This window comes from Clavibacter sp. AC415 (assembly GCF_979252985.1).
Genome location: NZ_CEEDAR010000016.1, coordinates 1 through 230,686, shown reverse-complemented (window position 1 = coordinate 230,686; position 230,686 = coordinate 1). Strand labels below are relative to the sequence as shown.

Below are 230,686 nucleotides of genomic sequence, written 5' to 3'. Positions count from 1 at the left end.
GCGGTACACGGCGCACCTCGTGGAGGAGGGCGTCCAGGATCCGGCCGACGCCACCCCCGCGCACGTCGCCGGCTTCGCGCAGCGCGTCCGCTCGCCGGAGCACGGCGGCCTCACGGCGTCGTCGCTCGCGCGCATGCTGTCGAGCGTCCGCGGCTTCCACCGCTTCTTGCTGGAGGAGGGGATCGTCGAGGTCGACGTGTCCGCCGACGCGCGGCCGCCGAAGCTGCCGAGCCGCCTGCCGAAGGCGGTCTCCATCGAGACGATGACGCGGATCCTCGACGCGACCGACGGTGACGACCCGCTCCGCGTGCGCGACAAGGCGCTGCTCGAGCTCCTCTACGCCACGGGCGCGCGCGTGAGCGAGATCACCGCCCTCACCGTCGACGACGTGCTCGGGCCCGACGGCGCCGCCGACGAGCTGGTGCGCGTGCTCGGGAAGGGCGGGAAGCAGCGGATCGTGCCGGTGGGCTCCTTCGCCCGCCGTGCCGTCGACGCGTACCTCGTGCGGGTCCGTCCGGTCCTCGCCGCGCGCGGCTCGGCGACGCCGGCCCTGTTCCTCGGGCTCCGCGGCCACGCCCTCAGCCGGCAGAACGCGTGGCTCGTCATCAAGGCCGCCGCCGAGCGCGCCGGCGTGACGGAGGAGATCTCGCCGCACACGTTCCGGCACTCGTTCGCGACGCACCTCATCGCGGGCGGCGCCGACGTGCGCGTGGTCCAGGAGCTGCTCGGCCACTCCTCGGTGGCGACCACGCAGATCTACACGCGGGTGACCGTCGACACCCTGCGCGACGTCTACACGACCGCGCACCCGCGTGCCCGCCGGGCGTGAACGACCCTCCCCGGTAGACTTCCAGGATCCGGCGGGACCGCGCCGGAGGAGCGGCAGAGAGAGATCCACGTGACGCGCAAGCCAGATGTGACCGAGCTCCCGGGAATGGACGTCCCCGTGCTCGGACCCACCGGTCGGGAGCTGCGCGAGTTCGCCGAGCCCGAGCCGCTCGAGGGCCACGGGCCCGCCAAGATCATCTCCCTCTGCAACCAGAAGGGCGGCGTGGGCAAGACGACCACCGCCATCAACCTGGGCGCCTCGCTCGCGAGCTACGGGCGTCGCGTGCTCGCCGTCGACTTCGACCCGCAGGGCGCGCTGTCCGCGGGCCTCGGCGTGCAGACGCACGATGCCGTCACGATCTACGACCTCCTGCTCGGCACCGTGAAGGACCCGCGCGAGGCCATCAGGAGCACGGGCTTCGAGGGCCTCGACGTCATCCCCGCGAACATCGACCTCTCGGCCGCCGAGGTGCACCTCGTCAACGAGGTGGCGCGCGAGCAGATCCTCGCGAGCGTGCTGCGGAAGGTGAGCGGCGACTACGACGTCATCCTCATCGACTGCCAGCCGTCGCTCGGCCTCCTCACGGTGAACGCCCTCACGGCGAGCCACGGCGTGCTCATCCCGCTGGAGTGCGAGTACTTCGCGCTCCGCGGCGTCGCGCTCCTCGTGGAGACGATCGAGAAGGTCAAGGACCGGCTGAACCCGGGGCTCGCGCTCGACGGGATCCTGGCGACCATGTACGACTCGCGCACGCTGCACTCCCGCGAGGTGCTGCAGCGGGTGGTCGAGGCGTTCGACGACAGCGTGCTCGAGACCGTCATCGGGCGGACGGTCAAGTTCCCGGACGCGTCGGCGGCGGGCAAGCCCATCATCCAGTTCGCGCCCGAGCACCCGGCCGCGCTCGCGTACCGCAAGGTGGCGCGGGAGCTCATCGCGCGTGGCGCCGTCGCGTAGGGGCCCGTCCCCGGCCGCGCCCGGCCTCGCGGTGGAGGACGCTCCCCGCACGGATCCCCGAGCGGGCGTTCCGCGTCAGCATCGGCAACTTCGAGGGGCCGTTCGACCTCCTGCTGTCGCTCATCGGCAGCCACGAGATGGACATCACCGAGGTGAGCCTCAGCCTCGTGACGAACGAGTTCATCGCGCACATCCGCGGCCTCGACGGGCCGGAGGACCTCGACGAGGCCAGCTCGTTCCTCGTCGTCGCGGCGACCCTGCTCGACCTGAAGCTCGTCGGGCTCCTGCCGCAGGGCGAGTTGGTGGACGCCGAGGACGTGGCGCTGCTCGAGGCGAGGGACCTGCTGTTCGCCCGGCTGCTGCAGTACCGGGCGTTCAAGCAGGCGGCGTCGTGGTTCCAGGAGCGGCTCGCGGCCGAGTCCGGGCGCGCGTTCCGCGACGTGCCGCTCGAGGAGCGGTTCCGCGCGCAGGTGCCGGAGCTCGTCTGGACGACGTCGCCCGACGACCTCGCGGCCATCGCGCTCCTCGCCTTCGCCCCGCGCGAGATCCCGACCGTGGGCCTCGACCACCTGCACGCGCCGCTCGTGAGCATCCGGGAGCAGGCGGCGGTCGTCGTCGCCCGGCTCCGCGGGGGCGCGCCGGTCACGTTCCGGGAGCTCGTCGCGGACGCCGGGGTGACGGGCGTCGTCATCGCGCGGTTCCTCGCGGTGCTCGAGCTGTACCGCGTCGCGGCGATCGAGTTCGACCAGCCGGAGGCGCTCGGCGAGCTCACGCTCACCTGGACCGCCGAGAGCTGGACCGACGACGCCCTCGCGAGCCTGGGGGCCGGCTATGACGGCTGAGCCGGCGGACGCCGCCGCCGTGGACGCGGACGCCGCCGTGGACGCCGTCGCCGATGCGCCGCTCGAGCTCGACCGCGCGATCGAGGCGCTGCTGATGGTGGCCGACGAGCCGCAGACGGCGACGACCCTCGCGACGGCGACCTCCACGCCCGTGAAGGAGGTGCGCCGCGCGATCCAGCGGCTCGTCGACGACTTCGACGGGCGCACCGGGGGAGTGCGGCGCGGCTTCGAGCTGCGCGAGGTCGGCGGCGGCTGGCGCGTCTACGTGCGGCCCGAGTACGACACCGTGGTGCGCGACCACGTGCTCACCCAGAACCCCACGCGGCTGTCGCAGGCCGCGCTCGAGACGCTCGCGGTGATCGCCTACAAGCAGCCCATCAGCCGCAGCCAGGTGGCCGCCATCCGCGCCGTCAACGTCGACTCCGTGGTGCGCACCCTGCTCGCCCGGGGCCTCGTGACCGAGGCCTTCACGGACGGCGAGACCGGGGCGATCCATTACGGTACGACAGACCACCTGCTCACGCAGCTCGGCATCAACTCGCTCGACGAGCTCCCCCCGATCTCCCCGTTGCTCCCCGACGGGGCGGAAGGCTTCCATGACCCCCTCCACTGAGCCCGACGACCGCACGCCCGCGCACGCGTGGGACCCGGACGAGCCCGTCACGGGCGTCCGCCTGCAGAAGGTGATGGCCGCCGCGGGCGTCGCCAGCCGCCGCGTCTGCGAGGACATGATCGCCGCCGGCCGCGTCACCGTGAACGGCGAGACGGTCACCGAGCCCGGCCGCCGCATCGATCCCGAGGTGGACGAGGTCGCGGTCGACGACCGGGCCGTGCAGCTGGACACCTCGAAGCGCTACCTGATGCTCAACAAGCCGGTCGGCATCTACTCCTCGCTCCGCGACGAGCGCGGTCGCCCCGACCTCCGCGAGTTCACGGAGGAGTTCGAGGAGCGCCTGTTCAACGTCGGGCGCCTCGACGCGGAGACGAGCGGGCTGCTGATCCTCACCAACGACGGCGACCTCGCGCACGTCCTCGCGCACCCGTCCTTCGGCGTGCTGAAGACGTACATCGCGAAGGTCACCGGCCGGGTCACGCCGCAGACGATCCAGCGCCTCACGCAGGGCGTGGACCTCGAGGACGGGCCCATCCAGGCCGACCGCGCGCGCATCCTGTCGGGCGGCGGCGACCAGACGCTCGTGGAGATCACGCTGCACTCGGGACGCAACCGCATCGTGCGCCGCATGCTCGACGAGGTCGGCCACCCGGTGGAGGAGCTCGTGCGCCGCCAGTTCGGCCCGCTGCACCTCGGCTCGCTCGGCGTCGGCCGGGTGCGCGACCTCACCTCCGACGAGCTCGGCCAGCTCCTCACCATCTCGCGCGAGGCCCGCGCCCAGGCCGGTCCCGCGAACCCGCAGGGGCCCGGCGCCGCCGCCGAGGCGCAGGGGGACGTCGACCGCGAGGACGGCGAGTGACCGAGGCCGCGGACGTCGTCGCCGCGGCGGACACCCGCGTGCAGGGGACCGTCCGCATCGTCGGCACCGGCCTCCTCGGCACCAGCATCGGGCTGGGCCTCTCGGCCCGCGGGGTGGACGTGGTGCTCGCCGACGCGTCGCCCACGACGCTGCGGCTCGCGGCCGACATGGGCGCGGGCCGCATCGCCGACATCGCCGTCGTGCCCGACCGGCCGTCGCTCATCGTGGTCTGCGTCCCGCCCGACGTGACCGCGCGCGTGGTCGCGGCGGAGCTCGACGCGCATCCGGACGCCCTCGTCACCGACGTCGCCAGCGTGAAGGTCGCGCCGCTCGAGGAGCTGCGCGCCATGGGCGCCGACCTGTCGCGGTACCTCGGCTCCCACCCGCTCGCGGGGCGCGAGCGCGGTGGCCCGGTGCTCGGCCACGGGCGACCTGTTCCTCGGGCGCCCCTGGGTCATCGCCGGGCACGGGGGCATCACGTACACGGCGGGCGCGCCCGTCGAGCAGCTGATCCTCGACCTCGGCGCCGTGCCCCTCGAGATGACCGCGGAGGAGCACGACTCCTCGGTGGCGCTCGTCTCCCACGTGCCGCAGGTGGTCGCGAGCCTCCTGGCGTCGCGGCTCGGCGACGGATCCGCCACCGCGCTCGGGCTCTCGGGCCAGGGGCTCCGCGACACCACGCGCATCGCGTCGAGCGACGCGTCGCTGTGGGTGCAGATCCTCGGCGCCAACGCGGGCCGCGTCGTGCCCATCCTGAAGGCGCTCCGCACCGACCTCGACGAGGTCATCGCTGCGCTCGACGACGTGGACGCGCAGGGGGCGCGGCTCCGGGTGGCCGAGCGGATCCACGCGGGCAACGCCGGCGTCGCCCGCATCCCGGGCAAGCACGGGCAGGACCGCCGCTTCGCCGCGCTCACCGTCATGATCGACGACCGCCCCGGCCAGCTGGCCGCGCTGATCTCCGACGTCGGCGCCGCCGACGTCAGCATCGAGGACCTGCGCCTCGAGCACTCGCAGGGCGCGCAGGTGGGTCTCGTCGAGATCGCCGTGCTGCCCGAGGCCCGCGACCGCCTGGTCGCGCGGCTGGAAGAACGGAACTGGAGGATCGCCGGATGACCGGAGACGCATCGACCGCACCCGACCCGCTCGAGGCCGACCCGCTGGCGGAGACGCTGCTCGTGGACGCCACGCTCAACCGCACGGTCGTCGCCGTCGACGGGCCCGCGGGCAGCGGCAAGTCGAGCGTGAGCCGCGCCGCCGCGCGCGCCCTCGGCTTCGACTACCAGGACACGGGCGCCGCCTACCGCGCGCTCAGCTGGTTCGCGCTGGAGAGCGGCGTCGACACCGGAGGACCCCGCCACCGTCACGAGCCTCATCGAGGGCTTCGACTACGACATCGGCATCGACCCGTCCGAGACGCGCGTGAGCGTCCGCGGGACGGACGTCACCGAGGCGATCCGCGAGCCCCGCGTGTCCGCCGTGGTGAGCCGCGTGGCCCGCGTGCCGGAGGTGCGCCACTACATGGTGGAGCTGTTCCGCTCGCTCATGGCCTCCAGCGACAAGCCCGGCATCGTGGTGGAGGGCCGCGACATCACCACGGTCGTCGCGCCCGACGCCCAGGTGCGCATTCTCCTCACGGCCTCCCCGGAAGCTAGGATGAGGAGGCGTTCCGCGGAGACGACGAATCAGTCGGCCGCCGCGGTCGGCGAATCACTCGCCTCCCGGGATCGGGCCGACTCGCAGGTCGTCGATTTCATGAACGCCGCAGATGGTGTGACCACCATCGACTCCACGGACATCGACTTCGACCAGACCGTCCAGGCGGTGGTCGATCTCGTTCACGCACGAACAGATTGAGGCGCGGCCCGGTGACGGGCCGACACGCCAGAGGACACACGCATGGCTGATCACGACGACGACTTCCCCGAGCTCGACAGCGGGCTCTCCGAGCGGCTGTCGAGCATCGACGAGGAGCTGGCCGCGCAGCGCGCGCAGGCGCTCCGGGCCGGGCTCGCCGACTACGAGCTCGACGACGAGGACCTCGAGGTCCTCGAGACCGCGACGGATGACCCCGACCAGGTCACGTACCTGCCGGCGCTGCCCGTGCTCGCGGTCGTCGGCCGCCCGAACGTGGGCAAGTCGGCGCTCATCAACCGCATCCTCGGCCGCCGCGAGGCCGTCGTCGAGGACACCCCCGGCGTCACGCGCGACCGGGTCTCCTACAAGGCCGAGTACGCCGGACGCTGGTTCACGCTGGTCGACACCGGCGGCTGGGAGACCCGACGCGAAGGGCATCAACGCGTCCGTGGCCATGCAGGCCGAGATCGCGATGGACCTCGCCGACGCCGTGCTCTTCGTCGTCGACGCGAACGTGGGCGCCACGAGCACGGACGAGCACGTCGTCCGCCTGCTCCGCAAGACCAAGAAGACGGTCATCCTCGCGGCCAACAAGGTCGACGACGCGCGCCAGGAGCCGAACGCGGCCTCCCTGTGGTCGCTCGGCCTCGGCGAGCCGCACCCCGTCTCCGCGTTGCACGGGCGCGGCGTCGCGGACCTCCTCGACCTCGTGCTGAAGACCCTGCCGCTCGTCTCCAAGGTCGCCAAGGAGGAGGTGGGCGGTCCCCGCCGCGTCGCCATCCTCGGCCGCCCGAACGTCGGCAAGTCGAGCCTGCTCAACAAGGCCGCGGGCGAGGAGCGCGTGGTCGTCAACGAGCTCGCCGGCACCACGCGCGACCCGGTCGACGAGCAGGTCGAGATCGCCGGCAAGGTGTGGCGCTTCGTCGACACCGCCGGCATCCGCCGCCGCATGCACCTCGCCCAGGGCGCGGACTTCTACGCCTCGCTCCGCACGAGCGCGGCGCTGGAGAAGGCGGAGGTCGCGGTCGTCATGATCGACGTCTCCGAGGTCATCAGCGAGCAGGACATCCGCATCATCGAGCTGGTGCTCGAGTCGGGCCGCGCGCTCGTGCTGGCGTTCAACAAGTGGGACCTCCTCGACGACGAGCGCCGCCGCTACCTCGAGCGCGAGATCGAGACCGACCTCGCGCACGTGTCGTGGGCGCCGCGCGTCAACATCTCGGCACGCACCGGCCGCCACATGGAGAAGCTCGTGCCGGCGCTCGAGACGGCGCTGGAGTCGTGGGACACCCGCATCGCGACGGGCAAGTTCAACGCGTTCCTCGCCGAGCTCACCGCGGCGCACCCGCACCCCGTGCGCGGCGGAAAGCAGCCGCGCATCCTGTTCGGCACGCAGGCTTCCAGCCGCCCGCCGACATTCGTGCTCTTCACGACCGGGTACCTCGACCCGCAGTACCGCCGGTACATCCAGCGCCGCCTGCGCGAGATCTACGGCTTCGAGGGCAGCCCGATCATCGTCAACATGCGCGTGCGGGAGAAGCGGAAGCGCTAGCTCGCGCTCCCGGGTTCCGGCCCGCAGCACGACGGACGGCGTCGATCCCCGGTGGGGTCGGCGCCGTCCGTCGTCGTGGGGTCGGTGCGGATCACGTGTACCAGGTCGGCTCCGGGATCTCGCCGAGGAGCACGTGCCGGCCGACCTCGCGCCGCTTGTACGCGATGGGGTCGTGGAGGCTGTGGGTGCGGAGGTTCCGCCAGAACACGTCGAGCCCGACGCTCGACGCCGACGCACGCGCACCCGTCAGCTCGAAGACGCGCGTGCCGACCTCGAGCCCGTCCTCGACGATGCGCGCCTTGGCCGCGGCGATCCGCACGGCGATCTCGCCGCGCTTGCGCTCCGTGAGCCTCTCGCGCGGCGCGTGCAGGACGGCGCTGATCTCGGCGCCCACCGCATCCAGCAACGCCTCGGACGCCCACAGCTTCGACTGCAGCTGCCCAGTAGCCCTCGAGGACGTACCACTCGTCGGTCGCGCGCTCCTTGTCGTCGCCGCCGAAGGGCCAGGCGCGGGTGGTGCTCCGCGTGTAGGCGGCGGCCGTCTCGAGCGCGCCCTCCGCGATCCCCTGGTAGAAGTTCGCGAACACCAGCTGGATCGTGGGCACGTTGAGCGTGCCGTAGGTGAGCGGCTGGAACACCCGGTCGACGAAGCCGGCCGCGTCGGACCACGGCACCCGCACGTCGCGGATCTCGACCGAGCCCGACTCCGTGAGGCGCTGCCCGAGGCTGTCCCAGTCGTGTCCGAAGACGATGCCCGGCTGGTCCGTCGGCACGATCGCGAACACGTGGGTGTCGGTGCCCTCGATGACGCCCTCGAGCACGGTGAGGTCGGAGACGACGCCGCCTGTGGAGAACGACTTCCGGCCGGAGTAGACGAGCTCGTCGCCGTCCTCGCGGATGACGAGGTCGGAGTCGCGCGGATTCACGGCGCCGCCGAAGAGCAGGTTCCCGGTGGTCGCCAGCTTCTCGACGGCCTCGATCTGCGCGTCGGTGGCGACGAGCCGCGCGGCCCACGCCCAGAGGTAGTGGTAGCCGAGGAGCTGGCCGATGGATCCGTCGCCGCGGGCGACCGCGCGGATCACCCGGTAGGCCGTGTCCCACGTCTGCCCGCCGCCGCCGTGCTCCGCGGGGCCGAGCAGGGTGACGAGGCCGGCGTGCTTGAGGAGCGCGACCTCCTGGTGCGGGCTCGCGCCGGCGCGGTCGCGCTCGACCTGGTCGACGGCGAGGATGTCGGCGACCTCGCGGGCGCGGGCGATCCAGCCTGCCGGGGTGGTGGGCCGCGGGGTGCCCTTCCAGCGGTCGACGGGGGCGTCGCCGAGGGGTGCGGGGCGGGGCCGCTCCGTCCGCGCGTCGGCGGTGCCGGGGACGGGCGTGGGGGAGCCGGATGCGGGTCGTGGCTCGCGGTCGATCAGGGTCATGTCCTGTCCTCTCGTGAAGGGGCGCGACCGGTGCCGCGCCTCGCGGTGGGGCCACGGTAGGGGCGGGCGGTGCGGGGTCGCGAGGGGTGTGACGGCGGGTGTCCCCGCGTGACGACGCGGGGCGTCATGGGGTGTCGTGCGGGGATCCGCGGACGGGCGTGACCGGGCAGGGGAGGGGCGCCGACGTGTCCCGATCCCGCGCTCCTGCGCGTTCGCAGTCGGCGCGCGGCGTCGGGTCGTACCCTGATCCGGGCGCATCCGACGCCTGCGCACGAGACCGTGGAGGATCGCACCGGTGGACCAGCTGCTCAGCCGTCTCGACCGCATCGCCGCGGGCCGCCAGGCGGGCCACGTCATCGCCGAGGACATGCGCGACCACCCGTTCACGGCACGGGCGTTCCGCTGGATCCGGTGGATCCTCGTCGCCGAGACCTTCGTGGGCGCGGCGGCCGTGGCGATCGCGCTGACCCTCGCAACGGACGGTGTGGATGTCGCGCCGGCCGTCTGGTTCCGCTCCTTCGTGGTGCTCGCGATGACCGTGACGCTCTACTACTTCGCCTGGCGCGCCTCGGCCGGCTACTGGTGGGCGTACTCGCGCCTGCGGCTCTTCAGCCAGGTCTTCCCGATCGTGACGCTCGTGATCGCCGCGATCCCGGGCCTGTACCCGCTGTGGATGGTCGTCGAGCAGATCGTGTTCTCGCTGCTCCTGATCGGCGTCGCCGACATCCTCCGGAGCGACCACATGCGCGATGCGTTCCCGAGGCCGCCGCGCACACCGCGCGGTGCGGGTCGCGGTCCGGCGGCACGGTCGTCGGGTGGCGCCCCGACCTGATCCGCGTTCCTGCCCGGGCGCCTAGCGTGCGGGAGCATCCCCGCCGATGCGGTAGGCTCTACGAGTTGCCCAGCGATGGGTAGCGGGCTGTGGCGCAGCTTGGTAGCGCACTTGACTGGGGGTCAAGGGGTCGCAGGTTCAAATCCTGTCAGCCCGACGGACATGCCTCGGAAGGACCTTTGGGTCCGGCCGGGGCATTCGTCGTATCCAGGGTAATCCTGCCTCTTGCGGTGCCGCTGGCGATGAACCGGCCCATCCCGACCCGACGCGGGCGAGCGGCCTTCCCGGGCACCCTCCGATCCCCGGCTCTCTTCCGGCCACCATGGTGCGCCCGCCCCTTTCCCGTGTGACCACGTCGGGGTGCAGCCACGAATACCTCCCAGGTGCGAGGCTTTCGTGACGAGAGCGAGACAGCGTGGAACAACGGGAATGGACGGTCCCGGTCGGGGATGTCCGCAAGCGCCGGGAGATCCACGCGCTGTACGGCGGCGGGTGGCAGGGCGGCATGGAGCCCAGCGGTCAGACACCCAACGTCCTGCTCTTCACCGGCCCGGGAGGGCAGTCGAGCGGCTATGACGTCTTTGACGGCTGGCATCCGGACGGCACGTTCCACTACACGGGCGAAGGGCCGAGCGGCGCGCAGGTGATGACGAGTGGCAATAGGGCGGTCCGCGATCACCATGAGGAGGGCCGCGCACTTCGACTCTTCGAGAAGCAGGGCACCAGCCCGGAGGTCATGTACGTCGGGCAGTTCGAGCTTCCCGAGGACGACCCCTTCCTCGTCGACGACGCACCCGGAGCGGACGACGTCATGCGCTCTGTGTTCATCTTCCGGCTCCGTCCCGTGGGCGAGTCGCGCGCGCAGTCGCTGACGCATCTCGCCGAGTCGCCTCCATCGGCGGAGGCGGTCGCGCTTGAGGCCATGGAAGTCGGTGAGTACGTCATCCAGCGAGCCTCCGAACCACAGGTTCACCTGAGGACGGAAGCGGAGCTCGTGCGGCGGTACGCAGCGTGGCTGCTGCGCACACGACGGACGGTTGCTGTGCGGCACCGCATCCCGAGTCCGGGTGGGGCACATCTCTTCACGGACGTGTACGACCCCTCGCGCCGACTTCTCATCGAGGCCAAAGCTTCTGCGACTCGCAACGACGTGCGTACGGCGCTCGGGCAGATCCTCGACTACTCCCGCTCCGTCGACCATGCCCACAAGGCCGTCCTGTTGCCGTCCCAGCCGCCACGGGACCTGCGGGAACTGCTCCTCATGTATGGAGTCGGTGTCATATGGCCGGAGACCGGTGGCCGGTTCATGGAGGTCCTGCCCTGAGTTGAGCGCGTGCGTCGTCGGTTCAGCGGGGGGAGCCGTCCACTCGCCTAGGTCGCCCCCGAATGTCGGAGGCGCATGGTCCCCTCACCGCATGTCCTGGGCCTCCTCCGACGCAGCGCGCATCACCATGCGGGCGAACAAGCGTCGGGACACCCGGCCGGAGCTCCTCGTCCGGCGCCTCCTGCACGCTCGAGGCCTGCGATATCGGGTCGACCTCCGCGTGGTGCAGGAGTCGAGGACCCGTGCCGACATCGCCTTCACCCGTCAGCGCATCGCCGTGTTCATCGACGGGTGCTTCTGGCACAGCTGTCCGGATCACCTGCACCTCCCGAAGGCGAACGCGGACTACTGGGTGGCGAAGCTCGCGCGGAACGTCGAGCGCGACGCGGACGTCACCGTGTTGCTCCGAAGCCTCGGTTGGACGGTCCTTCGCATCTGGGAGCACGTGCCCGCGGAGGACGCGGCGACCGAGATCATCGCGGCCGTGGAACTCCATCGCGGGGGTTGAGCACCGAACCCGTCCTCGGCATCCTGGAACGGGTCGGGTAGCCCAGCCCCTCACCTCAGCGATCAGCTGATGGAGGCGCACATGCAGACGCCCATGAGCACGGGCACCGTCTCGAGCACCTCGAACGAGGAGGAGTGCTCCTCATGACCGCGTCGAACGTGCTCCGCAGCATCGGCGTCGTCGCCGCGGGGGTGGCGGGCATCGCCTTCTGGGCCTCGGGGCAGGCGGGGCCCGGCATGCTCTTCCTCCTCGCGGCCCTCGGCGGGGCGATCCTGGCGGGGCCGGCCATCCTCGGTGATCCCGCCGGGGCCGGTCGGTTGCCGGCCCGTGTCACCGCCGCGGTCGTGAAGGAGCACCGGAAGCGGTACGGCGGATCCATCTCCGACGCCCTTCGCGCTGTGCGGCAGCGGGAGGGCTGAGGAAACGCGGCGACGCCCGCGGGCCGCTCTCGCGAGCGTCGCGTCAGCCCGGAGCGCGGTTCCCTCGGCCGCGGCTCCCTTTCACCCCCGTGTGAGGGCTTCCCGCCAGGAGAGGGCGCTCATAGCCTCAGGCGTCGACATTCGACGGATCCACCGCCGCTTACCCCCTTCGTCGCGGCACGCACCCGAGGAGCACCATGCCCGACGTCCCGTCCTCCCCACCCGCCGGCTGGTTCCCCGACGGATCCGGCCAGCTCCGGTACTGGGACGGCGCCGCGTGGACGCAGCACGTCGCGCCGATGGTGCAGCCCGCCGCCCCGCAGGCTCCCGCCGCGAACGTCGCGGCACTGGCCGCCGCGGAGGCCGCACAGGCTGGCGCCGCTCGTGCCGCCGACACCGCTCGGGCCCAGGCCGAGCACGCCGCCGAGGTGGCGCGTGCGCAGGCCGCTCGCTTCGCGGCGGCCGAGCAGCAGAGGGTCGAGAAGGCCGCTCAGCGGGAGGCGACCAGGCAGGTCAAGGCCGCGGAGCGCGTCGAGGCGGCGCGACTGAAGGCGGAGCGCGCGGTTGCCACGGCGGTCGCGGTGCCCGCTCCTCCGGCCCCGCGCAGGAACCAGGCTCCCGTCATGCCGGCCGCAGCCTCCACCCCCGCGGCTCCCATGGCGGTCCTCACTGACACGCGCCCGAGCCGGCACCCGGCCACGTCGTGGGTCATCGGGGCGGCCGTCGCGCTGGCGGTGCTGATCACCACGGCGATCGGCGGCTTCGGGGGCATGTTCGTCTCCGTCGGGCTGGTCGCCCTCGTGACCGCGCTGTACCCGCTCTTCACCGGACGGCGCAGCTGGGTACCAGCGCTCGCCTCGCGGCCCCGCAACAGCGCGACCGCGGCCGGAGCGATCCTGCTCCTGATCATCGGCGCCGCCGTCCCGGTCGCCGCCTCGGCACCCGGCCCGCGCCCGGCGGCCGCGATCAGCGCGAGTTCGTCGCCGACGCCCAGCCCCACGCCGACGCCGTCCGCGACGCCGACACCCGCGGTGCACGTCGTGGAGGACGTCAGCACCAAGTCCGCTGCAGATGCGCGCACGCTGCTCCGTGAGGCGGGCTACCTCGTCCAGTACGTGCTCGAGTCGGGGGAGAGGACCAGCCCGACCGACGGCATCGACCGTCACGTCGCAGAGCCCGACGCCGGGATCGCGCGTCGACGCTGGATCCACCGTGACGCTCACGCTGCTCGCGCCCGCCCCCGCGCCGACCGTGGAGCCGACTGTGGCGCCTGCTCCCGCGCCGGCACCCGCTGCTCCGGCACCCGCGCCGAAGCCGGCCGCGCCAGCGCCGGTCGCCCCCGCGCCGCCGGCGCCCGCGCCCGCTCCGGCCCCGCAGACCGGCGGCATCAACCCCGGCGGCTTCTGCTCGCAGGTCGGTGCGATCGCGCAGGCGGCCAACGGGCGTAGCTATCAGTGCGGCGGCAACGGTCCCGACGCCAACGGGAAGTACCACTGGAACACGATGTGAGCGGGTCCTCGTGAACTGGAGTTCGTTCGTACCGGATCTCGTCGTCGCCTGCTTCGGCGCCGGGCTCACGGTGCTCATCGCCTACGGCACCTACGTCGTCCAACGACGGCGTCAGGATCTGCGGATCATGCGAATCGCCGCAAACGACCTGGCGGCGAGGCGAGCATTCGAGCTCGATTCAGCCTCGCCCTAGCCGCGGTGACAGCGACGATGCTGACCGATGCCGTCGCAGCGTGAACACTGCTCAACAGCAGCTCGGTGCCCTGCGCGACCAAGTCACTTCCAACCGTCCCTTGCACGCCTTGCTCCAAGACATGGTGCGGGCGACTCGCGAATACAAGGACCTGATCGAGCGTGAGCCGGATCGATGGCAGTTCGCTCTCATGCATGTTCGAGCAGAACTGACCGCGCGGCTTCGCGACGTGGAGAAGCTCCTTCGGATGCGGGATGGGGAACTTCCCGACCCGGGTTCGTTGCGCAAGCGGAGCGGCTGAAGGTCACGCGGAGGTAGTGGCAGTGTTCTACAAGATGCCTCGATCTGTGCTGCCCACGATGGCCGCCCGGCCACCCTCACCGCACCATACGCACCGTGACCATCTCCGCGCCCTGGAACGTCTGACGCTCCACGCCGCCGTCACGGGCGAAGCCGTTGCGGCGGTAGAACGCCTCCGCGCGTGGGTTGTCGTCGGCCGCCCAGAGGTAGGCGGGGGAGTCGCCCACGGCCGCGTCCAGCAGGGCCTGGCCCGCGCCGGTGCCGTGCGCGGACGCGATCACGTTGATCGCGTAGAGCTGGAACGGGCGCGGCGGATCCTCGTCGCGCGCCGGCCCCGCGAGCGCGAAGCCGACGATGCGGTCGCCGTCGAGGGCGACGAAGGGCGGCACGTCGACGGGAGCCTCGGTGAGGGTCCGACGCCACTGGTCGGCCCGCGTCGCGACGTCGAGTCCGTCCAAGTACGAGGCTGGGAGCAGGTGCGCGTAGGTCTCGCGCCGGGTTTGGATGTGGACCTCAGCGATCCCGTCCGCGTCATCGGGGGCGGCGGGGCGGACGATCGGCGGCGCGGTCATCCCGCGAGCCTAAGCGGCGGCTCAGGCGACCGAGGCAGTCAGGCAGCGGAGGCGGCCAGGTGTCGCGCAAGCCCACGAACCCCGCCCCCACCGCATCCATTCCCCCCATGACGCCCCGTTTCACCCCGTTACGCCGCGTGTTCCGCGGACCTGCAAAACCCCTCCATGCGTGCTGGAGTCGTGTCATCCCACCCGCACACCTGACACGCAGGAGCAGAACCATGCCTCGTCCACCGCGCACCGCCCTCGCCCTCACCGCCCTCGTCGCGGCGACCGGTCTGATGGCCGGCTGCTCGGCCGGTGGCGGGGGAGGGGCGGGTGGAGCCGCGAGCGGCGAGCCGCAGTCCGGCGGCACGCTCACCTACCTCGAGCCGCAGACGTGGACGACGCTGTACCCGCCGGCCGCAGGCTTCTACCCGAACGGCGCGGTCGTGAACAACATCACCGACCGCCTCCTCTGGCAGGACCCGGAGACGCTCGAGCTGCAGCCGTGGATCGCCACCGCGCTTCCCGAGGTCAACGCCGACGCGACCGAGTACACCTTCGACATCCGCGACGACGTCACGTACTCCGACGGCACCCCGCTGACCGCCGAGAACGTCGTCGCCAACTTCGACCTCTACGGCAAGGGCGACACCGCGCGCGCCCTCACCGTCAGCGAGGCGATCAACAACTACGACCGCGGTGAGGTCGTGGACGCCGACACCGTCAAGTTCCACTTCACGGCGCCGGCGCCCGGGTTCGCGCAGGCGACCTCGACCATCAACTCGGGGCTCGTCTCCGACTTCCACGCTCGCCAAGGCGGACGACGGCTTCGGCCCCGGCCAGGCCAAGACGGTCATCGGCAGCGGCCCCTTCGTGGTCGGCGACGAGGCCGTCGGCACGCAGATCTCCCTCACGGCCCGCGAGGACTACGACTGGGCGCCGCCCGAGGCCGAGCGCCAGGGCCGCGCGCTCGTCGACGGGGTCGACCTCATCGTCGCCGCCGAGGACAGCGTGCGCACCGGCACGGTCGTCGCCGGGCAGGCCGACGTCGCCCGGCAGATCGAGGCGCCGGACGAGGCGCAGTTCCGCACCGGCGACCTGCAGCTCGTCGCCGCGGCGACAAACGGCGTCGACAACGGCCTCAACCTCCGCTTCCGCACCCCGCAGCTCGAGGACGTGCGGGTGCGGCAGGCGATCATCGCGGGCGTCGACCGGCAGGCGATCCTCGACACCCTCTTCAGCGACAGCTACCCGCTCGCCACCGGCGTGCTCGCGAAGAGCGCGCTCGGCTACGTCGACACCTCCGCCTCCTACGCGCACGACGCCGACAAGGCGGCCGCCCTCCTCGACGAGGCCGGCTGGACCCTCGGATCCGACGGCGTTCGCCAGAAGGACGGGCAGGACCTGGAGCTGGTGTTCAACGAGGCGCTCCCGCAGCCGCGCTCCAAGGAGGTCGTGACGCTCATCCAGTCGCAGCTCGCGGAGCTCGGCGTGAAGGTGGAACTGTTCTCGGGCGACCAGGCCGCGCAGACGAAGGCCTCGCAGGACCCGGACGCGCTCGAGGTGTACCACTCCATGGTCGGCCGCGCCGACTACGACGTGCTCAAGTCGCAGTACTTCTCGACCAACCGGAACGTGCTCCTCAACCGCGACCCGTCCGACGGGAGCATCGCCGACCCGGAGCTCGACGCGCTGCTCACGGCGATCGCCTCGGAGCCCACCACGGAGGGACGCCAGGCCGCGTCCGCCGCGGCGCAGCAGCACATCGCCGACCAGGCCTACGTGCTCCCGCTCTTCGAGGAGCCGCAGGTCTACGGCCTCCGCGGCGACGTGCAGGGCTTCGCCACCGAGTCGGTCGGCCGTCCGACCTTCGCGGGCGTCTGGCTGGACCGCTGATGCGTCGGCCGTCGCGCACGCCGGCGCGGCGGCCGGCACGGCGAGGGGGACCGCGATGAGCTACGTCCTCCGCCGCGCCGGCCAGGCCGTCGTCGTGCTGGTGTTCGCCTACGTCGTCGCCTACGTGCTGCTCGCGGCGCTCCCGGGCGACGCCGTGCTCGCCCGCTACGGAAGCCCCGAGCTCGGCCTGTCGCCGGATCAGCTCGCCGCGATCCGCGAGTCGTACGGGGCCGACCGGCCGCTGATCGTGCGGCTCGGCGAGTCCGCGGGAGCGTTCCTCCAGGGAGAGCTCGGGTACTCGGTGCAGAGCGGCGCGGCCGTGTCCACGCTGCTCGCCACCGCGATCCCGTCGACGCTCGTGCTCGCCGTGCTGGGGCTCGTCGTGGCCGTCGTGCTCGCCGTGCCGATCGCGTTCCTCGCGACTCACGGCGGTGCCCGCTGGATCCGCCGCGTCTTCCGCGACCTGCCGCCGCTGCTCGTCTCGCTGCCCGTGTTCTGGGTGGGGATCATCCTCATCCAGGTGCTGTCGTTCCGCCTGGGGCTCGTGCCGCTGATCGGCGCGAGCCCCGGCGAGGCGCTGATCCTCCCGGTGCTCACCATCGCCGTGCCGATCGCGGCGCCGCTCGCGCAGGTGCTCATCCGCAGCATCGACGACGTCTCCGCGATGCCGTTCGTGCAGGTGGTACGGGCGCGCGGCGCCGGCACGCCCTGGCTGCTCCTCCACGGGGTCGGCCGGAACGCGCTGCTCCCCACGCTGACCATGGCCGGGCTGCTGTTCGGCGAGCTCGTCGGCGGGGCCGTCGTGACCGAGGCCGTGTTCGGCCGCGCCGGCGTCGGCCAGCTCACCGTGCAGGCCGTCGCCAGCCGCGACAGCCCGGTACTGCTCGCCGTCGTCGTGCTCTCCACCGTCGCCTACGTCGTGATCAACCTCGTGGTCGACCTCCTCTATCCGGTCCTCGACGCGCGCCTGCGCAGAGGAGGTGCGCGATGAGCGCTACCACGCTCGCCACCCTCGACGCGCCGCGCACGCGTCCCGCCAGCCGGGCCCGCCTCGCGTGGGGGCTCGTCGTGCCCGTGCTCGTCGTGCTCGTGATGCTGCTGTGGGCGGTCGCGCCGCAGCTGTTCGCCTCCGGCAGCCCGACCGCGTCCGTCGCGCCGTCCCTGCAGGCGCCGAGCGCCGCGCACTGGTTCGGCACCGACTCCACCGGCCGCGACCTCTACACGCGCGTCGTGTTCGGGGCGTCGCAGTCCGTCGTCGGCGCGGTCGTCGCGGTGCTCGTCGGGCTCGTCGTGGGGACGCTGCTCGGCGTCGTCGCGGGGGCGGTCGGCGGCATCGTCGACGACGTCCTCATGCGGCTCGTCGACGTGCTGCTCGCGATCCCCGGGCTGCTGCTCTCCCTCAGCATCGTGATCCTGCTGGGCTTCGGCACCACCAACGCCGCCATCGCGGTGGGCGTCACCTCCATCGCCGTGTTCGCGCGGCTCTCCCGCGCGGAGGTCGTGCGGGTGCGCGTGAGCGAGTACGTGGAGGCGGCGTACGGATACCGGCGGCACGCTCGTGCAGGTGCTCCGCCGGCACGTGCTGCCCAACTCCCTCACGCCCGTCATCGCGCTGGCGGCGTTGCAGTTCGGATCGGCGATCCTGCAGATCTCCACCCTCGGCTTCCTCGGCTACGGCGCCCCGCCGCCCACGCCCGAGTGGGGCCTCCTCGTCGCCGAGGGCCGCGACTACGTGGCCACCGCGTGGTGGCTCACCGTGCTGCCGGGCGCAGTGGTCGTCGCCGTCGTGCTCGCCACCAACCGCATCAGCCAGTCCATCCGAGGAGGGCAGCTCGCATGACCGATCCCACGCCCCCGCCCGCGTCGGCACCCACGCCTCCGCTCCTCGCCGTGCGTGACCTCCGCGTCGACTACCGCACGGCGGCCGGCACGCGCACGGCCGTCGACGGCGTCTCCTTCGAGGTCGCCGCGGGCCGCGTGACCGCGCTCGTCGGCGAGTCCGGATCCGGCAAGTCGTCCATCGCGCAGGCCGTCGTCGGGCTGCTCGCGCAGAACGGGACGATCGCGGGCGGCGCCGTCGAGCTCCGCGGCACCGAGCTGGTGGGCATCGGGGAGTCGCGGCTCCGCGGCATCCGCGGGCGCCGCATCGGGCTCGTGCCGCAGGATCCCGGCAGCTCGCTCGACCCCGTCGCCACCATCGGGCAGAGCGTCGCCGAGGGCCTGCGCATCCACGGCTCCCGCGACCGCCGCCGGAACCGCGCCCGCGTGCTCGACCTGCTCGAGCGCGTCGGCATCGACGACCCCGAGACCCGCGCCCGGCAGTACCCGCACGAGCTCTCCGGCGGGATGCGCCAGCGCGTGCTTCATCGCCGCGGCGATCGCGCTGGAGCCCGAGCTGATCATCGCCGACGAGCCCACCAGCGCCCTCGACGTGACCGTGCAGCGGCGCGTGCTCGACCTGCTCGACCGCCTCCGCGCGGAGACCGGGGTGGGCGTGCTGATGATCACGCACGACCTCGCGGTCGCCGCCGAGCGCGCCGACGACGTGGTCGTGCTCCAGCGCGGCCGCGTGCAGGAGCAGGGACCCGCCGCCCGCGTGCTGGCCGCCCCCGCCTCGCCGTACACGCGGGCGCTCCTCGCGGACGCGCCGTCGTTCCGACAGGTGGTGGAGCGGCGGCCCGCGGTCGTCGAACGGGACGCGCCGCCGCTCGTGGAGGTCGCGGGGCTCCGGCGCGAGTTCCGCCGCCGCGGATCCGCGCCGCTCGTGGCCGTCGACGGCGTCTCCTTCGCGGTGCCGCGCGGCACGACGCACGCGATCGTGGGGGAGTCGGGCTCCGGCAAGACCACCACCGGGCGCGCCATCGCGGGCTTCGACCGGCCGACCGCCGGCACCGTCCGCATCGGCGGCGTCGACGTCACGGCTCTCCGCGGTCGGGCGCTGCGGGAGTCGCGGCGCACCGTGCAGCTCGTGCACCAGAACCCGTTCGGGTCGCTGGATCCGCGGCAGACCGTCGCGCAGATCGTCCGCGAGCCGCTGCTCAACTTCCGCGACGGCGGCGACGCCGCATCGCGCCGGGAGGCCGTCGCCGAGCACCTGCGGCTCGTCGACCTCCCGCCCGAGACCGCCGACCGGCACCCGCGCGAGCTCTCCGGCGGCCAGCGGCAGCGCGTCGCCATCGCCCGCGCGCTCATCCTCCGGCCCGAACTGGTGGTGCTCGACGAGGCCGTCTCGGCGCTCGACGTGACCGTGCAGGCGCAGGTGCTGCGGCTGCTCGCGCACCTGCAGTCCGAGCTGGGGCTCACGTACGTGTTCATCTCGCACGACCTCGCGGTCGTGCGGCAGATCGCCGACACGGTCTCCGTGCTCCGGCGCGGCCGGCAGGTCGAGGGAGGACGGGTGGACGACGTGTTCGACGACCCGCAGCACGAGTACACCCGGGAGTTGATCCGGGCGATCCCCGGCGGCGGTGCGACCGCGCCCGGCACCGCGGGGCCGGCTCTCCCGGGCCTGTCTGGCACCGCCCGTGCCGCCCGCGAGGACGAGGGGGCCCGCGCATGACCGGCGCCCGGCTCGGCTTCTTCGGCCGCGTGCTCGACGCCGGCACGCCCGCCGAGCGCTACGCGGCGGCCCTCGAGCAGATCCAGCACGCGGAGCGCCACGGCTTCGCGTCCGTCTGGCTCGCGCAGCACCAGCTTCGGCGAGGAGGGCGGCGGGCTGCCGTCGCCGTTCGTGCTCCTCGCCGCGGCGGCCGCGCGCACCTCGCGCATCGGCCTCGGCACGGCCGTGCTCACGCTGCCGATCGAGGATCCGCTGCGGGCCGCCGAGGACGCCGCCGTGCTCGACCTCCTGAGCGGCGGACGCGTGCAGCTCGGCCTCGCGAGCGGCGGCACGCCCGCGTCGTTCCCCGCGTTCGGACGCGACCCCGGGGAGCGGCACGCGCTCTTCCAGGACCACCTCCAGGTGCTGCTCGACGCGCTCGACGGCCGCGGCGTGCGCGGCACGGGCTCCCGCATCTACCCGCCGGCGCCGACGCTCTCGGCCCGCATCTGGCAGGGCACGTTCTCGGTCGCGGGCGGCGCGCGCATCGGATCCCGCGGCGACGGCCTGATGCTCTCCCGCACGCAGCCGCGCCCCGGCACCGCGCCCGACGCACCGCTGCACGAGCTGCAGCTGCCCATCATCGACGCGTACCGGGAGGCCCTGCCCGCCGGGGCGCCCGAGCGGGTGCTCGCGTCACGGACGGCGCTCGTCGTGGATCCGGGCGACCTCGCCGCCGCCCGCGCCCTCGCGGAGCCTGCCCTGCGCCGCTTCGCCCGCACGATCGTGGGCGACGCGGCGGACGCGTTCGACCTCGACGCCGTCCTCCGCGTGACCGACACGCACCTCGGCACCGCCGACGAGGTCGCCGACGGCCTCGCCGCCGACCGCACCCTCGACGCCGCGACCGACGTCTCGTTCCAGGTGCACTCCATCCCCGCCACCCACGCGCTCACCCTGCGGAGCCTCGAGCTGCTCGCCACGGAGGTGGCCCCGCGCCTGGGGCTCGCCACCGGGTCCGTTGCCGCCGACGGCCTGCGGGATGCGCACCTCGGCGGCGCCGAGCGCATCTCGACCGACCGCACTCCGACCACTGCACGAGGAGGAGCCTCATGACCGGATCCGACACCGCCCGCACCGCCGACGCGCCCCGCGCCGACGTGATCGACCTGCTGGCCGGCATCACGCCCGACCACCCGCTGAGCCGCGTGCGCGACCTCCGCCCCGACGCCCGCGCCAACGCGCAGCGGAGCTTCGCGGCGCTGCTGGAGCCCGCGGACCCCGGCGCGTTCGGCTACGCCGAGCGGTACGCCGTGGCCGCGTTCGTGGCCGGGCTGCACGGATCCGAGCGGGCCGCAGCGTTCTACGCCGACCTGCTCGGCGACGCGGACGCGGGCCTCGCGCCCGTCGTCGACCGGGCCGCCCGCGACTCCGCGGCAGCCGGCCCGACCGGCGCCTACCGCGAGCCGGGACTCGCCGACGAGAGCGTGCCCGCGCATCCGTGGCAGCCCGACGCCGCCACGCGCGACGCCCTGGGCACCCGTCTCGCGGCCGCGCTCGCCCACGCGCACCTGCTCGTGATCCGTCCCCGCGAGTCCAGCCCCGCGGCCCTCCGCGCGCTCGGCGCCGCCGGCTGGACCCCCGACGAGATCGTGAGCCTCTCCCAGCTGGTCGCGTTCCTCTCGTTCCAGCTGCGCGTCGCGTGGGGTCTCACGGTGCTCGCCGCGACGCCCGCCGCCCCCTCCGCCGACGCACCCGCACCCGCACCCGCACCCGCATCAGCAACCGCACCCGCACCCGCCCCGGAAGGAGCCACCCGATGACCGCCCTCGAACCCGCCGTCGATCCCGTCACCGACCCCGTCGACCTCGCCCGTCCCGACGCGTTCACGCAGCAGGGCCTCGGCTGGGTGCCGTGGCTGGAGCCCGTCGCCGAGGACGCCCTGGACGACGCCCAGCGCGCCGCCCTCATCGAGCCCGCCCGCGCCCGCATGCCGTACTTCCGGCTGCTCGCGCGGGATCCGGCCGCGCTCGAGGCCCGCACGCTCACCGACCTCGACATCTTCCACAACCCCGACGGCGGCATCGGCCGGGCCGAGCGCGAGCTCGCGGCCGCCGCCACCTCGCGCGCCAACGGCTGCGTGTTCTGCGCGTCCGTGCACGCGGCCGCCGCCACCCGCTTCTCCGGTCGGGAGGACGACGTGCAGCGCCTCCTCGACGGGGGCACCGACGCGGCGCTCGGCGACGAGCGGTGGGACGCCGTCGTCGCCGCATCCGTCGCGCTCGCCGCCACGCCGCTCGGCTTCGGCTCGGCGGACGTCGCCCGCCTCCGCTCCGCCGGACTCGACGACGCGGCGGTGGTCGACGTCATCAACGGCGCCGCGTTCTTCAACTGGGCGAACCGGCTGATGCTGTCCCTCGGCGAGCCCGAGGTGCCCGCGGCGCGTCGGGGGTCGGGCGCATGAGCGACGCATCCGGCGTCCCCGTCGCCGCGCCCACGGCGATCCCCGCGCTCCTCGACCACGTCGTCATCGCCGGCCCGGACCTCGCGGCGCTCGTCGCCTGGTTCCGGGACCTCACCGGAGTCGCCGCCGAGCCCGGCGGCGTGCACCCCACGGGGACCGCCAACGCCCTCGTCGCCGTCACGGTCGACGGCGCCCGCGGCCCGCGCTACCTGGAGCTCATCGGCCCGGATCCGGCGCGCGATGCCGGCGTCGAGCCGACCCGCTTCGGCATCGACCGGCTGACCGCCCCGCGCGTGGTGACCTACGCGATCCACCCGGACGGCATCGAGCGGGTCGCCGCCGACGCCCGCGCCCGCGGCGAGGACCCGGGACCCGTCGCCGACCTGTCCCGCCGCACGCCGGACGGCGCGCTCCTCGAGTGGCGCCTCACGCATCCGCGCAGCGACCGGCCGGACGTGCCCTTCCTCATCGACTGGGGATCGACGCCGAACCCGGGCACCACGATCGGCCCCGCCGTGGAGCTGGTCTCCTTCACACAGTGGGCCGAGGACGCCGCGGCGACCACGGCGGCACGCGACGCGCTGGGCCTGCCCCGGGATCGCTGGCCGCCCTCGGCGCGGGCACCGCGGACGGCTATGAGCTGCGGGTCCGGCACGCGGACGGCGGCGTCGTCGTGATCTGAGCGCCGGGCTCAGTACGCCTCGATCGCGCGGTACGCGGCCTGGATCCCCGGGCCCCAGGTGGGGGAGACGAGCCGGGTCGAGTCGGGTGACCGGTTGGTGCTGACGCTGTACTGCGGAGCGTCCGCGTCGTCGCCCGCGAACCACGGCCCGCCCGACGCGCCTTCGTTCATGGTGCAGGCGACGCTCTGTCCGGCCGGCGCAAGGGCGGACGACGCCGGGCCCCGGCAGAGCACGGGGTGCTGGTCGTCGAACGGCGGAAGTCCCGGGTACCCGTAGACGGTGGTCGCAAGGTCGTGCGCTCCCCCGAACAGCACCGGGGACGCCCCGACCGTCGCCGCGAGCGTGCGCCCGGTGGGGCTCGACACCGTGAAGAACGCGGTGTCCGAGGCCGGGGAATGGGCACCGGTCCATCCCGCGGGCAGCACGTAGGAGGCGAGCGGCCACGTGCCGAACGGCGCACGCCCGTCCTCGTAGGCGGGGACGAAGGCGATGTATGCGTGGAAGGCGCCGAAGTCGTCGATGCAGTGCGCCGCCGTCGCGACGGTGAGGCCGTTGCCCGAGACGACGGCGTTCGCCGAGCACGTCTGGTAGGTGTCGTCCGCGTTGACCATGTACATGCGGCCGACGTGGGGGACCGGGGCGACGCGCGCGGCGTGGCGGACCGGAGCTGCGGCGAGCGAGGTGGCCGGCTGCGCCATGGCCTCCGCGGTCGCGCGGTCCGCTGCCCGAGTCGCGCGGGAGTCCAGAACGCGGCGGTGGCCGCGACCTCGTCGGCGGCGAGGGCGACCACCCGCGGACGGCCCGCGTCGGGGGACACCGGCTCCCCGACGGGCACGACGGGAGCGACGGGAGCGTGGGCCCGCGCACCCGGAGCGCCACCGAGGAGGGCGACCGCGGCGGCCAGCATCACGGCGGCGAGCGCATGGCGGGCGGAGCGGGCGCTGCGGGGCATGGGGGATCTCTCGGAGCGGGGAGGGAGGCACGGCGAACGCCGTGGACGCCACCGTAGGGAGATCCGGCACGCGGTGCTCGGCGGGCGCACAGGCGGCGAGCGCGCGGACGGCGCGGACGGCGCGGAGGGCACGCACGACGCAGAGGGCGCGGTCGGACGGGAGCGCGCTCCGCGTCCGACCGCGCCCGCGGTGCCCGTCGACTCAGCCGTCGCGTCGCGCCGCGATCGCCTCCCGCGCCGGGTCCTTGGCGAAGAACGCCGCCGTGATCGTCAGCACGGCGTAGAGCCCGATGTACGCGCAGAGGATCCACGGGGATCCGTTCCCCCACTGCAGGAACAGCACGGCGAGCAGCGGGGTGAGGCCCACGGAGAAGATGCTGCCCACCTGGTAGCCGAGGCTCACGCCGCTGTAGCGGACGCCCGTCGGGAACTGCTCCGCGAACCACGCCGCCTGGGGCCCGTAGATGGAGTCGTGGAACACGTTCATGCCGAGGGCGAAGACGAGCGGCAGGAGCAGCAGCGGCCCGGAGTCGAGGAACGCGAAGAACGGCCAGATGAGGATCCCGATGCCGGCGGCGCTCGCGATGGTGAGGCGGCGGCGGCCGACCCGGTCGGAGATCCAGCCCCACAGGGGAGTGGTCAGCACGCTGAGCGCCGAGACGATGAGCACCGACGTGAGGGCGACGCCCGAGTCGCCGCGCTTCGACGCGAGGTAGGAGAGCGTGTAGACGGTGAGGATCGAGTAGAGCGCGGGCTGCACGAGGCGGAGGCCCGCGGTGATGAGCACGGCCCGCGGGTGCTGACGGAGCACCACGCCGAGCGGGAAGCGCTCGACCTTCCCCGACGCCTTGATCTCGGCGAACTCGGCGGCGTCCTCCACGCGGAGGCGGATCACGAGCCCCACGCCCACGAGCACGGCGCTGAGGAGGAACGGCAGCCGCCAGCCCCAGGCGAGGAACTGCTCCTCGCCGAGCGTGAAGCGGGTCGCGGCGAAGACGCCGGTCGCGAGGAGCATGCCGCCCGCGGACCCCATCTGCGTGAACGCGCCGAACAGGCCGCGGCGGTGGGCGGGGGCGTGCTCGACGGACAGCAGGGCGGATCCGCCCCACTCGGCGCCGGCCGCGATGCCCTGGACGAGACGCAGCAGCACGAGCCCGACGACGCTCGCGAGCCCGATGGTGGCGTACGTCGGCAGCACACCGATGAGGGTCGACGCGACGCCCATCAGCACGAGCGAGTAGACGAGCATGCGCTTGCGGCCGATGCGGTCGCCGAGGTGCCCGGCGACGATGCCGCCGATGGGGCGCGCGAGGAACCCGACGCCGTACGCGGCGAACGAGGAGAGGAGCGCGACGGCGGGCGTCTGGTTCGGGAAGAACTGGCTGCCGAACACGAGCGCGGACGCCGTGGCGTAGAGGTAGAAGTCGTAGTACTCGACGGTGGTGCCGACGAACGCCGCGGTGAGGACGCGGCGGCGGCGACGCGCGACGTCGGCGGGGGCGTCGGGGGCGGATCCGACGGGGTCGACGCCACCGGGAGGGGCGGTGGGGGCGGCGGATGCGGCGGGCGGTGCGGTGGTCATGCGGTCTCCAGCGGTGCGGCTGCGGTGCAGGGGGAGCGGGCCGGGCGGGGATCCGCCCGGGTGCCGCCCACCGTGCCCGTGTTCCCGCACGGGAGGAAGGGGCACGGTCACGGTGCGTAACGCGGGCCGTGACCGTGCCGATCCGCTCAGGTGGCGATGGCCGCCGTCAGGTCGTACGCCGAGCGCTCCGCCGCCTGCCAGGCCGGGCCGTTGCAGTGGAGGTCGTCGCCGTCCGCCAGGTCGCTGAACTGCGTCCCGTCCGGGCTGCCGCCGATGAACAGCGGCCCTCCCGACACGCCGTAGGTCATGTCGCACAGGAACCCGATCTTCCCCGGTCCGTCTGCTGTCGTGGTGCCCTGGCAGCCGATGAGGGTCTCGCCGTCTTAGGGCGCACCGGTCGGGTAGCCGTAGCCCGACGCCCGCTGGACGAGCGCGGCGTCGAACGCGACGGGCGAGGCTCCGGTCACGGACTGGATGTCCCGGCCCGCCGCATCGCGTCCCACGGCGAAGAAGGCCGCGTCGTCGTCCTGCTCGTCCTGCGCGAACCACCTCGTGGGGACGTTCCCGCCGACCACGGGCCAGGAGCCGAGCGCGGACGCGCCGGAGTCGTAGCCGGGGAGGAACACCAGCTGGGTCGCGAAGTAGCGGTGCTCGCTGACGCAGTGGCCGGCCGTGGCGATCGTGGACCGGTTGCCCGACCGGACGACGTTGGCCGAGCACGAGAAGCCGCCCACGTCGTCGACCCCGAAGAGGCGCCCGATGTGCGGCACGGCGGCGACGTGCTGTCCGCGCCCCGCGGTCTGCGCGGCGGACGCCGCGACGGGTCCCGACGCGGGGGGAGCGACCGCCGGGGCGGACGCCTCCGCCGGGTTCCCGCGCTCGATGGCGGCCGCGAGGCGCTCCGGCGTCCAGTAGGCGAGCGCCGCCGCGGCGGCAGCCGGGGCGACCACGAGACGCGACGACGGCGTGGCGGTGGCGGAGTCGGCGGTCGCGGTCGCGGTCGGGGTCGCGGCGGCCCGGGCGGGCTCCGAGTCGACGACCGCGGGGGCGGAGCCGAGGAGGGCGGCACCGAGGGCGACCACGGCGACGAGCGCGGCGCGTCGCGGCGGGACGGGTGAGGGGCGAGGGGGCATGGGATTCCTTCGAGGACGGCCACGAGCGTGGCGGAGGCCGGCCCGGACGGATGCCGGAGCCGGTGGATGCGCGGCGCGGCCCCGGGAGATGCCCGGCGGGGTCGCGACGGGGCCGACGGTAGCCGCGCACCCGGATGCCCGGGCGGACGGCGCACACCCGACCGCCGTCGGCACCCGCGGAGGCCGGCGCTCCCGGAGCGGAGGGCCGGCGCCCCGGGCCCCCGGCCGGCACATGACGGAGCGCTACGCCCGCTCGGCCCGGGACCCCCCACCCGTGCGACGCTGGAGACCCGACGAGAGGACCTTCATGCCCGACGCCCGGCCCCCGCTCCGCTTCGCGGCCTTCGTGATGAACACCGCCAGCCACATCCAGCACGGGCTGTGGCGGCACCCCGAGGCGCGCCAGCACGAGTTCGACGACGTCCGCCTGTGGGTCGACCTCGCGAGGACGCTCGAGCGCGGGCGCTTCGACGCCATGTTCTTCGCCGACGTCGTGGGCCTCTACGGGCCGGGCGAGGGCGCTTACGACGTGAACGCGCGCGAGGGCCTGCAGTTCCCGAGCAACGACCCCTCCGTGCTGATCTCCGCGCTCGCCGTGAGCACCGAGCACCTCGGCTTCGCGTTCACGAGCTCCGTGCTGCAGGCGCACCCGTTCGACTTCGCCCGCAAGGTGTCGACGCTCGACCACATCTCGAACGGGCGCATCGCGTGGAACGTCGTGACGAGCGCCCTCGACGGAGCCGCCCGCAACTTCGGGCACGACGGCCTCGAGGACCACGACGCCCGCTACGCCTGGGCCGACGAGTACCTCGACGTCGTCTACAAGCTGTGGGAGGGCTCGTGGGACGACGACGCGCTCCAGCGCGACAAGGAGCGGGGCGTGTTCTCGGATGCGTCGCGCATCCACCGCATCGACCACGAGGGGCCGCGCTACAAGGTCGCCGGCCCCCACCTGTCGTCGCCGTCGCCGCAGCGCACGCCCGTGCTCTTCCAGGCCGGGTCCTCGCCCGTCGGCCGCCGCTTCGCCGCCCGCAACGCGGAGGCGCAGTTCATCCTGTCGTCCACCCCCGAGAAGACCCGCGCCCTCATCGAGGACACCCGGGCGCTCGCCGTGGACGCCGGCCGCCGGGCGGACGACCTCTCCTTCTGGCTCGGGCTCTCCTTCATCACGGGCAGCACCGAGGAGGAGGCGAAGCGCAACGAGGCCGAGATCGACGAGTACCTCTCCGCCGACGGGTTCCTCCTGCACTCCAACCTCGGGTTCGACCCGAGGACGGGCGAGCAGCTGGATCCGGCCACCCCGCTCTCGCAGGTCGAGACGCAGTCCGGGCAGAGCCACCTGAACTGGCTGCGGGAGGCGTCGCCCGACCGGGAGCCGACCATCGCCGACCTCGCCCGGCTCTCCGCGAAGCTCCGCGGCCGCGTCGTGGGCACGCCGGAGCAGATCGCCGACGTGCTCGCGGGTTGGCAGGAGGCGGGCGTCGACGGGATCAACGTCATCAACTGGACGCTGCCGGGCAGCTACGAGGACTTCGTCGACCACGTCACGCCCGTGCTCCAGGAGCGTGGGCTGCAGCAGCGCGAGTACGAGCCCGGCACGCTCCGGCACAAGCTCACCGGGCGCGACCGGCTGCCGGACAGCCACCCCGCGGCGGCGTACCGCGGCGCGTTCTCGTGACGGCCGGCGCCCTCACCACGGCGGAGCTGCGGGCCGCGTTCCAGCCCCTGTTCGACCGGATCCGGGAGGGTGCCGTCGGCCGCGAGCGCGACCGCGAGCTCGCCTTAGACGCGGTCGGGCTCCTCCGCGAGGCCCGGTTCGGCGCGCTCCGGCTCCCCCTCGCGGACGGCGGGCGCGGCGCCTCCCTCGCGCAGCTCGTCGAGCTCGTGATCGAGCTGTCCGCCGCCGACGCGAACGTCGGGCACCTGCTCCGCGGCCACTTCGGCTACGTCGAGCTGGTGCTCCGCCGGCCGCCCGGTACCGCGCGCGACGCGTGGATCCGCCGCATCGCCGACGGCGCGATCGTCGGCAATGCCACGAGCGAGCAGACCGGCACGACGCTCGCCGACATCTCCACCACGCTCACCGAGCGCGACGGCCGTTGGATCCTCGACGGCACCAAGTACTACTCCACCGGCACGCTCTACTCCGACTGGATCTACCTCGCGGCCGGCCGCGCGGCGGCGGACGGCGTCGAGCGCGTGACCCTCGCGATCCCCACGGACGCTCCCGGCGTCACCGCCGTCGACGACTGGGACGCCTTCGGGCAGACCCTCACCGCGAGCGGCACCACGACCTTCGACGGCGTCGAGGTGGACCCGGCGACCGTCACCGCCTACCGGGAGGCCCCGCTCTCCCACATCCAGGCGTTCTACCAGCTCCACCTCGTGGCCGTGCTGGCGGGCATCGCCGCCGAGGTCGAGCGCGACGCCGCGGCGTACGTGCGGGGTCGGACGCGCACCTACGTCCACGCCACCGCCGCCCGCCCGGAGGACGACCCGCAGGTGCTCGAGGTCGTCGGGCGGATCTCCACGACCGCCTTCACCGTGCGCGCCGCGACGCTCGCGGCCGCGGGGCGCCTCGACGAGGCCGTCGCGACCGCGCCGCCCGGCGAGCCGCTGGATGTCGAGTCGCTCGACTCGGCGGAGAACGCCGTCTACCAGGCGCAGGTGCACGCGGTCGAGCAGGTCCCCGCGGCCGCGACGCTGCTGTTCGAGGTCGGGGGAGCGTCCGCCACCTCCGGCGCGCGCGGCCTCGACCGGCACTGGCGGAACGCCCGCGTGGTCGCAAGCCACAACCCGGCGATCTACAAGGCCCGCGTCATCGGCGAGCGCGCCGTCTCCGGCCGCGGCCCGGTCGCCGCGGGGGAGGCCTACGGGAAGGTCGGCCCGACCGCGTTCCCGCGCTGACGGCCTACATCGAGTCCGTTACGTAGTGAAAGCCGAGCCGAGCGTTCGAATGAGGAGGCAGACGCTGCGGATTCCGGAGATACTTCTTCCATGTCAAACCGGGTCCTTAGGAGCACCGGGTTGGCTCGAGCCGGAACTATCTGCATTTCGTCCCAGACTTGGCCATCCAGATCTTGCTTATCAAAAGCAGGCGAATATGGGTGGATTGCGCTCGGGTCCGTGTCTCGACGAGATATAAAAATGGACGGATACGGCGATGCATCTGCGGATAAGTCATCCCACGTGAAACTTTGGAATCCAAACCAGAGAAGCCACTCTTCCTGCCGACCGTGCGATATTTTCGCGTACCAACCATTACCTGCAGAGTCGCGATCTACGAGAAGCCCAAATTCCTCCAGGCTTAGAGTTCCTTGCACCTGAAAACTCACTCCAGCTCGTCGAGCTTGTTCTGTCATGGCAACTGAAAAACGATTAAGTGAAGCTTGCCACAAGTTGTACTTGTCTTCCATGCTGGAGAGTAAGCGATCGTCGATAATATCTTGGAGATATGTTGACTTGGCCATCAGTTTTGATTGACGCCGAATTGCCTTTTCAAACAGTTCATATAGAGGGAGTAGGTCCCCTTCGTCACTCGCCTGAAGGGCTGCGTAGTACTCCCCTCTATCGCTGTCAGCTCGCAGGAGTAGTGGCGGATAGTTGTGGCGTGCTAGCTCGATATTGGCAAGAATTCGAGCCGTGCGCCCATTACCATCTTCGAACGGATGGATGTGTGCCAGCCAAGCATGCACCGCCGTAGCAGTAAGGAGAGGTTCGCCAGCGCTATTGGCCCACCAGTCGCTCAATTCAAGCATGACTCTGCCAACTTCGTTGGGAGATGTGGTCCGATGATCGGGCCGACCTGCTATTTGGTTATCAAACTGCTTATATGAGCCGCTCCCACGAACATCTCCTAGGATCAGCCTATGAAGCGCTCTAATGTCTGCTGCGCGTGGGACGTGTTCGTCTTCTAGCCACGTGTCTGCGATTTCGTGAGCACGATAGAGCCCGAGGACTTCGTATAGCTTTGGATCCGCTCGCACGGTCTCTGTTAAAGAATGAAGCGGACCGACGAGAAGGGCTTGATTGTCTTTAATGGATTGCCTGACGTCCCCTTTGCTCCAGCGCATGCCTTCCATTGTGTTGCTCTCGGTTACGAGATCGGAGCGAGTGGCAACCAGGTAAGGCCCGAGGATGGCGTTCGCCTCGGTTTTGATGCGCTGACTTGTGAGGACGGCGCGTCGGTGCGTCTCCTGTGACTTTTCTTGTGCTTTTTCGAGGCGGCGAGTAGAGGCATCGTCGGTTTCGACCAGGTACGGAGTTAGGTGAAGTAAGTCTGTCGCGGCCGACATTCGTAGTTTCCGTCCTTAAAGGGCTTGTCTTTTGGCTTTTGCTCGCGTATGTGCTCAGAATTGTCATTGGACTTAGTCAAGTATGCGCCTGATGCTACGACGCTGACTTGAAATCCGAGTCATTATTACCGCACATATATCAGATAGACAAGCCCCCCATTCGGGAATGCCTTGCTAATTACAATCACGTAGGTTGTCGTATCTAGTCGGACTTGGGCGTCCTGGCTGACAGATTGATTCGAGTGCACTGAATCATTTTCTCAGTTCGCCGAGTATTTAGCCGCTCACGACAAGTTGAGCGCTATTATTTCCCGCGCTGACGGCCGCCGCCCGCCTGCCGCCCGAGCTGGGGGCGCCGTCGGGTCCGGGGCGCACCGGGGCGTGGGTACGGTGGAGGAGCGGCCGGGATGCCGCGGGACGAGGGGATCCATGACGACGCGCGCGCGCCAGCCGAGCCCGGCTGGACACGACCCCGCTGACCGGCCGCATCGACCGCGACGACCTCCGCCGGTTCCGCCGCGAGTTCACCGCCCGCTTCCCGGTGATCGTGTCGCCGCTCCTCGCGCTCGGCCGCATCGCGTCCGGCGTCCTCGCCGCGGTCGCGATCCCTCTTGGCGGCCTCCTGCTCCTCGCCGAGCTCGGCGGTGCGCTCCTCGCGCGGGAGCCGGAGGACCGCGGCGACGCCCTCGGCATGTCTGTGTTCGCCCTGCCCCTGTTCGGGGCGGGCGTCTTCTTCGCATGGCGCCTGATCCGCACCCGCCGCCGCCGCAGCACGATCCGCGCCCACTACCGGCTCGCGCGCTTCGGCCGCGCCAACGGCCTGAGCTACGCGCCCGGCCCCCTCTCCGACGCGCACATGGGCGAGGCGGCGGCCCGGGGCATGTACGTGACGCGCGTCATGCGGCCGCGCACGGCGCGCCCCGTCGAGTTCGGCAACCACGAGCTCGACCGCGGGTCGCAGGCCGCCGGGATCACGCAGTACGGCGGCTACGCGATGGTCGGGCTGCGGCGCGAGCTGCCGCACATCCGGGTGCTCTCCCACGGCACCCGCCTCCGCCGCGCCATGACGCCGACCGTGGACGTCGCGCGCTCCCAGCGCCTGGAGATCGAGGGCGACTTCGACCGGCATGCGGCGCTGTACTGCCCCGAGGGGTACGAGCGCGACGCCCTCTACCTCTTCACCCCGGACGTCATGGCGGTGCTCGTCGACCGGGTGCGCGGCTTCGACGTGGAGATCCGCGGCGACCGCCTGCTGCTCCGCTCGCCCGCCGACATGGTGACGCTCGACCCCGACCGCTGGCACGACGTGATCGACGCGACCGCCGCGCTCATGGCGAAGGTCGACCGCTGGGAACGGTGGCGCGACGACCGGCTGGCGTCGCTCGAGGGCGTCGAGGAGTCGGTGCTCACGGGCGCCGACCCGTCCCTCGCCGTGCCCGCGCCGGGCCGGGTCCGCCGCCGCACGCGTCGGTCGCGCGGGGTCGCGGCGGCCGGTCGGCGGCTCCGGAACCGGCCCACGGTGGGGCTCCTCCTCCTCATCGCGCTCGCCGCGGCCTTCCTCGGCGCCGGCTTCCTGATCACCACGCTGCCGTGACCCGCTGCCGGACGCTCCCGCGGACGCGGCTCGACACGGCCGCCCTCACCGGGCGGATCCGCCGCGGCGAGCTCCGCGCGTTCCGCCGGGAGTTCCGCCGCGCGCATCCGGAGGCGGAGGGCATCGGGCCCCGGGCGCGCTCCTCCCTCATGCACTTCCTGATGTGGGACAGCGTCCTCGCGCTCGCCCTGATCGGTGCCCTCATTGCGGAGACGCTGCGGGAGGGCGCGCCCGACGCGGGCGAGCAGGCCCTCTTCCAGGGGCTCATCGGCGCGGTCTTCGCCATCCTGCTGGTCGTCTTCGGCAGCTGGGTGATCCGCTCGCGTGAGCGCCGGGGCGGCTACCGGGCGCACCTGCGGCTCGTGCGCTTCGGGGAGGCGAACGGCATGGCCTACCTGCCGGGGCCGATGTCGGACGGGCACTTCGGGTCCGCGCGCCGCTACTTCGACCTCACGCGCGTGATGCGGCCGACCGGCGCGCCGGGCATCGAGCTCGGCAACCACGAGATCGTCACGGCGGGCCGGCGCGAGGGGGCGCCGCGCTTCGGCGGGTACGCCATGATCCGGCTCGGGGCCGACCTGCCGCACATCCGCGTGATCGCCCGCCGCGGCCCCGTCCGCCGGGCGCTGACCATGGCGTCGCGGCCCGACCGGGAGCAGCGCCTCTCGCTCGAGGGCGACTTCGACCGCCACTACGCCCTCCACTGCGAGGCCGGCAGCGAGCGCGATGCGCTCTACCTCTTCACGCCCGACGTCCTCGCGGTGCTCATCGACCGCGTGCGCGGGCTCGACGTCGAGGTGGTGGGGGACCGGCTGCTGCTCACCTCGTTCGACGACGTGGTGACGCGCGACCCGGAGCGCTGGCGCGACGTGATCGAGGCCGTGGCCGCGCTCGCGGCGAAGGTCGACCGATGGCAGCGCTGGCGCGCCGAACCGGTGGTGCTCCCGGCCGTGGACATGCCCCATGCGGAGCACGCGTCGCGTCCGCGGCCTGCCCGCCGCCTGCGGATGACACCCACGATCGGCGGCGTCATCGCGGTCGGCGTGCCGATCCTCCTGGTCGTCGCCTGGTGGATCGCGGTCGTCGTCACGGGGTGAGGGGCGTCACTCCCCGGTGGTGCCGTCGACGAGCTCCCGGATCACGTCGACGTGCCCGGCGTGGCGCGCGGTCTCCTCGATGAGGTGCACGACGATCCAGCGGAGCGACGGCATCTCCTCGGGTGGGCCCGCGACCGCGATGTCGTCGAGGTCGTGCCGGGCGATGACCGCGTCGCTCTCTGCGCACGCCGCCTCGTAGTCCGCGAGGATCTCCGCGAGGGAGTCCGTCGGCCCGACGTCCCACTCGCCGTCCGGGTCGTCGTCCCCGCCGAAGCGCCGGTCGTAGTCGCCGGCCTCCATCAGCTCGACGGTCCACGAGCGCTCGACGTCGGCCAGGTGACGGAGGGCGCCCGAGATCGAGGTGGCGCTCGGCAGCACGCGGCGCGCGCCGTCGGCGTCGGACAGGCCGCGGGCCTTGCGGACCACGGTGGCGCGGTTCAGGGCGAGGAAGCCCGTGAGGCACGCGCGCTCGTCGGCCCGGGGCGGGTGGGGGCGGTCGTCGGGGCCGAGTGCGTCGGCGGTGTCGCTCGTCATGGCGGGAGCCTCGGACCGGTTCCGGCACCCGGGGAAGGGCTGCGGGCGCGGGGATCCGCGTGGAGGGCCCGCGCATCCGCCGCGGGTCAGACTGGGGCGCATGAGCTCCCGCCCCGCATCCCGTCCGCGTGCCGAGTCCGCCGCCGATCCGCGGGTCGCCCCGGACGGCGGCCGCCGCTCCCTGCCGCGCACGCTCGCGCGGATCCTGCTCGGCCTCGTGCTGGTGCTCGCCGGCACCGGCCACCTGACCGTCGCGCGCGAGTCGTTCCAGGCGCAGGTGCCGACCTGGCTGCCGATGGATCCCGACTTCGTCGTGCTCGCCTCCGGCGTGGTCGAGATCGTGCTCGGACTGTCGCTCGTGGTGCTCGGCCGCTGGCGCGTGTGGGTCGGGCTCGTGGTGGCGCTGTTCTTCGTCGCGATCTTCCCCGGCAACATCTCCCAGCTCGTCACCCGCACACCGGCCTTCGGCCTGGAGACCGATGCCGCACGCGCCATCCGCCTCGTGTTCCAACCGCTGCTCGTGATCTGGGCGCTGTGGTCCACGGGCGCCTGGTCCGCCTGGCGGAACCGACGCGCCCGCCGCTGACCGGGGTCGAGCGGCGGGCGCGGATGCCCCTGGCGGACGGGCCCGCTAGGCGCCGAGCCGGAGACGCGCGAGCGTCCGCCGCGCCTCGGCCGTCCGGTGGCCGACCCCGTACCAGGCGATCGTGCCGAGCACCGGGAACAGCACGATCACCACGATCCAGACGTCCCGCGCGACGCCCGTGACGTCCCGGTCGCGGACGACCTGCAGCAGGGCGGCGCCGACGAGGACGACGTAGGCGACGAGCAGCGGGAGCACGACGGCCCCGGCGATCAGCGCATCCGACATGGTGGTGCCTCCTCCGTGAGCGTGTCCGACGACCCTAGGCCCGGGCGGTGCCGACGCGGGAGAGGATGGCGGCCGTCGCGGCCCGCACGCCCGTCTCGATCGTGCCCTCCATGGTGGGCGCGAACTGCGGCGTGTGGTTCCCGGGCGGCGGGGTCGCGCCGCCGAGCGCCGCGGGCTCGACCCCGCCGAACGCCCAGTAGACGGTCGGCACGCCGATGGCCTCGCCGAGGATGCCGAAGTCCTCGCTGCCCATGATGGGCGGCGACTCCACGACCCGGTCGGCGCCGAGCTGCGCGGCGAGTGCCGCGACGACGCCGCGCGTCGCCTCCGGGTCGTTGCGGTTGAGCGGGAAGGAGACGATCTCCTCGATCTCCGGCTCCGGCGCCCCGCTCGCGGCGGCCTCGGCCAGGATGATCCGCCGCACCGACGCCAGCACGCGCTCGCGCACGGCCACGTCGAAGGTGCGGATGCTGAGGCCGAGCACCGCGTGCTCGGGGATGATGTTCTCCTTCGTGCCCGCCTGGAACGTGCCCACCGTCACGACGGCCGCGGCCTGCGGGTCGGTCTCGCGGGCGACGACCGTCTGCAGCCGGAGCACGATCGCGCTGGCCGCGACGATCGGGTCGATGGAGTTCTGCGGCTGCGATCCGTGTGCGCCCCGGCCGCGCACGGTGACGCGCCACGAGTCCGACATGCTCATGAACGCGCCCTCGCGGGTGGCGACCATGCCGACGGGGAGCGGGAACACGTGCTGGCCGAGGATCACCTCGGGGCGCGGCGCCCGGTCCCAGAGGCCGTCGGCCAGCATGGCGCGGGCGCCCTCGCCGGTCTCCTCGCCGGGCTGGAACACGAAGACGACGGTGCCGGCCCACGCGTCCCGGTTCCCGGCGAGGGCCTGCGCGGTGGTGAGCGCCGCCGCCACGTGGAAGTCGTGGCCGCAGCCGTGCATGGTGGGCACCTCGGTGCCGTCGCGCTGCACCCCGGTGTCGCGGCTCGCCCAGGCGAGGCCCGTCTCCTCGAGGATGGGGAGCCCGTCGGTGTCCGCGCGGAACGCGACGACCGGGCCGTCGCCGTTGCGGAGGATCCCGACCACTCCGGTTCCGCCGCAGCGGCTCGTCTCCGCGCCGACCGCCTCCAGGTAGGCCTCGATCGCGGCGGCGGTCGCGTGCTCCTGCATCGACAGCTCGGGGTGCGCGTGCAGCGAGCGGAACAGCTCGTGCGCGTCCCGCACGTCGTCGTCCAGCAGGGTGACACCGGGGTGCACGTCCATCGGGGATCCTCCTCGTGGTGGGTGGCGTCCCTCGTGGGGACAGGTGGATCCAGGCTATGCCCGCTCCCGGGCGCGGCCTCAGTCGTCGCTGTCGGGGGTGCGGTCGTCGACCGACTGGCTGACGACGTCGCCGGATCCGGCGTCGACGCGGACGCTGTGCGTGACGCCCTGGGCGTCGACGACGTCGCCCTCCCAGACGACGGTGCCGCGGTCCTCGTCGAGGCCGAGCTCGGTGATCGTGCCGGCGACGGCGCCCGTCATGGCGGAGGCGGCGTCGGAGGGGGAGACGCGGGCGGCCTGCAGGAGGGCGGCGTTCTCGGCGAGGTCGTCGGCGTCGTCGGAGTCGGCGACGGGGCCCGCGGTCACGGCGGATCCGTCGGCCCCGGTGTGCACCTCGTGCTCGCGGCCGTCCTGCTCGGCGACGACGACCTCCCACGAGGTGCCGCCGGCCTCCTGGTCGACGGAGAGGAGCGCGCTGCCGGGGACGGCGGCGATGGCGGTCTCGACGGCGGCCGCGAGGGCGCCGTCGGCGGGGAGCGGGGCGGATGCGTCGGAGCCGGCGGTCGGCGCGGCGGACGCGGACGACGGCGCGGCGCCGGGCGCGGAGGCGGGTGCGGTGCCGGCGTCCGCGCAGCCGGCGAGCGCGAGGCCGCCGAGGAGGGGGAGGGCGAGCGCCAGGGCGGCGCGGCGGAGGGTGGGGGATGCGGTGTGCGTGGTCATGCGACCACGATGCCCGGGGGCACCTTCAAGCGGACCCTAAGCCGCTGTCAGCCGACCCGCAGGAACGGCTGGGGGTCGGTGGACGTGCGCCGAGGTCCTCGGGATCACGGGGCGTCCGGGCGTGCGGCGGGGAGGCGCAGCACCACGCGGGCCCCGCCGCCGGGCGCCTCCTCCACCGCGACGGATCCGCCGTGCGCCTCCGCGACCGCCCGGACGATGGCGAGTCCCAGCCCGGATCCGCCGCTCTCGCGGTCGCGGCCCTCGTCGAGGCGCACGAACCGGTCGAGGACCCGCTCCCGCTCGGCCGCGGGGATCCCGCCCCCGTCGTCGTCGACCGTGAGCACTGCGCCGTCGCGTCCCGCCGCGGTGGCGACGGAGACGGTCGACGCGGCGTGCCGCGCGGCGTTGTCGGCGAGGTTCCGGACGGCGAGCGCCAGGAGCCGCGCGTCGCCGGCGACCCGGCACGCGGTGATCCCCGAGGCGTCGACCCGCACGCCCGCGCGGGCCCGCAGCCGCGCGACCTCGTCGAGCGCGACGTCGTCGAGGTCGACCGGGCGGGCGTCGAGGGCGGCGTGCTCGTCGAGGCGGCTGAGCACGAGGAGCGCGTCGACGAGGTCCTGCTGCCGTCCGCCCTCGGCGAGCACCACGTCCGCCAGCTCGCGGAGGCTCGTGCGGTCGGGGTGGAGGCGGGCGAGCTCGGCGTGCTGCCGCACGGTCGCGAGCGGGGAGCGCAGCTCGTGGGAGGCGTCGGAGACGAACCGCTGCTGGGACCGGCGGGACGCGTCGAGGCGGGCGAGCATGCCGTTCAGGGTGCGCGCGAGCCGGTCGACCTCGTCGCCCGTCCCGGGCTCGTCGATGCGCCCGTCGCCCCGGGCGGAGCCGATGGCCTCGGCGTCCCGGCGGATCCGCTCCACCGGGCGGAGCGCCCGGCCGACGACGATCCAGGCCAGCAGGGCGACGAGGGCGACCACGACGGGCACGGCCACGAGCAGCAGGCGGACGACCGCGGCGAGCGCGTCGTCGGCGTCCTCGAGCGGCGCGGCGATGACCACGGTCACGCCGTCCGCGTCGTCCACGTCGTCCACCTCGTCGGACACCGCGAGCCGCCGCTCGCCGTCGCGCACGACGACGCCGGAGCCGCCCGGCGCGGTGAGCGCGGTCCCGCCGGCGTCCTCCCCGTGGGCGAGCACGCGCCCGTCGGCGTCGAGCACCTGCACGAGGTCGTCGTCGCCGAGCTCCGTCACGGCGTCGGGACCGCGGGCGGCGACCGTGTCGGTGATCGTCTCGAGCGTGCGCTCCGTGGCCTGCCGGACGCCGTCCTCGAGCGAGGCGCGGAGCACCAGCGCGAAGGCGACGGCCCCGAGCGCCCCCAGGACGAGCGCGATGAGGGCGACAGCCGTCGTGGCGCGCACGCGGAGGGAGCGCCGGTGCCGGGACGGCCGGTGCCGGTCACGCATCGGACGCGCCCAGCCGGTAGCCCGCGCCGCGCACGGTCTCGATGGTCGTGGTGCCGTACGGCCGGTCGAGCTTCCGGCGGAGGTGCGCGACGTAGACCTCGACGATCGACGGGTCGCCCTCGAAGTCGTCGTCCCAGACGTTCTGCACCACCTCGCGCTTGGAGACCACGCGACCGGCGTTGCGGGCGAGGAACTCGAGGACCGCGAACTCGCGGCTGGTGAGGTCGATCTCCTCGCCGGCGCGCGTTGCCCGGCGGGGGCCGGGGTCGACGACGAGGTCGCCGATGCGGTGGGCGACCGGGCGGGCCGGGGCGCCGCGCCGCACGAGCGCGCGGATCCGGGCGACCAGCACGGGGAACGAGAACGGCTTCGTGACGAAGTCGTCCGCGCCGGCCTCCAGCGCCTCCACCTCGTCCCAGTCGCCGTCCTTCGCCGTGAGGATGAGCACGGGCGTCCAGATGCCCTCCGCGCGCAGCGTCCGGCAGACGGCCCAGCCGCTCATCCCGGGCATCATCAGGTCGAGGAGGATCGCGTCGTAGGCGTTCTCGCGGGCCCACCACAGGCCGTCGACTCCGTCGTGCGCCACGTCGACCGCGAAGCCCTCGGCCTGCAGTCCGCGCCGGATGCCGTCCGCGAGCCGCCGCTCGTCGTCCACCACGAGGATCCTCATCGGACCACCGTGGCAGACGCGCCGGGGAGCCCGGTGCACGCCGGGGCCACGGCCGGTCCCTCCGATCCGGTCGTCAGATCCCGTCCGGCGAGCGTCCCGCGGCGGGATCCGCCGGTGTCGGGCCGCCGAGCGCCGGATTCCCGAGCGCCGGGTCGCGCACCACGCCGATCGGCGTCGTGTCCAGGCGCACGGAGCGGACGACGACCCGCTTGGAGCGGCGGCGGAGGTGGCGCCGGGCCTGCGGCGTGGCCAGCAGGCTGCCGAGCACGAGGCCCGCGCCGATGGCGAGCGTCGTCGCCATGGCGCCGACGAAGGCGCCCGTCGCCCCGGACGTGCCCGCCATCGAGTTGAGGAGCGCGGACGCGACCGCGAGGGAGGGCAGCAGGGACCCGCAGAAGGCGGGGACCGCGATCGCCGTGGCCGACACCCTGAGGCGCGCGGCCACCACCGTCCCGAGCGCCCCGAGCAGGGTCGCCACGAGGAACGTGCCCGCGAGCAGCGGCACCCCGAGGAGCTTCAGCGTCCACAGCGAGACCGTGCCGACGAGCGCGACCGCGATGGCCACGGGCATCACGCGCGCGTTGGCGCCCTGCGTGATGCCGGTCGCGCCCGCGGCGAAGAACGTGGTGATGAGCAGCATCCACAGGGGGAGCGCGCGCAGCGTGATGTCCGTCGGGTCGACCTCGATGGCGACGCCGGCGGTGACCGCGAGCCCGCCCGGGATGCCCACGGCGATGCCCGCGACGATGAGCACGATGATCATCGCCCGCGACACCGCCATGGCGCGGAAGCCCGAGATGGCGTCCTGCGCCCAGGTGACGATGGTGACGTGGGGGAGGATCAGCACCACCACGGCGGCGACCATCGCGGCCGCGCTCCCCGCGGGCAGCAGCCCCCACCAGATCGCGAGGGTGCCCAGCGCGGCCACCCCCGCCGACTGCAGGGCGACCACGAAGAAGGGCGGGATGCCGCGGCGCGACAGCTGCCGGCCGAGGACCATCACGCCGACCATCAGCAGGAAGGCGCCGAGCGCGCCGGCCACGGTGCCGCCGGCCTGCAGCGAGACGGAGACGCCGAAGAGGCCCATGGCCGCGTCGGTGATCCACGACGGCCAGCGCGGCGGCGACCGCAGCACCTCGACCAGGCCGTCCACGGCGCTCGTCATGTCGCGGTCGTCGTGGAGCAGCTCGTCGACGATCTGGTACACGAGCGACAGGCGGTGCAGGTCGCTGCCCTCCGCGGTGACCACGCGCAGCTTCACGAGCGGCGGCCCCTCGAGGGGCGCGTACTGGATGGTGATGGCGGTGCCCGTGATGTCGAGCTCGAGCGGCGCGAGGTTCCACTTCGTGCTGACCGCGACGATCGCGATCTCGACCGCGCGCACGTCGGCGCCGGAGGCGAGCATCACCTCGCCGAGGTCGAGGCAGAAGTCGACGATCTGGCTCGGGGAGTAGAGGTCGCCGAGGCGGCCGTGCGCGGGCTCGGTGCCCTCGTAGATGGTGCCGCGGAGGCGGGCGCGGACGTCGCGCATCTCCTGCGGGTTGACGCGGCGGCGACGCTGGCGCGGCGGGCGCGCGGCACCCGGGTCCCTGCGGGGGCGACGCGGGTCCGCGGGGGGCGGGGTGGTGCTCAGCGCGATCAGCGCTCCGTTCGGTGGCCGGCCCGGGACGAGCGGGGGCGGATGGTGGATCCCTCCCACCCTAGGTCCCGCATGCCGCGCACGCGCGCGGCGCCCGACCCGGAGGTCGGACGCCGCGGACGGTCGACGGATGCCGGGGCGGTCAGCGCCGGCGCGAATCGACGCAGGTGCTGGTCGACTCGCTGATCGAGACCCGTCGGCGTCACCGCGGGGGCCGAGCAGATGAACTTGCCGTAGGCGCCGTTCCCGTCGAGGTAGCGCTTGAGGAAGGCCGTCGCCGCGACGCGGATGGTCCCGTTCGGCGTGGTCTGGCCGGCCTGGTGACCGGCGCCCCGCAGCTGCAGGTACTGCTTGGGGGTGCCCTTCGGGATGGAGTCGTACATCGGCTTCACCATGAGCGTCGGGTCGGCGAGGTCGTCCGCCTGCGCCGACACCACCAGCGCCGGCGTCGTCAGGCGCGGGTAGCCAGGGGCGCCGCCGTCCGGGTCGGAGGAGAAGTCGAACGGCATGAGCGCGACCGCCGCCTTGATGGAGGGGCGGGACTGCGCGGCCTGGAGCACGCCGCCCCCGCCCATGGAGAAGCCGAGGAGGCCGACGCGGTCCTTCGAGACCACGGACCTCACGGCGCTCTCGCCGGTGAGGTAGTCGGCGGCGGCGAGCATCTGCGTGGCGCGCGCCTCGGGGGTGTCGTAGCGGTCGGGGTCGAGCGTGTCGATGGTGAGGACCACGAAGCCCTCCGCCGCGAGGTCGGTGCCGTACCAGCGCATGCCAGCCTGCGTGTCGGTGAAGCCGGGGGTGACGATGACGCTGCCGAGGACGGCACGGCCGGTGTCGGCCGGGGCGAAGATGGTGCCTCCGCCGAAGCCGAGCGACGGGCTGGCGGGGACCGTCGTGGTGGTGATCGGGTGCGTGACGTGACGCTGCGCCGGGGCCGATGCCGTGCGGGCGTGGGCGGGATGGTGCGCGGGGGCGGCCTGGGCCGCGGTGGGCACGGCCAGCATCGCGACGAGCGCCAGCGCGGTGAGGGCGGCGGGCCGGAGGCGCGGCGCGGAGGTGAGGATGGGCATGGGGATGCTCCTGTTCGATGTGGGGGTGCTGCGGCGAGGGCCGCGGTACGGAGACGGTAGGCGGCCTGCCGCCCGCGGTCGTCCGTTCCTCCCCAGCGCTCCCGGCGCCGCTCGCGTCAGCCCAGCCGGCGGGCGAGCTGGTCGAGCTCGCGGGCGAGCGCGCGGGCGCGGTCGGCGATGCCGTCTGCCTGCGCCTCGGGCACGGGCGCGGGCGCGGGCGCGGGCGCGGATGCGCGCACCGTCCCGGGCGCGGGCGCTGGCGCGCCCGCGTCGCCCGTCAGCACGTCGACGTCGAACACGAAGCGGTCGCCGCGGTGCCAGGTGCGGAACACCTCGACGGGTCCGCCGGAGGCGTCCGTGCTCGTGCCCTCCAGCACCAGGACCGGTGCGCCCTCCGCGACGCCGAGCGCCGACGCGACCTCGGGGGCCGCGCCGACGGCGCGCACCTGCCGACGACCGGACACGACCGCGATCCCGAGCCGCGCCCGGAGCAGCGCGTGCAGGGACGCGTCCGTCAGGTCCTCCGTCGTGAGCCGTCCGGCGATGCCGCTCGGCAGCCAGGTGTGGATCAGCGCGACGGGCTCGCCGCCGGCCGAGCGGATGCGGCGGAGGAGGTGCAGGTCGGATCCGCCCAGCGCGTGCTGGGCGTCGGCGTCGTGGCCGGGTGCCAGCTCGAGCACGCGCGTCGTCACGGACGGCACCTGCGCGGAGAGCCCGGAGACGCGCTGCACGAGCCGGTGCAGCTCGCCGCGCGGGGCGACGATGCTGCCGCGGCCGCGTCCGCGCTGGACGAGCCCGTCGGCGGTGAGGGAGAGGAGCGCCTGCCGCACGACCGAGCGGGAGATGCCGTACCGCTCCTGCAGCTCCGCCTCGGTGGGCAGCTGCGCGCCGGGCGGCCAGACGCCGTCGACGATCCGCGACCGCAGCACGCCGGTGAGCTGCGCGTGCAGGGGGCCGGGGTTCGACGGGGAGACCGCGCCGGGATCCAGGTCGTCGATCCGGTTCGGCACGGTCTCCTCGGTGGTCACGTCTCAGGCGGTGGCGGCGGGGGCGTCGGCCCTCTGCGCCGTGCGCCATACGTGGTCCCAGCCGGGGGCCAGGGCGGCGGCGCGCTCCACCGATAGTACGAGGCTCGCCTCCCGGGCGATGCCCTGCCCGGCGATGTCGAACGCGGTTCCGTGGTCGACGGACACTCGCACCACGGGCAGGCCCACGGTGATGTTCACGCCGTCGTCGCCGTAGACCGCCTTGAACGGTGCGTGACCCTGGTCGTGGTAGCAGGCCACGACGAGCTTGTACTTGCCGCGGACGGCCGCGGGGATGAGCGCGTCGCCCGGGACGGGGCCGACCACGTTGAGCCCGCGCTGCCTCGCGGCCTCGACGGCGGGAGCGAGGATGTCCGCGTCCTCGTCGCCGAAGAGGCGGTTCTCGCCGGCATGCGGGTTGAGGCCCGCGAGGCCGATGAGCTCGTCCGGCGTGCCCATCGAAGCGGCGAACGCCCCGGCGAGGTCGAGCACGTCGCCGGTGCGCGCGGGCGTGATGTCGTCGATCGCCTGCCGCATGGAGACGTGGGTCGTGAGGTGGAAGAAGTACAGCTCGCCCGCGGACAGCACGAGCGAGAAGTTCTCCACGCCGAACTCGTGCGCCAGCAGCTCGGTGTGGCCGGGCCACCTGTGACCGCCCGCGTGCATGGCCGCCTTGTTGAGCGGCGCCGTGACGATGCCGTCGACCTCGCCCTCGCGCGCCAGCCGGCACGCCTCGACGACGAAGCGGTACGCGCCGTCGCCGGCGGCGGGGCTGAGCTCGCCGACCGGGACGTCCGCGAGGGACGGGCCCGTCTGGATCAGCTCGATGGTGCCCGGCGCGTTGCGGGCGTCCGCGACGGAGGCGATGACGCGCACCGTCTCGGGGTCGCCGCCGACGGCCTCGACGCCGCGGCGCATGGCTGCCTCGTCGCCGATGACGACGCAGACTGCCTGCTCGCGGAGGTCGTCGTGGCCGAGCAGGGTCTTCGCGGTGATCTCGGGGCCGATTCCGGCGACGTCTCCGAGGGTGATGGCGAGGCGGGGGAGGGTCATTCTGCTTCTCCTTGCGTGGGGGTGGATGCGGGCGGGTCGAGGAGCTCGGGGACGATGTCGGTGAGCGAGGAGGGCGGACCGAAGCCGCCCGCCTTGGTGACGACGGCGAGGCCGTCGAGGCGCCCGCCCTCGATGGCGCCGACGGGGATGCCCTCGCGGATGGCGTCGCGGACGAGGATCGCCTCGGCGCCCTGCCGGTCCAGGACGGCACGCGCGCCCTCGCCGCCCATCAGCACGAGCGCGCTCGCGCCGTCCCGGGCGATCACCCGCTCGGCCACGGCGGCGAGCCCGGCGGCGACGCGCTCGGCGGTCGTCGGCGACCCGGGGCCGGCGGGGTGCGCGGTGGCGTCCCGGTCGGGTGCGAGCACGACGGTGACCGACGGGGATGGGCCGCCATCGGCATCCGCGGTTCCGGGCTCTTCGGCGTCGGTCCGCGGCGCGCCGTCGCGCACGAGGTCGTCGAGCGTCGGCGCGATCGTGCGGACCGGCTCGGCGAGCGAGCCGTCGGCCGCCGCGGCGACGAGGTGCGCGTGCTGGCCGCGGGAGACGTCGTGGAGGGAGCTGACGACGACGACCACGTGGCGGGGACGGGTGGGCCGGCCCGCGGCCGCCTCGCCGCCGCTCGCGGGTGCCGCTACCGCGGGCGCGGGGGCCGTGCCCCACACGCGCGCCATCTCGGCGGCGAGCCCCGCCGATCCCACGGGGACGGCGCGCGGGCCGAGGAGCGCGAAGGCCTCCGCGACGAAGCGCAGGTCGGCCGTGGCGACCGCGTCGACCGTCACCACGCGCGCCCCCGCGGCCGCGACCGCGGCGATGCGGTCGGCGAGGTCGGCGGCGTCGGACGCGGCGTCGATGTGCGCGCTGCCGGGGAGGAGGTCGGCCAGGGCGCTCGTGGTGACCGGGGTCACGGGGTCGCGGCCGACCGACGTCGTCTCGACGCCGGCCCCGTCGACGAGGAGGTGCCCGTCCTCGATCGTGCGGCCCATGGCGGGGTACGCCGGGCAGACGACGGCGACCGCTCCGGCGGCGCGCGACTCCCACGCGGCGAGGGCGCCCTGCACCTGCTCGTGGACGGTGCCCCGCATGGTCGAGTCGATCTTGAGGAAGAGGCGGTCGTCGCCGACCTCGACGGCGCGCGCCACGGCGGCGCGGGTGGCCGTCCGCGCCGCGTCCGGGGACGCCGCGCGGGCGTCCGTGACGATCGCGACGACCGACCCGTCGGCCCCGTGCTGCGCGACCGCGGGGCCGAGCGCCAGTCGTGCCGCCCAGCCGGCGCGGGCGAACTGCACCGCGGAGTCGGCGGCGCCCGTGAGGTCGTCGGCGACGATGGCCACGGATCCGACCGGGGCCGGGTTCCGGATGGCGGCACCCGCGAGGGCGGCGGCCGTCATGCGGCACCCGGGCCGGTGCTGTGCCGTCCGGCGGATCCGGGATCTCCGCGGTCCGCGTCCCGGTCCTCGCCGGCTGCCGCGGCCAGGGCGGCGGCGTCGCGCTCCTCGTCGCGGGCGCGGTCGTCGGCGATGGCCTGCATCCCGCCCTCGCGCTTGAGGACCCATGCCGCGAGGATCGGGGCGAGCACCGCCGAGACGAGCACGGCCGAGGCGACCTGCGCGGTCGCCACCTCGACGTACGGCGCGAAGGACGGGTCCGCCGCGCCGACGATCGCGGGCGTGGCGATGGCGTTGCCGGCGGTGGTCGCGGACGCGATGCCGAGGCCGGACTCCTTCCCGCGGCGCAGCAGGAACCGGTAGCCGAGGTAGGCGACGGTGCCTGTGAAGACGGTGGCGATCACACCCACCACGATGCCCGACAGGCCGCCCGAGACGACGTTGCCGAGGTCGATCCCCGTGCCGAGGGCGAAGGCGAAGAACGGGATGACCATGTTCGGGATCGGGCGCATGACCTCGGTCCACCTCGCGTCCATGTTGCCGACGATCACGCCGAGCAGCAGGGGGATCACGGCGGCGAGCAGCAGCGTGTACGGGATGTCGGCGAGGCCGGCCGCGCCGAGGAACAGCAGCGAGAAGAACGGGCCGTCGTTGACGGCGCTCGCGATGTAGGCGCCGCGGTCGCGCTCGCGTCCGTACCGGCCGGTGAAGGCGAGCCAGATGCCGCCGTTGCTGTTGTCCATGCTCACCAGGAGCGCCAGGATCGACACCCCGAGCAGGCCGTCGATGCCCACCACGTTGCCGATCACGACGACGATGGCCGCTGGGATGATCGACTTCGTCAGCAGCAGCACGCCGGAGGTCGCGAGCACGGGGCCCGAGGTGCGGAGCGTGATCTGCATGCCCGTCGCGAAGATCAGGATGCCGATGAGGGGCAGCGCGCTGTCGCGGAAGAGCGCGGTCGTGAAGTTCCCGAGCTCCAGGAACCCGGGGGCGAAGGTGCCCACGACGGATCCGACGATGAGCGGGATGAGCATGAGCCCGCCGGGGATGCGGTTCATGCCGTCGAAGAGCGGGACGCGGCTCGTGGGTAGGGGGTCGGGTGCCATGGCTGATCTCCTCTGATCGATGGGGCGACGCTGCCCGCGCGCACCCTCGTCGATGAGTACGTACACGGTGTACCTACACTACGTCGCGCTGCCTCGGAGCGTCAACGCCGTCGTGCGTCGCCCATCGGTGGCGTCGAGCGTCGACGCCGTCAGCGGATCCGCGCGCCCGGCGCGAGCACGACCTCCCGTCCGAGGCCGGCGTCGACCACCACGGGCGTCGCGGCGGCGACCTGGACCCCCTCGGGGACCCAGGCGCGGTCGGGCGCCACCAGGATCACGAGGCCGTGCACGTCGCCCACGGCCGCGAAGCCCGGGGCGGCGAAGTCCCCGTAGGCGTGCAGGCCCGCGTCCCCCAGCGCGCGGACGGCCGCGTCCACGTCGTCGACCACGACGCCCACCTCGCTGACGCCCACGACCTCGGCGGCCCGGAACGGCGCGTCCGGCCGGTCGCCGGCGGGGATCGCGCGCCGCTCGATGAGCTCGAGCACCTGCTCGTCGGGCCCCCGGAAGTACACGGATCGGGAGTCCCAGGTGCCCGGTCCCGCGAACTCGTCCCGTCCGTCGACGGCGCTCACGTCCGCGCGCTCGCCGAGCCACTCGCGCGCCGCCCGGAGGGTGCCCGTCGGGATCGTGACGGCGAGGTGGTGGGCGCCGCCGTACGCCGGACCGGCGGTGAACGACAGCCGCGTCGCGCCGATCTCGACCTCGACCCCCTCGGAGGACGTGCGGGTCGGGAAGCCGAGCGCGGAGTAGGCGTCGGCGACCTCGGCGGTGTCGCGGGCGGGCAGGGTCACGTGGTGGATGCGCATGCGGCGATCCCAGCACCTCGAGTGCCCTGGAGGTCAAGCCGGGTCGGCGGTCCCTCCGCCGAGCAGGTCCTCGACGTCCCGCAGCGCGAGGCCGGCGGCGGCCGCGATCCGGTGCGCGTCGAGGCCCGCGTCCCCGGCGGCGCGGACCCCGGCCCGGAGCGCGGCGAGCGCAGCCGCGGCGTCCGCGGACAGCACCCGCAGGCGCCCGGCGTGCCGGTCGTGCTCGGCATCCGGGGCCGGTCGCGGGGCGGCCGGGTCGATCAGCCGGTCGGCGTCCGGGTGCCGGGCGGCGAGCACCAGGCTCCGCACGGCGGGCAGGTCGGGTGCCGACCAGCTGAGGTCGCCGAGGTCCGCGAGCGGCACCCAGCGCAGCTCGTCGTGGTCGGTGCTCGCGGTGGGCGGCGGACCGAGCGGCTCCACCCGGTAGCAGGCGAGGTCGACGACGCGGTCGCCCACGGGCACCTCGGAGCGGTCGACGAGGGCGCCGACGGCCACGTCGATCCCGAGCTCCTCGCGGATCTCCCGCGCGAGCGCCGCCTCGGGCCGCTCGCCGGCCTCGACCTTGCCGCCCGGGAACTCCCACGTCCCCGCACCCGGCTTGTGCGGCGCCCGACGGCAGGCGAGCGCGCGCCCGTCGCGGATCATCACCGCCGCCACGACCTCGAGTCCCGCCACGCCGTGCCCCCTCGTCGGATCCGTCCCGGCCTCGACGCTACCGGGCGCATCGGGCCCCCGCGTCGCGTGGGTGCGCCCGGGCGCGCCCAGGCGCGGACGGCCGCCGCCGGGACCGGCCGCGCCCGGCCTGTACCGTGGGACCTCCGGCATCCGCCGCGACGAGAGGCACCACGCGTGAAGATCAGCCACCAGCGTCACTTCGTGGTCGCGGCCGAGGTGCTGCACCTGCCGAAGGCCGCGGATCAGCTCGGCATCTCGCGCGCGAAGCTCGCATCCTCCATCCGGGCCGTCGAGGAGCACTACGGCAAGGCCGTCTTCGACCCGCAGGCCACCGAGACGCGGCTGACGAAGACCGGCCGCCTCGCCTACGAGGAGGCGCTCGAGGAGCTCGCGAAGCCGTCGACCCCGCCCGAGGCGCCGAAGCCGCCCGCCGGCGGGAAGGCGAAGGCGTCCAAGGGCCAGGGCCGCGCGCCGGTCGTCAAGGGGCAGCCGAAGCCCTACAAGCGCACGCAGGGGCGCTGACCCGACCGGATCAGCGCCCCTGCGGGTGGTGCGTCCTACCTCGCGAGGAACTCCAGCACGACGCGGTTCCACTCCTCGGGGTGGCTCACCGTGACGCCGTGGGGGGCGCCCGCGATGACGTGCAGCTCGGACCCGGCGATGGCGGCGTGCGTGCGTGCGCCGGAGCCCTCGAAGGGGACGGTGCCGTCGCCGTCCCCGTGGATGACGAGGGTCGGGACGGTGACCTTCGTCAGGTCGTCGCGGAAGTCCGTGGTCGCGAACGCGGCCATCGACGCGAGCGCCGCGTGCTTCCTCGACTGGTGCGCGAGCGCGATGGCCTCCTGGCGCTCCTCCTCGGTGACCTTCACCACGCCGTCCGCGGAGAAGAACGCGGTGGTGAACCCGTCGTAGAAGGAGTCCTCGTCCTTCGTGAGACCCGCGGTCATCTCGGCCGCCGCGTCCTTCGTGAGCGGACCGTCCGGGTTGTCGTCGCCCTGCATCAGGTACGGCGGCACGGCGGAGGCGAACACCACGCTGTGCAGGCGCGCCTCCCCGTGCGTCCCGATGTAGCGGGCGATCTCGCCGCCGCCCATCGAGAAGCCGACGAGGGTGACGTCGACCAGGTCGAGCTGGTCGAGGAGCGCGTCGAGGTCGGAGGCGAACGTGTCGTAGTCGTAGCCCGTGAGCGGCTTGTCGCTGCGCCCGAAGCCGCGGCGGTCGTAGGTGATGACGCGGAAGCCGGCGGCCTCGAACGCGGGGACCTGCTTCTTCCAGGACTCGCCGGAGAGCGGCCAGCCGTGGATGAGCACGACGGGGCGGCCCGTGCCCCCGGTGTCGTCGACGTGCAGGTGCGTGTCCTTCAGGAGCCCGTGGTGGGCGGTGATCTCGGTCATGCGGCGGTCCTTCCCTCAGTGATGAGTTCGTGCACTTCCTGTTCGCTTCGGAGCCCGGCGCCGATCGGTGCGGTCCCCGGATCCCCGGCGCCCGGCCGGGAGGCGCGGGCAGCAGGATGTACCCATGCCCGAAGCCGACTCCTCCTACCGCGCCGCCCGTGACCTCCTGCAGGAGATGCGCACCGACCGGACATCCGCGGCCGAGCGCTTCCGCTGGCCGGACGTGGGCGACGCCTTCAACTGGGCCGTCGACTGGTTCGACCGGATCGCCCGCGGGAACGACCGGGTGGCGCTGCGCGTGGTCGCGGGCGACGGATCCGAGCGCAGCCTCACCTTCGACGAGATGGCGACGAGATCCGACCGGGTCGCGACCTGGCTCGTCGCGCAGGGCGTGCGGAGGGGCGACCACGTCATGCTCATGCTCGGGAACCGGGTGGAGCTCTGGGAGACGATGCTCGCGATCATGAAGGCGGGCGCCGTGATCCTGCCCACCTCCACCGTGCTCGGCGCCGCGGACCTCGCCGACCGGGTCGAGCGCGCCGGCGTCCGCCAGGTCATCGCCGACCTCGCGCACACGGCCGTGTTCGACGACGTGCCCGGCGGCTACGCGCGCATCGCGATCGGCGCGACGGACGCGGCCCCCGCGCCCCGCGGCTGGGTCGACTACCGCGACGCCGACGGCGCGCCCGCCGACCGGGTGGGCGTCGAGGTCGCGTCCACGGATCCCGCGCTCGTCTACTTCACCTCCGGCACCACGAGCAGGCCGAAGATGGTCGTCCACACGCACGTCTCGTACCCGGTCGGCCACCTCACGACCGCCTACTGGCTGGGCCTCCAGCCCGGCGACGTGCACCTCGCCATCAGCTCGCCGGGCTGGGGGAAGCACGCCTGGAGCTGCTTCTTCGCGCCGTGGATCGCCGAGGCCACCGTCTTCGTGCACGACTACGCGCGGTTCGACGCCCACGCGCTCGTCGAGCAGCTCGACCGCGCCGAGGTCACCACGTTCTGCGCCCCGCCGACGGTGTGGCGCATGCTCATCCAGGCCGGGATCCGCGAGCGGCCGGGGAGGCTCCGGGAGATCGTGTCCGCGGGCGAGCCGCTGAACCCGGAGGTCATCGCGCGCATCGAGGAGTGGTGGGGGCTCGTGATCCGCGACGGCTACGGCCAGACCGAGACCACCGCCATCGTGGCGAACGCGCCCGGCGACCCCGTCGTGCCGGGCTCCATGGGCACCGCGCTCCCGGGCGTCGACCTCGTCCTCGTGGACCCCGTCACGGGCGAGCCCGCCGACGAGGGCGAGACCTGCCTCGACCTCGCGACCCGGCCCGTGAACCTCATGGCCGGGTACCTGGGCGACGACGCCCGCACCAGCGAGGCCATGCGGGGCGGGTACTTCCACACGGGCGACGTGGCCCGGCGCGACGCGGACGGCTCGATCACCTTCATCGGCCGCACCGACGACGTCTTCAAGTCCTCCGACTACAAGGTGTCGCCCTTCGAGGTCGAGAGCGTGCTCATCGAGCACCCCGCGGTCGCGGAGGCCGCGGTCGTCGGCGCCCCCGACCCGGTGCGGCTGAACGTCGTGAAGGCGTACGTGCACCTCGCGGCGGGCTGGGAGCCGGACGCGGAGACGGCGCTCGCCGTGCTGCGGCACGCGCGGGAGCGCTGCCCCGCGTTCATGCGGGTGCGCCGCATCGAGTTCGGCGAGCTGCCGAAGACCGCGTCGGGGAAGATCCGCCGCGTCGAGCTGCGGCAGCGCGAGGTGCGGGCGGCCGAGGCGGGGGAGCATCTCCCGGGCGAGTGGCGCGACGACGGGTTCGAGGGCCTCCGCGCGCGGTGAGGGCGGTCTCCCGCCGCGCCGGCGGCCGGTAGCATCCCGTCATGCGCCTCGCTCCCTCGTCCGCCCTCGAGCCGCGGCGGGCCGCCCGGTGAGGGAGAACCCGTCGTTCGCGCTCGAGGACGTGGCCGAGATCCGCCGCCTCGTCGCCGAGAACCCGTGGGCCACGATCGTCAGCGGCACGGGCGCCGGCCTCGTCGCGTCGCACTACCCGGTGCTGCTGGATCCCGCGCGCGACGACCTCACGCTGCTCACCCACGTGGGCCGACCCGACGAGCGGATCCACGAGCTCGGCGAGCGCTCGGGAGCCGACGCCGAGGTGCTGGTCATCGTCCAGGGCCCGCACGGCTACGTGTCGCCCGGCTGGTACGACGCCGACCCGGCCGTCCCCACCTGGAACCACATCAGCGCGCACCTCACCTGCCGCGTCGAGATCCTCTCCGCGGACGAGAACCTGCGCGTGCTCGGCGCGCTCGTCGACCACTTCGAGGACCGCATGCCCGAGCCGCGCCGGATCGGGGGACGGCGCCGGACGCCGCGTACGCCGCCCGCATCAGCGCCGGCACCGTGGGCCTCCGCCTCGTGGCCACGCGCGTCGTGGCGAAGGCGAAGCTCAGCCAGAACAAGCCCGCCCACGTCGTCGAGCGCGTCCTCCACGAGCTGGAGCACGGCGCGGAGTACCCGAACCCGGCGCTCGCCGCGGAGATGCGGCGCGCGGCCGCCCGCGCCGACGGCGCGACCCACGCGACCGGCGCCCCCGGGGCCGCGGAGTGACCGCGCTGCTCCTCGCGGGCGGACGCCTGCCCGGATCCGACGCGCCCGTCGACGTGCTCGTGCGCGACGGGGCGATCGCCGCGGTGGTCCCCGCCGGATCCGCCGACGCCGCGGGCGTGGAGACCCGCGCCCTCGACGGCCGCTTCGTGATCCCGGGCCTGTGGGACGGCCACGTGCACTTCACCCAGTGGACGAAGGTGTCGCGCCGGCTCGACCTGTCCCGCGTCGCCTCCGCCGCGGAGGCCGTCGCGCTCGTCCGCGATGCGCTGGCCGCCCGCGACGCGGCGTCCGGCGCGGTCACGACCGCGGGCGCCCCCGAGGCGCTCGTCGGCTACGGCTTCCGCGACGGGCTCTGGCCCGACCTCCCCACGAAGGGGCTCCTCGACGCCGTCGCGGGCGACACCCCCGTGCTCCTCGTCAGCGGCGACCTGCACTGCTGCTGGGCGAGCTCCGCGGCGCTCGCGCCCCACGGCTACGGCGACCACCCCACGGGCCTCCTGCGGGAGGACGACTGCTTCGACTTCATGTACCGCGTGGAGGAGGGCGACGCGTCGTCGCTCGACGCACGCGCCGTGCAGGTCGCGCGCGACGCCGCCCGCCGCGGCGTCGTCGGCGTGGTCGACCTCGAGATCGACGAGAACCAGGACCGCTGGCGCCGCCTCGCCGCCCTCGGCCACGACGCGCTCCGCGTCGAGTACGGCGTCTGGCCGCAGCACCTCGACCGCGCCCGCGACGAGGGGCTCCGCACGGGCGACCTCCTCCCGGGCACCGGGGGCCTCGTGCGCGTCGGCCCCGCGAAGGTCGTCACCGACGGGTCGCTCAACACCCGCACCGCGTACTGCTTCGACCCGTACCCCGACCTCGACGGCCAGGGCGGCGCGGCCCACGGCGGCGCGTGCGGCACCCTGTCGGTACCGCCGGACGAGTTGCGGGGGATCATGCTGAGGGCCGCGCGCCAGGGGCTGCGGCCGGCGATTCACGCCATCGGCGACCACGCGAACCGGCTCGCCCTCGACGCCTTCGCGCACCTCGACGAGGCGCTGCACGGCGCGCACCGCGACGCCGACGGGCTCGCGGGCTCCATCGAGCACGCGCAGCTCCTCACCCGCGAGGACGTGGCGCGCTTCGCGGCGCTCGGGGTGGTCGCGAGCGTGCAGCCGGAGCACGCCATGGACGACCGCGACGTCGCCGACGTCTACTGGGCCGGCCGCACGGGCCGCGCGTTCCCCCTGGCCGACCTGCGCGCCGCGGGCACCCGCCTCGTGCTCGGCTCCGACGCCCCCGTCGCGCCGCTGGATCCGTGGGCCACCATGTCCGCCGCCGTCGGCCGGTCGCGCGACGGCCGGGCGCCGTGGCACCCGGAGCAGGCCATCGACCGCGCCGCGGCGCTCGACGCGTCCGTCCGCACGCGCGTGGCGCCCGGGGAGCGGGCCGACATCGCGGTCGTGGAGGCGGATCCGCTCGCGCCGTCGACCACCGCGGACGACCTCCGCGCCATGCGCGTGTCGGCGACCCTCCTCGGCGGCCGGCTCACCCACGACACGCTCGGCGGCTGAGGGCAGGAACACCTCACGGGCGCCGGGCGTTGGATGGTGGCATGAGAGCGATCACCTACACCCGCACCGGTGCCCCCGACGTCCTGCAGCCCGTCGACCGCGACGAGGCAGCACCCGGCCCCGGCGAGGTGCGCGTCCGCGTCGTCGTGTCCGGCGTGAACCCCACCGACTGGAAGTCCCGCGACGGCGGGTCGCCCGGCCAGGAGCTCCCGTTCCCCGAGGTCGTCCCCAACCAGGACGGCGCGGGCGTCATCGACGCCGTCGGCCCCGACGTGACCGACCTCGCCGTGGGCGACCGCGTCTGGATCATGCTGGCCGCGCACGGCCGCCCCACCGGCACCGCGCAGGAGAGCACGGTGCTCCCGGTGGACCGCGTCGCGCCCCTGCCCGACGGCCTGTCCTTCGACCTCGGCGCCAGCCTCGGCGTCCCCGCCGTCACCGCCCACCGCGCGCTCACCGTCGCCGAGGACGGCCCGTCGCGCCTCGCACCGGGCGCCCTCGCCGGCAGGCATGTCCTCGTCGCGGGCGGCGCGGGCGCGGTCGGCCACGCCGCCATCCAGCTCGCGCGCTGGGCCGGCGCCACCGTGATCACCACGGTCAGCTCCCCGGAGAAGGGCGCCCTCGCCACGGCCGCCGGCGCCCAGCACGTCGTCGACTACCGCGCGACCGACGCGGCGGCGGCGATCCTCGAGATCGCGCCCGACGGCGTCGACCTCGTCGTGGAGGTCGCCCCGGCGCAGAACGCCGGGCTCAACCAGCGCGTCGCCCGGAACCGCGCCTCCATCGCGGTGTACGCGAACAACGGCGGCGACACGGTCACGCTCCCCGTGGTCGACAGCTTCGTGAAGAACCTGCGGTACCAGTTCCTGCTGCTGTACACGGTCGGCCAGGAGGCGCTGGACGCCGCCCGCGCCGACATCCACCTCGCGCTCATCGACGGCGCCCTGCCCGTCGGCGAGGAGGCGGGCCTGCCGCTGCACCGCTTCCCGTTGGAGCGGACCGCCGACGCGCACCAGGCGGTCGAGGACGGCGTGACCGGCAAGGTGCTCATCGACGTGGCGCCGGCCTGACGCCCCGCGGGGTCCGGGCGTCGCCCGGATCCCGCAGGTCCCGCCCTGCACGCCATCGCCCCGCACGCCGTGGACCCGCACGCCGTGGACCTGCACGTGCCGCTCCGCACGGCATGGCCCTGCCGCCCGGACCTGGCCGTCCCGGCGGCCGGACACTAGCCTGACGGCGTGACCGAACGCGACACGCCGACTACGGAGCCGGCGGCACCCCTCCGCGCCGCCGGCCGCCGTGCCGGCCGTCGCCGAGCCCCGCGATATCCCGCCGAGTGGCGCGCACGGGCCGCCCGGCTGTCCGACCGGGTGCCGACCCGCTGGCTCGTGACGGGCTCCACCCTCGTGGTGCTCGCGGCCTCCGCCGCGTTCGGCGGCCTCGAGGACGCGCCCGTGGAGGCGCTGCCGACGCTCGGCGCCGGGGACGCGGTGACGGGCGCCCAGCTCCGGATCGCCGTGGAGCGCGCCCGGCTCATCGACGCCCTGCCGGAGGCGGGCCTCGAGCCGGAGGACGGGCGGCGGCTCCTCGCCGTGATCGCGACGGTGGAGGACGTGTGGGACGGCCCCGTCCCGACGACGGCGGGCACCGGCGCCGCCGACAACCTGCGCCCTGTCGGCATCGCGGGCGTCGACGAGGACACGGATCCGGTGGCCGTCCTGCTCCTCGCCGACGGCACGTCCCGCCCCGAGCTGCAGCCGCATGTGCCCATGGAGCTCGCGTTCGTCTGGGAGGTCGACGGCGACGCCGTGCAGGCCGAGGCGGGAGCCGACCTGCCGGTCGACGTGTACGACAAGACCTACCGCGCCGAGGGGTTCGTGACCTACGGCGAGCGCTTCGAGGAGCCGTTCGTGCAGGCGCGGGCCACCGTCCCGTTCGAGGACGTCGGCGCGGGGGCTGACGGGTGACGCCCGTGCGCCGGGAGGCCCTCCGCCGGATCGGCACGGCGGCCGCGCTGGCCGCGGTGATCGCGACGGCGTCCCTCATCCTGCGGACGGCGCCCACGGAGTCCGAGTGGCAGGCGCCCATCGAGGTGCACGGCCGCATCGGCGAGGAGGTGCGGGGCCGCAACGTCGCCGTGACCGTCGAGGACGTCCGCGCGGCCCGCAGCGTGACCGCGTCGAACGGCTGGGTGGGGGAGACGACCGGCGCGTGGGTCGTGGTCGACGTGTCCGTGGAGGCCGTCGTGACGGAGTACGCGGCGGGCCTCCGCACCGCGGAGCTCGTGCTGGGGGAGGACGTGTACAGCGCCTCCGCCCGGCCGGGCCTCGCGACGATCGCCGACCGCCCGCTGTCCGTCGGCATCCCGGTGCACGGGCCGCTCATGTTCGAGGTGCCGCGCGATGCCGTGCCGGCAGCGGGCGCCGCGGGAGCGGTCGTGCGGCTCGCGGCGACCGACGACGCGCGGACCGACTCGCTCCTCGTGATCCCCGTCGACCTGTCCCGCCTGTCCGTCGCGGACGCCGTGACCACGGACGAGCCCGTCGAGGGCCGGCGATGACGGGCTGGTGGCGGAGGAACCGCGTCGCCCTCGTCGCGACCCTGGTGCTCGCGCCCCTCACCGTCGGCATCGTGTTCCAGAACGAGTGGGGCGGGTTCCGCGAGGGCCGGCCGGTGGAGCCCGTCGACGTGGCGGTCGGCGCGGACACGGACTTCGGGACCACCACGTGGCGCGTGGACGGCGCCGACCGGATCCGCTGGTCGAGCGACCCGGGCGTCGAACGGGAGCTCCCGGCGGGCACCGACCTCGTCGTCGTCCACATGACCGTCATCCCGCACGCGATCGTGGACTGGGCGTCGGAGGGGTGCACCCTGATGCTGGACGAGGCGGACGGCGACCGCTCGGCCCGCACCTGGGAGCCCGCGTCCTCCAGCTACCTCGACCTCGACTTCGACGACCCCACGACGACGGGCTGCGACTCCACGCGGCTCGGCCGGTACGAGGCCGCCGTGGGGTTCCTCGTGCCGGTCGACGCGGGCGAGGACGCCGACCTCCGGCTCGCGGTGCAGACCGTCGACCAGCTGCCGCGCTACCTCCGCGTCACGCTGTGACCGGCCGGGGGTCCTCGGACTCCCGGGCCGCGGCGGACGGCTCACCCGCCGCCGTGCGCCGCTCCTCGAGGCGGCGGAGGCACAGGTCGTACGCCGCCGCGATCAGGCAGATGCGCAGCGGCTCCAGCACCACGTCGACGCCGAACCCCAGCAGGTCGTCGACGTTCATCCACCACGTCACCAGGTCGTGCGGCCCGATGGCCCGGACGGCGCCGAACAGCAGCCACGACGATCCCGCCTCCACGACGGCGTACGCGAGCACGAAGACGCCCATGGACAGGACGCCCGCGCGCCAGATCAGGCGCACCGCGTCGACCAGCGGGCGCCAGCGGCTGAGGAGGTCCTCGCCCACCTCGGCCGCCCGGCGGCGGACGCCGCCCGGGAGCGCCCGCACGCGGTCGGCCACGCGCAGGTAGCCGCGGTCCAGGGCCCGGCTCGGGTCCGCCGCGCGCCGCCGCGCCGCCGCCTGCGCGAGCGCGCGCCCGTAGACGACGCCCGCGAGCGTCAGCCACGCGATCGGGAGGAGGACCACGTCGCCCACCTGGCCCAGCACCCACCCGATGCCGTCCCACAGCACGGCGAGCGGCTCCAGGTACCCGGTGAGCCCCGCGCGCACGTCGGCGGCCCACGCGCTCGCGGCGCGCGTGTCGATCCACTCCCGCGCCCGCTCCTGGTACTGCGTGAGGAGGAACAGCGTCAGGTAGACCCAGACCGACTCGAGGTACACCGCGACGAGGGCCGTCCAGCGCGGCAGGCGCTCCGCGTAGCGCTTCAGCAGGAACCGCCCGGCGAAGGCGAGCCCGACGACCGCGACGGTGCGCGCGTCGAGGGCGACGTCGAGGACGCGGCCGCCCACGGGCAGGTCCTGGAAGTAGTCGATGCGGCGCAGCGCCGTCGTGGCGTACTGGACGGTGTCGTCGGCCAGCAGCTTCCAGGAGGCGTAGAACGCGAAGAACGGGAGGATGCTCACGAGCAGGAGATCGGCGGCGCGCTGCCCGCGCCGCAGCAGCGGGCCGCGGTCCACGGCGTCCCGGCCGGCGGCGGCGGCGCCCGCGAACGCCGGCAGCTCGTCTCGCAGCACCAGGAACATCGCGATGAAGGCGCCGAGCCGCGCGAGGATCGCGAGCGGGAGCACCAGGAGCCCCGCCAGCGCGCTCCGGGCGCCGAGCTCCGCGGCGAGCTGGATGAGCAGGTAGTGCCCGAGCCAGCCCGCGAGGTACCAGGCGAGGAGCGCCGGCCAGCGCGCGGCGACGAGGCGCAGCGTGCGGGTCAGGACGGTGGACACGGGCTCAGGGTAGCGAGCGGTTCCCCTACCTGGGTAGATGCCGTCAGGCGCCGGCGGTGACGGACGGCGGACCGAGGCGGGCGACGTCGAGCCCCACGTCGACCAGCACCACGCGCCCCGCGAGGCCGCGCGCGGGCTCGCGCAGGAGCCCGGCCTTGCCCGCGCCGAAGGTGACGGTGACGTCGGCGGGCAGCACGATCGGATCCGGCACCGCCCCGTCATCGCAGCCCGTGCCGCTCGGGATGTCGCACGCGATCACCCGGGGGCCGTCGGCGGACCGGACGACGGGGAGGAGCGCGCCGACGACGCGCCGAGCCTCGCCGCGGAGGGCGGTGCTCGCGGTGGTGCCGATGCCGAGGATCCCGTCGACGACGAGCGACACGCGGCGCCCGAGGTCCCGGATGCCGGCGTCGTCGAGCTCCTCGGACGGCGTGAGGGCGATCCCGGCAGCGGTCGCCCGGGCGGCACCGGCCTCGTGGACGCGCGACGCCGTGCGGATGACGCGCACCTCGCGGCCGTCGCGGGCGAGCTCCGCGGCGGCCAGGAGCGCGTCGCCGCCGTTGTTCCCCGCGCCGACGAGAACCAGCACCGATCCGGTCGGGGCGAGCCCGCGGCAGTGGCGCGCGAGGCCGGCGGCGGCGACGCGCATGAGCTGCGCGCCGGCCGCGAGGAGCGGGGCCTCGGCGGCGCGGATGGCGTCCGCGGTCCACCCGTCCCGGAGGTCCGGCGAGGCCGGGTCGGGCACGGTCGCGGGGCCGGTCACGACGCGGGCGCGATGCGGTCGACGACGAGGTCGGCCCACGCTCGGTAGACGCGCCCGTAGAGGGTGTCCTCGGGGTTCGGGGCCATGAAGTCGGGGATGCGCCAGGAGGGGAACGGGACGCTGTCGACCCGTTCGTGGCGGGCGACGACGCGCCGCGTGGTGCGGTTGAGCGCGTCCGCGTGGCGCCCGACGGCGCCGGCGATGGGCGGGGGAGTCACCGGGGAGATCTCGAGCGGCGGCACCTCGATGACCAGCACCCGGCCCCCCACGGGCATCCGGCTCCGCACCTCGACGATGCAGGCCTCCAGCAGCGACTCCCAGAGGGGCGTGGGCGTGAACCGGATGGCGTCGCCGATGCCGAGCGCGAGGACCGCGATGTCGGTGCTCGCCCAGGCGGGGAACGCGTCGATGCCGGCCCGCCACGAGCGCACGGTGAAGTCGGGGAAGGCCTGGACGGACCAGAAGACGCCGCGGCCGGTGCGCACCGCGAGCTTGTGCGCCACCTGCCCGGCGACGCCGAGGTCGTGCGACACGGTCTGGTAGCCCACCGCCGTGCCCTCCCCGACCACGGCCAGGCCGTAGGGGTCGGGTCCGGGCTGCGAGCCGGTGGGGGAGTCGCGCGGGAAGGTCGCGCGGCGCATCTCCCGGTACAGGATGCGGTACTGCAGCCGCCCGACGGTGGCCGACCGGAGCGAGGCGAGCGGCCCGGCGGAGAGGGCCCGGGACTCGGCGGCGAGCGCCCGCGGCTCGGCGTCGCGCCCGGCGTCGTCGGGGCCGGGTCGGGCGGGAGGCGGAGCGCCGGTCATCGCCACCCGTCCCATCCCTCGCGATGCCCCCGGTCCGGGGACGATCGCAGGATATCCCGCGCACCGGGTCGCCTGCATCGCGGACGCGCAGACGACCCCTGGGCGGCTCGACGGATCAGGACAGGATGTCGCGCACCATGGGCGCCACGACGGTGCCGTAGCGCTCGATCCCGCCCATCATCCGCTCGTGCGAGAACGGGCCGGCGCTGTACTTGAGGTCGAAGCGCGTGGCCCCGACGGCCGTCAGCGTCGCGGCGATCTTGCGCGCGACCGTCTCGGCGGATCCGACGTACAGCGAGCCGTGCTCGATCTCCTGCTCGTAGGACGCGCGGGCCAGCGGCGGCCAGCCGCGGTCCTTGCCGATGCGCGCGTGCATGACCTGGTAGTCGGGGAAGAACGCCTCGCGCGCCTCGGCGTCGGTCTCGCCGACGTAGCCGGGGGAGTGGATCCCGACGGGCAGGCGCGGCTGCTCGAGCTGGTCGAGCGCGCGGGCGAAGAGGTCGGCGTACGGGGCGAACCGGTGCGGCTCGCCGCCGATGATGGCGAGCATGAGCGGCATGCCGTGGCGTGCGGCGCGCACGACGGACTCGGGGCTGCCGCCGACGCCGATCCAGGTCTTCAGGTGCCCGCTCGCGGTCTTGGGGTAGACGCCGTGGTCGGTGAGGGGCGCGCGGGTGCTCCCGCTCCAGGTGACGGGCGACTCCTTCACGAGCTCGGCGAACAGGCCGAGCTTCTCCTCGAAGAGGCGCTCGTAGTCGCTCAGCTCGTAGCCGAACAGCGGGAAGGACTCGGTGAAGGAGCCGCGCCCCAGGATGACCTCGGCGCGCCCGTCGGACACGGCGTCGAGCGTCGCGAAGCGCTGGAAGACCCGCACGGGGTCGTCGGAGCTGAGGACGGTGACGGCGGATCCGAGCCGGATGCGCTCGGTCCTGGCCGCGATGGCGGCGAGGGCCACCTCGGGGGCGGAGATCGCGTAGTCGTCGCGGTGGTGCTCGCCGAGGCCGATGAAGTCCACGCCGACCTGGTCGGCCAGCACGCCCTCGGCGACGACGTTGCGGATCACCTCCGCGTACGGGAGCTCGCGTCCGTCGGGTCCGACCGTGACGTCCCCGAACGTGTCCAGTCCGAGCTCGATCTCCTGCGCCATGCTGCCCTGCTTCCATGTCTATGCGAACGTATGCATCTGGGTCAACCCTAGGCGTGCGGTCGGCATTCCCGCGAATCGCGGGCTCTCCCTCAGTCGACCACGGGCGCCGGGCGCGCGATCTCGGTGTCCTCGACGCGCGACTCCGGCATCAGCAGGCCCGCGACGACGGTCGCGAGCGCGCAGACGCCGACCGCGAGGAAGACCGCGCCCGACGCGGAGATCACGGTGTCCGGGTCGCGCTGCCCGCCGGACGACGCGGCGAAGATCGCGTTCGCGATGGCCCCGAACACGGCGACGCCGACCGCGCTGCCGATGGAGCGCGCGAACAGGTTCGCGCCCGTGACGACGCCGCGCTCGCCCCAGCCCACGCTCGACTGCGCGCCGATGAGGCTCGGCGTCGCGACGAGGCCGAGCCCCAGGCCCACGACGAAGCAGCCCGCCGCGATGCCCGCCAGGGTCGGCGTGCCCGCGAGCAGGGCGATGGACCCGGTGCCCGCGATCGTGAGCGCCATGCCGATGAGCACGGTGCGGCGGAACCCGATGCGGAGGTACAGGCGGCCGGAGAGGGAGGCGGAGATCGGCCAGCCGATGGTGAGCGCCGCGAGCGTGAGGCCCGAGACGAGCGGCGTCACCCCGAGCGAGCCCTCCAGGTAGGTGGGCACGTACGAGGTGAGGCCGATGAGGATCGCGCCGACCCCGAGGGACACGAGCGTCGTGGTGAGCAGCAGGCGCCTGGAGAAGACCCAGAGCGGGAGCACGGGCTCGGCAGCCCGCCGCTCCACCAGGAGGAACGCGACGAGGAGCACCCCGCCGACCGCGAACGCGCCGATGCTCGGCGCGGAGTCCCACGCCCACGCCTGCCCGCCCTCCAGCACGGCGAGGATCAGCAGGCTGAGGCCGACCGTGAGCAGCGCCGCCCCGGCGTAGTCGACGCGGTGCCGCGTGCGCTCGATGGACTCGTGGAAGCGGCGGACGATCATCCAGCCGGCCACGAGGCACAGCGGCACGTTGACGAGGAAGATCCAGCGCCAGCTCGTGAACTCGGAGAACACGCCGCCGAGGGTCGGCCCGACGACGCTCGAGACCGCCCACACGCTCGCCAGGTACCCCTGCGTCCTCGCGCGCTCGGCCACGGTGTAGATGTCGCCCGCGATCGTGATGGCCATCGGCTGCACCGCGCCCGCGCCGAGTCCCTGCACGGCACGGAAGGCGATGAGCGCGGGCATGCTCCAGGCGAGGCCGCACAGGACGGAGCCGAGCAGGAACAGGCCGATGCCGATGAGGATGATCGGCTTCCGGCCCACCGTGTCGCTGAGCTTCGCGTAGAGGGGCACCGAGACGGCCTGCGCGAGCAGGTAGATCGAGAACAGCCACGGGAACGAGGCGAAGCCCCCGAGGTCGTCCACGATCGACGGCACCGCCGTGGCGAGGATGGTCGCGTCGATGGCCACGAGGCCCGTCGTCATCATCAGGGCGATGAGGATCGGGCCGCGCTCGGATCGGAATCCGACGCCAGTGGTGTCAGTCATGGGCCTCCCGGGTCGTCCGGTCAACGCCGCGCGCGGCCGGGTGCATTCCCGCGCGGAGCGGAATCGGTGTGGTCGACTGGAGGGGATCCCACCCGGAAGGACCCCCTGTGACGTTCCGCGCTCCCGACGCCTTCACGACCCGACCCACGCTCCGCGGCACCTTCGGCATGAGCGCCTCGACCCACTGGCTGGCGTCCGGCACCGGCCAGGCCGTGCTCGAGCGCGGCGGCAACGCCTTCGACGCCGCGGTCGCCGCGGCCTTCGTGCTCCACGTCGTCGAGCCGCACCTCAACGGCCCGGGCGGCGACATGACCGCCGTCGTGCACGTCGCCGGCCAGGACGCGCCGCGGCTGCTCATGGGCCAGGGGTCCGCGCCCGCCGCCGCCACGCCCGAGCGCTTCCGCGCCGAGGGCCTCGACCGCGTCCCCGGGGCCGGGCCGCTCGCCGCGGCCGTGCCCGCCGCGGTCGACGCGTGGCTCCTGCTCCTCGAGGACCACGGCACGTGGGAGCTCGCCGACGTCTGGGCCTTCGCCATCGGGTACGCCCGCGACGGGCACCCGGTGCTGGAGAGCGTGCGACGCACCATCGCCGGTGTGGCCGACCTGTTCCGCGACCACTGGGCGGCGTCCGCGGACTTCTGGATGCCGGAGGGCGAGGCGCCCGCGGCGGGCACGCTGGTGCGGAACCCCGCGTGGGCGGCCGCGATGGAGCGGATCCTCGCCGAGTCGTCGACCGCCGCGGGACCCGACGGCGGGCGCGCGGACCGCATCCGCGCCGCCCGCGCCGTCTGGGCCGAGGGCTTCGTCGCGGAGGAGATGGTGGCGAGCATCCGCGAGCCGCACCGGCACTCCACCGGCACCGACCACGCCGGCCTCCTCACGGCCGACGACCTCGCCTCCTCGCGCGCGTCGTGGGAGGACCCCGTGTCCGTGGAGTTCCGCGGGGTGCGCGTCTGGAAGACGGACGCCTGGGGGCAGGGTCCCGCGCTGCTGCAGGCGCTGCGGATCCTCGACGGGTTCGCGGACGAGGAGATCGACCCGGCGACGGCCGCGGGGATCCACCGCATCATCGAGGCCCAGAAGCTCGCGCTCGCCGACCGGGAGGCCTACTACGGCGACGCCGTGCCGGGCGGCGCGCCGCTCGACGTGCTGCTGTCGGCCGGGTACGCGGACGAGCGGAGGGCGCTCATCGCGGAGACGGCGTCGCACGAGCTGCGTCCGGGGCGCGTCGCGGGCGTGGAGCCGTTCCTGCCGCCGCTCCTGGTGGAGGGCGACGCGCCCGTCTCCGCGGGCGGCACGGGCGAGCCCACGATCTCGCGCACCGGCGAGACCCGCGGCGACACCTGCCACCTCGACATCGTCGACCGCTGGGGCAACATGATCTCCGCCACGCCCTCCGGCGGATGGCTGCAGTCGTCGCCGTTCATCCCGTCGCTCGGGTTCTGCCTCGGCACGCGCCTGCAGATGACGTGGCTCGAGCCCGGCGGACCCTCGTCGCTCGTGCCGGGACGCCGCCCGCGGACCACGCTGACGCCCACGCTCCTCACGCGCGACGGCGAGCCGGTGGAGGCGCTCGGCTCGCCCGGCGGCGACCAGCAGGACCAGTGGCAGCTGCCGTACCTGCTGCGGACGATCGTCGGCGGCTTCTCCCCGCAGGCGGCCGTGGACGCGCCGACGTTCCACACGACGAGCGTGCCGGGATCGTTCTGGCCGCGCACGTGGACGCCCGGCGGCCTGGTCGTCGAGGGCCGGGTGGGCGAGGACGTGATCGCCGAGCTCCGCGCCCGCGGGCACGAGGTCGAGGTGGTCGGGGACTGGACGCTCGGCCGGCTGTCCGCCGTCACGCGCGATCCGGCCACAGGACTCCTCGGGGCTGCCGCCAACCCGCGCGGGGCGCAGGGGTATGCGGTCGGGCGGTGACGCTCGACCGGCAGGTCGCCTCGGCGCTCATCGCCGACCATGCGCGGCGCCGCGTCGGCAGCGACGCGGCGCTGCGGGCGGAGTCGGCGCCGGGGCGGCTCGTCGCCGAGCCGGGCGCGGGGATCCCGTCGACGGGCGTCGTGCTCGGCGCGTCCGAGCAGCGGAACGCGACGTGCGGGGACGTGGTGGACCTGCGGGTGCTCGCGGCGGATCCGGCGCACCCGCACGACGGCGTGGACGGCGTGGTCGACGCCGCCGACCGCATCGCCGTCCGCTGGCACGGCCGCGGCTGCACCGTCTCCCAGGCGTCCGCGTCGATGCTCGCGGAGCTGGTCGAGGGGCGCACGGCCGCGGAGGCGGCGGCGCTCGTCGTCGAGCTGCGCGCCCTGATCCGTGCCCACGAGCTCCGGCCCGGCGCCGAGGACCGGCTCGGCGACGCCCTCGCGCTGGCGGACTCGGGCCGCTACCCGCTGCGCGGCACGTGCGCGCTGCTCGCCTGGCACGCGCTGGAGGAGGCGCTGGGGAGCTGAGGCCCGTGGCGTTGAGACGCGGGCCCGTCGTGACCCGTCGCCCTTCCCAGGAGCGAGCCTGTGGGCGATCCTCTGCGCCCTGGTCGCGAAAGCATGAGGATCCTCGTACGAGCCGCGGAGGTCAGGGTCGACCAGTACGGAGGAAGCATGCGGATCCCGCGCACGACCCTGTCCATCCTGTCCATCGCCACGCTCGCGCTCTGCGCGTCCGCGGCTCCGGCGTCCGCCGCTCCTCCGGGTCATCCCGACTCCGCGTCCGTCGGGCGCTCCGCGATCGACCACGCGCGCATCGCCCGACGTCTCGCGGACTTCGATGTGCCCGAGGCGCTGCGTCCGGGGCTCCTCCATGCGCTCGAGAGCGGACGCATCGTCGATGCCGCGACCGGCGTCGCGCCGTCCTCGATCGACACCATCCGCCGCGACGGGCTCGACCACCACGTCTCCCGCTTCGCCGACGGCTCCTTCATCGCGACGGCGGTCGAGACACCCGGCGCCGGCGCCGTCCACCCCGACGACGTCCAGGCCTGCTCCCGGTACACCGGCGCCGGGGTGACGGCGTACTGCCTCGTGATCAGCGACACGCCGACGCTCACGTTGCAGTTCCGCGCGTCGTACCACCGGTCGGCGGGAGCGTCCGGCATCGACGAGATCGCCGACTGGGACATCCAGGCCTACGGGGGCTCATGCGCCCTCCAGGAGTTCGACATCGTGAAGGACCGCTACGGGGCGGCGACGGGTCCCGCGAAGGCCCGCCTGCGCTGCTTCGCGAACGCCGTCAGCGGCATCGCGAGCTCGTATCCGTACCTCGACCTGGTCGTCGACGGCGCAGGGGGGCACTCCGAGTCGAACTCCTGACGGTCTCAGGAGTGCCGATCGACGTCCTCACCCGAGCTGAGGTCGGCCGCCTCCACGGGCCGCGCGTCGTGGGCGGCGAGGTAGGCGCGTGCGCCGGAGTCGCCGCCCACGTGCGCGGCGAGCGGGTCCCAGTGGGCGCGGCCGAGCAGCGCGGGGTGCCCGGGACGGCCGCCGAAGACGGCCTGGCGGAGCGTGCCCGGGTCGACGGGTGCCACGCCGATGACGCGGCGGACGGTGGCCGCGTCGAGGTCGGGGACGTCCACCGGGACGACCGCGAGCGCGACGGGCGTCGGATCGAGGGCGGCGGCGGCCCGGAGCGCCGTGCGCAGGGAGGCGGACATCCCGTCGGCCCAGTCGTCGGCGCGGACGACGACCGCCTCGACCGCCTCGGGGAGCGTGCGGAGCAGGTCAGCGGCCTCGTCGGCGGCGGCGCCGAGCACCACGAGCACCGGGGAGCAGCCCGCGTCGGCGAGCGCGCGGATCGCGGTCGCGAGCCAGGGCGTGCCGTCGGGACGGGCGGCGAGCGCCTTCGGGCCGCCGAAGCGGGTGCCCGCACCCGCGGCCAGGACGACCCCAGCGATGCGGGCGGCGCGGTCGTCGTCGTCCGCGCCCCCTGATCCCGCCATCCGCCCATGCTAGGAGCCGTCCGTCCGTCCCTCGCCGTCCTCAGCCGCGCGGCCTACGCTCGACGCATGGATCCCGACACCGCGTCCGCCCTCGCCCTCACCCTGTCGCTCGGCGTGCCCGTGCTCGCGATCCTCGTCGCCGTCGTCCTCGCCGTGGCCCGTGCGCGCGGCGCCGGCTGGGGCTGGTACCTCGTCGGCTGCACGGTGGTCGCGCTGGTCCTCGCCCTCGGGCTCGCGATCCTCGCCACCTGGAGCGCGCAGACGGGCGTCGCCTCGATCGACGACGGCGCCGGGACGTTCGGGATCGTCCTCATGGGGATCCTCGGCGGCATCGCGACCTTCGTCGTGGGCGTCATCGCGGGCGTCGTGGGCCTCATCTCGGCCGCGGTCCGCCAGCGCGACCGCGTGCCGTCCTCCGCGCTCGTCCACGGGTGACCCGGCTCGGACCCTCGGGCGGCCGCCTGCCGGCCCGTCGCGGTCGCGACCGGCCGCCGGGCCGCGTCGTCGGCGCGGCGACCGGCGTCGCGCGGCGGGTCGGGCCGTCGGGCACCTTCGCGGCCGTCCTCGCCCTCGGGCTGCTCGTGATGGCCGTCGCGTCCAGCCTCTTCGCGGGCCTGTACGTGGCCGTCACCGACGACGACAGCGTCGCCCTCCTCGACGAGCCCGTGCTGCGCCTCGCCATGGACGTCCGCTCCCCGTGGCTCGACACCGCGATGACCGTGTTCACCGAGGCGGCCGGCGTCTACGCCGTGCCGATCGTGGGCCTCGCGGTGATCGTCGCGCTCGCGATCCGTCGCCGACAGTGGGTGCCGATCGTGCTGGGCCTCGTCGCGGGAGCCGGATCCCTGCTGATGACGGAGGTCGGCAAGGAGCTCTTCGGGCGCGACCGCCCGCCGCGCACCGATGCCGTGCCGCCGTACGAGACGTCGCCGTCGTTCCCGTCCGGCCACACGCTGAACGCCAGCGTCGTCGCCGGCATCGTCGCCTACCTGCTGGTGCTCCGGCAGACGGAGCGCTCCACCCGCGTGCTGACCTACGGGATCGCCGTCGCCTTCGCCGCCTCCGTGAGCCTCAGCCGCGTCTACCTCGGCCACCACTGGCTCACCGACGTCGTCGCGGGCTGGCTCCTCGCCGTCGCCTGGCTCGCCCTCGTCGTGCTGGCGCACCGCGTGCGGCTCCGGCTGCTGGAGTCGCGGGAGCGTGACGGCGACCGCCGGGCTCGTCCCTTGGGATGACCTCCGGCGCCGGACCTCGGATCCGCGCCGACGTGGCCGACCCGGTGGCCGGGGACCGGCACGCGGCCGGGGCCGCCGGCACCGCGCCCGGCACCAGCCCCGCCGACGCCGCGGAGGACGCGTCATGACCGCCACCGCGCCCCGTCGCATCCGCATCGTCGTCGTCGACGACCAACGGCTGTTCATCTACGACATCCGCATGCCGGTGATGAGCGGGATCGAGGCGACCCACCGGATCACGCGGGACGACTCGGACGCGGTCGAGGGCGAGCCGGGATCGCGGCCCAAGGTCGTGATCCTCACCACGTTCCAGCAGCGCGAGGCGCTGTTCCAGTCGATGCGCCACGGGGCGAGCGCGTTCATCACGAAGGACGCGACGCCCGAGACCCTCCTGGAGACCGTCCGTGCGGTGCACGCGGGCGACGCGGCGCCCACGCCGCTCGTCGACCTCGTGGCGGAGCACGCCCGCGCCTCCGCGACCGAGCGGCCCGAGCGCGCGCTCGCCGCGCTGTCGCCGCGGGAGCGGGAGGTGTTCCTGCTCGCGGCCAAGGGGCTCCGCAACAGCGAGATCGCCGCGGCCGCCTTCGTGAGCGAGACCACCGTGAAGACCCACATCAGCAGCATCCTCGGCAAGCTCGAGCTCCGCAGCCGCGCGCAGATCGTGGTGCACGCCTACGAGAACCGCCTGCTCAGCTCCTGACGCCGGCCGACGCCGGACGACGCCGGCCCCTCAGTCCGACGACACCCGCCGGCCTTGCACGTGGACGCTCGTGATCGCGGGCTCGCGGAGACCCATCAGGAGGGTGAAGAGGATCTGGTCGGTCGCGCGCGCCGCGTCGTCCGAGCGGATGCCGTGCGCGAGCGTCAGGGCGAGCGGCTCCCACCGCTCGGGCGTGATCGTCAGGAAGTCCGCGTCCTTGCCGACGTCGAGGTTGCCGTAGCGCTCCTCCATGTCCAGGGCGCGGGCGCCGGCGAGGGTGCCCAGGAACAGCAGCTCGGCGGCGTCGAGCTCCACGCCGGCGTCGCCCGGCTCTGACAGGTGCACCTTGAACGCGTCGTTGAGCACGCGGGAGACGAGCCACTCGTCGCCGGCTCCGACATCGGATCCGATGGCCACGTTCACGCCCGACGCGCGCGTGCGGCGCCACGGCATCGTGCCCGAGCCGAGGAACTGCTGCGACGTGGGGCAGTGCGCGATGCTGCTGCCGGTCTCGCGCAGCCGCGCCAGCTCGGAGTCCTGGCAGTGCACGGCGTGCGCGAGGATGCTGCGCCGGCCGAGCAGGCTCGATCCGCCGCGCTCGGACCCGGGGAGGAAGCGCCCGTCGTAGGTGTCGAGGTACGTCTCCGTGCCGTACACCTGGCGGACGGCCGCGATCTCGCCCGTGCCCGGCCGGTCGTTCTCGTTCAGGTGCGAGTGGAAGTAGACGCCCTCGCCGCGCGCCACGTCGTAGAGCTCGCCGAGCCCGCGGAACGTCGCGGGCGTCACCGAGAGGCTGAACCGGGGGACGATCGCGACCTGGAGCAGGGCGGTGGTCGCGTCGCCCGTGTCGGCGGCGTGCCAGCGGTCGATCTCCGCGCAGGAGAGCGAGATCGCGTCCTCCTCGGAGGTGAGGAGCGGGGCGGCGGGGCCCGAGCCGACCGTCTGGATCCCGCGGCCGCTCACCAGCCGCAGGCCGGTGTCGCGGGAGGCCTCGAACAGGGCGTCCTGCGCGTGGGGGAACGCCGACCCGAACACGAGCGCGCTGGTGGTGCCCGCCATGACGCGCCGCCGGGTGAAGTCCCGCGCGATCATCCGGGCGAAGCCCTCGTCCTCGAGGCGGGCCTCCGAGGGGAAGACGCAGGAGTCGAGCCACTCGAGGAGCTGCCCGCCGCCGTGGGCGCTGGTCGTGTACGTCTGCGGGAAGTGCACGTGGGCGTCGACGAAGCCGGGGATCAGGAAGTCGGACGCGTCGCCGTGCACGGGGGCGTCGGCGAACGCGGCGGGGAGGTCGCGGAACGGGCCGACCCACGCGATGCGCCCCGCCGCGTCGACCGCGAGCGCGCCGTCGGGGACGGAGACGAGGTGCTGCCGGGCGTCCTCGACGCGGGGAGCGCCCGCGATGTGCAGCACGTGCCCGCGGTGCACCGCGCGGCGGCCGATGGAGCCGGAGCCGGAGCCGGAGCCGGAGCCGGAGCCGGAGCCGGAGCCGGAGCCGGAGCCGGATCCGGTGTCCCGCGCGGCGCCGGTGACGGTCCGCGGGGTGGGGCGTGAGGTGCTCGGGGCGCGGTGGTCGACCATGCGGGTCCGTTCGCTCGGCAGGGGCGGGACGCGGGAGGACGCGTTCCGTCGGAGGCGCCCGTCGTGCATGCGGGCCCCGTGGGGCACGCGGGACGGAGGGCCCTCGACATGATGGTCGCACCCGGCGTGTGGATGCCCGCGGAGCGCACCGACACGCGGCGTCATCCAGGGAGCCGTCACACGCCGCTCCGCGCCCGTGGTCGAGCGCTCGCCGCTCAGCGGGGAGTCGGCTCGTCCCCCTCCCGCACCGACGGCGTCCCGCCGGGCGGGGTGGGCGGCGCCCAGCCTGCCCGCTCCTCGCCGTTCCGGAGCGCCCGCTCCTGCAACGGGATGAGCAGCGCGTCGACGCCGTCGCGGCGGCGGCCTCGCGAGGCGATCACCCATGCGGCCCAGGGGACGAACAGGGCGAGGAACACGATGTAGGCCACCGGCAGGACACCGCCCGCGGGAGCGAGGACGGCGAGGGCCACCACCAGCACGAGCGCGATCGGCACGGCCCACGCCTCCTGACGGATCTGCCGCCGTCGCCGCTCGAGAGCGCCCTGCCATGCGACGGGTTCCGCTCGCGGCGGGAGCTCGCCGTCCTCCGCCGCCTCCGACACCTCCACCTCGCTGGGCGAACCGGGATGGTAGAGGCGGGTGACGCGTCGCCCTCCCGCCAGCGCGACGCCGGCGGCGAGGGCGACCGCGGCGCGCAGGATCACGGTCCCCGTCCCCGTCCCCTCGGCCGGCCGATCGATGTCGAGCACCCACAGCCATGCGAACACCAGGATCCCGAAGACGAGCGCCGGCACGAAGAAGGGCGAGTCGTGCCACGCGCGTCGGAGGCGGCGGAAGAGGGGGCGCGGCGCGGCGGGTGCGGTCGGGGTCATGCGGGCCTCCTCGTCCTCGGCACCGGATGCGGCGCCCGGCACCGGGGGCCCCCGGCATCCGCGTCCCACCCTACGCAGGGGCCGTGCGAGGCTTGACGGGGGCGGTATCCTCCGCCTGTCCGCGCCCGCCCGGGCGCTCCCGTCGGGAGGTGCCGTGCTCGAGATCGCCGCGGAGGTGCTCGACGCCCTCGCCGACGGTCGCCGGCTCGCGGTCGCCTGCGTCACCGACGTGCTCGGCAGCGCGCCTCGCACCGCCGGCACCGCCGTGGCGGTCGACGAGGCCGGCCGCGTCATCGGATCCATCTCCGGCGGCTGCGTCGAGGGCGCCGTGGTGGAGGTCGCCGCGGGTGTGCTCGACGACGGGGTGCCCGTGCTCACCGGCTTCGGCGTCAGCGACGACGACGCGTTCCAGGTGGGCCTCACGTGCGGCGGCCGGATCGGCGTGGTCGTCGTCGAGGTCGCTCCCGCCGGCGACCACCGCGCTCCCGTCCCCGCGGCGGTGCGCGCCGCCCTCGAGGACGCCCGCGCGTCGCGCCCCGCGTCGCTCGCGCTCGTGATCGACGGGCCAGCCCTGGGCACGTGGATCACCGCCGACGCCGATCCCGGGAGCGACGCGGCCGTGGGCGCCGACTCCGCGCGGCGCATCCGCGCGGAGCTCGCCGCCCGCCTCGCCGCCGGCCGCTCGGGCACGACCGCGGTGCACTGCGCCGACGGACCGACGCGCGTCCTGCACCTCGTGGCCGCCGCCCCGCCCCGGCTGCTGGTCTTCGGCGCCGTCGACTTCTCCGCGGCGCTCGCCGACGCGGCCGTGCTGCTCGGCTACCGGGTCACCGTGTGCGACGCGCGGCCCGCGTTCGCGACGCCGGCGCGGTTCCCGTCGGCGCACGAGGTCGTCGCCGAGTGGCCCGACGAGTACCTGGCCCGCACCGAGGTCGACGCGCGCACGGTGATCTGCGTGCTCACCCACGACGACCGGTTCGACGTGCCGCTCCTCGTCACCGCGCTCCGCCTGCCGGTGGCGTTCGTGGGGGCGATGGGATCCCGTGCCACCCACGAGCGTCGGCGGGCCCGCCTCGTGGAGGAGGGCCTGACCGACGTGGAGCTCGCGCGCCTCCGCTCGCCCATCGGGCTCGACCTCGGCGCGAGCACGCCGCAGGAGACCGCCGTCTCGATCCTCGCCGAGGTGCTCGCCGCACGCGCCGGCACCGCGGGCGCACCGCTCACGACCACCTCCGGACCGATCCACGGGGAGACCTCATGACCGCCGCGTCCGCCGCCCAGCCCGGTCTCGCCCGGCGCCTCGGCCTCCTCGACGCCACCGTGCTCGGCCTCGGCGCCATGATCGGCGCGGGGATCTTCGCGGTCATGCCCGCCGCCGCACGTGCCGCGGGCGGGGGACTCCTCGTCGGCCTCGCGATCGCGGCCGTGGTCGCGTTCTGCAACGCCACCGCGTCCGCCCAGCTGGCGGCCCGATACCCGTCCTCCGGCGGCTCCTACCTGTACGGGCGGGAGCGGCTGGGGGAGTGGCCGGGGTTCCTCGCGGGCTGGTCCTTCGTCATCGGCAAGACGGCGAGCTGCGCCGCCATGGCCCTCACGTTCGCCGCGTACGCGGTGCCGGCGCCGTGGCAGCGGCCCGTCGCGGCGCTCGCCGTGGTGGCCCTCGCGATCGTCGGCTGCCTCGGCGTCACCCGGACGGCGCGGCTGGCGCGCGCGATCATCGCGGTCGTCCTCGCGGTCATCGCGCTCGTGCTCGTGGCGGGCCTCGTCGCGGGCGGCCCGGGAGCGGCCCCGGAGGCCGCGGCGGGCGCCGTCGACACGACCCCATACGGCGTGCTGCAGTCGGCCGGCCTGCTGTTCTTCGCGTTCGCGGGCTATGCGCGCATCGCGACCATGGGGGAGGAGGTGCGGGATCCCGTGCGCACCATCCCGCGCGCGATCCTGCTCGCGCTCGGCGGCGCGCTCGTCGTGTACGCCCTCGTCGCCCTCACCCTGCTCGGGGTCCTCGGGGAGGCGCGCCTCGCCGGATCCATCGCGCCGCTCGCCGACGTGGTGCGTGCGGCCGGCTGGGCGTGGGCTGTCCCGGTCGTCGGCGTCGGCGCGGCCGCGGCGTGCCTCGGCGCGCTGCTCGCCCTCCTCGCGGGCATCGGGCGGGACGTCCCTGGCCATGGCGCGCGAGGGCGACCTGCCGCGCGGGCTCGCGGTCGTGCACCCGCGGTACCGAGTGCCGCAGCGCGCCGAGATCGCGGTCGCCGTGGTCGTCGTGGTGCTAGTGCTCACGGTCGACCTGCGGGCCGTCGTGGGCTTCTCCTCCTTCGGGGTGCTGCTCTACTACGTGGTCGCCAACGCGTCCGCGCTCACGCAGACCGGCGCCGACCGGCGGTACCCGCGCGCCCTGCAGGTGCTCGGCATCGTCGGCTGCCTGGTGCTCGTCGCCACGCTGCCCGGGCCGTCGATCCTCACGGGCGCCGCCGTGCTCCTCGTGGGCGCGGCGGGCCGGCTGATCGTGGTCGCGCGGCGGCGCGCGCGCGTGCGCGCGACCGGGCGGTCCTCGGAGGGAGCGTCCGGGCGCTGACCCGCGTCCTGCCGCTGTGCCGCGACCTGGGCGCCGTCCCGCGTCCTGCCGCTGTGCCGCGTCCGGGCGCTGACCCGCGTCAGGACTCCCGCGTCCCCCGCTCCCCGAGCGTCGTCGGGCTGTCGAAGGCGGGCTGCGGCCCGCCGCCGTGCAGCATCCGCCAGACCCGGTCGCGCGACATCGGCAGCTCGTGCGGCCGGATCCCCACGGCGTCGCGCACCGCGTTCGCGAGCGCCGGCGCGACCGGGTTGTAGGGCGCCTCGCTCATCGACTTCGCGCCGTGCGGCCCCAGGTCGTCGTGCGTGTCGGCGAACAGCACCTCGGTCACGGGCAGGTCGGCGAGCTGGGGATGTGGTAGTTCCGCAGCACGTCCGTGAGGATCCGGCCCTCGCCGTCGTGCACGACCTCCTCGAACAGCGCCGTGCCGATCGCCTGGGCGGTGCCGCCCTCGACCTGTCCACGCAGCTGGGCGGGGTTCAGCACGGTTCCCGCGTCCACGGCCTGCACGGACCGGAGGATGCGCACCTCGCCGGTCGCGGGGTCCACCGCCACGCGGAACGCGTGCACGTTGAACGCGAGGGAGCGGAGCGCGCCGTCCTCGCGCGCCTGGGCCGACAGGCCGTCCCGGCCCGCCAGGTCCGCGATCGCGACGGTGACGCCACCGGGCGCGACGAGCGCGTCCGGCGTGGGCGAACGCGGAGGCCCCGAGCCCCGTGCGCTCCGCCGCCCGCTCGCGGAGCAGGTCCGCGAGCGCGGTCGCGGCCACGTGCACGGCCTTGCCGGCCACGACCGTGCCGGCGGAGCCGAACGCGCCCGTGTCGTAGCCCGTCGCGTCGGTGTCGGACTGGCGGATCCGGATCCGATCGGGCGTGGTGCCGAGCGCCGTGGCGGCCAGCTGCGCGTGCACGGTGGTGGTGCCGTTGCCGAACTCGGCCGTGCCGACCGACACCGTGACGATGCCGTCGGCCCGGATGCCCACGTGCACCTCCGCGAAGTGCCCGCGCGGCGGCATGGTCGCGATCATCGCGGCCGCCATGCCCTCGCCCACGAGCCAGCGGTCCCCGTCGGGAACCGGATCCCCGCCGCCGTCGCGGAGCGCCGCCTCGGCCAGGTCGAGGCACTGGTCGAGCCCGTAGCTGCCGCCGAACCCGAGGTCGGGCCCCTCGGCCTCCGTGATGATCAGCGGGTCGCCCGGCACGACGACGTTCCGGCGCCGGATCTCGTAGCCGGAGATGCCGAGGCGCCGCGCGAGCTCGTCGAGGGCGGACTCGACGGCGAAGATCACCTGCCCGAGGCCGTAGCCGCGGAACGCGCCCGACGGCAGGTTGTTCGTGTAGACGCTCTGCGCGTCCACGCGCTTCGCGGGCACGCGGTACAGGCTGATCGACTCGTTGCAGCCGTGGTACATCACGCCCGGCCCGTGGTTGCCGTAGGCGCCCGTGTCGGAGAGCACGTCCACGGCGAGCGCCGTCGGCACGCCGTCGGATGTCGCGCCGACCGTGACGCCGACGCGCATGGGATGCCGCGACGGCGACAGCGTGAACTCGTCGGACCGCGTGAACTCGAGCTGCACCGGGCGTCCCGTGGCGAGCACCGCGAGGGTGACGACGTCCTCCGTCAGGATCTCCTGCTTGCCGCCGAAGCCGCCGCCCACGCGCGCCGTGAAGACGCGCACGTCCTCCGGCGCGAGCTCGAACAGGCGGCAGATCTCGCGCTGCACGAGGAACGGCACCTGGGAGCTCGTGCGGAGGACGAGGCGCCCCTCCTCCATCCAGCCGATCGTCGCGTGCGTCTCCAGGTGCGTGTGCGCGACGCGCTGCGTGGACCACGTGCCGGAGACGACCTCGTCGGCCTCGGCCATGCCGCGCGCGACGTCGCCGTGCTCGCCGTGCATCTCCGCCACGACGTTCCGCAGCGGGTCGGCGAGACGCGAGACGGCGGGGTCCTTGTCGCCGTGCACGAGCGGCGCGCCGGGACGCCGGGCGCGGTCGGGGTCGAGCACCGCGGGGAGCAGCTCGTAGTCCACGGCACCAGGCGCACCGCGGCCTCGGCGATGCCGACGCTGTCGGCGACGACGACCGCGACGCGCTGCCCGCGGAACCGCACGACGTCGTCGAGCACCCGGCTGTCGTCCGGGTCGTCGAAGCGGTCCTCGTGCCGGGCGGACGAGTAGAGGGTGGCGGGGGAGTCGTGGTGCGTGAGCACCGCGTGCACGCCGGGCAGCGCGAGCGCGGCCGTCGCGTCGATGGAGCGGATGCGGGCGTGCGGGTGCGGGCTCCGCACGAGGCTCGCGTGCAGCAGGCCCGGGACGTGGACGTCGAGCGTGTACGGCTCGAGCCCGCTCACCACGCGCTCGCTCGCGGGTGCGCGGAGCGACGTGCCGATGCGGCCGGTCTGCGCCCGCTCGTCCGCGACGGCGTCCGCCGCGGCGTCGGGGGCGGCACCGACCGCGGCGCCCGCAGCGGACCCGGTCGCCCGCACCGGCCCCAGCCCCTCCGCGCGCGTCCCGCAGCCGTCGCCGTGCGCGTGCTCCGGTCCGCCGTGCTGCCCGCGGATGGCCTCGTCGATGGCCCGGTACCCCGTGCACCGGCACAGGCTGCTCTTCATCAGGCGCGGCAGGTCGTCGAGCTCCTCCTCGCCGAACGTCGACGCGGTCACGACCATGCCGGGGGTGCAGAACCCGCACTGGAACCCCGCCGCCGCGACGAACCGCTCCTGCACGGGATGCAGGTCGCCCGGCGTGCCCAAGCCCGCCGCCGTCGTGACCGCGCGCCCCTCCGCCCGGAACGCGGGGAGGATGCACGAGTGCACGGCCTCGCCGTCGAGGAGCACCGTGCAGGCGCCGCAGTCGCCGGAGTCGCAGCCCTTCTTGACGCTGAGCACCTCGTGCTCGCGGAGCCAGGTGCGCAGGCTCTGGCCGGGTGCCGGGTCCCCGGGGACCTCGCGGCCGTCCACCGTCATGCTCACGGGCGCGCTCCTGCCGTCGTCGTGGTCGCGGGGTCCGTCGGATCGCCGCCCAGCTCCCGGCGGATCTCCTCCGCGAGCAGCGCGCTCACCGCGCGGCGCCAGTCCGCGGCCCCGTGCGCGTCGGTGAACCACGTCCGGATCGCGCGCACGTCGTCGGCGAGCTCGGCGGCGGCGGGCAGGGCGCCGTAGCGCAGCTGCTCGGGCCGGAGCGTGGCGCCCGTCACGGTCAGCGTGACGGAGCCGTCCTCGTCGAGCCGGCCGATCACGACCGAGCCCGACCGCCCGAGGGGCGACAGGGCGATCTTCCGGAACGCCGTGCGGGCGCGCAGCGACGACATCGGCACGTGGATCGAGCGGAGCACGTCGCCCGCCCGGAGCGCCGTGGTCCGGTCGCCCGTCACGAGCTCCGCCACGGGCATCCGCTCGTCGTGCGCGGGCGCGGTACCGACCGCCGCGCGCCACACGAGGGCCTCGGCGTCGAGGGCCGCCGCGAGGGCGGTCATGGGTCCCGCCGGCAGCGCCGAGCAGATGTTCCCGCCGACGGTCGCCACGCGCCAGATCTTCGTGGAGCCGAACAGCGCGGTGCAGGCCTCCCGGAACAGCGGGTGCGCGGCCCAGCCCTCCGCGGGCGCGATCGCCGCGACCTCCGCGATGGTGCAGGTCGCCGCGATCTCGAGGCCCGCGTCGCTCACGACGAGCGCCGGCCAGCCGAGCGACTGGAGGTCCACCAGCCCGGTGAGGTGCGGATGCGGCTCGGCGAAGATGCCGGATCCGCCCGCGAGCGCCGCCACGGACGGCCCGAGCGCGACCAGGTCCCCGCGCGTCCGGGCGGGCACGACGGAGCGGACGGTGGGCTGGTCCATGGGTCTCCTCCCGGGCGTCCCGCTCCATGGCCGCGGCGCGTCGCGGGGCGCGGTCGTGCGGGGACGTGTGAGAGCGATCCTCGCATCCGCCGCCGTGCCCCCGCGCCGCCGGGCCCGCCGCCGAGGCCCCCGCGCCGCCGCCGACGCAGGCCGCGCCCCCGCCCGCGCGCCCCCGAGTTGCCGCCGTGCCGAGGCGCCTGGCACGCTCGACGGCGAGCCCCGGGGGAGACCATGAGCATCCGCACCGCCGTCCGCACGCCGCGTCCGACCGGGAGGCCGCGGGCCCCGCGCGCGCTCGTCGTCCCGGGAGCGGCGCTCGCCGCGGTCCTCCTCCTCGCCGGGTGCGTCGAGGGCCCGTCCGGTCCGCCCCCGCCCCGTTCGACGCCGTCGCGTCGACCGCCCGAGCGTCCGAGGCGGTCCCCGGCCAGCGCGTCCCCGCGGGCGAGGTGGTCGCCCTCCCGAGCGTCGCGGCCGACGGCAGCGCGGGCGATGTGGTCGCCACGGCGCTGCTGGGCGTCGCCGAGGGCCAGCCCACCTACTGGTCCGGCTACGAGGACGGCGACCGGTTCGCCGGGAGCATCCCCTACTTCGCGTTCGTGCAGACCCGCTGGCTCCAGGGCGAGGGCGGCCCGCAGTCCGGACCGGTGCTGCGCCCCTTCCTCGCCGACGGCACGGAGGTCGACATCATCCAGCGGAGGCTCGGCGGCATCACCTCCGGCGGGGAGTGCCCCTACGAGGTGCCCGACCTCGCCCTCGAGGAGGGCCGCGCCGCGGACGAGCGCATCGAGTGCGTCGTCTACGCGGTCCCCGACGGCCAGGAGCTCGCGGAGCTCCGCTGGCACGACGTGCCGCGGACGGTCCTCACCCCGCCGGATCCCGCGACCCACCCGTTCCTCGCGGACCCCGTCGTCTGGGAGGTCGACGCCCTCCCCGCGGCCGACGTCGAGGGCTGAGCGGGCGCCCCCGGCCGGGGGCCCGACCCCGCGCCGGATAGGATGATCCGTCGCCACCCGTCGGGTCGGGCGCACGCAGAGGGCACACGAGACGCAGCAAGGGGATGATCCATGGCGGGCAGCGCACGGCAGTTCAACGTGGCCCTCGAGCCCACCGTCGACCCCGCCACCAGCGAGGAGGAGTTCTCCCGCCAGGACGACGCCGTCGCCCCCGCACCCGCCACATGGCCCACCACGCACCACCGCCCGGACGTCCTCGTCCGCAAGGGCCTCGCCACGCTCGTCAACCGCACGCTCACGCCGCACCAGGCGCTCGTGACGGACCTCCTCTTCATCCGGGACGCGCTGCTCGCGACCGGCATCGACTTCTGGCTCATCCGCGGCAACGACGAGCGCCCGGTCATCGCCATCGACGTGCAGAACCGCGACACCGTCGTCCGCGCCCTCGTCGCCGCCTGCGTCGACGAGCCCCTGTACGCGAAGACCGTCGACGGCCGCCGTCGCCCGCCGCTGCTCGTCGCCGACGGGCGCCTCACCGACAACCCCGACGCCGGCATCTTCCGCCTCTACCGCCCCCGCATCGAGCCCGAGGGCCTCCTGGCGTACGGCGCCTCCACCGCGGTCGAGCTGCAGTTCTTCCGCTTCGAGGGCGAGAACATCGTGTGGCCGGTCGAGAACTCGCTCACCCGCGAGATCCTCCCCGCCGCCGAGGTCGTGCCCGCCACCGTCGAGATGTACGGGCACGAGTGGAGGACGCTCCGGGGCATGTTCGACGCGCAGGCGTCCGACATCACCTTCGACATCGACATGGTCTTCTCCTGGGTCGACGGCAACGACCCCGAGTTCCAGAAGCGCCGCGCCGAGCGCATGAAGGACGTCGTCGTCGGCGAGGGCGACGACTCCGAGGCGCGCTTCCGCCAGATCGACGAGCTCAAGTACGCGCTCCGCTCCGTGTACCTCTTCGCGCCCTGGGTGCGCCGGATCTTCATCGTCACCGATTCCCCGAAGCCCGCGTGGCTGGCCGACCACCCCGCCGTCACGTTCGTGCGCAGCGAGGAGTTCTTCACGGATCCCGACGCCCTGCCCACGCACAACTCGCAGGCGGTCGAGTCGCAGCTGCAGCACATCCCCGGCCTCAGCGAGCACTTCCTGTACTCCAACGACGACATGTTCTTCGGCCGTCCCGTGCAGCCGGGCATGTTCTTCTCCCCGGCGGCATCACGAAGTTCATCGAGGCGTCCACGCGCATCGGCCTGGGCGACAACGACTCCGACCGGAGCGGCTTCGAGAACTCGGCGCGGGTCAACCGCCGCCTGCTGATGGACCGGTTCGGCCGCCTCATCACGCGCCACCTGGAGCACGCGGCCACGCCCCTGCGCAAGAGCGTCCTCCTCGAGCTCGAGCAGGAGTTCGCGGAGGACTTCCACCGCACGCAGCTGAGCCGCTTCCGGTCGAGCACCGACATCTCGGTCACCAACTCGCTGTACCACTACTACGCCCAGATGACGGCGCGCGCGGTGCAGCAGGAGAACGCCAAGGTCCTCTACGTCGACACGACGTCGCGGGCCGGGCTCGACCTCCTGCCCGGGCTCCTCAAGCGCCGGTCGCAGGACTTCTTCTGCCTGAACGACGGATCGTTCCCCGAGGTGCCGGCCGACGAGCGCCAGGCGCGGGTGCAGGAGTTCCTCGAGCGCTACTACGGCATCCCGGCGCCGTGGGAGGCCGCCGACGCGGACGCCGCGGCGGCCACCGGCACCGCGCCCGCCTCCCCGGCGGAGTGAGCCGCGCGGGCAGCCCCGCCGACCGCACCCCGTACGAGGTGCTCGGCGTGGATCCCGCAGCGGACACGGCGGCCCTCCGCTCGGCATACCGGCGGCTGGTGCGCGCGACGCACCCGGACACGGGCGGCGAGGCGCACCTGTTCCACGCCGTGCAGCGGGCGTGGGAGCTCGTGGGCGACCCGGACGACCGCGCCGCCTACGACCGCGGACAGGGCCGGTCCGCGGGCGATGACGACCCGCTCCACCCCGACGACGCCGGGTACGCGCCCGCGGCCGGATCCGGCACCCGGCTCGGCGCGTCCGTCCACGGCGTCGCGGGTGCGCTCGCCCGCGCGCACTACCTCGACCGCGTGGCGGCCTGGCAGGGAGCGACGCCGGGCGGCGACCCGGGGCTCGATCCCTGGTCGCCGGAGCTGGTCCGCCGCGCCCCGCGCGAGATCCGCTGGCTCCTCGCGAAGGCCCTGGCGGAGGAGGCCACGGCCCGCGCGGCCGCCTCGCTCGGCATGGGCGCCACGATCTTCCACGACGTCCGCCCGCTGACCGGCGCCGGCAAGGTCGACCACGTCGTGCTGGCGCCCGCGGGCCTGTTCGCCCTGAGCTCCGAGGACTGGGGCGTGGCCGTCCAGCTCGTGCGCGGGGAGCTGCAGCCCGTCGCGGCGGATCCCGACGGAGCCTTCGCCGTGGGCGACCTGCCCGTCACGTGGCTGGTCGGCGCCGCCCGCTCCCTGGCCGCGTCCGCGGGCGTCCAGTTCGCGGCCGCCGTGGTCGTCGTGCCGGACGACGCTCTCGCCCAGCCCGTGGAGCGCGTGGAGCGCGGCCGCAACCGGGGCGCGCTGGTCGTCCGGCGGTCGGTGCTCCCGCTGGTGCTCCGTGACGGGGTGTCGGAGGAGGGCCGTCTGAGCGTCGCGGATCCCTACGCCGTCCGCGCGCTGCTCCGCGAGCGCCTGACGCTCCTCGGCCCCGCCGCCCCCTGACGTCGCGGCCGCCGGACGCGGTGCGCGGTCCCGGACCGGTGGGCGTGCCCGGCCCCGCACCTGTCAGCGGGCCCGGTCCCGCACCCGTGCGCCGGCCCGGCCACGCACCCGTCAGCCGTCCCGGCCTGCACCTGCGGACCGCCCGGGTCAGCGGCCGCCGGCCCTCGCCGTGGGCCGCGCGCGGAGGCGCAGCAGCGCCGGCACGACGAGCGGGAGGACGGCCACGGCCGAGCCGACGAGCACGAGCCGGGCGTCCGCCGCGGCCAGGCCCCCGAGGGCCGCGACATGGCCGACGACGATGGCCGTGTCGTCCACCACCCGGTCGATGCCGGCGATCCGCCCGAGGTGGTCGGTGCGCACCGTGCCCTTCAGGAGCGTGCTGACGGCGACCGTGACGGGCGCGCTGGCCGCGGCCGCGACGGCGGCGGCCACGATCGCGGCGGGGAGCCCGGGTGCCGCACCGAGGGCGGCCTGCGCGAGGCACAGCGCCGCGACGCCCACCAGGAGGACGGGGGCGGCCCGCCGTTCGGTCCCGAGCGCGGTCGTGAGGACGGCCGCGGCGAGCGCCGCGCCTCCCGTGATCCCGTAGAGCACCTGTCCCGCGGCGGGCTCCCGGCCGAGGACGCCGGTCGCGAGCGGACCGAGGGCGACGCTCGTGCAGGCCGTGAGGAACGCGACCGCCGCCGACACGGCGAGGAACGCCGGCAGACGGCCGTCCGTGCGCACCATGCGCAGCCCGCTCGCGAGGCCGGCGCCCAGGCTCGCGCCGAGACCGCCCGGGAGCGGCCCGGCCACCCGTGCCGCCCGCATGCGCGCCCGCAGCCCGGCGAGGAGGAGGGACGAGGCGAGGAAGCAGGCGCTGTCGACGAGGGCCGCCGCCACGGGTCCGCCGGCGGTGAGCACCACGGCGGCGAGCGCCGGGCCCGCGACCTGCGCCACCCGCTGCGCGGACTCGAGCAGGCCGTTCGCGCGCAGCATGGCACCGGTCGGGACCAGCGCCGAGAGCGCAGCGAAGGACGCCGCCGACGACAGGACCCCGAGCGCGTTGCCGAGGCCGACGAGCAGCAGCGCGGGCACCGGGGCTCCGGAGCCCATGGCGACCGCGAGCGCGAGGCCGACGCCGATGCGGGCGACGTCGGTGCGCAGCAGGATGGCGAACCGGTCGGAGCGGTCGGCGACCACCCCGGCCAGCCCGCCGCAGAGGATGCCCGGCACGTTCGCGAGCAGCACCAGGCCGAGCCGCTGCCCGAGGGAGCCGCCGAGCGTCTCGACGAGCCAGACGTTGACGGCCACCATCCGGAAGGCGTCGCCGAGCGTGGACAGGCCGTACGAGCCAGCGAGCGCGAGGAAGCCGCTCGTGAGGAGGGGCGACGCGGGCGGGTCGCCCGGCGCGCGCGGAGCCATCGGGTCCTCCTGCGGGTGGTGCACGGTTCGGGTCCGCGACACCGTACGCGGGGCGCTGTATGCGCCGCGCCGACCGTGCACAGCCCACCGAGGGCACCCGGCCGGCCCGATCGGCGGTCGCGCCGAGCGGGCGGTCGCGCCGAGCGGGCGGTCGCGCCGAGCGGGCAGCCGCGTCAGGCGGGCAGGTCGGTGGGCGCGTCCCCGGCGCCCGTGTCGGCGGCGTCCTCGTCGGAGCCGAGGGTGTCGCCGCCGCCGGAGAGGCCGCCGTCACCCGGGGCCTCGTCGTCGTCCACGTGCTGGATCGACTCGCCGTCGGGCACGGTTCCGCCGACGGCAGAGCCGGTGTCGCCATCGACGGGCAGGTCCTGCGTGACGCCGGGGGCGCTCTGGACGGTGGACAGGGGATCGATGTCGGAGTCGCTCATCCCCCGAACGTACGCCGGAGCCCCGCGCGCGTCAGGCGTGCGGGGCTCCGGGGCGCGTGCGGGAGGGCTCAGTCGATGCGCTTGATGCCGTCGAGGCGGCCGAGCAGGTCGCGGTCCTGCGCGTCGAGATCGCCCTCGGCCGCGACGACGCGGATGGCGGCCTCGAAGTCGAGGTCCTGGTCGTCCGCGACGCCGGCGACGTCGGCGACGACCCAGAGGAAGCTGACGAGCTCGGGGAGGATCTCCGAGAGCACGGCGTCCGGGAAGATCGCGGCGGCCTGGCGGAACATGCGGTCGGTGGCGGGGCCGCCGAACGCGTGGTCGAGGTCGGCGACGATGCCGTCGTCCTCGTCGAGGTCGGTGGAGATCCAGTTGGCGACGTGCTCGCCGTCGAGGTGGATCGCGGAGACGAAGAGGGGCTCGCCGCGCGAATCGCTCTCGACGATCTCGGTGATCGTGTAGCCGGCGACGCCGGGAGGCGTGGGAAGGGAGTCGTCATCCATGCGCCGATCCTATCCGGGAGGGGGTCCGCGCCGGGGCCCGATCCGGGACGGGCGGCGCCGGGCCGCCGAGCACGCGGAGGTAGCCTCGACGGATGACCACGGCCCCCGACACCTCCGCTCGGGCAGCGGCCTCGTCCCCGGGCCCGGCCGTCCGAGCGCTGCCCGCCGTGGTGGATCCCGCGTCCTGGCGCGACCGGGCCGCCCGCCACGCCGAGCGGGCCGACGCGTTCTCCGCCGGCTTCCGCGCGCGCCGCCTCGCGGGCCGCACCCACGAGGTCGACGACTTCCTCTTCACCTACTACCCGCACAAGCCCTCGCACCTCAGGCGGTGGCACCCGGGCGCGGGCGCGGTGCTCGCCGACGGCGCCGGCGACGAGCGCGCGGGCTGGCGCTGGTACGCCGCCGACGACAGCGCGGGCCGGCCGCCAGGCGTGCGCGTCGACGCGTCCGCGTACCTCGCGGCGCGCGGGTCCACGGCGTCCTTCGTCGAGCGGATCCTCGGGCGCACGGCCGCGCGCCCGGCCGCTTCTCGTGCTTCGGCCTCCACGAGTGGGCGATGGTCTACCGGGTCGGCCCCGGCGAGCAGCGGCACGAGCGTCTGCCGCTGCGGCTCGGGTCGACCGCGACCGACGAGGTCGTCGAGGCGCACCGGCTGTCGTGCACGCACATCGACGCGTTCCGCTTCTTCACGCCGGAGGCCGTCCCGCGGAACGCGCTTGCGCCGACCCGCGAGACGCAGCCCGACCTCGAGCAGCCCGGCTGCCTCCACGCCGGCATGGACGTCTACAAGTGGGCCACGAAGCTCGGTCCGCTGGTGCCCGGCGAGCTGCTCCTCGACGCGTTCGAGCTGGCACGCGACATCCGCTCGCTGGACATGCGAGCGAGCCCCTACGACGTCTCGGGCCTGGGCCTCGAGGCCGTCCGCATCGAGGAGCCGTCCGGCAAGGCCCGCTACGCGGCCGAGCAGCGGGCGTTCGCGGAGCGGTCGAACGGGCTGCGGGCGCGGATCCTCGACGAGCTGGCGCACGCGCGCCGGGCGGCCGCCGCCGGGCTCTGCGGCGCCGCGCCCCGCGGGCCCGTCGTCCGGGATCACGCGTCGGCGCCCCTCCTCCCCGGGACGGAGCGGGTCAGCGCCCGCGGACGCCGTCGGGGTGGCGCAACCGCTCGATCTCGCGCCGGTCGCGCTTCGTCGGACGGCCCGCGCCGCGGTCGCGCACGACGGTCGCGGGCGCGGCCTCGCGCGGCGGCGGCGGGGGAGTGAGGTCGGTGAGCGCCTCCGCGGCGACGGACGGGCCGACGCGCTTCACGAGCGTGCGGCGCACCACGAGGATCCGCTCGGCGCCCGCCACGCGCACGCGCACCTCGTCGCCCGGCCGGACCGCCTGCGACGCCTTGGCGCGCTCGTCGCCGACGCGCACGTGGCCCGCCCGGCACGCGGCCGTGGCCTGCGAGCGGGTCTTGTAGACGCGCACCGCCCAGAGCCAGCTGTCCACGCGGACGGACGCCTGCGCGCCCGGGGCCGGGGTCGGCGGGTCGACGGATGCCATCCCCCGACCCTAGGCGACGGCTCCCCGGTACGCTGGCAGGAGCATGTCGATCTCCCGCCGCACCCTCCTCACCGCGTCCGCGTCGGGTCTGTCGCTCCTCGGCCTCGCGGCGTGCACGCGGACGACTCCCGTGCCGGCGACCCCGACGGCCACCCCCTCCGCCACGCCGACCCCGACGCCCACCGTGGGCGCGGCCGGGCTGCCCGAGCCGATCGCCTTCGCGCGTTCCGACTGGACCGGCGACCCCTTCGCGCGCGGATCCGGCAGCTTCCTGCGCCCCGGCGCCTCCGCGGCCGACCGCGAGGCGCTCGCCCGCCCCGTCGACGACCGCGTGTTCTTCGCCGGCGAGGCCACGAGCGTCGACCGGCCGGGCACCGTCGCGGGAGCGTACGCCTCGGGCCTCCGGGCGGCCGGCGAGGTGGACCGCGCGGGCGCCGGATCCGAGCGCGTCGCCGTGATCGGCGCCGGGATCGCGGGCACGGCCGCCGCCCGTGCCCTCCGCGACGCCGGCCACGACGTGGTCCTCGTCGAGGCGCGGGCCGAGCTGGGCGGCCGCGTCCGCGCGGCATCCGGGACCGGGTGGCCGCACCCGGCCGAGTTGGGCGCCCTCTGGATCGCCGCCGACGACGACCACCTGCTCCGCGACGCCCTCGAGGCGGCCGGCATCTCCCGCTACGGCCTCGCGCTCATCCCCGAGCACCGCGGCCGGACGGCGAGGTGCTCGACGCCTCCGGCGCGGGGGCCGACGCCCTCGCGGCCGCGCGGGCGTGGGCCCAGGCTCAGGACGTCGACGCGAGCGTCGCCGCGGCGCTCCTCGAGACCGGAGCCGACGCCCTGTCGGACGAGGGCGGAGCCGGGTCGCCCGCCTCCCGTCTCGCCGCCCTCCTCGCCACCGACGTCGCGATCGCGCACGGCGCCGCCGCGTCCGAGCTCTCCGCCGCGCGGGGTCTCGACGAGGCGTCGCCCGTGGGCAACGTCGCCGTCACGGGCGGGTTCGCGCGCCTCGTCCTGCACCTGCTGCGCGACCAGGACATCGACGTGCTGCGCGAGGCGACGGTCTCCCGCATCGCCTACGGCAACGGCCCGGTGGGGCTCCGGCTCGGATCGGGCGAGTCGCTGTCGGTCGACCGCGTCGTCGTGACGGTGCCGCTCGGGGTCCTGCAGCAGGGCTCCATCGCGTTCGAGCCCGCGCTGCCGGCCGCGCACGAGACCGCCATCCGCGCGCTGGGCTCCGGCAGCGCCGACCGGATCTGGCTGCGGTTCGCCGAGCCGTTCTGGTCGACGACGGCGACGGTGTGGACCTCCACGGACGCGGCCGGCAGCTCCACGCGCTGGTACAACCTCCTGCCCGTCTCCGGCGAGCCCGTCCTCATGGCCGAGGTCGGCGCGGCGGCGGCGGAGAGGGTGGCGGCGATGGACGACGACGCGGTGCGGTCGGCGGCGCTGCGCACGCTGGTGCCGTTCGCGGATCCCGCGCTCCTGCCGACGGAGACCGAGACGTCGACCGCCGAGCCGACCGACGCTCCGTCGAGCGCGCCCTCGGCCGCACCGACTCCTCGGCCCTAGTCCGGGTCGCGCCGCACCGATTCCTCCGCCCTGGTCCGGATCCCGCCGCACTCATCCCGCGCCCTGGTCCGGGTCCCGCCGAGCGGCGCCGCGATCCCGGAGCGGGCGCGCGCTCGGCCGGCGCGGCAGCCGGCAGCGGGTCGGCACGGGCGCTCCATGCGCGTCGCGGGCTCCGGTCCCCGCCGCGTCGCCCGCGTCTCCCGCGTCGCCGCGCGTCCGACGGCGGCGTCGCGGGAGGAACCGGGGCGCCGGACCCGCGCGCGCCCCGCATCGCGTCGGCGGCGGCCCCCGGCCGTCCCCGACCCCGCGTCCCGCGCCGCCCGCACGCGGCTGAGGGCCACGACGGTGCGTCGTCACCCCCGCCAGCACGCCCGCGACGAGCGCCAGCCACGCCGTGATCTCGAACGGCACCCCCACCTGCGCGGGGTCGAGGAAGGAGTCCGGGTACCAGCCCACGCGCGGCCCGCGGATCTCGGTGAAGGCGCACCACGCCAGCGGGAAGGGCATGGCCCACCCGACGGCCCTCCACGTGACGCGCGGCCGGCCGGGGGCGAGGGTCCAGTCGAGGAGCGCGTAGGCGGGGATCGCGAAGTAGCAGCAGGCGGCTCGACCACGGCACCTCGACGTAGTACGCCTGCGCGCTCGACTCCAGCACGATGAGGCCGAAGACGGCGCCGGAGACCACGACGTAGCTGAGCACCACGGCGCGGACGGCTGCCATCAGCGGCGGCTCCACGCCCCCGCGGAGCGCGTGGATCCCCGACGCGGCGAGCACGACGGCGCCCGCCATCCCGCTCTGCGTCGTGAAGTAGCTGGAAGACCAGTTCTCGGCCGCGAAGGTCGTGAAGCCCTGCACGTAGTCGAAGTCCGCGACGAGGGCGACGAGCACGACGAGGGCGGCGACCAGGCGCACGGCACCGAGGATCCTCTGCACAGCACTCCGATCGCGGCCGACTCCCGGCATCCCCGTCGCATCCAGTGTACGAACGAGGTGCTCGCCGATCACCTCCGCGTCCTCGCGCGTCGCGTCCGGGGACGGCCGGATGACGGCCATGAGCCCTTCATCGCGATCCACCAGCCAGCAGGTGCAGTTCGGGTCATTCGGCGGTGTCGACGTCCTCGAGGTCGTCGACGTCCCGCGGCCGTCGCCCGGGCCGGGCGAGGTGCTCGTGGAGGTCTTCGCCGCCGGCATCGACCGCATCGAGGCGTACATCCGGCAGGGCCGGTTCCCGGACGAGGTCCCGACGTCCTTCCCCAACGGGCAGGGCAGCGACTTCGCGGGATGCATCGCCGCGGTCGGCGAGGCCGATGACGCGGTTCCGCAAGGGGCAGGACGTCCTCGGCCACACGGTCATGGCGGCGCACGCGACCCACGTGGTCGTGCCCGCCGGCAACGTCGTCCTGAAGCCCGCGCAGCTCCCGTGGGAGGTGGCCGGCGGCCTCTTCCTCGCGGGCCTCGTGGCGCACGACGTGCTCCAGGCCATCAAGCCGGGCGAGGGCGACACCCTCGTCGTCTCGGCCGCGGCGGGCGGGGTCGGGAGCATCGAGGCGCAGCTGGCCATGCGCCGCGGCGCCCGCGTGATCGGCACCTGCGGGGAGCGCAACTTCGACTACCTGCGGCAGGTCGGGGTGACTCCGGTCGTCTACGGCGACGGCCTGGCGGACCGCATCCGCGCGGCCGCGCCGAACGGCGTGCACGGCTTCATCGACAACTTCGGCGGCGGCGAGCAGGTCGCCGAGGAGCTCGGCATCCCCGCCAACCGCTTCAGCTCCAGCGACGCCCGCCGCGAGATCGAGCTCGAGGCGGTCCTGCCGCCCGTGGAGGAGGACGACGTGCACCGCTCGCGCACGCTCGCCACGGTCGCCGAGCTCGCCGCCAAGCGCGAGGTGGACGTCCTGGTCTCCGGCTTCTACCCGCTCGCCGAGGTGCAGGACGCGTTCGACGACCTCGAGCGGCGTCATGCCCGCGGGCCGAGATCGTGCTCGGCATGCGGGCCCGTGCACTGCCCGGGCGACCGGCGCAGCACGGCGAAGGCGCGCGACGTCGCGGAGGGCCGCGCCTGACGCCTTGCCGCTCCGGTCAGCGGGCCAGGATCTCCGCCGGCGCCGGCTCGACGGGCCGCTCCATGTGGGCGTCGCGCCACAGCAGCAGGTCGCGCACGGCGGGCGACTCGTCGCACTCCAGCACCGTCACGGCGGCCGGGGGCGTCGCGTCGTTGACGGCGAGCCAGCGCACGCGCTCCGAGGTGTCGCCCACCAGCACGGTGAGCACGCTCGCGGGCGCCGTGGGTTGCGGCGAGCAGGCGGACGCCCTGCGTCGAGGATGATCGCGGCGCCTGCTGGACGTCGACGACGCGCTTGACGACTGTGCGACGCTCTACCACCAGCACCTTCGGTCGCCGATGATCCGCGAGCAGGCGCAGCCGGCGGATCTTGCTGGGCGTGATCTCCGGTGCGGGATGCAGCGCCGCGGCCTGCTCCGCGGTGAGGACGGCGGGCGCGGTCCGATGCAGGGCCTCGAGCTGCGCGGCGGTGGTGAACCTGATGCACGACATCCTCGAACGCTGCCCGGAGGAGCACGCGTGAGATGGTCGTGCCATGACCGCCGAGCGTCCTCCGCAGCCCCCGCTCGGCACCCCGCGCGACAGCGGCGACGCCTGCGTCGAGCCCGGACGGCCAGCGCTACTGGGGCGCGTTCGGCGCGGCGGGCCTCCTCGTCCACGACCCCGATCGCGGCGTCCTGCTCCAGCACCGCGTCGCGTGGAGCCACCACGGCGGCGCATGGGGGCTGCCCGGCGGCGCCCGTCGCGCGGGCGAGTCCGCCGTCGACGGTGCCGCGCGCGAGGCGGCCGAGGAGGCGGGATCCACCCGCGGGCATCCGGCCGGTGCTCGCGACCGTCCTCGACCTCGGCTTCTGGAGCTACACCGCCGTCACGGCCCGCGTCCTCCAGTCCCTCGAGCCGCGCGTCGCCGACGCGGAGAGCATCGCCTCCGCTGGGTGCCGGTGGAGGAGGTGAGCGCGCTGCCGCTGCATCCGGCTTCGGCGGGGCCTGGCCGATGCTGCGCGACGAGCTCGCGCGCGAGGTCACCCTGGTCGTCGATGCGGCCAACCTGCTCGGATCCCGGCCGGACGGGTGGTGGCGCGACCGCGCCGGATCCACGACCCGCCTCCTCGCCGAGCTCGACGCCCTCGCGCGCGACGGGCTGCCCGCGGCCGAGCTCGGCCTGCCCGGCCACGTCCGGTGGCCCGACGTCGTCGCGGTGGTGGAGGGCGATGCGCGCGGGGCGTCCCTGCCCGCGGCGCCGATGACCGATCCGGCATCCCCGACGCTGGGCGCCGGGCGTCGCGGTGGTCACGGCGCCCGCGACGGCGACGGCGAGATCGTGCGCGTGGCCTCCGCCGCCGGGATGCCGGACGCGACGTCGTGGTGGTCACGGCCGACCGCGGGCTGGCCGCGCGCGTCGAGGCCCGCGGAGGGCGCGTCGTGGGTCCCGGGCGGATCCGGGCGCTCCTCGACGCGCGTCGAGACGACGGCGCCGGCTGACGCCTCCGCCCGCGAGCCCGCGGGGTCAGCGCCCGGCGGGATCCGTGACGAAGTCGATGAGCTGCTCCACCCGGCCGAGGAGCGCCGGCTCCAGGTCCTGGTAGGAGCGCACCTGGCCGAGGATCCGCTGCCAGGCCCGGGCGATGTCCGCCTGCTCCGCGTGCGGCCAGCCGAGCGCCGCGCAGATGCCGTGCTTCCACTCCACGTTCCGGGGGATCACGGGCCACTCGCGGAGCCCGAGGCGCCGGGCTTCACCGACTGCCAGACGTCGACGTACGGGTGCCCCACCACGAGCGCGTGCGCGCGGTGCGGCCCGCGGGCGACGGCCTCGGCGATGCGGCTCTCCTTCGAGCCGGGCACGAGGTGGTCGACGGCGCTTCCACGCGGCGTCCGCGCCCAGGAAGCGGTCGAGCTCCTCGTCGAGGTGGTCGACGCCCTCCAGGTACTCGACGACGACGCCCTCGATCCGCAGGTCCTCGCCCCACACCCGCTCCACCAGCTCGGCGTCGTGCCGCCCTCCACGAAGATGCGGCTGGGAGCGCGACGCGGGCGCGCGCGTCGGCGACCGCGAGCGAGCCCGAGGCCGTGCGGGCGGGACCCGTCGGCGCCGCGCGGGGCACGCGCAGCGCGACGGGCTCGCCCTCGAGCAGGAACGCGCCGCCGAGCGGAACGTGCGTTGCTTCCGTCGGAAGTCCTCGAGCACGACCATGCCGGACTGGACGCGCACGATCGCGCCGCAGAAGCCCGTCGACAGCTCCTCGACCACGAGGTCGCGCGTCGCGTCCTGCGGACGGGGCGCGGCCTTCGCGGGCCCGCGCCGAGCCGGCCGCGGCACCGTCCTGTCCCGTAGCGGTCGTCGTCGAAGGGGGGCGGCGTCATGTTCCGGGTCCCACGGGAGGGCGTCGCGCACCCGGTCGACGAGCCGACGCCAGGGGCCGTCGACCGCGGCCTCGCCGAGGCGCGCCTCCCGGTCGCCGGCGCGCACCAGGTAGACGAAGCGGTCGGCTCCGGGGGTCCGCGGGGGCGGCTCGCCCCGGGGCACTCGGCGAGGAGCGCGTCCCAGTCGGCGCGGTCGTCCGCGGCGTCGTCGACGCGCACCGACCAGGTGCGGGTCATGCCCGCCATCCCGCCCGTGCGCGACACGGCGATCTCCACCTAGACCTCAATCCCGACGCCCTCCACGCCGCCTGGATCGCGGCGGCCTCGGACGCGCCCTCACCGTACCGCGCCGTCGCCGCGTCCACGGTGGCGCGAGCGAACCGCGGGAAGTCGCAGTCGGGCCGCAGCAGTACCGCGACCATGACGTCGTACCAGACCTGCCCCGCGCCTGCAGGCCCGCCCGCCGAGGGCGGTGGCCGCGAGGAAGAACGCGCGGTTCGGGATGCCGGAGTTGATGTGCACGCCCCGTTGTCCTCCGCGGTGTCCACGTAGTCGTCCATGTGCGCGGGCTGCGGGTCCTTCCCGAGCACGTCGTCGTCGTACGCGGTGCCCGGGGCGCGCATCGATCGGAGCGCGAGGCCGGTGGAGCGGTCGGGGAACAGCTCCGCGCCCACGAGCCAGTCCGCCTCGTCCGCGGTCTGCCCGAGCGAGTGCTGCTCCACGAGGACGCCGAAGACGTCCGAGATCGACTCGTTGAGCGCGCCCGACTGCCCCTGGTACACGAGGCCGAGGGTCAGCTCCGTGACGCCGTGGGCGAGCTCGTGCCCGATGACCGTCAGGGAGCGCGTGAAGGGGGCGAACACCTCGCCGTCCCCGTTGCCGAAGACCATGCGGGTGCCGTCCCAGAACGCGTTGTCGTACTCCTCGCCGTAGTGCACGGTCGCCAGCAGCGGCAGGCCGCGGTCGTCGAGCGAGGCCCGGCCGTAGACCTCCGAGAAGAGGGCGTAGGTGGCGCCGAGCCCGGCGTAGGCCTCGTCGACCTGCAGGCGTCGCCGGTGTCGGGCGCGCCCTCGACGCGGACCGTCCGGCCCGGCAGCTCCTCCCGGTTCTCGCGTCCGAGACGGTGCGGTGGATCCCCGACGGGTCCCGGTCCGCGAGAGCGCCGCGGGGTCGGGCAGCGCGCCCGGCCCGCGCCGGTCGTGGATGAGCGGTCCCTGGTCGCGGAGGGCGCGGCGCGCGGCCTGCCGTGCGGCGGACACCCGGTGCGGGGTCGGCCTCGGCGAGGCGGGTCAGCAGGTACGGGGGGAGGATCGTGCGTCTCATGCATCGAAGACTCGCACGGGGCGGCGACATCGTCACGGGTCGCGCGGGATCCCGTCGCAGCCCGTCCCCTCCGCTGCGAGCCCATGCGGGTGGAGCCCGCTCACCGGGTCCAGCGGTGCCCGACCTCCGGCCGCCCTCGCGTCCCGTACCGCGGCACGCGCTCGACCTGCCCGACGTCCGCGAGGTACTCGAGGTACCGACGGGCCGTCACGCGGGACACGTCGAGCGCACCCGAACACCTCGGCGGCGGACACGCCGTCGGTCGGGTGCACGCCCTCCCGGGTGCGCGCGCCGTCGGCGGGGCGGTCCGCGCGAGCGATGCCGCGCACGAGGTCCAGCGTCTCCGCCGACATGCCCTTCGGCAGCCGCGCGTCGGACGCGGGGGAGCGGAGTGCGGCGAGGGCCCCGGGTCGACCTGCAGCTGCGTCGTGCTCCCGCTCCCGGCGCCGAGCCCCTCGCGGTAGCCGACGTACGCGACCATCTTCTCGGCGAAGGCCGCGAACGTGAACGGCTTGATGAGGTACTGCACGATCCCCGCGGTCACCGAGCTGCGGACGACCGCCTGGTCGCGCGCCGCCGTCACGGCCACGACGTCGGTCGCGCGCCGGCGGCGCGGAGGCATCGGCACGCCTCGAGGCCGTGCATGTCGGGCGAGGGTCATGTCGAGGAGCACCAGGTCGATCCCGTCGGGCCCGGCCTCCGCGACGAGCCGCAGGGCGTCGCCGCCCGTGTGGGCGACGCCCGCGACCAGGGAGCCGAGTCGAGCCGCCCCACGTAGGCGGCGTGCGCCTCCGCGGTCAGGACGTCGTCGTCGACGACCAGCACGCGGATCACGCCCGCACCCCGGCGTCCCGCGCGCCCGCGTCGTGGCCGTGCGCCGGGCTCCGCCCGTGCCCGTGCCCGTGCCCGTCGGCATCCGCACGCGCGGCCGTCGCCGCCGTCGCGTCCGTGCCGGCGGGCAGCGCGACGCGGAACCGCGCCCCGCCCAGCCGCGCGTCCGCGACCTCCACCTCGACCCGCCCGCCGAGCCGCGCGGCCGAGCGCGCGACGAGCGCGAGCCCCACCCCGCGCGGCCCGTCGCCGCCCGTCTTGGTCGTGACCCCGAACTCGAGGACCCGCGCGCGGATCCCGGGGTCCACCCCCGGCCCGTCGTCCGCCACCTCGATGACGAGCGCCCCCGCGGCGGTCCGCGACGGCGACGGCTCCACCCGGCCGCGGTCCGCGCCGCGGGCCGTGGCGACGGACGGGTCGGCGGCGGCGTCGATGGCGTTGTCGACGAGGTTCCCGACGACGGTCACCAGCTCGGTCGCGGGCAGCCCCGGGTCGCCGGTGCCGTCGGCGACGCGCACGGTCAGCTCCACCCCGCGCTCGGCCGCCTGGGCGGCCTTGCCGCGCACCAGGGCCCGCACCACCGGATCGGCGTCCTCGGCGAGGCCCGCCTCCGACGCGCGCCGGTCCGTCTCCAGCTCGGAGGCCGCGAGCGCGAGCGCCTCGCGGGGTCGCTCCAGCTCGATCAGCGAGACGATGGTGTGCAGCCGGTTCGCGAACTCGTGCGTCTGCGCGCGCATGGCGTCGGAGAGCGTGCGCAGCGTGGCGAGCTCACCCGACAGGCGCTGGATCTCGGTCCGGTCCCGCAGCGTCGTCACCGTCCCGAGGCGCGCGGCGCTCCCGGTGCGGCCGGTCGGCGGCGCGGGCCAGCTGGGTGACCGCGAGGACGCGTCCCGACGGCAGGTGCCCGACCTCGTCCGCGGTGGTGCTACCTCGGCGAGGAGTCGTCCGATCGCCGCGGGCAGGCCGAGGCTGCCGACCTCGACGGGGCCGGCGGCGGGATCCAGGTCGAGGTCCAGCAGCTCGGCCGCCTGGTCGTTGTGCAGCGCGAGCCGCCGGTCCCGGTCGACGAGCACGATGCCCTCGCCGACCGAGTGGAGCACCGACTCGTAGTACGCGAGCATGCGGGCCATCTCCTCCGGGCCGAGCCCCAGGTGGTCCGCGCGAGCGACCGGCTGAGGAGCCCCGCCCCGCGGCGAGGAGGAGGGCGAGCGCGCCGGCCGTCCCGATCAGCCCGGGCAGGCGCGCCTGCGAGGACCTCCGAGACGCGCTCGACCGTGACCCCGGCCGCGACCAGCCCCACGATGCCCCCGTCCTGCGTCGCGCACGGGGACGACGGCCCGCACGCTCGGACCGAGCGTCCCCGTGTAGGTCTTCAGGTCATCGTCCGCCCGGCGAGCGCCGGCCCCGTGGTGCCGAGGTACCGCCGGCCGATCTCGTCCGGGTCCGGCGTGGGTCACGCGCACGGTGTCGCGGTCCATGATCGTGACGAAGTCCACGCCCGTGTCGCGCGTCACGTCCCGGGAGTAGCCGAGGAGCGCGGCCGTCGGGATCCGCCGAGCGCGAGACCCTCCGCGACCCGGGGCGAGTCGGCCACGGTGATCGCGACGGCCATGCTCCGGTCGGCGGCGGACTGCTCGGCGCGCTGGCGGGAGTCGGCCCACAGCGCAGCGGTCGCGACGACGGCGACCAGGAGGAGGACCCCGAGCTGGACGACCAGGAGCCGGGCGGCGATGCCGCGGGGGAGGCGCCGCCCGCCGGGAGCGCGGGTCGCGTGGGGGTCCGGGCAGCGCGCGTCGCGACATGCTGCCTCCTCGCATCCACGGCCGGCGCCCGGCAGGAACATTATGAACACAACGACGGCCCGCGCCCGAGCGTGGGACATCCTGACGATGACCGCCTGGCGCACCCCGTGCGCCGGCGCCGCTCACGAGACAAGGACGTCCCATGACCAACCCCATCGCCGCGCTCCGCCGCCTGGACCGCCAGCACTACCTCTACATCGCCGTCATCCTGGCGGTCCTCCTCGGCGTCACCGTCGGGCTCGTCGCCCCCGAGACGGGAGTGGCGCTCAAGCCGGTCGGCGACGCCTGGCTGACGCCCTCGTCAAGATGATGATCGCGCCCATCATCTCTGCTCGCCATCGTCCTCGGCGTCGGCTCGGTCGCCGAAGGCCGCGACGGTCGGCCGGGTCGGCGGCCTCGCCCTCCTCTACTTCATCGTCATGTCGACGTTCGCGCTCGCGATCGGCCTGCTGGTCGGCAACCTCGTGCACCCGGGGAGAGGGCCTCGACCTCAGCGGCCTGCGCGCGCCGGAGGGCTCGACGGAGGCGACGGGCGAGAAGGACTTCCTCCTCTCGATCATCCCGACGTCGCTCCTGTCGTCGCTCACCTCCGGCAGCATCCTGCAGACGCTGTTCGTGGCGCTGCTCGTCGGCTTCGCGCTGCAGCAGCTCGGGAAGCGGGGCGAGCCGGTGCTGGAGGGCATCCGCAACATCCAGGTCCTCGTCTTCCGCCAGCCTCAGGCCATGGTGCTGCGGGCCGCCCCGATCGGCGCGTTCGCCGCCATCGCCGCGGTCGATCGGCCGCCGCCGGAGTTCCGAGGCGGTCATCGGCCTCGCGACCCTCATGATCGGCTTCTACGTCACCTGCGCGCTGTTCATCGTGGCGGTCCTCGGCCCGCTGCTGTGGTTCGTCGCCCGCGTCAGCATCTTCAAGCTCATGCGCTACCTCGGCCGCGAGTACCTGCTCATCGTGTCCACGTCGTCGTCCGAGGTGGCCCTGCCCCGGCTCATCGCGAAGATGGAGCGCGTTGGGCGTCTCGCGCCCGGTCGTCGGCATCACGGTCCCCACCGGCTACTCCTTCAACCTCGACGGCACGGCCATCTACCTGACCATGGCGTCGCTGCTCATCGCGAGCGCCCTCGGCAGCCCGTTGGCCATCGGCGAGCAGGTGTCGCTGCTTGTGTTCATGATCATCGCCTCGAAGGGCGCGGCGGGCGTCACGGGCGCCGGCCTCGCGACCCTGGCCGGCGGCCTCCAGTTCCACCGCCCCGACCTGGTGGACGGCGTCGGCCTCATCGTCGGCATCGACCGCTTCTTCATGTCCGAGGCGCGCGCGCTCACGAACTTCACCGGCAACGCCGTCGCGACCCTGCTCATCGGCACCTGGACCCGCGGCATCGACGCAGGAGCGCGTGGCGCTGGTGCTCGGCGGTGGCGACCCGTTCGACGAGGCGAGCATGGGCGCGGAGCACGGGGCCCGGCTGGAGGCGCCCGCCGAGGCGCTCGAGGCCGACGTCACCGGGTCGCCGGGGTGCCGGCGACGGGCCGCGCCCGGCCTCCCGCTGAGCCGGGCCGGGGCCGCGCCCGGGGCGCTCCACGCCGTGGTCCCGGCCGTGCCCGATCCGTTACGCTGTCAGGTCGCAGGAGGTCGCCGACCATCGATCGACGCGAGGACGGTCACGGCGCCGCGCGCGTGCCCGAGCAGTACACGAGCACGGACACCACGGCCACCTTCCGCGACGAGCTGGGAGCGGCCCTCGCGGGCCTCGACGGCGCGGTCTCGGTCGAGGAGAAGGACGCCGTCACGGCCCTCCCCTCCGGCTCGGCCCTCCTCGTCGTCCGCCGTGGTCCGAACCAGGGCGCGCGCTTCCTCCTCGACGCCGACGTCACCGTCGCCGGCCGTCACCCGGACGCCGACATCTTCCTCGACGACGTGACGGTGTCGCGCCGTCACGCGGAGTTCGTCCGTCAGGGGACGTCGTTCCAGGTCAAGGACCTCGGCTCCCTCAACGGCACCTACTTCGACGGGGTCCGCATCGACACCGCCCTGCTCCAGGACGGCGCCGAGGTCCAGGTCGGCAAGTTCCGCCTCACCTTCTACGCCTCCCGCACCGACCTCGTCGGCCGGACGAGCGAGTAGTGCCGGCGTCCGCCGCCCGGTCGACGCCTGCCCGCACCCCCGGACTCCTGAGCATCGGACAGGTGCTGGCGCGCCTGACGCCGGAGTTCCCCGACCTCACCAACAGCAAGCTCCGCTTCCTCGAGGAGCAGGGGCTCGTCCAGCCGTCGCGCACGGAGTCCGGCTATCGGAAGTTCAGCCCGGGCGACGTGGAGCGGCTCCGCACGGTCCTCGGCATGCAGCGCGACCACTACCTCCCGTTGAAGGTCATCCGCTCGTACCTGCGCGACCTCGACGCGGGACTGTCGCCGGCCCTCCCCGGAGGCGCGACCACGCCGCCCGTCTCCATGCTCGACCAGGAGCGGCGCTACAGCAGGGCGGAGCTCGTCCGCGAGTCGGGCGCCACCGCTCCGCTGCTCGGCGGCGCCATCGCCGCGGGCGTGCTTCGTGCCCGCCGAGGTGTACGGCGAGGAGGCGGTGCAGGTCATGCGCGCGCTCGTCGAGCTGCAGCGGACCGGCACCTCGAGCCGCGCCGCCTGCGTGGCTTCCGTCAGGCCGCGGAGCGGGAGCTGAGCCTCATCGAGTCGGCGCTCGTCCCCCGTTTCCCGGCGACGGGACGCGTCCAGCCGCGCGCACGCGGCGGAGCTCGCCCGCGAGATCGCGACCCAGCTGGAGGTCGTGCGGGGGGAGCCTGATCCGCTCCGCGCTCGGCCGCCTCTCCTCCTGATCGGGCTGGCGCCGTCGCGACCGGCCCGTAGACTGACGTGTCCGCACGGGACGATCCGCACGCCGGACCGGCCCGTCGGGGCCGGGCGTGCGTGCGCGCCCCCGCAGGGGGCGTGTCCGAGCGCCGGGACGACACGCCGGGGGCTTGCGCCGGATGTCGTCGATCGGGCCCGCGGGCCCCGCTACCGTGAGAGCACGATCCCGACGAACCGACCCGAGCAGCGCGCGCACCCCACGGGCGCGGACGCCGAGGGGTGGAAGGCAGAACGATGAGCGACTCCACCCCGGACTCCGGGAGATACGACCTCGGCCTGCTGTTCACCGACGGCCTCCCCGAGATGGACGCGAGCGCCGGCTACCGCGGCGCCGTCGCCGCCCGCGCCGCCGGCATCACCTACCGCCAGCTCGACTACTGGGCCCGCACCGGCCTCGTCGAGCCCACCGTCCGCGGCGCCTCCGGCTCCGGCACGCAGCGCCTCTACGGGTTCCGCGACATCCTCGTCCTCAAGCTCGTCAAGCGCCTCCTCGACACCGGCATCTCCCTTCCAGCAGGTCCGCACCGCCGTCGACCCAGCTGCGCCAGTCCGGCGTCGTCGACCTGGCGCAGACCACCCTGATGAGCGACGGCGCCAGCGTCTACCTGTGCACCAGCAACGACGAGGTCATCGACCTGGTCAGCCGCGGTCAGGGCGTGTTCGGCATCGCCGTCGGCAAGGTGCTCCCCGGCAGGTGCAGCCCGGCCTCGTCGAGATCGACACCCAGACCGTCGATCCCACCGACGAGCTCGCCGCGCGACGGGCCGTCAAGGCCTCCTAGGCACTCCTGGGCCGCTCGGCCCGACGCATCCCTGCACCGCGCATCCCGGTCTCCTGCGGGCACCGGACCGGCGGGGCGAGCGGACGCACCGGGGCCGGATCCCGACGTCGCCGCGTCACCCGTCGAGGCGCGGGGAGATCGCGCAGACGCCGACCGTCACGGGTCGGCGAGCCGATCAGCGGGCGGCGTTCTCCGCGTAGTCGCCGATCTTGGCGGTTCGCATGACGCGCTCGAGGAGCTGGTCGAAGTTGCGCGCCATCTCCTGCGCGCTCTCGCCGGGCCACACGTGCAGCGGCTTGGCGGCCCCCTGCGCCTGCTGGAGCGACGTGCGCTCGGGCAGCTGCGGGCTCAGCACGAGCGGGCCGAACATGTCGCGGAGCTCCTTGATGCGGAACTGGTGCTCGAGCGACTGGACGCGCGCCCGGTTCACGATGATGCCGAGGGGCTGCAGGCGGGGCGAGAGGCCGCGCCGGATCTCCTCGATGGCGCGCAGCGCGCGGTCCGCGGCGGCGACCGAGAAGAGGCCGGGCTCGGTGACGACCGTCACGCGGTCGCTGGCCGCCCACGCGGTGCGAGTGAGGGCGTTGAGCGAGGGCGCGCAGTCGATGAGCACGAGGTCGTAGTCGGCCTCGACGTTCGCGAGGGCCTCCTCGAGCTTCCAGATGTCGCGGATGCTGGGGTGCGGGCCGTCGAAGTTGATGGCGGACGGGCTGCCGATCATGACGTCGATGGTGCCCGTGCGGCCCTTGGTCCAGCCGCTGGGGGCGATCGCCGCGCGCACGATCTTCTCCTTGGGGGAGGCGAGCACGTCGGCGACGTTGAGGTGGCCGGCGACCTGGATGTCCATGCCGGTCGGGCACGTCGGCCTGCAGGATCGAAGGTCGACCACGAGGTCCTCGAGCCGCGGGAGAAGGCGGCGGACTGCCAGTCCCAGGGTCACGGTGGTCTTTCCCACGCCCCCCTTGAGGGAGCTGACGCTGAGTACATGCACGGGTGACAGGCTACCGTCGATACTCTGGGAGAACCTAGGCGCGGGAGGATCCCGGACCCCGTCTGACGAGAGGCCCGCCATGTTCACGAAGATCCTCGTCGCCAACCGAGGAGGAGATCGCGATCGCGGCGTTCCGGGCCGCCGTCGAGCTGGGCGCCCGCCACCGTCGCCGTCTACCCGCACGAGGACCGGCACTCCCTCCACCGGCTGAAGGCCGACGAGGCGTACCTGATCGGCGAGGAGGGGCACCCCGTCCGGGCGTACCTCGACGTCGACGAGATCATCCGCGTGGCGCTCGAGTCCGGAGCCGACGCCATCTACCCGGGGTACGGGCTCCTCTCCGAGAACCCGGGCCTCGCTCGCGCCGCGGCGGACAACGGCATCGTCTTCATCGGCCCCGGCGCCGACGTGCTCGAGATGGCCGGCAACAAGGTCACGGCGAAGGAGCACGCGACGCGGGCCGGCGTCCCGGTCCTCGCGTCGACCCCGCCGTCCACGGACGTCGACCTGCTGCTCTCGCAGGCGGAGGGCATCGGGTTCCCCGTCTTCGCGAAGGCCGTCGCGGGCGGCGGCGGGCGCGGGATGCGGCGGGTCGAGCGTCCCGGAGGAGCTGGAGGGGGCGCTGCGGGCGGCCATGCGCGAGGCCGAGAGCGCGTTCGGCGACCCCACCATGTTCCTCGAGCAGGCGGTGCTCCGTCCCCGGCACATCGAGGTGCAGATCCTCGCGGACGCCGCCGGCGAGACCGTCCACCTGTTCGAGCGCGACTGCTCAGGTGCAGCGCCGCCACCAGAAGGTGGTGGAGATCGCGCCCGCGCCGAACCTCGACCCGGCCGTCCGCGACGCCATGCACGCGCACGCCGTCGCCTTCGCCCGGAGCATCGGGTACGTGAATTACCCCGGCACGGTCGAGTTCCTGCTCGACACCGACGGTCCGCGCGCCGGCCAGCACGTCTTCATCGAGATGAACCCGCGCATCCAGGTCGAGCACCGACCGCTGTACCGAGGAGGTCACCGACGTCGACCTCGTGCAGTCGCAGATGCGCATCGCGGCGGGGGAGACGCTAACCGGCCTCGGCCTCCACCAGGACGACATCGTGCTGCACGGCGCCGCCCTCCAGTGCCGGATCACGACGGAGGACCCGGCGCAGGGGTTCCAGCCCGACACCGGGAAGATCACGACCTACCGCTCCCCGGGCGGCGGCGGCATCCGCACCGACGGCGTGCACGGTCGCCACCGGCGCGCAGATCAGCCCGCACTTCGAACTCCATGCTGGCGAAGCTCACCTGCCGCGGCCGCGACTTCCCGACGGCGGTCACGCGCGCGAAGCGCGCCCTGGCCGAGTTCCTGCATCCGCGGGGTCTCCACCAACATCCCGTTCCTCCAGGGCGTGCTCGACGACCCCGCGTTCCAGGCGGGCGACCTGAGCACCTCCTTCATCGACGAGCGCCCGGGGCTCGTGCGCAGCAACGTCTCGAAGGACCGCGGCACGAAGATCCTCAACTGGCTCGCCGACGTGACGGTGAACCAGCCGAACGGCCCCCGCTCCGCGGCCGTCCGCCCCGCGGACAAGCTGCCGGCGGTCGACCTGCAGCAGCCGGCCCCCGCCGGATCCCGGCAGCGCCTCCTCGAGCTCGGCCCGCGCGGCTTCGCCGAGGCCCTGCGCGCGCAGACCGCCCTCCGCCGTCACCGAGACGACGTTCCGCGACGCGCACCAGTCGCTGCTCGCCACGCGGGTCCGCACCCGCGACCTCGTCGCCGTCGCGCCCCACGTCGCGCGCACCACGCCCGGAGCTGCTCTCGGTCGAGGGCCTGGGGCGGGGCGACCTACGACGTCGCCCTCCGCTTCCTCGGCGAGGACCCGTGGGAGCGGCTCGCGTCCCTCCGCGAGGCGCTGCCGAACATCGCCATCCAGATGCTCCTGCGCGGCGCCAACACCGTCGCCTACACGCCGTACCCGACCGAGGTCACCGACGCCTTCGTGCAGGAGGCGGCGGCCACCGGCGTCGACGTGTTCCGCATCTTCGACGCCCTCAAGGACGTCGAGCGCATGCGCCCCGCCATCGACTCCGTGCTGGCGACGGGCACCACCGTCGCGGAGGTCGCGCTCTGCTACACGGGCAACCTGCTCGACCCCGCGGAGGACCTCTACACGCTCGACTACTACCTGGGCCTCGCCGAGCGCAGCGTGCGGGCCGGCGCCCACGTCCTCGCGATCAAGGACATGGCCGGGCTCCTCCGCCCGGCGGCGGCCGAGCGGCTCGTCACCGCCCTCCGCCGCGAGTTCGACCTCCCGGTGCACGTGCACACGCACGACACCGCGGGCGGGCAGCTCGCCACGCTCCTCGCCGCCAGCCGCGCGGGCGCCGACGCGGTCGACGTCGCCAGCGCGCCGATGTCCGGCACGACGAGCCAGCCGTCGGCCTCCGCGCTGGTGGCCGCCCTCGCCGACACCGAGCGGGACACGGGCCTCTCCCTCGAGGCGGTCAGCGACCTCGAGCCCTACTGGGAGGCCGTGCGCCGCCTCTACCGGCCCTTCGAGTCCGGGCTGCCGGGCCCGACGGGCCGCGTGTACCGCCACGAGATCCCGGGCGGCCAGCTCTCGAACCTGCGGCAGCAGGCGATCGCCCTCGGCCTCGCCGACGACTTCGAGCTCATCGAGGACATGTACGCCGCCGCCGACCGCATCCTCGGCCGCATCCCCAAGGTCACGCCGTCGTCGAAGGTGGTGGGCGACCTCGCCCTGCAGCTCGCGGCGGCTCGGGCCGACCCGCACGACTTCGCGGAGAACCCGCAGGACTACGACATCCCCGACTCGGTCGTGGGATTCATGGCGGGCGAGCTGAGGGTGCCCAGGCAGCCGCCCGAGCCCTTCCCGCCGAGGACATCCAGGGCCGCGAGGTGCACATCGGAGTGACGCCCTTCTCGTCGACCGCAGCATCGAGGTCCCCGGAGCGGGCAGGCGCCGCACGCTCAACCACCTCCTGTTCCGGCCCGAGCGGCAGTTCGAGACCATCCGGGAGCTGTTCGGCGACCTGTCGGTGCTCGACACCGACGACTACCTGCACGGGCTCCGTCCCGGCCAGGAGCACGCGGTGCGGATCGGCCGGGGCGTCGAGGTGCTCATCGCCCTCGAGGCGGTCGGCGAGGCGGACGAGTCGGGCATGCGCACCGTCATGGTCGTCATGAACGGCCAGCTCCGTCCGGTGTTCGTGCGCGACCGCGGCATCGCCGTCACGACCGTCGCGTCCGAGAAGGGCGATCCGGCGAGGCCCGGCCACGTGTCGGCTCCGTTCTCCGGCGTCGTGACGCTCAAGGTCGAGGAGGGCGACGTCGTCGCCGCCGGCCAGGCGGTCGCGTCCATCGAGGCCATGAAGATGGAGGCGGCCGTCGCGTCGCCCGTCGCAGGACGCGTCGCGCGCCTCGCGGTGCCCACCACGCAGCAGGTCGACGCGGGCGATCTGCTCGTGGTCGTCGAGGACCAGGGATAGAGGAGCGGATGACCAGCACGGGACACGACGAGGACGACCGCTACGACCTCGTGATCGTGGGAGGCGGTTCGGGCAACTCGATCGTCGACGAGCGCTTCGCGGGCCAGCGGGTCCTCATCGTCGACGACGGCGAGCACTTCGGCGGCACCTGCCTCAACGCGGGATGCATCCCCACGAAGATGCTCGTGCACGTGGCCGACCTCGCGGCCGACACCCGCGACGCCCCGGCGCTCGGCCTGCGCGCCACGGTGGACGCCGTCGACTGGCCCGCCATCGCCGCCCGCGTCTTCGGGCGCATCGACGCCATCAGCGAGGGCGGCCGCGAGTGGCGCGAGTCCGGCATGGAGGGCGTCACGCTGCTGCGCGAGAGCGTGGGCTTCGAGGCGCCCGGCGTCCTCGTGACGGCGAGCGGGCAGCGGATCCACGCCAGCCGCGTCGTGCTCGCGGCGGGCTCCCGTCCGCGCCCGCTCCCCGCGGCCTACACCCCCGACCCGGCGATCCACGACTCCGACTCCATCATGTGGGACGCAGCTTGCCCGCCTCCCTCCTCATCGTCGGCGGCGGGTACGTGGCCGCGGAGTTCGCGCACGTGTTCAGCCACCTGGGCGTCCACGTGACGCAGGTCGCCCGCTCCTCCCGGCTCCTCGGCACGCTCGACGAGGACGTGTCCACGCGCTTCACGACGCTCGCGCGCACCCAGTGGGACGTCATCACGGACTGCGAGGTCGAGGAGATCGAGCGCGACGGCGCCCTCCTGCGCTCGCGCCTCGCCTCCGGCCACCTCGTCGAGACGGAGGCGGTCCTCGTCGCGCTCGGCCGCGTCCAACTCCGACACGCTCGCCGTCGTGAACGCGGGGTACGACCTGCACGAGGACGGGCGCGTCGTGGTCGACGACCGGCAGCGCGTCCTCGCGGGCGGCGAGCCCGTCCCCGGGGTCTTCGCGCTCGGCGACATCAGCGCGGAGCACTCGCTCAAGCACGTCGCGAACCACCAGGCGCGCGTGGTCCAGCGCAACCTCCTGCACCCGGACGACCTCGTCGGCGGCGCTCCCCGGACCCGTCCCGCAGGCCGTGTTCTCCCGCCCGCAGATCGGCGCGTTCGGCCTCACGGAGGCGGAGGCGCGCGAGGCCGGTCCCGTGGTCACGATCGAGCAGCCGTACTCCTCCACCGCGTGGGGATGGGCGCTGAACACCTCGTTCTGCAAGCTCATCGTCGATCCGCGCGACGGCGGCACGCTCCTCGGCGCGCACATCATCGGCTCGGACTCGGCGGCGCTCATCGAGCCGCTGCTGCAGGCGGCGAGCCTCGGCCTGCACGTGACGAGGCGCGTGTGCCGCATCCGCCGTCACGGAGGTCGTGGAGAACGCCCTGCTCTCCGTCGAGTCCGCGGTGGCCGAGTGGGCACGGGAGAATGGTCCGGGCGACGCGCCCGCGGCAGCCGATCACCCTGACCGGCCCACCGACGAGGACCCACGGAAGCAGAGAATGACTGAACGACAGATCCGCCTGTTCGGCGATCCGGTGCTGAAGACCGTCTCCACGGAGATCCACGAGATCGACGAGGGCGTCCGCGCGCTCGTGGAGGACCTCCTCGACAGCGTGCGCCCGGACGGACGGGCCGGCGTCGCCGCCGCATGGCCTGGAGCTGCGGGCGTTCAGCTACAACGTGGGCCCCGCGTTCGGCTACATCCTCAATCCCGTCATCGAGGAGCTGCGCGGCGAGGCTGTGCTGGTCGACGAGGGCTGCCTGTCGGTCCCCGGGCTCTGGCTCCCCACCATGCGCCACCCCAAGGCCGTAGTGAGCGGCATCGACCTCGACGGGAAGCCGGTCGCCTGAGGCACGGCAACCCTGCAGGCCTTCCAGCGCAAGATCAGCGCCTCAACGGCCTGGTCTATCTCGACCGCGCTCAACAGCAACTCGCCGACACAAGGCCATGAAGCAGGTGCGCGGCGTCGGGTTGCTGACCGGTCTGCCCGCGCCGCCCCGCTCGCGGGGCGCGCTGATCTGCACCAGCGAGTACCCTGGTGTTCGGCGCCGCCTCGTAGATGCGCATGATCGTCCTCTCCGAAGGCGTCCAGCACCACCTGGCGCTTGATGCTGAGCTTCGGCGTGAGGTGGCCCGCCACCTCGGTGAGCTCCACGGGCAGCGCGACGGTTTCCAGATCGGTTTCCGCGTGACGCCGGTACGGCGTTGGCCGCGTCGACGGCGCGCTGCCTGGCGAGCACCAGGTCGACCTGCTCCAGCGTCGGCGCGGACGTCGCTGTTCCCGAGCCACACCTTGAGCATCTCGGGGTCGAGCGTGATGAGCGCCGAGATGAACGGCCGCCGGTCGCCCGCCACCACCACCTGCCCGACGAGCGGGTTCGCGCGGATGGGGTCCTCGAGAGCGCCGCGGGCGCCACGTTCTTGCCCCCGGCCGTGACGATGATCTCCTTCTTCCGGCCCGTGATCGTCAGGTACCCGTCGGCGTCGTAGCTGCCGAGGTCGCCCGTCCGGAACCAGCCGTCGTCGAAGACCGCGGCGGTCGCCTCCTCGTCCTGCCAGTACCCGTCGAAGACGTTGACGCCCTTGACCTCGATCTCGCCCTCGTCGGTGATGCGGGTGGAGACGCCCGGGAGCGCCGGACCCACCGTGCCGATGCGGAAGCCCTTGACGAGGTTGACGCTGACCGGCGCCGTGGTCTCGGTCAGGCCGTACCCCTCGAGGATCGTGAGACCGAGCGAGCGGTAGAAGTGGCCGAGCCGGAGGCCGAGCGGCGCCGCTCACGGCGAACCGCACGCGGCCGCCCATCGCCTGACGGATCTTGGAGTAGACGGAGCGGTCGAAGACCTTGAACTGCAGCTTCAGCGCGAGCGGGACCTTCCCGGCGTCGACCGCGACGGAGTGCGCGTAGGCGACCTCGGCGGCCTTGCGGAAGACCTTCCCGCGACCGGCGCCCTCCGCCTTCTGCTCCGACGAGTTGTAGACCTTCTCGAACACGCGCGGCACCGCCAGCAGGAACGTCGGCTGGAAGGACGCGAGCGCGGGGAGCAGCTGCGTGGTGTCGGCCTGGTGCCCGGTCTTCACGCCGGCCTGCACGTTGAGGATCGAGATGAAGCGCGCGAACACGTGGGCCGTCGTGATGAACAGCAGCGTCGAGGCTCCGACGCGCACGACCTCCTCCATCGCGACCTCGGCGTTCCGGGCCAGCTCGACGAAGTTGGCGTGGGTGAGCACGCAGCCCTTGGCCGGCCGGTCGTGCCGGACGTGTAGATGAGGGTGGCCATGTCAGGAGCCCACGGCGATGTTCGGCGGCGCTCGTATTCGTCGGTGCCCGGCACCATCCACGCCCTGCTCGGCGAGCTTGTCGAGGTCGCCGAGGTGGATCTGCCACACGTGGCGGACGTCCGGCAGCTCGGTGGCCGACGAGCATGTCCAGTTGAACGCGGTGCCTGCCGGAGTCCTGCAGGTTCCAGTCCGCTGGCGAAGGTCTCGTCGACGAACAGGACCCGCCGGAAGGAACACCGCGAAGTCCACGAGCGTCCACTCGTACCGCGTGCGGCACATCATGCCGATCCGCTCGCCGGGCTGGAGGCCCGCGGCGACGAGTCCCTTCGCGAGCGCCGCGACCTGGCGGTGGAACTCGGCCGCCGTGACGTCGCTCCAGCCGCCCTTCCCGTCCGGCAGCGCGAACAGCGGGGAGTCGGGGCTCGTCCTCACGCGGTGCACCAGGACATCGGTGACGTTGTCGTCGGGTCTCGCCTCGACGACGGCGGGCATCGTGTGCTGTTCCACGGCAGCTCCTTCGGTACCGGAAATGGATGGGACCAGCTTAAGGGCGCGCGGCTCCGGCGCGCTCGTCCCCGGTCGGGGGCGCCGGGCGCCTCACTAGGATCGACAGGCGAGACGATGAGGAAGGGCCCGCCACGTGCATGCAATAGGGATCGACATCGGCGGGACCAAGATCGCGGGAGCCGTGGTCGACGAGCTCGGCGTCATCGCCGCCGAGGAGCGCACGCCCACGGAGGCGAGCAGCCCGGACGCGATCGTCGAGGCGGTCGTCGGCATGGTGGAGCGGCTGCGTGCCCGGCACCCCGACGTCGTGGCGGTCGGCGTGGCCGCGGCCGGCTTCATCGACGCCGCGCAGTCCACCGTCTACTACGCCCCGAACATCAACTGGCGCAACGAGCCGGTGCCGAGAACTGCAGCAGATCCGCTCCATGGTTTCATCAGAACAACGAACCCGCGGCCTTCCACCAGTTCCGCTACGGCGCGGGCCGCCTCGTCAGCGACATGGTCACGCTGACGATCGGCACGGGGGTGGGCGGCGCCATCGTCGCCGACGACCGCCTGTTCCGCGGTGGCTTCGGCGCCGGCGCCGAGCTCGGCCACATGCGCGTCGTGCCGGACGGCCTGCCCTGCGGCTGCGGCGCCCGCGGCTGCATCGAGCAGTACGGCTCGGGCCGCGCGCTGCTGCGCACCGCCGACGAGCTCGCCGACCTCGGCGGCACCCACGGCGAGGGGCTCGCCGCGCGCCGCCGCGAGGTGGGCACCCTGACGGGCCACGACGTGAGCGACCTGATCCAGGCAGGCGACCCCGGCGCGCTGCCTCGCCCTCCAGTCGGCTCGGCGGCTGGCTGGGGGAGGCGGCCGCGAGCATCGGCGCCATCCTCGACCCGCAGATGTTCGTCATCGGCGGCGGGGTGGCCCAGGCGGGCGACCTGCTCCTCGATCCCATCCGCGAGGCCTACCTCGCGCACCTCCCGGCCCGCGGCTACCACCCCGAGCCGGAGTTCCGCATCGCGGAGCTCGTCAACGACGCCGGCGTGGTGGGGGCGGCGGACCTCGCCCGTCGTCACGCCGCCGCCCTCCACCACGGCGCCTGACCGGGCAGGACGCGACACCGGCGCCCGTCCGACCGCCCCTGCCGGTGGTGGCGGCGCCGCTGGCTATGCTGGATGACGACCCCGCCCGGGAAGGTGGCCACCCGATGTTCTACTGGTTCATGAAGAACCTGGTCGCCGGACCCCTCCTGCGGAGCACGTTCCGCCCGTGGGTCACGGGCCTGGAGAACATCCCCGCCAAGGGCGGCGTGATCCTCGCGAGCAACCACCTCTCCTTCATCGACTCGGTGTTCCTGCCGCTGCTCGTGGACCGGAACCTCGTCTTCCTCGCCAAGAGCGACTACTTCACCGGACCGGGCCTCAAGGGCTGGGCCACCAAGATGTTCTTCACCGCCACGGGGATGCTGCCCATCGACCGCTCCGGCGGCAAGGCGTCGGAGGCGTCGCTCAACACGGGCCTCCGCGTGCTCGCCGAGGGGCGGATGCTCGGCATCTACCCCGAGGGCACCCGCAGCCCCGACGGCAAGATGTACCGCGGCCGCACGGGCGTGGCCCGCATGATCCTCGAGGGCGAGGTCCCGGTCGTCCCGATCGCCATGATCGACACCGAGAAGGTCATGCCCATCGGCACGCGGATCCCCAAGGTCCGGCGGATTGGTGTGGTCATCGGCGAGCCGCTAGATTTCAGTAGGTTCGCCGGCCTCGAGGGAGACCGCTTCATCCTCCGCTCGATCACCGACGAGATCATGTACGAGCTCTCGAGGCTGAGCGGCCAGGAGTACGTCGACGTCTATGCGACCTCGGTCAAGGAGAAGCGCGCGAGCGCGGCCCGCTGACCGACGCCCGCATCGACTCCACCGCGCATCACGCGCACGACACGAACCGGGATCCCATCGTGGCCTCTGCAGCACCTCGTCCCCGCCCATCCCGACGTCCTCGCCGGGCTCGACCACTGGCGCACGCTCGAGGTCAAGCAGCAGCCGGCCTGGCCCGATGCCGCCGCGGTGCACGCCGCGTCCGCCGAGATCGCCCTGCTCCCGCCCCTGGTGTTCGCGGGCGAGGTCGACCAGCTGCGCTCGCGCCTCGCCGCCGCGGCCGACGGCCGCGCGTTCCTCCTGCAGGGCGGCGACTGCGCGGAGACGTTCGCGGGCGCCACGGCCGACCAGATCCGCAACCGCGTGAAGACCGTGCTGCAGATGGCCGTGGTCCTCACCTACGGCGCGGCGATGCCCGTCGTGAAGATGGGCCGCATGGCCGGGCAGTTCGCCAAGCCCCGCTCCAGCGACTCCGAGACGCGCGGCGACCTGACGCTGCCGGCGTACCGCGGCGACATCGTGAACGGCTACGACTTCACGCCCGAGTCGCGGGCGGCGGATCCCGCGCGCCTCGTGAAGGGGTACCACACGGCCGCCTCCACCCTGAACCTCATCCGCGCCTTCACGCAGGGCGGGTTCGCCGACCTGCGCGAGGTGCACAGCTGGAACAAGGGCTTCGCCGCGAACCCCGCCAACCAGCGCTACGAGCAGCTCGCCCGCGACATCGACCGGGCGATCAAGTTCATGGAAGCCGCGGGGGCCGACTTCGACGACCTCAAGCGCGTCGAGTTCTACACGGGCCACGAGGGCCTCCTCATGGACTACGAGCGCCCCATGACGCGCATCGACTCGCGCACGGGCACTCCGTACAACACCTCGGCGCACTTCATCTGGATCGGCGAGCGCACGCGCGACCTCGACGGCGCGCACGTCGACTTCCTCTCCCGCGTCCGCAACCCGCTGGGCGTGAAGCTCGGCCCGTCGACGACCCCCGAGACCGTGCACGAGCTCATCGAGAAGCTCGACCCGCATCGCGAGCCCGGCCGGCTCACCTTCATCACGCGCATGGGCGCGGGCCGCATCCGCGACGCGCTGCCGCCCCTGCTGGAGGCCGTGAAGCAGTCGGACGCGCACCCGCTCTGGGTGACCGACCCCATGCACGGGAACGGCCTCACCACGCCCACCGGCTACAAGACCCGGCGCTTCGACGACGTCGTCGACGAGGTGCAGGGCTTCTTCCAGGCGCACCGGGCGGCGGGCACGCACCCCGGCGGCATCCACATCGAGCTCACGGGCGACGACGTCACCGAGTGCCTGGGCGGATCCGAGCACATCGACGAGGCCACCCTCGCGACGCGCTACGAGTCGCTGTGCGACCCGCGGCTCAACCACATGCAGAGCCTCGAGCTCGCGTTCCTCGTCGCGGAGGAGCTGGCCGCCGCGCGGAGCTGATCCCCTCCATGACGACCGATGCCCCGCCGCCCTCGAGGGCGGCGGGGCATCGTCGTGCGGGTGGACGCACGCGGAGCGCGCCGGGCGGGATCAGCCGGACGCGGTGATGCCGAGGTTCACCGTCGAGCCGCGACGCGCGAGCGCCTCGGCCTCCGGGCTGGCCGAGGCCACGCGGGTGATGCTGTTCGGGAGGGCGTCCCAGAAGGCGGAGTAGGCGTACTTGAAGCCCGCGGCGTCGAGGGCCGACTTGGCCTCGTCGCGCGTGAGCCCGACGACGGCCGGGACGGCCACGAGGTCGGGGCCCTTCGAGATCTCGAGCCCGACCCTGCTGCCGGGCGCCCCGTCGAGACCGGAGCGGACGGGTGCGTCGTCGAGCGCGTAGACGGAGATGACCCCGCCCTTGTCCACGTCGTCGCTGAAGGCCTGCCGGCCCGCCTCGCCGACGAGGCCCGCCTGCGCGAGCGTGGCGACGGCCTGGTCGACCGAGCGCCCGTTGACGTCCGGGATCCCCCCGGCGGCGACCACCAGGGTCACGGGCTGCTGCTCCGGGTACTGGGCGCCGATCGGCGCGCCGGAGGCGTCGAGCACCTGCACGACCGTGCCCTCCTCGGCGTCGCCGTACTGCCGGATCGTCGCCTCCTGCACGACGAAGGGGACGCCCTCGAGGCTCGTGCGGGCGTCGTCCTCGGAGGCGCCGACCACGTCGGGCACGTCGAGCAGCTGCGGGCCGGTGGAGGCGTAGACGGTGACGGTGGAGCCCTGGTCGACGGGCGTGCCCGACGCCGGGACGCTGCGGGTGACGTACCCGACCTCGACGTCGACGCTCGGCTCCTCGGCGCGCGCGACCACGAAGCCCTGGCCCTGGAGGGTCCCGGCCGCGTCGTCCACGGCCATCTCGGTGACGGTCGGCACCGGCACGCGCGCGCCCGGACCCTGGCCGTAGTACCAGCCGGTGCCGCCGGCGAGGGCGGCCAGCATGACGATGAGGAGCGCGAGCACCCACCCGCGCGTGCGTCGGCGGGACCCTGCCGCGGCCAGCGCGACGACGGAGTCCGGCTCGGACCGCTCGGGCTCCGAGCGGAGCATGACCGGGGGCCCGCCGACGACCTGCGTCTCTCCCGTGGTGACGGGCGGGAGGGCCGGGGCGCTCGGGAAGACGACGGTGCGCTGCAGCGGGGCGGGATCGCCGGAGCGGGCGTCGAGCCGGTTCTGCACGGCGTAGAGCTCGTCGAGGAGGGCCCGCGCGTCCCGGGGCCGCTGCTCGGGGTCGCGCGCGGTCGCCCACAGGACGAGCTCGTCGAGCTCCACGGGGACGGACGCGTTGGCGGTGCTGGGCGTCGGCACCTGGTCGTTCGCGTGCTGGTACGCGATCTGCATGGGCTGCTCGCCCTTGAAGGGCTGCTCGCCCGCGAGCATCTCGTACATCATGATGCCGACCGCGTAGATGTCGCTGCGCGTGTCGGCGATGCCGCGGGTGACGAGCTCGGGGAGAGGTACGCGATCGTGCCGAGGAGCGCCTGACCCGTCGCCGTGTTCGCGCTGACGGCGCGGGCCAGGCCGAAGTCGCCGATCTTGATGCGGCCGTCGTCGGCGAGCAGGACGTTCTCGGGCTTGAGGTCCCGGTGGACTATGCCGGCCTTGTGCGCCGCCGCCAGCCCGGAGAGCACCGCCTCGAGGATGTCGAGGGTCTGCTCGGGCGTCAGCCGCTCGTACTCCTGCAGCAGCTCCCGCAGGGTCATGCCCGGCAGGTACTCCATGACGAGGTAGGCCATGTCGGAGTCCTGGCCCTGGTCGAAGACGTTGACGACGTTCGGGTGCGCGAGCCGTGCGGCCGAGCGCGCCTCCTGGATGAAGCGGTCGCGGAAGGCGCTGTCGTCGGCCAGGTGCCCGTGCATCACCTTCACGGCGACGCGCCGCTCGAGCCGCAGGTCGGTCGCGACGTAGACCGTCGCCATGCCGCCGCGCGCGATGCGGGACCGGACCTGGTACCGACCGTCGAGGAGACGGCCGATCATGGGGTCGGTCGGGCTGGAGGTCACTGGACGATTCTAGGGATCAGCGGTGTCGGACCCTCCCCGGCACACCGGTGCGCCGGCGCCCCGGTGCGCACGCGGATGGGCGTCAGCCGATCTCGTCGAGCCACTCCCAGGCGGGTGCCTCCCACTTGGCGTAGGCGTCGGGGTAGGCCGAGTACTGCACGGCCTGCGCGGCCTGGGTGACGGTCATCGACTTCCAGCCGGGGATGTCGAGGAGCCCCCGCGTGCTGCCCGGGTTGGGGTTGACGCTGCCGCCGAAGAACGCGCGCGAGGCGTAGACCGGATCGTGGAGGTCGGACGGCTGTCCCCAGCCCTGGCTCGGGCGCTGCTGGAACAGGCCGATGGAGTCGCGGTCGCCCCAGTCGAGGTTCCGCAGCGTGGACTCCTGGGCGGCGGTCGCGAGGGCGATGACGAGCCCGTAGTCGCTCACGCCGGCGGACCGGCCGACCTGCACGATGACGCGGGCGTTGCGGCGCATCTCGTCGGTCATGATCGTCGTCCCGTGCAGGGACGCGACCTGCACGACGGAGGCGGAGGCGTGGGGGATGGTCAGCTTGCTGCCGGCGTAGATGATGCTCGACCAGTTCAGCCCGTTGGCGTTCAGGAGGTCCTGGATGGTGACGCCGGACTCCTGCGCGATGCTGTGCAGCGTGTCGCCGGTCTCGATCGTGTAGGTGCCCGACAGGCCGGCCTGGGCGGCGGGTGATGCGCTGGCCGGGACAGCGGGCGAGGCCGCTGCGGACGAGCCGCCGCCGGGGATGGTGAGGCGGTTGCCCGGGAAGATCGTGCTGGTGGCCTGCAGGCCGTTGGCCTGCAGGACGGCCGAGGTCGAGACGCCGTGGCGCCCGGCGATGCCGGAGACGGTGTCGCCCGCGACGACCGTGTAGCTCCCAGCGGAGCCCGTGGGCGCCGTGGAGGGCGCCGCGGCAGCGGAGCCGCCGCCGGAGCCGCCCAGGGTGAGCGTCTGGCCGGGGAAGATCGTGGTCTTCCAGCCGAGGCCGTTCTGCGCCAGCACCGAGGCGGTGGAGATCCCGAAGCGGCCGGCGATGCCGGAGACGGAGTCGCCGGACTCGACGACGTAGGTGGCGGGTGCGGCGACCATGGGCGCGGCGGCAGGGGTGACGGTGGGCGCCGCGATGCGGGGGATCTTCGTCTGCGCCGGACCCGACTTGGCCTTGGGGACGCGCTTGACCGGGGCCGCCTCCGCAGGTGCCGCCATGCCGAGGCTCACCGCGAGCGATCCGACCAGCACGATGGGCATGGTCGCGAGGAGCGCCTTGGAGCGGCGGTTCGCCGTGCGTCCGGTGGACGCATCCGAGGACCGGCTGGGGTCGCGAGGAGGGGTGGATTCGGTCATGGGCATGTTGGTCTACTCCGGCCTTCGTGCACGATTCCCTGATGCAGGTGTTCCACGTTAACACGCAGGGAGAGCAAAGCGCACATACGTGACGCATGTGACTGGAGTGACCAGCGACACGCGTGTTCGGCGGATGGGCAGCCGGCGAGTTGCCGCGGCCGACACCGGGCGCGGGGACGGCCGGGTTCCCGTCGGCAGCCCCGGACGTGCCAGCATGAGAGACGTGAACGAGCCCTATGCCGACCGTGAGTGGTTGACCGTCCCCGATCTCGTCGACCTCCTGGGTCTCACCGTCAGCCGGGTGCGCCGGCTCATCGAGGACAGGCGGCTGCTCGCCGTCCGTCTCGACGGCGTGCTCAAGGTCCCCTCGGTGTTCCTCCGCGACGGCGAGCCGCTGTCGGAGCTGCGCGGGACGATCATCGTGCTCGGCGACAACGGCTTCACCGACGACGAGGCGATGGACTGGCTCCTGACCGAGGAGCCGAGCCTCGGGGCCGCGCCGGTCGACGCCCTGATCGCGGGCCGCAAGGCCGAGGTGCGTCGGGTGGCGCAGGCGAGCGCCTGACCCGTCCGCCCCTTCCCGTCGAGGGAGACGGTGCGCCGGTCCGTGCCGATCAGGTCGTGCGGCGCGTGACGCTGTCGACCAGGAGCTCGAGCTGGTTTCGGGCGCGTGCGCCGATGGGCGCGTCGCGCAGCGCCGCGAGCGACTCGCGCACGTGACGGGCGATCATGCCCTCCACCTCGTCCAGCGCCCCGCTCTCGCGGAGGATCGACTGGAGCGCGCGGATCTGCTCGTCGTCGAGGTCGGGGTCGCCGAGGAGCGCGTCGACCGTGCGGCGGACGCCGTCCGGGAGCCGACGCCGCGCGAGGGCGATCAGCACGGTGCGCTTGCCCTCGCGGAGGTCGTCGCCGCTCGGCTTGCCCGTGACGGCGCTGTCGCCGAACACCCCGAGCACGTCGTCGCGCAGCTGGAACGCGATCCCGAGCGGCAGGCCGAACGCGCGCAGGGCCGCCACCTGCTCCGGTGAGGCGCCGGCGAGGCTCGCCCCGACGACCAGGGGCGCCTCGATGCTGTACTTGGCCGACTTGTAGACGATGACGTTGTGGGCGCGGGCGAGCGTGTCGTCCTCGGGGACGGTCGGCCAGGCGACCTCCTCGAGCACGTCGAGGTACTGGCCGAGGGTCACCTGGGTCCTCATGGTCGCGAGCTCCGCGCGGGTCGCGCGGGCGGAGGACCCGTCGGCCAGCGCCAGCAGGGAGTCGATGAGCAGCTCGTCGCTCCACCCCAGGAGGAGGTCCCCGAGGAGGACGGCCCCGGCCTCGCCGAAGCCCGACGAGGACCCGCCCCAGCCGCTCGCCGAGTGCAGGGCCTCGAATCGGCGGTGCGCCGCCGGGCGTCCGCGCCGGGTGTCCGAGCGGTCGATGATGTCGTCGTGCACGAGAGCGGCGGCGTGGAAGATCTCGAGGCCCGCGGCGACGCCGACGACGGCCCGGTAGCCGGGCCGCTCCTCGCCCTCCGGCCGTCCCGTGGGGGAGGGCTCGAGGTCGATGACGGAGCGCCAGCCCCAGTAGCAGAACTGCGCCCGGAACCTCTTGCCGCCTCTCAGCAGATCCGAGGAGAACTCCTGGATGGGCACAAGATCCGGGCTGATCTCCCGGAGTCCCGCGACCTGCGCCGACAGGAAGTCGTCGAGGCGGGTCTGGACGTGGCTGACGAGGCGGTCGCTTTCGGGCACCCGCCTAGCCTAGCCAGGGGCGGGGAGCTAGAATCCAGAGGTGAACACCGACGCGTCGTCCCGAGCCTGAGGGGAACATGATGCCGCTTTCCGAGCAAGAGCAGCGCCTGCTGGAGGAGATGGAGCGAAGCCTCTATCACAACGACGCAGACTTCGTGGCGACCGTCAGCGGTCGTCGCAGCAGACCGAACTACACGATGGTCGTGGTCGGGGTGCTGGTGATCGTGCTGGGCATCGCCGCCCTCGCCGCCGGCGTCATCACCAAGCTGGCCATCATCGGCATACTGGGCTTCGCCATCATGATCGTGGGCGCCCTGCTCGATATTCAGCCCGCGCGGCACGGTGGCCGAGGTTCCCTCCGCCGGCCCCTCGCGGCCGTCCGGCCGCGGCTCCGGAGGCCGCGCCCCGTCGTCGTCCTTCATGGACCGCATCAACGAGCGCTGGGAGAAGCGCCAGGGCGGTCAGGACTGACCACCAGCTGAGGGGCCTCCACCGCCCTCCACCCGACCTCGAGGGGCCGGTCCCGATCCGCGGGACCGGCCCCTCTCGTCGTCCCGCCGGGTCCTCCACCGGCCTCCACCCCGCTCTCCACGCGTCCTCCACGTGGTTCCTCCGCGCCCCCTTCGCGGCCTCCCGGCCGCGAGGGGGGCGCTGTCGCGCGCCCGCGGCGCGCCGGGCGGATCCCGGCCCTCCACATCCCTCCCCCCGTCTGCGCCCCCGGATCCACGGGCATCGGGGGACATGCGATGGGAATGCGGCGTCGCCCCCTGGCGGTGGGTGGAGGGCTGTGGAGTAAAGTGGAGCAAGTCCTGAACCACGGCCGGAGAGACAGGGGGTGTCGGTGTGTTCCTCGGCACCCACTCGCCTCGTCTCGACGACAAGGGGCGGCTCATCCTCCCCGCGAAGTACCGCGACGAGCTCGAGGGCGGCGTCGTCATGACGCGCGGCCAGGACCGCTGCATCTACGTGTTCACGACGCGCGAGTTCGAGGAGCTGCACGACCGGATGCGCCAGGCGCCGCTCGCCAGCAAGCAGGCGCGCGACTACATGCGCGTCTTCCTGTCCGGCGCCAACGCCGAGACGCCCGACAAGCAGCACCGCATCACCATCCCGCAGGCCCTCCGCACGTACGCGGGCCTCGACCGCGAGCTCGCGGTCATCGGCGCGGGCAGCCGCGTCGAGATCTGGGACGCCGGCACGTGGGACGAGTACCTCACCGCCAACGAGAGCGCGTTCGCCGACACCGCGGAGGAGGTGATCCCCGGACTGTTCTGACCCCGGCCCCTGACTCCCAGCCGTCCGACGCCCTGCCGCACTTCCCCGGTGGCAGGTCGGGACGGATGGGGATCAGGAGTCGCGTGCAGGACATCGGGATGCCATGGCACTCGACGACATCCACACCCCCGTCCTCCTCGAGCGGTGCCTCGAGCTCCTCGCCCCCGCCCTCCAGGGCGAGGGCGCCGTGCTGGTCGACGCCACGCTCGGGATGGCGGGCCACTCGGAGGCGTTCCTCGACGCGCTGCCCGGGCTGCGGCTGGTGGGGCTCGACCGCGACCCCGACGCCCTCGCCATCGCGGGGGAGCGGCTCGCGCGCTTCGGCGACCGCGTGCACCTCGTGCACACCGTCTACGACGGCATCGGCCGGGCGCTCGACGGGCTCGGCATCGACGAGGTGCAGGGCGTGTTCTTCGACCTGGGCGTCTCGTCGCTCCAGCTCGACCGGGTCGAGCGCGGCTTCTCCTACTCGCAGGACGCCCCGCTCGACATGCGCATGGACGGCACCGCCGGCCTCACCGCCGCGCAGGTGGTCGCCGAGTACGACGAGCTGGAGCTGCGCCGCATCTTCTACGACTACGGCGAGGAGAGGCTCGCCCCCCGCTACGCCAGCCGCATCGTCCAGGCCAGGGAGCTCGAGCCCATCACGACCTCCGCGCGGCTCGTGGACATCATCCAGCAGGCCACCCCCGCCGCCGTGCAGCGTGCCGGGCACCCCGCGAAGCGCGTGTTCCAGGCCCTGCGCATCGAGGTCAACCAGGAGCTGAGCGTGCTGGCCCGGGCGATGCCCGCCGCCATCGACCGGCTCGCGATCGGCGGCCGCGTGGTCGTCGAGTCGTACCAGTCCCTCGAGGACCGGATCGTCAAGCGCGAGCTGCGCGCCCGGTCCACGAGCACCGCGCCCGTCGGCCTCCCCGTGGAGCTCCCCGAGCACCGTCCCGAGCTCAAGCTCCTCGTCCGCGGCGCCGAGCTCGCGGACCAGGACGAGATCACCCGCAACCCCCGCGCCGCATCCGTCCGGCTGCGCGCCGCAGAACGAGCCAGGAGGCGACACGCATGACCGACGCAGCACGCGCGACCGCGCGTCCCCGGATCCGGCCGTCCGCCGAGCCCGCCACGCGCCACATCGAGGTCGTCGCCACCCGCGGCCAGCGGCGCGCCCGGCCGCGGACGGTGTACGCGCTCATCGTCGTCGGCGGACTCTTCGCCGTCCTCCTCGCGCAGCTCCTGCTCTCCATCGGCCTCTCGGACGGCGCGTACGCGATCCAGTCGCTCCAGCAGCAGCAGAAGGAGCTGGACCGCACCCGCCAGGCGCTGACCGAGGACGTCGACCGCCTGTCCTCGCCGCAGAACCTGGCCCGCAACGCGCAGGCGCTGGGCATGGTCGCCAGCGCCTCGCCCTCGTTCCTGTCCCTCGACGGCACCGTCCAGGGGACCCCGCAGGCGGAGGACGGCGCGACCACGCCGCTCACCGCCGACACCCTCATCGGCAACTCGCTCCTCACGGGCGTCCCGCTCACCATCGCGGCCGACCCGGCGGAGCAGCAGGCGGCGGTCGAGGCCGCGACGTCCCAGGACGGCCAGGCGGCCGTCGACCCCGGTTCCGCGATCCCCGGGTCGGCGGAGGCCGCCGGCGGCGTCACGTCCGGCACCCCGGGCGCGCCCGCCGTCGGCGGCACGGCCTCCGGGTCCGCGTCCGCCACGGCGATCCCCACCCCGCAGACCCGCTGACCGCGCGCCCCGCCGCGGGTCCGACATCATCCGCACGACACCGCTCCGACGGAGCACCGCACCGCACCGCAGGCACCGAGAGGAATCCCCGAGTGACCACGATCTCGAACCGACGGCGCATCGCCTTCTCCCTCATCGCGATCCTCGCCGTCATCGGGGTGTTCGTCGTCAAGCTCATCGACATCCAGGTGGTGCAGGCGACGGAGCTCAACGAGGAGTCGCTCGGCAAGCGGGCGATCTCGCAGGTGCTCCCCGGCGTGCGCGGCAGCATCTACGACGCCGAGGGCAAGGTGCTCGCCGACAGCGTCCTCCGCTACGACGTCACGATGGACCCGTCGAAGGCGGGGGACTTCACCCGCACGATCACCGGCGACGACGGCGAGCGGACCAAGCAGGAGGTGTCCCTCGCCGACGCCGAGGCCCAGCTCGGCGCGATCACGGGCCAGAAGCCGGAGGAGATCCACTCGATCATCACGGGCACGCTCGCGAAGGACCCGGACTCGCTGTTCGCCTACGTGACCAAGGGCGTCGACGTCGACGCGTACCTCGCGATCCGCGACCTCGAGATCCCGTGGATCTACTTCCAGGCGGTCTCGAGCCGCACCTACCCGAACGGCCAGATCGCCGGCAGCATCCTCGGCTACATCGCGGGCGACGGCAGCATCAAGGCGGGCCTCGAGCAGGAGTACGACTCCTGCCTCGCGGCCGAGGACGGGGCGCAGACGTACGAGCGCGGCGCCGACGGCGTGGCCATCGCCGGCAGCACCGTCACGCAGAGACCCGCCGTCGACGGCAGCGACGTGATGACCAACATCGACACCGACCTCGAGTACTTCGCGCAGACCGCGGTCGCGGAGCAGGCCGTCAAGGTCGGCGCGGACTACGGCCACGCCACCATCGTCGAGGTGAAGACCGGCAAGGTCCTCGCGGTCGCCGAGTACCCGTCGGTCGACCCCAACGACGTGTCCGCCACCAAGCCCGAGGACCGGGGGAGCCGCGCGTTCGGCTCGCCGTTCGAGCCCGGATCCACGCTCAAGGCCGTCACCGCCGCCGCCCTGCTCGACTCCGGCAAGGCGGATCCCTCGACCCGCGTCGTCGCGCCGTACACGTTCACCCGGCCGGACGTGCGGCTGAGCGACAGCTACGTGCACCCCGACCTCCGCTTCACGCTCGCGGGCGTCCTCATGGACTCCTCCAACACGGGCATCTCGGCGCTCGGCGAGCGCCTGTCGGCGTCCGACCGCTACGACTACCTCCTGGGCCTTCGGCGTCGGGGAGAAGACCGCCATCGACTTCCCGGGCGAGAGCAGCGGCCTCGTGCGCCCCTGGCAGGAGTGGGACCCGCAGACGAACTACGCGACGATGTTCGGCCAGGGCCTCACGACCACCGCGCTGCAGGTCGCGAGCATCTACCAGACCATCGGCAACCACGGCGTGAAGCTGCCGCTGTCGCTCGTCTCGGGCTGCGAGCAGGCCGACGGCACCGTGACCCACCAGCCCTCCACCGAGGGCACGCAGGTCATCTCGCCCCAGGCGGCCGACTCCACGGTCAACATGCTCGAGACCGTGGTCACCGACGGGCACCTCGCGAAGGACCTCACGATCCCCGGCTACCGGGTGGCGGCGAAGTCCGGCACCGCGCAGGTCGCGGGGGCCGACGGCAAGTACGGCGACGACTACCTGGTGTCGATCGCGGGGCTCGCGCCCGCCGAGGACCCCCAGTACGTCGTGTCGATCAGCCTGGCCAATCCGGATACCATGAAGTCCTCGGCGGCCGCGGCGCCGGTCTTCCAGAAGATCATGTCCCAGGTCCTGAAGACCTACCGGGTCCCGCCCTCCAGCGTGCCGTCCCCGAACCTCCCGACGACCTACTGAGAGATGAGGGCGATGACCTCCCCTGCCACTCCCGCCCTCCGCCCCGAGCACCCCGTCGCGCGGTCGCTGTCCGGCCTCGTGAGCGACTTCGCGCTCGACGTCGTCGGCGACGTGGACGAGGTGGAGGTCACCGGCGTCACCCTCTCCTCCGGCGACGTGCAGCCGGGCGACCTCTACGTGGGGCTCCAGGGCGCGCGCGCCCACGGCGCCCGCTTCGCGGCGTCCGCGGCCGAGAGCGGGGCGGTCGCGGTTCTCACGGATCCCGCGGGCCTCGCCGACGCGCAGGCGTCCGGCCTCCCCGTGATCCTGACGCCCGACCCGCGGGCCGCACTCGGCGACATCGCCGCGTGGGTCCACCGCTCGACCGAGAACCCCGCCACGCTCTACGGCGTCACGGGCACCAACGGCAAGACGAGCGTCGTGTACCTGCTCGACGGCCTGCTCCGCCAGCTCGGCGTCGTCACCGGCCTCACCTCGACGGCCGAGCGGCGCATCGGCGACGAGAGCATCACCAGCCGCCTCACCACCCCGGAGGCCAGCGAGCTGCACGCGCTCCTCGCCCGCATGCGCGAGGCCGAGGTCCGTGCCGTCACCATCGAGGTCTCCGCCCAGGCCCTGTCGCGCCATCGCGTGGACGGCCTCGTGTTCGACGTCGCCGCCTTCATCAACCTCAGCCACGACCACCTCGACGACTACGCGGACTTCGAGGAGTACTTCGAGGCCAAGGCCGCGTTCTTCGACCCCGACCGCGCCCGCCGCGGCGTCGTCTCCCTCGACACCGAGTGGGGCCAGCGCATCGTCGACGGCTCGCGCATCCCCATGACGACGATCTCCTCCAAGCCGGGCGTGGACGCCGACTGGACCGTCACGGTCCTCGAGCAGACGGCGGACTCCACCGGCTTCCGCCTCGAGGGCCCCGACAACCGCGTGCTCGTGTCGCGCGTGCCGGTGCCCGGGTGGTTCATGGCCGCGAACGCCGGCCTCGCCATCGTCATGCTCGTCGAGTCCGGCTACGACCTCGACGCCGTGGCGCACGTGCTCGACCGCGACGGCGGGATCCAGGCCTACATCCCCGGCCGCGCCGAGCGCGTCTCGGGCGGCACGGGTCCCCTCTTCTTCGTCGACTACGGCCACACGCCCGACGCGTTCGAGCAGACCCTCCAGGCGCTGCGCCCGTTCACGCCCGGGAAGCTGGTGATGGTGTTCGGCGCCGACGGCGACCGGGACACGACCAAGCGGGCCGAGATGGGCGCCATCGCCGCCCGGCGGGCGGACGTCGTGGTCATCACCGACTACCACCCGCGCTACGAGGACCCCGCGTCCATCCGCGCCTCGCTCATCGCGGGCGCGCGGGCCGCGGTGCCCGACCGCGAGATCCACGAGGTGCCCGACCCGGCGACCGCGATCCGCACGGCGGTCTCGCTGGTCGGCGAGGGGGACACCATCCTCGTCGCCGGACCCGGGCACGAGGACTACCACGAGGTGGCCGGGCGCAAGATCCCGTTCTCCGCCCGTGACGACGCGCGCGCGGCCCTCCGCGACGCAGGCTGGAGCTGACATGATCGCCCTCACCCTCGCCGAGATCGCCGAGGCGGTCGACGGCCGCCTCCTCCTGCGCGGCGATGCCACTCCGCAGACCGTCGTGGACGGCGTGGTCGACACCGACAGCCGCCTCATCGAGGCCGGCGGGGTCTTCGTCGCCAAGCCCGGCGAGGAGACCGACGGCCACCTCTTCGCGCCCGCCGCCGTCGAGGCCGGTGCGGCGCTCCTCCTCGTGCAGCGCGAGCTCGACCTGCCGGTACCGCAGGTGCTCGTGCCGGACGTGGTCGACGCGCTCGGAGCCCTCGCCCACGAGGTCGTGGCCCGCGTGCGCGCCGTCGGCGACCTGCGCATGGTCGCGGTCACCGGATCCAACGGCAAGACCACGACGAAGAACCTGCTGCACGCGATCCTCTCGACGCAGGGCGAGACCGTGTCGCCCGTCGCGTCGTTCAACAACGAGGTCGGCGCGCCCCTCACGATGCTCAAGGTCACCCGCTCGACGCGGTTCCTCGTCGCGGAGATGGGCGCGAGCGGGCTCGGCGAGATCACGCGCCTCATCCGCATGGCCAAGCCGGACGTGGGCATCGTGCTCACGGTGGGCCTCGCGCACGCGGGCGGCTTCGGCGGCATCGAGCGGACGCTCGCGACCAAGACCGAGATGGTCCAGGACCTGCTGCCCGAGGACACGGCCGTGCTCAACGCCGACGACCCGCGCGTGTCGTCCATGAGCGACAAGACCGCGGCGCCCGTCCTCTGGTTCGGCCGGGACGCGCGCGCCGCCGTGCGGGCGAGCGACGTCGCCGCCTCCGCCGCGGGCACCACGTTCACCCTCCACCTGCCCGACGGGTCCGCGCGTCCCGTGTCGTTCCGCGTGCTCGGCGAGCACCACGTCACCAACGCCCTGGCCGCGGCCGCCGGGGCCTGGGCGCTCGGCGTCGACGGCGACGCCATCGTGTCGGCGCTGCAGACCGTGCAGCGCGCCGAGCGCTGGCGGATGGAGGTGCTCGGCGGCAACGGCGTCACCGTCATCAACGACGCCTACAACGCGAGCCCCGACTCCATGGCGGCGGCGCTGCGCACCCTCGCGCAGATCAAGGGACCGGACCAGCGCACGGTCGCCGTCCTCGGCGAGATGAGCGAGCTCGGCGAGTTCGCCGAGGAGGAGCACGACCGCGTGGGGCTCCTCGCGGTCCGCCTCAACATCGGCCAGCTCGTGGTCGTCGGCCGTGCCGCGCGCCGCCTGCACCTCGAGGCCATCGCGCAGGGCTCCTGGGACGGCGAGTCGATCTTCGCCGAGGACGCCGCCGAGGCGCGCCAGGTGCTCGACCGCATCCTCCGCGACGGCGACCTGGTGCTCGTCAAGTCGTCGAACTCCGCCGGCCTCCGGTTCCTCGGCGACGAGCTGGGGGAGCGGTACTCGTGGTAGCCCTCCTCTTCGCGGGCGCGTTCTCGCTCGCCTTCACGCTCTTCCTCACGCCGCTGTTCATCAAGCTGTTCCACCGGCTGCAGTGGGGGCAGTTCATCCGCGACGACGGGCCGCAGACCCACCACACCAAGCGCGGCACCGCGACCATGGGCGGCATCGTCATCATCCTGGCGAGCGTGCTCGGCTACTTCGTGGGGCACCTGCTCACGTGGGACGGGATCCGGTTCGACCCGGTGACGCCCTCCGGCCTCCTCGTCGTGTTCATGATGGTGGGCCTCGGGTTCGTCGGGTTCCTCGACGACTACCTCAAGACGCGCAAGCAGCAGTCCCTCGGCCTCGGCGGCTGGCAGAAGATCGCCGGCCAGGTGCTGGTGGCCGCCGTGTTCGCGGTGCTCGCCATCACGCTGCGCGACCCCGTGTCGGGCCTCACGCCGGCGTCCACGGCCATCAGCCTGTTCCGCGACCTGCCGCTCGACTTCATGGCCCTCGGCGCGGTCGTCGGCACGGCCCTGTTCATCGTGTGGATCTGCCTCATCGTCGCCAGCACGTCGAACGGCGTGAACGTGGCGGACGGTCTCGACGGCCTCGCCGCGGGCGCCTCCATCTTCTCCATCGGCTCCTACGTCATCATCGGCTTCTGGCAGTTCAACCAGTCCTGCGACAGCGTCTCGAGCTACCAGAACGAGTACCGCTGCTACGAGGTCGCCAGCCCCCTCGACCTCGCGATCATCGCGGCGTCGATCGTGGGCGCGCTCATCGGCTTCCTCTGGTGGAACACCTCGCCCGCGCAGATCTTCATGGGCGACACCGGGTCCCTCGGCCTCGGCGGCGCCCTCGCGGCCCTCGCCATCCTCAGCCGCACCGAGCTCCTGCTCGTCTTCATCGGCGGCCTGTTCGTGATCGTCGCGGGGTCGGTGATCCTGCAGCGGATCTACTTCAAGCTCACCAAGGGCAAGCGCATCTTCCTGATGAGCCCGCTCCACCACCACTTCGAGCTGAAGGGGTGGGCCGAGGTCACGGTCGTCGTGCGCTTCTGGATCATCGCCGGGCTGCTGGTCGCGGCCGGCGTCGGCACCTTCTACCTGGAATGGATCACGCAGTAGAGATGACGGACCCCCTCGACGACGGCACGGCCCCCGCACGACCGGGCTCCCTGCACAGCTGGCACGACGACTGGACCGGCCTCCGCGTCGCCGTCCTGGGGCTCGGCCGCACCGGGTTCTCGGTAGCGGACACGCTCGTCGAGCTCGGCGCCGACGTGCTCGTCGTCGCCGCCGACGCGTCCCCGGAGCGGCTCGCCCTGCTGGACGTGATCGGCGGGCGGCTCGTGCGGCCGACCGAGGAGGAGCCCGTCCCGGCGGAGCTCGTGGCGTTCGCGCCGGAGCTCGTCGTCGTGTCGCCGGGCTACGCTCCGACGCACCCGCTGCCTACGTGGGCGTCCGCTGCCGGCATCCCGCTGTGGGGCGACATCGAGCTCGCCTGGCGGGTGCGGGACAAGACGGGCACCCCCGCCGAGTGGATCACCATCACCGGCACCAACGGCAAGACCACCACCACGCAGCTCACCGCCGCGCTGCTGCAGGAGGGCGGCGTGCGCGCGGTCCCGTGCGGGAACATCGGCCTGCCCGTGCTCGACGTCGTGCGGCACCCGGACGGGTTCGACGTGCTCGTCGTCGAGCTCTCGAGCCACCAGCTGCACTACATGCGCGAGGTGCGGCCCTACTCGAGCGCGTTCCTGAACCTCGCCGACGACCACCTCGAGTGGCACGGGTCGAGGAGCGCCTACGCCGCCGCCAAGGGCCGCGTCTTCGCCGACACCCGCGTCGCCTGCGTCTACAACCGCGCCGACCGTGCCACGGAGGACGCCCTCCGGGACGCCGACGTGCAGGACGGCGCCCGCGCCATCGGCTTCGGCCTCGACGCCCCCGGTCCGAGCGACCTCGGCATCGTCGACGGGATCCTCTGCGACCGGGCCTTCCTCGAGGAGCGCTTCACGTCGGCGCTGGAGCTGACGACCCTCGACGAGCTCCGCGCGGTCGGGCTCGCCGCGCCGCACATCGTGCAGAACATCCTCGCGGCCGCCGCCCTCGCGCGCTCCTACGGCGTCGAGCCCGGCGTCGTCCGGCAGGCGCTCCTGCGCTTCGAGCTGGACAGCCACCGCATCGAGCGGATCGGCGAGCGCGACGGGGTCGCGTTCGTGGACGACTCCAAGGCGACCAACCCGCACGCGGCGTCCGCGTCGCTCGCGGCGTTCCCCTCCGTGGTGTGGATCGTGGGCGGGCTCCTCAAGGGGGTCGAGCTCGACGAGCTCATCCGCGCGCACGGGCGTCGTCTCCGGGCTGCCGTCGTCATCGGCGTCGAGCGCGAGGAGGTCCTCGCGGCATTCGGACGACACGCGCCCGACGTGACCGTCCTCGAGGTGGCCGAGAGCGACACTGAGGAGGTCATGCGGTCCGCGGTGCGGCTCGCGGCGGGCGTGGCCCGGGAGGGCGACACCGTCCTGCTGGCCCCGGCAGCGGCATCCATGGACCAATTCACCGACTACGCCGACCGCGGGCGCCGATTCCGCGCCGCGGTCGACCACCACCTGGGAGGTGCGGCGGATGACACTGCCCCCGAGAACGACGCGGACACCGCGCACGGCTGACGCGCCGGGCCCACGAGGTCCGCGCACCACGCCGGCGGCCGGGCATGGCGAGCAGGAGGGCACGCAGCGTCGCGGGCTCGCCGCCCGCATCCACCTCGGCCGTGCCTTCCACGCCGAGAGCGGCTCCTACTTCCTCCTGCTCGGCACGACGCTGTTCCTGGTCGTCTTCGGCCTCGTGATGGTGCTGTCGTCCTCGAGCATCGACTCCTTCGTCGCCGGCGGCGGCTTCTTCGGCATCTTCCTCAAGCAGGGCATGTTCGCGCTCATCGGCATCCCGCTGATGCTGGTGGTCTCGCTCGTGCCGCCCATGTTCTGGAAGCGCTGGGCCTGGATCCTCCTCATCGCGGCGTGCGGCGTGCAGCTGCTCGTCTTCGGCCCCCTCGGCGTGAAGGTCGGCGAGAACGTCGGCTGGATCCGCGTCGGCGGCATGACCTTCCAGCCCGCCGAGCTCATCAAGGTGGGCCTCGTGCTGTGGCTCGGATTCATCCTCGCGCGGAAGCGGAACGCGCTCCGCACCTGGCGCGAGGTGCTCGTCCCCGTGCTGCCGATCGCCGGCGGCGCCGTAGGGCTGGTCGCGCTCGGCCAGGACCTCGGGACCGTCATCATCATGGCGAGCATCGTCCTCGGCGCCCTGTTCTTCGCGGGCGTCCCCGTCGGCAAGCTCGGGATCATGCTGGCCGTCGGCTCCGTGCTCGCGGTGATCATGACGGTCGTCAGCGACAGCCGACTCCGCCGCGTGACCGAGTTCCTCACGGGCGAGTGCGACTACGCCGGCGGATGCTGGCAGGCCACGCACGGCCTGTACGCCCTCGCGGCGGGCGGCGTGTTCGGCGTCGGCCTCGGCAACTCGAAGGCCAAGTGGATGTGGCTGCCGGAGGCCGACAACGACTACATCTTCGCGATCATCGGCGAGGAGCTGGGGCTCATCGGCGCGATCGTCGTCATCCTGCTGTTCGTCGTGCTCGCGATCGGCTTCATCCGCGTCATCCGCGCCAACACCGACACCTTCGCGCGCGTCGCGACGGGCGCGGTCATGACGTGGATCATCGTGCAGGCCTTCGTGAACATCGGGGTGGTGCTGAACCTGCTGCCGGTCCTCGGGGTGCCCCTGCCGTTCGTCTCCTCGGGCGGCTCGTCGCTCGTGACGACGCTCGTGGCCATGGGCATCGTGCTGGGCTTCGCGCGGAAGCCGACGACGGAGGAGTCGCCCGATGTGGTCCCCGCCGTCATCGGGATGCGGTCGTGACCGTCTACCTGCTGGCCGGCGGCGGTACCGCCGGGCACGTGAACCCGCTCCTGGCGGTCGCCGACGAGCTCCGCGCCCGTGAGCCCGACGCGACGATCCTGGTGCTCGGCACGCGCGAGGGCCTCGAGGCCCGGCTCGTCCCGGCCCGCGGCTACGAGCTGCTGACCATCGCCCGGCTGCCGTTCCCGCGCCGACCCGACCGGGCCGCGGTCCGCTTCGCCCCGGCGTTCACACGGGCGGTCGGCCAGATCCGCCGGATGCTCGCGGGGCGCGCGGTCGACGTGGTCGTCGGCTTCGGCGGGTACGCGGCCGCGCCGGCGTACCTGGCGGCGCGCCGCTCGGGGATCCCGGTCGTCGTGCACGAGGCCAACGCCTCCCCGGGGCTCGCGAACCGCCTGGGCGCGCGCGTCGCGGCCGCCGTCGGCATCACGTTCCCGGGCACCGCGCTCGGTCCGCGCGCGCAGGTCGTCGGCATGCCGCTGCGCCGGGAGATCGCGACCCTCGACCGCGCAGCCGTCCGCGCCGAGGCCCGCGCGGCGCTCGGCCTCGACGCCGACCGCCCGACCCTGCTCGTCACGGGAGGGTCGACGGGCGCCCGCAGCCTCAACCGCGCCGTCGTCCAGGTCGCGCCCGCCATCACCGGCACCGGCGCGCAGATCCTCCACATCGTGGGCGGCGCGCAGGAGTTCACCGACCCCGGCGTCGACCGGTACCACGTCGTCGGCTACTCCGACCGCATGGAGCTCGCCATCGCCGCCGCGGACCTCGTCGTCTCGCGCGCCGGAGCGGGCGCCCTCTCCGAGCTGACCGCGGTCGGCGTGCCCGCGGTGTACGTGCCGTACCCGGTCGGCAACGGCGAGCAGGCGGTCAACGTGCGCGGCGTCGTCGCGGCCGGCGGCGGCATCGTCGTCGCGGACGCGGACTTCACGCCCGACTGGATCCTCGCGCGGGTCCTCCCGCTCCTGTCCGACCCGGCGGCGCTCGCGCGCATGTCGGAGGCCGCCGCCTCCGTCGGCTCGCGCGACGGCGCCGCGCGCATGGCCGACCTCGTCGGCGACGCCCTCGCCGGGCGACCGCCCCGGCCCGTCGCCCGGCGCTGACCGACCGCCCGCCGCCCCCGCTTCCCACCTCCCGAGGAGACCGCACGTGATCGCACCCGACCTGACCATGGACATCCCGACCGAGCTCGGGCGCGTGCACTTCGTCGGCATCGGCGGATCCGGCATGAGCGGCATCGCGCGCCTGTTCCTCGCCGCGGGGCACCGCGTCACCGGATCCGACTCCCGCGACTCGGACGCGGTCCAGGCCCTCCGCGAGCTCGGCGCCGAGATCCACGTCGGCCACGACGCCGCGCACGTGGGTGACGCCGAGGCCCTCGTCGTCACGGGCGCGCTGTGGCAGGACAACCCCGAGTACGTGCTGGCGAAGGAGCGCGGCCTGCCGATCCTGCACCGCTCGCAGGCGCTCGCCTGGCTCATCTCGGGTCAGCGGCTCGTGGCCGTCGCGGGGGCGCACGGCAAGACGACGTCGACGGGGATGATCGTGACCGCGCTGCTCGAGGCCGGCCGCGACCCGTCCTTCGTCAACGGCGGCGTCATCGGCGGGCTCGGCGTCTCGAGCGCCCCCGGATCCGAGGAGCTGTTCGTCGTCGAGGCCGACGAGTCCGACGGGTCGTTCCTCCTCTACGACACCGCCGTGGCGCTCATCACCAACGTCGACGCCGACCACCTCGACCACTACGGCTCCCACGAGGCCTTCGACGACGCCTTCGTGCGCTTCGCCAGCGCCGCCTCCGAGCTCGTCGTCATCTCCAGCGACGATCCCGGCGCCCGCCGCGTGACCGCGCGCATCGAGGGCCGCATCGTCACCTTCGGCGAGGACCGGTCCGCCGACGTCCGGATCTCCGACATCGTCACCGAGGGTCCGGTCGCCTTCACGCTCACCCACGAGGGCGTCTCGCGCCGCGCGGCGCTCCGCGTCCCCGGCCGGCACAACGCGATCAACGCGGCCGGCGCGTACGCCGTGCTCGTGGGCCTCGGCGTCGAGCCCGACGACGCCATCGCGGGCCTCGCCGGGTTCTCCGGCACCGGCCGCCGGTTCGAGCTCCACGCGGAGGTCCGCGGCGTCAGCGTCTACGACGACTACGCGCACCACCCCACGGAGGTGCGCGCCGCCCTCGAGGCCGCCCGCACGGTCGTGGGCTCCGGCCGCATCATCGCCGTGCACCAGCCGCACCTCTACAGCCGGACGCAGATGATGGCGGGCGACTTCGCGCGCGTGTACGAGGAGCTGGCGGACCACACCATCGTCCTCGACGTGTTCGGGGCCCGCGAGGACCCGATCCCCGGGGTCACCGGCGCCCTCGTCTCGGAGCGGTTCGCGGACCCCGCCCGCGTGGACTACCTGCCCGACTGGCAGCAGGCGGCCGACCGCGCGGCGGACATCGCCCGCGACGGCGACTTCATCGTGACCCTCAGCTGCGGCGACGTGTACCGGATCATCCCGCAGGTGATCGGCGCGCTCGAGGGCCCGTCCGCGTCCGCCGACCCCGCCCCGTCCCCCCGGCTGCACGAGTGAAGCGGCCCGAGGGCTTCGACGGGCCCCGGGTCCCGCCGCAGCCCGCGGCGGGGGGCCCCGCGGACGGCGAGGACCGTCCCGGTCGGCGTCGCCGGTCCCGCGCCGCCGCGGCGCCCGCCGCGTCGCCTCCGTCCGCGACCCCTCCTGCCGCCGCGGCACCGGCGCAGGATCCCGCCCCGGCACGTGCGGGAGCAGGCGGGCCGTCGCGGCCCGTGGCCCCGCGTCCCGTGACGGCGCCGCCCGTCCCGCGCACCGGAACCGCTCCCGGCGCGCGCGCGGGCTCCGCCGCGCCCGCGACCCCCGCGTCCACGTCCATGCCGCAACGGACGCCCTCGACGCCGCGTCCCCGCGCGGACTGGCGCGACGACGACGAGCCCGACACCGAGCCGATCGTGCTGCCGCACCTCGCGCAGGCGCCGGTGGCGGCGCCGCCCACGCCGCGGACGGGCCGGGAGCCCGCCGAGCCGAGCCGCGGCGGGCTCGCCGGGCGGCTCGGTGCCCGTGCGCGAGGCGCCGCCGATGAGGCCTCCTCCGCGGCGGCCACCCGGCCCCTCCGCCGGCGGACGCACGCTGACGGCGATGGCGATGCCACTCCGCGCGCGCACCGACCCGCGCGCCCCGCGAGCGCGGCCACGGGCGACGCCGAGGCGCGACGGCAGCTCCGCCGCGCCCGCCGGGAGCGCCAGCGCTACGAGCGTCAGGAGGTCCGGCGCTTCACCCAGCGGGCACGGCGTCGCCGGGCGGGGCTCCTCGGAGCGCTCGGCGCGTTCCTGGCCCTCGCCGTCGTCGTCGGCATCGCCGTGTACTCGCCGCTCCTCGCGCTCCGGACGGTCGAGGTGGAGGGGGCGGACCGCGTCTCCCCGTCGAGCATCCAGTCCGCCCTCGCCGACCAGGTGGGCACGCCGCTGCCGCTCGTCGACCTCGACCGCGTCGGCGACGAGCTCCGCGCCTTCCCCCTCATCCGCAGCTACAGCACGGAGAGCAGACCGCCGTCGACGCTCGTGATCCGCATCGTGGAGCGCACGCCCGTCGCCGTGATCCAGTCCGGCGCGGGCTTCGACCTCGTCGACCCCGCCGGCGTGACGATCGAGCGCGCCACGGCGCGTCCCGACGGCTACCCGCTCATCGACCTGCCGAGCGCGGACCTCACGAGTCCGCGGTTCCAGGCGGCCACCGCCGTGCTGGTCGCCCTCCCGGCCGACTTCCTGCCCCAGGTCGACAGCATCCAGGCCAACACGACCGACGACGTGATGCTCACCCTGCGCAGCGGCAAGGAGGTCCTGTGGGGGAGCGGGAGCGCTCGGCCGACAAGGCGCAGGTGCTGCAGGCGCTCGTGAAGGCCCGTGACGACGTCGGCTCGTACGACGTGTCGGCGCCGGACGCCCCCGTCGCCGGACCCTGATCCCGGCGGGCTTCGCGACACGCGGCACGGGAGTCACCGCGCCGACCCGCCGCCCCCTGAACGTCGGGACCAGGAAATGCATACTGAGTAAACTCTAAGCCTCCACCGGAGGTCGAAGGTTCTAGCGGAGGCCCGTCGTGTCGAACAACCAGAACTACCTCGCCGTCATCAAGGTCGTCGGCATCGGCGGTGGCGGCGTCAACGCCGTCAACCGCATGATCGAGCTCGGTCTGCGGGGCGTGGAGTTCATCGCGATCAACACCGACGCGCAGGCGCTGCTCATGAGCGACGCCGACGTCAAGCTCGACGTCGGCCGCGAGATCACCCGGGGCCTCGGCGCCGGCGCCGACCCGGAGGTCGGCCGTCGTGCCGCCGAGGACCACGCGGAGGAGATCGAGGAGGCGCTGGCCGGCGCCGACATGGTCTTCGTCACCGCGGGCGAGGGCGGCGGCACGGGAACGGGCGGCGCGCCCGTCGTGGCGCGCATCGCGAAGTCGATCGGCGCGCTCACCATCGGCGTCGTCACGAAGCCGTTCGGCTTCGAGGGCAAGCGCCGCTCGGCCCAGGCCGAGCTCGGCGTCGCGACGCTGAAGAACGAGGTCGACACCCTCATCGTCGTCCCGAACGACCGGCTGCTGGAGATCAGCGACCGCGGCATCAGCATGCTCGAGGCCTTCGCGACCGCCGACCAGGTCCTCCTCGCCGGTGTCCAGGGCATCACCGACCTCATCACCACCCCGGGCCTCATCAACCTCGACTTCGCCGACGTCAAGTCGGTCATGCAGGGCGCCGGCTCCGCCCTCATGGGCATCGGCTCCTCACGTGGGGCCGACCGGTCGATCAAGGCCGCCGAGCTCGCGGTCGCCTCGCCGCTGCTCGAGGCCAGCATCGAGGGCGCGCACGGCGTGCTGCTCTCGATCCAGGGCGGGTCGAACCTCGGCATCTTCGAGATCAACGACGCCGCCAAGCTCGTGCAGGAGGCGGTGCACCCCGAGGCGAACATCATCTTCGGCGCGGTCATCGACGACACGCTCGGCGACGAGGTGCGCGTCACCGTGATCGCCGCGGGCTTCGACGGCGGCGAGCCGTCCGCCAAGGTCGAGAACCGCCGCAGCGGCTTCGTCGCGGCCGGTGGGGGAGCGGTCACCGCTCCCGAGGCGGTCGCGCAGGCGCCCGCGCGTCCGCAGGCGGAGGCGCCCGTCGCGTCCGTCCCGGCCAGCGACCCGACCTTCGAGGACGACGGCGACGACCTGGACATCCCCGACTTCCTGAAGTGACCGACGGTCCCCGCTCCGACGGTGCCGCCGCACCGGACGCCCACCCCGACGAGGCCCACCCGGGCCTCGCCGAGCGGTGGGCGTCCGTGCGGGAGGACGTCGCCGAGGGCATCCGCCAGGCCGGGCGCAGCCCGGAGGAGGTGACCACGATCGTGGTCACCAAGTTCCAGCCGGTGTCCCTCATCCACGCACTCGTGGACCTCGGGGTCCGCGACCTCGGCGAGAGCCGACACCAGGAGGCCCAGGGCAAGGCGGCGGAGCTCGAGGGGGAGGGCCTCTCGCGGCACTTCGTCGGCCAGCTCCAGGGCAAGAAGGCCCGTCAGGTGCGCCGCTACGCCTCCGTGATCCACTCCGTCGACCGTCCGTCGCTCGTGGACGCGCTCGCCTCCGACGAGCAGGAGACGCGCGTCTTCCTGCAGGTGAACCTGACCGACGACACGGGCCGGGGCGGCGTGCCGCCCGCCGAGGCGGAGGCCCTCGCGGAGCACGCGGCGGGGGCCCCCGGGATCCGCGTCCTGGGCGTCATGGCGGTCGCTCCCGAGGACGGGGAGCCGCGTCGTGCCTTCGCGCGGCTGCGGGGCATCTCGGACGATGTGCGGCGCATCCTGCCCGACGCGCGGGCCATCTCGGCCGGCATGTCCGGGGACCTCCGCGAGGCGCTCCTCGAGGGCGCGACACACCTTCGGATCGGCTCGGCAATCACGGGAAAGCGACCCGACCGCCCTTAACGTCGGGAGTGCGGTCCGGTTCGTCAGGCCGACCCGGAAAGAGGAATGATGGCCAACCCACTTCGCAAGACCATGGTGTACCTGGGACTCGCCGACGAGGAGCTCGACTACCCGCAGCAGCAGCAGCCCGCGCAGCAGCAGCAGTCCCCCGTCCAGGCCGTCCCGACGCCCGCCCCCGCTCCCCAGCAGCAGGCCAAGCGCGCACCCGTGACCCCCCTGCACAAGCCCTCGACCACCACAAGGAATGCGGCGCCGGCTGAAATGAACGAGATCCTCACCGTCCACCCCAAGGCCTACAAGGACGCCCAGGTCATCGCCGAGAACTTCCGCGAGGGCGTGCCGGTCATCATCAACCTCTCGCAGATGACGGACGACGACGCCCGCCGTCTCATCGACTTCGCCAGCGGCCTCTCCATCGGCCTCTACGGCAAGATCGAGCGCGTCACCGCCAAGGTCTTCCTCCTCTCGCCGTCGCACGTCGCCGTCTCCGGCGAGCAGTCGGCCACCGAGGCCGAGGTCGAGGCGTCGTTCTTCGGACGCTGATCCTCGGAGCCCCGTGATGGCGGGCGTCGGCGGGAGCTCCCATCGGCGCCCGCCATACTTGTGTCCGTGATCATCGTGAACATCGTCGCCACCGTCGTGTGGTTCGCCCTCCTGGCGTTCATCATCTGCATGTGGGGCCGCTTCGTCCTCGACCTGGTCCAGTCGCTCTCGCGGCAGTGGCGCCCGCGCGGTGCGATGCTCATCGTCGCGGAGGCGTCGTACACGGTCACGGACCCGCCCATCGGCTTCGTCCGCCGCCTCATCCCGCCGCTCCGCCTCGGCCCGGTGGCGCTCGACTTCGGATGGATGATCACGATGCTCGTCGCGATCATCCTGTTCAACGTCGTCGGCGGCCTGATGCGCTGACGACCGCCGCCTCGCTCCGGATCCACCCTCCGGTCCCCGGACCGCCGCCATCCGCTGGTAGCGTTGAGGCGCACGTTGTCCCGAATCCCCGTCCGCTCGCGCGGACCCCGCTCTACGCACAAAAGAGGTGGCAGGCCATGGCTCTCACTCCTGAAGACGTCGTCAACAAGCGTTTCCAGCCGACCAAGTTCCGCGAGGGATACGACCAGGACGAGGTGGACGACTTCCTCGACGAGGTGGTCGTCGAGCTGCGCCGTCTCCACCAGGAGAACGAGGAGCTGCGCCAGCGCCTCGGCTCGGGCGACGCCGCCCCCGCCGCGACGACGGCCATCGAGACCCCCGCTCCCGCGCCCGCCGCGGTCGAGCAGGCGCCCGTCGTGGCCGAGCCCGAGCCCGAGGCCGCCCCCGAGCCGGAGCCCGTCGCGGCCCCCGTCGTCGCGCAGGCGCCCGCCGCCCCCGCGGCTGTCGCCGCGGACGACGACGACGAGACCTCCAGCACCAGCAGCCTGCTCAAGCTCGCCCGCAAGCTGCACGAGGAGCACGTCCGCGAGGGCGTCGAGAAGCGCGACGCGCTCGTCGCCGAGGCGCACGCCACCGCCGCCCGCATCGCCGCCGAGGCCGAGGCCGAGCAGCGCTCGAAGACCGCCGTCCTCGAGAAGGAGCGCCAGGTCCTCGAGGGCCGCATCGACGAGCTGCGCACCTTCGAGCGCGAGTACCGCACGAAGCTCAAGGGCTACATCGAGGGCCAGCTCCGCGAGCTCGACGCCTCCGGCTCCAGCGAGGCGCCCGCCACCGCCTCGTTCGGCAGCTAGCACCCCGCACCACCCGCACGCCCGACGGCGGCGTGGGTCCCGCACGGCATCCGCCGCGGGCCCCGCGTCGCCGTCGTCGTTCGCGCATGCGGGCCGGATCAGCCGTCCCGAACCGCATCGCATCGCATCGCACGCACCGGAAGAGGTCCCCATGGAGCACCGCACCCTCCCCGTCCCCGACGGCCTCGACGGGCAGCGCGTCGACGCGGGCCTCGCGCGGCTCCTCGGGTTCTCCCGCAGCTTCGCGGCCGAGGTCGCCGAGTCCGGCGGCGTGACGCAGGACGGACGGGAGGCCGGCAAGTCCGACCGCCTCGTGGGCGGCTCGATGCTCGCCGTCAGCTGGCAGCCCCGGCAGGAGCCGTCCGTGGTGCCCCTCGCGGTCCCGGACCTCGGCATCGTGCACGACGACGACGACATCGTCGTGGTCGACAAGCCCGTCGGCGTCGCGGCCCACCCGAGCGTCGGGTGGACGGGGCCGACCGTCCTCGGTGCGCTGGCGGCCGCCGGGTTCCGGCTCAGCACGTCCGGCGCCGAGGAGCGGCAGGGCATCGTGCACCGCCTCGACGCGGGCACGAGCGGTCTCATGGTCGTCGCGAAGACGGAGCGCGCGTACACGGAGCTCAAGCGGCAGTTCCACGACCGCGAGGTCGAGAAGGTGTACCACGCGGTCGTGCAGGGCCACCCGGATCCGCTCGCGGGCACCATCGACGCCCCCATCGGCCGCCACCCGCGCAGCGACTGGAAGTTCGCGGTCACCGCCGACGGCAAGCCGTCCGTGACCCACTACGAGACGCTCGAGGCGTTCCCCCGGGCCGCCCTCCTGGAGGTGCACCTGGAGACCGGACGCACCCACCAGATCCGCGTGCACATGGCCGCCCAGCGCCATCCCTGCGTGGGCGACGCCATGTACGGCGCCGACCCCACGATCTCCGCCCAGCTCGACCTGCACCGCCAGTGGCTGCATGCCATGCGGCTCGAGATCACGCACCCCGCGACGGGCGACCGCGCGTCGTTCTCGAGCACCTACCCGGCGGACCTCCAGCACGCCCTCGACGTCCTCCGCGACTGACGCCCGACACGCCGCCCGGCCCTCCGGGGCCTGCCTAAGATGGCCACACCTCGACCAGACCAGTAGAAGAGACCCGTGCCCCGCAACGACTCGTTCGTCCATCTCCACGTCCACAGCGAGTACTCCATGCTCGACGGCGCGGCCCGCGTCGGCCCGCTGGTCCAGGCGGCCGCCGAGCAGGCCATGCCGGCCGTCGCCATCACCGACCACGGCAACGTCTTCGGCGCGTTCGACTTCTGGAAGCAGGCGAGGAACGCGGGCGTCAAGCCCATCATCGGCACCGAGGCGTACATCACGCCGGGCACCCACCGCGGCGACCGCACGCGCATCCGCTGGGGCAACGGCGGACAGGACGACGTCTCCGGATCGGGTGCGTACACGCACCTCACGATGCTGGCCGAGACGACCGAGGGCATGCACAACCTCTTCCGCCTGTCGTCGCGCGCGTCGCTCGAGGGCTACTACTTCAAGCCCCGCATGGACCGCGAGCTGCTGAGCACCTACGCCAAGGGCCTCATCGCGACCACGGGCTGCCCGTCCGGGGAGGTGCAGACGCGCCTCCGGCTCGGGCAGTACGACGAGGCGGTCAAGGCCGCGAGCGACTACCGCGACATCTTCGGGGCCGGCAACTACTTCTGCGAGATCATGGACCACGGCCTCGGCATCGAGCGGCGGATCATGAGCGACCTCCTCCGCCTCGCGAAGGACCTCGACCTCCCGCTCGTCGCCACCAACGACCTCCACTACACGCACGAGCACGACGCGACCAGCCACGCGGCTCTCCTGTGCGTCCAGTCGGGCACGACCCTCGACGACCCCAACCGCTTCAAGTTCGACGCGGACGAGTTCTACCTGAAGACCGCCGCGCAGATGCGGCACCTCTTCCGCGACCACGAGGAGGCGTGCGACAACACCCTGCTCATCGCCGAGCGCTGCGACGTGCAGTTCAACGAGTCGGCGAACTACATGCCGCGGTACCCCGTCCCCGAGGGCGAGAGCGAGCAGACCTGGTTCGTGAAGGAGGTCGAGCGCGGGCTCGTCCGCCGGTACCCGGCGGGCTTCTCCGACGAGGTCCGCAAGCGCGCCGACTACGAGGTCGGCGTCATCGCCCAGATGGGCTTCCCGGGCTACTTCCTCGTCGTCGCCGACTTCATCGGCTGGTCGCGGGAGAACGGCATCCGCGTGGGCCCCGGCCGCGGCTCGGGCGCGGGGTCCATGGTGGCGTACGCCATGGGCATCACCGACCTCGACCCGCTGCAGCACGGCCTGCTCTTCGAGCGGTTCCTGAACCCCGACCGCGTCTCCATGCCCGACTTCGACGTCGACTTCGACGACCGTCGCCGCGGCGAGGTCATCCGGTACGTCACGGAAAAGTACGGCGACGAGCGCGTGGCCCAGATCGTCACGTACGGCACGATCAAGGCGAAGCAGGCCCTCAAGGACTCCAGCCGCGTGCTCGGGTACCCCTTCTCGATGGGCGACAAGCTCACCAAGGCCATGCCGCCGGCGATCATGGGCAAGGACATCCCCCTGTCCGGCATCCTGGACACCGACCACCCGCGCTACCGCGAGGCCGGCGACTTCCGCGAGGTCCTCGCCATGGACCCGGAGGCGCAGAAGGTCTTCGAGACCGCGCAGGGCATCGAGAACCTGAAGCGCCAGTGGGGCGTGCACGCGGCCGGCGTCATCATGTCGAGCGAGCCGCTCATCGACATCATCCCGATCATGAAGCGGGAGCAGGACGGCCAGATCGTCACGCAGTTCGACTACCCGGCCTGCGAGTCCCTCGGGCTCATCAAGATGGACTTCCTGGGGCTCCGCAACCTCACGATCATCGACGACGCGCTCAACAACATCGAGTCGAACCGCGGCGAGAAGCTCGTCCTCGAGGACCTGGGCCTCGACGACCGCGCCGCGTACGACCTGCTCGCCCGCGGCGACACCCTCGGCGTGTTCCAGCTCGACGGCGGCCCCATGCGGTCGCTGCTGCGCATGATGAAGCCGGACGACTTCGAGGACATCTCCGCCGTCATCGCGCTCTACCGCCCGGGGCCCATGGGCGCGAACTCGCACACCAACTACGCGCTGCGGAAGAACGGGCTGCAGGAGATCACGCCCATCCACCCGGAGCTCGAGGAGCCGCTGCGCGAGGTGCTCGGCACCACGCACGGCCTGATCGTCTACCAGGAGCAGGTGATGTCGGTCGCGCAGAAGCTCGCCGGCTTCACGCTCGCGCAGGCCGACCTCCTGCGCCGCGCCATGGGCAAGAAGAAGAAGTCGGAGCTCGACAAGCAGTTCGCGGGCTTCTCGCAGGGCATGCAGGACAACGGCTACTCGATGGCCGCGGTGAAGGCGCTCTGGGACATCCTCCTGCCCTTCTCCGACTACGCGTTCAACAAGGCGCACTCCGCCGCCTACGGCGTGGTCTCGTACTGGACCGCGTACCTCAAGGCGCACTACCCGGCCGAGTACATGGCCGCGCTGCTCACGAGCGTCGGCGACTCCAAGGACAAGATGGCGCTCTACCTCAACGAGTGCCGACGCATGGGCATCAGGGTGCTCCCGCCGGACGTCAACGAGTCGATCGGCTTCTTCGCCGCCGCGGGCGCCGACATCCGCTTCGGCCTCGGCGCCGTGCGGAACGTCGGCGCGAACGTGGTCGAGGCCCTCCGGGGGGCGCGCGCGGAGCAGGGCGCCTTCGAGTCCTTCGACGACTTCCTCAAGAAGGTCCCGCTGCCGGTCGCCAACAAGCGCACGGTGGAGTCGCTCATCAAGGCCGGCGCGTTCGACTCGCTGGGCGACACCCGTCGAGCCCTCCTCGAGGTGCACGAGGGCATGATCGACGCGTCCGTGAGCGATAAGCGCGCGGCCATGAACGGGCAGGTCGGGTTCGACTTCGACAGCCTCTGGGACGAGCCGCAGCATGCGCGCAAGGTCCCCGAGCGGCCCGAGTGGGCGAAGCGCGACAAGCTCGCGTTCGAGCGCGAGATGCTCGGGCTCTACGTCTCGGACCACCCGCTCGCGGGCCTCGAGATCCCGCTCGCGAAGCTCGCCTCCACGGGCATCGCGGAGCTGCTGGCCACCGATGCGTCCATGGACGGCGAGACGGTCACGCTCGCGGGACTGCTCACGAGCGTCCAGCACCGCACGGCGCGGAACTCGGGCAACCAGTACGGCATGGTGCAGCTGGAGGACTTCGGCGGCGAGATCACCTGCATGTTCATGGGCAAGGCGTACCAGGAGTTCGCGCCGGCCCTGCAGGGCGACACCGTCGTGGTGATCCGCGGTCGCGTGTCCACGCGCGACGACGGCATGAACATCCACGCGTTCTCGATGTTCCAGCCCGACCTCGGTCAGAGCCTGGGGTCCGGTCCGCTGCTCATCAGCCTCGCCGAGAACCGCGCCACGACGGAGACCGTCATGGGCCTCAACGACGTGCTGATCCGCCACTCGGGCGACACGGAGGTCCGGCTGCAGCTCGTCAAGGGCGACAGCGGCCGCGTATTCGAGATCCCGTACCCGGTCACGGTGAGCGCGGACCTCTACGGCGAGCTCAAGTCCCTGCTCGGGCCGAACTGCCTGGGCTGACCCGCCGGGACGGCCCGTCCGGGAGCGCGCTCAGGCCTCGGTGCCCGGGCGGAGGTAGCGGCGGGCGTGGTACACGAGCGGCTCGTCGTCGACGCCCGGGCCGCCGTCCTCGACGCGCACGATGACGACGATCGCGTCGTGCACGTGGACCCGCTCGACGATGCGGGCCACGAGCAGCGCGGTGCCCCCGTCGAGGACGGGGAGCCCGTGCGGGCCCGGGGACCAGTGGTCGCCTGCGAAGCGCTCGGAGGCCGGCCCGCTGAGGCGCTCGGCGAGGTGCCGGTCGCGGGCACCGAGCACGTGGATGGCCACGTGGTCCGCCTCCGCGAGGGCCGCGGCGCTCGACGCCGTGCGGGCGAGGCTGAAGCTCGCGAGCGGCGGGTCGGCGGAAACCGAGGAGAGCGACGTGGCGGTGAAGCCGACGGGGGAGCCGGCGGCGTCACGCGCGGTGACGACGGCGACGCCGGCCGCGTGGCGCCGGAAGGCGGCGCGGAAGGCGTCCAGGCCTCGGGCCTCGGAGAGCGTGGTGGCGGGGTGCGCGTCCATGCATCGAGACGCTAGCCGCCGGATCCGCCGACCGCCCGCTCGGTAGACTTCCGGAGTCATGATGCGCATCCAGGACCTCCGCGGCACCACGCCCAGCACCGCCGACCTGCTCGACCTCCTCCCGCGTCCGGTCACCGACGTGGCCGTCGCGCTCGACGTCGCCCGCGAGCTGGTCGAGGACGTGCGCACGCGGGGGAGCGCGGCGCTGCTCGACCAGGCGGAGCGGCTCGACCGCGTGCGCCCGGGCTCCCTGCGCGTGTCGGCGGAGGCGATCGCCGACGCCGTCGCGGGCCTCGACCCCGCCGTCCGCGCCGCCCTCGAGGAGGCCATCCGGCGCGTCCGGCTCGGCTCGGCGGCGCAGGTGCCGGCCGAGACCACCACGACGGTCGTCCCCGGCGGCACCATCGTCCAGCGCTGGCAGCCGGTGCGGCGCGTCGGCCTCTACGTGCCGGGCGGCAAGGCCGTCTACCCGTCCAGCGTGGTGATGAACGTCGTGGCCGCCCAGGTGGCCGGCGTCGCCAGCATCGCGCTCGCCTCGCCCGCCCAGGCGGCGCACGGGGGCTCCGTGCACCCGGTGATCCTCGGGGCCGCCGGCCTCCTCGGCGTCACCGAGGTCTACGCGATGGGCGGCGCGGGCGCCATCGGCGCGTTCGCGCACGGCGTCGCCGATCTCGGGCTCGAGCCCGTCGACGTGGTCACCGGGCCCGGCAACATCTACGTCGCAGCCGCCAAGCGCGTGGTCCGGGGCGTGACCGGGATCGACTCGGAGGCCGGCACGACCGAGATCCTCGTCATCGCCGACCAGGCAGCCGACGCGCACCTCGTGGCCGCCGACCTCGTGAGCCAGGCGGAGCACGACGAGATGGCCGCGTCCGTCCTCGTCACGGACTCCCCGGAGCTCGCCCGGGCGGTCGACGCCGAGGTCGCGACGCTCGCCGCGGCGACGGGGCACTCCGCCCGCGCGTCGTCCAGGCGCTCACCGGCCCGCAGTCCGCGATCCTCGTGGTCGACGACCTCGAGACGGCGGCGCGGTACAGCGACGCGTACGGCCCTGAGCACCTCTCCGTGCAGACGGCCGACCCCGAGGCCCTCCTCGCCCACCTGCACAGCGCCGGCGCGATCTTCCTCGGCCCGCACTCGCCCGTGAGCCTCGGCGACTACCTGGCCGGCTCCAACCACGTCCTCCCCACGGGTGGCCAGGCCCGGTTCGGCTCCGGCCTCGGCGCGTACACGTTCCTCCGCCCCCAGCAGGTGGTGCGCTACGACGCCGATGCCCTCCGGGAGGCGGAGCCGCTGATCGTGGCGCTCAGCCGCGCCGAGGACCTGCCGGCGCACGGCGAGGCCGTGACGGCGCGCCTCGGGCGCTGACGTATCCTGGCCACACCATGTTCTGCCCCTTCTGCCGCCACCCCGACTCCCGCGTCGTCGACTCCCGCACGAGCGACGACGGCCTGTCGATCCGCCGTCGGCGGCAGTGCCCCGAGTGCGGCCGGCGCTTCAGCACCACGGAGACCGCGAGCCTCAGCGTGATCAAGCGCAACGGCGTCGTCGAGCCGTTCAGCCGCGAGAAGATCGTCACCGGCGTGCGGAAGGCGTGCCAGGGCCGTCCCGTCACCGACACCGATCTGGCCGTGCTCGCCCAGCGGGTCGAGGAGGCCATCCGCGCCACCGGTGCCTCGCAGATCGAGGCCAACGACATCGGGCTGTCGATCCTCCCGCCGCTCCGCGAGCTCGACGAGGTTGCCTACCTGCGGTTCGCCAGCGTGTACCAGGGCTTCGACTCCCTGGACGACTTCGAGTCGGCGATCGCCCAGCTGCGCGTCGCGCACGCGGCGTCCCCCGACCTGTCCTGACCCGCTCGCACGCCGCAGGAGGGCACGTCCTCAGGCGCTAGCCTGGTGCCGATGTATCCCCTCCTCTTCCGCACGGTCCTGTCGCGCATGGACCCGGAGGACGCGCACCACCTGGCGTCCACGGCCATCGCCCTCCTCCCGCCGTCTGGCCTCGGCTGGATCGCCCGACGCCTGACCGAGCCGGACGCGTCGCTCGCGGTCGACGCCCTCGGGCTCCGCTTCCCGTCGCCCTTCGGCGTGGCCGCCGGCTTCGACAAGGACGCGCAGGCCGTGCTCGGTCTCGGCCAGCTCGGGTTCGGGCACGTGGAGGTCGGGACGGTCACCGCCGTCGCCCAGCCGGGCAACCCGCGGCCGCGGCTCTTCCGCCTGATCGAGGACCACGCGGTGATCAACCGCATGGGCTTCAACAACGGGGGAGCGGTGGCACTCGCCGACCGCCTCCGTCGTCTCCGCGCGCGCCGAGACCGGCCCGTGATCGGGGTCAACATCGGCAAGACCCGCGCCGTCGCCGTGGAGGACGCCGTCGCCGACTACGTGCGGACGACGCGCCTGGTGGCCCCCGTCGCCGACTACCTCGCGGTCAACGTCAGCTCGCCGAACACCCCGGGGCTGCGCGGCCTCCAGGAGATCGAGCTGCTGCGGCCGCTGCTGACGAGCATCCGCGACGCGGCCGACGGCGTGCCCGTGCTCGTCAAGATCGCACCGGACCTCCAGGACGCGGAGGTGGAGCGGATCGCGGGGCTCGCGACCGAGCTCGGCCTCGCCGGCGTCATCGCCACGAACACCACGCTCTCCCGGCAGGGCCTCCGGACGGACCCGGCGGTCGTCGAGGCCGCGGGCGCGGGCGGGCTCTCCGGCGCGCCCCTGGCCGCGCGGTCGCTGGAGGTGCTCCGCCTCCTCCGCCGCGCGCTCCCCGAGGACGCCTGCGTGATCTCGGTCGGCGGCGTGGACACGGCCGCGGACGTCCAGGCGCGTCTGGACGCCGGCGCCACGCTCGTGCAGGGCTACACGGCGTTCCTGTACCGGGGTCCGCTGTGGGCCCGGTCGATCAACACGGGCCTCGCCCGCATCCGACGGGGCTGACGACCCGCTCCGGACGCGAGCGCCGGAGCGCGGTCGCCGCCCGTCGGGGTATCAGCTGAAGGTGACCTTCTCGCGGCGCTTGACCTGCGGCTTCGGGAGGCGCATCGGGCGCATCTGGATGGTGCGCATGCCCGCGTACCAGCGGATGCCGCGCTCGAGGCGGTCGGCCCCGACCCGCGCGACGATCGCGGCGCGCACGCGACGGCCCGTGAAGTACGCGTCGATGATGGCCGCGATGACGAACACGTAGATCGACAGCAGCGGGATCGCCGAGAGGTTCGGCAGCACGAAGGTGAGGACGACGACCACGCCCATGACCGGCAGCAGGAGCTCGCCGACGCTCCAGCGGGAGTCCACCACGTCGCGGGCGAACCGCTTCTGCGGCCCCTTGTCCCGCACGGGCAGGTAGCGCTCGTCCCCGGCGGCCATGCCGGCGTTGGCGCGGGCGCGGGCCTCGCGCGCCTTCTCCTTGGCCTGCTGGGCCGCGAGCTTGCGGTCCTGCGGCACGAGCGGGCGGAGGTTCGCGGCCTCGCGCTCCCGACGGGTCGGGGTCGGGCCCTTCTTCCCGTCGGCCGTACGACCGTCCACGGGCGCCGCGGCGCTCGTCTCGGAGGGGGTCTCTGCGGGTGTCTGCTGCTTCGCCACGTCTCTCGTCCTTGCCTGGAGTGAATCTAAGATTACCTGCATGACGCCTCCCGACACCTCCGCAGACGCCGTGACCGCACCGGACCAGGAGGCCGTCGACCGGCTCGCCGCCGCCGTCGCGGGCGGGTTCCCCACCACCGTCGCCGACCTCTCGGCCCTGGTCCGCATCCCCAGCGTCTCCTGGCCGGCGTTCGACCCGACCCACGTCGCCGCCAGCGCGGACGCCGTCGCGGGTCTCCTCGCCGGCCTGGGCGTCTTCGACGACGTCTCGGTGCACCGCGCGACGACGCCGTCGGGTGACGACGGGCAGCCGGCGGTGCTGGCGACCCGTGCTCCGCGGAACGGGAAGCCGACCGTCCTCCTGTACGCGCACCACGACGTGCAGCCCCCCGGTGCCGACGAGCACTGGGAGACGCCGCCGTTCGAGCCCACCCTCCGGGGCGAGCGGCTGCACGGTCGCGGCGCCTCGGACGACAAGGCCGGGATCATGACGCACGTGGCCGCCATCCGCGCGCTCGTGGAGGCGGAGGGGGACGACCTCGACCTCGGCCTGGCCGTTTTCATCGAGGGGGAGGAGGAGGCGGGCTCGCGCTCCTTCTCCGACTTCCTCGCCACGCACCACGACGCCCTCGCCGCCGACGTCATCGTGGTCGCCGACAGCGACAACTGGGACGTCGACACCCCGTCCATCACCATCGCCCTCCGCGGCAACGTCACGTTCCGCCTGTCGGTGCGCACGCTCGACCACGCCTCGCATTCCGGCATGTTCGGCGGTGCCGTCCCCGACGCGATGATGGCCGCCGTCCGGCTCCTCGACTCGCTGTGGGACGCGGACGGATCCGTCGCCGTCGCGGGCCTCACGTCCACCGAGATGGAGACGCCGGACTACGACGACGCGCGCCTCGCGGAGGAGGCGGCCCTGCTGCCGGGCGTCCGCGCCGTCGGCACCGGACCGATCCTCACGCGGCTGTGGGCGCAGCCGTCGATCACCGTGACCGGCATCGACGCCCCGTCGGTCGCCAACGCGAGCAACACCCTGCTGCCGGAGGTGTCCGTCCGCATCAGCGCCCGCATCGCGCCCGGCCAGACCGCCGCCGACGCGTACGCGGCCATCGAGGCGCACATCCAGGGCAACCGGCCCTTCGGCGCGCACGTCGAGATCAGCGACGTGGACCAGGGCGACCCCTTCCTCGTCGACACGAGCGGCTGGGCGATGGTCGAGGCGACGGCCGCCATGACCGCCGGGTGGGGGCGCGCTCCCGTGCAGGCCGGCATCGGCGGTTCCATCCCGTTCATCGCCGACCTCGTCGAGGCCTTCCCGTCCGCCCAGATCCTGGTGACCGGCGTCGAGGACCCCGACACCCGGGCGCACAGCCCGAACGAGTCGCAGCACCTCGGCGTCCTCCAGCGCGCCATCCTCAGCGAGGCGGTCCTCCTGTCGCGCATCGCCCGCAGGCCCTGATCCCGGCGCCCGTGCGCCCCGTCCGGATGCGCGCGGGCGGGCGGGGAACACCTGCGTGGCGCTCGCGGTTGCACCACGTTGACTCCCGAGGAGTCGCCCGACCGCAGATCCCACCACCCGAGGAGTGCTCATGACCGACACCACGCTGACCGAGACCGCGTCCGCGGCCCACCGCGTCGGCCTCACGGACACCGCCGCAGGCAAGGTCAAGAGCCTGCTCCAGCAGGAGGGCCGCGAGGACCTCCGCCTCCGCGTCGCCGTGCAGCCCGGCGGCTGCTCCGGCCTCATCTACCAGCTCTACTTCGACGAGCGCGAGCTCGACGGCGACGCGACCGTCGACTTCGACGGCGTCGAGGTCATCGTCGACAAGATGAGCGTCCCGTACCTGGACGGCGCCACCATCGACTTCGAGGACACCATCCAGAAGCAGGGCTTCACCATCGACAACCCCAACGCGGGCGGCTCGTGCGCGTGCGGGGACTCGTTCCACTGACACATGGAACGGTGAGCGATCCAGGCCCGTGGAACCGGGCTTCGAGCAGGGAGTCGTCCGTCGGGCGGCTCCCTGTCGCGTAGGGTGGAACACGTCACATCCGGTTCTTCGAAGGGTCTGCACGTGCGCTTCACTCGCCGTCAACGTTGGCTGACAATCCCTGTCGCCATAGGCATCTCGGTACTCCTCGCGGGGTGCACGCAGCAGCAGCTCCAGGGTTGGCTCCCCACCGAGGCGGGCACCACGAACCACGTCGACTCGGTCATCGGCCTGTGGGTCACCGCCTGGATCGTCCTCCTCGCCGTGGGCGTCCTCACCTGGGGCCTCACCATCTGGGCCGCCGTTGTCTACCGCCGCCGCAAGGGCCAGACCGGCCTCCCCGTGCAGATGCGCTACAACATGCCGATCGAGATCTTCTACACGATCGTGCCCCTCATCCTCGTGCTCGGCTTCTTCGCCTTCACCGCCAAGGACCAGGCCGCTATCGAGGCGCGCTTCGACACCCCCGAGGTCAAGGTCCAGGTCTTCGGCAAGCAGTGGGCGTGGGACTTCAACTACCTCGGCGGTGAGACCGAGTCCGGCGAGGCCATCGAGGGCGGTGCGTACGAGCAGGGCGTCCAGGCGGTCGACGACCCCGACGGACCCAGGGATCCATCGACAAGGACAAGCTCCCCACGCTGTACCTGCCGGTCAACACCAAGGTCGAGCTCGAGCTCAACACCCGCGACACGCTGCACTCCTTCTGGGTGGTGGACTTCCTCTACAAGAAGGACCTCATCTCCGGCAAGACGAACTACATGACGTTCATCCCGGAGAAGGAGGGGACGTACATGGGCAAGTGCGCCGAGCTCTGCGGCGAGTACCACTCCCTCATGCTGTTCCAGGTCAAGGTCGTCTCCATCGACGAGTACAACGCCTACATCGAGAGCCAGAAGGCGGCCGGCTTCGAGGGAGACCTCGGCACCGACTACGACCGCCTGCAGAACCTCCCCGGCACCGACGTGCCGGCCACCACCGAGTCGTCCGAAGAGTAGGGCAGCAGCAACGTGACATCGACCCTCAACCGTCCCACCGCGATCCCCGCGGGCCAGGCGAAGGTCCTCGACGGCTCCGGCAAGGCCGAGCGCCGGGGCAACGTCGTGGTCAACTGGATCACCTCCACCGACCACAAGACGATCGGGTACCTGTACCTGATCACCTCGTTCCTCTACTTCTGCCTCGGCGGCGTCATGGCCCTCGTCATCCGCGCCCAGCTCTTCGAGCCCGGACTCCACGTCGTGGAGACTAAGGAGCAGTACAACCAGCTCTTCACGATGCACGGCACGATCATGCTGCTCATGTTCGCGACGCCTCTCTTCGCCGGCTTCGCCAACGTGCTCATGCCGCTGCAGATCGGCGCTCCCGACGTGGCGTTCCCGCGTCTGAACGCGTTCGCCTACTGGCTGTTCAACTTCGGCTCGCTCATCGCGGTCGCCGGCTTCCTCACCCCGGCGGGTGCGGCGTCGTTCGGCTGGTTCGCCTACGCCCCCTTGTCGAGCACGACCTTCTCGCCAGGGTTGGGAGGCAATCTCTGGGTGATGGGCCTGGCCCTCAGCGGATTCGGCACCATCCTCGGTGCCGTCAACTTCGTGACCACCATCATCACCATGCGCGCCCCGGGCATGACCATGTTCCGCATGCCGATCTTCACGTGGAACATCCTCGTGACGTCGCTGCTGGTGCTCATGGCGTTCCCGGTGCTCGCCGCCGCGCTGTTCGGCCTGGGCGCCGACCGCATCTTCGACGCGCACATCTACGACCCGGCCAACGGCGGCGCCATCCTCTGGCAGCACCTGTTCTGGTTCTTCGGGCACCCCGAGGTGTACATCATCGCGCTGCCGTTCTTCGGCATCGTCTCCGAGGTCTTCCCCGTCTTCAGCCGCAAGCCGATCTTCGGGTACAAGACCCTGGTCTACGCGACGATCTCCATCGCGGCCCTCTCGGTCACGGTGTGGGCGCACCACATGTACGTCACGGGCTCGGTCCTGCTGCCGTTCTTCTCGCTCATGACCATGCTCATCGCGGTTCCCACGGGCGTGAAGATCTTCAACTGGATCGGCACGATGTGGCGCGGCTCGGTCACGTTCGAGACGCCCATGCTCTGGGCCATCGGCTTCCTCATCACGTTCACCTTCGGCGGCCTCACCGGCGTCATCCTCGCGTCGCCGCCTCTCGACTTCCACGTGTCCGACTCCTACTTCGTCGTGGCGCACTTCCACTACGTGGTGTTCGGCACCGTCGTGTTCGCCATGTTCTCCGGGTTCTACTTCTGGTGGCCCAAGTGGACCGGCACGATGCTCAACGAGCGTCTCGGCAAGGTGCACTTCTGGCTGCTGTTCGTCGGCTTCCACACCACCTTCCTCATCCAGCACTGGCTGGGCGTCATGGGCATGCCGCGTCGTTACGCGACGTACCAGCCCGAGGACGACTTCACGTGGATGAACCAGCTGTCGACCATCGGCGCCGGCATCCTCGCGCTGTCGATGATCCCGTTCTTCCTGAACGTCTGGATCACCGCCCGCACGGCGCCCCGTGTCACGGTCAACGACCCCTGGGGCTACGGTCGCTCGCTGGAGTGGGCCACGTCCTGCCCGCCGCCGCGGCACAACTTCACGTCCATCCCCCGGATCCGCTCGGAGGCCCCGGCCTTCGACCTGAACCACCCGGAGGCGGGCATCCCCGTCGGAATCGGCCCCGCCAAGGACGCTCCCGACGCCGCCACCTACGACATCTCCAGCGACAAGGTGAAGTGACGTGCGCGCCAATAGGAACCTCTTCTACGTCCTCGCGGTCTTCTTCGTCATCGCGGCGGCCGCCTACACGGTCTGGCACATCATCGACACCGGTGAGGTCGAGTGGGTCGGAACGCTGGGCATCGCCCTCTCCGGTGCGCTGGCGGCGTTCATCGGCTTCTTCGTGGCGCGCCTCTACGCAGCGCAGAACGGCGAGCTCCCGGAGGACCGCAGCGACGCCAACGTGGACGACGGCGATCCGGAGCTCGGCTTCTTCAGCCCCTGGAGCTGGTGGCCCGTGATCCTCGCCGCCGGTGCTGCCTCGGTGTTCCTCGGCCTCGCCGTCGGCATCTGGATCGCCCTCATCGGCGGTTGCCTCGCGATCATCGCGCTCGTGGGCTGGACCTACGAGTACTACCGCGGCTACTTCGCGCGCTGATCCGATGGTCGACATCCGGCACGCTGCGGCATCCGACGGGGACGCGGTCTTCGCCCTCTGCCAGCAGCTGGACATGATCGACGCCCCGGCGACCCGGGACGACTTCGACGTCACGTTCTCCCACATCCTGCGGGCGAACAAGGACGTCGGCCGGGACGTCCTGCTGGTCGCCGAGCAGGACGGCTCGGTCGTGGGCTACGCCTACCTCGTCGTCAGCCGGCTCCTCTACGCCGGGGGGCTCAGCGCCCACCTGGAGGAGCTCGTCGTGGATGCGGGAGCGCGCAGCGGAGGGACGGGTTCCGCTCTCGTCCGTGCCGTGGAGCGCCTGTGCGGTGACCGTGGTGTCGGGCAGATCACCATGAGCACCCGACGGGCCGGGGAGTTCTACAAGCGCCTCGGCTACGAGCGGACTGCGGAGTTCTACAAGAAGCTCCTCCGCTGACGTCGCGCTCTCCTGCAAGCCTGACGACGCCCGGCCTCCCCAGGAGGCCGGGCGTCGTGCGTCCGGTGGGGTGCCCACGCAGGTAACCCGTCCGCGTCCGCTCACCCGTGTGCGCCGTCGGGTGGAACGATGTGGGATGACACCCGCCGGCTCTGCTGAGCCCCAGGAGACCGCGTGCTCAGCTCACCACGGCGCGCAGAGCTCCCAGGGCCTCCCTCCCCGATCTGACGGGAGCCGTGACGAGCGGATGCAGCGGGTGTGATCCGACGACCACAGCTCCCGCATGCGCCGGTGCGGAGATGCGAGAGCGACGCGCTGAGCGCTCAGCGCCGTCGGGACCTGCTCTGCGCATGCCGGCGCGGCATGCCGGTCGCGGACCGTCGGGACATGCCTGTCGGTTGGTCAGGCGGGGACGTGGTGCGCCGTGTCCGAGGCGTCCCGGCGGGTGAGGACGTAGACCATGACGTCGAGCGTGACCGGGCGGCCGGGCTCTACGGTGTCGCAGGTGGTCGCGGACGCTCGAGAACCCGATGAGGATCCTTCGTGCGCGGCGACCCGATCGTCGACCGACGGCTGCGCCTGGTGATGCGCCGAGGGGCCCATCCCGAGGAGGAGCTCGATGTCCTCGTCCGAGAGGAGCAGCTCTCGCCGTACCCGGGTCTCGGACGCCGTGTCGAACAAGCCGGCGGACGACTCGAGGATGCGCTCCCGCTTGTCGGGCTGCACGCCTACCGCACGGCCCTCCGCGCGGAGCTCCGCGAGGTGGTCGGGCCCTGCGGTGACGACGCCCACGAGACCGCCGGGAGCGAGGACGCGGTGGAACTCACCCATGTTGCGCGGAGCGAAGACGTCGAGCACGACGTCCGCTGTGCCATCTCGGAGGGGCAACCCGGCCCAGGTGTCGGCGACGACCCCGTCGACGTCCGGACGACCGCGCACGGCGGCGCTGACCGCCGCGGGGGAGAGGTCGGCCGCGAGTCCGTTCGACGCGATGGCGCGGTCGAGCAGCTGGTGGAGGTAGTAGCCCGTCCCGCAGCCGGCATCGAGGAACCGGCGCTCAGGGCGGGGGGCGGCCGACAGATCCTCTCGGGCGGTCGCCCCGGCTGCCGCCAGTCCGTCGACGAGCGCATCGACGACGGGGGCGAAGTGGCCGCGGGCGAGGAATCGGGCACGGGCGGACAGCATCGGTGCGGAGTCGCCCACGACGCGTGTCGACGGTGCGAGGAGCGATGCGTAGCCGCGCTTGTTCGCATCGACGGCGTGGCCGCGCGGGCACCGGAGGGACAGCGGGGGAGCGGGCTGCAGATCCTGGTCGCAGGTAGGGCAGCGGAGCCACAGGGCGAGTCGGGCGAGATCCACGAGCGCTCCTCGGATGCGTGCTGCGGGTGCGGGGGAGGGAGGAAGGGGCTGGACGCACGAGAGCCGGTCCAGCTGGGCCGGACCGGCTCTCGTGCGTCGCGCATCAGCGCGAGGGACTGCTGCTAGTGGTGGTCGCCGTGGCTGCGCTCGACGTCCTTCGTGGTGACCGGGGAGATCCGGTCCTCGAAGAACCACTTGGACAGTGCCGCGCGAGCCCGCTGGTTGACCGTGATGCGTCCACGGCTGTCCGGGCGGATCATGAGCGGCTTGTAGTCGTCGTAGCTCACCAGGCGCCAGCGCTCGTACTCGTCGAGCTGCTCGTGGACCTCGATGAACTCACCACCGGGGAGCTTCACGATGCGGCCCGACTCGACGCCGTGGAGGGCGATCTCGCGGTCCTTCTTCATGAGCGCCAGGCAGATGCGCTTCGCGACCTGGTAAGCGATGACCGGTCCGAGGATCAGCAGCGCCTGCAGCGTGTGGATGACGCCCTCCATCGACACCTTGAAGTGCGTGGCGATGAGGTCGGAGCTCGCGGCGGACCAGAGGACCGCGTAGAACGTGACGCCCGCGGCGCCGATGGCGGTGCGCGTGGGGGCGTTGCGCGGGCGGTCGAGGATGTGATGCTCGCGCTTGTCGCCGGTGATCCACGCCTCGATGAAGGGGTAGAGCGCGACGAGCACGATGAACAGGCCCAGGACCGTGATCGGCAGGATGATGTTGAACGAGAACGTGTGGTCGAACAGCACGAACTCGAGTCCCGGCGGGACGAGGCGCAGGGCGCCGTCCGCGAAGCCGATGTACCAGTCGGGCTGCGTTCCCGCCGAGACCGGCGAGGGGTCGTAGGGCCCGTAGTTCCAGATCGGGTTGATCGTGAAGAACGACGCCATGACGACGATCACGCCGAAGACGACGAAGAAGAACCCGCCGGCCTTCGCCGCGAACGTGGGGAGCACGGGGACGCCGACCACGTTCTCGTTCGTGCCGGCCGGGGCCGGCGAACTGGGTGTGCTTGTGCACGACCACGAACAGGAGGTGGAGCGCCAGGAAGGCCACGAGGATCGCGGGCAGCAGAAGGATGTGCAGCGTGTAGAGCCTCGGGATGATCGCCGTGCCCGGGAACTCGCCTCCGAAGAGGAGGAACGATATCCAGGTGCCGATGACCGGGATGCCCTTCACCATGCCGTCGATGATGCGCAGTCCGTTTCCGGAGAGCAGGTCGTCGGGAGGTAGCCCGTGAAGCCCTCGGCCATCGCGAGGATGAAGAGGACGAAGCCGATGAACCAGTTCAGCTCGCGCGGCTTCCGGAACGCACCCGTGAAGTAGATGCGCAGCATGTGGAGGCCGATGGACGCCACGAACAGCAGGGCCGCCCAGTGGTGGATCTGCCGCATGAGCAGGCCGCCGCGGATGTCGAACGAGATGTCGAGCGACGACGACATGGCCACGGACATCTCGACGCCCTTGAGGGGCGCGTACGAACCCTCGTAGTGCGTCTCCGCCATGGACGGGTCGTAGAAGAAGGTGAGCCAGGAGCCCGTCAGCAGGATGACGACGAAGCTGTAGAGCGCCACCTCGCCGAGCATGAAGGACCAGTGGTCCGGGAAGATCTTCCGCCCGAACTCCTTGACGGCGACGCTGACGCTGGTGCGCTCGTCGAGGTATGTCGCGGCGGCGGCGGTGAGGCCGCCCCCGCTCTTGGCGGCGGGCGCGGTGGCACCCGTCGTGGTCGGATCAGCTGTTGTAGTCACCACGACGCTCCCAGAAACTCGCCCCTACGGGCTCGGTGAAATCACTCTGTGCAATGAGGTAGCCCTCGTCGTTGACGGCGATGGGCAGCTGCGGCAGGGGCCGCTTGGCCGGTCCGAAGATGACCTCGCAGTGGTTGGTCACGTCGAACTGGGACTGGTGGCAGGGGCAGAGCAGGTGGTGGGTCTGCTGCTCGTAGAGCGCCACCGGGCAACCCACGTGCGTGCAGACCTTGGAGTAGGCGACGATCCCGTCATAGGACCAGCCCTTGCGATCGGGCGCCTCGATGAGGTCCTCCGGACGCAGGCGCATGAGGAGCACCGCGGCCTTGGCCTTCTCCTCGAGCTTGCCCTCCTCGAGCTCCATGAGGGAGGCCGGGATGACGTGGAAGGCGGAGCCGATGGTGACGTCCGACGCCCTGATGGGCGTGCCGGAGGGGTCGCGGGTCAGCACCTCGCCCTTCTTCCACAGCGTGTGGCTGAGGGCCGACGCGGGCTCCTCGGCGCTCCCCGGGTACAGGTCGCGGAACAGGACCACGGCCGGGAGCGGGAAGGCGACGAGTGCGCCGATCAGGCTGTTGCGGATGAGGGAGCGGCGGCCGAAGCCGGACTCCTCGTTCGCCTGCGCGAAGATCTCGACGGCGCGCGCCTGCGTGGCCGGCGAACCGCCCTGCGGGTGGCGCTCGTCGATCAGCTCGTGGTCGCTCATGAGCGCCTTCGACCAGTGGATGGCGCCGATGCCGAGGCTCAGGAGCGCCAGCGCGATGCCGACCCCGAGGAACAGGTTGTTGAGTCGCACGCTGCCCGGGTCGTCCGCGTAGATCGGGAAGCCGAAGTAGGCGCCGATCGCGAAGACGCTGCCGACGATCGACAGGTAGAACCAGGTGTAGACGACGCGCTCGGCGGTCTTCGCCTTCTTCGGGTCCTTGTCGGTGACGCGGAGGCGGTGCTCCGGGAAGCCCGGGTTCTGGAAGGCGTCGCGTGTGGCGACGGCGGTGCCGCCGGCGAGCACGACGTCACGGCCGGCTGACTCGAGCTCGCCGGCGTCGTAGCCCGCGGGGACGACGCCCGACTCGTCCTTATCGTCGTGTGCCATGTGCGTGCCTCTCTGGTGTTCTGGTGCAGGTCATCGATGCGGGCGTCAGTTGGACCGGGCCGTGAGCCACACGGTCAGGGCGACGATGCCGCCGAGGCCGAAGATCCACATGAAGAGCCCCTCGGAGACCGGGCCGAGCCCGCCGAGGTTCGCGCCGCCGACCGTGCTGTTCTCCTCGATGTACTGCAGCGACGTGATGATGTCGCGCTTGTCCTCGGGGGAGATGTTGGTGTCGTTGAAGACCGGCATGTTCTGCGGGCCGGTGACCATGCGCCTCGTAGATGTGGACGGGAGCCACGCCCTCGAGGCTGGGGGCGAACTTGCCCTCGGTGAGGGCGCCTCCGGCCGCGGCGACGTTGTGGCACATGGCGCAGTTGATGCGGAAGAGCTCGGCGCCGTTCGCCGCGTCCCCTTCGCCGTCGAGGTACTGGCTGTCCGGGATGGCGGGGCCGGGGGCCAGGGACGCGACGTAGGCGGCCAGCTCCTTCACCTGCGTGTCCGTGAACTGCGTCGGCTTCTCCTCGGCCTGCACCGTGGTGGCCTGCAGCGGCATGCGGCCGGTGCCGACCTGGAAGTCGACGGACGCGGCGCCCACGCCGATGAGGCTAGGGGCGACGCCGGTGCCGGTCGCGTCCATGCCATGGCAGGTGGCGCAGTTGGAGCCGAAGAGCTTCTGGCCCTCGTCGATGGTCTGCGCGGACTTGAGGTCGACCTCGGCCGACGCGGTGCCCGTCTGGATCAGCGCGTAGGCGCCGCCCGTGAAGAGCAGGCCGATGGCGAGGAGGGCGACGGTCGTCAGGGGGCTGCGCCGACCGGTGCGGCGGGCGCGTGCTGTCTTGGTGCTCATGCTGTGTTCGATGCTCCCGCTCGGTGCTATTTGAGGACGTAGATGACCAGGAAGAGCCCGATCCAGACGACGTCGACGAAGTGCCAGTAGTAGGACACGACGATGGCGCTGGTGGCCTCCCGATGCCCCATCGACCGGACGGCGTAGATGCGCCCGATGACGAGGAGGAAGGCGATCAGGCCGCCAGTGACGTGGAGGCCGTGGAAGCCCGTGGTCATGTAGAACGCCGAGCCGTAGGCGTTGCTGCTGAGCGTGATGCCCTCGGTGACGAGGGTCGCGTACTCGAAGATCTGGCCGACGACGAAGACCGCACCGAGTGCGTAGGTGAGGAAGAACCACTCGACCGTGCCCCACTGGCTCGGCTTCCATCCCGTGGCGCGGGCCTGGAGGCGCTCGGCGGCGAACACGCCGAACTGGCAGGTGAACGAGCTCGACACGAGGATGAGCGTGTTCACGAGGGAGAAGGGCACGTTCAGGCGGCCCGCCTCGAACTCCCAGAGGGCGCCGGACGTCGAACGCAGGGTGAAGTAGATCGCGAACAGGCCCGCGAAGAACATCACCTCGCTTCCGAGCCACACGATGGTGCCGACGGCGACCGTGTTCGGTCGGTTCACCACCGGCGCGGTAGATGCTGGGGAGATTGAGGTCGTCGTCACAGGTTCCATTATGTCCCAGGCGGACGACGCCGACGCCCACCCCGGCCGCCCGTGAGATCCCGTCCAGCCTCTCGTTAGGCTGATCCGCATGCCCTCCGTCCCGACCTGGCCCGCCCTCATCACGACCCTGATCGAGGGCCGCCACCTCTCCGTCGCGGAGTCGACCTGGGCCATGCGGCAGGTCATGCGCGGAGAGGCCACATCCGCGCAGCTGGGCGGGCTCCTCGTGGCACTGAGGGCCTCCGGGGAGACCGTCGACGAGATCGTCGGCTTCCGCGACGCGGTGCTCGAGGACGCGGTGCCGCTCGACGCCGATCCCCGCGCGCTCGACATCGTGGGCACGGGAGGGGACCCTTACGGCGCCGTCCTCAACATCTCCTCGGTGGCGTCCGTCATCGCCGCGTCGGCCGGGGTGCCCGTCATCAAGCACGGCAACCGGGCCGCGAGCAGCTCGTCGGGGGCGTCGGACGTGCTCACCGCCCTCGGGGTCGACCTCACGATCACCCCGACGCGGGTCGCGGAGGTGCTGCGCGAGACGGGGATCACGTACGCGCACGCGGCCCTTTTCCACCCGGGCTTCCGCCACGCGTCGGCCACGCGGAGCGAGCTCGGCATCTCGACGCTCTTCAACGTCCTGGGACCGCTCTGCAACCCGGCGCGTCCCGAGGCGTCCGCCGTCGGCGTCGCGGACCTCTCGCGCGTGCCCCTCATGGTGGGCGTGTTCCGCACGCGGGGCGCGACCGCGCTCGTCTACCGCGGCGACGACGGCATCGACAAGCTGACCACCACCGGCCACAGCCACATCTGGGAGGTGAGCCGCGGCGCGGTGACGGAGCACGACCTCGACCCGCTCGAGCTCGGCATCCCGCGCGCCCCCATCGAGGCGCTCCTCGGCGAGGGCCCGGAGCAGAACGCGGCCGTGATCCGCCGCGTGCTCGCCGGCGAGCACGGGCCCCAGCGGGACGTCGTGCTGCTGAACGCGGCGGCCGGGCTCGAGGCGTTCGACCTCATGGACGATCCGACGCGCGTGCAGCAGCCCATGGCGCGCCGGCTGCGGGAGAAGCTGGCCGTCGCGGCCGACGCGGTGGACTCCGGGCGTGCCGCTGCGAAGCTCGAGGAGTGGGCGGCCGCCACGCGCGCCTGATCGGCGGCCTGCGCTCCAGCGCTGCCGGGGTGCGGCGGATACTGGTCGCATGTGCGGGAGATTCGTGGTGGCACGTGCGACGGGCGACCTCGTCGGCGACTGGTCGGTGGACGACGTCGAGGGCGAGGACCGGGCTCCGTCATGGAACGTGGCGCCGACCACGACCGTGCGGATGATCGCGGACCGTCGTCCGCACGGCGATGCGGACGCCCCGGTGCATCGCGTGCTGACCGCCGCGAGGTGGGGGATCGTGCCGCCGTGGGCGAAGGCCGTCCAGGGCGCGCCGCTCATCAACGCGCGCATCGAGACGGTGACCGAGAAGCCGACCTTCCGCCGCGCGGTCCTCACGCGCCGAGCGATCGTGCCGGCCGACGGCTACTACGAGTGGCAGGTGACGTCGGTCGGCAAGCAGCCCGTGTACCTGCACGGGGAGGACGAGCGGCCCCTGGCGTTCGCGGCCGTGTACGAGCACTGGCGCGATCCCGCGATCCCCGACGGCGAGCCGGGCGCGTGGCTGCGGAGCCTCGCCATCATCACGTCGGCCGCGAGCGACGCGCTCGGGCACATCCACGACCGGACGCCGGTGATCGTCCCCCGCGACCGCCTGGACGACTGGCTGGACGCGCAGACGGTGGCCGTGGATGACGTCCGGCACCTCCTGGGGTCCCTCCCGGAGCAGCGACTCGTGCCGCGTCCGGTCAGCCGGCGGGTGAACAGCGTCCGCAACGACGGCCCGGACCTCGTCGCGCCCCTCGACGACGCTCCCGGCCCCGACGTGCAGCCGACGCTCCTGTAGGGCCCGCGCTCGAGGAGGGCGGGAGCGCCGTCCACGACGACGCACGCCCCCGCCTCACGAGGAGACGGGGCGTGCTGTCGTGACGGGTGAGGTCTACTGCACGTCGTCGTCGACCCAGTCGAAGGTCTTCGTGACGGCCTTCTTCCAGAGGCGCAGCTGGCGCTCGCGCTCGGCGTCGTCCATGTCGGGCGTCCAGCGGCTGTCCTCCTGCCAGTTCTGGCGGAGGTCGTCGAGGTCCTTCCAGAATCCGACGGCGAGGCCGGCCGCGTAGGCGGCGCCGAGCGCGGTGGTCTCCGCGACGACGGGCCGGACGACGGGCACGCCGAGGATGTCGGCCTGGAACTGCATCAGCAGGTTGTTGGCGATCATGCCGCCGTCGACCTTCAGCTCCGTGAGGTCGACGCCGGAGTCGGCGTTGACCGCGTCCAGCACCTCGCGCGTCTGGAAGGCGGTGGCCTCCAGCGCGGCGCGGGCGATGTGGCCCTTGTTGACGTAGCGCGTGAGGCCGACGAGCGCGCCGCGCGCATCCGAGCGCCAGTACGGCGCGAAGAGGCCGGAGAACGCGGGGACGAAGTACACGCCGCCGTTGTCCTCGACCGTGGCGGCGAGCGTCTCGATCTCCGCGGCGCTCGACACGAGGCCGAGGTTGTCGCGCATCCACTGCACGAGCGAGCCGGTGACGGCGATGGAGCCCTCGAGCGCGTAGTGCGGCTCCGCGTCGCCCAGCTTGTAGCCGAGCGTCGTGAGGAGGCCGTTCTGCGAGTGGATGATGTCGGTGCCGGTGTTGAAGATCAGGAAGTTGCCGGTGCCGTATGTGTTCTTCGACTCGCCCTGGTCGAACGCCGCCTGGCCGAAGGTGGCCGCCTGCTGGTCGCCCAGGATGCCCGCGATGGGCACCTCGCGGAGGAGGCTCGAGGACTCGACCGTGCCGTAGACCTCGGAGGAGCTCTTGATCTCGGGGAGCATCGAGCGGGGGACGTCGAACGCCTTCAGGATCTCGTCGTCCCACTGCAGGGTCTCGAGGTCCATGAAGAGCGTGCGGGAGGCGTTCGTGACGTCGGTGACGTGCACGCCGCCGTCCGTGCCGCCCGTGAGGTTCCAGAGGACCCAGGTGTCGGTCGTGCCGAACATCAGGTCGCCGGCCTCGGCCTTCTCCCGCGCCCCGTCGACGTTCTCGAGGATCCATACGATCTTGGTGCCCGAGAAGTAGGTCGCGAGGGGCAGCCCGACGGTGGGCTTGAACCGCTCGACGCCGCCGTCGGCCGCGAGGCGGTCGACGATCTTCTGCGTGCGGGTGTCCTGCCAGACGATGGCGTTGTAGACGGGCTTGCCCGTGGTCCGGTCCCATACGACGGCGGTCTCGCGCTGATTGGTGATGCCCACCGCCTCGACGTCGTGGCGCGTGATGTCGGCCTTGGACAGGGCCTGGCCGATGACCTCGCGCGTGTTGCGCCAGATCTCCATCGCGTCGTGCTCCACCCAGCCGGCACGGGGGAAGATCTGCTCGTGCTCGAGCTGGCCGGTGGACACGATCGATCCGCTGTGATCGAAGACGATGGCCCGCGTGCTGGTGGTGCCCTGGTCGATGGCGACGATGTACTTCTCGCTCATGTGGTCTCTCCTTGTGGGTCGAGGGTTCTAGAGGATGGGGAGCAGCGCGTAGGACGCGAGGCCGGCGAGGACGCCGCCGATGGCGGGACCGACGACCGGGACCCAGGCGTAGGACCAGTCGCTGGCGCCCTTGCCTTTGATGGGCAGGAACGCGTGCGCGATGCGCGGGCCGAGGTCGCGGGCGGGGTTGATGGCGTAGCCGGTCGGCCCGCCGAGGGAGGCGCCGATGCCGACCACGAGGAGGGCGACGGGGATCGCGCCGAGGGCCGAGAGGCCGGCGGGCGTGGAGGCGTCCGCGTCGGGGTTGTTCGCGAGGCTGAAGCCGAGGATCACGATGACGAGCACGAAGGTGCCGATGATCTCCGTGACGAGGTTCCAGCCGTAGCTGCGGATGGACGGGCCGGTCGAGAACACGCCGAGCTTGGTGGCCGCGTCGGGCTCCTCGTCGAAGTGCTGCTTGTAGGCCAGCCAGCAGAAGACGGCGCCGATGATCGCGCCGACCATCTGGGCGAGGATGTAGACCGGCACGCTCGCGACGTCCTCGATCTTCCCCGGCGAGAGGAGGCCGAGTGTGACGGCCGGGTTGAGGTGCGCGCCGGACGCGTACGAGACGGTGACACCGGCGAAGACCGCGAGGCCCCAGCCGAAGTTGACCATCAGGGTGCCGCCGGCGAGCCCCTTCGACTTGATGAGCGCGACGTTCGCCACGACTCCGCATCCGAGGAGGACCAGGAGGGCTGTGCCCACCGTCTCCGAGAGGAATATGACTCCAAGATCCACTGCGTGGTGCTCCCATCGTTCGTCGAGGCGGGGCGGCCTCTGCCGCGTCGTCGCGGTGCAGACCAATCTAGTGCCGGGACCGCGCCGATCCCGACGCCGCGGTCAGCGTGGACATGCGGATCCCTGCCCCCGCGGGAGGGTCGGGCCGGGGCTGTCGGACGACCTCCCCGCGGGCGTATGTTGGCCGAACACCCGAGTCGCCGCCGACCGAGTCCCGTCCTCGATCCGGCTCGGATGCGCGGCTGACGTCCGCCGCCCGAGACCCGCGAGGAGCCGGCCGTGAAGAAGCTGATCAACGACCCGAGGGCGGTGGCCGAGGAGGCCGTCGCGGGGTTCGCCGCCGCCCACCCCGACCTCGTCGCGCTGAGCGCGGACCCGCTGTACGTCCGTCGTGCGGAACCGACCCGGCCCGGGCGCGTCGCGCTCGTCAGCGGAGGCGGGAGCGGGCACGAGCCGCTGCACGCCGGCTTCGTCGGGCACGGCATGCTCGACGCCGCCGTCCCCGGTCCCGTGTTCACGAGCCCGACCCCCGATCCCGTCGTCGCCGCCACGCTCGCCGTCGACGCCGGGGCGGGCGTCCTGCACATCGTGAAGAACTACACGGGCGACGTCCTCAACTTCGAGACCGCGGCCGAGCTCGCCGAGGCGGAGGGCGTGCGCGTCCGGACGGTGATCGTCGACGACGACGTCGCGGTCACCGACTCCCTGTACACGGCCGGGCGGCGGGGTGTCGCGGGCACCGTGCTCGTCGAGCGCCTCGCCGGGGCCGCGGCCGAGCGCGGGGACGACCTGGACGCGGTCGCGGAGATCGCCGAGCGGGTGGTCCGGCAGGTGCGGACGATGGGCGTCGCCATACGGGCCTGCACAGTCCCGCATGCCGGCGAGCCCAGCTTCGCGCTCGAGGACGACGAGATGGAGATCGGCATCGGCATCCACGGCGAGCCGGGGCGCGTGAAGCTCCCGCTCGAGCCCGTGGACGCGATCGTGGACCGGCTGCTGGACCCGGTCCTCGAGGACCTGGCGGCGCCCGCCGGCAGCCGCGTGCTCCTCCTCGTGAACGGGATGGGAGCCACGCCCCTCTCCGAGCTCTACATCGCCTACCGCCGTGCGGCCGGGGTGCTGGAGGAGGCCGGCCTGACCGTGGCCCGCCGCCTCGTGGGAGACTTCGTCACGGCCCTCGACATGGAGGGCCTGTCCCTGACGGTGCTGCAGCTCGACGACGAGCTCCTCGACCTGTGGGACTCGCCCGTGCAGACCGCCGCGCTGCGGTGGGGGAGGTAGTCGATGGCGCTCGGGACCGGATGGGTCGTGGCCTGGGCCACGGAGACGGCGCGCGTCGTGGCCGACCAGCGGGGTGAGCTCATCACCCTCGATCGCGAGATCGGCGACGGCGACCATGGCGAGAACCTGGACCGCGGCTTCAGCGCGGTGGCGGAGAGGCTCCTGGGCCTCGCCTCCGACGCCACCCCGGCCGACGTCCTGAAGACCGTCGCGACCACGCTCATCTCCACGGTCGGAGGCGCGTCCGGCCCACTGCTCGGCACGGCGTACCTCAAGGCCTCCGGCGCCGTCGCAGGACGCGACGACCTGGACGCGGACGCCGTCGCCGACCTGCTCGAGGCGGCGCTCGGCGGCATCGTGCTGCGCGGCAAGGCCGAGCGCGGCGACAAGACCATGGTGGACGCGTGGGGTCCCGCGGCCGAGGCCGCCCGGACCGCGGCCGTCGGCGGCTCCGGTCCCGTCGAGGCCCTCGAGGCCGCCGCGGACGCCGCGGCGCGCGGCGCGGAGGCGACCGAGCCCCTCGTCGCCCGCAAGGGGCGTGCCTCGTACCTGGGCGAGCGGGCCGTCGGCCACCGCGATCCGGGCGCGCAGTCCTCGGCGCTGATCCTCCGGGCGGCTGCCGACACCGCGCGCGACGCCAGACGGGACCGCGTCGTGAGCGTCGGACTCGTCCTCGTGTCCCACAGCGCGCTCATCGCGCGCGGCCTCGTCGACCTCGCGCGGCAGATGGCCCCGACCGTGGCGCTCGTGCCGGCCGGCGGATCCGGGGACGGAACGCTCGCCGACGACGGCATCGGGACCAGCTTCGACGTCGTGACCGCGGCGCTGGCCGCGGCGGAGGGCGGCGACGGCGTCGTCGTCCTCGCCGACCTCGGATCCGCGTACCTGACGGCCGAGACCGCCGTGGAGCTGCTCGACGAGGATGCCGCGGCACGCGTGGTCGTCGTCCGGGCCCCTCTGGTGGAGGGCGCCGTCGCCGCGGCGGTCGCCGCGGAGACCGGGGGCTCAGCTCGAGGAGGTCGCGGCGGCGGCCGCCTCCGCCGCGGGCGCGGACGCCGGCGCAGGACCCGGATGCCGGGCTCTCACGGGTCCACGGCGACGACGGCTCCGGGACGGCTCCCGGCACCGTGCGCGGCGAGGCGGTCCTCGTCAACCGCGACGGGCTGCACGCCCGGCCTGCAGCCGACTTCGTGACGCGCGCATCCGGGTTCTCCTCCGCCGTCACCGTCAACGGCCAGAACGCGGCCTCGCTGCTCGGCGTCATGGCCCTCGGGCTCACGCGAGGCGCCCACGTCGTCGTCGAGGCGACGGGCGACGACGCCGAGGAGGCCGTGACCGTGCTCGTGGAGCTCATCTCCTCGGGGTTCGGGGAGGCGTGAGCGCGCAGCTGCCCTCCTGCTGACGCTCCGCGATCAGCTCGCGTCGAGGTAGACCCACGCGCCTGCGTGCCGGACGAAGCGGCTCGTCTCCCTCTGGCTGCCTCGCTCGCCGTCGCGGCGGAAGGCCGCCGTGAACTCCACGACGCCGGTCGCGTCGTCGGGCCCGCCCAGTGAGGCGCCGTGGATCGTGAGGCGGTACCACCGGACCGACCTGTCGAGCTCGAGGTCGGGGGGTCGGGTCGAGGGATGCCAGCTGCGGGCGAGGTACGCCGCGTCGCCCAGCGAGTACGCGGAGAACCGCGACCGCATCAGCCGCTCGGCCGTCGGTGCCCGCGTCGTCCCGCGGTGCAGCGGACCGCAGCAGGCGCCGTACGGGTCCCCGCCGGTGCAGGGGCACCAGGCGTCGTCGTCGGGGGTCGCCCACGGGGCGGCGGGGGAGAGGCGCGTCATGCCCGAGCCTCCCATGACGACCGGGAGCAGGATGGAGGGGCGCCGCGGTGCCCGCCCGGCCGCCCCACGATCCGAGGAGACCCCATGACCCCCGCCACCGACCTGCTCGTGGACGCCTACGGGCGCATCGCGGACCTCGTGCGCGACGCGATCGAGGGGCTCGACGCCGAGGACCTCGCGTTCCGCCCGGATCCCGAGGCGAACACCGTCGGCTGGCTCGTCTGGCACCTCGCTCGGGTGCAGGACGCCCAGGTCGCCGATGTCGCCGGGACGGACCAGACCTGGACCGCAGGCGGATGGTCGGATCGCCTCGCCCTGCCGTTCGAGGAGTCGGCCACGGGCTACGGGCAGACGCCGGACGACGTCGCGGCGCTGTCCGGGGTCACCGCGGACCTCCTCCTCGGCTACCTGGAGGCCGTGCAGTCGGCCACGCTGGCGTACCTCGCCGGGCTGGAGGACGGGGAGCTCGGCCGCGTCGTCGACGAGGCGCTGGACGCCGCCCGTGACCCTGGGCGCCCGGCTCGATCAGCGTGCTGTCGGACGACCTCCAGCACGCCGGCCAGGCGTCGTACCTGGCCGGGCTGGTCGCACGACGCCGCTGACGCCGACGCGCACGAGCAGGCGAGGTGCCCGGCGTCAGGCGGGCAGCTCGGCCTCGATGAGGGCGACGATCTCCGGCGCATCCGGCTCCACGGTGGGCCGGAACCGGTGCACGGCTCCCGAGGGCGTCACCACGAACTTCTCGAAGTTCCACTTGACCCGCCCCGCCTTGCCCTCCGCGTCCGGCGTCCTCGTCGAGCTCGGCGTAGACGGGGTGGGCGGAGCGGCCGTTGACCTTGACCTTCTCCATCATCGGGAAGGTCACGCCCCACGTCGTGGAGCAGTACTCGTCGATGGCCTCAGCGGATCCGAGCTCCTGGAGGAACTGGTTGCTGGGGAAGCCGATGACCGTGAAGCCGCGCTCCCCGTAGGTCCGCTGCAGCTGCTCGAGCTTCTCGTACTGGGGTGCGAGCCCGCAGCGCGAGGCGACGTTGACGACGAGCACGACCTTGTCGGCGTAGGCGCCGAACGTGGTGGTCTCGCCCTGGAGCGTGGTGAGGGGGATCGCATCGAGCCGGGGATGGGTCATGGGCCGAAGGTAGACCCGTCCCCTGACAGAGCGCGCCGCCTCCGGAGCCGCCGCACGGTGGGCCGCGCAGACGACGGGAGGCCGGCCGCCCCCTGGCGGCCGGCCTCCCGGTGCGGACGGATCCGCGCGTGGCAGCGCTAGTTCGCGAACTCCGTGACGGTGGCGTCGGCGGCGACCTTCGTCGCGCCGACGTCGACCCCGTGGTACGTCCGGAGCACGTCCACCGTGTCCTGGATCTCAGCGTCGCGCTCGTCGGAGCTCCAGCCCAGCGCCTCCTGCAGGACGTCCGCGATCTCGGCGAGCATCTCGTGCGTGACGCCGCCCACGAACGCGAGGTTGGTGCGCCGCAGCACCACGTCGGACAGGTGCACGGCGTCCTCGTGCGTGGCGAAGTACGCGATCTCGGCCCGCGTGAGGTGGGGGTCGGTCGCGAGCGGCGTGGAGGGCTGGCCCGCCAGGACGTCGATGACGCTGGTGGCGCGCGTGCCGTAGCGGTTCAGGAGGCGGTCGACCTGCTCCGTGCCGATCCCCTCGGCGCGGGCCGCCTGCGTGGCGATCCACCGCGCACGTGCCGTGCTGGAGGACGGGAAGTCCTTGCCGCCGCCGATGGCCATGCCGGTCGTGTCGACCGAGCGCTCGACGCCGAGGCGCGTGGTGGCCTCGGTCGAGAGGTGCGCGGACAGGGCCCGGAACGTCGTCCACTTGCCACCGACGAGGCTCAGCACCTTCGTGTCGGGCAGGCCGGCGATCTCGGTCTCGACGATCCGGTAGTCGCGCGACACGAAGCCGGGCGCGGTGTCCTCGTGGCGAGGCAGCGGGCGGATGCCCGAGTAGCGGTACACGATGTGGTCGCGGTTCAGCTCGATCTGCGGGAAGACGTGCTTGACGAGGTCGAAGAAGTAGTCGACCTCCTCCTCGGTGCACACGGCCGGCTCGCGCGGGTCTGCGTCGATGTCGGTGGTGCCGATGAGCACGCGGCCCTTGAGCGGGTAGATGAGGACGATGCGTCCGTCGTTGTTCTCGAAGAAGATCTCGCGGCCCTTGGTGGCCTCGAGGAGCTCCGCGTTGTCGACGACGATGTGCGAGCCCTTCGTGCCGCCCATGAACTTCGTGTCGCCGCCCATCGCCCCGTTGGTGAGGTCGGTCCAGGGACCGGATGCGTTGACCACCACGTCCGCCGTCACGACGAACTCCGTGCCGGAGATCACGTCGCGGAGAGTGACGCCGCCCTCGGCGACGCCCACGGCCTCGAGGTAGTTGGCGCTGCGGGCGTGCTCGCCCGCAGCCAGGCCGTCCTTGAGCACGTCGAGCGCCAGGCGCTCGGGCTCGTGCACGGAAGCGTCGTAGTAGGTGCCGGTGAACTTGACGTCCTTGTTGAGCGCGGGCATGTCCTCGCGGGCGGCCTTGCCGACGCGGAAGCGGTGGCGCGGCACGGACCCGCCGTCGCGGGAGAAGGAGTCGTACAGCGTCATGCCGACGCTGATGAGGAGGGCGCCGCGCTCCTTGGTGGAGCGCTGCTTGTGGGTCAGCATGCGCAGCGGCGCGTTGAGGATGCCGGAGAACGTCGAGAAGATGGGCATGGTCGTCTGCAGCGGCTTCACGTAGTGGGGCGCGATGCGGATCAGGCCGTTGCGCTCCTCGACCGACTCGCGGACGAGGCGGAACTCGCCGTTCTCGAGGTAGCGGATGCCGCCGTGGATCATGTGCGAGCTGGCAGCCGAGGCGCCGGAGCCGTAGTCGGCGCGCTCGACGAGGACGACGTCGACGCCCTGCAGCGCGAGGTCGCGGAACGTCGCGATGCCGTTGATGCCGCCGCCGATGACGAGCACCTGGGCGCTCGGGCGGTCGTGGATGCGGGCGACGTTGTCCCGCAGGTCGGTCTTCTTCGACGTGGTCACGAGGAGCTTCTTCCTGGTCGGTGCGTGGGTGGTGCGCTTCCTGATGACTCCATCCTCCTCCCGCGAACGGATCACGCGAAGCCCGTGCACGGATGTGCAAGCATGTCGTCATGGTCGACGGGATCGCGCACGAGCGCACGCAGGACGCCCTCCGCGCCGCGCATCTCTACTACATGCAGGACCTGACGATGGAGGCCATCGCCCGGGAGCTCGGCACCAGCCGCTCGTCGGTGTCGCGTCTCCTGTCGTTCGCCCGCGAGACGGGCCTCGTGGACATCCAGATCCGCTCGCCCCTCGACCTCGCCACCGTGCTGGGGGAGCAGCTGCACGAGCGCTTCGGCGTCGTCGCGCACGTGGTGCCCGTCCCGGACCAGACGAGCGACGTCGACCGGGTCGACCGCGTGGCGCTCTCGGCTGCACGGATTCTCACGCAATACGTCGACTCCAACATGGTGGTCGGCGTCGCCTGGGGCTCCACGGTGAGCGCGGTGAGCCGCTACCTCGTGCCGAAGCCCACCCACAACACGCTCGTGGTCCAGCTCAACGGGGCCGGGAACGTGCGGACGACCGGGATCATGTACGCCAGCGAGATCCTCCGGCGCTTCGGGCACGCCTACGGCGCGACCGTGCAGCAGTTCCCGGTGCCGGCGTTCTTCGACGACCCCGCCACCAAGCAGGCGCTCTGGCGCGAGCGGAGCACCCAGCGCGTGCTCGAGCTGCAGGAGCGGATGGACATGGTGCTGTTCGGCGTGGGTTCGCCGGTGGCCCTCGTCCCCAGCCACGTCTACTCGGGCGGCTACCTGGAGCGGTCGGACCAGCGGGCCCTCGACGCGGACGGCGTCGTGGGCGACGTCTCCACCGTCTTCTTCCGCGAGGACGGCTCCTCCGCCGACATCGCGATCAACGCGCGGGCGAGCGGCCCCGATCTCGCCACCATCCGCCGCGCCCCCCGTCGCGTCTGCGTGGTCGCGGGTGCCTCCAAGGCGCGGAGCGTGCGCGGAGCCCTGGCGGCCGGCCTCGTGACGGACATCGTGCTCGACGAGGGCACGGCCAGGGAGCTGCTGCGCTGAGTGTCCGGGGGCCGGATCGACAGCCGAAATGGGGATCCGACGGAGCGATGCGTCAGGTGCTCGGTGGGCGATACCGGACTCGAACCGATGACCTCTTCCGTGTGAAGGAAGCGCGCTACCAACTGCGCCAATCGCCCGTGCTCGCACCGCGGACGGTGCGGCTCCATGATGCCATACCGCGAGGGCCGTCGCGGTCACGTCGACGTGACGGGGCGCGCGCGGGTGCGCCGGGCGCGCGACACGCCCGGCCCGCCTCGGGAGCATCGAGCCCGCGAAGCCCGTGAACACGGGGCGTACAGGTCGTGGACGGGCGGCGAGGCGCCCTCCGCCGGCGCTCGTTTTGCACCCGCGTCGCGACATCGGCTAGAGTCATCGAGCACGCAGGGTTGCCGGGAAGCCGGGAGCAGCGAGCGAAATGCGGATGTGGCGCAGTGGTAGCGCATCACCTTGCCAAGGTGAGGGTCGCGAGTTCGAATCTCGTCATCCGCTCGAACAGGGGCCCCGAAGGGGGTCCCTTTCACAAGGTGGGAACCACCGGTGGTGGGGTGGCCGAGAGGCGAGGCAGCGGCCTGCAAAGCCGTCCACGCGGGTTCAAATCCCGTCCCCACCTCGAGCAAGTGCATGAGCGATTGGCGCAGCGGTAGCGCGCTTCCCTGACACGGAAGAGGTCGCTGGTTCGATCCCAGTATCGCTCACCAACGGAAGGCCCCGGGAGACCGGGGCCTTCTTGCATTCCCGACGCACTCGCGCCTGCCGGGCGGCCGGTGCCCGCCTCCCGCCCGTGCTCGGCGGCCGGCGTCCCGACCCGCCTCGCCCCGCGAGGAGCGGTCCGTGCGCGCCCGGTAGTCTGGGGCGGTTCCCTCCCCGTCCCGCAAGGAGCCCGCAGTGGTAGACGCCGCCCAGCCCGAGATCCACGACGAGGCCGCGCCCGCGGAGACGCCGTCGTCCGTCACGGCGAGCGAGGCCGGCACCGGCTTCACGCTGTTCGCCGACCGCGCGGTCGTCGCCATGCGCATCGGCGGGGAGCTGCGGGACCTGGCCGCGGAGGTCGTCCCCGGCGACGTCGTCGAGCCCGTCCGCATCGACTCGCCCGACGGCCTCGCCATCCTCCGCCACTCCGCGGCGCACGTCATGGCGCAGGCCGTGCAGCAGATCAATCCGGCGGCCCGGCTCGGCATCGGCCCGCCCGTCACGGACGGCTTCTACTTCGACTTCGACGTGGCCGAGCCGTTCACCCCGGAGGACCTGAAGGCGATCTCCAAGAACATGGAGCGCATCATCCGCCAGGGTCAGCGGTTCACGCGTCGCGTGGTCTCCGAGGAGGAGGCGCGCGAGCTCATGGCCGACGAGCCCTACAAGCTCGAGCTGATCGGCCTCAAGGGCGGCTCGACCGAGGAGCTCGGCGAGGACGGCGAGTCCGTCGAGGTCGGCGGTGCCGAGCTGACCGTGTACGAGAACGTCGACGGCAAGACCGGCGAGGTGTTCTGGCGCGACCTCTGCCGCGGCCCGCACCTGCCGAGCACGCGCATGGTCGGCAACGGCTGGGCCCTGTCGCGCGTCGCGGCCGCCTACTGGCGCGGCTCCGAGAAGACCCGCAGCTGCAGCGCATCTACGGCACCGCCTGGCCCACGAAGGACGAGCTCCGCGCGTACCAGGGCCGCGTGGAGGAGGCGCTCAAGCGCGACCACCGCCGCCTCGGGGCCGAGCTCGACCTCTTCTCGTTCCCGGACGAGATCGGCTCCGGCCTCGCGGTCTTCCACCCGAAGGGCGGGATCATCCGCCGGGAGATGGAGGACTACTCCCGCCGGCGCCACGAGGACGCGGGCTACGAGTTCGTCTACTCCCCGCACATCACGAAGTCGAACCTGTTCGAGACCAGCGGGCACCTCGACTTCTACAAGGACGGCATGTTCCCCGCGATGCACCTCGACGAGGCGCGGAACGACGAGGGCGAGATCACGCGCCAGGGCGCGGACTACTACCTGAAGCCCATGAACTGCCCCATGCACGTGCTGATCTACCGGTCGCGCCAGCGCTCCTACCGCGAGCTGCCGCTCCGGCTGTTCGAGTTCGGCACCGTGTACCGCAACGAGAAGTCGGGCGTGATCCACGGGCTCACCCGCGTCCGCGGCATGACCCAGGACGACGCCCACATCTTCACGACCCGCGAGCGCATGGCCGACGAGCTGAAGGCCACGCTCGGGTTCGTGCTGTCGCTCCTCCGCGACTACGGCCTCGACGACTTCTACCTGGAGCTCTCGACGAAGGACCCGGAGAAGTTCGTCGGGTCCGACGAGGTATGGGAGGAGGCGACCGAGACGCTCCGCCAGGTGGCGGTCGAGACGGGCCTCGAGCTCGTGCCGGATCCCGCGGGCGCCGCGTTCTACGGCCCCAAGATCTCCGTGCAGGCGCGCGACGCCATCGGCCGCACCTGGCGGATGTCGACCATCCAGCTCGACTTCAACCTGCCGGAGCGCTTCGGCCTCGAGTACACGGCGAACGACGGGACGCGGAAGCAGCCGGTGATGATCCACCGTGCGCTCTTCGGCTCGATCGAGCGGTTCTTCGGCGTGCTCACGGAGCACTACGCGGGCGCGTTCCCGGTCTGGCTGTCGCCGGTCCAGGTCGTCGGCATCCCCGTGGCCGAGGACTACGAGGAGTACCTCGGCGGCGTGCTCGACCTGCTCCGTGCGGAGGGGGTGCGCGTCCAGCTCGACACGTCCGACGACCGGATGCCGAAGAAGATCCGCACCCACACCAAGGCGCGGGTGCCGTTCCAGCTCATCGCGGGCGAGGACGACCGGGCGGCCGGGTCCGTGAGCTTCCGGTTCCGTGACGGCACGCAGGTCAACGGGGTGCCGGTGGCGGAGGCCGTGGAGAGGATCACGGGCGCCATCGCCCGTCGCGAGCAGGTGGTGACCGCGTGGCCCGTCTGACGCTGTCGGACCACGAGCCCGGGGGAGACGACGAGCAGGGCGCCCCGCGGGTCGACGACCCCGGCCACCTGGCGGGCGTCCCGGACGAGTTCCAGCGGCTGTGGACACCGCACCGCATGGTCTACATCCAGAACGGGCAGCAGCCGGAGCGCGACGAGTGCCCGTTCTGCATCTCGCGCCGTCGATGTCGGACGAGGACGCGCTCATCGTCGCGCGGGGCGAGCACGCCTACGTGCTGCTGAACCTCTTCCCGTACAACAGCGGCCACCTGCTCGTCTGCCCGTACCGCCACATCGCGACCTACGACCTCGCCAGCCCGGAGGAGGTCGCCGAGATCGGCTCCCTCACGCAGACCGCCATGCGCGTCGTCCGCGAGGTATCCCGGAACGACGGCTACAACATCGGCATGAACCAGGGGCAGGTGGCGGGCGCCGGCATCGCCGAGCGCCTCCACCAGCACATCGTGCCCCGCTGGGGCAGGACGCGAACTTCCTGCCGATCATCGCGAAGACCAAGGCGCTGCCGCAGCTGCTCGGCGACGTCCGTGCATCCATCGCAGCAGCCTGGCCCGCCGCGGCGGGCGAATAGGATAGGGACCACAATGACTGACACCAACACCCCCGGACAGGTCGGCTCGAGCCGCGTCAAGCGCGGACTCGCGGAGATGCTCAAGGGCGGCGTCATCATGGACGTCGTCAACGCCGAGCAGGCGCGCGTCGCGGAGGACGCGGGAGCGGTCGCCGTGATGGCGCTCGAGCGCGTGCCCGCGGACATCCGCTCCCAGGGCGGCGTCGCCCGCATGAGCGACCCCGATCTCATCGACCAGATCAAGGCCGAGGTCTCCATCCCGGTCATGGCCAAGGCCCGCATCGGCCACTTCGTCGAGGCGCAGGTGCTGCAGTCCCTCGAGGTCGACTACATCGACGAGTCCGAGGTGCTGAGCCCGGCCGACTACGTGAACCACATCGACAAGTGGGGCTTCACCGTCCCCTTCGTGTGCGGAGCCACGACGCTCGGCGAGGCGCTCCGGCGCATCACCGAGGGCGCGGCGATGATCCGATCCAAGGGCGAGGCCGGCACGGGCGACGTGTCCGAGGCCACGAAGCACATCCGCACCATCAAGTCCGAGATCCGCGCGCTCAGCGCCCTCACGCACGACGAGATCTACGTCGCGGCGAAGGAGCTGCAGGCGCCGTACGACCTGGTCCTCGAGGTCGCCACGACGGGGCAGCTGCCGGTCGTGCTCTTCACCGCGGGCGGCGTGGCCACCCCGGCGGACGCCGCCATGATGATGCAGCTGGGCGCCGACGGCGTGTTCGTCGGATCCGGCATCTTCAAGTCGGGCAACCCGGTGGCGCGCGCGAAGGCCGTGGTCACGGCCACGGCCCTGTTCAACGACCCCGACGCCATCGCCGAGGCGTCGCGCGGGCTGGGTGAGGCCATGGTCGGGATCAACGTCGCCGACGTGCCCGCCCCGCACCGCCTCGCCGAGCGTGGCTGGTAGCACCTCGGCTCGGCACGGGGACGGCCCCGTCGTGGGCGTCCTCGCGCTGCAGGGGGACGTCCGCGAGCACGTCCAGGTGCTCGAGGGGTTCGGCGCCCGCACGCGGCTCGTGCGTCAGCCGAAGGACCTCCCCGGCATCTCCGGGCTCGTGATCCCGGGCGGCGAGTCGACCGTCATGGACAAGCTGTCGCGGCAGTTCGGCGTCGCCGGTCCGCTCCGCGCCGCCATCGACGACGGCCTGCCGGTGTACGGCACGTGCGCCGGCCTCATCATGCTCGCGGACGAGATCGTGGACGCCATCCACGACCAGCGGAGCATCGGCGGTCTCGACGTCTCCGTGCGCCGGAACGCGTTCGGATCGCAGACGTCGTCCTTCGAGGTGGACCTCGAGGTCCCCGAGCTGGGCGACCCGCCCGTGCACGCGGTCTTCATCCGCGCCCCCGTGGTGGACTCGATGGGCCCGGGGGCACGCGCGCTGGGAACGCTCGACGACGGCCGCGTGGTCGCCGTGCGTCAGGGCGCGCTCCTCGGCACGTCGTTCCACCCGGAGGTCACCGGCGACCTCCGCTTCCACCGCCTCTTCCTCGACATGGTCGAGGACGCGGGGCGCACCCTCTGACCCCGGGGTCCCTCGGCGGGACCGCCCGATGGTCCATCATTGACAGCGAGCAGACGCCGCGTAAGGAGAACCACCCGTGTCCGGACATTCCAAGTGGGCGACCACGAAGCACAAGAAGGCGATCATCGACTCGCGGCGGGCGAAGTCGTTCGCGAAGCTGATCAAGAACATCGAGGTCGCGGCGAAGATCGGCGGCGCCGACATGTCGGGCAACCCGACCCTCGTCGACGCGGTGCAGAAGGCCAAGAAGACCAGCGTCCCGAACGACAACATCGACCGCGCGGTGAAGCGCGGAGCCGGCCTGCTCGGCGAGGTCGTCGACTACCAGACGATCATGTACGAGGGGTACGCGGCCAACGGCGTCGCCATGCTCGTCGAGTGCCTCACGGACAACAAGAACCGCGCGGCCGCGGAGGTCCGCACGGCGATGAGCCGCAACGGCGGCACCATGGCCGACCCGGGCAGCGTCGCCTACAACTTCCACCGCAAGGGCGTCCTCGCGGTGCCGCACGCGGAGACCCCCACCGAGGACGACGTCCTGGCGGCCGTCCTCGACGCGGGCGCCGAGGACGTCACCGACCACGGCGAGGTCTTCGAGATCCAGTGCGAGCCCTCGGACATGGTCGCCGTGCGCCAGGCGCTCCAGGCGGCGGGCATCGACTACGACTCCGCCGACGTGGAGTTCGTGCCGCAGGTCAAGGTCGAGGTCGACCTGGAGACCGCGCGCAAGGTCAACAAGCTCGTCGACGCCATGGAGGACCTGGACGACGTCCAGAACATCTACATCAACAGCGACGTGCCCGCCGACGTGCAGGCGGCGCTCGACGACGACGAGGAGTAGGCCCTCATCGCCGCCGCGCGGGGAGCGGTGCGGGTGGCATGACGTCCGTGCGGATCCTGGGGATCGATCCCGGCCTGACGCGGTGCGGCGTGGGCGTCGTGGACGTCTTCGCCGACCGCTCCGCCCGTCTCGTCGACGTGCAGGTCGTGCGCACGAGCCCGACGACGGAGCTCCATCACCGGCTCCTCGCGGTCGGCGACGGCATCGAGGAGCTGGTCGACCGGCACCGCCCGGCGGTCGTGGCCATCGAGCGCGTCTTCGCACAGGACAACGTGTCCACCGTCATGGGCGTGGCCCAGATCACGGGCGTCGCCCTCGTGGGCGCCGCCCGTCGCGGCCTCGACGTCGCGATGCACACGCCGAGCGAGGTGAAGGCCGCGGTCACCGGCTACGGCCAGGCCGACAAGAAGCAGGTCGCGACGATGGTGGCCCGGATCCTCGGCCTCGACGAGCTGCCGACCCCGGCAGACGCCTCGGACGCCCTCGCACTCGCCATCTGCGCCGGGTGGCGCGCGGGCATGTCCCGTGCGGGCATCGCGGGCACCCCGGTGCCCGTGCCGCGCGCGGTCGCACCGGGGGCGCCGCCGGCCGCCGGGCCGACGGCCGCGCAGTCCGCCTGGCTCGCTGCCGAGCGTGCGCAGCGGGGTCGGCGCTAGCTCGTAGGGTTGGGGGCGTGATCTCCTCCCTCCGCGGCACCGTGCTGTCCGTCTCCGGTCAGACCCTCCTGCTGGAGGTGCAGGGCGTCGGCTACGGCGTCTCCGTGACGCCGCGGCACGCGCTCGAGCTGCGTCACGGATCCGAGGCCACCGTCCTCACATCGCTCGTCGTGCGCGAGGACTCGCTCACCCTCTTCGGCTTCCCCGGGCCCGACGAGCTCCGGGCCTTCGAGCTGCTGTGCGGCGTCACCGGCGTGGGCCCGAAGTCCGCCCTCGCCGTGCTCGAGCACCTCGACCCGGAGGCCATGGCGCGAGCGGTCGCCGCGGAGGACGATGCCGTCTTCCGCCGGGTGTCCGGCATCGGCCCGAAGACGGCCAAGCTCATCGTCCTGCAGCTCGCGGGGAAGATCTTCGTGACGGCTCCGCGGACGCGACCGGTGCCGGATGCGGTCGGCGCGGTCGGCGCCGACGTCGTCACGGCGCTCATCGGGCTCGGCTGGTCCGAGCGCGTCGCCCGCACGGCGGTCGACGACGCCGTCGCCGCGGCCGCGGACGCCGACGCTCCCGCCGACATGCCCCGCCTCCTCCGCGTCGCGCTCGGCATGCTGGGACCGCAGCAGCCGGCGGGCGCGTCCGGCGCGACGGGCGAGCGGTGAGCGGCCTCGCGCACGGGGACGCCTCCAGCCCCGTCCCCGAGTCCGACGCCGAGCTCGCCTTCGAGGGGGCCCTGCGTCCGCGCTCGCTGTCGGAGTTCGTCGGGCAGGTCAAGGTCCGCGGGCAGCTCGAGCTGCTGCTCACCGCGGCGGCCATGCAGAACCGCTCGCCCGACCACATCCTGCTCGCGGGCCCGCCCGGGCTCGGCAAGACCACGCTCGCGATGATCGTCGCGGAGGAGAGCCGCCGGCCGCTGCGCCTCACGAGCGGGCCGGCCATCCAGCACGCGGGCGACCTCGCCGCCGTGCTGTCCGCGCTGGTGCCGGGCGAGATCCTGTTCGTCGACGAGATCCACCGCATGGCGCGGTCGGCCGAGGAGATGCTCTACCTCGCGATGGAGGACTTCCGCATCGACATCATGGTGGGCAAGGGCGCGGGCGCGACCTCCATCCCGTTGGAGCTGTCGCCCTTCACCCTGGTCGGCGCCACGACGCGCTCGGGCATGCTCCCGAGCCCGCTGCGGGACCGGTTCGGCTTCACGGCGCACCTCGAGTTCTACGAGACGCACGAGCTGGAACAGGTCATCGAGCGCGCCGCGCGGATGCTCGGCCTCGAGATCGCGCGCGCGGCCGTCGCCGAGATCGCCGGTCGGTGCCGGGGGACGCCGCGCATCGCCAACCGCCTCCTCCGGCGGGTGCGGGACTACGCCCTCGTGCACGGGACGGAGGCGGGCGTCGAGTCGGTGCGCGCCGCGCTCGACCTGTACGACGTGGATCCCCTCGGCCTCGACCGCCTCGACCGCGCCGTGATGCGGGGCATCCTCACGCGCTTCGGCGGCGGCCCGGTCGGGCTCAACACGCTCGCGGTGTCGGTGGGGGAGGAGGCCGAGACCATCGAGTCGGTCGTCGAGCCCTTCCTCGTGCGGATCGGCCTCGTCACGCGCACGCCCCGCGGTCGGGTGGCGACCCCGGCGGCGTGGCGGCACTTCGGCCTCGAGGCGCCCGCCCTGCCGGGCGAGGCCGCGTCCTCCGCGCCGGGCACGGCCCGCGCACCGGGGGCTCGGAGTCCCCAGGAGCCCCTGTTCGGCGATGGCCTATGATTCAAGCTGGCCTCCCGCGGAACGTCGCCGGTTCGTCGTGTCCGTCACCCCTCAGCACCTGAAAGGCCCGTCCCGCATGGACCCGTTCACCCTGATCATGTTCGCCGTCCTGGCGCTGCTCATCTTCTTCATGTTCCGCAACAGCCGGAAGCGTCAGAAGGACCTCGCCGCGCTCCAGACCCAGATGGTCCCCGGAGCCGAGGTCATGACCGCGTCCGGCATCTACGGCACCCTCGTGTCCTTCGACGAGGAGAACAACCTCGCCTACCTGGAGGTCTCGCCCGGCACGGTGCTGAAGCTGCACCGCCAGACGATCGCCCGCGTGGTCGAGCCGACCGTCGCCGAGGACGCCTCCGTCCTGGTGGACGACGCCCCGGCCACCGACGTCGTCGACGAGAAGGGCACCACGGACGCGTCCGCCCGCCGCCTCGACGACGGCGACGCCCCCACCGGCCGCTCCTGATCCAGCGGACGGGCGGCCACCGGCCGTCCGTCCGATCCCGGGCGGCATGCCGCCCGGCCCCGCTCCCACCCTCCATCCGGGGCGCTCCGCGGATCCCGCCGGCCCACCGTGAAGAAAGTCGAGTGTCCAGGTGGCAAAGTCGCCCACACCCGTACGCAAGGCCCGACGCAAGCTCGTCTGGCTGCTCGTCATCATCGGCCTGCTGGCCGGCGGGAACGCCGCGAGCGTCGCCTTCAGCAACGGGTCCTGGACCCCGAAGCTGGCCCTCGACCTCGAGGGCGGGACGCAGATCATCCTCGCGCCGCAGCTCGACGGATCGTCCTCCGGGCCCACCAGCGAGCAGCTCGCCCAGGCCGTCTCCATCATCCGCCAGCGCGTGGACGCGAGCGGCGTCTCCGAGGCCGAGATCACCACGCAGGGCGGCAGCGACATCGTCGTGAGCCTGCCGGGTGAGCCCGACGCGGCCACCATGCAGCGGCTGCAGTCCTCCGCGAAGCTCGAGCTGCGCCCCGTGCTCATCGGCGCCGCCGGCACCGCGTCGGTCGGCGCCACGCCGACCCCGACCGCCACCGACGGCTCGGCACCCGCCGACGGCGCGACGCCGACGGTCGAGGGCCAGACGCCCGCCGCCGAGACGCCCGCCGCCGAGACTCCCGCGGCTGAGGCCACGCCGGATCCCGCCACGCTCTCCGACGAGCCCACCGCCGAGCCGACGGGCCCCAGCGACATCTCGTGGGTCACGCCGCGGCTCCAGGCGGAGTTCGCCGCGTACGACTGCGCGACCGCCCCGGAGAGCGACGGCCAGGCGGCTCCCGCCGACCGCGCGATCATCTCCTGCTCCGACGACGGAGCGGCGAAGTACGTGCTCGGCCCGGTCGAGGTCGACGGCAGCACCATCTCCGACGCCACGAGCGGCCTGCAGCAGTCCAGCCAGGGCGTCAGCACCGGCACCTGGTCCGTCAACCTGGTCTTCGACGGCGACGGGACGCAGCAGTTCGGCGACATGTCGACGCGCCTCATCACGCTGGAGTCCCCGCGGAACCAGTTCGCGTTCGTGCTCGACAACGAGGTCATCAGCGCCCCGGTCACCCAGGGCGTCGTCACCAACGGCAAGCCGTCCATCACGGGCAACTTCACGCAGGAGAGCGCCAAGGCCCTGGCCGACCAGCTGAAGTTCGGCGCCCTGCCGCTGAGCTTCACGCTGCAGAGCTCGGACGTGATCTCGGCGACCCTGGGCTCGTCTCAGCTCACCAGCGGCCTCATCGCCGGCCTCATCGGGCTCGTGCTCGTCGTGCTGTACTCGCTCGTGCAGTACCGGGCGCTCGGCATGGTCACTATCGCGTCGCTCGTGATCGCCGCGGTCATCACGTACCTGCTCATCACGCTTCTCAGCTGGCGGGAGGGGTACCGGCTCTCGCTCGCCGGGGTGGCGGGGCTCATCGTGGCCATCGGCATCACGGCGGACTCGTTCATCGTCTACTTCGAGCGCATCAAGGACGAGCTCCGTGACGGTCGCGGTCTCGTCTCGTCGGTCGAGCAGGGCTGGAAGCGGGCCCTCCGGACGATCATCGCGTCGGACACGGTGAACTTCCTCGCCGCGGCCGTGCTGTTCGTCCTCGCGGTGGGCAACGTCAAGGGCTTCGCGCTCACCCTCGGGCTGACGACCATCATCGACCTCATCGTGGTGTCGCTGTTCACCCACCCGATCCTGCAGCTGCTCGCCAACCGGCGGTTCTTCGCGGAGGGCCACCGCATGAGCGGGCTCGACCCGCGCGCCCTCGGCGCGGTCTACCGGGGACGGGCCACGTTCCGCACCCCCACCGCTGCCAGCGGGCGGGGTGCCGCAGCCGCCAAGGAGGCGGCCCGCCGCCAGACCATCGCCGAGCGCAAGGCCGCCCAGGGCGGCGCGACCGGATCCACGAAGACCGCGACCCTCGACGCGCCGCGGGCCGACGACACGAGCAGGGACGACTGATGGCTGGCTTCTCCGAGTTCGGCAACGACCTCTACACGGGCAAGCGCTCGTTCGACATCGTCGGGCGCCGTCGGCTCTGGTACGGCATCGCCGCCGTCTGCATCCTCATCTCCATCCTCGGGCCGCTCCTCCGCGGCGGATTCACGTTCGGCATCGAGTTCACGGGCGGATCCGAGTACACGGTGAGCGGCGTGGAGTCGCAGTCGCAGGACATCGCCAACGACGCGGTCGCCACGGTCACGTCGGTCCCGGCGCGCGTCTCGTCGGTCGGATCCGACGCGGTGCGCGTCCAGACGGATCAGCTGGAGCCGGCGGACAGCACCGCCGTCCGCCAGGCGCTCGCGACCGCGTACGGCGTGGAGACGTCGAGCGTCACGGAGTCCTTCATCGGGCCGTCCTGGGGCCAGGACATCACCCGGCAGGCGCTGTGGGGCCTCGTGGTCTTCCTCGCGCTGGCCGCCGTGGTCATGTCCGTGTACTTCCGCACGTGGAAGATGTCCGTGGCCGCCATCGTCGCGCTGCTGCACGATCTGGTCCTCACGGCGGGGATCTACGGCATCACGGGCTTCGAGGTCACGCCGGCCGCCGTCATCGGGTTCCTCACGATCCTCGGCTACTCGCTGTACGACACGGTCGTGGTCTTCGACAAGATCCGCGAGAACACCGCGGAGGACGGGCAGGAATCCCGCCGGACCTTCGGGCAGTCGGTCAACCTCGCCGTCAACCAGACGCTGGTGCGGTCGATCAACACCTCGATCGTCGCCATCCTGCCGGTCGGCTCGATCCTGTTCATCGGTGCCGTGGTGCTCGGGGCCGGGACGCTCCGCGACATCGCGCTGTCGCTGTTCATCGGCATCATCGTCGGCACCTACTCGACGATCTTCATCGCCGCGCCGCTGTACGCGCACCTCCGCGAGGGCGAGCCGAAGGTGAAGCGCGGGGACGCGCTGGCGGCCACCGCCGCCAGCCGGGCCCAGGCCGAGCGTGCCGCCGTGTCGGTGGAGTCGTGAGCAGCGCGCACGGGGCCGGCGTCCCCGAGGACCTCGATGCAGCGACCGCCAAGGCCCGGACCGCGACCGGCGACTCCTGGCTGCTCGACGTGCGGGAGCCCGACGAGTGGGAGGCCGGGCACTCCGCCGCGGCGCACCACATCCCCCTGGGCGACCTGCAGGCACGGGTCGACGAGCTCCCGACGGACGAGCACATCGTGGTCGTCTGCCGCTCTGGGCACCGCTCGTCCCTCGCGACGCAGGCCCTCCTGCGGGGCGGGTTCGCGGCGTCCAACATCACGGGCGGCATGCACGCGTGGTCGGAGATGGGCGGCGACGTCGTGACCGACGACGGAGGACCGGGCCGCGTCGCCTGACCGCTTCCATCGCGGACGTCACGGTCGACGGGCATTCGCCTCCTGCGCCATGAGCTTCCGAACGGCGGGCGGGCCTGTGCGCGTCAGGACGGCGTCCGTGGTCGGGAGCCAGCGGACGCGGTGATAATTTGGTCTCCAGCACACGCCTGGGAGGTTGGACGATGACGGAGACGACCTCGAGCACGGCGTCGCTCCGGCGCCTGGTGCCCCGCCTGTTCTCGCGCGCGCAGCCCGCCGGCGCGGTCGAGCAGCTGATCCGCACCGCGCGCCTCCACCACCCCAAGGCCGACATGAGCCTCATCGAGCGGGCATACGCGGTCGCGGAGCGCGCCCACGAAGGGCAGAAGCGCAAGAGCGGCGAGCCCTACATCACCCATCCGGTGGCCGTCGCGCAGATCCTCGCCGACCTCGGCATCGGCCCCAAGACGCTCGCGGCCGCCCTGCTCCACGACACGGTCGAGGACACCGAGTACACGCTCGACATGCTCCGCCACGACTTCGGCGACGAGATCGCCATGCTGGTCGACGGGGTCACCAAGCTCGACAAGCTCAAGTACGGCGACAGCGCGCAGGCGGAGACCGTCCGGAAGATGGTCGTGGCGATGTCGAAGGACATCCGGGTGCTGGTGGTCAAGCTCGCCGACCGGCTGCACAACGCGCGCACCTGGGGCTTCGTGGAGTCCGCCTCGGCGGAGCGGAAGGCCAAGGAGACCCTCGAGATCTACGCGCCGCTCGCGCACCGGCTCGGCATCTCCACCATCAAGTGGGAGCTGGAGGACCTGTCGTTCGCGGTCCTCTACCCCAAGATCTACGTCGAGATCGAGAACCTCGTCAAGCAGCGGACCCCGCAGCGCGAGGAGTTCGTGCAGCAGGTCATCGACAGCGTGAACGACGACCTGCGCTCGGCCCGCATCCGCGGGAAGGTCGCGGGCCGACCCAAGCAGTACTACTCGATCTACCAGAAGATGGTGGTCCGCGGCCGCGAGTTCGACGAGATCTACGACCTGGTCGGGATCCGCGTGCTCGTCGACTCGCTGCGCGACTGCTACGCGGTGCTCGGCGCGATCCACGCCCGCTGGACGCCGGTTCCCGGTCGCTTCAAGGACTACATCGCCACCCCGAAGTTCAACCTCTACCAGTCGCTGCACACGACGGTCATCGGGCCGAAGGGGCGTCCGGTGGAGATCCAGATCCGCACGCACGAGATGCACCAGCGCGCGGAGTTCGGAGTCGCGGCGCACTGGAAGTACAAGGAGCGGATGAACGGCGGGCGCGCCGCGGAGGTGTCGCCCCAGGGCGACACCGACCTCGCATGGCTCGCGCACATCTCGGACTGGCAGTCCGAGACGGCCGACCCCGGGGAGTTCCTCGACTCGCTGCGCTTCGAGATCGGCGCCAAGGAGGTCTACGTCTTCACCCCGCACGGGAAGGTCATCGGCCTGCCCGCAGGCGGCACGCCCGTCGACTTCGCGTACGCGGTGCACACGGACGTCGGCCATCGGACGATGGGCGCCAAGGTGAACGGCCGGCTGGTGCCGCTCGAGAACCCGCTGACCACGGGTGACGTGGTCGAGGTGTTCACGTCGAAGAACCCGGACAGCGGTCCCAGCAAGGACTGGCTGGCGTTCGTGAAGAGCGCTCGCGCGCGCAACAAGATCAAGCAGTGGTTCACGAAGGAGCGCCGCGAGGAGGCGATCGAGCAGGGCAAGGACGCGATCGCCCGTGCCATGCGGAAGCAGAACCTCCCGCTGCAGAAGCTCATGAACCAGGACGCGTTCTCCGACGTCGCCCAGAGCATGAAGTACGACGACGTCGCCGCTCTGTACGCGGCCGTCGGCGAGGGCCACGTCTCCACCCAGTCGGTGATCGAGAAGGTGCTCTCCTCCATCCAGGGCGACAGCGGCGGCGAGGCCGAGGAGGTCTTCGCCGTCACGCAGCGCTCGCGGGTGTCCCGCAACAGCGACTCCGGGGTGCTCGTGCGCGGCGCGCCCGACATCCTCGTGAAGCTGGCGAAGTGCTGCACGCCCGTGCCCGGCGACGACATCATCGGCTTCGTCACGCGCGGCGCCGGCGTCTCGGTGCATCAGGCGAACTGCCACAACGTGGACTCGCTGCGGGCGGAGCCGGACCGCATGATCGAGGTGGAGTGGGCGCCGTCGTCGAAGAGCCTCTTCCTCGTGCACATCCAGGTGGAGGCGCTGGATCGTTCCGGCCTCCTCAGCGACGTGACGCGCGTGCTCTCGGAGCACCACGTCAACATCCTGTCGGCTTCGGTGTCGACGTCGTCCAACCGGCTGGCGATCAGCCGCTTCGTCTTCGAGATGGGCGACGTGACGCATCTGGACCGCGTGCTCAACGCGGTGCGCCGGATCGACGCGGTGTACGACGTGTACCGGGTCAACGGGGGCTGACCGGCCACGCGCCGTCGTCGGCGTCCGACCCGTCCGTGCCCCGGGCGGAGGACGCGCGGAGCGCGAGGGCGTCGAGCCGCTGGAGCGCGCGGCGCTTGTCGGGGAGCGCCCCGCTCGAGGCGAGGTGCTCGCGGGCACCCTCGACCGTGACGCCGGGCAGCCGGAGGAGACCGAGGCAGGCGCGCTCGTAGCGCGGAGCGAGGTCGGACACGGTTCGCGCGATGTCGCAGAGGGTGCGGAGCGGGGTGGTGACGCGGAGGCCGGCGAGGACCACGGTGTCGCGTTCGGCGAGGACGACCTCGCGGATCCGCACGTTCCGGAGCGCCGGCGGGTGGCATCTGGCGACGCTGTCGACGCAGTACTCGTGCGTGCGCGGCGGGAGGCGGACGGCGCCGTGCACCCATGCCGCCGTGGTGCGCTCGGCGATGAGGCGCGACGGCACCTGGGCGGCGAGCGCCGCCGCCCGGAGCCACGGCGAGGCGAGCTCGTCGACGGGGGAGTAGCAGGCGTCGACCTCGTACACCTCGCCGTCGAGGCGGGCGGAGCAGAGCTCCGCGAGCGGGAGGTCGAGGACGGACAGGACGGGTGCGAGGCGGGGGGACATGGGCGCACCATGCCATCGGCGGAGGGCGGACGGGCGACGGCCCGGGCTCCTGTGGAGAGCCCGGGCCGACGACGTGCGGAGGGAGAGCTAGGAGCCGAGGGCGTCCAGCCAGACGCGGCGGGCAGCCAGTGCCTCCTCGGCGTCCGAGATGCGGCGCGCGTCCCCGTCGGCCTTCGCCGCGTCGAGCTCGCGCTGCAGCTTGTCGATGGCCGCGCCCAGCTGGCTGGCGAGACCCTCGGACCGCGCCTTGGTCTCCGGGTTGTTCTTGCGCCAGAACTCCTCGTCCAGGGTGCGGACGTGCGTCTCGACCTTGCGGAGGCGGTCCTCCACCGTCTTCACGCTGTCGCGCGGGACGCGGCCGACGGCGTCCCAGCGGAGCTGGATGGCCGTCAGCTTGTCGCGGGCGGCGGTGCGGTCGGTGATCTGGAGGACGGGCTCGGCCTCGTCGAGGAGCGCGAGCTTCGCCGCGAGGTTGGCCTGCTGCTCCTCGTCGTCCGCGGCGTCGACCTCGGCCTTCGCGCCGTAGAGCACGTCTCCCGCTGCCTTGAACTGCGCCCACAGCGCGTCGTCGTAGCGCTTCCCGCACGTCCGGCGAGCTTCCACTCGTCGAGGAGGCGGCGGTAGGCGGGGATGCCGCCGACGCCCTGCGGCTCGAGGGCGCGGGCCTGCTCGACGATGGCCTGCTTCTTGGAGCGGGCGTCCTTGTGCGCGTTGTCGAGCTCGGCGAAGAACGCCTTCCGCTCGGTGTCGATGGTGGAGCGCGCGGTGCGGAAGCGCTTCCAGAGCTCGTTCGCGTCGTTCTTCGGCAGACGAGGGCCCGTCTGCTGGTGCTGCTGCCAGCGGACGAACAGCGCGTCCACCTCGGCGGTCAGCTGCTTCCACTGCACCTTCGAGAAGTCCTGGGCCGCGAGGCGCTCGGTCTCCTCGACGATGGAGGTGCGCTCGGCGATGGCGCCCTGCACGACCTGCCGCTGCTCCTCGCCCTGCTTCTCCGTGAGCTCGCCCACGGTGGCCGCGAGCACGTCGAGGCGGGTGCGGAGCGCGCCGAGGTCGCCGACGGCGTTCGCCCCGTCCACGGCCTCTATGAGGTGCGCGACGGCCTTGGAGACGTCCGCCGCCGGGGCTCCGCGCTTGGCGCGCTGCTCCAGGAGCGTGACCTGCCCGGCGAGGTCGGTGAACTTGCGCTGGAAGTAGGCCAGCGCCTCCTCGGGGGTCCCGTCGGGGTACTGGCCGACGGCGCGTTCGCCGTCGCCCTCGCGCAGGAAGACGGTGCCCGTCTCGTCGACGCGGCCCCAGGGGGTCTGATCGTTGTCAGCCACGGATTCCACCTTGTTCATAGGACCGGCCGGACCGGTTCGGAGACGTGCACGTCAGCCTAGAGCACGGCTCCCGGGCGGGATCGTCCGGGAGCGGGCGCAGGCCGCCGTACCGATCATGCCCGAGCGGGGGGCGCCGCGGCGCGGTCGCGGGCGGAACCGGCTCCCGCTCGCAGGCGCTCGTGAGGACCTGCGGCGGCCGTCAGCCGAGGGTCAGGCTCGTGATCGTGGTGGGCACCACCGGGGCGCCGTCCTCCGCGGACGCGCCGGGCGTGATGCCCTGGTCGGCGATGCGGGCCACGTAGTCGTCGAGCCCGGAGGTCGCGCGGCCCACCACCGTGTAGCCGCCGGTGGAGGTGTCGAGCCGGGTGTCGCGGTAGACCACGAAGAACTGGCCGGACTGGCTGTCCGGGCTCTCCCCGCGGGCCATGGCGATCGTGCCGGCCGGGTAGGCGCCGTCCTCGGGCGCGTCCTCGACCGGCCCGTAGGTGAAGCCGGCGTCGCCGCCGCCCTGGCCGTCGGCGCTCCCGCACTGGAACAGCGCCGTGGTGAGGCGGTGGCACGTGCGGTCGGCGTACCAGCCGCTCTGCGCGAGCGAGACGAGCACCGACACGGACTGGGGGGCGGATCGTCCGTCGAGCTCGACCCCGAGCGTCACGTCGCCGTTGAGGACGAGCGAGCCCGTCCACGTCCGATCCTCGGCGAGGGTGGCGGGCGGGAGGTCCTGCGTGTCCGCCGGGTCGGCGGTGGGCGTGGCGGCGTCGGGGGTCGGGGAGGCGGACGCCGCGGGCTCGGGGGCGCCCGGCCCCGCCTGCCAGGCGAGCTGCGCGCCGACCGCGAGCGCGGCGACGAGGACCACGCCGACGACGGCCACGAGGTCGTCGCGACGTCGGCGCCGCACGGCGCGTGCGTGGAGCTCCCGACGCGCGGCGTAGCGCCGGAGCCGGGCCTGGGCCTCGCGGGCTGCGCGGTCGTTCCTGGGGGCCACGGCGTCCTCCGCTCGGTCCCGCCCGAGGCGGCGGTACGGGAACACTAGCCGGTCGCGCCTACCATCGAGGTCATGACCGACACGCGACCGGGCCTCCGCTCGGGGGCCACGCCCCTGGCCGTCCGGATGCGTCCCCGGAGCCTCGACGAGGTCACCGGTCAGCGCCACCTGCTGACGCCGGGATCCCCCCTCGTGAGCCTCGCGTCCGACGTCGCGGGCGAGCAGGGCTCCGTCTCGATCATCCTGTGGGGACCGCCCGGGACCGGGAAGACGACGCTCGCCCAGGCCATCGCCCACGGGTCCAGCCGGCGCTTCGTCGAGCTCTCCGCCGTGACCGCGGGCGTGCGCGACGTCCGTCAGGTGATGGAGAAGGCGCTCAGCGACCGCGACCTCTTCGGCGTCTCCACGGTGCTGTTCCTCGACGAGATCCACCGCTTCACCAAGGCGCAGCAGGACGCGCTGCTCCCGGGGGTGGAGAACGGGTGGGTGATCCTCATCGCGGCGACCACGGAGAACCCGTCCTTCTCCGTCATCTCCCCGCTGCTGTCGCGGAGCCTCCTGCTGACGCTCGAGCAGCTCGACGACGACGACCTCGGTGTGCTCGTCGACCGCGCCGTCGCGGACGCGCGCGGCCTCGGCGGGCGCTTCTCGCTCGACGACGACGCGCGGGCCATGATCATCCGCCTCGCCTCGGGCGACGCCCGGCGCGCGCTGACGGCGCTCGAGGCAGCCGCGGTCTCGGCCCAGGCGGATGCCGCGGGGAAGGCGCGGGCGGCGGCCGGGGATGCGGAGGACGACGCCGAGGACGGCGACGAGGGTGAGGACCGCGACCGATCACGCGCGACGGCCCCGGCCGCGGACCCCGCACCCGTGCCCATCTCCACCGAGCAGGTCGCCCTGGCGGTCGACCGGGCGCTCCTGCGCTACGACCGCAACGGGGATGAGCACTACGACGTCATCAGCGCCTTCATCAAGTCGATCCGCGGATCGGACGTCGATGCGGCCCTCCACTACCTGGCCCGCATGATCGAGGCGGGGGAGGACCCGCGCTTCATCGCCCGCCGGATCATCGTGTCCGCGTCGGAGGACATCGGCCTCGCCGACCCGCAGGCGCTCGTGGTCGCGGTGGCGGCGGCCGACGCGGTGCAGCTCATCGGCATGCCGGAGGGGCGGATCCCGCTGGCGCAGGCCGTGGTGCACCTCGCGACCGCGCCCAAGTCGAACGCGTCCTACCTGGGCATCGACCAGGCCATCGCGGACGTCCGCGCCGGCGCCTTCGGCCGCGTCCCGCTGCACCTGCGCGACGCCCACTACCCCGGGGCGAAGCGCCTCGGGCACGGGAAGGGGTACCGCTACCCCCACGACGCCGACATCGGCGTCGTGACGCAGCAGTACCTCCCCGACGAGCTGGTCGGCCGCACCTACTACTCGCCCACGCAGCACGGGCACGAGCGGGACCTGTCGGCGCGGCTCGAGAGGCTGCGGCGCATCGTCCGCGGCGGCTGAGGCGACGCGGTGGGGGTGCACCGGGCACGGCGCGCCGGGCACCCCGGTGCGCGGCGTTCCCGTGCTACTCTTGCTGACGCCTAGATGGGGTGTCGCGTGCGGCTGCGTCGACATCCAGATCCAAGGGACACGTCCTGTAGCCGGACGACCCGTGGCGAATCCCTCTACTTCCGCAGGACCCGCATCAGCGGGATCGATCGTCGCGCGCCCATGCGTGTGCGCGGACGCCCTGCACCACCCGTAGTCAGAGACTTTCTCCCTGGAAGGAAAACGTGTCCACCAAGTCACGCACCCGCAGCAAGACCCGCCTCTCCCGCGCGCTGGGCATCCCGCTCACGCCGAAGGCGGCCAAGTACCTCGAGAAGCGCCCCTACGCGCCGGGCGAGCACGGCCGGTCCAAGCGCAAGCAGGACAGCGACTACGCCGTCCGCCTGCGCGAGAAGCAGCGTCTGCGCGCCCAGTACGGCATCCGCGAGGCCCAGCTCAAGATCGCCTTCCAGGAGGCGCGCCGCACCCAGGGCCTGACCGGTGAGAACCTGGTCGAGATCCTCGAGCAGCGCCTCGACGCGCTCGTCGTCCGCTCCGGCCTCGCGCGCACCACGGCGCAGGCCCGCCAGCTCGTCGTGCACCGTCACATCATGGTCGACGGCAAGATCGTCGACCGCCCCTCCTTCCGCGTGAAGGCCGGCCAGATGATCCACGTCAAGCCGCGCTCCGAGGGCACCGAGCCCTTCCAGGTCGCCGCCGCCGGTGGTCACGCCGACGTGCTGCCGAAGCTCCCCTCGTACCTCGAGGTCGAGCTCGACAAGCTCCAGGCCCGCCTCGTGCGCCTGCCGAAGCGCGCCGAGGTCCCCGTGACCTGCGAGGTCCAGCTGGTCGTCGAGTACTACGCGGCACGCTAGGCACCGCACCACCGTCCGCGAGGCGGGTCGCCCTCCGGGGCGGCCCGCCTCGCGGCGTCTCCGGCAGGGGGCGGGCCGGCAGGTAGTCCTACGCGGCCGACCCGCCGGGGGAGGCGGCCGACCCGCCGGAGGAGGCGTCCGGCCCGACCCGCCGGAGGAGCCGTCCGGCCCGGCCGGTAGGATCGCCCTCGGCCCTGAAGGGCCGCGCGCACCGCTCGACACCCTCCTCGCGAGGGGTGGACCTCCCGGAAGGGGAGAAGCATGAAGAACCTCGTCCTCATCGCCGTGGGGGTCGTCATCGGCTTCGCGATCGCCCACCAGGTCGACCGCACCGAGGCCGGGCACCGCCTCTTCCAGGACGTCAACGACCGCGCCCGCCGCTTCGGCGAGGCCGTCGAGGACGGCTACCGCCGCCGCGAGGCCGAGCTCCGCTCCGCCGTGGGCGAGGCCGAGGACACCATCACCGAGCTGGGAAAGCAGTAGACCGCATGCAGACCGCAGACATCCGCAACGCCTGGCTGACGTACTTCGGCGACCGGGGGCACACCGTCGTGCCGTCGGCCTCCCTCGTGAGCGAGGACCCGACCCTCCTGTTCACGGTGGCCGGGATGGTGCCGTTCGTCCCCTACCTCACGGGCGTCGTGCCCGCGCCCTTCCCGCGCGCCACGAGCGTGCAGAAGTGCATCCGCACCCTCGACATCGAGGAGGTCGGGCGCACACCGCGCCACGGCACCTTCTTCCAGATGAACGGCAACTTCTCGTTCGGCGACTACTTCAAGGAGCAGGCCATCGCCTACGCCTGGGAGCTGCTCACCACGAGCGAGGCCGACGGCGGCCTCGGGTTCCACCCGGACGACCTCTGGGTGACCGTCTACCGCGAGGACGACGAGGCGCGGCAGGCGTGGAAGCGCATCGCGGGCCTCCCGGACGACCGCATCCAGGGTCTCGGCCGTGACACCAACTACTGGCACACCGGCCAGCCCGGCCCCGCGGGCCCCTGCTCCGAGATCTTCTTCGACCGCGGCCCGGCCTACGGCCAGGACGGCGGCCCCGCCACCGACGACGACCGGTACGTGGAGATCTGGAACCTCGTCTTCATGCAGTACCTGCGCGGGCAGGGGACGGGAAAGGCCGACTTCGAGATCCTCGGCGACCTGCCGAAGAAGAACATCGACACCGGGATGGGCCTCGAGCGCGTCGCCTTCCTCAAGCAGGGCGTCGAGAACATGTACGAGATCGACCAGGTGCGCCCGGTCCTCGACCGCGCGGCCGGCATCGCGGGCCGCCGCTACGGCGCCGACCACGAGGACGACGTGCGCATGCGCATCGTCGCCGACCACGTCCGCTCCTCCCTCATGCTCATGTCCGACGGCGTGCGTCCGTCGAACGAGGGGCGCGGCTACATCCTGCGCCGCCTGATGCGCCGCACCGTCCGGGCCATGCGCCTCATGGGCGTCGACACGGCGACCTTCGGCGAGCTGTTCCCCGCGTCGCGCGACGCGATGAAGGCCGCCTATCCCGAGGTGTCGGGACGACTTCGACCGCATCTCGCGCCTCGCCTACGCGGAGGAGGAGACCTTCCTCCGCACCCTCTCCGGCGGCACCACGATCCTCGACGTCGCCGTGGGCGAGACGAAGGCGAAGGGCGGCGAGCGCATCGCGGGCGACACCGCGTTCCTGCTGCACGACACCTTCGGGTTCCCCATCGACCTGACCCTCGAGATGGCGGAGGAGAACGGCCTGACTGTCGACCGCGAGGCGTTCGACCGCCTCATGGCCGAGCAGCGCACGCGCGCCAAGGCCGATGCGCGGACGAGAAGACCGCCCTCGCCGACCTCACGGTCTACAGCGAGTTCCGTGCGGCGGGCGAGACCCGCTTCACGGGCTACGACGAGCTCGAGACGGGCACGACGATCCTCGGCCTCATCGTCGGCGGCCACAGCGTCGACCACGCCGTCGTCGGCGACATCGCGGAGGTCATCCTCCCCGAGACGAGCCTCTACGCGGAGTCCGGCGGCCAGGAGGCCGACGCCGGCAGCATCGTCGGCCAGGGCTTCGACCTCGAGGTCCTCGACGTGCAGAAGCCCGTGAAGGGCCTCATCAGCCACCGCGTGCAGGTGCGCTCCGGCGAGGTGGGCGTCGGCGACGCCGCCACCACGGTTGTCGACGCCGACTGGCGACGCGGCGCGACGCAGGCGCACTCCGGCACCCACCTCGTGCACGCCGCCCTCCGCCAGGTGCTCGGCCAGGACGCGCACCAGTCCGGCTCGTACAACCGCGCCGGCTACATGCGCCTCGACTTCGCGTGGAACCAGGCCCTGTCGCCCGAGACGCGCAGCGAGATCGAGGACATCGCCAACGGCGCCGTCCGTGACGACCTGCAGGTCGTCACGCGCGTGATGCCCATCGACGAGGCGAAGCAGCTCGGCGCCATGGCGCTGTTCGGCGAGAAGTACGGCGACACCGTGCGCGTCGTCGACATCGGCGGTCCGTGGTCGCGCGAGCTGTGCGCGGGCACCCACGTGTCCTCCAGCGCCCAGATCGGCCTGATCAACGTGGTGGGGGAGTCGTCCGTCGGCTCGACCAACCGCCGCATCGAGTCCCTCGTCGGCCGCGAGGCGTTCCAGGACCTGGCCGTCGAGCGCGCCATCGTGTCGCAGCTCACGTCGAGCCTCAAGACGCCGCGCGAGCAGCTCCCGGACCGCATCGCCGACCTCATGGCGAACCTGAGGACCGCGGAGCGCCGCATCGCGGACTTCGAGGCGCAGGCGCTCCAGCAGCGCGTGCCCGCTCTGCTCGCGCAGGGCTCGCGCGTCGGATCGGTGACGCTCATCCAGGAGGCGCTCGGCAGCGTCCGCTCGGCGGACGAGGTGCGCCAGCTCGTGACCCTCGTGCGCGAGCGCGCCGGCTCCGACCCGGTTGTCGTCGCGCTGGCCGGCGACGCCGCGGGCAAGCCGACCGTCATCGTGGCCACCAACCAGGCCGCCCGAGATGCCGGGGCCAAGGCCGGGCAGCTCGCCCGCGCCGCCGCCGCGGTGCTCGGCGGAGGCGGCGGCGGCAAGGACGACCTCGCCCAGGGCGGCGGATCCGACGTGTCGGCCATCCCGGAGGCCCTCGCCGCCGTCCGCCAGGCGCTCGCGTCCTGATGCGGATGGGCTCGCGCGTCGCCGTCGACGTGGGGAAGGCGCGCATCGGCCTCGCCCGCTGCGATCCGCACGGGCTGATCGCGACGCCGGTGGAGACCGTCCCGCGCGATGCGGGCGGCTCCGCCGACATCCGCCGCATCCTCGAGGTGGCCGCGGAGATCGACTGCGTCGAGCTCGTCGTGGGCCTGCCGCTTCGCGCTCTCCGGACGCGCCACGGCGTCGACGGAGGACGCGGAGGGGTTCGCCCGCCGCCTCGCGGACGCCACCTGGACGCCGGTCCGGCTCGTGGACGAACGGCTCTCGACGGTCTCCGCGCAGAGCGCCCTGCGGTCGTCCGGCCGGGGCTCCCGCAAGCAGCGGCCCGTGATCGACCAGGCAGCGGCCGTTATAATCCTTCAACATGCGCTCGAGAGCGAGCGCACCGCCGGCTCCCCACCCGGTGCTCTCGTCCCGAGGAACCGAGTCGATCCTGACCGACACGCCTGAGACCGACCCCACCCGACGCGCCACGACGGCAGCGGGTGCGGGTGGCGACCCCTTCGAGAGCCTGTTCGGCGATGGTGCCGCGGCTCGCCCCGATGCGGGTCCCGCCCCCGCCCCCCGCACCGAGGACGCGCCGCGCGGCGCCGGACCCGGCATCGGGACCGGCGCTCCCATGACGCGACGCGAGCTCCGTGCACTGCGCGAGGCCGCGGAGGCGGGGTCGCACACGGCTTCCGACGCCGGTGACGCGCCACCCGCCGGGGCCTCGACCGCGAGGCGGCCGGATGCACCGGCCCCGGACGCCGCGTCGCCCTCGATCTCCTCGTCCCCCGGCTCCTCGTCCCCGGCTCCTCGTCTCCCGGCTCGCCGGCCTCGGCGGCCGCCGCCGCCTCGACATCGGCGTCCGCCGCCGCGGGCGACACGTCCGCAGCCTCCGCCGCGGCGGCCGGGATCGCCGCGGCCGCCACGGAGCCGACCCGCGGGTGCGCGGCCCGCCGTGCCCTCCGCCGGTGACGGCGACCGCGGCCGCCGGACGCCGCCGCGGGAACCCGCTCCCGCCGCTCCCAGGCCGAAGCGCCGCCACCCCAAGTGGCCCTACGTCCTCGTGCTGCTGGTCGTGCTGTTCGGCGGCGCCGCCGTCATCGCGACGTCGCTGTTCGGTCCCGTCGTCTCGGCGCTCCTGACCCCCGCGGAGCCCACGGACTACGACGGCGAGGGCTCCGGGGAGGTCCAGGTCGTCGTCAAGACCGGCGACACCGGCAGCACCATCGGCGACACGCTCGCCGAGCAGGACGTGGTGAAGACGTCGAAGGCGTTCTACCAGGCCGTCGTCAGCTCCGGGGAGGTCGTGTTCCAGCCGGGCACGTACACGCTGCGGAAGCAGATGAGCGCGGCGTCCGCGCTGGCGCTGCTGCAGGATCCGGCGAGCCAGGTGCAGGCGAAGGTCACCATCCCCGAGGGGCAGACCGCCGCCCAGGCGTTCGAGCTCGTCGCCGAGGGCACCGGCACCCCCGTCGCCGACCTGGAGGCCGCGGTCGCGGATCTCGGCGCGCTCGGCCTCCCCGCCGAGGCGCCCAGCATCGAGGGCTACCTCTTCCCCGCGACCTACGACTTCCCGCCTGGGACGTCGGCCGCCGACATGGTGCGGACCATGGTGGCGCGCACCTTCCAGGCGCTCGACGAGGCCGGCGTCGCCCCCGGGGACCGGCACCGCGTCCTGACGATGGCGGCGCTGATCCAGAAGGAGGCGCGCTTCGAGGAGGACTTCTACAAGGTCTCCCGCGTCTTCCAGAACCGCATCGACATCGGCATGCTCCTGCAGTCCGACGCCACCGTCGCCTACGGCGCCGAGTCGGCGGGTCGGGTCACGACGACCGACGCCGAGCGGGCCGACGACAACCCCTACAACACCTACGTGCACCCAGGCCTCCCGATCGGGCCCATCTCGAACCCGGGCGACGTCGCCATCAAGGCCGCGATCGCTCCGGCGGACGGCCCGTGGCTGTACTTCGTGACGATCAACACGATCACGGGCGACACGGTGTTCTCGGAGTCCTACGACGACCACCTCAAGGCCGTCGCCCAGTGGCAGCAGTTCATGCGGGACAACCCCGGCAATGGCTGACCCGCGGACGCCGGCCGTGCGGCTGGCGGTCCTCGGCAGCCCCATCGCCCACTCGCTGTCCCCGCGCCTGCACCTCGCCGCCTACGACGTGCTCGGACTCGACTGGTCGTACGAGGCCGTGGAGTGCACGGGGGCGGAGCTCGCGGATCTCGTCGCGGGGCTCGGATCCGGATGGCGCGGCCTGTCGCTCACCATGCCGCTCAAGCGCGACGTGCTCCCGCTGCTCGACCACGTCGACGAGACGGCACGGCTGGCCGGCGCCGCGAACACGCTCGTGCAGGAGCCGAGCGCAGCCGGTCGGGCGACCCGCCGCGGCCACAACACCGACGTGGCGGGGATCGTGCGCGCGTTGGGCGACGCCGGGGTCGCCGGGGCGACGGACGCGGTCGTCCTGGGCGCGGGATCCACGGCCCGCTCCGCACTGGTGGCGCTCCGCGACCTGGGGGCCGCGCGCGTCGCCGTCGCGGCCCGGCGCCCCGAGCGCGCCCGGGAGCTCGACGCCCTGGCCGACGAGCTCGGCCTGGCGCTGCGCATCGTCCCGTTGCACGACGCGTCCACGGTCCTGGCGGGTGCCGACACGGCGATCAGCACGCTCCCCGGCGATGCCGCGTCCGAGGTCGCGATCCCGGCGCGGCTCGCGGCCGACGCGGCGCTCCTCGACGTGACCTACGCGCCGTGGCCGACCGGCATCGCCGACGCGTGGGAGCGCGCGGGCGGGCGGGTCGTGCCCGGCATCGACATGCTCGTGCAGCAGGCGCTCATCCAGGTGCGCCTGTTCGTCGGCGGTGACGCGGAGCGTGCGGTCGCCGATGAGGGGCGGGTGCTCGCCGCGATGCGGGCGAGCGTCGGGCGTCATCCAGGGAGGCCCTGGACCGGCGCCTGACCCGCCGGGCGGCCCCTGCCGCTGTGGGAGGATGGGGCCATGCTGCGTTGGCTCACCGCCGGGGGAATCCCACGGCCCCGAACTCATCGCCGTCCTGGAGGGCCTGCCCGCGGGCGTGCCCGTCAGCCTCGACGGCATCCGCGCCGACCTCGCCCGTCGCAAGCTGGGCTACGGCCGCGGCGCGCGCATGGGCTTCGAGCAGGACGAGCTGAGCCTCTCCACGGGCGTCGTCCACGGGCGGACCCTCGGCAGCCCCATCGCCGTGCGCATCGGCAACACGGAGTGGCCGAAGTGGGTCGACGTCATGAGCCCCGAGCCGGTCGATCCCGAGAAGCTGCAGGGCGCGCGCGCCGCGGCCCTCACGCGTCCACGCCCCGGCCACGCCGACCTCGTGGGCATGCAGAAGTACGACTTCGACGAGGCGCGTCCCGTGCTCGAGCGCGCCAGCGCCCGCGAGACCGCCGCCCGCGTCGCCCTCGGCGCCGTGGCGCGGGCGTTCCTCGCGGAGCTCGGGATCACGCTCGTCAGCCACACGCTGTCCATCGGCCCCGTCCGCGTCCCCGAGGGCGCGCCGCTGCCGACGCCGGCCGACGTGGACGCGCTGGACGCGGATCCGCTGCGCTGCTTCCACGCCGAGACGAGCGCCCGCATGGTCGCCGAGGTCGACGACACCAAGCAGAGCGGCGACACGGTCGGCGGCGTCGTCGAGGTCCTCGCCTACGACCTGCCGCCGGGCCTCGGCTCGCACGTGCACTGGGACCGCCGCCTCGACTCCAAGCTCGCGGCGGCGCTCATGGGCATCCAGGCGATCAAGGGCGTCGAGGTCGGCGACGGCTTCCTCACCACCACGCGCCGCGGATCCGAGGCGCACGACGAGCTGTTCAGCACGGCGGCGGGCATCGGCAGGTCGACCGACCGCGCCGGAGGCACCGAGGGCGGCATGAGCACGGGCACGGTCCTCCGGGTCCGCGCCGGCATGAAGCCGATCGCCACCGTGCCCCGGGCGCTGCGGACCATCGACACCGCCACGGGCGGCGCCGCTCCCGCGAACCACCAGCGCTCCGACGTGTGCGCCGTGCCCGCCGCCGGCGTCGTCGCCGAGGCCATGGTCGCGCTGACCCTCGCCGACGCCGTGCTGGAGAAGTTCGGCGGCGACTCCGTGGGCGAGACCCTGCGGAACCTCCGCGGCTACCTCGACGCGATCCCCGAGGGCCGCCGCACGGGCGCCGACCTCGTGGACGAGGCGGACGCCGCTCCGCCGGCGGCGCCCGAGGCCTGACCGTGCCGGTCGTCCTGATCGGCCCGCCCGGAGCGGGCAAGACCACGGTCGGCCGTCGTGTCGCCAAGGCCCTCGACGTGCCGTTCACCGACACGGACCGCGCGATCGTCGAGGCGCACGGATCCATCGCCGACATCTTCCGCGAGCACGGCGAGCCGAGGTTCCGCGAGCTCGAGCGCACGGCGGTCGCCGCCGCCCTCGCGGAGGACGGCGTGGTCTCGCTCGGCGGGGGCGCCGTCCTCGACCTCGCGACGCGTGCCGACCTGGAGGCCTGCCGCGTCGTGCTGCTCACCGTGAGCGAGCGGGCCGTCCGCGCGCGGATCCGCGGCGACGACCGCCCGCTCGTCGACGGCCTCGAGAGCTGGCGCCGCATCCTCGCCGACCGCGAGGGGCTGTACCGCTCGCTCGCCGACCTGACCATCGACACCTCCGACCGCCCGCTCCCGCGCATCGTCCGCGAGATCGAGCGCTTCGCCCGGGAGAGGCAGCCATGACCGACCAGAACGCGCCCGAGACCGCCCGCCCCGGAGACGCGGCTCCCCTCGCCGCGGCGTCCGAGCCCGACGCCGCCACCGTGATCCGCGTCTCCGGCACCCCCGGATACGACGTGACCGTCGGCCGGGGCCTCGTGCAGGGGATCGGCACGCTGCTCGGCCCGCGGGTGCGGAAGGTGCTCATCGTCCACGCCCCGGCCCTGTCCGAGGAGGCGTCGCGTCTCCGGGAGCGCCTGCAGGGCGACGTGGAGGTGTACCTCGCGGAGGTGCCCGACGCGGAGGGCGCGAAGCGGGTGGAGGTCGCGGCGTTCTGCTGGAAGATCATGGGCACCACCGACTTCACGCGCTCCGACGCGGTCATCACCCTCGGCGGCGGTGCCACGACCGACCTCGGCGGGTTCGTCGCCGCGACGTGGCTGCGCGGGGTCATGCTCATCCAGGTCCCCACCACGGTCCTCGCCATGGTCGATGCGGCCGTCGGCGGGAAGACCGGCATCAACACGTCCGAGGGCAAGAACCTCGTGGGCGCGTTCTACGCGCCGACCGCCGTGGTGGTGGACCTCGACCTGCTCGCGACCCTGCCCCGGAACGAGATCGTGACCGGCTTCGCGGAGATCGTGAAGGCGGGGTTCATCGCCGTCCCCGAGATCCTCGACATCATCGAGGCCGACGTGGCGCGCGTCACCGACACCACGAGTCCCGAGTTCCGGCGCGTCGTCGAGCTCGCGATCGCGATGAAGGCGGAGGTCGTCGGCGAGGACTTCACGGAGAAGGGCCGCCGCGAGATCCTGAACTACGGCCACACGCTCGGCCACGCCATCGAGCACGCCGAGCGCTACCGGTGGCGGCACGGCGCGGCGGTCGCCGTGGGCATGGTGTTCGCGGCCGAGCTGTCGCGCCTCACGCGCACCCTGTCCGACGAGGCCGTCGACCGGCACCGGCGGATCCTCGACTCGCTCGACCTCCCCACCAGCTACCCGGTCGGGCGCTGGCCCACGCTCGTGGCCTCGATGAAGCGCGACAAGAAGGCCCGCGGCGACATGATGCGGTTCATCGTGCTCGACGGCGTCGGCCGGGCCAGCGTGCTCAACGGGCCCGAGGAGGCGCTGCTCTTCGCCGCGTACCAGGAGATCGGCTCGTGACGGATCCCGCGCATCCGGACGCGCCGCGGCCCGTCGCGCTGGTCACGGGCGTCGGCCGCGTCTCCGGCATCGGGGCGGCCATCGCCGAGGACCTGGCGCTCGGCGGCTGGGACGTCGCCTTCACGTACTGGTCGGACTACGACGCCCGCATGCCGTGGGGCCGTCAGCCGGAGGACCCGGCGCGCGTCGCCGAAGCCGTGGAGCGCGCGGGCGGCCGGGCGCACGCCGTCGAGGCCGACCTCGTGAACACGGACGCCGCGGAGCGGATCCTCGACGAGGTCGAGCGGGAGCTCGGGCCGCTCACCGCCCTCGTGCTGAGCCACGCCGAGTCGGTCGACAGCGCCCTGCTGGAGACCAGCGTGGAGAGCCTGGACCGGCACCTGGCCGTGAACGTGCGGGCTTCGCTCCAGCTCGTCCAGGGCTTCGCCCGCCGGTACCGCGCGGTGCCGGGCGCCGGTCGCATCGTCGCGCTCACGAGCGACCACGTCGTCGGCAACGTGCCCTACGGCGCCAGCAAGGCCGCGCTCGACCGCATCGTCATCGCGGCCGCCCGTGAGCTGGAGGACGCGAGGATCACCGCCAACCTCGTCGATCCCGGACCCACCGACACGGGCTGGTTCACGCCGGAGATCCGCGAGAGCCTGCGCGAGACGACGCCGCGCGGACGGCTCGCCGAGCCCCGCGACGCCGCGGCGCTCGTGTGCTTCCTGCTCTCGGCGGAGGGCGGCTGGATCAACGGGCAGCGCATCCGCTCCGACGGCGGCCAGAGCGTCGGCTGCAGCCGCCCGCATCCTGAGGGCGGCCTCCGAGCATCGCCGGCGGCCGGGGCGCACGACGTCAGCGCCGGCGCTCCTCACGGAGGCAGCCGTGCGCCGCAGGTGGCGTCGCGTGCCCGGTACCGGGAGCGCCCCTAGGCTGGATCCATGTCACGCGTGCTCGTCCTCAACGGCCCCAACCTCGGACGGCTCGGCAGCCGCGAGCCCGACGTCTACGGAACCGGGTCGCTGGAGGACCTCCGCCGGGAGCTCGTCGCGTTCGCCCCCGACGACGTCGAGATCGACCTGCGGCAGACCGACGACGAGGCGACGCTCATCGGGTGGCTGCACGAGGCCGTCGACACCGCGACGCCCGTGATCATGAACCCGGCCGCCTTCACGCACTACTCGTACGCGCTCCGCGACGCCGCGGCGCTCGTCACGAAGGCCGGCCTCCTGCTCATCGAGGTGCACATCTCGAACCCGCACGCGCGCGAGGAGTTCCGCCACCAGAGCGTCATCTCGCCCGTCGCCACGGGCGTCATCGCGGGCCTCGGGACGGGGTCGTACCTCCTGGCGCTCGCGCACGTGGTGACCGGCACCCGTTAGGCTGATCCCTCGGATCCCCGCACGCGCCCCGTCGGGCCGCGGAGCCGGATCCTCCGCGCGGCCGCTCGACCGCCGCATCCCGCTCGTCGAACAGGCAAGGACCCTCCCCGCAATGGCCTCTACCGCTGACATCAAGAACGGCGTCGTCCTCAACATGGACGGCCAGCTGTGGACCGTCATCGAGTTCCAGCACGTGAAGCCGGGCAAGGGCGGCGCGTTCGTGCGCACCAAGGTCAAGAACGTCATGAGCGGCAAGGTCGTCGACCGCACGTTCAACGCGGGCGCGAAGATCGAGACCGAGACGGTCGATCGCCGCGACTTCCAGTACCTCTACGCCGACGGCGAGAACTTCGTGTTCATGGACACGAGCGACTACGACCAGATCACGCTGTCCGCGGCGCAGGTCGGCGACGCGAAGAACTTCATGCTCGAGAACCAGAGCGTCACGGTCGCGCTGCACAACGGCGAGGGCCTCTACGTCGAGCTGCCCGCGTCGGTCGTGCTGACCATCACGTACACGGAGCCGGGCCTCCAGGGCGACCGCTCGACGGGCGGCACCAAGCCCGCCACGGTCGAGACCGGGCACCAGATCCAGGTCCCGCTCTTCCTCGAGCAGGGCACGCGCGTCAAGGTGGACACCCGCACGGGCGACTACCTCGGCCGCGTCACCGACTGACCCGTGAGCGCACGCACCAAGGCGCGCAAGCGCGCCCTCGACGTCCTCTACGTCGCCGACATCCGCGGGGAGACGATCCCCGCGACCCTCGCGGTCGAGCAGAAGCGCGCCGCCGCCGAGCCCGATCGCCAGGCCTCGTGGCAGTACGCCCGCGAGATCGCCGAGGGTTTCGTCGAGCACCAGGACGAGATCGACGAGCTCATCGAGACGTACTCGGTCAACTGGACGCTCGCCCGCATGCCCGCGGTCGACCGCGCGATCCTGCGCATCGGCATCTGGGAGATCCTCTTCAACGCCGACGTGCCCGACGGCGTCGCCATCTCGGAGAGCGTCGACCTCGCGTCGTCGCTCGGCGCGGACGAGTCCGCGTCGTTCGTGAACGGCATGCTCGCCCGGATCGCGGCCGCGCAGGCCTGACCCGTCCGGATGGCCCGGCAGCACACGCCGGGCGTCGCGTTACGCCGCGTGTCGTCGCGCGACGGCGTGTGACGCCACGGCATCCGACGGCGGGCGGGCCGCCCTAGCGTCGGGTCATGCCCGTCACCGCCTCCGCCTCGCGCTCCGACCAGGCGCCGCCCGCGCCGGTCCCGTCGCCCGCGCCGGCGCCGCACGCCGCGGCACCGGGCTCGGCCGGCGCCGTCGAGCTCCGGGGGATCGGCCGCTCCTTCCCCGTCGAGGGCTCCCGTGCGCGACGCACCGTCCTCCGCGACGTCGACATGGACCTCGCGGCCGGCGACGTCGTGGCCGTCCTCGGGCCGTCCGGCTGCGGCAAGTCGACCCTCCTCCGCCAGGTGAGCGGTCTCGACCGCCCGGACACCGGATCGCTCCGCATCGACGGCACGCCCGTGCAGGAGGTCGACCAGCGCTCCGCGGTCGCCTTCCAGGAGCCGCGCCTGCTGCCCTGGCGCACCATCCGCGCCAACGTGCGCCTCGGCCTGCCCCGCGACGTGCCGCGTGAGGAGGGCGACGCCCGCGTCCGCGAGCTGCTCGATCTCACGGGACTCGCCGAGGCCGCCGACCTCCGCCCACGGCAGGTGTCCGGCGGCATGGCGCAGCGGGCCTCCCTCGCCCGCGCGCTCGCCCGGCGACCGCGCGTCCTCGTGCTCGACGAGCCCTTCGGCGCGCTCGACGCGCTCACCCGGCTGCGGATGCAGGACCTCCTGCTCGACGTGCACGCCGCCATCCCGACCACGGTCCTCCTCGTCACGCACGACGTCGACGAGGCGCTCCACCTCGCCGACCGCGTGGTGCTGCTGGGACCGGATCCCGCTCCCGGGGCCGCACCGGGCGCGACCGTCCGCCGCGTGCTCGAGGTGCCGGGATCCCGACCCCGCGACCGCGGGGACGCCACCCTGGCCGCCCTCCGCGCGGAGCTGCTCGAGGGTCTCGGCGTGCCGGGACACCGCGCGACCCGCTGACACGCCGGCGCTCGCCCGGCCCGGGACGCCGAGCCGCGTCCGCCGGGCTCCCGTTCCCGTACCCGCCCGCACGCTCCCGCACCACCCGACCCGCCGCCCGCACGATCGCCGCCGGCACAGCACCCGAGGACCCACCGTGACCCGTCTCCTGCCCCGCAGATCCACCCTCCCGACCCTCGCGCTCGCGAGCGCCGCCGTGATGCTCCTCGCGGGCTGCGCCGCCGGGGAGGGCTCGTCCGTCGCCCCCGCCGCCGCCACCTCGGCGGACCCGGCCGGCTGGAGCGCCGACACGCTCACCGTCGACTGGGCCACCTACAACCCGCTGAGCCTCATCGTGAAGGACCAGGGCCTCCTCGAGGCGCGCCTCGGATCCGACGTGACGGTCGACTGGGTCCAGTCCGCGGGCTCCGAACAAGGCCAACGAGCTGCTCCGCGCGGGCGCCGTGGACGTCGGCTCCACCGCGGGATCCGCGGCGCTCCTCGCCCGGGCGAACGGCTCTCCCATCCGCACGATCGACGTGTACTCGCAGCCCGAGTGGACCGCGATCGTCGTGCCGGAGGGCTCGCCGATCACGAGCGTCGACCAGCTGCGGGGCGCCGACATCGCCGCCACGAAGGGCACCGACCCCTACTTCTTCCTGCTGCAGACGCTCGAGGAGGCCGACATCCCCGTGTCCGACGTGACCATCCAGAACCTCCAGCACGCCGACGGCCGCGCCGCGCTCGAGAACGGCTCCGTCGACGCGTGGTCCGGGCTGGACCCGCTCATGGCCGCGAGCCAGGCGGAGGCGGGCTCGACGCTCCTGTACCGCAACGTCGACTTCGCGACCTACGGCTTCCTCAACGCCACCCAGTCGTTCCTCGACGCGTCGCCCGACCTCGCGCAGGCCGTCGTCGACGCGTACGAGGAGGCCCGCGCCTGGGCGGTCGAGCATCCGGACGAGACCGCGGCGATCCTCGCCGAGGCAGCCGCCATCGACCCCGCCGTCGCGTCCACCGTCATCGACCGCACGAACCTCGGCGTCGACCCCGTCCCCGGCGAGGACCAGCGCGCCGTGCTCGAGCGCGTCGGCCCGATCCTCGTCGAGTCCGGCGACGTCCCCGACCAGGCGCGGGTCGACCGGGCGCTCGACGAGCTGTTCGAGCCGCAGTACGCGGAGTCCGCGGACGCCGCCGGGGCGGCCGGATGACCGCCCTCGGCACGGCCCCGCGCGCGGATGCGCCCGTCGAGGAGGGCGGGGCCGCGCTGCCGACGACCCGCCGCACCGCGCGCGGCGCCCTCGTGCGCACGGCCGTCGGCGCCGTCGTCCCGCTCCTGGTCGTCGGGCTCTGGGCGGTGGTCACCGCGACCGGCGCCGTCCCCGCCCACCTGCTGCCCGCGCCGCTCGACGTCGTACGGGCGGGGGTCGAGCTCGCCGAGCAGGGGATCCTCGGCCAGTACGTCGCCATCTCCCTGCAGCGCGTCCTCCTCGGGTTCGCCCTCGGCGCGACGGTGGGACTCGTGCTCGGCGCCGTGGTGGGCCTCTCCCGCATCGGCCGGCTCCTCCTCGCGCCGACCGCCGGCGCCTTCCGCACCGTCCCGTCGCTCGCGTGGGTGCCGCTGCTCCTGCTCTGGATGGGGATCAACGAGGACTCCAAGGTGACCCTCGTGGCGATCGGCGCCCTGTTCCCCGTCTACACGACCGTCGCCGGGGCGCTCCGCCACGTCGACCCGCACCTCGTGGAGGTGGGGCGCGCGTTCGGGCTGCGTCGGATCCCGCTGCTCGTCACCGTGCAGCTGCCCGCCGTGCTCCCCGCCGTCGTCTCCGGCCTCCGCCTCGCCCTCGCGCAGTCGTGGCTGTTCCTCGTCGCCGCCGAGCTGCTCGCCGCCTCGATGGGGCTCGGCTACCTGCTCACGGAGTCGTCGAGCAACGGCCGGGTGGACCGCGTGCTCCTGGCCATCGTCCTGCTCGCCGTGCTGGGCGCGGTCACGGACGCCGTGGTGGGCCTCATCGAGCGCGTGCTCGTCCGCCGCTGGGGCTGACGCCGGCAGCGGCTCCTCGGCAGCGGCTCCCGCGCCGTGTGTCCCCGCGTGACGATCCCGGTTGCGGGTCCTCCGCGGGGCGCACGTAGCGTCGTCGCATGACCTCCCCGCGCACCGAGCAGGCCGACGCCACCCCCCTGGACCCCTCGGACGGCGACGCCGCGACCGCGGGCCCGGCCTCGTTCCCGCCGCCCGCCGCGCTCGCCGCGTCCGCCAACGTCGGCGCGGAGGCGTACGCGCGCGCCGAGGCGGATCCGGTCGCCTTCTGGGAGGAGGCCGCCCGCCGCCTCGACTGGGAGACGCCCTGGCACACGGCCCGCACCTGGCTCCCGCCCATCGCCGAGGACGGCAGCCCGCAGGTCCCCGCGGCCACCTGGTTCGCCGGCGGCCGCCTGAACGTCGCCGCCAACTGCGTCGACCGGCACGTGTCCGCCGGCCGCGGCGACGCGGTCGCGCTGCACTTCGAGGGCGAGCCCGGCGACCGCCGCACCGTCACGTACCGGGACCTCCAGGAGGAGGTCTCGCGCGCCGCGAACGCGCTGACCGCCCTCGGCATCGGCCCCGGCGACCGCGTCGTGATCTACCTGCCCGTGCTCGTCGAGACGATCGTCGCCACGCTCGCGGTCGCCCGCATCGGCGCCGTGCACTCGCTCGTCTTCGGCGGCTTCTCCGCGGAGGCGCTGCGCTTCCGGGTGGAGGACACGGGCGCGAAGCTCCTCATCACGAGCGACGGCCAGAACCGCCGCGGCACGGCCGTCGCCACCAAGCCGCAGGCCGACGAGGCCGTCGCGGACGTGGTGTCGATCGAGCACGTGCTCGTCGTCCGCCGCACGGGCCAGGACGTGCCGTGGACCGCGGGCCGCGACGTCTGGTGGCACGACGCGGTCGGATCCGCGTCGCCCGAGCACGCACCGGAGAGCTTCGACGCCGAGCACCCGCTCTTCATCATCTACACCTCCGGCACCACCGGCCGCCCCAAGGGCCTCGTGCACACCTCCGGCGGCTACCTCACCCACGCGTCGTGGGCGCACTGGGCCCACTTCGACGCGAAGCCCGACGACGTCCACTGGTGCACGGCCGACCTCGCCTGGGTCACCGCGCACACCTACGAGATCTACGGACCGCTCTCCAACGGCCTCACGCAGGTGATCTACGAGGGCACGCCCGACACGCCCCACCGCGGCCGGCACCTGGAGATCATCGCGCGCTACGGGGTGACGACCTACTACACGGCGCCCACGCTCATCCGCTCGCTCATGAGCTGGTTCCCCGACGGCGTCGCGGGGCACGACCTGTCGAGCGTCCGTCTGCTGGGGTCGGTAGGAGAGGCGATCAACCCGGCCGCGTGGCGGTGGTTCCACCGCGAGATCGGCGGCGGGAGGGCGCCCGTGGTGGACACGTGGTGGCAGTCCGAGACGGGCGCCGCCGTCATCGCGCCCCTCCCTGGCGTCTCGACGCTGAAGCCGGGTGCCGCGGGCCGCGCGCTGCCCGGGTTCCGTGTGGCCGTGGTCGACGACGACGGCGAGGAGACGGCCCCGGGGGAGTCGGGCCTCCTCGTGATCCAGCGACCCTGGCCCGGGATGGCGCGCACGGTCTGGGGCGACCCGGACCGCTACCGGAGCGCGTACTGGGAGCGCTTCGCCGACCGCGGGTGGTTCCTCGCGGGCGACGGCGCCCGACGCGACGGCGACGGCGACATCGCGCTCCAGGGCCGCATCGACGAGGTCGTGAACGTCTCCGGCCACCGGCTGTCGACCATCGAGATCGAGTCGGCGCTCGTCGCGCACCCGCGCGTCGCCGAGGCCGGCGTGACGGGCGTCGCCGACGACCTCACCGGGCAGCGCGTGGTCGCGTTCGTGGTGCCACCGGGCGACGATCGGCCCGCGGACGACGACGCGGCGGGCTGGCACGCGCTCGCCGCGTCGCTCGGGCCGGAGCTCACGGCGCACGTCGCCCGGGTCATCGGGCCCGTCGCGAAGCCGCGGCGGATCGTCGTGGTGCCGGACGTGCCGAAGACGCGCTCGGGCAAGATCATGCGGCGCCTCCTCGCCGACCTCGTCGAGGGCCGGACCCTCGGGGACGCCACGAGCCTCCAGGACGCCGCCGTCCTCGGGCGGATCCGCGCGGTGCTCGACGCGTCGGACGGTTGAGTCCCGGCGCGGGCGGCCGGCGTCGGACGGGCGCGACGGACACGCGCGGGGGACGCCCCGCGGCGCGCCGGCGGGTGCCCACCCGCTAGAGTGACCGGCGGAACAGACCACCTTTAACATCCGTCCCGAGAGGCGGGGAAGGAGGTCGGATTGCCTCAGCGCATCGTGCTGCAGCCCTCTGACATCACCCGTGCGCTCACGCGCATCGCCCACGAGATCCTCGAGTCGAACCGCGGCCCCGCCGGCCTGCTGCTCCTCGGGATCCCCACGCGCGGCACCGTCCTCGCGGAGCGCATCGGCCGGATCATCGCCCGCCTCGAGCCCGACGCCCCCGCCGACCTGGTCGGCTCGCTCGATGTCACGATGTACCGCGACGACCTGCAGCGGAACCCCACCCGCGCGCCGGCGCCCACGCTCCTGCCCGCGGCCGGGGTCGACGGCCGCACCGTCGTGCTCGTCGACGACGTGCTCTTCTCCGGCCGCACGGTCCGCGCGGCCCTCGACGCGATCGGCGACCTCGGCCGCCCGACGGCCGTGCGCCTCGCGGCGCTCGTCGACCGCGGGCACCGGGAGCTCCCCATCCGCGCCGACTTCGTGGGCAAGAACCTGCCGTCGAGCCTCGCCGAGCGCATCTTCGTGCGGCTCGACGAGATCGACGGCGAGGACGCCGTGACCATCGAGGGCCCCGACGACGCGTCGGTGCCCGCCCGGCGGGAGGCCGCATCGTGAGGCACCTGCTCTCCACCCGCGACCTGTCGCGCGACGAGGCCGTCCGCATCCTCGACGTCGCGGAGGACATGTCCGACGTGGGCACGCGCGAGATCAAGAAGACGCCGGCGCTGCGCGGCCGCACTGTGGTGAACCTGTTCTTCGAGGACTCGACCCGCACCCGCATCTCGTTCGAGGCCGCCGCCAAGCGGCTCTCGGCGGACGTCATCAACTTCAGCGCCAAGGGCTCGAGCGTCTCCAAGGGCGAGAGCCTGAAGGACACCGCGCAGACCCTGCAGGCCATGGGCGCCGACGGCGTCGTCGTCCGCCACCCGTCCTCCGGCGCGCCGCACACGCTCGCGGGCAGCGGCTGGATCGACGCCGGCATCGTGAACGCGGGCGACGGGACGCACGAGCACCCCACGCAGGCCCTGCTCGACGCGTTCACCATCCGCCGCCGGCTGCACGGCTCGGCTGCCCGGGGGAGGGGCCTCGACGGCGCGCGCGTCCTCATCGTCGGCGACATCCTCCATTCGCGGGTCGCCCGCTCGAACGCCTGGCTCCTGACGACGCTCGGCGCCGAGGTCACCCTCGTCGCGCCGCCCACGCTCGTGCCCGTGGGGGTCGGCTCGTGGCCGGTGACCGTCCACTACGACCTCGACGCGGCGCTCGTCGAGGGACGGCCGGACGCGGTCATGATGCTCCGCATCCAGGCGGAGCGCATGCGCGCGGCCTTCTTCCCGAACCCGCGCGAGTACGCGCGCATCTGGGGACTCGACGACGCGCGGCTGGCGCTGCTCGGGCCCGATACGATCGTCATGCACCCGGGGCCCATGAACCGCGGGCTCGAGATATCCGCCGCCGCCGCCGACTCGGAGAGGTCCACGGTGCGCGAGCAGGTCGCCAACGGCGTCTCGGTGCGCATGGCCGTCCTGTACCTCCTGCTGTCCGGCGACGGGAAGGCCGACCGATGACCCAGAACGACACGATCCACGACGACACGGTCCAGGGCGCGACGACACCGGGCGACGCCCACCTGATCCGCGGCGCGACCCTGCCCTCGGGCGAGCGCGCCGACATCCTCGTCGCCGACGGGCTGATCCGCGAGATCGGCCCCGACCTCCCGGCGCCGGCCGGCGCCCGCGTCGTCGAGGCCGACGGGCTCGTGGCGCTGCCCGGCCTCGTCGACCTGCACGTGCACCTGCGCGAGCCCGGCTACGAGCAGAGCGAGACGGTGCTCACCGGATCCCGCGCGGCGGCCCTCGGCGGGTTCACGGCGGTCTTCGCGATGGCCAACACGATGCCCGTGCAGGACACGGCGGGCGTGGTCGAGCAGGTCAAGGCGCTCGGCGACGCGGCCGGCTACGCCACCGTGCGGCCCATCGGCGCCGTGTCGGTCGGCCTCGCGGGGGAGTCGATGGCGGAGATCGGCGCCATGGCCGCCAGCCGCGCCGCCGTCCGCGTCTTCTCGGACGACGGGAAGTGCGTCTCCGACCCGCTCCTCATGCGCCGCGCGCTGGAGTACGTGAAGGCGTTCGACGGCGTCATCGCGCAGCACGCGCAGGACCCGCGCCTCACCGAGGGCGCGACCATGAACGAGGGCGCGCTGTCGGGCGAGCTGGGCATCACGGGCTGGCCCGCGGTCGCCGAGGAGTCGATCATCGCGCGCGACGTGCTGCTCGCCGAGCACGTCGGATCCCGCCTCCACGTCTGCCACGTCTCCACGGCCGGCTCGGTCGACGTCATCCGCTGGGCCAAGGCCCGCGGCGTCGACGTGACCGCCGAGGTCACGCCCCACCACCTGCTGCTCACCGAGGACCTGGTCGCGGGCTACGACGCGCGCTACAAGGTGAACCCGCCGCTGCGCCGCCGCGAGGACGTGGAGGCGCTCCGCCTCGCACTCGCCGACGGCACCATCGACGTGGTGGCCACGGACCACGCGCCCCACCCCGTCGAGGCGAAGGACTGCGAGTGGGACGCGGCCGCGTTCGGCATGGTCGGCCTCGAGTCCGCGCTGTCGGTCGTCCAGCTCGCGATGGTCGACACGGGCCTGCTCGACTGGCAGGGCGTCGCGCGGGTCATGTCGCACGCGCCCGCGCGCATCGGCCGCCTGGCGGAGCACGGCCACGTCCTCGCGGGCGGATCCCCGGCCGACATCACGCTGTACGACCCCCGCGCCTCCCGCGTCTTCGGACGCGACGACCTCGGCGGGCTCAGCGGCAACTCCCCGTACCTGGAGATGACGCTCCCCGGCCGCGTCGTCGCGACATTCCACCGCGGCTACCCGACGGTGCTCGACGGCGCGCTCGTCGACCGCGAGACGGTGGCCCGCGCCGCGGTCCTCCGCGACCGCGCCGACGCCGACGCGCGCGACGGGTCATCGTCCGGGCCGCAGCGGAGCGCCGGCGCATGAGCGACCGCCTCGGACCGGCGCTCACCGTGATCGCGCTCCTCCTCCTGCTCCTCGCGCTCATGGCGCTCGGCTGGCGCGCGCGCCGCCGCCGCCAGGGCGCGCTGCCCGAGCCGCCGCGCCCGCCCGCCGGTCTCGGCGCTCCGGCCCTGGAGGTCGACGTGCTGTACGTCGCCACGACCACGGCCGGCCAGCCGCTCGACCGGCTGACCGTCGCGCCCCTCGGGTTCCGCGGCCGCGCCGCGGCCCGGGTCCACGACGCCGGGCTCGTGCTCGCGATCGACGGCGAGCGCGAGGTGCTCCTCCCCGCCGATCGGATCACCGGCTCGGGCCTCGCGACCTACGCCATCGACCGCGTCGTGGAGGAGGGCGGCCTCGTGGCCGTCACCTGGGTCCTCGACGAGGCCGCCCGCACCGAGGTCGACACGTACCTCCGGGTGATCGACCCCCGCGACAAGCCCGCGCTCGTCGACGCCCTCCACCGCATCCCCCGCCCCGCGCACGACGACGACAACGAAGGGAAGTGACCGACATGGCCCGACACGAACCGGCGGTCCTGGTACTCGAGGACGGACGGAGGTACGTCGGACGCGCGTACGGCGCCCGCGGCACCAGCCTCGGCGAGGCCGTCTTCGCGACCGGCATGACCGGCTACCAGGAGACGATCACCGACCCGTCCTACGCGGGCCAGATCGTGCTCCAGACGGCGCCGCACATCGGCAACACCGGCATGAACGACGACGACATGGAGTCGCGCCGCATCTGGGTCGCCGGCTACGTCGTCCGCGACCCCTCTCGGGTGGTCTCGAACTTCCGGGGCACCCGCACGCTCGAGGACGACCTCGTCGCCCAGGGCGTCGTCGGCATCTCCGGGATCGACACGCGCGCGGTCACCCGCCGCATCCGCGACGAGGGCGCCATGCGCGCCGGCGTGTTCTCCGGCGAGGCGGCGTCGCTCAGCGACGAGGAGCAGCTCGCGCAGGTGCGGCAGGCGCCCGACATGGCCGGCCGCAACCTCTCCGCCGAGGTCTCCACCCAGGAGACGTACACGATCCCCGCCGAGGGCGAGCGCGTCGGCTCCGTCGCGGTGCTCGACCTCGGCATCAAGACCGCCACCGTCAAGCACCTCGCCGCCCGCGGCCTGGACGTGCACGTGGTGCCGCAGACCATCACGACGGAGCAGCTCGCCGAGCTGGCGCCCACCGCGGTGTTCTACTCCAACGGCCCCGGCGACCCGGAGGCCTCGCAGTACCACGTGGAGCTCCTCCAGGACGTGCTGCGGAAGGGCATCCCCTTCTTCGGGATCTGCTTCGGCAACCAGCTCCTCGGCCGGGCCCTCGGGTTCGACACCTACAAGCTGCCCTTCGGCCACCGCGGGATCAACCAGCCCGTGCTCGACCGCCGCACCGGCCGCGTCGAGATCGCGAGCCAGAACCACGGATTCGCGGTCTCCGCGCCGCTCGACGGCCCCGTGGACACCCCCGCCGGCTTCGGCCGCGCCGAGGTCAGCCACGTCTCGCTCAACGACCAGGTCGTGGAGGGGCTGAACTGCCTCGACATCCCCGCCTTCTCCGTGCAGTACCACCCGGAGGCGGCCGCTGGCCCCCACGACTCGTCGTACCTCTTCGACCGGTTCATCGAGCTGATCCACGACGCGTCGGGCACCGCCCCCGCCGCCGCGACCCCCCAGGAGACCGTGTAATGCCCAAGCGCGCCGACATCAACTCCGTCCTCGTCATCGGCTCCGGGCCGATCGTCATCGGGCAGGCGGCCGAGTTCGACTACTCCGGCACCCAGGCCTGCCGCGTGCTCCGCGAGGAGGGCGTGCGCGTCATCCTCGTGAACTCGAACCCGGCCACGATCATGACCGATCCGGACTTCGCGGACGCGACGTACATCGAGCCGATCACCAGCGAGGTGCTGGAGAAGATCATCATCAAGGAGCGGCCGGACGCGGTGCTCCCCACCCTCGGCGGCCAGACCGCGCTCAACGCGGCCATCCGGCTCGACGAGCTCGGCATCCTCGCCAAGCACGGCGTCGAGCTCATCGGCGCGAAGGTCGAGGCCATCCAGAAGGGCGAGGACCGCCAGCTCTTCAAGGACCTCGTCCTCGAGTCCGGCGCCGACGTCGCCCGCTCGCACGTCGCGAAGACGCTCGAGCAGGCCGTGGAGTTCGCCGAGGACCTCGGCTACCCGCTCGTCATCCGCCCGTCGTTCACCATGGGCGGCCTCGGTTCCGGCTTCGCGCACACGCGCCAGGAGCTCGAGCGCATGGTCGCCGACGGCCTCCAGTCGAGCCCCACCACGGAGGTGCTCCTCGAGGAGTCGATCCTCGGCTGGAAGGAGTACGAGCTGGAGCTCATGCGCGACACGGCCGACAACACGGTCGTCGTCTGCTCCATCGAGAACGTCGATCCCGTGGGCGTGCACACGGGCGACTCGATCACGGTCGCGCCCGCCCTCACGCTCACCGACCGCGAGTACCAGCACATGCGCGACATCGGCATCGACATCATCCGCCGGGTGGGCGTCGACACCGGCGGCTGCAACATCCAGTTCGCGGTGGACCCGGCCGACGGCCGCCTCATCGTCATCGAGATGAACCCGCGCGTCTCGCGCTCGAGCGCCCTCGCGTCGAAGGCCACCGGGTTCCCCATCGCCAAGATCGCGGCGAAGCTCGCCATCGGGTACCGCCTCGACGAGATCCCGAACGACATCACGAAGGTCACGCCGGCGAGCTTCGAGCCCACGCTCGACTACGTGGTCGTCAAGGTCCCGCGGTTCGCGTTCGAGAAGTTCCCGGCCGCCGACGCCGAGCTGACGACCACCATGAAGTCGGTGGGCGAGGCGATGGCCATCGGCCGCAACTACTCGACCGCGCTGCAGAAGGCGCTCCGCTCGCTGGAGAAGCGCGGGTCGTCGTTCCACTGGGGCCCCGAGACCCGCTCGGTCGACGAGCTCCTCGAGGTGAGCCGCACGCCCACCGACGGCCGGATCGTCACGGTGCAGCAGGCGCTCCGCGCGGGCGCCACGGCGGAGCAGGTCTTCGACGCGACGAAGATCGACCCCTGGTTCATCGACCAGATCGTGCTGATCAACGAGGTCGCCGACGCCGTGCGCGACGCGGGCTCCCTCGACGCGGAGACCCTCCGCGAGGCGAAGGACCACGGCTTCTCCGACGCGCAGATCGCCGAGATCCGCGGCCTCGCGGAGCAGGACGTGCGGGACGCGCGCCACGCGGCGGGCATCCGCCCGGTCTTCAAGACGGTCGACACGTGCGCGGGGGAGTTCCCCGCCCTCACGCCGTACCACTACTCCAGCTACGACTCCGAGACGGAGATCGTGCCCTCGGAGCGCCGCAAGGTGATCATCCTGGGCTCGGGCCCGAACCGCATCGGCCAGGGCATCGAGTTCGACTACTCGTGCGTGCACGCGTCGTTCGGCGCTGGCCGAGGCCGGGTTCGAGACCATCATGATCAACTGCAACCCGGAGACCGTCTCCACCGACTACGACACGAGCGACCGGCTCTACTTCGAGCCGCTCACGCTTGAGGACGTGCTGGAGATCGTGCACGCGGAGGAGCAGGCCGGCGAGCTGGTCGGCGTCGTCGTGCAGCTCGGCGGCCAGACCGCGCTCGGGCTCGCCAAGGGCCTCGAGGCCGCGGGCGTCCCGATCCTCGGCACGAGCCCCTCGGCAATCGACCTCGCGGAGGAGCGGGGCCTGTTCTCCGGCATCCTCGACGCCGCGGGGCTCGTGGCACCGCGGAACGGCACGGCCACCGCCATCGACGAGGCCGTCGTCGTCGCGGAGGGCATCGGCTACCCGGTGCTCGTCCGCCCGAGCTACGTGCTCGGCGGCCGCGGCATGGAGATCGTGTTCGACACGGCCACGCTCCACGACTACTTCCTGCGCATGGCCGACCAGGGCATCATCGGCGCGGGCCGGCCGCTCCTCATCGACCGCTTCCTCGACGACGCCATCGAGATCGACATCGACGCCATCTACGACGGCACCGAGCTGTACGTCGGCGGCGTCATGGAGCACATCGAGGAGGCCGGGATCCACTCCGGCGACTCGAGCTGCACGCTGCCGCCCGTGACGCTCGGCCGCGGCCAGATCCAGCAGGTCGTCGACGCGACGCGCGCCATCGCCGAGGGCGTGGGCGTGCGCGGCCTCCTCAACGTGCAGTTCGCGATCGGCGCGGGCGTGCTCTACGTCCTCGAGGCGAACCCGCGCGCGAGCCGCACGGTGCCGTTCGTCTCCAAGGCGCTCGGCATCCCGCTCGCCAAGGCCGCGTCCCTCGTCATGGTCGGCACCTCCATCGCGGAGCTCAGGGCCTCGGGGCTGCTGCCCGAGCGCGACGGGTCCGACGTGCCCATGGACTCGCCCGTCGCCGTGAAGGAGGCCGTGCTGCCCTTCAAGCGGTTCCGCACGAAGGACGGCCTCATCGTCGACTCCGTGCTCGGCCCGGAGATGCGCTCCACGGGCGAGGTCATGGGCATCGACCGCGACTTCCCGCGGGCGTTCGCGAAGAGCCAGGAGGCGGCGTTCGGCGGCCTCCCGCTGTCGGGAACGGTGTTCGTCTCGGTCGCCGACCGCGACAAGCGCTCCATCGTCCTCCCCGTGCTCCGGCTCCAGCAGCTGGGCTTCGAGGTGCTCGCCACCGAGGGCACGGCCGAGATCCTCAGCCGCAACGGGATCCAGGCGCGCGTGGTCCGCAAGTACAGCGAGGACCCGGCGGACGGCGACTCCCCGTCGATCGTCGACCTCATCAACCGCGACCAGGTCGACGTCGTCATCAACACCCCGTCGGGCCGCACGGCGCGCGCGGACGGCTACGAGATCCGCGCCGCGGCCGTGGCGGCGGACAAGCCGCTGTTCACGACCATCGCGCAGCTCACGGCCGCGGTCGCGTCGTTCGACGCGATCCGCGCCGGCTTCGACGTCACGAGCCTGCAGGACTACGCGATCGCCCGCGAGGCCCGCAGGTGACGACCGCCGACGGCGGGGCGGCCGCGGTCGCCCCGCCGTTCGGCGCGCGCCTCGCCCGCGCCTTCCGGGAGCGCGGGCACCTGTGCGTCGGCATCGACCCGCACCGCTCCCTGCTCGACGCGTGGGGGCTCGACGACGACGCGCGCGGGCTCGAGGAGTTCGGCCTCCGCGTGGTCGAGGCCACGGCGGGCCGGGCCGGCATCGTGAAGCCGCAGGTCGCGTTCTTCGAGCGGCACGGATCCGCGGGCTACGCCGCGCTCGAGCGCGTCCTCGCGGCCGCCCGGGACGCCGGCCTCCTCGTGATCGCCGACGCGAAGCGGGGCGACATCGGCTCGACGGTCGACGCGTACGGCGCCGCCTGGCTCGCGCCCGACAGCCCGCTGCGGGCCGACGCCGTCACCCTCACCGCGTACACGGGCGTCGGCTCCCTCGACGGCGTCCGCGCCGCCGCCGACGCGTGGGGCGCGGGCGTGTTCGTCCTCGCCGCCACCTCGAACCCGGAGGCCCGCGACCTGCAGCGGGCCGTCCTCCGCCGGCCGCCCCCGGCGACGCCCCGGCCGCCTCCGCCAGCGCGCGCACGGTGGCCCGGGGCATCCAGGACGCCGCCGTCGCCGCCAACGGTCCCGGGGACGACCCGGCGGGCGGACCAGGCGCCTTCGGGCTCGTCATCGGCGCCACCGTCGACCCGGCCGACGCGGGGCTCGACCTCGCCCGCCTGACCCGCACGCCGATCCTCGCGCCCGGCTTCGGGCACCAGGGGGCGCTGCTCGGCGATGTCCGGAAGCTGTTCGGCCCCGCCGCGGGCGTTGTGGTCGCGAGCGCCTCGCGGAGTATCCTCGCGGCAGGGCCACGGCGTGTCGCGGAGGCCGTCACCGACCACGCCGGACGACTCGAAGAGGTGCTGCCATGAGGCCCGAACCACCCGAGGTCGACCGGGTCGCCGCATCGCAGGCCGCCGTCGCCGCCCGCCGGGCGCGCGCCCAGGTCAAGAACGACATCGTCACCGGCGCCCGCACGCCGCTCGGCGTCCTCGACGCGTCCGCGGACCCCGCGCACCGCGCGGAGGCGACGCTGCGCGTGACGGAGTTCCTCACCAGCATCCCGAACATCGGCCCCACCAAGCTCGAGCGGATCCTCGGGGAGCTCGGCATCTCCACGGCCAAGCGCCTCGGCGGCCTCGGCGTGCACCAGCGCGTGCGCCTCACCCGCTTCCTCGAGGACTGGCAGGCCGCGAAGCAGATCGTCGAGCCGAGCCGCCTCGTCGTGCTCGCCGGTCCCACGGCCGTCGGCAAGGGCACCGTCTCCACCTTCATCCGCGAGAACGAGCCCGACGTGCTCCTCTCGGTCTCCGCCACGACCCGCGCGCCGCGGCCGGGCGAGGTCGAGGGCGTCAACTACTACTTCGTCTCCGACGCCGAGTTCGACCGCATGGTCGAGCGGGGCGAGCTCCTCGAGTGGGCGACGGTGCACAACGCCCACCGGTACGGCACGCCCCGCGCGCCCATCGACGTCGCCCTGGCCGAGGGGCGCAGCGTGCTGCTCGAGATCGACATCCAGGGCGCGCGCCAGGTGCGGGCCGCGATGCCGGAGGCCCGGCTCGTGTTCCTCCTGCCCCCCACCTGGGAGGAGCTCGTGCGCCGGCTGGTCGGCCGCGGCACGGAGGGGCCCGAGGAGCAGCAGCGCCGCCTGGACACCGCGAAGGTCGAGCTGGCCGCCCAGGACGAGTTCGACCACCTGGTCGTCAACCGCGATGTCGCGGATGCCGCCCGCGAGGTCGTAGAGTTGATGAAGACCAGGAAGGCCGTCGGTCCGTGACCCGGACCCGTACGGCCTTCGTCCATGCAATGAGGAAGCGGCACATCCATGGTTGACAAGACCCAGGGCATCATCGACCCGCCCATCGACGAGCTCCTCTCGAAGGTCGACTCGAAGTACGCGCTCGTGATCTTCGCCTCCAAGCGGGCCCGTCAGATCAACGACTACTACGCCGACCTGCACGAGGGCAGCCTGTTCGACAACGTCGGACCGCTCGTCGACTCCACCATCGACGACAAGCCCCTCTCGGTCGCCATGCACGAGATCAACGAGGACAAGCTCGTCGCCACCCCCATCGTGGAGCCCGCGGCCTCCTAGCCGCCGCCCACCCGGATGACCCCCGCCGACCGTCCGCCGCACGCGCTCCCCGCCATCCGCATCCGGAGCGCCGCCGCGTGATGGTCGTCGTGGGCATCACCGGCGGCATCGCGGCCTACAAGGCCGTCGGCGTCGTCCGCGGCCTCGTGCTCCTCGGGCACGACGTGCACGTCGTGCCCACCGAGGCGGCGCTGCGCTTCGTCGGCAAGCCCACCCTCGAGGCCGTCAGCCGCAACCCCGTGACGAGCGACCTGTACGACGGGGTCTCCGAGGTCCGCCACGTGGCGCTCGGCCAGAAGGCCGACCTCATCGTCGTGGCGCCGGCCACCGCGCACACGCTGGCGTCCATGGCCCTCGGCCTCTCGGACGACCTGCTCGGCACCACCATCCTCGCGAGCCGCGCGCCCCTCGTCGTCGCCCCGGCGATGCACACCGAGATGTGGCAGCACCCGGCGACGCAGGCCAACGCCGCCATCCTGCGCTCCCGCGGCACGACGCTCGTCGGCCCGACGTCGGGCCGGCTCACGGGCACCGACTCGGGACCCGGCCGCATGGCCGAGGTCGAGGACGTGCTCGCCGCGGCCCTCGCCGCCGTCCGCCCGGGCGGCCGCGACCTGGAGGGCCGTCGCGTCGTCGTCTCCGCGGGCGGCACCCGCGAGCCGCTGGATCCCGTGCGCTTCCTCGGCAACCGCTCCTCCGGACGCCAGGGCACGGCCCTCGCGGCCGCCGCGCGCGACCGCGGCGCCGATGTCGTCCTCGTCGCGGCGCACCTCGAGGTGCCCGCGCCGACCGGCGTCCGCGTCGTGCCCGTGTCGACCGCCCTCGAGCTCGAGGAGGCGATGGTACGCGAGGCGGCCGACGCCGACGTCGTCGTCATGGCCGCCGCCGTCGCCGACTACCGTCCCGCTGCCGTCTCCGCGGGCAAGATCAAGAAGGAGGAGGCGGGCGACGCCCTCTCCGTCGAGCTGGTGCGGAACCCGGACATCCTGCAGCGGCTCGCCGCCGACGCCCGTGCGCCCCGCGCCGACGGCTCGCACCGGGTCGTCGTGGGCTTCGCGGCCGAGACCGAGCAGGACCCCGCGGAGCTCCTCCGCATCGGCCGGGCGAAGCTCCAGCGCAAGGGCTGCGACCTGCTCGTCCTCAACCGGGTCGGCTGGACCGAGGGGTTCGCCACGGAGGGCAACGCGGTCACGGTGCTCGCGAGGACCGGCGATACACTGGCGGAGGCCTCCGGCTCCAAGGAGCAGGTGGCCCATCGAATTCTCGACGTAGTGGGTCCGCCGGGGCCGCGGTAGCGACCGGCGGGCGACCACACGATCCCCTGGAGGCCCCGAACGTGACCGACCTGCGCCTGTTCACCTCCGAGTCCGTCACCGAAGGCCACCCCGACAAGATCTGCGACCAGATCTCGGACAGCATCCTCGACGCCCTCCTCGCGCAGGATCCGACGAGCCGCGCGGCCGTCGAGACCCTCGTCACCACGGGTCTCGTGCACGTCGCCGGCGAGGTCACCACCTCCGGCTACGTCGACATCCCGCAGATCGTGCGCGACCGCATCCGCGACATCGGCTACGACTCGTCCGAGGTCGGGTTCGACGGCAGCAACTGCGGCGTCACCGTGTCCATCGGCGCGCAGTCGCCCGACATCGCGCAGGGCGTCGACCGCTCCTACGAGTCCCGCTCCGGATCCGCGTCCACCGACGCCCGCGACCTGCAGGGCGCCGGCGACCAGGGCCTCATGTTCGGGTACGCCTCGCGCGACACCCCCGTGTTCCTGCCCCTGCCCATCTACCTCGCGCACCGCCTCGCCGAGCGCCTGGCCGCCGTCCGCCACTCCGGTGAGCTGGCGTACCTCCGCCCGGACGGCAAGACGCAGGTCACCATCGGCTACGACGGGCTCGTCCCGCGCACGGTCGACACCGTCGTGCTCTCCACGCAGCACGGCCCGCAGGTCTCGCAGGACGACCTCCGCCGCGAGGTCGAGGAGCACGTCATCCGGCCTGTGCTCGCGCAGGCTGCCGAGATCGGCATCGAGCTCGACTCGCGCGACGCGACGATGCTCATCAACCCCACGGGCAAGTTCGAGATCGGCGGGCCGAAGGGCGACGCGGGGCTCACCGGCCGGAAGATCATCGTCGACACCTACGGCGGCTTCAGCCGGCACGGCGGCGGCGCGTTCAGCGGCAAGGACCCGTCGAAGGTCGACCGCAGCGCCGCGTACGCCATGCGCTGGGTCGCGAAGAACGCGGTCGCCGCGGGCCTCGCCGACCGCCTCGAGGTGCAGGTCGCCTACGCCATCGGCAAGGCCGCGCCCGTCGGCCTCTACGTCGAGACGTTCGGCACCGCGCACGTGCCCGAGGAGCGCATCGTCCGCGCCATCCGCGAGACCTTCGACCTGCGGCCCGCCGCGATCGTCGAGCAGCTCGACCTGCTGCGACCCATCTACGCGCAGACCGCCGCCTACGGCCACTTCGGCCGCGAGCTGCCCGACTTCACCTGGGAGGCGCTCGACCGTGTCGCCGACCTGCAGAGCGCCGCGGGCCTCTGACGCGCGCGCTCGGGTCATCGCCGGCCGTCCCGACGGCGGCGTGACCGGGGTCGCCCGGTGACCGCGGGGTCGCCGGACACGGCCGGCGCCGCGGACGGTGGGCGACCGCCCGTCGTCCGCGTCATGGTCGACTCGCCCCTGCCGCAGCTCGACCGGCTGTTCGACTACGCCGTGCCGGAGGCGCTGCGGGCCGAGTGCGTGCCCGGCGTCCGCGTGCGGGTGCCGCTGCGCTCCGCGGGGCGGGTCGCCGACGGCTACGTCGTCGAGGTGGGAGACGGCCAGGGATACGACGGCGCGCTCAGCGAGGTCGAGGCCGTCGTGTCGCCGCTGCCCGTCCTCCGGCCGGAGATCTGGACGCTCGCGCGCGAGGTCGCGGACCGGCAGGCGGGTTCCGCGTCCGACGTGATCCGCCTGGCCGTGCCGCCCGGCAGGTCCGCGTGGAGAAGGCGCACCTGGCGGCACTCGCGGCGTCGTCCGCCGACGCGGATGCCGCGGCGGTCTCCGCGCACGCCGACGCCGAGCCCGCCGCCGCCGAACCCGCCGCTCGCGCGCTCCCGCCCGTCGACGGGTACGCGCCCGAGGGCCTCGCGGCCGCGGTCGACGGGTCCGGCCGCGTGGCGGTCGACGCGATCCCCGAGGTCGTCGAGCTGCCGGGCGGCGCGTGGGCGGGCCGCTGGGCCGTCACGCTCGCGCAGGCCGCCGCCCGCGTGCTCGCGTCCGGCCGCAGCAGCGTCCTCGTGGTCCCCGACTACCGCGACCAGGACCAGCTGGAGCTGGCCCTCGCCGTGCACGCTCCCGCGGGATCGGTGCTCCGCACCGATGCCCGCCAGTCCGGCCCCGACCGCTACCGCGCGTTCCTCGCCGGCCTCGGCGACGCGCCCCGCATCGTGGTCGGCAACCGCTCGGCGGTCTACGCCCCCGCACCGGGCCTCGGCCTCATCGCCCTGTGGGACGAGGGCGACCCGCTGCACGCGGAGCCCCTCAGCCCGTACGCGCACGCCCGCGACGTGGCGCTCCTCCGCAGCCGGCAGCAGGCGACCGCGCTCGTGCTGCTCGCGCACTCCCGGAGCACCGAGGTCGAGCGGCTCGTCGCCATCGGCTACCTCGACAGCGTGTCGCCCTCCGTCAACCGCACCCCGCGCGTCATCCCGACCACCTCGCAGACGGGCGACGAGGGCTTCGCCCGGCAGGCGCGCATCCCGTCCGGGGCCTGGCGCGCGGCGAAGGACGCCGTCGAGCACGGTCCGGTCCTCATCCAGGTCGCGCGCCCCGGGTACGCGCCGCTCGTGGCGTGCCGCGCGTGCCGCCAGGCCGCCCGCTGCACCGTCTGCACCGGACCGCTCGGCATGTCGACCGCGACGAGCACGCCCACCTGCGGCTGGTGCGGGCACCTCGCGGGCGACTGGCGGTGCGCGAACTGCGGGTCGGACGAGCTGCGGCTCGTCACCATCGGCGCCGGCCGCACCGCCGAGGAGCTCGGCCGCGCGTTCCCCGGCGTGCAGGTGGTGCTGGCCGACGGCGAGCGCCACGTGCAGGAGGTCGACGGCGAGTCGCGCCTGGTCGTCGCCACGCGCGGCGCCGAGCCCGTCGCCGCCGGCGGGTACCGCGCCGTGCTCCTCCTCGACGGGGAGCGGATGCTCGCCCGGGAGAGCCTGCGGGTGGGGGAGGACGTGCTCCGGCAGTGGTCGAACGCGGCCGCCCTCGCGGCGCCCCGCGCGCCCGTCATGCTCGTGGGCGTCGGCGGCCAGGTCGCCCGCGCCCTCGCCACCTGGCAGCAGCCCCGGTACGCGCGCGAGGAGCTGCTCGAGCGCCGGGCGCTGCGCTTCCCGCCCGCGGTGCGCGCGGCGAGCGTGGAGGGCCTGCCCGACGCGGTCGGCACGGCCGTCGAGCGGCTCGCCGGGATCCCGGGGGTCGACGTGCTGGGGCCCGCTCCCACCGAGCAGGGGCGGGTGCGGGCCATCGTCCGGCTCGACTACGCGAGCGGGCCGGACGCGGCGCGGGAGCTCCGCGCGGCCGTCGTGCGCAACGCCTCCAGCCGCCGGAAGCCCGTCGCCGGCCGCACCGGGTTCCGGCCCACGGTCCCCCTCCGTGTACGGTTCGACGACACGGGGCTGTTCTGACGCCCGTCTGCCGGGCCGCCCGTTCCCGCGGCGCCGCCGCCCCGGCAGCCGCCCGCCCGCCCGTCCCCGCCTTCTCCGCTCGCCCTGCACGCCGTCCCCGGGAGGGATCCGCATGAGACTCGTCTTCGCCGGCACGCCCCTCGCGGCGGTGCCCTCGCTCCAGCTGCTCGCCACGTCCGGTCACGAGGTCGCCCTCGTCGTCACGCGCGCGGACGCCCCGTTCGGCCGCAAGCGCGTGCTCACCCCGTCGCCGGTCGCCGCGGAGGCGGAGCGCCGGGGCATCCCGACGCTCCGCACGAACCGCCTCGACGAGGAGGCGACCGCCCGGATCGCCGCCGTCGCGGCCGACCTGGGCGTCATCGTCGCGTACGGGGGCCTGGTGCGCGAGCCGCTCCTCTCCACGCCCGCGCACGGCTGGATCAACCTGCACTTCTCGCTACCTGCCCCGCTGGCGCGGCGCCGCCCCCGTGCAGCGCTCGATCATGGCGGGGGAGCGCGTCACCGGCGCGAGCGTCTTCCAGCTCGAGCGCGGCATGGACACCGGGCCGGGGCGTCTGCCCGCGAGGAGCGGCCCACGGGCGACCACGAGACGGCCGGCCACGTGCTCGACGCCCTCGCGGTGCAGGGTGCCGGCCTCCTGGGGCGCACGGTCGACGCGATCGCCGCCGGCACGGCCCGGGCCCTGCCGCAGGAGGGCGAGCCGACGCTCGCGCCCAAGACCACCATCGACGACGGCCGCATCGACTGGGCACGTCCCGCCGACGAGGTCCTGGCGCGCATCCGCGGCGTCACGCCGGAGCCCGGCGCGCACACGTCCGTGGACGACGTGCGGCTCAAGGTCCATCGGGCCGCCGCCCTGCGCGACGGAGCGCCGCTCGAGCCCGGGCGCATCGCGTCCGTCGACGGCCGCGTCGCCGTCGGCACCGCCAGCCACCCCGTCGAGCTCATCCAGGTGCAGCCCGCGGGGGAAGAGCCCCATGCCCGCCGCCGACTGGTGGCGCGGCGTCACGAGATGAAGGACGTCACCGCAGGATGAGCGACAGCACCGGATCCAGCTCCCGCCGCCCGGGGGGCCGCCGCCCCGCCGGCGACCGCCGCCGCCCGGAGGACCGGCCGCCGCGAGCGCGACGCCTCCGCCGGCCCGTCCACCGTCAGCCCCGCCCGCCGCGTCGCCTACGAGGTCGTGAGCGCCGTGCGCGAGTCGGACGCGTACGCGAACCTGCTGCTGCCCGTCCGGATCCGCCGTGCTGCGCTCAGCGCCCAGGACGCCGCGCTCGCCACGGAGCTCGCGTACGGCACCCTGCGCATGTCCGGCTACTACGACCGCGTGATCGAGCTCGCGGCGGCAGCCGCCCCGTCACGGCGATCGACGCGCCCATCCTCGACGTGCTGCGCCTCTCGGTGCACCAGCTGCTCAGCATGCGCGTCGCGACGCACGCGGCCGTGAACGAGGGCGTCGACATGGCCCGCGCGGTCGGCATCCCGGTCGGCGACCGGCTTCGTCAACGGCGTGCTGCGCACCGTCACGCGCTCCGAGCCCGACGCCTGGCGGGAGCGCGTCCTCGCCAGCGCCGCGAGCGCCGACGAGCGGCTCGCGCTCGAGCACTCGCATCCGCTGTGGGTCCTCCGCGCCCTCCGCCAGGCGCTCGCCCGCGAGGGCCGGGCCGACGAGCTCGAGGACCTGCTGCGGGCCGACAACCGGGCGCCCGCCGTCAGCCTGGTCGCGCTCCCCGGGCTCGCGACGGTGGAGGAGACGCACGAGCAGCCCGCGGCGTTCTCGCCCGTCGGCGCGTACCTCGAGGGCGGCGACCCGATGGACGCGCCGGGCGTGGCCGAGGGCCGCGTCCGCGTGCAGGACGAGGGCTCCCAGCTCGCCGCCCTCGCGCTGAGCCGCGCCCGTCCCGTCCGCCCCGGCGAGCGCTGGCTCGACCTGTGCGCCGGTCCCGGCGGCAAGGCGGCCCTGCTCGCGGCGGAGGCGGGGCGCGCGGGTGCGCTGCTCACCGCGAACGAGCTCGGCGCCCGCCCGCGCGGGTCTCGTCCGCGACGCACTCCGCGCGGTCCCCGGCGACACCGAGGTGTGGGAGCTCGACGGCACGACGGTCGGCGAGAGCCACCCGGGCGCGTTCGACCGGATCCTCCTCGACGCCCCCTGCAGCGGCCTCGGCGCCCTGCGCCGCCGGCCCGAGGCGCGCTGGCGGCAAGTCCCCGCGCGACGTGGCGGGCCTCGGCGTCCTCCAGACGGCCCTCGTCGACGCGGCGATCGGGGCGCTGGCCCCGGGCGGGATCCTCGCCTACGTCACGTGCTCGCCGCACCTCGCGGAGACCCGCGCCGTCGTGCAGGCGGCGCTCCAGCGCCACCCGGACGTGTCGGCGCTCGACACGCGCGCCGTGCTCGCCGAGGTGGCGGACGGCGGACCTCGAGCTCCCGCCGCTCGAGGAGGGCGCCGATCGCGCATCGAGCGTCCAGCTGTGGCCGCACCGGCACGGCACGGACGCCATGTTCATCGCGCCGCTGACCCGCCGGTAGGGGTCGGGAGCATGCCCGTCCGCATCGAACCGAGCATCCTGTCCGCCGACTTCGCGAACCTGGAGCGCGAGATCCAGCGCCTCGCGACCGCCGACCTCGTGCACGTCGACATCATGGACAACCACTTCGTGCCGAACCTCACGTTCGGGCTCCCGATGGTCGAGCGCCTCCAGCAGGTCACGCCGGTCCCGCTCGACATCCACCTGATGATCGATGACGTCGACCGCTGGGCCCCGGGCTACGCCGAGGCGGGCGCCGCGAGCGTCCAGCACGTTCCACGCGGAGGCGACCCGCGAGCCCGTGGCGCTCGCCCGGCGGCTGCGCGACATCGGCGCGCGCGCGGGCATCGCGCTGAAGCCCGGCACACCGGTCGACGACTACCTCGACCTGCTGCACGAGTTCGACCAGGTGCTCGTGATGACGGTGGAGCCCGGCTTCGGCGGCCAGTCGTTCATGCCGGAGACCATGCCGAGTCTGCGCTCTCCGCTCCCGTCTCCGCGACTCCGGCCTCGACGTGTGGCTGCAGGTGGACGGCGGCATCGACGTCGAGACCATCGGGCGCGCCGCGGAGGCGGGCGCCGACACCTTCGTCTCGGGATCGGGCGTCTTCCGCGGGGGCGACCCGGAGTCCGCCATCCGGGAGCTGCGCCGGGCCGCCGAGGCCCACGTGCACTGACGCGTCGCGCGCACCGGCGCGACGCCCGGGGCCCTGATGGACCTGGTCCGCGGATCTGCTTGACTGGATCCATGACCGACATCCAGAAGCCCGAGGTCGAGCCCGTCGACGGCCCGGCCCCCGCAGAGCTCACCATCTCCGACGTCACCGTGGGCGACGGCCCCGAGGCCCAGCCCGGCGACACCGTCGACGTCCACTACCTCGGCGTCGACTTCGAGTCCGGCGAGGAGTTCGACTCCTCGTGGAGTCGCGGCCAGTCCGTGCGCTTCCCCCTCCGCAGCCTCATCGCCGGCTGGCAGCAGGGCATCCCCGGCATGAAGGTCGGCGGACGCCGCCAGCTCGTCGTGCCGCCGGAGCTCGCCTACGGCCCCCGCCGGCGGCGGACACCGCCTGTCCGGCCGCACCCTGATCTTCGTGATCGACCTGCAGGGCGTCGGCTAGCACCGTCGCACCACCACCGGGAGGCCGGGAGCATCGCGCTCCCGGCCTCCCGTCGTCGTCCGGGGGCCACCGCCCGCGCCTGTACCCTTGTCCCGTGAAGACCTTCGATGACCTGTTCGGCGAGCTGACCCGGATCGCCGCCGAGCGGCCCGAGGGGAACCGGGCACCGTCCGCGAGCTCGACGGCGGCGTGCACGCGATCGGCAAGAAGGTCGTCGAGGAGGCCGCCGAGGTCTGGATGGCCGCGGAGCACGAGTCCGACGACCGCGCGGCCGAGGAGATCTCCCAGCTGCTGTACCACGTGCAGGTCATGAGATCGCCCGCGGGCTCACCCTGGAGGACGTCGGCCGACATCTGTGACGCGCCCCGTCACCCGTCGACCCCCACCCCGGAAGAAGTGATCCCCATGCTCCGTGTCGCCGTGCCCAACAAGGGCTCGCTCGCCGAGACCGCCGCCCAGATGCTCGCCGAGGCCGGATACGCCGGCCGCCGCGACCCGAAGGAGCTCTACGTCCTCGACGCGCGCAACGACGTCGAGTCCTCTACCTCCGCCCGCGCGACATCGCCACCTACGTCGGATCCGGCGCGCTCGACGTCGGCATCACGGGCCGGGACCTCCTCATCGACTCGTCCTCGGACGCCACGGAGACCGCGGAGCTCGGGTTCGCGGGGTCGACGTTCCGCTTCGCGGGCCCCGTCGGCCGCTTCGCCGACCTCCAGGACCTCGCGGGCGTCCGCATCGCCACGAAGACCCCGTGCTCGTCGGCGGGTTCCTCCGCGAGCACGGCGTCGAGGCGACGCTCATCCGCCTGGACGGCGCGGTCGAGTCCGCGATCCAGCTCGGGGTCGCCGACGCCATCGCCGACGTCGTCGAGACCGGCACCACCCTGCGGAAGGCGGGCCTGGAGATCTTCGGCCCCGTGATCCGCCACCGCGGTCCTCATCTCGGGCGCCGAGGAGAAGCCGAGGGCCGCGACCCTCCTGGCGCCGCCTCGAGGGCGTGCTGGTGGCGCGCCGGTACGTGCTCATGGACTACGACGTCCCGCTCGACCTGCTCGACGCGGCCACGGCCATCACGCCGGGCATCGAGTCGCCCACCATCTCGCCGCTGCAGGACCCCGCGTGGGTTGCGGTGCGCTCGATGGTTCCGCGCGACGACACGAACCAGATCATGGACCGCCTGCACGAGGTGGGCGCGCGCGCCATCCTCGTCAGCCCCATCCACGCCGCCAGGATCTGACCGTGGCCGACACCGCCGCGGGCCCGCCGGCCGTCGCCGCCTCCGACCCGGGCCGCCTCGCGGTCCGCGTCATCCCGTGCCTCGACGTCGCCGCCGGCCGCGTCGTCAAGGGCGTCAACTTCCTCGACCTGCAGGACGCGGGCTACACCCCGTCGAGCTCGCGCGCCTCTACTACGAGCAGGGCGCCGACGAGCTGACCTTCCTCGACGTCACGGCCACGGTCGAGGACCGCTCGACCATGTACGACGTCGTGAGCGCGACGGCGGAGCAGGTCTTCATCCCGCTCACGGTGGGCGGGGGCGTCCGCAGCGCCGACGACGTGGCGCGCCTCCTGGGCGAGCGGCGCCGACAAGATCGGCGTCAACAGCGCCGCCATCGCCGAACTGCTGGAAATATCGCGCACCGCTTCGGCGCGCAGGTCTGCGTCCTCTCCCTGGACGTGACGCGCGGGGACACGGCGTCCGGGGGCTTCGTCGTCACCACGCACGGCGGCCGCACGCGCACGACGATCGACGCCGTCGCATGGGCGCGCGAGGCCGTGGAGCGCGGCGCGGGCGAGCTCCTCGTCAACTCCATCGACGCCGAGAACCGTGACGGCTTCGACCTCGAGCTGGTGGCCGCGATGCGCGCCGCGAGCCGCGTGCCCGTGATCGCCTCGGGCGGCGCGGGGAGCTCGACCACTTCGCCCCCGCCATCCGCGCGGGAGCCGACGCCGTGCTGGCCGCGAGCGTCTTCCACTCCCGCCGGTTCACCATCGGCGACGTCAAGGGCGCCCTGCGGGACGCCGGTCAGGTGGTCCGATGAGCGGCACGACGAGCAGCGCCCCTGCGGGCCCGGACGTCGACGGGATCCTCGCCCGCGCCGCGTTCGCGGACGACGGACTCCTGCCCGCGGTCATCCAGCAGCACGACACCCGCGAGGTGCTGATGCTCGGCTACATGGACCGTGAGGCCCTCCGCCGCACGCTCACCAGCGGCCGCGTCACGTTCTTCTTGGTCGCGCTCCCGCCGGGAGTACTGGCGGAAGGGCGACACGCTCCGGGCACGCCCAGTTCGTGCGGGACGCCGCCCTCGACTGCGACGGGGACACCGTGCTCGTCCAGGTCGACCAGGTCGGGGTGGCCTGCCACACCGGCACGCGCACGTGCTTCGACGCCGACCACCTGCACCCCGTCGCGGGCGCGCGTCCCACCTCCGACGAAGGGCACGACGCATGATCTCGAACGCTCCGGGCCCCGCGTCCGCCGCCGCTCCCGGGACCACGACGCGCGCGGGCTTCCACGCCCTCGCCGCCGACCACCGGGTCATCCCGGTCCTCCGCGAGGTGTTCGCGGACGGCGAGACGCCCGTCGGCGTCCACCGCAAGCTCACCGCCGGACGACCGGGCAGCTTCCTGCTCGAGTCCGCGGGCCAGGGCGGCATCTGGACCCGGTTCTCCTTCGTCGGGGTCTCGTCCTTCGGGGTGCTCACCCAGCAGGGCGACGAGGCGCGCTGGCTCGACTACGGGCTCGACGCGTCCCGTGCGCTCGGCGACGACGCCCCGGACGGCCCGCTGGCCGCACTCGCCGCCCTGTACGCGCGGTGGGAGACCCCGCGGATCCCGGGCCTGCCGCCGCTGACCGGCGGGCTCGTCGGCTTCATCGGCTGGGAGGCCGTGCGCCAGATCGAGCGCCTGCCCGACCGCCCGCCCGCCGAGGTGCCGGTGCCGGGCCAGGCCCTGAGCTTCGTGTCGGAGCTCGCGGTCCTCGACCACCGGCGCGGCACCGTGACCCTCGTGGCGACGGCCCTCAACGACGGCGTCGACGACGAGGACGCCATGTGGACGGACGCGCAGGCGCGCCTCGACCGCATGCAGGCCGACCTCGCGCGCCCCGCGGAAGAATTCCTCGCGGAGGTCGACGACGCGCAGCCGTCGGCGACGCTGCGCACCGCTCCCGAGGACTTCCACGCGGCCATCGCCCGCAGCAAGCACCACATCCACGAGGGCGACGTCTTCCAGGTCGTGGTCTCGCAGCGCTTCGACCAGCCGACCACGGCCGATCCCATCGACGTGTACCGCATCCTCCTCCGGGTGCTCAATCCGAGCCCGTACATGTACCTGCTGACGCTGGAGGACGCCGACGGCGTGCCGTACTCCATCGGCTCGTCGCCCGAGGCCCTCGTGACCGTCACCGACGACCACGTCTACATGCACCCCATCGCCGGCTCCCGACCCCGCGGCGGCACCGTCGAGGAGGACGTGGCCCACGAGGAGTCGCTCCTCGCCGACCCGAAGGAGCGCGCCGAGCACCTCATGCTGGTCGACCTCGCGCGCAACGACATGCTGAAGGCCTGCGCCCCGGGGTCGGTGGAGGTCACCGAGTTCATGCGCGTGGAGCGCTTCAGCCACATCATGCACCTGGTCAGCTCGGTGGAGGGCACGCTGCGGCCCGGCGTCTCGAGCATCGACGTGTTCCGGGTGATGTTCCCGGCGGGCACGCTCTCGGCAGCCGCCCCCAAGCCGCGCGCCCTGCAGATCATCGACGAGCTCGAGCCCGCCCAGCGCGGCGTCTACGGGGGAGTGGTGGGTGACTTCGACTTCGCGGGCGACGCGGACCTGGCCATCGCGATCCGCACCGCCACCATCGTCGGCGGCGTCGCGCACGTGCAGGCCGGCGGCGGCATGGTGGCCGACTCCGACCCCGACGCCGAGTACCTCGAGTCGCAGAACAAGGCCGCGGCCCCGCTGCGCGCGGTCGCCGTCGCCGAGGCCATGCGGCGCGTGCGCTGATGCGCGTCACGCGCCGCACGAAGGGCCTCGCCCTCCTGCTCGTCCTGGCCACGATGCCGCCACGTTCCGGCTGGTCGCAGGACTGGTCGACGCTCCGCATCGGCGGTCAGGCGCCGGCGCTGGTGCCCGTGGCGGGCAGCGTGGCCGCGCCGGCGCTCAGCGCCCTCGCCCTGTCGAGCCTCGCCCTCGCGGGCGCCCTCGCCATCGCGGGTCGCGGGCTGCGGGTCGTGCTCGGCGTGCTCCAGGCGCTCATCGGCGCGACCGTCGCGCTGACCGCCCTCGCCGCGGTGTCGGGTCCCGTCCAGGCCGGCGAGGCCGCCGTCACGACGGTCACGGGCGTCGCCGGGCTCCGCGCCCGTCGCCGACCTCGTCGTGGGCTGGACCACCACCCCCTGGGGGCCGTTCACCCTCGCGGCCGGCGTCGCCTCGGCGCTCGTCGGGATCCTCGTCGCCGTCACCGGCCCCCGCTGGCCGACCGGCCGCTCCCGGTACGACGCGCCCGACGCCGGACCCGCCCGCAGGATCGTCCCGCGAGAGGATCCCGTCGCCGCGTGGGACAGCCTGAGCGGCGGCGCGGACCCCACGCGCCGCGAGCCCGGCGACCCGGACGACGCCTCCCCGGCGGGCTCGGTCGCGGAGGGCGGCGACGGCCGTCGCGAGGCGGACGGCACGGCCCCCGCCGTGCCCCCCGCACCCGGCGTCCACCCCGACGCCGACCGGTAGACTCTGAACATCCCGACCGTACGACCCACGAGGAGCACGCATGTCCACCGAGTCCGCAGAACCCGGCCACGGCAACTCGCCGGCGGCCTGGACCGCTGTCGTCATCATGCTCGTCGCGTTCAGCGTCGGCACCATCGCGTTCTGGTTCGCCATCGAGCCCGTGGTCTGGGCCTCCGCCGTCCTCGCCATCCTCGGCTGGATCACCGGCGGCGTCATGAAGAAGATGGGCTTCGGGGTGGGCGGCCACCGCACCGCGCCCACGAAGGCGCACTCCTAGACGTCGGCGACCTGCTCGCCGGCGCCCTCGAGGACGCGGCGGCGCGTCGCGAGCTCCGTCCCCTGGCCGACGTCGAGGCCGCCGCGCTCGCGCGTCCCGCAGCCCTCGACGCCCTCGGCGCCCTGGCACTGGCCGACCGCGTGAAGATCATCGCGGAGGTCAAGCGCTCGAGCCCCTCCCGCGGCGCGCTCGCGGAGATCCCGGATCCCGCGCTGCTCGCCTCCCGCTACGAGACCGGCGGCGCCAGCGCCATCAGCGTCCTCACCGAGGGACGCCGCTTCGGCGGCTCGCTGCACGACCTCGAGCAGGTGCGCGACACGGTCTCCATCCCCGTGCTCCGCAAGGACTTCATCGGCGAGGCCTACCAGGTCCTCGAGGCCCGCGCCTCGGGCGCCGACCTCGTCCTCCTCATCGTGGCCGCGCTCGACCAGCCGACCCTCGTGGAGCTGCACTCCCTCATCGGCGAGCTCGGCATGACCGCCCTCGTCGAGACGCACTCCGCGGACGAGGTGTCGCGCGCGCTTGACCTCGGTGCGCAGGTCGTCGGCGTCAACGCCCGCGACCTGTCCACCTTCGAGCTCGACCGCGACCTCTTCGGCCGCCTGGCCGACTCCATCCCGGCCGGCGTCGTCCGCATCGCCGAGTCGGCCGTGAAGCTGCTGACGACGTGGCCCACTACCGCCGCGCGGGCGCCGACGTCGTGCTCGTGGGCGAGGCCCTCGTCACGGGCGATCCCGTCCGCACGCTGACCGAGTTCCGGGAGATCCGCTCATGACCGACCTGCGCAGCGAGACCGGGCCGTACTTCGGCGAATTCGGCGGGCGCTACGTCCCGAGTCCTCGTCGCCGCCCTCGACGAGCTGTCGGAGGCGTGGGAGGAGCTGAAGGTCGACCCGTCCTTCATCGCGGAGCTCCAGGAGCTGCACCGCACCTACACCGGCCGGCCGTCGCTCATCACCGAGGTGCCGCGCTTCGCCGAGCACGCCGGCGGGGCCCGCATGACTCCAAGCGCGAGGACCTGAACCACACGGGCTCGCACAAGATCAACAACGTGCTGGGTCAGGCGCTGCTGACGAAGAAGATCGGCAAGAAGCGCATCATCGCCGAGACGGGAGCGGGCCAGCACGGCGTCGCCACCGCCACGGCGGCGGCGCTCTTCGGGCTCGACTGCGTCATCTACATGGGCGAGGTCGACACGGAGCGCCAGGCGCTCAACGTCGCGCGCATGCGGCTGCTCGGCGCCGAGGTCGTCCCCGTGCGCTCCGGCTCCCGGACGCTCAAGGACGCCATCAACGACGCCATGCGCGACTGGGTCACCAACGTCGAGACCACCAACTACGTCTTCGGCACGGTCGCGGGCCCGCACCCGTTCCCGGCCATGGTCCGCGACCTGCACAAGATCATCGGCGAGGAGGCGCGCGAGCAGGTGCTCGCCCTCACCGGCCGGCTTCCCGACGCCGTCGCCGCGCGCGTCGGCGGCGGGGTCGAACGCCATCGGCATCTTCCACGCCTTCCTCGACGACGCGGACGTCGCGCTCTACGGCTTCGAGGCGGGAGGCGACGGCGCGGACACCCCGCGCACGGCGGCCACCATCACGAAGGGCCGCCCCGGCATGCTCCACGGCGCCCGCAGCTACCTGCTCCAGGACGAGGACGGCCAGACCATCGACTCGCACTCGATCTCAGCGGGGCTCGACCACCCCGGCGTCGGTCCCGAGCACTCGTGGCTGTCGGACCTCGGCCGGGCCTCCGACCCGCTGGTGACGGACGACCAGGCGATGAGCGCGCTCCGTCTGCTCAGCCGCACCGAGGGCATCATCCCGGCGATCGAGTCGGCGCACGCCCTCGCGGGAGCGCTCGAGCTCGGCAAGGAGCTCGGACCGGACGCGATCATCCTGATCAACCTCAGCGGTCGCGGCGACAAGGACATGGAGACCGCGGGCGCGTACTTCGACCTCATCGACGCCGGCGAGCAGTCGCGAACGCGGCCGCGCACGCCGCAGCGCCGGTCGGCAGCCCCGTCGAGCGGGCCATCGCGGTCCGACTCGAGCAGGGCTCGGGCGCCGTGGGCTACCTGCCCGTCGGCTTCCCCGACGTCGCCACGAGCATCGAGGCCGCCGTCGCGCTCGTCGAGAACGGCGTCGACGTCATCGAGCTGGGCTGCCCTACAGCGACCCCGTCATGGACGGGCCCGTCATCCAGCGCGCCACGCAGACCGCCCTCGCGCAGGGCTTCCGCCTCCGGGACGGCTTCGACGCGCTCCACGCCATCACGCAGCGCGTCGAGGCCCCGGTCCTGCTCATGACCTACTGGAACCCCGTCGTGCAGTACGGCGTGGAGCGGTTCGCGGACGACATCGTCGCGGCGGGCGGGGCCGGCCTCATCACGCCCGACCTCATCCCGGACGAGGGCGCCGACTGGCTCGCCGCGTCGGAGCGCACGGGCCTCGACCGCGTGTTCCTCTGCAGCACCGTCCTCCTCAGCGAGGCCCGCCTGCACCAGGCCGTCGAGCGGAGCCGCGGGTTCGTCTACGCCGTCTCCACCATGGGGATCACGGGCGCACGCCAGGACGTCGACCAGGCTGCCCGCGGCCTCGTCTCGCGCCTGCGCGACGCCGGCTCCACGAGCGCCTGCGTGGGCATCGGCATCTCCACGGAGACCAGGTGCGCGAGGTCCTCGGCTACGCGGACGGCGCCATCGTCGGATCGGCGTCGGTGGCGGCCCTCGCCGACGGCGGCGTGCCCGGCGTCGCACGGGCCGCGGCCGATCTGGCGCGGGAACTGCGCTACATTAGCCCCCGGCCGGCGCCCGCCGCGCCTGCCGATCTGCGAAAGTGAGCGCCATCCGTTGTTCGCCCCGATGAGCATCCCCAGCCCGGATCCGTCCGACACCCGGTTCGACGTCACGGCGTGGCTCCAGGGCTTCGGCATCGACCTGCCGCTCACGTTCGCCATCCACGCCTACGCGGTGTGCATCCTCGTCGGCATCCTCATCGCCGCCTGGCTGACCAACCGTCGCCTGGTGGCACGGGGCGTCGAGTCCGGCACGGTCATCGACTTCACGCTGCTCGCGCTCGTGCTCGGCATCGTCGGCGCGCGCGCGTTCCACGTGCTCACCCATCCCGGCGACTACTTCTTCGCGGGCGCGGACCCGCTCCGGGTCCTGTACGTCTGGGAGGGCGGCATCGCCATCTTCGGCGCGCTCATCGGCGGCGCGGTCGGCGTGTGGCTCGCCTCCAAGTGGACCGGCGTCCGCTTCTGGACCTTCGCGGACGCCCTCGCCCCGCGGGCTCCTGCTGGCGCAGGCGGCGGGCCGCATGGGCAACTACTTCAACCAGGAGCTCTTCGGCACGCCCACCACGCTGCCGTGGGGCCTCGAGGTCGACCCGGGCAACGCCGCCTTCCCGGCCGGGCTCCCCGCGGGGACCCTGTTCCACCCCACGTTCCTGTACGAGATCGTGTGGAACGTCGCGGGCGCGCTGCTCATCATCCTGCTCGGACGCGCGGTGCGCCTCCAGTGGGGTCGCGGCCTCGCCGTCTACCTCATGTGGTACGGCCTCGGCCGCATGGTGTTCGAGTCCATCCGGATCGATCCGAGCGAGATCATCCTCGGCATCCGCACCAACGTGTGGGCGGCGTTCATCGCGGTCGCGATCGGCCTGGTGCTCTTCATCGTGCAGACCCGCCGTCATGTGGGCAGCGAGCCGAGCGCGTACCTGCCCGGCCGCACCCCGGATGACGTAACCCGGCGCGCGAAGGCGGGTCGCGACGGGGAGGTAGCATCGGTGTACACGGATTCGGATTTCACCGACGGCGACGCCGATCGGGCATCCACCGGGTCGGACTCCCACGCTCTCCCCGGCCAAAGCGGACGCGGCGCCGAGTCCCAAGCCGCGCGGGCACCGCGGCTACGGCGTTCTGCTCAGCGAGGCGGTCCCACCCACAGGGCCAAGCGACGTCCCTCCGCAGTGCATCTAGGACGGTTCCCATGGCGTTCTCCTCCACCTCCCCTCCCGGCGGCGCGTTCCCCGCGAAGCAGGGCCTGTACGACCCCGCCTTCGAGAAGGACGCGTGCGGCCTGGCCATGGTGGCCACCCGCGGCACCCCGGGCCACGACATCATCGTCAACGCGCTCGACGCCCTGCGGAACCTCGAGCACCGCGGCGCCATCGGCTCCGACGCGGGCACGGGCGACGGCGCGGGCATCATGACGCATATGACCAGTTCCTCCGCGGCGTCGCGGGCTTCGACCTGCCGCCCATGGGGGAGTACGTCGTGGGCATGGCGTTCCTGCCCACCGACGACGCCGAGCGCGAGGAGCTCGAGGCGGGCATCGAGCGGATCGCGGGAGCCGAGCGGCTGCGCTTCGGCTGGCGCGAGGTCCCCGTCGACCCGTCCCACCTCGGCAACCTGGCGCGCAAGGCGATGCCGGCGTTCCGCCAGCTCTTCCTGGCGTCCGACGCGGCGGAGCCCGCCGACCGTCCCGCGGGCCTCGCCCTCGACGGCTTGCCTTCCGCCTGAAGCGGCGCACGAAAAACGCGAAAGCGTTTCACGATAAATGCGAAAACATCGACACTGCACGAGGAACGGTTAGTATCCGGGCGTGGCATGGACTGAACGAGGTACAGGACACAACA

General features: G+C 73.5%; 179 protein-coding genes, 5 tRNA genes and 60 pseudogenes (1 of these 244 cut by a window edge). 176 read left to right on the top strand and 68 right to left on the bottom strand.

Going from position 1 to position 230,686, the window contains the following annotated elements; translation table 11 throughout:
- From xerD to der, 8 genes and pseudogenes are all read left to right on the top strand, one after another.
- Positions 1-829, top strand: partial view of a site-specific tyrosine recombinase XerD gene (gene xerD, locus ACZ411_RS08620; RefSeq protein WP_464169918.1) — the 3' portion only. The gene continues 131 nt to the left of window position 1, outside the view; the window shows 829 of its 960 coding nt (coding positions 132-960); the start codon falls outside the window, past its left edge; its stop codon occupies positions 827-829.
- Positions 830-934: 105 nt separating this feature from the next.
- Positions 935-1,783 (top strand): ParA family protein, encoded by an 849-nt coding sequence (locus ACZ411_RS08615; RefSeq protein ID WP_464170104.1) that lies wholly within the window; start codon positions 935-937, stop codon positions 1,781-1,783.
- A gap of 53 nt (positions 1,784-1,836) precedes the next feature.
- Complete coding sequence (locus ACZ411_RS08610; protein ID WP_464170102.1) at positions 1,837-2,625, top strand: segregation and condensation protein A; 789 nt, start codon at positions 1,837-1,839, stop codon at positions 2,623-2,625.
- A complete protein-coding gene (gene scpB, locus ACZ411_RS08605; protein ID WP_464169916.1) occupies positions 2,615-3,238 on the top strand; it encodes an SMC-Scp complex subunit ScpB in 624 nt (207 codons plus the stop codon). The genes ACZ411_RS08610 and scpB overlap by 11 nt, the downstream gene beginning before the upstream one ends.
- Positions 3,222-4,097, top strand: coding sequence for a pseudouridine synthase (locus ACZ411_RS08600; protein WP_104291352.1), 876 nt, complete (start codon positions 3,222-3,224; stop codon positions 4,095-4,097). The genes scpB and ACZ411_RS08600 overlap by 17 nt, the downstream gene beginning before the upstream one ends.
- Positions 4,094-5,213, top strand: a pseudogene (locus ACZ411_RS08595) (prephenate dehydrogenase). The gene ACZ411_RS08600 and the pseudogene ACZ411_RS08595 overlap by 4 nt, the downstream one beginning before the upstream one ends.
- Positions 5,210-5,954 (top strand): annotated as a pseudogene (gene cmk, locus ACZ411_RS08590) ((d)CMP kinase). Before ACZ411_RS08595 ends, cmk begins: the two co-directional pseudogenes overlap by 4 nt.
- Before the next feature lie 42 nt (positions 5,955-5,996).
- Positions 5,997-7,506: pseudogene (der, locus tag ACZ411_RS08585) on the top strand (ribosome biogenesis GTPase Der).
- Here der and ACZ411_RS08580 read toward each other — a convergent pair.
- Positions 7,503-8,924 (bottom strand): acyl-CoA dehydrogenase family protein, encoded by a 1,422-nt coding sequence (locus ACZ411_RS08580; protein WP_464169913.1) that lies wholly within the window; start codon positions 8,922-8,924, stop codon positions 7,503-7,505. The pseudogene der and the gene ACZ411_RS08580 sit on opposite strands and share 4 nt — an antisense overlap.
- A gap of 295 nt (positions 8,925-9,219) precedes the next feature.
- Here ACZ411_RS08580 and ACZ411_RS08575 point away from each other — a divergent pair, with 295 nt between their 5' ends.
- The 9 genes and pseudogenes from ACZ411_RS08575 (at position 9,220) to ACZ411_RS08535 (ending at position 14,010) form a co-directional block, all read left to right on the top strand.
- On the top strand, positions 9,220-9,756 hold the full coding sequence (locus ACZ411_RS08575) for a hypothetical protein (RefSeq protein WP_464169911.1): 537 nt from the start codon (positions 9,220-9,222) through the stop codon (positions 9,754-9,756).
- 83 nt (positions 9,757-9,839) lie between these two features.
- A tRNA-Pro gene (locus ACZ411_RS08570) sits at positions 9,840-9,913 on the top strand.
- Between the two features lie 258 nt (positions 9,914-10,171).
- The gene (locus ACZ411_RS08565; protein WP_464169909.1) at positions 10,172-11,080 is read left to right on the top strand and encodes a hypothetical protein; all 909 of its coding nucleotides are present in this window, start codon (positions 10,172-10,174) and stop codon (positions 11,078-11,080) included.
- Between the two features lie 91 nt (positions 11,081-11,171).
- Entirely contained in the window at positions 11,172-11,588 is a 417-nt protein-coding gene (locus tag ACZ411_RS08560; RefSeq protein WP_464169907.1) for a very short patch repair endonuclease, read from the top strand.
- 143 nt (positions 11,589-11,731) lie between these two features.
- Positions 11,732-12,007: a hypothetical protein gene (locus ACZ411_RS08555; RefSeq protein ID WP_464169905.1), complete on the top strand. Its 276-nt coding sequence runs from the start codon at positions 11,732-11,734 to the stop codon at positions 12,005-12,007.
- Positions 12,008-12,204: 197 nt separating this feature from the next.
- A pseudogene (locus ACZ411_RS08550) lies at positions 12,205-12,282 on the top strand (hypothetical protein); the annotation flags it as partial.
- A gap of 796 nt (positions 12,283-13,078) precedes the next feature.
- Positions 13,079-13,516, top strand: a complete 438-nt coding sequence (locus tag ACZ411_RS08545) for a PASTA domain-containing protein (protein WP_464170100.1) — start codon at positions 13,079-13,081, stop codon at positions 13,514-13,516.
- A 10-nt stretch (positions 13,517-13,526) separates the two neighbouring features.
- A complete protein-coding gene (locus tag ACZ411_RS08540) occupies positions 13,527-13,709 on the top strand; it encodes a hypothetical protein (protein WP_464169903.1) in 183 nt (60 codons plus the stop codon).
- Positions 13,710-13,749: 40 nt separating this feature from the next.
- Positions 13,750-14,010, top strand: coding sequence for a hypothetical protein (locus ACZ411_RS08535; RefSeq protein ID WP_464169901.1), 261 nt, complete (start codon positions 13,750-13,752; stop codon positions 14,008-14,010).
- A 76-nt stretch (positions 14,011-14,086) separates the two neighbouring features.
- On the opposite strand, the gene ACZ411_RS08530 is transcribed toward ACZ411_RS08535, so the two are convergent.
- A complete protein-coding gene (locus ACZ411_RS08530; protein WP_464169899.1) occupies positions 14,087-14,581 on the bottom strand; it encodes an N-acetyltransferase family protein in 495 nt (164 codons plus the stop codon).
- A 221-nt stretch (positions 14,582-14,802) separates the two neighbouring features.
- Here ACZ411_RS08530 and ACZ411_RS08525 point away from each other — a divergent pair.
- The 8 genes and pseudogenes from ACZ411_RS08525 (at position 14,803) to ACZ411_RS08490 (ending at position 23,141) form a co-directional block, all read left to right on the top strand.
- Positions 14,803-16,462, top strand: a pseudogene (locus ACZ411_RS08525) (TIGR04028 family ABC transporter substrate-binding protein).
- A 55-nt stretch (positions 16,463-16,517) separates the two neighbouring features.
- Entirely contained in the window at positions 16,518-17,453 is a 936-nt protein-coding gene (locus ACZ411_RS08520; RefSeq protein WP_464169897.1) for an ABC transporter permease, read from the top strand.
- Positions 17,450-18,302 (top strand): annotated as a pseudogene (locus ACZ411_RS08515) (ABC transporter permease). Before ACZ411_RS08520 ends, ACZ411_RS08515 begins: the two are co-directional and overlap by 4 nt.
- Positions 18,299-20,021, top strand: a pseudogene (locus tag ACZ411_RS08510) (dipeptide ABC transporter ATP-binding protein). The pseudogenes ACZ411_RS08515 and ACZ411_RS08510 overlap by 4 nt, the downstream one beginning before the upstream one ends.
- A pseudogene (locus tag ACZ411_RS08505) lies at positions 20,018-21,116 on the top strand (putative FMN-dependent luciferase-like monooxygenase). The pseudogenes ACZ411_RS08510 and ACZ411_RS08505 overlap by 4 nt, the downstream one beginning before the upstream one ends.
- Positions 21,113-21,823 carry a CMD domain protein gene (locus ACZ411_RS08500; RefSeq protein ID WP_464169895.1) on the top strand — a complete coding sequence of 237 codons (711 nt, stop codon included), beginning with the start codon at positions 21,113-21,115 and terminating at the stop codon, positions 21,821-21,823. The pseudogene ACZ411_RS08505 and the gene ACZ411_RS08500 overlap by 4 nt, the downstream one beginning before the upstream one ends.
- Positions 21,820-22,464, top strand: a complete 645-nt coding sequence (locus ACZ411_RS08495; protein WP_464169893.1) for an alkylhydroperoxidase domain protein — start codon at positions 21,820-21,822, stop codon at positions 22,462-22,464. The genes ACZ411_RS08500 and ACZ411_RS08495 overlap by 4 nt, the downstream gene beginning before the upstream one ends.
- Positions 22,461-23,141, top strand: coding sequence for a VOC family protein (locus tag ACZ411_RS08490; protein ID WP_464169891.1), 681 nt, complete (start codon positions 22,461-22,463; stop codon positions 23,139-23,141). The genes ACZ411_RS08495 and ACZ411_RS08490 overlap by 4 nt, the downstream gene beginning before the upstream one ends.
- A 14-nt stretch (positions 23,142-23,155) precedes the next feature.
- Here ACZ411_RS08490 and ACZ411_RS08485 read toward each other — a convergent pair whose 3' ends face one another.
- The 4 genes from ACZ411_RS08485 to ACZ411_RS08470 form a co-directional block, all read right to left on the bottom strand.
- Positions 23,156-23,845: a trypsin-like serine peptidase gene (locus ACZ411_RS08485; RefSeq protein ID WP_464169889.1), complete on the bottom strand. Its 690-nt coding sequence runs from the start codon at positions 23,843-23,845 to the stop codon at positions 23,156-23,158.
- A 456-nt stretch (positions 23,846-24,301) separates the two neighbouring features.
- Positions 24,302-25,681 carry an MFS transporter gene (locus ACZ411_RS08480; protein WP_464169887.1) on the bottom strand — a complete coding sequence of 460 codons (1,380 nt, stop codon included), beginning with the start codon at positions 25,679-25,681 and terminating at the stop codon, positions 24,302-24,304.
- A gap of 146 nt (positions 25,682-25,827) precedes the next feature.
- Positions 25,828-25,989, bottom strand: a complete 162-nt coding sequence (locus ACZ411_RS08475; RefSeq protein ID WP_464169885.1) for a hypothetical protein — start codon at positions 25,987-25,989, stop codon at positions 25,828-25,830.
- Between the two features lie 75 nt (positions 25,990-26,064).
- Positions 26,065-26,814, bottom strand: coding sequence for a trypsin-like serine peptidase (locus ACZ411_RS08470; protein WP_464169883.1), 750 nt, complete (start codon positions 26,812-26,814; stop codon positions 26,065-26,067).
- Positions 26,815-27,121: 307 nt separating this feature from the next.
- Here ACZ411_RS08470 and ACZ411_RS08465 point away from each other — a divergent pair, with 307 nt between their 5' ends.
- Together ACZ411_RS08465 and ACZ411_RS08460 are read left to right on the top strand one after the other, a co-directional pair.
- On the top strand, positions 27,122-28,492 hold the full coding sequence (locus ACZ411_RS08465; protein WP_464169881.1) for an LLM class flavin-dependent oxidoreductase: 1,371 nt from the start codon (positions 27,122-27,124) through the stop codon (positions 28,490-28,492).
- On the top strand, positions 28,489-29,721 hold the full coding sequence (locus tag ACZ411_RS08460; protein WP_464169879.1) for an acyl-CoA dehydrogenase family protein: 1,233 nt from the start codon (positions 28,489-28,491) through the stop codon (positions 29,719-29,721). Before ACZ411_RS08465 ends, ACZ411_RS08460 begins: the two co-directional genes overlap by 4 nt.
- Here the strand turns inward: ACZ411_RS08460 and ACZ411_RS08455 are convergent.
- Complete coding sequence (locus ACZ411_RS08455) at positions 29,685-31,109, bottom strand: Fic family protein (RefSeq protein ID WP_464169877.1); 1,425 nt, start codon at positions 31,107-31,109, stop codon at positions 29,685-29,687. The genes ACZ411_RS08460 and ACZ411_RS08455 overlap by 37 nt on opposite strands.
- 541 nt (positions 31,110-31,650) lie before the next feature.
- Here ACZ411_RS08455 and ACZ411_RS08450 point away from each other — a divergent pair.
- Together ACZ411_RS08450 and ACZ411_RS08445 are read left to right on the top strand one after the other, a co-directional pair.
- Positions 31,651-32,703 (top strand): hypothetical protein, encoded by a 1,053-nt coding sequence (locus tag ACZ411_RS08450; RefSeq protein WP_464169875.1) that lies wholly within the window; start codon positions 31,651-31,653, stop codon positions 32,701-32,703.
- Complete coding sequence (locus tag ACZ411_RS08445; RefSeq protein WP_464169873.1) at positions 32,700-33,800, top strand: hypothetical protein; 1,101 nt, start codon at positions 32,700-32,702, stop codon at positions 33,798-33,800. Before ACZ411_RS08450 ends, ACZ411_RS08445 begins: the two co-directional genes overlap by 4 nt.
- 6 nt (positions 33,801-33,806) lie before the next feature.
- On the opposite strand, the gene ACZ411_RS08440 is transcribed toward ACZ411_RS08445, so the two are convergent.
- Positions 33,807-34,334, bottom strand: a complete 528-nt coding sequence (locus tag ACZ411_RS08440) for a DinB family protein (protein WP_464169871.1) — start codon at positions 34,332-34,334, stop codon at positions 33,807-33,809.
- 100 nt (positions 34,335-34,434) lie between these two features.
- Here ACZ411_RS08440 and ACZ411_RS08435 point away from each other — a divergent pair, with 100 nt between their 5' ends.
- A complete protein-coding gene (locus ACZ411_RS08435; RefSeq protein ID WP_464169869.1) occupies positions 34,435-34,920 on the top strand; it encodes a DoxX family protein in 486 nt (161 codons plus the stop codon).
- A 45-nt stretch (positions 34,921-34,965) separates the two neighbouring features.
- Here ACZ411_RS08435 and ACZ411_RS08430 read toward each other — a convergent pair whose 3' ends face one another.
- The 13 genes from ACZ411_RS08430 to ACZ411_RS08370 form a co-directional block, all read right to left on the bottom strand.
- Positions 34,966-35,205, bottom strand: coding sequence for a PLDc N-terminal domain-containing protein (locus ACZ411_RS08430; RefSeq protein WP_464169867.1), 240 nt, complete (start codon positions 35,203-35,205; stop codon positions 34,966-34,968).
- A 34-nt stretch (positions 35,206-35,239) separates the two neighbouring features.
- Positions 35,240-36,475 carry an amidohydrolase gene (locus tag ACZ411_RS08425; protein ID WP_464169865.1) on the bottom strand — a complete coding sequence of 412 codons (1,236 nt, stop codon included), beginning with the start codon at positions 36,473-36,475 and terminating at the stop codon, positions 35,240-35,242.
- 78 nt (positions 36,476-36,553) lie between these two features.
- On the bottom strand, positions 36,554-37,195 hold the full coding sequence (locus tag ACZ411_RS08420; protein ID WP_464169863.1) for a PepSY domain-containing protein: 642 nt from the start codon (positions 37,193-37,195) through the stop codon (positions 36,554-36,556).
- Between the two features lie 104 nt (positions 37,196-37,299).
- Positions 37,300-38,607, bottom strand: a complete 1,308-nt coding sequence (locus ACZ411_RS08415; protein WP_464169861.1) for a sensor histidine kinase — start codon at positions 38,605-38,607, stop codon at positions 37,300-37,302.
- Positions 38,608-38,644: 37 nt separating this feature from the next.
- Positions 38,645-39,322: a response regulator transcription factor gene (locus ACZ411_RS08410; protein WP_094116127.1), complete on the bottom strand. Its 678-nt coding sequence runs from the start codon at positions 39,320-39,322 to the stop codon at positions 38,645-38,647.
- 73 nt (positions 39,323-39,395) lie between these two features.
- Positions 39,396-40,853, bottom strand: a complete 1,458-nt coding sequence (locus ACZ411_RS08405; protein WP_464169858.1) for a threonine/serine exporter family protein — start codon at positions 40,851-40,853, stop codon at positions 39,396-39,398.
- A 107-nt stretch (positions 40,854-40,960) separates the two neighbouring features.
- Positions 40,961-42,028 carry a dienelactone hydrolase family protein gene (locus ACZ411_RS08400; RefSeq protein ID WP_464169856.1) on the bottom strand — a complete coding sequence of 356 codons (1,068 nt, stop codon included), beginning with the start codon at positions 42,026-42,028 and terminating at the stop codon, positions 40,961-40,963.
- Between the two features lie 116 nt (positions 42,029-42,144).
- Positions 42,145-43,056: a GntR family transcriptional regulator gene (locus ACZ411_RS08395; protein ID WP_464169854.1), complete on the bottom strand. Its 912-nt coding sequence runs from the start codon at positions 43,054-43,056 to the stop codon at positions 42,145-42,147.
- Between the two features lie 3 nt (positions 43,057-43,059).
- Positions 43,060-44,106 (bottom strand): 4-hydroxythreonine-4-phosphate dehydrogenase PdxA, encoded by a 1,047-nt coding sequence (pdxA, locus tag ACZ411_RS08390; RefSeq protein WP_104343803.1) that lies wholly within the window; start codon positions 44,104-44,106, stop codon positions 43,060-43,062.
- Complete coding sequence (locus ACZ411_RS08385) at positions 44,103-45,497, bottom strand: four-carbon acid sugar kinase family protein (protein ID WP_464169851.1); 1,395 nt, start codon at positions 45,495-45,497, stop codon at positions 44,103-44,105. The genes pdxA and ACZ411_RS08385 overlap by 4 nt, the downstream gene beginning before the upstream one ends.
- Positions 45,494-46,603, bottom strand: a complete 1,110-nt coding sequence (locus ACZ411_RS08380; protein ID WP_464169849.1) for a 2-keto-3-deoxygluconate permease — start codon at positions 46,601-46,603, stop codon at positions 45,494-45,496. Before ACZ411_RS08380 ends, ACZ411_RS08385 begins: the two co-directional genes overlap by 4 nt.
- Positions 46,604-46,752: 149 nt before the next feature.
- Positions 46,753-47,412: a VOC family protein gene (locus ACZ411_RS08375; protein WP_464169847.1), complete on the bottom strand. Its 660-nt coding sequence runs from the start codon at positions 47,410-47,412 to the stop codon at positions 46,753-46,755.
- A 33-nt stretch (positions 47,413-47,445) separates the two neighbouring features.
- Positions 47,446-48,087, bottom strand: a complete 642-nt coding sequence (locus ACZ411_RS08370; protein WP_464169845.1) for a (deoxy)nucleoside triphosphate pyrophosphohydrolase — start codon at positions 48,085-48,087, stop codon at positions 47,446-47,448.
- Positions 48,088-48,261: 174 nt separating this feature from the next.
- Between ACZ411_RS08370 and ACZ411_RS08365 the strand changes: the two genes are divergently transcribed.
- Positions 48,262-48,609 (top strand): LysR family transcriptional regulator, encoded by a 348-nt coding sequence (locus ACZ411_RS08365; protein ID WP_094116124.1) that lies wholly within the window; start codon positions 48,262-48,264, stop codon positions 48,607-48,609.
- A gap of 35 nt (positions 48,610-48,644) precedes the next feature.
- Here the strand turns inward: ACZ411_RS08365 and ACZ411_RS08360 are convergent, their stop codons facing one another.
- Positions 48,645-49,481 carry an alpha/beta fold hydrolase gene (locus ACZ411_RS08360; RefSeq protein ID WP_094116123.1) on the bottom strand — a complete coding sequence of 279 codons (837 nt, stop codon included), beginning with the start codon at positions 49,479-49,481 and terminating at the stop codon, positions 48,645-48,647.
- Between the two features lie 124 nt (positions 49,482-49,605).
- Here ACZ411_RS08360 and ACZ411_RS08355 point away from each other — a divergent pair, with 124 nt between their 5' ends.
- The 7 genes and pseudogenes from ACZ411_RS08355 (at position 49,606) to ACZ411_RS08325 (ending at position 56,759) form a co-directional block, all read left to right on the top strand.
- Positions 49,606-51,321 (top strand): AMP-binding protein, encoded by a 1,716-nt coding sequence (locus ACZ411_RS08355; RefSeq protein ID WP_464169842.1) that lies wholly within the window; start codon positions 49,606-49,608, stop codon positions 51,319-51,321.
- Between the two features lie 88 nt (positions 51,322-51,409).
- Positions 51,410-52,092 (top strand): annotated as a pseudogene (locus tag ACZ411_RS08350) (FMN-binding negative transcriptional regulator).
- The gene (locus ACZ411_RS08345; RefSeq protein ID WP_464169840.1) at positions 52,089-53,648 is read left to right on the top strand and encodes an amidohydrolase; all 1,560 of its coding nucleotides are present in this window, start codon (positions 52,089-52,091) and stop codon (positions 53,646-53,648) included. The pseudogene ACZ411_RS08350 and the gene ACZ411_RS08345 overlap by 4 nt, the downstream one beginning before the upstream one ends.
- 41 nt (positions 53,649-53,689) lie before the next feature.
- On the top strand, positions 53,690-54,718 hold the full coding sequence (locus ACZ411_RS08340) for an NADPH:quinone reductase (protein WP_464169838.1): 1,029 nt from the start codon (positions 53,690-53,692) through the stop codon (positions 54,716-54,718).
- A gap of 168 nt (positions 54,719-54,886) precedes the next feature.
- Entirely contained in the window at positions 54,887-55,615 is a 729-nt protein-coding gene (locus tag ACZ411_RS08335; protein WP_464169837.1) for a hypothetical protein, read from the top strand.
- Between the two features lie 5 nt (positions 55,616-55,620).
- Positions 55,621-56,208 carry a hypothetical protein gene (locus ACZ411_RS08330; RefSeq protein ID WP_464169835.1) on the top strand — a complete coding sequence of 196 codons (588 nt, stop codon included), beginning with the start codon at positions 55,621-55,623 and terminating at the stop codon, positions 56,206-56,208.
- A complete protein-coding gene (locus ACZ411_RS08325) occupies positions 56,205-56,759 on the top strand; it encodes a hypothetical protein (protein WP_464169833.1) in 555 nt (184 codons plus the stop codon). Before ACZ411_RS08330 ends, ACZ411_RS08325 begins: the two co-directional genes overlap by 4 nt.
- Here ACZ411_RS08325 and ACZ411_RS08320 read toward each other — a convergent pair.
- The 5 genes from ACZ411_RS08320 to ACZ411_RS08300 all read right to left on the bottom strand — a co-directional run bounded on the left by ACZ411_RS08320 (position 56,749) and on the right by ACZ411_RS08300 (position 62,289).
- Positions 56,749-58,044 (bottom strand): hypothetical protein, encoded by a 1,296-nt coding sequence (locus ACZ411_RS08320; protein WP_464169831.1) that lies wholly within the window; start codon positions 58,042-58,044, stop codon positions 56,749-56,751. The genes ACZ411_RS08325 and ACZ411_RS08320 overlap by 11 nt on opposite strands.
- A gap of 43 nt (positions 58,045-58,087) precedes the next feature.
- Complete coding sequence (locus ACZ411_RS08315) at positions 58,088-58,807, bottom strand: NAD(P)H-hydrate epimerase (protein WP_464169829.1); 720 nt, start codon at positions 58,805-58,807, stop codon at positions 58,088-58,090.
- Positions 58,804-59,613, bottom strand: coding sequence for an SGNH/GDSL hydrolase family protein (locus ACZ411_RS08310; RefSeq protein WP_464169827.1), 810 nt, complete (start codon positions 59,611-59,613; stop codon positions 58,804-58,806). The genes ACZ411_RS08315 and ACZ411_RS08310 overlap by 4 nt, the downstream gene beginning before the upstream one ends.
- Before the next feature lie 115 nt (positions 59,614-59,728).
- Positions 59,729-60,760 (bottom strand): LLM class flavin-dependent oxidoreductase, encoded by a 1,032-nt coding sequence (locus tag ACZ411_RS08305; RefSeq protein ID WP_094116114.1) that lies wholly within the window; start codon positions 60,758-60,760, stop codon positions 59,729-59,731.
- 89 nt (positions 60,761-60,849) lie between these two features.
- Positions 60,850-62,289, bottom strand: coding sequence for an MFS transporter (locus tag ACZ411_RS08300; RefSeq protein ID WP_104290823.1), 1,440 nt, complete (start codon positions 62,287-62,289; stop codon positions 60,850-60,852).
- 107 nt (positions 62,290-62,396) lie between these two features.
- On the opposite strand from ACZ411_RS08300, the gene ACZ411_RS08295 reads away from it, so the two are divergent.
- The 3 genes from ACZ411_RS08295 (at position 62,397) to ACZ411_RS08285 (ending at position 65,593) form a co-directional block, all read left to right on the top strand.
- Positions 62,397-64,208, top strand: coding sequence for a gamma-glutamyltransferase family protein (locus ACZ411_RS08295; RefSeq protein ID WP_464169824.1), 1,812 nt, complete (start codon positions 62,397-62,399; stop codon positions 64,206-64,208).
- Positions 64,205-64,738: an iron-sulfur cluster assembly scaffold protein gene (locus ACZ411_RS08290; RefSeq protein WP_104290825.1), complete on the top strand. Its 534-nt coding sequence runs from the start codon at positions 64,205-64,207 to the stop codon at positions 64,736-64,738. Before ACZ411_RS08295 ends, ACZ411_RS08290 begins: the two co-directional genes overlap by 4 nt.
- Positions 64,739-64,885: 147 nt before the next feature.
- A complete protein-coding gene (locus ACZ411_RS08285) occupies positions 64,886-65,593 on the top strand; it encodes a hypothetical protein (RefSeq protein ID WP_464169822.1) in 708 nt (235 codons plus the stop codon).
- Between the two features lie 5 nt (positions 65,594-65,598).
- Here ACZ411_RS08285 and ACZ411_RS08280 read toward each other — a convergent pair whose 3' ends face one another.
- On the bottom strand, positions 65,599-66,219 hold the full coding sequence (locus tag ACZ411_RS08280; RefSeq protein ID WP_464169820.1) for a nucleotidyltransferase family protein: 621 nt from the start codon (positions 66,217-66,219) through the stop codon (positions 65,599-65,601).
- A 66-nt stretch (positions 66,220-66,285) separates the two neighbouring features.
- Between ACZ411_RS08280 and ACZ411_RS08275 the strand changes: the two genes are divergently transcribed.
- Genes ACZ411_RS08275 through ACZ411_RS08260 form a run of 4 tightly spaced genes read left to right on the top strand, consistent with a single transcriptional unit; the run spans position 66,286 to position 68,154 of the window.
- Positions 66,286-66,654, top strand: coding sequence for a hypothetical protein (locus ACZ411_RS08275; RefSeq protein ID WP_104290828.1), 369 nt, complete (start codon positions 66,286-66,288; stop codon positions 66,652-66,654).
- On the top strand, positions 66,651-67,454 hold the full coding sequence (locus ACZ411_RS08270; protein WP_464169818.1) for a phosphatase PAP2 family protein: 804 nt from the start codon (positions 66,651-66,653) through the stop codon (positions 67,452-67,454). Before ACZ411_RS08275 ends, ACZ411_RS08270 begins: the two co-directional genes overlap by 4 nt.
- Positions 67,451-67,582: a hypothetical protein gene (locus ACZ411_RS08265; protein ID WP_464169816.1), complete on the top strand. Its 132-nt coding sequence runs from the start codon at positions 67,451-67,453 to the stop codon at positions 67,580-67,582. Before ACZ411_RS08270 ends, ACZ411_RS08265 begins: the two co-directional genes overlap by 4 nt.
- A complete protein-coding gene (locus ACZ411_RS08260) occupies positions 67,579-68,154 on the top strand; it encodes a response regulator transcription factor (RefSeq protein ID WP_464169815.1) in 576 nt (191 codons plus the stop codon). Before ACZ411_RS08265 ends, ACZ411_RS08260 begins: the two co-directional genes overlap by 4 nt.
- Positions 68,155-68,184: 30 nt before the next feature.
- Here the strand turns inward: ACZ411_RS08260 and ACZ411_RS08255 are convergent, their stop codons facing one another.
- Together ACZ411_RS08255 and ACZ411_RS08250 are read right to left on the bottom strand one after the other, a co-directional pair.
- Positions 68,185-69,732, bottom strand: a complete 1,548-nt coding sequence (locus tag ACZ411_RS08255; RefSeq protein WP_464169813.1) for an amidohydrolase family protein — start codon at positions 69,730-69,732, stop codon at positions 68,185-68,187.
- Between the two features lie 215 nt (positions 69,733-69,947).
- Positions 69,948-70,604, bottom strand: coding sequence for a hypothetical protein (locus tag ACZ411_RS08250; protein WP_464169811.1), 657 nt, complete (start codon positions 70,602-70,604; stop codon positions 69,948-69,950).
- A 154-nt stretch (positions 70,605-70,758) separates the two neighbouring features.
- Between ACZ411_RS08250 and ACZ411_RS08245 the strand changes: the two genes are divergently transcribed.
- Both ACZ411_RS08245 and ACZ411_RS08240 read left to right on the top strand, forming a co-directional pair.
- Entirely contained in the window at positions 70,759-71,865 is a 1,107-nt protein-coding gene (locus ACZ411_RS08245; protein ID WP_464169809.1) for an XdhC family protein, read from the top strand.
- Positions 71,862-73,176 (top strand): annotated as a pseudogene (locus ACZ411_RS08240) (APC family permease). The gene ACZ411_RS08245 and the pseudogene ACZ411_RS08240 overlap by 4 nt, the downstream one beginning before the upstream one ends.
- A 79-nt stretch (positions 73,177-73,255) precedes the next feature.
- On the opposite strand, the pseudogene ACZ411_RS08235 reads toward ACZ411_RS08240, so the two are convergent.
- Positions 73,256-76,143, bottom strand: a pseudogene (locus ACZ411_RS08235) (molybdopterin-dependent oxidoreductase).
- Positions 76,140-77,006, bottom strand: coding sequence for an FAD binding domain-containing protein (locus ACZ411_RS08230; protein ID WP_464169807.1), 867 nt, complete (start codon positions 77,004-77,006; stop codon positions 76,140-76,142). The pseudogene ACZ411_RS08235 and the gene ACZ411_RS08230 overlap by 4 nt, the downstream one beginning before the upstream one ends.
- Positions 77,007-77,452: 446 nt before the next feature.
- Between ACZ411_RS08230 and ACZ411_RS08225 the strand changes: the two genes are divergently transcribed.
- The 3 genes and pseudogenes from ACZ411_RS08225 (at position 77,453) to ACZ411_RS08215 (ending at position 80,714) form a co-directional block, all read left to right on the top strand.
- Complete coding sequence (locus tag ACZ411_RS08225) at positions 77,453-77,959, top strand: hypothetical protein (protein WP_464169805.1); 507 nt, start codon at positions 77,453-77,455, stop codon at positions 77,957-77,959.
- A 111-nt stretch (positions 77,960-78,070) separates the two neighbouring features.
- Positions 78,071-79,740, top strand: a pseudogene (locus ACZ411_RS08220) (stealth family protein).
- Positions 79,737-80,714, top strand: a complete 978-nt coding sequence (locus tag ACZ411_RS08215) for a J domain-containing protein (protein ID WP_464169803.1) — start codon at positions 79,737-79,739, stop codon at positions 80,712-80,714. The pseudogene ACZ411_RS08220 and the gene ACZ411_RS08215 overlap by 4 nt, the downstream one beginning before the upstream one ends.
- A 147-nt stretch (positions 80,715-80,861) precedes the next feature.
- On the opposite strand, the gene ACZ411_RS08210 is transcribed toward ACZ411_RS08215, so the two are convergent.
- From ACZ411_RS08210 to ACZ411_RS08200, 3 genes are all read right to left on the bottom strand, one after another.
- Entirely contained in the window at positions 80,862-82,118 is a 1,257-nt protein-coding gene (locus ACZ411_RS08210) for an MFS transporter (RefSeq protein ID WP_464169801.1), read from the bottom strand.
- Between the two features lie 173 nt (positions 82,119-82,291).
- Complete coding sequence (locus tag ACZ411_RS08205) at positions 82,292-82,543, bottom strand: hypothetical protein (RefSeq protein WP_464169799.1); 252 nt, start codon at positions 82,541-82,543, stop codon at positions 82,292-82,294.
- Positions 82,544-82,611: 68 nt separating this feature from the next.
- Positions 82,612-83,046, bottom strand: a complete 435-nt coding sequence (locus ACZ411_RS08200) for a hypothetical protein (RefSeq protein ID WP_464169797.1) — start codon at positions 83,044-83,046, stop codon at positions 82,612-82,614.
- 92 nt (positions 83,047-83,138) lie between these two features.
- Here ACZ411_RS08200 and ACZ411_RS08195 point away from each other — a divergent pair.
- Positions 83,139-84,100: pseudogene (locus tag ACZ411_RS08195) on the top strand (3-methyladenine DNA glycosylase); the annotation flags it as partial.
- A gap of 73 nt (positions 84,101-84,173) precedes the next feature.
- Here ACZ411_RS08195 and ACZ411_RS08190 read toward each other — a convergent pair.
- Positions 84,174-84,593, bottom strand: coding sequence for an RNA-binding S4 domain-containing protein (locus tag ACZ411_RS08190; RefSeq protein ID WP_464169795.1), 420 nt, complete (start codon positions 84,591-84,593; stop codon positions 84,174-84,176).
- A 43-nt stretch (positions 84,594-84,636) separates the two neighbouring features.
- Here ACZ411_RS08190 and ACZ411_RS08185 point away from each other — a divergent pair.
- Both ACZ411_RS08185 and ACZ411_RS08180 read left to right on the top strand, forming a co-directional pair.
- Positions 84,637-85,179: pseudogene (locus ACZ411_RS08185) on the top strand (FAD-dependent oxidoreductase); the annotation flags it as partial.
- Between the two features lie 131 nt (positions 85,180-85,310).
- Positions 85,311-86,159, top strand: a complete 849-nt coding sequence (locus tag ACZ411_RS08180; protein ID WP_464170098.1) for an FAD-dependent oxidoreductase — start codon at positions 85,311-85,313, stop codon at positions 86,157-86,159.
- Between the two features lie 51 nt (positions 86,160-86,210).
- Here ACZ411_RS08180 and ACZ411_RS08175 read toward each other — a convergent pair whose 3' ends face one another.
- The gene (locus ACZ411_RS08175) at positions 86,211-86,744 is read right to left on the bottom strand and encodes a Pr6Pr family membrane protein (protein ID WP_464170096.1); all 534 of its coding nucleotides are present in this window, start codon (positions 86,742-86,744) and stop codon (positions 86,211-86,213) included.
- Positions 86,745-86,769: 25 nt separating this feature from the next.
- A pseudogene (locus ACZ411_RS08170) lies at positions 86,770-87,123 on the bottom strand (Pr6Pr family membrane protein); the annotation flags it as partial.
- A 79-nt stretch (positions 87,124-87,202) separates the two neighbouring features.
- On the opposite strand from ACZ411_RS08170, the pseudogene ACZ411_RS08165 reads away from it, so the two are divergent.
- Together ACZ411_RS08165 and ACZ411_RS08160 are read left to right on the top strand one after the other, a co-directional pair.
- A pseudogene (locus tag ACZ411_RS08165) lies at positions 87,203-87,427 on the top strand (NADP-dependent oxidoreductase); the annotation flags it as partial.
- Between the two features lie 40 nt (positions 87,428-87,467).
- The gene (locus ACZ411_RS08160) at positions 87,468-88,223 is read left to right on the top strand and encodes a zinc-binding dehydrogenase (protein ID WP_464169793.1); all 756 of its coding nucleotides are present in this window, start codon (positions 87,468-87,470) and stop codon (positions 88,221-88,223) included.
- 16 nt (positions 88,224-88,239) lie between these two features.
- Here ACZ411_RS08160 and ACZ411_RS08155 read toward each other — a convergent pair whose 3' ends face one another.
- On the bottom strand, positions 88,240-88,431 hold the full coding sequence (locus ACZ411_RS08155) for a hypothetical protein (RefSeq protein WP_464169791.1): 192 nt from the start codon (positions 88,429-88,431) through the stop codon (positions 88,240-88,242).
- Between the two features lie 468 nt (positions 88,432-88,899).
- Here ACZ411_RS08155 and ACZ411_RS08150 point away from each other — a divergent pair, with 468 nt between their 5' ends.
- Positions 88,900-89,469 carry an NUDIX domain-containing protein gene (locus ACZ411_RS08150; protein WP_464170094.1) on the top strand — a complete coding sequence of 190 codons (570 nt, stop codon included), beginning with the start codon at positions 88,900-88,902 and terminating at the stop codon, positions 89,467-89,469.
- Between the two features lie 260 nt (positions 89,470-89,729).
- Here the strand turns inward: ACZ411_RS08150 and ACZ411_RS08145 are convergent.
- From ACZ411_RS08145 to ACZ411_RS08115, 7 genes and pseudogenes are all read right to left on the bottom strand, one after another.
- Positions 89,730-90,064 (bottom strand): annotated as a pseudogene (locus ACZ411_RS08145) (DUF3097 family protein).
- Positions 90,065-90,158: 94 nt separating this feature from the next.
- Positions 90,159-90,431 (bottom strand): annotated as a pseudogene (locus tag ACZ411_RS08140) (DUF3097 family protein); the annotation flags it as partial.
- 385 nt (positions 90,432-90,816) lie between these two features.
- Entirely contained in the window at positions 90,817-91,842 is a 1,026-nt protein-coding gene (locus tag ACZ411_RS08135) for a M4 family metallopeptidase (protein ID WP_464169789.1), read from the bottom strand.
- Positions 91,843-92,006: 164 nt separating this feature from the next.
- A pseudogene (locus ACZ411_RS08130) lies at positions 92,007-92,740 on the bottom strand (response regulator).
- Positions 92,737-93,858: a sensor histidine kinase gene (locus ACZ411_RS08125; RefSeq protein ID WP_464169787.1), complete on the bottom strand. Its 1,122-nt coding sequence runs from the start codon at positions 93,856-93,858 to the stop codon at positions 92,737-92,739. The pseudogene ACZ411_RS08130 and the gene ACZ411_RS08125 overlap by 4 nt, the downstream one beginning before the upstream one ends.
- A 105-nt stretch (positions 93,859-93,963) precedes the next feature.
- Positions 93,964-94,233 carry a hypothetical protein gene (locus ACZ411_RS08120; protein WP_464170092.1) on the bottom strand — a complete coding sequence of 90 codons (270 nt, stop codon included), beginning with the start codon at positions 94,231-94,233 and terminating at the stop codon, positions 93,964-93,966.
- 14 nt (positions 94,234-94,247) lie between these two features.
- Positions 94,248-94,589: a hypothetical protein gene (locus ACZ411_RS08115; protein ID WP_464169785.1), complete on the bottom strand. Its 342-nt coding sequence runs from the start codon at positions 94,587-94,589 to the stop codon at positions 94,248-94,250.
- 92 nt (positions 94,590-94,681) lie between these two features.
- Here ACZ411_RS08115 and ACZ411_RS08110 point away from each other — a divergent pair.
- The 4 genes and pseudogenes from ACZ411_RS08110 to ACZ411_RS08095 form a co-directional block, all read left to right on the top strand.
- Positions 94,682-95,997, top strand: a pseudogene (locus tag ACZ411_RS08110) (cation:dicarboxylate symporter family transporter); the annotation flags it as partial.
- Positions 95,998-96,176: 179 nt separating this feature from the next.
- Entirely contained in the window at positions 96,177-96,659 is a 483-nt protein-coding gene (locus ACZ411_RS08105) for an FHA domain-containing protein (RefSeq protein WP_464170090.1), read from the top strand.
- Entirely contained in the window at positions 96,659-97,333 is a 675-nt protein-coding gene (gene ftsR, locus ACZ411_RS08100) for a transcriptional regulator FtsR (RefSeq protein WP_464169783.1), read from the top strand. Before ACZ411_RS08105 ends, ftsR begins: the two co-directional genes overlap by 1 nt.
- A gap of 300 nt (positions 97,334-97,633) precedes the next feature.
- Positions 97,634-98,180 (top strand): annotated as a pseudogene (locus ACZ411_RS08095) (MerR family transcriptional regulator).
- A gap of 175 nt (positions 98,181-98,355) precedes the next feature.
- Here ACZ411_RS08095 and ACZ411_RS08090 read toward each other — a convergent pair.
- Positions 98,356-99,171, bottom strand: coding sequence for a ParA family protein (locus ACZ411_RS08090; protein WP_464169781.1), 816 nt, complete (start codon positions 99,169-99,171; stop codon positions 98,356-98,358).
- A gap of 79 nt (positions 99,172-99,250) precedes the next feature.
- On the opposite strand from ACZ411_RS08090, the gene ACZ411_RS08085 reads away from it, so the two are divergent.
- From ACZ411_RS08085 to ACZ411_RS08040, 10 genes and pseudogenes are all read left to right on the top strand, one after another.
- The gene (locus ACZ411_RS08085; RefSeq protein WP_464169779.1) at positions 99,251-99,382 is read left to right on the top strand and encodes a hypothetical protein; all 132 of its coding nucleotides are present in this window, start codon (positions 99,251-99,253) and stop codon (positions 99,380-99,382) included.
- Positions 99,379-99,708, top strand: a pseudogene (locus ACZ411_RS08080) (biotin carboxylase N-terminal domain-containing protein); the annotation flags it as partial. The gene ACZ411_RS08085 and the pseudogene ACZ411_RS08080, both read left to right, overlap by 4 nt.
- A 97-nt stretch (positions 99,709-99,805) precedes the next feature.
- Positions 99,806-99,883 (top strand): annotated as a pseudogene (locus ACZ411_RS08075) (hypothetical protein); the annotation flags it as partial.
- Positions 99,884-99,944: 61 nt separating this feature from the next.
- Positions 99,945-100,100: pseudogene (locus ACZ411_RS08070) on the top strand (ATP-binding protein); the annotation flags it as partial.
- Positions 100,101-100,197: 97 nt separating this feature from the next.
- Positions 100,198-102,087 carry a hypothetical protein gene (locus ACZ411_RS08065; RefSeq protein ID WP_464169777.1) on the top strand — a complete coding sequence of 630 codons (1,890 nt, stop codon included), beginning with the start codon at positions 100,198-100,200 and terminating at the stop codon, positions 102,085-102,087.
- Between the two features lie 124 nt (positions 102,088-102,211).
- On the top strand, positions 102,212-102,661 hold the full coding sequence (locus ACZ411_RS08060; RefSeq protein ID WP_464169775.1) for a biotin/lipoyl-containing protein: 450 nt from the start codon (positions 102,212-102,214) through the stop codon (positions 102,659-102,661).
- Positions 102,662-102,669: 8 nt separating this feature from the next.
- Positions 102,670-103,278, top strand: coding sequence for an FAD-dependent oxidoreductase (locus ACZ411_RS08055; RefSeq protein ID WP_464169773.1), 609 nt, complete (start codon positions 102,670-102,672; stop codon positions 103,276-103,278).
- Entirely contained in the window at positions 103,182-103,850 is a 669-nt protein-coding gene (locus tag ACZ411_RS08050; RefSeq protein ID WP_464169771.1) for an NAD-binding protein, read from the top strand. Before ACZ411_RS08055 ends, ACZ411_RS08050 begins: the two co-directional genes overlap by 97 nt.
- On the top strand, positions 103,733-104,113 hold the full coding sequence (locus ACZ411_RS08045; RefSeq protein ID WP_464169769.1) for a hypothetical protein: 381 nt from the start codon (positions 103,733-103,735) through the stop codon (positions 104,111-104,113). Before ACZ411_RS08050 ends, ACZ411_RS08045 begins: the two co-directional genes overlap by 118 nt.
- A 34-nt stretch (positions 104,114-104,147) precedes the next feature.
- Positions 104,148-104,611 (top strand): annotated as a pseudogene (locus ACZ411_RS08040) (peptide deformylase); the annotation flags it as partial.
- Between the two features lie 653 nt (positions 104,612-105,264).
- Here ACZ411_RS08040 and ACZ411_RS08035 read toward each other — a convergent pair.
- Positions 105,265-105,829, bottom strand: a pseudogene (locus tag ACZ411_RS08035) (AMP-binding protein); the annotation flags it as partial.
- Positions 105,830-105,931: 102 nt separating this feature from the next.
- Complete coding sequence (locus tag ACZ411_RS08030; protein WP_464169767.1) at positions 105,932-106,438, bottom strand: AMP-binding protein; 507 nt, start codon at positions 106,436-106,438, stop codon at positions 105,932-105,934.
- Between the two features lie 133 nt (positions 106,439-106,571).
- Between ACZ411_RS08030 and ACZ411_RS08025 the strand changes: the two are divergent.
- From ACZ411_RS08025 to ACZ411_RS08015, 3 genes and pseudogenes are all read left to right on the top strand, one after another.
- Positions 106,572-107,529, top strand: a pseudogene (locus ACZ411_RS08025) (ROK family protein).
- Between the two features lie 104 nt (positions 107,530-107,633).
- On the top strand, positions 107,634-108,323 hold the full coding sequence (locus tag ACZ411_RS08020) for a lysophospholipid acyltransferase family protein (protein WP_094116085.1): 690 nt from the start codon (positions 107,634-107,636) through the stop codon (positions 108,321-108,323).
- 66 nt (positions 108,324-108,389) lie between these two features.
- Positions 108,390-109,754, top strand: coding sequence for a class II 3-deoxy-7-phosphoheptulonate synthase (locus tag ACZ411_RS08015; RefSeq protein WP_464170088.1), 1,365 nt, complete (start codon positions 108,390-108,392; stop codon positions 109,752-109,754).
- 90 nt (positions 109,755-109,844) lie between these two features.
- On the opposite strand, the pseudogene pknB reads toward ACZ411_RS08015, so the two are convergent.
- Positions 109,845-111,793 (bottom strand): annotated as a pseudogene (pknB, locus tag ACZ411_RS08010) (Stk1 family PASTA domain-containing Ser/Thr kinase).
- 82 nt (positions 111,794-111,875) lie between these two features.
- Positions 111,876-113,153: a LysM peptidoglycan-binding domain-containing protein gene (locus ACZ411_RS08005; RefSeq protein WP_464169765.1), complete on the bottom strand. Its 1,278-nt coding sequence runs from the start codon at positions 113,151-113,153 to the stop codon at positions 111,876-111,878.
- A gap of 208 nt (positions 113,154-113,361) precedes the next feature.
- On the opposite strand from ACZ411_RS08005, the gene ACZ411_RS08000 reads away from it, so the two are divergent.
- Entirely contained in the window at positions 113,362-113,712 is a 351-nt protein-coding gene (locus tag ACZ411_RS08000; RefSeq protein WP_464169763.1) for an Rv2175c family DNA-binding protein, read from the top strand.
- 49 nt (positions 113,713-113,761) lie between these two features.
- Here the strand turns inward: ACZ411_RS08000 and ACZ411_RS07995 are convergent, their stop codons facing one another.
- Entirely contained in the window at positions 113,762-114,883 is a 1,122-nt protein-coding gene (locus tag ACZ411_RS07995; RefSeq protein WP_104289860.1) for a polyprenyl synthetase family protein, read from the bottom strand.
- An 80-nt stretch (positions 114,884-114,963) separates the two neighbouring features.
- On the opposite strand from ACZ411_RS07995, the gene ACZ411_RS07990 reads away from it, so the two are divergent.
- The 21 genes and pseudogenes from ACZ411_RS07990 (at position 114,964) to dnaE (ending at position 138,987) form a co-directional block, all read left to right on the top strand.
- Positions 114,964-115,365 carry a DUF3040 domain-containing protein gene (locus ACZ411_RS07990; RefSeq protein WP_464169760.1) on the top strand — a complete coding sequence of 134 codons (402 nt, stop codon included), beginning with the start codon at positions 114,964-114,966 and terminating at the stop codon, positions 115,363-115,365.
- Between the two features lie 361 nt (positions 115,366-115,726).
- Positions 115,727-116,158, top strand: a complete 432-nt coding sequence (gene mraZ / locus ACZ411_RS07985) for a division/cell wall cluster transcriptional repressor MraZ (protein ID WP_094116079.1) — start codon at positions 115,727-115,729, stop codon at positions 116,156-116,158.
- 103 nt (positions 116,159-116,261) lie between these two features.
- Entirely contained in the window at positions 116,262-117,218 is a 957-nt protein-coding gene (gene rsmH, locus ACZ411_RS07980; RefSeq protein WP_464169757.1) for a 16S rRNA (cytosine(1402)-N(4))-methyltransferase RsmH, read from the top strand.
- Positions 117,215-117,889, top strand: a complete 675-nt coding sequence (gene ftsL, locus ACZ411_RS07975; RefSeq protein WP_104289857.1) for a cell division protein FtsL — start codon at positions 117,215-117,217, stop codon at positions 117,887-117,889. Before rsmH ends, ftsL begins: the two co-directional genes overlap by 4 nt.
- A gap of 92 nt (positions 117,890-117,981) precedes the next feature.
- Positions 117,982-119,088 (top strand): annotated as a pseudogene (locus ACZ411_RS07970) (peptidoglycan D,D-transpeptidase FtsI family protein); the annotation flags it as partial.
- Between the two features lie 118 nt (positions 119,089-119,206).
- The gene (locus ACZ411_RS07965; protein WP_464169755.1) at positions 119,207-119,764 is read left to right on the top strand and encodes a penicillin-binding transpeptidase domain-containing protein; all 558 of its coding nucleotides are present in this window, start codon (positions 119,207-119,209) and stop codon (positions 119,762-119,764) included.
- A 12-nt stretch (positions 119,765-119,776) separates the two neighbouring features.
- Entirely contained in the window at positions 119,777-121,321 is a 1,545-nt protein-coding gene (locus ACZ411_RS07960; protein WP_104289855.1) for a Mur ligase family protein, read from the top strand.
- A 1-nt stretch (position 121,322) separates the two neighbouring features.
- Positions 121,323-122,732: a UDP-N-acetylmuramoyl-tripeptide--D-alanyl-D-alanine ligase gene (locus ACZ411_RS07955; protein ID WP_464169752.1), complete on the top strand. Its 1,410-nt coding sequence runs from the start codon at positions 121,323-121,325 to the stop codon at positions 122,730-122,732.
- Positions 122,726-123,835 carry a phospho-N-acetylmuramoyl-pentapeptide-transferase gene (gene mraY, locus ACZ411_RS07950; RefSeq protein WP_094116074.1) on the top strand — a complete coding sequence of 370 codons (1,110 nt, stop codon included), beginning with the start codon at positions 122,726-122,728 and terminating at the stop codon, positions 123,833-123,835. The genes ACZ411_RS07955 and mraY overlap by 7 nt, the downstream gene beginning before the upstream one ends.
- 2 nt (positions 123,836-123,837) lie before the next feature.
- Positions 123,838-125,379, top strand: coding sequence for a UDP-N-acetylmuramoyl-L-alanine--D-glutamate ligase (gene murD / locus ACZ411_RS07945; protein ID WP_464169749.1), 1,542 nt, complete (start codon positions 123,838-123,840; stop codon positions 125,377-125,379).
- On the top strand, positions 125,336-126,625 hold the full coding sequence (gene ftsW / locus ACZ411_RS07940) for a putative lipid II flippase FtsW (protein ID WP_464169747.1): 1,290 nt from the start codon (positions 125,336-125,338) through the stop codon (positions 126,623-126,625). Before murD ends, ftsW begins: the two co-directional genes overlap by 44 nt.
- Entirely contained in the window at positions 126,622-127,725 is a 1,104-nt protein-coding gene (murG, locus tag ACZ411_RS07935) for an undecaprenyldiphospho-muramoylpentapeptide beta-N-acetylglucosaminyltransferase (RefSeq protein WP_464169745.1), read from the top strand. The genes ftsW and murG overlap by 4 nt, the downstream gene beginning before the upstream one ends.
- Before the next feature lie 46 nt (positions 127,726-127,771).
- The gene (gene murC, locus ACZ411_RS07930; protein ID WP_464169743.1) at positions 127,772-129,202 is read left to right on the top strand and encodes a UDP-N-acetylmuramate--L-alanine ligase; all 1,431 of its coding nucleotides are present in this window, start codon (positions 127,772-127,774) and stop codon (positions 129,200-129,202) included.
- A 314-nt stretch (positions 129,203-129,516) separates the two neighbouring features.
- Positions 129,517-130,539, top strand: a complete 1,023-nt coding sequence (locus ACZ411_RS07925) for a cell division protein FtsQ/DivIB (protein ID WP_464169741.1) — start codon at positions 129,517-129,519, stop codon at positions 130,537-130,539.
- A gap of 202 nt (positions 130,540-130,741) precedes the next feature.
- Positions 130,742-131,881: a cell division protein FtsZ gene (gene ftsZ / locus ACZ411_RS07920; RefSeq protein ID WP_094116071.1), complete on the top strand. Its 1,140-nt coding sequence runs from the start codon at positions 130,742-130,744 to the stop codon at positions 131,879-131,881.
- Entirely contained in the window at positions 131,878-132,609 is a 732-nt protein-coding gene (locus ACZ411_RS07915; RefSeq protein ID WP_464169738.1) for a YggS family pyridoxal phosphate-dependent enzyme, read from the top strand. Before ftsZ ends, ACZ411_RS07915 begins: the two co-directional genes overlap by 4 nt.
- Before the next feature lie 48 nt (positions 132,610-132,657).
- Entirely contained in the window at positions 132,658-133,152 is a 495-nt protein-coding gene (locus ACZ411_RS07910) for a cell division protein SepF (RefSeq protein WP_104289848.1), read from the top strand.
- A 66-nt stretch (positions 133,153-133,218) separates the two neighbouring features.
- Positions 133,219-133,518 carry a YggT family protein gene (locus tag ACZ411_RS07905; protein WP_094116998.1) on the top strand — a complete coding sequence of 100 codons (300 nt, stop codon included), beginning with the start codon at positions 133,219-133,221 and terminating at the stop codon, positions 133,516-133,518.
- Positions 133,519-133,655: 137 nt separating this feature from the next.
- Positions 133,656-134,330 (top strand): DivIVA domain-containing protein, encoded by a 675-nt coding sequence (locus ACZ411_RS07900; protein WP_104343748.1) that lies wholly within the window; start codon positions 133,656-133,658, stop codon positions 134,328-134,330.
- 151 nt (positions 134,331-134,481) lie between these two features.
- The gene (locus tag ACZ411_RS07895; RefSeq protein WP_104343747.1) at positions 134,482-135,399 is read left to right on the top strand and encodes an RluA family pseudouridine synthase; all 918 of its coding nucleotides are present in this window, start codon (positions 134,482-134,484) and stop codon (positions 135,397-135,399) included.
- A 126-nt stretch (positions 135,400-135,525) separates the two neighbouring features.
- A complete protein-coding gene (gene dnaE, locus ACZ411_RS07890; protein WP_464170086.1) occupies positions 135,526-138,987 on the top strand; it encodes a DNA polymerase III subunit alpha in 3,462 nt (1,153 codons plus the stop codon).
- A gap of 30 nt (positions 138,988-139,017) precedes the next feature.
- Here the strand turns inward: dnaE and ACZ411_RS07885 are convergent, their stop codons facing one another.
- A complete protein-coding gene (locus ACZ411_RS07885) occupies positions 139,018-139,533 on the bottom strand; it encodes a flavin reductase family protein (RefSeq protein ID WP_104289844.1) in 516 nt (171 codons plus the stop codon).
- Positions 139,534-139,594: 61 nt separating this feature from the next.
- Here ACZ411_RS07885 and hisD point away from each other — a divergent pair.
- From hisD to ACZ411_RS07870, 3 genes and pseudogenes are all read left to right on the top strand, one after another.
- Positions 139,595-140,901: pseudogene (gene hisD, locus ACZ411_RS07880) on the top strand (histidinol dehydrogenase).
- Between the two features lie 17 nt (positions 140,902-140,918).
- Positions 140,919-141,386, top strand: a complete 468-nt coding sequence (gene nrdR, locus ACZ411_RS07875; protein WP_104289842.1) for a transcriptional regulator NrdR — start codon at positions 140,919-140,921, stop codon at positions 141,384-141,386.
- Between the two features lie 51 nt (positions 141,387-141,437).
- Positions 141,438-142,469, top strand: coding sequence for a quinone-dependent dihydroorotate dehydrogenase (locus tag ACZ411_RS07870; protein ID WP_464169733.1), 1,032 nt, complete (start codon positions 141,438-141,440; stop codon positions 142,467-142,469).
- A 51-nt stretch (positions 142,470-142,520) separates the two neighbouring features.
- Here ACZ411_RS07870 and ACZ411_RS07865 read toward each other — a convergent pair whose 3' ends face one another.
- The gene (locus ACZ411_RS07865) at positions 142,521-143,114 is read right to left on the bottom strand and encodes a DUF3043 domain-containing protein (protein WP_094116064.1); all 594 of its coding nucleotides are present in this window, start codon (positions 143,112-143,114) and stop codon (positions 142,521-142,523) included.
- A 40-nt stretch (positions 143,115-143,154) separates the two neighbouring features.
- Between ACZ411_RS07865 and ACZ411_RS07860 the strand changes: the two genes are divergently transcribed.
- The 6 genes and pseudogenes from ACZ411_RS07860 (at position 143,155) to ACZ411_RS07835 (ending at position 148,721) form a co-directional block, all read left to right on the top strand.
- Positions 143,155-144,576, top strand: coding sequence for a dipeptidase (locus tag ACZ411_RS07860; protein WP_094116063.1), 1,422 nt, complete (start codon positions 143,155-143,157; stop codon positions 144,574-144,576).
- Positions 144,577-144,706: 130 nt separating this feature from the next.
- Positions 144,707-145,069, top strand: a complete 363-nt coding sequence (erpA, locus tag ACZ411_RS07855) for an iron-sulfur cluster insertion protein ErpA (RefSeq protein WP_094116062.1) — start codon at positions 144,707-144,709, stop codon at positions 145,067-145,069.
- Positions 145,070-145,192: 123 nt separating this feature from the next.
- Positions 145,193-146,103 (top strand): annotated as a pseudogene (gene ctaC / locus ACZ411_RS07850) (aa3-type cytochrome oxidase subunit II).
- Between the two features lie 12 nt (positions 146,104-146,115).
- A complete protein-coding gene (gene ctaD / locus ACZ411_RS07845) occupies positions 146,116-147,861 on the top strand; it encodes an aa3-type cytochrome oxidase subunit I (RefSeq protein WP_172407199.1) in 1,746 nt (581 codons plus the stop codon).
- 1 nt (position 147,862) lies between these two features.
- A complete protein-coding gene (locus ACZ411_RS07840; protein ID WP_094116060.1) occupies positions 147,863-148,279 on the top strand; it encodes a cytochrome c oxidase subunit 4 in 417 nt (138 codons plus the stop codon).
- 4 nt (positions 148,280-148,283) lie between these two features.
- Positions 148,284-148,721: a GNAT family N-acetyltransferase gene (locus ACZ411_RS07835; RefSeq protein WP_464169728.1), complete on the top strand. Its 438-nt coding sequence runs from the start codon at positions 148,284-148,286 to the stop codon at positions 148,719-148,721.
- Positions 148,722-149,123: 402 nt separating this feature from the next.
- Here ACZ411_RS07835 and ACZ411_RS07830 read toward each other — a convergent pair whose 3' ends face one another.
- The 5 genes and pseudogenes from ACZ411_RS07830 to ctaE all read right to left on the bottom strand — a co-directional run bounded on the left by ACZ411_RS07830 (position 149,124) and on the right by ctaE (position 154,436).
- Complete coding sequence (locus tag ACZ411_RS07830) at positions 149,124-150,080, bottom strand: methyltransferase domain-containing protein (protein ID WP_464169726.1); 957 nt, start codon at positions 150,078-150,080, stop codon at positions 149,124-149,126.
- A gap of 122 nt (positions 150,081-150,202) precedes the next feature.
- Positions 150,203-151,831 (bottom strand): annotated as a pseudogene (gene qcrB / locus ACZ411_RS07825) (cytochrome bc1 complex cytochrome b subunit).
- Entirely contained in the window at positions 151,815-152,924 is a 1,110-nt protein-coding gene (gene qcrA / locus ACZ411_RS07820; RefSeq protein ID WP_104289836.1) for a cytochrome bc1 complex Rieske iron-sulfur subunit, read from the bottom strand. The pseudogene qcrB and the gene qcrA overlap by 17 nt, the downstream one beginning before the upstream one ends.
- Positions 152,925-152,969: 45 nt before the next feature.
- A pseudogene (gene qcrC / locus ACZ411_RS07815) lies at positions 152,970-153,771 on the bottom strand (cytochrome bc1 complex diheme cytochrome c subunit).
- 26 nt (positions 153,772-153,797) lie between these two features.
- The gene (gene ctaE, locus ACZ411_RS07810; protein WP_094116055.1) at positions 153,798-154,436 is read right to left on the bottom strand and encodes an aa3-type cytochrome oxidase subunit III; all 639 of its coding nucleotides are present in this window, start codon (positions 154,434-154,436) and stop codon (positions 153,798-153,800) included.
- 79 nt (positions 154,437-154,515) lie between these two features.
- Between ctaE and trpD the strand changes: the two genes are divergently transcribed.
- Both trpD and ACZ411_RS07800 read left to right on the top strand, forming a co-directional pair.
- Positions 154,516-155,571, top strand: a complete 1,056-nt coding sequence (gene trpD, locus ACZ411_RS07805) for an anthranilate phosphoribosyltransferase (RefSeq protein ID WP_464169722.1) — start codon at positions 154,516-154,518, stop codon at positions 155,569-155,571.
- Between the two features lie 49 nt (positions 155,572-155,620).
- Positions 155,621-156,367 carry an SOS response-associated peptidase gene (locus ACZ411_RS07800; protein WP_464169720.1) on the top strand — a complete coding sequence of 249 codons (747 nt, stop codon included), beginning with the start codon at positions 155,621-155,623 and terminating at the stop codon, positions 156,365-156,367.
- Positions 156,368-156,460: 93 nt separating this feature from the next.
- On the opposite strand, the gene glpK is transcribed toward ACZ411_RS07800, so the two are convergent.
- Positions 156,461-157,978, bottom strand: a complete 1,518-nt coding sequence (glpK, locus tag ACZ411_RS07795) for a glycerol kinase GlpK (RefSeq protein WP_094116052.1) — start codon at positions 157,976-157,978, stop codon at positions 156,461-156,463.
- Between the two features lie 27 nt (positions 157,979-158,005).
- The gene (locus tag ACZ411_RS07790; protein ID WP_464169718.1) at positions 158,006-158,758 is read right to left on the bottom strand and encodes an MIP/aquaporin family protein; all 753 of its coding nucleotides are present in this window, start codon (positions 158,756-158,758) and stop codon (positions 158,006-158,008) included.
- 279 nt (positions 158,759-159,037) lie between these two features.
- Here ACZ411_RS07790 and dhaK point away from each other — a divergent pair, with 279 nt between their 5' ends.
- The 4 genes and pseudogenes from dhaK to ACZ411_RS07770 all read left to right on the top strand — a co-directional run bounded on the left by dhaK (position 159,038) and on the right by ACZ411_RS07770 (position 161,418).
- Positions 159,038-160,039, top strand: a complete 1,002-nt coding sequence (gene dhaK / locus ACZ411_RS07785; RefSeq protein WP_104289833.1) for a dihydroxyacetone kinase subunit DhaK — start codon at positions 159,038-159,040, stop codon at positions 160,037-160,039.
- Positions 160,040-160,042: 3 nt separating this feature from the next.
- A pseudogene (dhaL, locus tag ACZ411_RS07780) lies at positions 160,043-160,678 on the top strand (dihydroxyacetone kinase subunit DhaL); the annotation flags it as partial.
- Between the two features lie 15 nt (positions 160,679-160,693).
- Positions 160,694-161,233 carry a dihydroxyacetone kinase phosphoryl donor subunit DhaM gene (gene dhaM / locus ACZ411_RS07775; RefSeq protein ID WP_464170084.1) on the top strand — a complete coding sequence of 180 codons (540 nt, stop codon included), beginning with the start codon at positions 160,694-160,696 and terminating at the stop codon, positions 161,231-161,233.
- Positions 161,230-161,418: an HPr family phosphocarrier protein gene (locus ACZ411_RS07770; protein WP_464169715.1), complete on the top strand. Its 189-nt coding sequence runs from the start codon at positions 161,230-161,232 to the stop codon at positions 161,416-161,418. The genes dhaM and ACZ411_RS07770 overlap by 4 nt, the downstream gene beginning before the upstream one ends.
- Positions 161,419-161,451: 33 nt before the next feature.
- On the opposite strand, the gene ACZ411_RS07765 is transcribed toward ACZ411_RS07770, so the two are convergent.
- Positions 161,452-161,868 (bottom strand): YchJ family protein, encoded by a 417-nt coding sequence (locus ACZ411_RS07765; protein WP_464169713.1) that lies wholly within the window; start codon positions 161,866-161,868, stop codon positions 161,452-161,454.
- 84 nt (positions 161,869-161,952) lie between these two features.
- Here ACZ411_RS07765 and ACZ411_RS07760 point away from each other — a divergent pair.
- A pseudogene (locus tag ACZ411_RS07760) lies at positions 161,953-162,470 on the top strand (mycothiol transferase).
- 34 nt (positions 162,471-162,504) lie between these two features.
- On the opposite strand, the pseudogene ACZ411_RS07755 reads toward ACZ411_RS07760, so the two are convergent.
- Both ACZ411_RS07755 and ACZ411_RS07750 read right to left on the bottom strand, forming a co-directional pair.
- Positions 162,505-162,997, bottom strand: a pseudogene (locus ACZ411_RS07755) (glutathione peroxidase).
- A 137-nt stretch (positions 162,998-163,134) separates the two neighbouring features.
- Entirely contained in the window at positions 163,135-164,895 is a 1,761-nt protein-coding gene (locus ACZ411_RS07750) for a glycerol-3-phosphate dehydrogenase/oxidase (protein WP_464169711.1), read from the bottom strand.
- A 110-nt stretch (positions 164,896-165,005) separates the two neighbouring features.
- Here ACZ411_RS07750 and ACZ411_RS07745 point away from each other — a divergent pair, with 110 nt between their 5' ends.
- Entirely contained in the window at positions 165,006-165,965 is a 960-nt protein-coding gene (locus ACZ411_RS07745) for a sugar-binding transcriptional regulator (RefSeq protein WP_464169709.1), read from the top strand.
- Positions 165,966-166,029: 64 nt separating this feature from the next.
- Here the strand turns inward: ACZ411_RS07745 and ACZ411_RS07740 are convergent.
- A tRNA-Val gene (locus ACZ411_RS07740) sits at positions 166,030-166,102 on the bottom strand.
- Between the two features lie 280 nt (positions 166,103-166,382).
- Here ACZ411_RS07740 and ACZ411_RS07735 point away from each other — a divergent pair.
- The 16 genes and pseudogenes from ACZ411_RS07735 to ACZ411_RS07660 all read left to right on the top strand — a co-directional run bounded on the left by ACZ411_RS07735 (position 166,383) and on the right by ACZ411_RS07660 (position 180,489).
- Positions 166,383-166,454 (top strand) — tRNA-Gly (locus tag ACZ411_RS07735).
- A 50-nt stretch (positions 166,455-166,504) separates the two neighbouring features.
- Positions 166,505-166,575 (top strand) — tRNA-Cys (locus ACZ411_RS07730).
- 13 nt (positions 166,576-166,588) lie between these two features.
- A tRNA-Val gene (locus tag ACZ411_RS07725) sits at positions 166,589-166,663 on the top strand.
- A gap of 310 nt (positions 166,664-166,973) precedes the next feature.
- Positions 166,974-168,901, top strand: a pseudogene (thrS, locus tag ACZ411_RS07720) (threonine--tRNA ligase).
- 2 nt (positions 168,902-168,903) lie between these two features.
- Positions 168,904-169,489 (top strand): annotated as a pseudogene (locus ACZ411_RS07715) (HIT family protein).
- Positions 169,490-169,502: 13 nt separating this feature from the next.
- Positions 169,503-170,405 carry a pyridoxal 5'-phosphate synthase lyase subunit PdxS gene (pdxS, locus tag ACZ411_RS07710; RefSeq protein ID WP_464169707.1) on the top strand — a complete coding sequence of 301 codons (903 nt, stop codon included), beginning with the start codon at positions 169,503-169,505 and terminating at the stop codon, positions 170,403-170,405.
- A complete protein-coding gene (gene pdxT / locus ACZ411_RS07705; RefSeq protein WP_104289825.1) occupies positions 170,395-171,024 on the top strand; it encodes a pyridoxal 5'-phosphate synthase glutaminase subunit PdxT in 630 nt (209 codons plus the stop codon). Before pdxS ends, pdxT begins: the two co-directional genes overlap by 11 nt.
- Before the next feature lie 76 nt (positions 171,025-171,100).
- Complete coding sequence (locus ACZ411_RS07700; protein WP_094116042.1) at positions 171,101-171,865, top strand: YebC/PmpR family DNA-binding transcriptional regulator; 765 nt, start codon at positions 171,101-171,103, stop codon at positions 171,863-171,865.
- Between the two features lie 47 nt (positions 171,866-171,912).
- Positions 171,913-172,521: a crossover junction endodeoxyribonuclease RuvC gene (gene ruvC / locus ACZ411_RS07695; RefSeq protein WP_104343755.1), complete on the top strand. Its 609-nt coding sequence runs from the start codon at positions 171,913-171,915 to the stop codon at positions 172,519-172,521.
- A 17-nt stretch (positions 172,522-172,538) separates the two neighbouring features.
- Positions 172,539-173,177 (top strand): Holliday junction branch migration protein RuvA, encoded by a 639-nt coding sequence (ruvA, locus tag ACZ411_RS07690; protein WP_464169705.1) that lies wholly within the window; start codon positions 172,539-172,541, stop codon positions 173,175-173,177.
- Complete coding sequence (gene ruvB, locus ACZ411_RS07685; RefSeq protein WP_258070182.1) at positions 173,174-174,274, top strand: Holliday junction branch migration DNA helicase RuvB; 1,101 nt, start codon at positions 173,174-173,176, stop codon at positions 174,272-174,274. Before ruvA ends, ruvB begins: the two co-directional genes overlap by 4 nt.
- A 76-nt stretch (positions 174,275-174,350) precedes the next feature.
- Positions 174,351-174,737 (top strand): preprotein translocase subunit YajC, encoded by a 387-nt coding sequence (gene yajC / locus ACZ411_RS07680; protein ID WP_464169702.1) that lies wholly within the window; start codon positions 174,351-174,353, stop codon positions 174,735-174,737.
- A 130-nt stretch (positions 174,738-174,867) separates the two neighbouring features.
- Entirely contained in the window at positions 174,868-176,712 is a 1,845-nt protein-coding gene (gene secD, locus ACZ411_RS07675; RefSeq protein WP_464169700.1) for a protein translocase subunit SecD, read from the top strand.
- Positions 176,712-177,722: a protein translocase subunit SecF gene (gene secF, locus ACZ411_RS07670; RefSeq protein ID WP_464169698.1), complete on the top strand. Its 1,011-nt coding sequence runs from the start codon at positions 176,712-176,714 to the stop codon at positions 177,720-177,722. Before secD ends, secF begins: the two co-directional genes overlap by 1 nt.
- Positions 177,719-178,078 carry a rhodanese-like domain-containing protein gene (locus ACZ411_RS07665; protein WP_094116037.1) on the top strand — a complete coding sequence of 120 codons (360 nt, stop codon included), beginning with the start codon at positions 177,719-177,721 and terminating at the stop codon, positions 178,076-178,078. Before secF ends, ACZ411_RS07665 begins: the two co-directional genes overlap by 4 nt.
- A gap of 161 nt (positions 178,079-178,239) precedes the next feature.
- Positions 178,240-180,489 carry a RelA/SpoT family protein gene (locus tag ACZ411_RS07660; RefSeq protein WP_464169695.1) on the top strand — a complete coding sequence of 750 codons (2,250 nt, stop codon included), beginning with the start codon at positions 178,240-178,242 and terminating at the stop codon, positions 180,487-180,489.
- Here the strand turns inward: ACZ411_RS07660 and ACZ411_RS07655 are convergent.
- The 3 genes and pseudogenes from ACZ411_RS07655 to ACZ411_RS07645 all read right to left on the bottom strand — a co-directional run bounded on the left by ACZ411_RS07655 (position 180,476) and on the right by ACZ411_RS07645 (position 183,397).
- Positions 180,476-181,093, bottom strand: coding sequence for a type IV toxin-antitoxin system AbiEi family antitoxin (locus ACZ411_RS07655; protein ID WP_104343724.1), 618 nt, complete (start codon positions 181,091-181,093; stop codon positions 180,476-180,478). The two genes, ACZ411_RS07660 and ACZ411_RS07655, sit on opposite strands and share 14 nt — an antisense overlap.
- An 87-nt stretch (positions 181,094-181,180) precedes the next feature.
- A pseudogene (locus ACZ411_RS07650) lies at positions 181,181-182,412 on the bottom strand (DUF349 domain-containing protein).
- A 199-nt stretch (positions 182,413-182,611) separates the two neighbouring features.
- Positions 182,612-183,397 (bottom strand): peptidylprolyl isomerase, encoded by a 786-nt coding sequence (locus ACZ411_RS07645; protein WP_464169693.1) that lies wholly within the window; start codon positions 183,395-183,397, stop codon positions 182,612-182,614.
- A gap of 72 nt (positions 183,398-183,469) precedes the next feature.
- On the opposite strand from ACZ411_RS07645, the gene ACZ411_RS07640 reads away from it, so the two are divergent.
- The 48 genes and pseudogenes from ACZ411_RS07640 to ACZ411_RS07405 form a co-directional block, all read left to right on the top strand.
- On the top strand, positions 183,470-184,903 hold the full coding sequence (locus ACZ411_RS07640; protein WP_464169691.1) for a replication-associated recombination protein A: 1,434 nt from the start codon (positions 183,470-183,472) through the stop codon (positions 184,901-184,903).
- Positions 184,904-185,175: 272 nt separating this feature from the next.
- Positions 185,176-185,805 (top strand): 30S ribosomal protein S4, encoded by a 630-nt coding sequence (gene rpsD / locus ACZ411_RS07635; protein ID WP_012038492.1) that lies wholly within the window; start codon positions 185,176-185,178, stop codon positions 185,803-185,805.
- Between the two features lie 261 nt (positions 185,806-186,066).
- Positions 186,067-186,288 (top strand): hypothetical protein, encoded by a 222-nt coding sequence (locus ACZ411_RS07630; RefSeq protein ID WP_094116033.1) that lies wholly within the window; start codon positions 186,067-186,069, stop codon positions 186,286-186,288.
- Between the two features lie 5 nt (positions 186,289-186,293).
- Positions 186,294-188,951: pseudogene (alaS, locus tag ACZ411_RS07625) on the top strand (alanine--tRNA ligase).
- Positions 188,951-189,437 (top strand): annotated as a pseudogene (gene ruvX / locus ACZ411_RS07620) (Holliday junction resolvase RuvX). Before alaS ends, ruvX begins: the two co-directional pseudogenes overlap by 1 nt.
- A gap of 493 nt (positions 189,438-189,930) precedes the next feature.
- Entirely contained in the window at positions 189,931-191,058 is a 1,128-nt protein-coding gene (mltG, locus tag ACZ411_RS07615) for an endolytic transglycosylase MltG (RefSeq protein WP_464169683.1), read from the top strand.
- Positions 191,051-191,941, top strand: coding sequence for a shikimate dehydrogenase (locus ACZ411_RS07610; protein ID WP_464169681.1), 891 nt, complete (start codon positions 191,051-191,053; stop codon positions 191,939-191,941). Before mltG ends, ACZ411_RS07610 begins: the two co-directional genes overlap by 8 nt.
- 39 nt (positions 191,942-191,980) lie before the next feature.
- Positions 191,981-193,220 (top strand): annotated as a pseudogene (aroC, locus tag ACZ411_RS07605) (chorismate synthase).
- Positions 193,221-193,222: 2 nt separating this feature from the next.
- Positions 193,223-193,714, top strand: coding sequence for a shikimate kinase (locus ACZ411_RS07600; protein ID WP_464169679.1), 492 nt, complete (start codon positions 193,223-193,225; stop codon positions 193,712-193,714).
- Positions 193,711-194,856 (top strand): 3-dehydroquinate synthase, encoded by a 1,146-nt coding sequence (aroB, locus tag ACZ411_RS07595; RefSeq protein ID WP_464169677.1) that lies wholly within the window; start codon positions 193,711-193,713, stop codon positions 194,854-194,856. The genes ACZ411_RS07600 and aroB overlap by 4 nt, the downstream gene beginning before the upstream one ends.
- A pseudogene (locus ACZ411_RS07590) lies at positions 194,853-195,632 on the top strand (SDR family oxidoreductase); the annotation flags it as partial. The gene aroB and the pseudogene ACZ411_RS07590, both read left to right, overlap by 4 nt.
- Positions 195,633-195,779: 147 nt before the next feature.
- Complete coding sequence (locus ACZ411_RS07585) at positions 195,780-196,220, top strand: type II 3-dehydroquinate dehydratase (RefSeq protein WP_094116026.1); 441 nt, start codon at positions 195,780-195,782, stop codon at positions 196,218-196,220.
- Positions 196,221-196,332: 112 nt separating this feature from the next.
- Positions 196,333-196,896, top strand: coding sequence for an elongation factor P (gene efp, locus ACZ411_RS07580; RefSeq protein ID WP_086513594.1), 564 nt, complete (start codon positions 196,333-196,335; stop codon positions 196,894-196,896).
- Between the two features lie 3 nt (positions 196,897-196,899).
- Positions 196,900-197,313, top strand: coding sequence for a transcription antitermination factor NusB (nusB, locus tag ACZ411_RS07575; RefSeq protein WP_464169674.1), 414 nt, complete (start codon positions 196,900-196,902; stop codon positions 197,311-197,313).
- 116 nt (positions 197,314-197,429) lie between these two features.
- Positions 197,430-198,314 carry an ABC transporter ATP-binding protein gene (locus tag ACZ411_RS07570; RefSeq protein WP_464169672.1) on the top strand — a complete coding sequence of 295 codons (885 nt, stop codon included), beginning with the start codon at positions 197,430-197,432 and terminating at the stop codon, positions 198,312-198,314.
- A 136-nt stretch (positions 198,315-198,450) separates the two neighbouring features.
- Positions 198,451-199,504 (top strand): annotated as a pseudogene (locus tag ACZ411_RS07565) (aliphatic sulfonate ABC transporter substrate-binding protein).
- Positions 199,501-200,337, top strand: coding sequence for an ABC transporter permease (locus ACZ411_RS07560; protein WP_464169670.1), 837 nt, complete (start codon positions 199,501-199,503; stop codon positions 200,335-200,337). The pseudogene ACZ411_RS07565 and the gene ACZ411_RS07560 overlap by 4 nt, the downstream one beginning before the upstream one ends.
- Positions 200,338-200,435: 98 nt before the next feature.
- Complete coding sequence (gene acs, locus ACZ411_RS07555) at positions 200,436-202,487, top strand: acetate--CoA ligase (RefSeq protein WP_464169668.1); 2,052 nt, start codon at positions 200,436-200,438, stop codon at positions 202,485-202,487.
- Positions 202,488-202,637: 150 nt separating this feature from the next.
- On the top strand, positions 202,638-203,216 hold the full coding sequence (pyrR, locus tag ACZ411_RS07550; protein ID WP_104343717.1) for a bifunctional pyr operon transcriptional regulator/uracil phosphoribosyltransferase PyrR: 579 nt from the start codon (positions 202,638-202,640) through the stop codon (positions 203,214-203,216).
- Entirely contained in the window at positions 203,213-204,169 is a 957-nt protein-coding gene (locus ACZ411_RS07545) for an aspartate carbamoyltransferase catalytic subunit (RefSeq protein WP_464169665.1), read from the top strand. Before pyrR ends, ACZ411_RS07545 begins: the two co-directional genes overlap by 4 nt.
- On the top strand, positions 204,166-205,608 hold the full coding sequence (locus ACZ411_RS07540; RefSeq protein WP_464169663.1) for a dihydroorotase: 1,443 nt from the start codon (positions 204,166-204,168) through the stop codon (positions 205,606-205,608). Before ACZ411_RS07545 ends, ACZ411_RS07540 begins: the two co-directional genes overlap by 4 nt.
- Positions 205,605-206,132, top strand: coding sequence for a PH-like domain-containing protein (locus ACZ411_RS07535; protein ID WP_464169661.1), 528 nt, complete (start codon positions 205,605-205,607; stop codon positions 206,130-206,132). Before ACZ411_RS07540 ends, ACZ411_RS07535 begins: the two co-directional genes overlap by 4 nt.
- 5 nt (positions 206,133-206,137) lie before the next feature.
- Positions 206,138-207,307: a glutamine-hydrolyzing carbamoyl-phosphate synthase small subunit gene (gene carA, locus ACZ411_RS07530; RefSeq protein WP_464169659.1), complete on the top strand. Its 1,170-nt coding sequence runs from the start codon at positions 206,138-206,140 to the stop codon at positions 207,305-207,307.
- Positions 207,307-210,598: pseudogene (carB, locus tag ACZ411_RS07525) on the top strand (carbamoyl-phosphate synthase large subunit). The gene carA and the pseudogene carB overlap by 1 nt, the downstream one beginning before the upstream one ends.
- Positions 210,595-211,508: pseudogene (pyrF, locus tag ACZ411_RS07520) on the top strand (orotidine-5'-phosphate decarboxylase). The pseudogenes carB and pyrF overlap by 4 nt, the downstream one beginning before the upstream one ends.
- The gene (gene gmk / locus ACZ411_RS07515; RefSeq protein WP_464169657.1) at positions 211,505-212,413 is read left to right on the top strand and encodes a guanylate kinase; all 909 of its coding nucleotides are present in this window, start codon (positions 211,505-211,507) and stop codon (positions 212,411-212,413) included. The pseudogene pyrF and the gene gmk overlap by 4 nt, the downstream one beginning before the upstream one ends.
- A gap of 48 nt (positions 212,414-212,461) precedes the next feature.
- On the top strand, positions 212,462-212,731 hold the full coding sequence (gene rpoZ / locus ACZ411_RS07510; protein ID WP_012038467.1) for a DNA-directed RNA polymerase subunit omega: 270 nt from the start codon (positions 212,462-212,464) through the stop codon (positions 212,729-212,731).
- 77 nt (positions 212,732-212,808) lie between these two features.
- Positions 212,809-214,026 carry a bifunctional phosphopantothenoylcysteine decarboxylase/phosphopantothenate--cysteine ligase CoaBC gene (gene coaBC / locus ACZ411_RS07505; RefSeq protein ID WP_464169651.1) on the top strand — a complete coding sequence of 406 codons (1,218 nt, stop codon included), beginning with the start codon at positions 212,809-212,811 and terminating at the stop codon, positions 214,024-214,026.
- 41 nt (positions 214,027-214,067) lie between these two features.
- Positions 214,068-215,279, top strand: coding sequence for a methionine adenosyltransferase (gene metK / locus ACZ411_RS07500; protein WP_464169649.1), 1,212 nt, complete (start codon positions 214,068-214,070; stop codon positions 215,277-215,279).
- A gap of 123 nt (positions 215,280-215,402) precedes the next feature.
- A pseudogene (locus tag ACZ411_RS07495) lies at positions 215,403-217,399 on the top strand (primosomal protein N').
- A 112-nt stretch (positions 217,400-217,511) separates the two neighbouring features.
- A pseudogene (fmt, locus tag ACZ411_RS07490) lies at positions 217,512-218,415 on the top strand (methionyl-tRNA formyltransferase).
- 16 nt (positions 218,416-218,431) lie between these two features.
- Positions 218,432-219,926: pseudogene (locus tag ACZ411_RS07485) on the top strand (RsmB/NOP family class I SAM-dependent RNA methyltransferase).
- 11 nt (positions 219,927-219,937) lie between these two features.
- Positions 219,938-220,602 (top strand): annotated as a pseudogene (gene rpe, locus ACZ411_RS07480) (ribulose-phosphate 3-epimerase).
- A gap of 71 nt (positions 220,603-220,673) precedes the next feature.
- Positions 220,674-221,043 (top strand): annotated as a pseudogene (locus tag ACZ411_RS07475) (FKBP-type peptidyl-prolyl cis-trans isomerase).
- A 189-nt stretch (positions 221,044-221,232) separates the two neighbouring features.
- Positions 221,233-221,316 (top strand): annotated as a pseudogene (gene hisE / locus ACZ411_RS07470) (phosphoribosyl-ATP diphosphatase); the annotation flags it as partial.
- Between the two features lie 132 nt (positions 221,317-221,448).
- Positions 221,449-222,282 (top strand): annotated as a pseudogene (hisG, locus tag ACZ411_RS07465) (ATP phosphoribosyltransferase).
- A gap of 2 nt (positions 222,283-222,284) precedes the next feature.
- Positions 222,285-222,479: a hypothetical protein gene (locus tag ACZ411_RS07460; protein WP_464169647.1), complete on the top strand. Its 195-nt coding sequence runs from the start codon at positions 222,285-222,287 to the stop codon at positions 222,477-222,479.
- Positions 222,476-223,231: a HisA/HisF-related TIM barrel protein gene (locus tag ACZ411_RS07455; RefSeq protein WP_464170082.1), complete on the top strand. Its 756-nt coding sequence runs from the start codon at positions 222,476-222,478 to the stop codon at positions 223,229-223,231. Before ACZ411_RS07460 ends, ACZ411_RS07455 begins: the two co-directional genes overlap by 4 nt.
- Positions 223,131-223,498, top strand: a pseudogene (hisI, locus tag ACZ411_RS07450) (phosphoribosyl-AMP cyclohydrolase). Before ACZ411_RS07455 ends, hisI begins: the two are co-directional and overlap by 101 nt.
- Complete coding sequence (locus tag ACZ411_RS07445) at positions 223,495-225,051, top strand: anthranilate synthase component I (protein ID WP_464169645.1); 1,557 nt, start codon at positions 223,495-223,497, stop codon at positions 225,049-225,051. The pseudogene hisI and the gene ACZ411_RS07445 overlap by 4 nt, the downstream one beginning before the upstream one ends.
- Positions 225,051-225,350, top strand: a pseudogene (locus tag ACZ411_RS07440) (Trp biosynthesis-associated membrane protein); the annotation flags it as partial. The gene ACZ411_RS07445 and the pseudogene ACZ411_RS07440, both read left to right, overlap by 1 nt.
- A gap of 73 nt (positions 225,351-225,423) precedes the next feature.
- A complete protein-coding gene (locus ACZ411_RS07435) occupies positions 225,424-225,774 on the top strand; it encodes a Trp biosynthesis-associated membrane protein (RefSeq protein ID WP_464169643.1) in 351 nt (116 codons plus the stop codon).
- Between the two features lie 40 nt (positions 225,775-225,814).
- Positions 225,815-226,051 (top strand): DUF6704 family protein, encoded by a 237-nt coding sequence (locus ACZ411_RS07430; protein WP_104289797.1) that lies wholly within the window; start codon positions 225,815-225,817, stop codon positions 226,049-226,051.
- An 11-nt stretch (positions 226,052-226,062) separates the two neighbouring features.
- A pseudogene (gene trpC / locus ACZ411_RS07425) lies at positions 226,063-226,826 on the top strand (indole-3-glycerol phosphate synthase TrpC).
- Positions 226,823-228,020 (top strand): annotated as a pseudogene (gene trpB, locus ACZ411_RS07420) (tryptophan synthase subunit beta); the annotation flags it as partial. The pseudogenes trpC and trpB, both read left to right, overlap by 4 nt.
- A gap of 95 nt (positions 228,021-228,115) precedes the next feature.
- Positions 228,116-228,663 (top strand): annotated as a pseudogene (gene trpA, locus ACZ411_RS07415) (tryptophan synthase subunit alpha); the annotation flags it as partial.
- 246 nt (positions 228,664-228,909) lie between these two features.
- Positions 228,910-229,930 (top strand): annotated as a pseudogene (lgt, locus tag ACZ411_RS07410) (prolipoprotein diacylglyceryl transferase); the annotation flags it as partial.
- Positions 229,931-230,037: 107 nt separating this feature from the next.
- A pseudogene (locus ACZ411_RS07405) lies at positions 230,038-230,584 on the top strand (glutamate synthase subunit alpha); the annotation flags it as partial.
- Positions 230,585-230,686: the final 102 nt, after the last annotated feature.

Coding starts and splice junctions, on each gene's coding strand:
- ACZ411_RS08385 (WP_464169851.1), bottom strand. CDS start 45,497: ATGACGGCCGCCGCCCTCGCGGGTGCCGCCATCCGGAACCCGGCCCCG.
- ACZ411_RS08205 (WP_464169799.1), bottom strand. CDS start 82,543: ATGAGCGACTCCGACATCGATCCCCTGTCCACCGTCCAGAGCGCCCCC.
- ACZ411_RS08500 (WP_464169895.1), top strand. CDS start 21,113: ATGACCGGATCCGACACCGCCCGCACCGCCGACGCGCCCCGCGCCGAC.
- ACZ411_RS07870 (WP_464169733.1), top strand. CDS start 141,438: ATGTATCCCCTCCTCTTCCGCACGGTCCTGTCGCGCATGGACCCGGAG.
- ACZ411_RS08160 (WP_464169793.1), top strand. CDS start 87,468: ATGACGCGGTTCCGCAAGGGGCAGGACGTCCTCGGCCACACGGTCATG.
- ACZ411_RS08360 (WP_094116123.1), bottom strand. CDS start 49,481: ATGACCGAGATCACCGCCCACCACGGGCTCCTGAAGGACACGCACCTG.
- ACZ411_RS08055 (WP_464169773.1), top strand. CDS start 102,670: ATGACCAGCACGGGACACGACGAGGACGACCGCTACGACCTCGTGATC.
- ACZ411_RS08125 (WP_464169787.1), bottom strand. CDS start 93,858: ATGCTCGCGTACTACGAGTCGGTGCTCCACTCGGTCGGCGAGGGCATC.
- ACZ411_RS07535 (WP_464169661.1), top strand. CDS start 205,605: ATGAGCGACCGCCTCGGACCGGCGCTCACCGTGATCGCGCTCCTCCTC.
- ACZ411_RS08465 (WP_464169881.1), top strand. CDS start 27,122: ATGCCCGACGCCCGGCCCCCGCTCCGCTTCGCGGCCTTCGTGATGAAC.
- ACZ411_RS08230 (WP_464169807.1), bottom strand. CDS start 77,006: ATGGACCAGCCCACCGTCCGCTCCGTCGTGCCCGCCCGGACGCGCGGG.
- ACZ411_RS07630 (WP_094116033.1), top strand. CDS start 186,067: ATGAAGAACCTCGTCCTCATCGCCGTGGGGGTCGTCATCGGCTTCGCG.
- carA (WP_464169659.1), top strand. CDS start 206,138: ATGGCCCGACACGAACCGGCGGTCCTGGTACTCGAGGACGGACGGAGG.
- ACZ411_RS08375 (WP_464169847.1), bottom strand. CDS start 47,412: ATGCGCATCCACCACGTGACCCTGCCCGCCCGCGACACCGCCGAGGTC.
- ACZ411_RS07560 (WP_464169670.1), top strand. CDS start 199,501: ATGACCGCCCTCGGCACGGCCCCGCGCGCGGATGCGCCCGTCGAGGAG.
- ACZ411_RS07640 (WP_464169691.1), top strand. CDS start 183,470: ATGACCGACACGCGACCGGGCCTCCGCTCGGGGGCCACGCCCCTGGCC.
- ACZ411_RS07660 (WP_464169695.1), top strand. CDS start 178,240: ATGACGGAGACGACCTCGAGCACGGCGTCGCTCCGGCGCCTGGTGCCC.
- ACZ411_RS07895 (WP_104343747.1), top strand. CDS start 134,482: ATGGAGCACCGCACCCTCCCCGTCCCCGACGGCCTCGACGGGCAGCGC.
- ACZ411_RS08560 (WP_464169907.1), top strand. CDS start 11,172: ATGTCCTGGGCCTCCTCCGACGCAGCGCGCATCACCATGCGGGCGAAC.
- ACZ411_RS08255 (WP_464169813.1), bottom strand. CDS start 69,732: ATGGTCGACCACCGCGCCCCGAGCACCTCACGCCCCACCCCGCGGACC.
- rpoZ (WP_012038467.1), top strand. CDS start 212,462: ATGGTTGACAAGACCCAGGGCATCATCGACCCGCCCATCGACGAGCTC.
- ACZ411_RS08355 (WP_464169842.1), top strand. CDS start 49,606: ATGCCCGAAGCCGACTCCTCCTACCGCGCCGCCCGTGACCTCCTGCAG.
- ACZ411_RS07910 (WP_104289848.1), top strand. CDS start 132,658: ATGGCCAACCCACTTCGCAAGACCATGGTGTACCTGGGACTCGCCGAC.
- ACZ411_RS07540 (WP_464169663.1), top strand. CDS start 204,166: ATGACCCAGAACGACACGATCCACGACGACACGGTCCAGGGCGCGACG.
- ACZ411_RS08600 (WP_104291352.1), top strand. CDS start 3,222: ATGACCCCCTCCACTGAGCCCGACGACCGCACGCCCGCGCACGCGTGG.
- ACZ411_RS08210 (WP_464169801.1), bottom strand. CDS start 82,118: ATGGCTCCGCGCGCGCCGGGCGACCCGCCCGCGTCGCCCCTCCTCACG.
- ACZ411_RS08425 (WP_464169865.1), bottom strand. CDS start 36,475: ATGGACGTGCACCCCGGTGTCACCCTGCTGGACGACGACGTGCGGGAC.
- ACZ411_RS07445 (WP_464169645.1), top strand. CDS start 223,495: ATGATCTCGAACGCTCCGGGCCCCGCGTCCGCCGCCGCTCCCGGGACC.
- ACZ411_RS08300 (WP_104290823.1), bottom strand. CDS start 62,289: ATGACTGACACCACTGGCGTCGGATTCCGATCCGAGCGCGGCCCGATC.
- glpK (WP_094116052.1), bottom strand. CDS start 157,978: ATGAGCGAGAAGTACATCGTCGCCATCGACCAGGGCACCACCAGCACG.
- ACZ411_RS08520 (WP_464169897.1), top strand. CDS start 16,518: ATGAGCTACGTCCTCCGCCGCGCCGGCCAGGCCGTCGTCGTGCTGGTG.
- ftsW (WP_464169747.1), top strand. CDS start 125,336: ATGACACTGCCCCCGAGAACGACGCGGACACCGCGCACGGCTGACGCG.
- ACZ411_RS07885 (WP_104289844.1), bottom strand. CDS start 139,533: ATGGACGCGCACCCCGCCACCACGCTCTCCGAGGCCCGAGGCCTGGAC.
- ACZ411_RS08410 (WP_094116127.1), bottom strand. CDS start 39,322: ATGAGGATCCTCGTGGTGGACGACGAGCGGCGGCTCGCGGACGGCATC.
- ACZ411_RS08265 (WP_464169816.1), top strand. CDS start 67,451: ATGACCTCCGGCGCCGGACCTCGGATCCGCGCCGACGTGGCCGACCCG.
- ACZ411_RS08470 (WP_464169883.1), bottom strand. CDS start 26,814: ATGCCCCCTCGCCCCTCACCCGTCCCGCCGCGACGCGCCGCGCTCGTC.
- ACZ411_RS08405 (WP_464169858.1), bottom strand. CDS start 40,853: ATGCGCGACGTCCGCGCCCGCCTCCGCGGCACCATCTACGAGGGCACC.
- ACZ411_RS08285 (WP_464169822.1), top strand. CDS start 64,886: ATGCGGATCCCGCGCACGACCCTGTCCATCCTGTCCATCGCCACGCTC.
- ACZ411_RS08085 (WP_464169779.1), top strand. CDS start 99,251: ATGTTCACGAAGATCCTCGTCGCCAACCGAGGAGGAGATCGCGATCGC.
- erpA (WP_094116062.1), top strand. CDS start 144,707: ATGACCGACACCACGCTGACCGAGACCGCGTCCGCGGCCCACCGCGTC.
- ACZ411_RS08275 (WP_104290828.1), top strand. CDS start 66,286: ATGGATCCCGACACCGCGTCCGCCCTCGCCCTCACCCTGTCGCTCGGC.
- ACZ411_RS08430 (WP_464169867.1), bottom strand. CDS start 35,205: ATGTCGGATGCGCTGATCGCCGGGGCCGTCGTGCTCCCGCTGCTCGTC.
- qcrA (WP_104289836.1), bottom strand. CDS start 152,924: ATGGCACACGACGATAAGGACGAGTCGGGCGTCGTCCCCGCGGGCTAC.
- ACZ411_RS08530 (WP_464169899.1), bottom strand. CDS start 14,581: ATGACCGCGCCGCCGATCGTCCGCCCCGCCGCCCCCGATGACGCGGAC.
- ACZ411_RS07765 (WP_464169713.1), bottom strand. CDS start 161,868: ATGACGCGCCTCTCCCCCGCCGCCCCGTGGGCGACCCCCGACGACGAC.
- ACZ411_RS08615 (WP_464170104.1), top strand. CDS start 935: ATGGACGTCCCCGTGCTCGGACCCACCGGTCGGGAGCTGCGCGAGTTC.
- ACZ411_RS08190 (WP_464169795.1), bottom strand. CDS start 84,593: ATGGCATCCGTCGACCCGCCGACCCCGGCCCCGGGCGCGCAGGCGTCC.
- ACZ411_RS08380 (WP_464169849.1), bottom strand. CDS start 46,603: ATGGCACCCGACCCCCTACCCACGAGCCGCGTCCCGCTCTTCGACGGC.
- ACZ411_RS08305 (WP_094116114.1), bottom strand. CDS start 60,760: ATGGCGCAGGAGATCGAGCTCGGACTGGACACGTTCGGGGACGTCACG.
- ACZ411_RS07860 (WP_094116063.1), top strand. CDS start 143,155: ATGACGCCTCCCGACACCTCCGCAGACGCCGTGACCGCACCGGACCAG.
- ACZ411_RS08545 (WP_464170100.1), top strand. CDS start 13,079: ATGCGCGCACGCTGCTCCGTGAGGCGGGCTACCTCGTCCAGTACGTGC.
- pdxS (WP_464169707.1), top strand. CDS start 169,503: ATGACTGACACCAACACCCCCGGACAGGTCGGCTCGAGCCGCGTCAAG.
- ACZ411_RS07960 (WP_104289855.1), top strand. CDS start 119,777: ATGACCTCCCCTGCCACTCCCGCCCTCCGCCCCGAGCACCCCGTCGCG.
- ACZ411_RS07925 (WP_464169741.1), top strand. CDS start 129,517: ATGCCGCAACGGACGCCCTCGACGCCGCGTCCCCGCGCGGACTGGCGC.
- ACZ411_RS07900 (WP_104343748.1), top strand. CDS start 133,656: ATGGCTCTCACTCCTGAAGACGTCGTCAACAAGCGTTTCCAGCCGACC.
- ACZ411_RS08420 (WP_464169863.1), bottom strand. CDS start 37,195: ATGACCACGCACACCGCATCCCCCACCCTCCGCCGCGCCGCCCTGGCG.
- ACZ411_RS08000 (WP_464169763.1), top strand. CDS start 113,362: ATGAGAGACGTGAACGAGCCCTATGCCGACCGTGAGTGGTTGACCGTC.
- murD (WP_464169749.1), top strand. CDS start 123,838: ATGACGGACCCCCTCGACGACGGCACGGCCCCCGCACGACCGGGCTCC.
- ACZ411_RS08005 (WP_464169765.1), bottom strand. CDS start 113,153: ATGCCCATGACCGAATCCACCCCTCCTCGCGACCCCAGCCGGTCCTCG.
- ACZ411_RS07955 (WP_464169752.1), top strand. CDS start 121,323: ATGATCGCCCTCACCCTCGCCGAGATCGCCGAGGCGGTCGACGGCCGC.
- ACZ411_RS08020 (WP_094116085.1), top strand. CDS start 107,634: ATGTTCTACTGGTTCATGAAGAACCTGGTCGCCGGACCCCTCCTGCGG.
- trpD (WP_464169722.1), top strand. CDS start 154,516: ATGCCCTCCGTCCCGACCTGGCCCGCCCTCATCACGACCCTGATCGAG.
- ftsL (WP_104289857.1), top strand. CDS start 117,215: ATGACCGACGCAGCACGCGCGACCGCGCGTCCCCGGATCCGGCCGTCC.
- scpB (WP_464169916.1), top strand. CDS start 2,615: ATGACGGCTGAGCCGGCGGACGCCGCCGCCGTGGACGCGGACGCCGCC.
- ACZ411_RS07800 (WP_464169720.1), top strand. CDS start 155,621: ATGTGCGGGAGATTCGTGGTGGCACGTGCGACGGGCGACCTCGTCGGC.
- ACZ411_RS07835 (WP_464169728.1), top strand. CDS start 148,284: ATGGTCGACATCCGGCACGCTGCGGCATCCGACGGGGACGCGGTCTTC.
- ACZ411_RS07655 (WP_104343724.1), bottom strand. CDS start 181,093: ATGTCCCCCCGCCTCGCACCCGTCCTGTCCGTCCTCGACCTCCCGCTC.
- yajC (WP_464169702.1), top strand. CDS start 174,351: ATGGACCCGTTCACCCTGATCATGTTCGCCGTCCTGGCGCTGCTCATC.
- ACZ411_RS07745 (WP_464169709.1), top strand. CDS start 165,006: ATGGTCGACGGGATCGCGCACGAGCGCACGCAGGACGCCCTCCGCGCC.
- ACZ411_RS08200 (WP_464169797.1), bottom strand. CDS start 83,046: ATGGATGACGACTCCCTTCCCACGCCTCCCGGCGTCGCCGGCTACACG.
- ACZ411_RS08440 (WP_464169871.1), bottom strand. CDS start 34,334: ATGACGAGCGACACCGCCGACGCACTCGGCCCCGACGACCGCCCCCAC.
- ctaE (WP_094116055.1), bottom strand. CDS start 154,436: ATGGAACCTGTGACGACGACCTCAATCTCCCCAGCATCTACCGCGCCG.
- ACZ411_RS08485 (WP_464169889.1), bottom strand. CDS start 23,845: ATGGCGCAGCCGGCCACCTCGCTCGCCGCAGCTCCGGTCCGCCACGCC.
- ACZ411_RS08325 (WP_464169833.1), top strand. CDS start 56,205: ATGACGGGCTGGTGGCGGAGGAACCGCGTCGCCCTCGTCGCGACCCTG.
- nrdR (WP_104289842.1), top strand. CDS start 140,919: ATGTTCTGCCCCTTCTGCCGCCACCCCGACTCCCGCGTCGTCGACTCC.
- ACZ411_RS07430 (WP_104289797.1), top strand. CDS start 225,815: ATGTCCACCGAGTCCGCAGAACCCGGCCACGGCAACTCGCCGGCGGCC.
- dnaE (WP_464170086.1), top strand. CDS start 135,526: ATGCTCGACGGCGCGGCCCGCGTCGGCCCGCTGGTCCAGGCGGCCGCC.
- ACZ411_RS08495 (WP_464169893.1), top strand. CDS start 21,820: ATGACCGCCCTCGAACCCGCCGTCGATCCCGTCACCGACCCCGTCGAC.
- ACZ411_RS08580 (WP_464169913.1), bottom strand. CDS start 8,924: ATGACCCTGATCGACCGCGAGCCACGACCCGCATCCGGCTCCCCCACG.
- ACZ411_RS08260 (WP_464169815.1), top strand. CDS start 67,579: ATGACCGCCACCGCGCCCCGTCGCATCCGCATCGTCGTCGTCGACGAC.
- ACZ411_RS08480 (WP_464169887.1), bottom strand. CDS start 25,681: ATGACCACCGCACCGCCCGCCGCATCCGCCGCCCCCACCGCCCCTCCC.
- ACZ411_RS08280 (WP_464169820.1), bottom strand. CDS start 66,219: ATGGCGGGATCAGGGGGCGCGGACGACGACGACCGCGCCGCCCGCATC.
- ACZ411_RS07585 (WP_094116026.1), top strand. CDS start 195,780: ATGTCACGCGTGCTCGTCCTCAACGGCCCCAACCTCGGACGGCTCGGC.
- rsmH (WP_464169757.1), top strand. CDS start 116,262: ATGGCACTCGACGACATCCACACCCCCGTCCTCCTCGAGCGGTGCCTC.
- ACZ411_RS08310 (WP_464169827.1), bottom strand. CDS start 59,613: ATGACCGGCGCTCCGCCTCCCGCCCGACCCGGCCCCGACGACGCCGGG.
- gmk (WP_464169657.1), top strand. CDS start 211,505: ATGAGGCCCGAACCACCCGAGGTCGACCGGGTCGCCGCATCGCAGGCC.
- ACZ411_RS08340 (WP_464169838.1), top strand. CDS start 53,690: ATGAGAGCGATCACCTACACCCGCACCGGTGCCCCCGACGTCCTGCAG.
- ACZ411_RS08400 (WP_464169856.1), bottom strand. CDS start 42,028: ATGCCCATCCTCACCTCCGCGCCGCGCCTCCGGCCCGCCGCCCTCACC.
- ACZ411_RS07990 (WP_464169760.1), top strand. CDS start 114,964: ATGCCGCTTTCCGAGCAAGAGCAGCGCCTGCTGGAGGAGATGGAGCGA.
- ACZ411_RS08455 (WP_464169877.1), bottom strand. CDS start 31,109: ATGTCGGCCGCGACAGACTTACTTCACCTAACTCCGTACCTGGTCGAA.
- ACZ411_RS07610 (WP_464169681.1), top strand. CDS start 191,051: ATGGCTGACCCGCGGACGCCGGCCGTGCGGCTGGCGGTCCTCGGCAGC.
- ACZ411_RS08475 (WP_464169885.1), bottom strand. CDS start 25,989: ATGACCTACGGCGTGTCGGGAGGGCCGCTGTTCATCGGCGGCAGCCCG.
- pdxA (WP_104343803.1), bottom strand. CDS start 44,106: ATGACCCTCCCCCGCCTCGCCATCACCCTCGGAGACGTCGCCGGAATC.
- secF (WP_464169698.1), top strand. CDS start 176,712: ATGGCTGGCTTCTCCGAGTTCGGCAACGACCTCTACACGGGCAAGCGC.
- ACZ411_RS07570 (WP_464169672.1), top strand. CDS start 197,430: ATGCCCGTCACCGCCTCCGCCTCGCGCTCCGACCAGGCGCCGCCCGCG.
- ACZ411_RS08250 (WP_464169811.1), bottom strand. CDS start 70,604: ATGACCCCGACCGCACCCGCCGCGCCGCGCCCCCTCTTCCGCCGCCTC.
- efp (WP_086513594.1), top strand. CDS start 196,333: ATGGCCTCTACCGCTGACATCAAGAACGGCGTCGTCCTCAACATGGAC.
- ACZ411_RS08435 (WP_464169869.1), top strand. CDS start 34,435: ATGAGCTCCCGCCCCGCATCCCGTCCGCGTGCCGAGTCCGCCGCCGAT.
- ACZ411_RS08490 (WP_464169891.1), top strand. CDS start 22,461: ATGAGCGACGCATCCGGCGTCCCCGTCGCCGCGCCCACGGCGATCCCC.
- aroB (WP_464169677.1), top strand. CDS start 193,711: ATGACCGACCAGAACGCGCCCGAGACCGCCCGCCCCGGAGACGCGGCT.
- acs (WP_464169668.1), top strand. CDS start 200,436: ATGACCTCCCCGCGCACCGAGCAGGCCGACGCCACCCCCCTGGACCCC.
- ACZ411_RS08555 (WP_464169905.1), top strand. CDS start 11,732: ATGACCGCGTCGAACGTGCTCCGCAGCATCGGCGTCGTCGCCGCGGGG.